Genomic DNA, 186,264 nt, shown 5'->3' on the forward strand with positions numbered 1-186,264 from the left:
GGCTATAAACTGGAAGCTCCATTGGTTTCCGTTCATTTAAGCGGTCTGTACCTTTTCTTTATACTGTGTGTATATATTAGGAAGAAATCAATCATCAAGATGGTGGAGCTGATCAGCGGAAGTCTTATTATCACTCTCGCTTATGCCAGTTTTCAACTTTTTTCTTTGCTTGATCCGATATGGCTCATCATGAAGCCCGCTTATCTTTTGTGTATTTTCCTGAATTATCTTATCCTATTACTTTTTAAAAATTGGAAACATCGACTGTTCGTCCTCTTAATTGGAATGATGATGGGAGATATCATATATTCTGCATTACTTGTTTACCACTCATTACCTTATGTGGCCCTTGCTTACGGATGGCATGATAATGCAGTTCTGGTATTGGGCGCAAACATGGCGTGGAGAATGTTGGAAATGGTTGGCCAATACATTTATTTAATATCCCAAACGAGACTTTTATCAAAACAAGCAAAAGAGAATTTTAATCAATGAAGAGTAAGGTGAAAAATGGTTTGGGGTATTAGCCGCTAAAAGGGAGAAATATAAATGGAACCAATTGGTATTGGAAGGCTTTTATTCATACAATCATTGTTGATTGGCGAGAAATTTGTTACTATAGGATAGTTAGAGGTCTGTAGATAAATCGTAAAATGCTCTAAACAATTAAAAAGGAAGCCGTACGTCGAAGCTTTCTTCATTTTTTTGGGCTGTTTATAATCAAGTTTGAGCATGCAGGTGGTTCTGCTTCACGTCACTATAGGAACCGGGGCGTCAATTGGACAAACTGTACGTGAATACTTGATGAGTTTAACTGAACATCAGTTGGGATTTTCTTGCTGATGGAAGATTCCTTTAAATGATGATGAATACAGCCTTTTCCTTTAAAAGGAAATGATGAAAATCAATAATGCAAAGCAATCGTAATAAATGCATTCATGAATTTCGTGACTTTGACAGAGATATAGTAGCAGAAAGGGTGAATAGCAATGCCAAAACCGGTAATTGCGATAGTCGGTCGTCCGAACGTGGGAAAATCGACAATCTTTAATAGAATAGTTGGAGAACGGGTTTCGATTGTCGAAGACGTTCCTGGAGTAACCCGGGACAGGATTTATAGTTCTGGTGAATGGTTGACACATGAGTTTAACATAATTGATACAGGTGGAATTGATATCGGTGATGAGCCGTTCCTGGAACAAATTCGCCAGCAGGCTGAAATTGCCATCGACGAAGCTGATGTGATAATTTTCATGACGAATGGTCGTGAAGGGGTAACGGCTGCTGATGAAGAAGTAGCTAAGATACTCTATAAATCGAGAAAGCCAGTTGTCCTTGCAGTAAATAAAGTCGATAACCCAGAAATGAAAGATCAAATTTATGATTTCTATGCGTTAGGTTTTGGGGATCCATTCCCGATCTCCGGTTCTCATGGACTTGGTCTTGGTGACCTTCTGGATGAAGCGGCCAAACATTTCCCGAAATTCAGCGGCCAGGATTATGCTGATGATGTCATTAAATTCAGTTTGATTGGAAGACCGAACGTAGGTAAATCATCTTTGGTCAATGCATTGTTAGGTGAAGAACGTGTCATCGTAAGTGATATTGAAGGTACGACTCGCGACGCGATAGACTCTCCTTATAAATATAATGGCAAAGAATATGTCATTATTGATACAGCAGGGATGCGGAAAAAAGGTAAAGTGTATGAAAGTACGGAAAAATATAGCGTACTTCGTGCATTAAGGGCAATTGAACGTTCTGACGTTGTTCTTGTGGTCCTGAACGCTGAAGAAGGTATTCGTGAGCAGGATAAAAAAATTGCCGGATATGCCCATGAAGCGGGTAGGGCGGTCATCATCGTCGTCAATAAGTGGGATGCCATCGAGAAAGACGAAAAAACGATGAAGGATTTTGAAGAAAAGATCCGTGCCCATTTCCTATTCTTGGATTATGCGCCGATCATTTATCTTTCTGCCTTAACGAAAAAACGGACACATACCTTAATACCGGTCATTGATCAGGCTAGTGAGAATCATGCTATCCGGGTTCAGACAAATGTCTTGAATGAAGTGGTCATGGATGCGGTTGCGATGAATCCGACACCGACCCATAATGGTAACCGTTTGAAAATTTATTATACGACTCAGGTAGCGATCAAGCCGCCAACTTTCGTTGTATTCGTTAATGATCCGGAGTTATTGCATTTCTCATATGAGAGATTTTTAGAAAATCGAATTAGGGATGCCTTTGGTTTTGAAGGAACACCAATACGAATTTTTGGACGCCAGAGAAAATAGTAAAGGTGGTTATATCATGGTGAAAGATAAAGAAAGTATCGCAGTGATTGGAGCTGGGAGCTGGGGAACTGCTTTAGCGCTCGTAATCGCCGATAACCAGCATGAAGTGAGATTATGGGGACATAATCAGGAACAGATCAATGAAATAAATCAAAATCATACAAATGAAAAATATTTGCCTGGGATTGAATTGCCTTTGGGAATTAAAGGATATTCTTCCATTAAGGAAGCGTTGGCAGGGATTGAAATAATTATATTGGCTGTGCCGACCAAAGCCTATAGGGAAGTGCTTGGTCAGATTGAAGAGGCTCATGATAAACCATTGACAATCGTTCATGTGAGTAAGGGAATTGAACCTGATTCACTGCTTCGTATATCGGAAATGATTGAAGAAGTCTCTTCGTCTGAGTGGCTTAAGGATATAGTGGTACTTTCAGGCCCGAGCCATGCTGAAGAAGTAAGTCTGCGTCACCCGACAACAGTTGCCGTTTCTTCAAAGAATATGCAAGCTGCCGAAAGGGTTCAGGACATCTTTATCAATAATAATTTCCGTGTATATACAAATCCGGACATGATCGGTGTTGAAATCGGAGGGGCATTGAAGAACATCATTGCTTTGGCTGCCGGCATTACCGATGGATTAGGTTATGGGGATAATGCCAAGGCTGCATTAATGACACGAGGATTGGCTGAAATATCCCGTCTAGGGGTGGCCATGGGGGCTAACCCATTAACGTTTTCAGGTTTAGCTGGGATTGGCGACTTGATCGTTACTTGTACAAGCGTTCATTCCCGTAATTGGAGAGCCGGGAATATGCTTGGTAAAGGACAAAAGCTTGAAGAAGTTTTGGAAAACATGGGTATGGTCGTTGAAGGTGTCAGAACCACTAAAGCAGCCTATCAATTAGCCCAAAAGTATGAAGTGAACATGCCGATCACAGAAGCCTTGTATGATGTTTTATTCAATGGGGAAGAAGTGAAAAAGGCTGTTGACCTTTTGATGAATCGTTCAAAAACGAATGAGATGGAAGAACTTTATAACATATTGGATAGCAGGCAGCAAGATTAACCTCCAGTTTGTTGATTTCTTAAAAGAATTTCATTAAATTAGGCATTTGATGATGCGCCTTGCCGTGTATCAGCATACAATGCAACGAAAGTAAACTAGTAATTTGACCTCGGCACGGGGGATTTAGTCAAATGAGCAGAAGATATCCAGATATCTTCTGCTTTTTTTTGGTCAAAAAATCATCTGTTCTCTTATGATTTATGAATAAATGAATAGTTTATTCAGTTTTGCATAAAACGTTCTACATATTTCCTTGTTTTTTGTTAAAAATCGACTATTTTTTTTGGTATGAAAATTGCTGTGTGTAATATGACCAAAAAATTATGAGGCAGGCAAGAAAAGTTGGTTTACTTTTTTCGCTAAAAAAAGGAAGGGGAATGATACATGCAAACAGGTGAACTGAAAAGGTCTTTAACTTTATGGCATATCGTATTGCTTGGTGTTGGATATATGACGCCGATGGTTGTTTTTGATACATTCGGGATAGTTTCGGAACAAACGGGGGGGCATGTGCCAACCGCATATGTCATTGCTCTTTCAGCGATGTTGTTTACTGCGGCAAGTTATGGGAAAATGGTGAAAATCTATCCACAGGCAGGTTCATCCTATACTTATACACAAAAAACGATTAATCCACATTTAGGCTTCCTTGTCGGGTGGTCTTCGTTACTTGATTATTTATTTTTACCGATGGTGAACGGCATTTTAACAAAAATATACTTAACTGCTCTTTTTCCGGATGTATACCCGTGGATATGGGTAGTGGCATTTGTCCTTTTAATGACAGTCATAAACTTATTCAATGTTAATATTGCAGCCAACTTTAATAGCTTCCTTGTCTTTTTTCAAATGTTGGTCATCGTTATTTTTGTGGCACTTGTCGTTAAAGGAGTCATGAGTGGAGAAGGCACTGGAGAGGTCTTGTCGGTTCAGCCGTTCATCGGGCCGCACCTGGAAATGTCGACTCTCATATCTGGTGCTACGATCCTTTGTTTTTCATTCTTGGGGTTTGACGCAGTCACTACTTTATCGGAAGAAACTTCGCATCCATCCAAAACGGTTCCCCGGGCCATCTTTTTGACTGCCCTTATCGGAGGGGGATTATTCGTGACGGCATCATTCTTTACACAGTTATTTTTTCCGGATGTTTCCCGTTTTAGCGATCCTGAAGCAGCTTCACCGGAAATTGCCCTATTCGTTGGCGGAAAGTTATTTCAGGCTTTCTTTCTTGCAGGAACCTTATGTGGTACCCTTGCCTCCGGTCTTGCATCTCATGCTAGTGTTTCTAGGTTGCTATATGTCATGGGGCGTGACCAAATGATCCCAAAAAAACTATTTGGGTTTATCCACCCCAAATACAACACGCCGTTTTTTAATGTCATATTTGTCGGATCCATATCATTGGTTGCCTTATTCCTTGATTTGGTTACGGCCACTTCCCTCATAAACTTTGGGGCTTTAATGGCTTTTACCTTCGTGAATATTTGCGTAATCGTCCACGCAATAAGAAATAAAAGCTTCAGAACGATTAAAGGATTTCTTTCAACTATTCTTTCACCGGTTTTAGGCGCGGCTTCGGTCTTCATCCTTTGGCTTAATCTCGAGATGAGTTCATTGATTTTAGGAATTGTCTGGGCGTTAATTGGGATTGGCTATCTTCTGTATCGGACAAAATGGTTTACGGAATCCCCTCCGCTATTCCGTTTTGAAAAAGCACAGTGAATCTAATGTATTCATGTAGCAAAGGTGGTTGTTATATGGCTGATGAGAAAATGAAGAGGGCGGCGTTAATTCCCATGCCTGTTGTTTTATTTTTCGTCCATGGCGTCAGCGACTGGTGTCCAGCATTATGAGCAAGAATATGTCACTGATTTCCGGAAGCTATGGTCATACTTTTCACAGCATACAGTTATGGAAAGATCATTCCTGCGGCAGGTTCGGTATATGCGTATACAAAAAAGTCTATTCATACATATGGCGGTTTTCTTGTAGGCTAGTCGGTAATGATGGATTAATCGCTCATTCGAATGGTCAATTATTGCTGTTCGGCTCCTAACAGCTTCCTTCTGAAACGGCTTATACAAGGGTCCTGAATTTACTGATTATTGTGACGTTTATCGCTGTCATGTGGATGAAATTGGCTATGAAAGCAAATCCTTTAAGTTTTTATAGTGTTTTCAAAACTTTGCATACTGGTATTGAACCGTAATGACGGTATGATGGAAGTTGCCCTATTTTTATAAAAAGCATATGGCGAGGGCGACCATACTTGGATGCGAAAGACGATTCGAATAGACGGCATAAGAAAAGGTGAACGGTCATATATAACATAAGTCAAAGGTGCATACCAGGTTTTTAGGTCAAAGGGTCCGTTAAAGGACCCTTTTGTTGTGAAACGAAAAAAGGTAAATGGTGGATATTGAGTAATGATGCAAGTATTTTTTATCTTGCAATTCAGAATTATGATAAAATATAGGTTAGGTTACAAAAGGAGAGTGAAAATGTGTTATCTATTCCGGATGATAAAATAAGACCATTCATAACTATAACAATTGATCAGCCTACATTTTCAGACCAAAAAATTCATGAGATACAGGAACCTTTCTTCTTTCTTGTGAAGGAAAATCAAGTGTTTGCGTATATCCGCATGGATGACCTCCCGTTAAATGAAAAAATAACGACAGTCGATCAACTTTTACAGTATGCTTTTTCGATTGATAATGTCTGTAAATTGCACCCTAACATTTCCTTGCCGCTCCTGTTTCAAATTATCGGTGAACCTATCGTACTGATAAAAACGGATGATGGCCAGCTAACCGGTTATGTAAAAAGGGAAGATGTATTAGCTGAATTATTCAAGCAGGACAGCAAACAAAATTTAGACCTGCTAAATGTTATTTTAACCTCCATTCCCATGGGGATTTTCGTGGCTGATAAAGAAAAGAATATCGTGAACTTTAATGAATCAGGCTTGAAGATGATAAAAAAGCCTTCTGAACAAGTCCTTAATGAACCTGCTGCGAACATTTTCAATAAGCAGCATATACATAGCGTGTTTGCCAGCGGGAGCAGTATTCTGAATCAGCTGGAGATTACTGATGTCATGAGTGTCCTTGTCGACTATAGCCCGATTCTGAACCATGAAAAAGAGGTGGAAGGCCTGATCATCATCGTTCAGGATTTACCGATGGTTGAGGAAATGGCCATGGAAATAGAATTGATAAAAAGCTCGAATAAAGACTTGAATGCCATTTTGGCGAATATCTATGATGAAATACTTGTAGTCAATCAAAAAGGAGAGCTGCTTCGCTATAGTGACAGCATCATCTCAGGGTTCTGGGGGAAGAACTTAAAAGATTATATAGGGAAGAATCTCTTGCAATTAGAAGATGAGGGGATTTTTAATCCTTCGGTCACCCGGTTAGTCCTTGAACAAAAGAAGAAAGTATCGATTGTCCAGGATACGAAAATGAATAAGAAAGTCTTATCCGTGGGCACCCCTGTGTTCAATGAAAAAGGGGATATAGATCGAATAGTCATTGCATCAAGGGATATAACGGAAACGACACAATTGAAATCGGAATTAAATGAAATGAGGAAAGAACTGGACTCTTTCAAAAAACAAGATCAATTTTATAAAGAGTTGGTTTTTGCAAGTCCTAAAATGGAGCAGATAATCAGCCAAGTCAGGAAAATCGCTCATTTTTCATCTACAGTATTAATCAATGGAGAGTCGGGAGTAGGTAAAGAAGTGATAGCCGAAGCCATTCATAAAATGGGCAGACGATCCAAACAACCTTTCCTGAAGATAAATTGCGGGGCGATTCCGGAAAACCTCCTCGAAAGTGAATTATTTGGTTATACGAAGGGTTCCTTTACAGGTGCTGATAAAAATGGCAAGGTAGGATACTTTCAACAGGCAAATAAAGGTGTTTTATTCCTTGATGAAGTGGGTGACATGCCGATACATTTGCAAGTCAAACTTCTGCGGGTCCTCCAGGAACAGGAAGTGATTCCGATTGGCAGCACTACGCCCATTTCCATTGATGTTCAAATTGTTGCAGCCACGAATAAGAGTCTGGAAAAAATGGTCGAAATGGGCACATTCAGAGAAGATTTATTCTATCGATTGAACGTCATACCTATACATGTACCGCCTTTAAGGGAGAGGCCGGAGGATATACCACCGCTCGCCTTTCATTTCCTGCAAAAACTGAATGAAAGGTATCAGCGGAATTACCACTTTTCCCCTGATGCATTAAATATACTGGAAGTCTATACCTGGCCGGGGAATATTCGTGAATTGCAGAACATGATTGAAAGGTTGGTTGTTTCTGCAGACGAAGAGATGATCGATGCTGACTTCATTCAAAGGTTCATACCTGTGGGCAGTGACTTTAAACAATCGAAACCCATCATAACGAGGATACTTCCACTGCAGGAAGCACAGGATCATGTCGAAGAACAATTGATCATGCTTGCCATGAAACAGTATAAAACCACGACCAAAGCGGCTAAAGCGCTCGGGATAAGTCAATCGTCAGTGAGCAGGAAATATCAAAAAGTGTTAGCTGAACAGAGTAAGAAAATCGAAAACAATGCATTTTGAATAAAAGCCGTTGCCGAGTGATGCAAATCACTTGTCAACGGCTTTTATTTTTATTGCAGGTTTTAGGAAAGTTTTAATGATTTTCAACATGATTATGCAAAGTGAAATAAAGGTATGCACATTTGCATAGTATCGAAGCGATTTATCAAAAAAAAATGCGATTTTATTGGTTAATTAACTTGGCATGGTTCTTGCTTGATTAATAAGTATAAGAAAAAAGGGAGGTAAGCATCAAAGTTTCATAAAGAAGCAATCTTAATTAACCAACAACTAGTCATAAAAAAAGGAGATTAAAAAAATGTCAATTAACCTAGAAAGTAAAAACACTCAAGCTAACCAAACAGCAACCCAGGATTATATTAAAAAAGTGCTTCAATTAATCGAACAAAAAGAAATTTCAAAAGAAGATGCACAGTGGGTAACAAAAGAAACGGTCGAGAATTTCCGTAACCATGTTAACCCAGGGTTTTTGGAATACCGCAAGACGGTCACTAAAGACACACAATTCGCTTCGGTGGAGTGGTCTGATCAAGATTCCTGTTTTACGGATGTAAATGGAAAAAAATATATTGATTGTTTAGGTGGATTTGGTATTTATAATGTAGGCCACCGTAACCCTAAAGTAGTGAAGGCTGTAACCGATCAATTGCAAAGACAAGCCCTCCATAGCCAGGACTTACTTGATCCATTACGTGCAATGCTTGCCAAGATCCTTGCAGAAATCACGCCGGGAGATCTACAATACTCGTTCTTCACGAATAGCGGTACCGAGAGCGTGGAGGCTGCACTTAAGCTGGCCAAAATGTACAGTGATCGACACACGATCATTTCCACGACAAAATCATTTCATGGGAAAAGCCTTGGTTCACTATCGGCAACGGCAAAGGGCATGTTCAGAAAACCATTCATTCCATTGATCCCAGGTGTGCGTCATGTACCTTTTGGTGATGTGGATATGATGAGAAAAACGTTTGAAAGTTGTGCGTTGGTCGGTGAAGATGTTGCTGCTGTGCTATTGGAGCCAATCCAGGGTGAAGGTGGGGTCATCCTTCCTCCTCAAGGTTATTTAAAGCAGGTTCGTGCATTATGTGACGAATATGATGCGTTATTAATATTGGATGAAGTGCAAACTGGAATGGGCCGTACAGGTAAAATGTTCGCTTCCGAGCTATACGATGTTGTTCCGGACATTATTTGTTTAGCGAAAGCATTTGGCGGCGGAGTAATGCCAGCAGGGGCTGTTGTAGCCAATGAGAAAGTGTTTAAAAGCTGGTTCGACAATCCATTCATGCACACTACGACATTTGGCGGAAATCCGCTAGCTTGTGCTGCGGCCATTGCTACGATCGACGTACTTTTGGAAGAAAACTTACCGCAGCGTGCTGCAGAAGTTGGTGAATACTTCTTAAATGGGTTAAGGGAAGTGGCTGATGAGCATAAAGATAAGGTTTTGGAGATTCGCGGCCAAGGTTTGATGATTGGTATTGAGTTCCATAAAGATGAAGTGGGTTATGAATTCTCAAAAGCCCTCTTTGATAAAGGCATCTTGGTAGCAGGTACGCTCATAAATTCCAAAACAATAAGGATTGAGCCGTCATTGACTATTAAGTTGGATGAAGTCGATACAGTCATTAAAGCGTTTAAAGAGGTCTTGCCGACGCTTCAATCTTAATTTAAGTAAGCAGAAAAACAGCCTTTGGGCTGTTTTTTTTTGATTGGAGGGATGGGGTGTGGGATTGCTTACATATTTTTCGTTTATTAACTGCTCCCAAGGATTTTTTTTCAAGAAAAATGAGTCATGGGAATGGGAATTACACAGATTGGACAAGGATTTAATTCCTTTAACGTAATTTGGTATGTTATAATAATTTCTGGAAAAAGGAGTGATGAAGATATGACACCTGCTCTGCAAAAAATGTGGATATCCTTTATAGCTATGGGCTTTATGGTTATCTCTATATTTCTAATCTACTTAAGCCGCTATAAATTAAAAGGTTTTTGGAGAGTCTTGACAGCAATTATCGCATACATACTTATGATTCTGGCCGGTTTGATCATCCTTATCGTTGTTCTTAGCGGGCCAACCACTTGATAGGTGAGGAGAAATGATGAGAAATTTTTTCAAAATATTATGTTTATTATGCATCTCTGTATCATTATCTGGCTGCTTATACCCGGAGAAGCAAAAAATCCAAAACCAACTGCCTTATAAAGAGCAAATACAATCAGTCCAAAGTGCAGTGGATCAATTTCAGAAAGATGAAGGCGGCATACTGCCGATCGTTACAAAAGATGCTGAAACACCGATTTATCAAAAATATGTCATAAAATTTTCTAAGATTTCACCAAGGTATATGGCTGAACCGCCAGACAATGCCTTTGAATCGGGAGGCGTCTTTCAATACATCCTCGTAAATGTTGAAAAGGATCCGACTGTAAAGCTGTTGGATGTCAGGATGGCACAGAAGATTCAGGATGTTTCCCTGAGATTGACTGCTTATCAGCAAAACAACGGATACCCGCCATTTAAGGAAAGGTTATCCGATAATGTCTTCACTCTTGATTATGAGAAAATGGGCCTGAAGGAAGCTCCGACGGTCACGAGCCCATTTTCACAAAAAGACTTATATCTTGTAGTCGATGGTCAAGGAAGTATTTTTGTTGATTATACCCCGGATTTACTTGAGGCATTAAAGAAGCATGAGGGGGAAATGAAGCCAGGTGAAGATATCCGGGAACTGCTGGTTCAGAGTTCCGAGTTCGTCCCTGCCTACTCATTGCCATATACAATTGATGGAAAAACAAATAATCCAATATTTCTTACAAAATAGGCATAACCCTTCTTCTGCAAAATATATTGTAGGGGAAGGGTTATTTCTTTTATCTTTATTTCATCTTACTTTTAAAATAACAACCCTTATATAAAATTTCTGGTGGAGGAAGGGATTGAACCAGGGAAATAATTGGAATAAATTTTTAGGACAACATCATAGATATATATTGTCCTAAATAAATGCAAATGGATAAACGAAATCCCAAAACTCTAATTCGGGAGGGGATACCTTGGAAAAGGTAGATATTTTTAAAGATATAGCTGAACGGACCGGTGGCGATATATACTTGGGGGTGGTCGGTGCCGTCAGGACTGGAAAATCCACATTTATTAAAAAATTCATGGAGCTAGTCGTCATTCCGAATATTCCGTCAGAGGCGGACCGTGCCAGGGCACAGGATGAATTGCCTCAAAGTGCAGCCGGAAAGACGATCATGACGACGGAACCAAAATTCGTACCGAACCAGGCAGCATCGATTCAAGTAGCTGAAGGCCTCGACGTGAACATCCGTTTAGTCGATTGTGTCGGTTATACAATTCCCGGGGCTAAAGGGTATGAAGATGAAAATGGTCCCCGCATGATACACACGCCTTGGTATGAAGAACCGATTCCGTTCAATGAGGCGGCTGAGATCGGCACTCGCAAAGTAATTCAGGATCATTCCACACTAGGCGTAGTCGTTACGACGGATGGATCGATAGGGGAAATTCCGCGAAGTGATTATTTAGAGGCAGAGGAAAGGGTTGTCGAAGAATTGAAGGAGGTTGGCAAGCCATTTATCATGATTGTCAATTCCGTTCAGCCCCACCACCCGAATACGGTAGCTCTGAAGGAATCCCTGCAGGAAAAGTATGATATCCCTGTATTGGCCATGAGTGTCGAGGGTATGCGGGAATCGGACGTTTATAGCGTACTGCGCGAGGCCCTGTACGAATTTCCTGTTCTTGAGGTCAATGTTAATCTCCCAAGCTGGGTAATGGTTCTGCGCGAGGATCATTGGTTGAGGGAAAGTTACCAGGACGCGGTTAAAGAGACCGTCAAGGACATTAAACGCCTGAGGGATGTAGATCGTGTAGTCGGTCATTTCAATGAATTCGAGTTCATTGACCGTGCCGCGCTTGCAGGCATTGAGATGGGGCAGGGTGTTGCAGAAATAGACCTATACGCCCCTGATGAACTCTATGATGATATCCTGAAGGAAATTGTCGGTGTAGAGATCCGGGGCAAGGATCATCTGTTATCATTGATGCAGGACTTTGCGTATGCTAAAGCCGAATATGATCAGGTGGCCGATGCATTAAGAATGGTCAAACAGACTGGATATGGTGTTGCGGCCCCATCCCTTAACGATATGAGTCTTGATGAACCGGAAATCATCCGTCAGGGAGCCAGGTTCGGTGTCAGGCTAAAAGCCGTTGCTCCTTCCATCCATATGATCAAGGTCGATGTTGAATCCGAATTCTCGCCGATCATCGGTACGGAAAAGCAAAGTGAGGAATTAGTCCGGTATCTGATGCAGGATTTCGAAGACAATCCACTTTCCATTTGGAACTCCGATATTTTTGGAAGAAGCCTAAGTTCCTACGTAAGGGAAGGCATACAAGTGAAATTAGCGATGATGCCAGACAATGCTCGCTATAAACTGAAAGAAACACTGGAGAGGATTATTAATGAGGGCAGTGGGGGATTGATTGCCATCATCTTATAGAACCCGTTTAAAAGCTGACCAACTCCATTTATGGATTGGTCTTTTTGCATGGGATGAACGGCAGGATCGCAGGAAAAATATCATTTATGAACGTTAATATTTGAAATGATCTGCCTTTCTTTAGTATAATCTTGAAAAAACCCTGTGGTTATGCGATTTTCAGCAATATAATAAGTTTAATTTCTATAAAAAAGGGAAATGATGAATAGCGAAAGACAAAATTTATAATATATACAATTATTAATGAAAAGATTCCCATTATTTTTTGAATTCCCTTGCTAAGCTAATAGGATTTGTGATAATCTACATACAGAAAACGCGTTATAACAGCGATTTCAACCTATTTATAAAATTCCGGATGAATTATTTGGAAATTAACCGGGCTTGGTAATCCATGATTTCCAGGGAATGAAAATTTTTTGACCGAAACCAATATCAAATCACTATTATAGTGTTGTAATAATGATTTTTTATAAAGATCCCTTTTGGGAGGAGGTGAATGGCATGAACAAAACAGAATTAATTAATGAAGTTGTTACAGCAACTGAAATTTCTAAGAAAGACGCTACAAAAGCTGTTGATGCTGTTTTTGATACAATCTTAGAAGCTCTAAAAAACGGTGATAAAGTCCAATTGATTGGTTTTGGTAACTTTGAGGTTCGTGAACGTGCGGCTCGTAAAGGCCGTAACCCACAAACTGGTGACGAAATCGAAATTGCAGCTAGCAAAGTGCCAGCTTTCAAACCCGGTAAAGCGCTGAAAGATGCAGTGAAGTAATTCTACCATTACATACGGGTGCTTAACCGAAAAGGGCCGCGTGAAAACGCGGTCCTTTTTTTGCTTCTTAATTTCCATCTGTGATAATATAAAAGACAGTGAATATTTTAGATACGCTGCAGAATGTAAACCCATCACAAGGAAATGCCCCCCGAATACCGCTTCCGGCGAAACTGCCTTTAAAGGGCATCAATGTATGGGGGAATGGGTCGCTTTAATAATGGCAATTATGGATGTCCGGGTACTGCGCCTTGGATTTTTTATCTGAATACATAATATTATTGATTTTTTAGGAGGTACAAAAAATGGCTAATGTTGATCATGCCAAATTAGAAGAAGCGGTTAAAATGCTTCTTGAGGCTGTAGGGGAAGACCCAACGAGGGAAGGACTGCTGGATACTCCTGGCCGTGTAGCCAGAATGTATGAAGAAATTTTCTCTGGACTTAATCAGGATCCAAAGGAATATTTCGATACTGTTTTTGGCGAGGATCATGAAGAACTCGTACTTGTAAAGGATATTCCGTTTTACTCGGTATGTGAACATCATTTAGTCCCTTTTTATGGGAAAGCCCATGTAGCATATATTCCGAAAAACGGAAAAGTGACTGGCTTAAGTAAATTGGCACGGGCAGTTGAGGCTGTATCGAAGCGTCCTCAACTTCAAGAGCGAATCACTTCAACAGTTGCTGACTCGATAATGGAAAAGCTCGAACCTCATGGTGTAATGGTTGTAGTGGAGGCTGAACATATGTGCATGACGATGCGCGGTGTAAAAAAACCCGGATCTAAAACAGTGACTTCGGCTGTAAGGGGAACGTTTGCGAAGGATCACCGTACTAGAGCTGAAGTGCTGGCATTCATTAAAGACTAAGGACATGGGGGCAGGAAAAAATGAATGAAAAAAAGATTCTGAATGATTTTGTCGTAATCAAAGCCATTGAAGATAGTGTGAATGTCATCGGGTTGACAAGGGGAACGGACACCAAGTTTCATCATTCCGAAAAACTTGACTCTGGAGAGGTGATGATCGCACAATTCACGGAACATACCTCGGCAATTAAAATCAGGGGCCATGCAAAGGTCTATACTCCATTCGGAGAGATAGAAAGTGATTCCAAAAAGAATTCCCCTGATAAATGAAAGCTTCTCAATGCTTGGTTAATCAGTAAATCAATCATCTGATATGGGTTTAACAAGCTGTAAATTTCCCGCATCCATTTTTTTGAAGAGCAAAAGACGGTGGTTTCCTTATTTTTGGAAGTTTCATTTTATAAACGTTGACCATTTCATCTGATTGTTTTTATGGTATAATAATGTGTATTTTACACAGACAGAAACCAATATGTATGAAAAAAATTATCTTTCGGGGATGCAAGGGTGATCTCAATTGTTAAACATAACTGACGACATAAGGCAATTAAAACGATTAATAGAAACGAAAGCTCAACATCCATATTTATTGAAGTATATACAAGAGCCAAGCTTGGACGAAGATAAACTGATATTGCTTTGGGGATTGTTTAACGATTTGGACGTTACAAGCGAAAAACGGAATCAATATATCATTTCAACCATGTTAGTGCAAATAGCTCTGGATACCCATGAAATCGTCTCGAATTCGGGTGAAGGAATCGAGTCGCCCGAGGTATTGAAAAATCGTCAATTGCAAGTGCTTGCCGGTGATTACTATAGTGGATTATATTATCAAGGGCTTGCCAGTGTAGGGAATGTTGATATGATCCGTATACTTTCAAGCGCGATAAAAAAAATAAATGATAATAAAATCATCCTTTACCAACAAGGCTCCATTAATGATGTACCAACGCTTTTAATGACGATTAAAGCAATCGAGGCTTCGCTGATTCATAAGCTGGGTGATTACTATAGTGAGCCTGCATGGATTGAAATATCGGAAGATCTGCTGCTTTTAAAACGGTTGCATGCCGAGAAGAGCAGGTATATGAATTCGGGTCGATCGATAGTTTTTGATGTCCTAAGGGAAATGCCTTTTGATGACTCGATTGGTGGGGAAGTTCCCATTTCGGAAAAAGAAGAACAGGTCCGCACCCAATTCGACAAGTGCCTGTGGGATGCCAGGCAATCAGTAGAGCGCTCGATGCGGAAGCTTGCAAAGTTGGATGATGAGCTACTGGAAAGAGTGAAGGACATCTTGGAACAAACAGAGAGTATAGCAAATTCATATGTGAAAGAAGGGTGAATCATGGAGCAGTCTAAGGAGCAAAAAGTTCATCATGTCTTTGAAAAGATCTACGGAAACTATGACAAGATGAATTCCCTCATCAGCTTTAAACAGCATCTTAAATGGCGGAAGGCTACAATGGCCATCATGAATGTCCCAAAAGGCGCCCATGCATTGGATGTATGCTGTGGAACAGCGGACTGGACCATTGCCCTTGCTAATGAAGTAGGACCAGAAGGAAAGGTTGTTGGTCTGGATTTTAGTAAGAACATGCTGAAAATCGGCGAACAAAAGGTGAATGAACTCAATCTAGATCAAGTGTCCCTAATGCATGGGAATGCAATGGAGCTTCCTTTTGAGGATAATAGCTTTGACTTTGTCACAATCGGTTTCGGGCTGCGGAATGTCCCTGATTACATGCAGGTGCTTAAAGAGTTAAACCGTGTAGCCAAGCCGGGTGGAATGGTCGTTTGCCTGGATACTTCACAGCCAACGATGTTAGGTTTTAAACAGGGCTATTATTTTTATTTCCGTTTCATCATGCCCATGTTCGGCAAATTATTTGCAAAAAGCTATAGTGAATACTCATGGCTGCAGGAATCTGCCCGGGATTTCCCAGGGATGAAAAAGCTTGAAAACATGTTTAAGCAGGCAGGAATGGAAAATGTCAGTTATAAGGCCCATTTCGGTGGGGTAGCAGCAACACACTTCGGGTACAAGCCTTCAAAATAAGCAGAATAGCAATGGACAAAGCTGGGTGGAATGTATGAAATTTAAAATGATGTATTCATTTTTGAATGCAGATTTGCAATTAATAGAAAAAGAACTGGAAGCCGCAATTGAAGCGGATTCCACGGTTTTAAGGGAAGCTTCCCTGCATTTACTGCAATCCGGTGGAAAACGGATCCGTCCGGTATTCGTCCTATTGGGTGCGAAGTTTGGCAACTATGATATTCATGTCGTAAAACATGTCGCAGCGACTTTGGAACTCATCCATACGGCCTCCCTTGTACATGATGATGTTGTCGATGATGCGGATTTACGCAGGGGATCGGCTACCATTAAGTCAAAATGGGATAATCGTGTCGCCATGTACACAGGCGACTTCATTTTTGCTCGTGCACTGGAAATGATGGCGGTTATCGAGTCTCCGCTTGCTCATCAAATTCTCGCTGATACTATGGTTGAACTATGTCTTGGGGAAATTGAACAAATAAAAGATAAGTACAATTTCGAACAGAATTGGCGGATATACTTTAGAAGGATCAAACGGAAAACGGCATTGCTCATTGCATCCAGCTGCCAGTTGGGAGCCATTTCAGCAGGTGTTGAAGAAAGGGTTCATCAAAAGCTATTTAAATTCGGATATTATGTCGGTATGTCCTATCAAATCACCGATGATATATTGGATTTTACAGCTTCGGAAGAAGAGCTTGGGAAACCGGCCGGCAGTGATTTGATTCAAGGGAACATCACTTTGCCCGTTTTGATTGCTATGGAAGATCCAAAGCTAAAAAAGCTTATCGAAACGGTTCGGGAAGATACGCCAAAAGACGAAATGTCCCATATAATCCATGCGATAAAAACTTCCGGTGCCATTGAACAGGCAGCGAGGATCAGTGATATGTATTTAGAAAAGGCTTTTGCTGAATTGAAAGGCCTTCCTGCCATTAAAGCTAGAAAAACTTTATCGGACATCGCGAAAAATATCGGAAAAAGAAAGTTTTGATAATGGGAGTTGCGAAACTCATCAAACAATGGTAATATTCTAAAAGTATTGCCTTATATAGGCAAATAACAATGATACATATTAGGAGTGACATTCATGGAAAGAACATTTTTAATGGTTAAGCCTGACGGCGTACAACGCAATCTAATCGGTGAAATCGTTTCCCGTTTTGAAAAGAAAGGCTTCCTTCTTGCAGGAGCAAAATTAATGGTGATTTCTCAAGAATTGGCCGAGCAACATTATGGCGAGCACAAAGAACGTCCTTTCTTTGGCGAATTAGTGGACTTCATTACTTCAGGTCCTGTCTTTGCAATGGTTTGGGAAGGTGAAAACGTAATCGCTACAGCACGTCAAATGATGGGTGCGACTAACCCTAAAGATGCAGCAGCAGCAACAATTCGTGGCGATTTTGCCGTAACTGTAGGCAAAAACATCATTCACGGATCTGATTCAGCTGAAAGCGCTGTACGTGAAATCGGTTTATTCTTCAAAGAGGAAGAAATTGTTGAATATTCTAAACTTGTAAGCGAGTGGGTTTATTAATTAATACGATCACTCTATAAAAAGCGGGTTCCTTCGTCAATATGCGATGGAACCCGCTTTTTTTGTATGGCTTTTTTAGTTTCCCTGCAAGGTGAGGAATTATTTTAGTTTAAAGAAAATATGGCATTTTCCGATATAAAGGGAAGGACCAGTTAAAATAATTATGTGCAGGGGAGTCGTAGGAATGCCTCAAGAATATGAAGAGTTTATTCGTAATATCAAAATGTTGACAGGCATTGATTTGGCATTATATAAGGAAGGGCAAATGAAAAGGCGACTAACAACTCTATATGAAAAAAGAGGGTATCATACATTTCGTGAATACTATAAAGACATTCAGGCCAATCCCGAAGTTTTAAATGAGTTTTTGGATAGAATGACAATCAATGTTTCCGAATTTTATAGAAATGCGAAAAGATGGGAAGTGTTGGAGCGGAAAATCCTTCCGGGTTTATTAGCAAGTAAAAAAAAGTTGAAAATTTGGAGTGCAGCCTGTTCAACTGGCGAGGAACCATATACGATTGCAATGATATTATCCAATCTGGTCCCGCTTAGCCAGATAGAGATATTGGCGACGGATTTGGATGAAAATGTATTGGCGCGAGCGAAATTGGGGATGTATCCTGAACGTTCCTTAAATGAAGTACCTGAAGAAATCAAAAGGAAATACTTTGAAAAAAAGGCGGAGTTTTATCGTGTCGATGAAGAAATCAAGAGAAGGGTGACATTTAAAAAGCAAAACCTTCTCTCTGACCGGTTTGAACAGGAGTTCGATTTAATCGTTTGCCGTAATGTTTTAATTTATTTCACTGAAGAAGCCAAAAATTTATTATATGAAAAATTCAGTGCATCACTAAAAAGCGGCGGGGTCTTTTTTGTAGGAAGTACAGAGCAAATATTCCCCCCGGGAAAATATCAATTTGAAACGGCCGACACATTTTTTTATAAGAAAAAGTAAATACTTTGGATAAAAAGGGACTGATTCTGTACATGAGCATTCAGTCCCTTTTTCGTTTGTCGTGTAAAGGCATATTCAGTAGAACTCAAATTTGAAAGATTAAACTATATCGAAAATGTTTAAGTACTTGTAAAATAGAGAGAAAAGTGATTAAATTCAAACAATATGGTTTTTACGTTTTACATATACCCACAATTCATAAAATTGTGGTATATTGATACATATACACTTTAAAGTGCTAAAAGGGGGCTGGAAGATGAGATATTTAACAGCGGGAGAATCACATGGTCCGCAACTTACTACTATCATTGAAGGATTACCGGCAGGAATGCCGATTTCGAATGAGGATATTAACCAAGAATTAGGGCGCAGGCAAAAAGGCCATGGACGTGGAAGAAGGATGCAGATAGAGAAAGATCAGGCATTCATTTCTTCGGGAATCAGACATGGCTACACACTAGGTTCACCGGTTGCTTTAGTGGTTGAGAACGATGACTGGAAGCATTGGACAAAGATTATGGGAAGTGAAGGGCTTTCGGAAGAGGAAGCTGAAGAAATTAAACGTAAAATCACCCGGCCTCGTCCAGGTCATGCAGACTTGAACGGCGGGATTAAATATGGGCACCGCGATTTGAGAAATGTTCTGGAACGCTCTTCAGCCCGTGAAACGACAGTAAGGGTGGCGGCAGGCGCTGTCGCTAAAAAGCTATTATCTTTATTGGGGATAGAAGTGGCATCTCATGTTTTGGAAATTGGCGGAGTGAAGGCAGAACCGCCAAAATACGAAACGATTCAGCAATTGCAACAAGTAACGGAAGAATCTTCTGTTAGATGTTTTGACAAAAACGTAGAGCAGCAGATGAAGGATGCAATTGATGAAGCGAAACAAAAAGGAGATTCCATCGGCGGAATCGTTGAAGTCATTGTGGAAGGAATGCCGGTGGGTGTGGGAAGTTATGTGCATTATGACCGTAAGCTTGATGCAAAACTAGCAGCGGCGATAATGAGCATCAATGCATTTAAAGGTGTGGAAATAGGTCTTGGATTTGAAGCGGCCCATCTATTCGGCAGTGATGTCCATGATGAAATCGCATGGGACGAAGAACAGGGGTATTACCGGAGAACCAATCGCCTTGGCGGTTTTGAAGGCGGTATGACGACTGGAATGCCAATCGTTGTGCGCGGTGTGATGAAGCCGATCCCGACTTTATATAAACCTTTGAAAAGTGTTGATATAGATACGAAGGAAGTGTTTGAAGCAAGTGTCGAGCGTTCCGATAGTTGTGCGGTTCCTGCAGCAGCGGTAGTTGCTGAAGCGGTAGTGGCATGGGAGCTGGCGGCTGCCATCGTTGATCAATTCCCTTCAGATCGGTATGAGCAATTAGCAGAATACATGAGATCATACCGGGAAGAAGTAAAGGGGTTTTAATCATGGAATCCATCCAAATAAAAACGGCTTCCAAGCAATATCCGGTTTTAATTGGCAAGAAGGCAATAAATGAATTGCCAGAATTAATAACACATGAATTAAACCATCTAAACAAGATTCTGATCATAACGGATGAGAACGTGGCGGCACTTCATTTGGAGACTGTGAAAAACGCCCTGATCAAGACGGGAAAAACGGTCCTGCATCATGTAGTGCCGGAAGGGGAGCATGCGAAAACCTTCGATGTGTTTTATGAATGCCAAAGCTTCTGCTTATCCCATCAGATTAATCGCAAGTCATTGATAATAGCCCTTGGCGGTGGTGCAGTCGGTGACTTGGCTGGATTCGTTGCGGCCACTTTTATGAGAGGGATTCCATTTATTCAGGTTCCGACGACTTTGCTCGCCCACGATAGTGCAGTGGGCGGCAAGGTTGCCATCAATCACCCGCTGGGGAAAAATATGATTGGGGCCTTTCATCAGCCTGAAGCGGTCATTTATGATCTTGAATTTCTTAAAACGCTCCCTCTTAAAGAATTAAGGTCAGGCTTTGCGGAAGTCATTAAACATTCCTTGATAGCAGATAACGAGTTTTATCTATGGTTAAAGTCAAATATTGTTGATTTGAATGATATTACGGATGAGCAATTCCTGGCAATGATAACAAAAGGAATTGGCATTAAGGCTAAAATTGTCGAAGAGGATGAGAAGGAAAATGGCATTCGTGCCTTTTTGAATTTTGGTCATACGCTTGGACATGCAGTGGAAAGTTCAATGGGGTACGGAAACTTTACGCATGGGGAATCAATTTTAATCGGGATGGTATATGCCCTTAAATTAAGCAGAAAGAAAGTGGATCTCGATTTTAAACTGGATGAGTTTATTGAATGGGTTTCTTCTTTAGGTTATCAAATAACCATTCCGACACGGCTTGAACATGCAATGCTACTTGATTTAATGAAAACAGACAAAAAATCGGTCAATGATGCAGCTACTTTTGTTCTTTTAAACGAAGTGGGGTCACCGCTATTAATGGATATAGCCGACTCTGAGCTGATAGAGGAAATGGCGGATATGATATAAAGTTCTAAAGAAGGGGGACTATGTGTGATTAGAGGAATAAGGGGTGCCACTACAGTAGAGAGAGACACAGAAATGGAAGTGATTTCGGCTGTCGAAAAGTTGATGGCAGAGATCATTCAGATCAACGAGATTGATCCCGATATGGTAGCTTCTGTATTTTTTTCAGCCACGGAAGAGATTCGTTCTGTCTTCCCTGCCAAAGCCTTGAGGAACTTCGAAGGCTGGACTTATGTACCGGTTACATGCATGAAAGAAATACCGGTGAGCAATTCCTTGCCATTTTGCATCCGGGTCATGATCCATGTAAATACGACGAAATCCCAAAAAGAGATACATCATGTATACCAGGCAGGGGCTACGGTATTGCGGCCAGATTTGACAAATCAGATATAAGATGATTTTAAATCTATGAATTTGATATACTATTCTCGCACTTTCTTACTTTAAAGTGATAAAAATATATATAGAGGTGATTGACATGAAATGGAATGAAGCGGTCCTTTCCTTGAAGTCTTATCAACCGGGAAAATCCACCGATGAAGTGAAAAAATTATACGGGTTGGAAAAAATTACGAAATTAGCTTCAAATGAAAATCCTTTTGGCTGTTCGGAAAAAGTCAAGGAATCCGTTAGGAATTCAACCCATTCTTTTGCCATCTATCCGGATGGATATGCAACGATGCTTAGGGAAGCTGTAGCAAAACATACAGGTGTGAAAGAAACTCAGCTTATTTTTGGAAATGGATCTGATGAGAACATTCAAATCATCTCCAGGAGTCTATTGGGAGCTGGAAAGAATACGGTCATGGCAACAGGCACTTTTTCGCAGTATCGCCATAATGCCACGTTAGAAGGTGCGGAAATCAGGGAAGTTCCTCATATTGACGGTGCTCATGATCTAGAAGGAATGCTTAAAGCAATAGATGAAAAAACAGCGGTTGTCTGGCTTTGTACACCAAATAATCCAACTGGTAAATACATTTCGGAGCAGGATTTAATATCGTTCATCGAAAAAGTGCCGGAAGATGTTCTTATCGTTTTGGATGAAGCTTATTGTGAATATGCAACAGCAGAGGATTACCCGCGAACGAATCAATGGATTAATAAATATAAAAATTTGATCATACTCCGGACATTCTCAAAAATTTATGGACTTGCCAGTTTTAGGGTAGGGTATGGTTTGGCGGATGAAGATATTATTCAGAAACTAGATCCATCCCGGGAGCCATTCAATGTGAATACATTTGCACAGAATATCGCTATCGTCGCTTTGGAAGATCAAGCCTTCATTGAAAAATGCAAGGAAGAAAATCAAAAAGGGCTCAAGCGGTATTATGAATTTTGCAATGAGGAAAATTTAGCTTTTTACCCGTCCCAAGGTAATTTCATCTTTATCCATTTTAAACAGGATGCCGATGTGGTGTTCCAATATTTGCTTGAACGCGGGTACATCGCAAGGTCGGGCAAATCTTTCGGTTTTCCTAACAGCCTGAGGGTAACGATCGGATCCACTGAAGAAAATGAAGGAATGATGAATGCTATTAAAACATTTTTGAATGAAGTTGAGGCGCCTTCTGATTCGCTGCTTTAACGTTTCATCAAACCTAGAGGGGCATAACAGATGCGGGGGAGAGAAGAGTGAAGGGTAAGGTTTTTGTAATAGGTCTAGGTCTAATTGGCGGATCACTGGCCATGGCTGTACGCCATGCACATCCTGAAGCCGTGATTGTTGGTACGGACCTAAGTGAAAAGAATATTCAACTATCGATGCTATTGGGGATCATTGATGATTCTGTATCATCTTTGGAAGCGGGAGCACGTGAAGCTGATTTGATTCTCCTTGCTGTGCCTGTCAATGAAACCGTGAAGATTTTAGCTCAATTGGCCGATATGGATTTAAAAAGTGATGTCATCATATCGGATGCAGGAAGTACGAAGGATACAGTCGTTAAGGCAGCAAAACCATTGATAGATAAAGGGGTGGCCTTCATCGGGGGGCACCCTATGGCTGGTTCCCATAAAAGCGGCGCTGCGGCAGCCAAATTGCATTTATTCGAACATGCATTTTATTTGCTCACTCCCGGAGATTCCATCGAAGAAGAAAAAGTTGAGCAGTTGAAAGGGTGGCTGCAAGGGACAAGAGCTAACTTTCTGGTTGTGAGTCCTGCCACGCATGATAAGTTGACTGGGGTCATTAGTCATTTTCCGCATATTGTCGCATCGGGGCTCGTTAAGCAGGCAGAAAATTACAGTAAGGAAAACAAGTTGATTTCAAGGCTTGCAGCAGGTGGATTCCGAGATATTACAAGAATTGCTTCAAGCAGTCCGGAAATGTGGCGTGACATTTTGTTACATAACCGGGATGTGCTGCTTGAATTAATGAATGATTGGCTGAATGAAATGGAGCATATAAAAGGTCTGGTCGCGAATGAAAATAGTGAAGAAATCCTTCGATTCTTTACCGATGCCAAGATTTTCAGGGATGATTTGCCAACATCCGCAAAGGGTGCCATACCAGCGTTTTATGATTTATATATCGATATACCGGATTATGCCGGAATAATTTCTGAGATTACCGGATATTTGGCTCAAGAAGGTATCAGCATTACAAACATAAGGATCATTGAAACCAGGGAAGAGATATACGGTGTGCTGGTCATCAGCTTCCAAACGGATGTTGACCGCATTAAAGCTTCGGAGTGTATTTCAAGATATACAGATTATGAAACGATCCTGGCATAATATTAATAGGGAAGGATGGTTTTATGAATACAAAAAAATTACAAACGAACATCCAAACATTACGTGGTTCGATTGCCATACCTGGAGATAAGTCGGTCTCCCATCGTTCGATAATGTTCGGAGCCCTTGCCGAGGGGGAAACGACAGTCACTAATTTTCTTCCAGGAGCGGATTGTTTAAGTACGATTTCCTGTTTTAAGCAGCTTGGAGTCCATATTGAACAAGATGGCCAGCACGTCAAAATTGAAGGCAAAGGTTTCAATGGATTAAAGGAACCTGAGTCTGTACTGGATGTCGGAAATTCCGGTACCACGATCAGGTTAATGATGGGCATTTTGGCAGGACAGCAATTTTCGGCCGTTTTGGCAGGTGACGAATCGATAGCCAAACGTCCGATGACCCGGGTGGTCAACCCTCTTCGCCAGATGGGAGCGATCATTGATGGCCGAAAAGGTGCCGAATACACCCCGCTCTTCATAAGAGGAGGCAAATTAAAAGGGTTTCGCTATGAATTGCCAGTAGCAAGTGCGCAGGTAAAATCAGCGATAATCTTGGCTGGTTTACAGGCGGAAGGTGAAACGACCATTATCGAACCGGAAGAGACCCGTGATCATACAGAACGAATGATCCAGGAGTTTGGCGGAAAAATCGAAAAGGACGGTCACACGATTAAAGTAAGCGGAAACCAAGTTTTCAAAGGGACCGCCATTCATGTGCCGGGTGATATTTCTTCGGCGGCTTTCTTCATGGTGGCTGCAGCGATTACGGAAAATAGTGAAGTGGTGTTAAAGAATGTGGGCCTTAATCCGACAAGGACTGGAATCATCGAAGTCATGAAAACGATGGGGGCGGATATTACGATAGAGGAGAAGACGAGCGAGGGTGAACCTGCAGGAGACATCACTGTCAGAAGCTCCCGACTAAAAGGGACGACCATCAGCGGTGATCTAATTCCCCGTCTCATCGATGAAATACCTGTAATTGCACTTCTGGCAACGCAGGCTGAAGGGATAACGACAATCAAGGATGCAGCGGAACTTAAAGTGAAAGAGACGAATCGAATTGATACTGTTGCAAATGAGCTCTCCATACTTGGGGCGGATATAACCCCGACAGCAGACGGATTGATCATCAAAGGACGTAATAAAGCCCTTAACGGAGGTAAGGTTACAAGCCATGGAGACCATCGTATCGGGATGATGCTTGCTGTAGCGGCTTTGATAACGGATGGGGAAGTGGAACTTGCGGACCCTGATGCCATAGATGTATCATATCCACAATTTTTTGGGCATTTGAGTCAATTGATAAAATAAATAAAAAAAGTTTACATACCTTATTTGGTCTGTAAACTTTTTTTAAATGCTTAAAAGTATTGAAAGCGCTAACATTCGAGCGTTTTTATACCTGTTTGGTCATGAAAATTATGAAAAAGGGGTTCATGATCAAAAAGGAGATTTAACGTAGTGTGGAGAATTAACTAGTAACCTTTTTTTAATGAGAATGGGAGGGGACTTCATCAATGGAATACAGGGCTACAGTATGGTAAACTTATGAATACTGTTTACTATGCATCTCGCGATTACATGGTATTTTGTTCTTAATGGAAGAATATGTTACATTATGGCGTGAGTGTGTATGACTAGGGGACCAAGTCTATCATGCAAAAGGAAGGATTCAACAATGAACACAGTGGAACAAGTTATACAGCATTTAAAAAAAGGGGAATTAACAGAAGCTCTTAAACATATAAATCGAATTAAATCATCAGAGTCAGCAGAGGACATATTGTTGCTGGCCGAAGAAATGCTCCAGCTTGGTTTTGCGGAGGAGGCAAAGGATCTTTTTGAACATCTGCTGCAGCTCTATCCCGATGAAGGAGAATTGATTGTTTCGTTGGCGGAAATCCTTATTGACATGGACCAGGAAGATGAAGCGATGCTATTGCTCGAAAAGGTAAGTGCAGATGATGAAGTATATCCAAGTGCTTTGCTTTTGGAAGCGGACCTTTATCAATTACAGGGGATGGATGAGGTCAGCGAACGGAAATTACAGCAAGCCAAGGAAATGCTGCCAGATGAGATCATCATTGATTTTGCACTAGCTGAATTGTTCTTCCATCAAGGAAGGGATCAAGAAGCCATTGCAAATTACATAAAGGTTTTGGAACAGGAACATGAAATCGCTGGTGTTAATGTCAATCAGAGGCTTGCTGAAGCATTAAGCAGTTCAGGGAAGTTCGAGGAGGCCCTTCCGCACTTTGAAAAGGCCTTACAGGCTGGACTTGAAATCAATACCCTATTTGAATATGCATTTACAGCTTTTCAGGCAGGTCTTTATGAGACAGCCGTACGAAAGTTTATTGAACTGAAAGAATTAGATCATGAATACCATTCTCTATATTTGTACCTGGCAAAGAGTTATGAACACCTTGAAGATCTGGAAAATGCCTTGAAAACGGTCAAAGAAGGAATCAAGGCTGATGAATTCAATAAGGAACTTTATTTCTTCGGCGGAAAAATAGCTTTGAAAAGCGGGCTTGATGAAGAGGCGGAAAATCTATTTAAAGAAGCACTTGCCATTGATCCGGGCTACCTGGAAGCTGCACTCACCCTATTGAAATTGTATATGCACCACGAAAGGTATGAAGATGTATTGGAGTGTATTGGTGAAGTAAGGCGATATGGGGAGGATGATCCGCAGTTTGAATGGATAGCTGCTGTATCTTATCAGCAAACCGAACAATTTAAAGAGTCATTAACCAGCTATCATAAAGCATATAATTCATTCAAGAACAATCAAGATTTCCTTGAAGATTATGGTTTCTTTTTAATTGAAGAAGGAGACAGAGCCACATCTAGAGAAGTATTTAATAAGCTGCTTGAGATGAACCCGGCGAATGATGAGTATGCAATGATTTTGGAGCGGCTAGGCGAAAGCACGAATGAAATGTAGATAAGTGAAACAAAACTAAATCAAGACAGAGGAGGGAATTCATGGTGGCTGCCCCTGTTTCTGTGAATGAGAAGAAGGATTTTATTCGGTGGTTTTTAAATCATTATCAACTGAAACGAAGAGAATGCGTATGGATATTGAATTACTTAATGAGTCATGATCAACTAATGAAAAAGGTTCATTTTGTAGAAAATGCACAATATTGCCCACGTGGACTGATCATGTCGACACATTGTGTGGATGAGGTCCCTTTCAGGTTCTATAAGTCCAATATCATGACGACCGATGCAGAGAAATCATTTCATGATATCCGTTTAAATCGGGATGAAGACATTTATATTCAGCTGAATTTTAAATCGTCTTACTCTTCCTATCAATATGCAGCGGTACTCGAGCACAATCCCTTCATGCCGAAATCAACTGCATCCAATGAAAAAGACCAGCTTCTCGCTGAACAATTTTTAGAAAGAAGCATGTTGTATTTTCAAAGGGACCGTCTGCTTAAGGAGATCGATGAAGCACTTGATAAGCATGATGAACAAGCATTTAAGAACTTAACAGAACAATTGAATCAATTAAAAGTACTTGGATAAAATAAATTGACCTTTCCGTAATCAGGAAAGGTTTTTATTTTTTATAAAACATTGATAAAATCCACATTTTTGTAAAGACTATGGGTATATGGTAAAGATGTTATAAAAATAATGGTAAAATGAAAAGGAGTTGATTCAAAAAATCGGGAGTGAAGAAAAACATGAAGTGGACAGCAAAAGATCTTGACATGTATATGCAGTCAAAAGAGTACGTGGATACCGTTTTGATTCCTTTGGTTCCCCTATCTTTTAAAGGGCAAATGAAGCAATCGGGCTCAATGAATGAATTTCTTACCATTTTAAGCTTGGAAATTGAAAAGCAGATGAAAGGGAGAATCCTTTTATTGCCAACCTTTCATTATATAAGTGATGAAATGGGCAAGGTCGATCGGTTAAAGCGTTGGGCCAATGAAGTGAGGGAAAATGATTTCGAGCATGTTTTTTTTCTTACATCGGATTTTGAGTGGAAAAAGGAAGAGCGGGAATTAGAAAATAATTTAGTATGGATACCTGCCATCCCCCTCGATGGGCTTGAAATTGAACAAGCAAGGGAAATGATTAACCAGCAAGTTCTCCAAATACTTGATATTTTCTCTTATAATTGGAAAAATGAAAAAAAGTAGGATTTTTCGCATTATTTGACACATTGTTGCCACCTTTTGGGTTTTACAAATATTGACCTTGGTAAATTATTGAGATATCATGGAAATGTCCTAGTTTTATAGTGTCGCTATTTATTGGTCCTTTGGGCTCTCAGTATAGTAATAGAGGGGGGGAAAACGCATGAGCAAGCATAATGTTTCACGACGTCAATTCCTTAATTACACACTTACTGGCGTTGGTGGATTTATGGCGGCCGGTATGTTGATGCCTATGGTTAGGTTTGCAATTGATCCTGTATTATCAGCTGATAAAGGCGGGGATTACGTTGCAACTAAACAGAAGGTGGGTGAACTGACTACCGAACCAACCCGTGTCGACTTTAGTTTTAAACAGGTCGATGGGTGGTATGAGTCTGAAGAAACAAATACAGCATGGGTTTACAAAACGGATGATGGCAAGATCGTGGCTTTATCTCCAATCTGTAAACATTTAGGCTGTACGGTAGGTTGGAATACGGATAAGACTAATCCGAATCAATTTTTCTGTCCTTGCCATTATGGCAGGTATACGAAAGATGGGATGAATGTGAAAGGGACTCCGCCTGTTTCACCATTGGATGTCTTTGACACGAAAGAAAAAGATGGAATACTTTATTTGGGTCAACTAAAACCGCATGGGGAGGCGTAAACATTGCTAACAAAGTTATATGACTGGGTGGACGAGCGTTTAGATATTACGCCATTATGGCGGGATATTGCTGACCATGAGGTTCCTGAACATGTTAACCCCGCACATCATTTTTCTGCATTCGTATATTGTTTTGGCGGGTTAACTTTCTTTATTACGGTCATCCAAATCTTGTCAGGCATGTTCTTGACGATGTACTATGTCCCGGACATTAAAAACGCTTGGGAATCTGTTTATTATTTGCAAAATGAAGTTGCCTTCGGTCAAATTGTCCGTGGTATGCATCACTGGGGAGCAAGTCTAGTTATCGTTATGATGTTTTTACATACTCTTCGTGTCTTCTTCCAGGGAGCTTACAAAAAACCGCGTGAATTGAACTGGATGGTCGGCGTATTGATTTTCTTCATCATGCTGGCATTAGGCTTGACTGGTTATTTATTGCCATGGGATATGAAAGCGCTATTCGCAACGAAAGTTACTTTGACAATTGTCGAATCGGTACCATTGATGGGACCGGCACTCAAGACGTTGATAGCAGGAGATCCAACCATCGTTGGAGCACAGACATTGACACGATTCTTTGCAATCCATGTATTCTTCCTGCCAGCAGCATTATTTGCTTTACTAGCGGCTCATTTCCTGATGATCCGAAAACAAGGTATTTCAGGTCCGCTATAAAAAAATGGTGAACCAAAAACCAAAAAAACCTTTTCATAAAGGAGGGGAATTGTTCAATGCATCGTGGGAAAGGTATGAAATTCGTAGGTGACTCGCGTATCTCCGCAAACCGTAAACCGAATATTCCGAAAGATTATTCAGAATATCCTGGGAAAACTGAAGCATTTTGGCCTAATTTCCTTTTAAAAGAATGGATGGTAGGAGCTGTATTTCTTGTTGGTTATCTTTGCCTGACAATCGCGCATCCGTCACCATTGGAAAGGATAGCAGATCCTACAGATACAGGGTATATTCCGCTGCCTGACTGGTATTTCCTATTCCTTTACCAATTACTTAAGTATACTTATGCTTCAGGTCCATATAATGCAATCGGGTCAATGGTAATACCTGGTTTGGCTTTCGGGGCATTGCTCTTGGCACCTTTTCTAGATCGTGGTCCAGAGCGTAGCCCGGCGAAACGTCCTTTTGCTGTAGGCTTCATGTTATTGGCAATTGCCGGCGTTTTCTATTTAACATGGGAGTCCGCAGCCCATCACGATTGGGAAGCTTCCAAGAAGCAAGGAGCGATCGTGGAAGGTGCAGACATTGATAAAGAGAGCGATGGGTATAAATTGATGGATTCCAATGGCTGTATCAGCTGTCACGGAGCAGAGTTAACTGGTGGAGCAGGAGCCCCAAGCTTAATTGACACTGGTTTAAAGCCAGAAGAAATCTCTAAGATCGCTGTCAAAGGCCAAGGCGCCATGCCAGCTGGCATGTTCAAAGGTACAGATGAAGAGTTGAAGACATTAGCTGAATTTGTATCAGGTTTATCGACAAAATAATATAGCCATCAACAGATTTTCTTTCATATGCTGCAAAAGAAGCTGACGACCACGGTTGTCGGCTTTTTTATTGGTAAATTGAAGCGTTAATGAGAAGAAATTGAAATGAAAACTTGGTTTTCTGGTTGATGGCCTGTAAAATGAGTATACATGAGAATGTAAGTGAGGGTAAAAGAATGAATGTTATTTACAGTTGGCTTGCAAATCGGCAAATGCTCGTTTTGTTATTATTAATAAATATATTCGGAACTGCTTATGGATATTATTGGTACGGCAGTCAATTGGAAAGCACTCCGGCGATTTTTATGGCATTTGTCCCGGACAGCCCGACAGCCAGCCTGTTTTTTGTATTTGTTTTGGTGGGGTTCCTATTAAGAAGGAATTTCGGGCTTATGGAAGCTTTGGCGATCATAACACTATTCAAATATGGCATATGGGCAGTTGTAATGAATTTGATGACCTTAGTGACAACAGGTTCGTTGCCATGGGAAGGTTATATGTTAATGGCTTCTCATTTGGGGATGGCGATTCAAGGTGTATTATATGCCCCATTTTATCGGATAAAACCTTGGCATATGATAGTGGCGGGGATTTGGACCATACATAATGACATCATCGATTATGTTTTTGAAATGATGCCGATATACCGTGATTTATTGGTATATATGAATTCGATAGGTTATTTCACTTTTTGGCTCAGCCTGCTTTCCATTTTTGTCGGCTGGTACTTTGGATATAGAGATAAGCGAATAACCCTATCCTTCATCCATTAAAAAGTTAACTCTAAATACAGCTTTGTAAAAGCATGGTTAACTTTTTTATGTTGAACGAGGTCTACTCATGTTTTTTCTTTCATATCGTTTTAGTAGAGATATGAGGAGGGACGAGTAGCATGTTGAAAAAATTCATATTAACCATTGCTGTTTTATTTGTCGTCTTACATTTCCCTGTCTATGCAGAATCCTCTTCAAGTTTGGAGCAATTAGATGACATTTCCGATAGAGCCTTGGAAATGACCAAGTTGAAGCGATATGGAGATTCAGAAAAGATGTTGACGTTTTTCTCTGACCGGTTTTTAAAAGAGACAGCGAAAGAGCAGATCCTGGACATGGACGAACTTCGAATTATCACTGTAGCTCATAATGAGGCGTTGATGACAATAAAGGATATGAACAAGGGAGATTCTGAAAAGGTTAATTCTGTTACGAAGTTCAGGCTAGTTGTTGATGCGGTCAAGTCTACTCATCAGCCTCTTTGGACAGAGATGGAGGATCAAATGATGAATTCGTTCCAGCAAACAAAGAACGCCGCGATCAATCAAGACACAATTACATTCAATAGCCAATTGAACTTATTCCTATCACAATATGAAATGATTTACCCAAGCTTGAAAGTCGACCTTTCTAAAGAAACGATGCAGCAACTGGACACGAGGATCCAATACATCAACCAATACCGTCCTGAAGTAATCAGCGATGGAGAAAGTCAAAAGGAACTGGATGCGCTGCAAAACGAACTAAGCTCCATTTTTGATGAAATGGGGGAAGATGATACAGATCCTTCCCTTTGGTGGGTCATCATATCGACAGGCTCAATCATTATCATGACGCTTTCATATGTAGGCTGGAGAAAATATAAAGGTGATAGGGAAAAACCAAGGAAAGAACATAATGATTAAAAAGACACGGGAAGAGAACACTATATTTGACACGGTTGCCTTCAATCCATAGAATTAAGGGTAATAATAGTTATAGGAGGATACCATGTATTTCATTTATTTGGCGATTATCATTTTAATCCCGATTTATGCACAAATGAAAGTGAAAAGCACGTATAAAAAATATTCAAAGGTATCGGCCTCTTCTGGTATGAATGGTGCGGAGACGGCGCGGGCAATCTTGGACCAAAATGGACTGTTCAATGTCAGGGTCGAAGAGACACCTGGAATGCTTTCTGATCATTATGACCCAAGGGATAAAACGGTGCGTTTATCATCTGAAAACTATCACGGCCATTCAGTTGCAGGTGTAGCGGTTGCAGCCCATGAAGTTGGACATGCGATTCAAGATAAAGAAGCATATGCATTCCTTCGTTTTCGCCATGCATTAGTACCGGTAGCTAATTTTGGCTCTAATATATCTTGGATTTTGATTTTAATCGGGATGTTAGCTTCAATCCCTGGGCTGCTATTGGCGGGCATCGTATTCATGGCAGCCGCTGTATTGTTCCAAGTGATAACCCTGCCTGTCGAATTCAATGCTTCTTCCCGGGCGATGGATCAACTCGTTTCGGCTGGGGTCATCCGGAATGATGAAGAACGGGAAACGAAAAAAGTATTAAGTGCCGCTGCGATGACTTATGTTGCTGCCGCTCTTGTAGCCGTACTGGAATTAGTTCGTCTTCTGCTTATGTATACAGGAATGAGGGAAGAGGATTAAAATGAAAAAGGACTCCATCTTAGGATGGGGTCCTTTTTTATTTTTTAAAAGTATATGCTGCACATTGCTAATAAAATTCAGTTAGTAGGGCATCATTGATAAGGATTGCATTCCATCGGTTGCCGCAAATAAAAGGATTACCTTTCAATGGGATTCTTGTTTTCATCAAGGGTAAAGCCCTCACCCAATACATCATGCACTTCACTTACAGATACAAATGCATGAGGGTCCACCGATGTTATGGCATTCTTTAAGCGGACTAGTTCATTTTTACCAACAACACAGTAGAGTACTTCCCGGTCATTGCGTGTAAAGGACCCATATCCCCTTAATACGGTTACGCCCCTCTCCATATCATTCATGATTTTTTCAGCAATTTGCTTGTTTTTATCACTAATGATCATGGCACCTCTAGCAGCATAGGCTCCTTCTTGCATAAAGTCGATTACTCTTGCACCTATAAATACGGCAACGAGGGTATACATCGCTTGCCGGTAATCAAGGTAGGTTAAGATGGATAGGCCAATGACGACGGCATCAAAGATGAACATGGTCCGTCCCATGCCCACCCCCAAGTAACGATGGGCAAAACGGGCGATGATATCAACTCCGCCTGTTGTCCCGCCGTAACGAAAGATGATGCCAAGCCCGACACCAACAGAAACCCCGGCAAACAATGCCACCAGCATCAAATCGTTTCCGAGATCGATTTTAAATTCGTATCTCTCGAATATCCAAAGCCAAACGGACAGGCCGACCGTGCCGATAATCGTATAAAAGAAAGATGTGCGCCCTAAATATTTCCACCCTATTAAAAATAAGGGGATATTCAAAATCAAATTAGAATAAGAAGGATTTATTCCGATAAGTTGATATATAATCAAGGTGAGACCGGTGAATCCGCCCTCGGCCAAGTTGTTCTGCATGTTAAAATGCACGAGGCCAAAAGCGAATATTCCAGCCCCAAAAAGGATGAATATAATATTTTTCAATTTTAAGCCCAAAAGCATGTCCCATACCTCCAAAGGTTTGCATATCATCAATTTACTTATTATAACTAATTAACCAACTATGGGCAATTTTGATTCACGAACGTATCTGTTGTCATCTGTTTCACTTTTAGCTAACATGGAGAAGGTATGATGTTTGTAAACGAAAATCAAGAATGGGTGACGATATGGAAAAGCATAAGACGATCCAACAAATGCAAGCGGAAGTCGACCAATACATAGGACAATTTAAAGAAGGGTATTTCAGCCCGCTGGCCATGCTCGCCCGCATGTCTGAAGAACTTGGGGAATTGGCCAGGGAAGTCAATCATTACCATGGTGAAAAACCAAAGAAGGCAACAGAGGAAGAGAATACGATTGAAGCGGAATTAGGGGACATGCTTTTTGTGTTGATTTGTTTTGCGAATTCTTTAGGGATTGACCTTCAAAACTCGCATGATTTGGTCATGGAAAAGTTTACAACCCGCGATAAAGATAGATGGACAAGAAAAGAAGATAAAATGGAGGAGGAAGGTAAAGATGAGTAAAGTGAAAGTGATTGTAGCTGGCCCGCGTGGCAGAATGGGAAATGAAGCGGTGAAGCTTGTACATAGGACAGAAGGGTTTGAATTGGCAGCTGTCATAGACCGCAAGCATAACGGGGAAAGCATCTCCGCGATAGAAGGTTTTCAAGGCATTGAGGCACCGGTATTCTCGGATATAAATGAATGCTTTTCTTCTATAAAAGCGGACGTTTTGATTGATTTGACCACACCGGAAGTGGGAATGTTCCATACCGAAACGGCACTTAATCATGGCATACGCCCTGTTGTGGGAACGACTGGTTTTACTAAGGAAGATTTAGCGAAGCTGGATTCATTAACAAAAGAAAAGGGCATTGGTTGCATCATCGCGCCAAACTTTGCAATTGGAGCCATTTTGATGATGAAGTTTTCCCAAATGGCTGCAAAATATTTCCCTGATGTAGAAATCATTGAAATGCACCATGATCAAAAACTGGATGCACCTTCTGGCACTGCTTCCAAAACGGCAGACATGATTGCAGCAGTACGTGAAACAAAACAACAGGGGCACCCTAATGAAAAAGAAACCATCCAGGGTGCACGAGGTGCAAATGTAGATGGCATGCATATTCACAGTGTACGGCTACCGGGGCTGGTTGCCCATCAACAGGTGCTTTTCGGAAGTGATGGAGAGCTATTGACGGTTCGGCATGATTCCTTTAATCGAGCGTCCTTCATGTCAGGAGTCAAACTTGCTGTAGATACCGTCATGAAATTGGATGTGCTTGTATACGGCCTGGAAAATATTATCGAATAGGGATCAGGAGGATTTACGATGAAAATTGCCTTAATTGCCCATGATAAGAAAAAAGAAGATATCATTCGATTTGTAACTGCCTATAAGTCTGTATTTGAGCAGCATGAATTATTTGCAACAGGTACGACCGGGAAACGAATCATGGAGGAAGTATCACTGCCTGTCCATCGTTTTCATTCTGGACCTCTTGGCGGGGATCAGGAAATAGGTGCAATGATTGCACGCGGAGAAATGGACATGGTCCTATTTTTCCGCGATCCTTTGACATCACAGCCACATGAACCTGATGTATCGGCGCTTATACGGCTATCAGATGTATATGAAATTCCCTTGGCGACAAATATGGGCACGGCAGAAGTGCTGATACAAGGTTTGAAACATGGGTATATGGACTGGCTAAAACTACGGCAAAAACAAGGTGAGATAAATGAAAAACAAAAGTAACATAGACATCCTGGCTTTTGGCGCACATGCGGATGATGTTGAAATCGGTATGGGCGGCACAATCGCTAAATATGTGCAACAAGGCAGGAAAATTGTCATTTGTGATTTGACAAAAGCGGAAATGTCATCCAATGGTACCGTTCCACTTCGGCAAGAGGAAGCCAATAAAGCTGCTGAGATCCTTGGGGTGACGAGGATTTCACTTGATTTACCCGACCGGGGACTATACATGAAAGCGGAATACATAAATCAAATCATTACGGTCATTCGCCAATATAAACCTGCTCTTGTATTTGCACCATTTTTGGAAGATCGCCATCCCGATCATGGTAACTGTGCCAAATTAGTGGAGGAAGCCGTTTTTTCGGCAGGAGTAAGAAAGTATATGGGAGAAGAAGGCCTGGATTCTCATCGTGTCCAAAATATGTACTATTATATGATCAATGGGTTTCACAAACCGGACTTCGTCGTGGACATCACTTCCACAATATCGAAAAAGCTGGATAGCCTTAGGGCATATGGCAGCCAATTCGAAAAAAGTCAAATATCTGTAGAAACACCGCTAGTTAATGGCTATATCGAGACTGTAGAGGCACGGGAGCGGATGTTCGGTAAAGAAGTGGGTGTCGCCTATGCGGAGGGATTCATGACAAAAAAACCGTTACTGATCGATGCCGACTTGTTAGGAGAAAAATAAGCTTATGAAATTAAAAATTGGAATTACCTGTTACCCTACAGTTGGGGGTTCCGGTGTTGTGGCAACTGAATTAGGTAAGATGCTTGCAGAAAAAGGACATGAAATACATTTCATTTCTTCAAGCCTCCCTTTTCGCTTGAATAAGATGTACTGTAATATTTTTTATCACCAGGTTGAAGTGAACTCGTATTCAGTCTTTCAATATCCACCATACGACCTGGCTCTTGCCAGCAAGATAGCGGATGTCGTAAAACGGGAGAAATTAGATATCCTTCACGTTCATTATGCAATTCCACATGCTGTTTGTGCAATCCTTGCAAAGCAGATGTCAGGTAATGAAGTAAAGATTGTTACCACACTTCATGGAACGGACATTACCGTATTAGGCCATGATCCCTCATTGACCAATTTGATAAAATTCGGGATAGAGCAATCAGATGTCGTTACCGGAGTATCTAATTCCCTTGTTCAGCAAACGCACGAACTGATCGCGCCGAATAAGGAAATCAAAACCGTCTATAATTTTATTGATGAAAGAGATTACCATAAATCGAATTCCGATTACCTTAAGGATGAATACGGAATCAGTGAAGATGAAAAAGTGATCATACATGTTTCGAATTTCCGTTCTGTCAAGCGAGTGAAAGATGTCATCCAGGCGTTTTATTTAACTCAAAAGAAAATGCCTGCAAAGCTTCTACTTGTAGGAGACGGTCCTGAAGTGACAACCGTACTGAAATTGGCTAAAGATCTTGGAATCGATGATTCTGTCTTGTTTCTTGGTAAGCAGGATAACCTTGCCGAATTATATTCAATCAGTGATTTGATATTCCTGTTATCTGAAAAAGAGAGTTTCGGACTTGTGCTGCTCGAGGCGATGGCATGTGGAGTTCCTTGCATCGGGACGAATATCGGGGGAATTCCTGAAGTCATCGTTGATGGGAAGACTGGATATATTTGTGAATTGGGCGATGTCCAAATGGTTGCTGAAAAAGCGGTTGGACTTTTAAGCGACCCGATTTTACATAAACGCTTTTCTGAAGCTGCGATGGAAAGGGCCAATACTGATTTTCACTCCGATACAATTATGTCAGAGTATGAAGCTATCTACATTCAAGCACTTGAAGATAAATCCAAGGAATAGGGAGGGGATGCTGATGGACCGGTTATTCTTAAAATCAGTACCCATTCTGGAAGTGATTGAAGAAGCAGGATACGAGGCTTATTTCGTTGGCGGTTCTGTAAGGGATTATATCCTTGGCAGGCCCATAAACGATGTGGACATCGCCACTTCCGCAACACCCCAGGAAATCAAAAGGATTTTTCCTAATACCGCTGATATCGGAATCGACCATGGGACAGTGCTTGTCATTACGGATACGGGTACATACGAAATTACGACATTCAGAACGGAAAGCGGGTATTCGGACTTTCGCAGACCCGATTCTGTGCAATTTGTCCGTTCTTTGACTGAAGATTTGCAAAGAAGAGATTTTACGATGAATGCAATGGCAATGGATAAGACCGGAAAGATCATCGATCCATTTAATGGTAATTGTGATTTGGCAGAAAAAAGGATTATCACGGTTGGCAACCCGCATGAAAGGTTTCATGAGGATGCATTGAGAATGATGCGGGCTTTAAGATTCGTCAGCCAGCTTGATTTTGATCTGGATCAGGAAACCTTTGATTCCCTTAAAGAGAACGCCCAGAACATCAGTGAAATCGCTGTCGAAAGAATCCTGGTTGAATTTGAGAAGCTAGTGGCCGGCTCCAATAGGATAAGGGCTTTCTCACTCTTGCTGGAAAGCGGATTATATCAATACCTGCCTCTATTCTCCAGTAAAAAAGATCATTTAATGGGCTTACTGAACCTGCCGCTTCATCAGCTTAAAGCGGCAGAAATATGGTCTATCATCATGGTTCACACAAAGGATCAGGAATTGGAAAAGGCTTTGAGGTCATGGAAGCTGCCATTGAAAACGATAAGAAACATTCAACGTACGATACAGCTAGTGAAGAAAGAACCATCTGCCATCGATGTATTTCAGGCAGGTCATGGAATAACTGTACAAGCTGCTAAGGTCAAGGCGGCGCTGAATGGCGGTAATGTATCGGATGCGGAAGAGAATGCGCATCAGCGGTATAATGAACTTATTATAAAACAATTGTCGGATCTTGCCGTTACGGGGACGGATTTATTGAATTGGCATCAGGAAAAGCCAGGTCCATGGGTCAAAGAATACTTGGAAAAAATATTGAAAGCTGTCTTGAATGAAGAATTAAGAAATGATAAAGAAGAAATTAAGAGGTGGCTGGTGAAATGCAATCTGAGTTAAGAACAAAGCTAATGGAAGCCCTCTCAAAAGCGGATGGTGCGTTCATATCCGGTCAGGAAATTGCTGAATACATCGGCTGTTCGCGCACAGCTGTCTGGAAGCATATAGAAGACCTGCGCAGTGAAGGATATAATGTAGAAGCCGTTAGGAAAAAAGGCTATAGGATCATATCAGCGCCGGAAAAAGTGTCAGAGAGCGAAATACAACTAGGATTGGAAACAAAAACGATCGGCAAGATGATCCACTATCAGGAGACTGTAGAATCCACTCAAAAAATTGCACATCAACTAGCAAATGAAGGCGTTCAGGAGGGAACCCTCGTCGTTGCCGAGGAGCAGTTATCCGGAAAAGGAAGGCTGATGAGATCTTGGCATTCCCCAAAATTCAGCGGCATATGGATGAGTCTGATTCTGAGACCGAAAATCCCGATTCATGAGGCTCCGCAACTTACTTTATTGGCCGCGGTCGCTGTTGCTCAGGCTATAGAGGATACCACTGATTTGAAGCCGCAAATTAAGTGGCCGAATGATATTTTGGTGAATCGCAAGAAAGTGGTGGGCATCCTGACGGAGATGCAGGCGGAGTCAGATAGAATCCATTCTGTCATTGTCGGAATTGGAATGAATATCAATCAGCAATTGGAGGATTTTCCTGAAGAATTGCAAGAAAAGGCGTCTTCCCTCCTCATAGAAAGTGGAGGGACGGTTTCAAGATCCAGGGTCATTCAACGAGCATTGTTCCGTCTCGAAAACTTGTACGAACTCTATTTAGATCAAGGCTTCATGCCAATAAAGGATTTATGGGAGAGTTATGCGATCAGTCTTGGCCAGGTTATCAAAGCCAGTACCGTTAATGACACGATTGTCGGAAAAGCATTGGGCATAACGGATTCAGGCGTTTTACTTCTTGAAGACGGAAATGGAACCGTACACTCGATATATTCTGCAGATATTGAAATTCAGTAGATTTTTGTCAAATCCGCGAAAATTAAATAGAATTTTTTAATTAGGCTTGATATAATGCAATTGGGCAGTATCTATTGTGAACTGCACCCCCATAAATACCAAATTATTTGAAAATCTGCCTTGATCCAGAGAACTGGACGGGGACGGAGGGATGAAACTTCTGATGAAACAAAGATTGACTAAAAGATAAGTCTGTGTCGATATTTGGCTCTTTAAGCCATTTTTCGTAGCGAAACAGATCCTTTTTTAGTCAGTCTTTTTTTTGCGCATGAATGTATAGACACCAGTTTTCGCTGATGTTTTCATCTCCTCCATAAAAAGGAGGAAACGTAATGAAATTGTCCGGAGATTTTTTGAAAATGAAACAAAATCAAGAGAAAATTGTAATGCTGACGGCTTATGATTACCCGTCTGCAAAGTTAGCCGAACAATCAGGTGTAGACATGATTTTAGTCGGCGACTCTTTAGGAATGGTCGTATTGGGATATGAATCGACGATTCCAGTTACGGTGGATGACATGATCCATCATACAAAGGCAGTAAAACGCGGGGCACCAGATACATTTGTCGTGACGGACATGCCCTTTATGAGCTATCACCTATCTATGGATGAAACGCTCAAGAATGCAGCCCGAATCATGCAGGAAGGTCATGCGGATGCCGTCAAGCTTGAGGGTGCGGATGATGTTGTTGAAAAAATATCAGCATTGACCAAGGCGGGCATCCCGGTCGTAGCCCATCTTGGCCTGACACCTCAATCAGTCGGCGTTCTGGGCGGATATAAAGTGCAAGGTAAAGATGCCGATAGTGCAGCACAGCTCTTGGAAGATGCAAGAAAGTGTGAAGCGGCGGGGGCAATGGCAATAGTATTTGAATGTGTTCCACATCAAGTGGGGGAACTCGTCACACGGAACCTCGAAATCCCAACCATTGGAATTGGGGCGGGCGCTGAAACGGATGGTCAAGTCCTCGTTTACCATGATGTCATCAAATATGGGGTAGACCGGCTAGCGAAATTCGTAAAAGTTTATGGAGATGCAAATGAACTGATTGGCCAATCGATTACAAGCTTTGTGAATGAAGTGAAATCAAAAGATTTTCCATCGGAAGAACATACTTTTACGATGAAGGAAGAGCAGCTTTCTGAACTTTATGGAGGGAAAAGATGAAAACATTTACATCAGCTGCAGATTTACAACTGGCACTTAAAGAGGAAAAAAACAATCACAAAAGCATTGGCTATGTAGCGACAATGGGGTTTTTACATGAGGGGCATGCAACCCTTTTGGAAAAGGCCCGCAAAGAAAATGATATTGTGGTATTGAGTATTTTTGTGAATCCGATGCAATTTGGACCTAATGAGGATTTTGAAACATATCCGCGGGATTTGGAACGGGATGAAAATGTCGCAGCAAATGGCGGTGTGGATTATCTCTTCTATCCAACAGTCCACGAAATGTACGGTGAAGAACCATCTGTGAAGGTTGTTGTCCAAAGCAGGACGGATGTTTTATGCGGGAGACAAAGGCCTGGACACTTTGATGGTGTAGCGACGGTTTTAACGAAATTCTTCAATATCATCCTTCCTGATAGAGCTTACTTTGGCAAGAAGGATGCCCAGCAAGTCGCCGTGATAGATGGACTGATCAAAGACTTTAATTTCCCTATCCAGCTTGTTGCTGTAGATACCGTTCGTGAAGAAGATGGGTTAGCGAAGAGCTCGCGAAATGTTAACCTATCAGATCAAGAGCGCATGGAAGCTAAAGAGTTATACCAAAGTTTATTAAAGGCCAAAGCGGCGGTGGAATCGGGCGAAAGAAATGCAGCAACCGTCACGGCCTTAGTAAGTGAACATATAATTGCCAACACAAGTGGAGTGATCGACTATATTGAAGTCTATCAATATCCGGAACTTAAACCAATTGGTTCGCTGGCAGGAAACGTCATCATTGCACTGGCTGTAAAGTTCAAGCATGCAAGACTAATTGATAATATCACCTTATATGTGGAATAATTCATGAAAATCAGGGGGGAATTGAGATGTTTCGAACGATGATGAATGGGAAAATTCACCGTGCACGGGTAACTGAAGCTAATTTGAATTATGTAGGCAGCATTACGATTGATGAAGACATAATTGATGCGGTTGGTATTTTGCCTAACGAAAAAGTCGCCATCGTGAATAATAATAATGGTGCACGACTTGAAACCTATGTGATTGCGGGTGAACGGGGTAGCGGTGTAGTGTGTTTGAATGGGGCGGCAGCTAGACTGGTGCAGCCGGATGATATCGTGATAATCATTTCCTATGTTATGGTTTCAGAGGATAAACTGGGAGATCACAAACCAAAAGTTGCGATCATGGATGAAAACAACAAAATCATTGATTTGATTTCAAACGAACCTGCAGCTACAATCATGTAAGCGAAGGGCCGGCACATGTGCATGAATCATGCATAAAGGTGCCGGCCCTTTTAGTCTTTTGATGAACGGCTTGTTTCCTTTATTACGATTATTATGGTATAAAAAAGATATGAGAATTCCATCAGGAAGTGGAGAAAGCGAAGTTTGAGGTGTACAATTCATGATGCAACGATATGTAGTGGTTGATTTGGAAACAACAGGGAATTCTCCGAAAAAAGGAGATAGGATTATACAATTTGCTGGCGTGGTCATCGAAAATGATCAAATTGTGGATGAATACTCGACATTCATCCATCCTGGACAGGAAATTTCCTTGTTTATTGAAGAATTGACCGGAATAAGCAACGAGACGGTTAAAAATGCACCTGACTTTGAAGATGTTGCAGAAAATATTGCCCGGCTTATAGAAGGGGCTTGTTTTGTTGCCCATAATGTTTTATTTGATTTATCTTTTTTACAGGAAGAACTAGTACGATGCGGGTTTGAGCCGTTTTATGGTTCCACACTTGATACAGTAGAGTTAGCGAAAATATTAAAACCAACATCCGATGGATATAAGCTGCACCAGCTGGCTAAAGAAGAAAACCTGGATCATTCCAGGCCCCATCAAGCGGATAGTGATGCATATGCCACCGCATTATTATTGTTGGAATTGAAAAAAAAGCTGATGAACCTTCCAGTCATGACACTTAAACAGTTATATCGATTATCTTATTCCTTACAAAGTGAGGTTTCCGAATTAATAGATGCGTGCATTGCAAGCAAACTTGCTAAAGCAGAAGTACATTCACCTGATCTTATTACGTATAGGGGCCTAGCATTTAAAAAGGCCGAAGACGAAGGTGATCATAAAGACACGGAGTCGAAATTCCCGCTCGATGATGAGGAAAAGTTAGCCATGCTTCAAAGAGCATTCCCAGCCTTTGAAGCAAGAAGCGGACAACTTGATATGATGAACATGATTCACCATTCCTTTGAATCCAGCCAGGATGCAATCATTGAAGCTGGTACAGGTATTGGAAAATCCATAGGCTATCTGCTTCCGGCCGTTTATTTTGCAAAAAAACATCATAAACCTGTCGTCGTTTCGACGTATACGCTTCAGCTACAGGATCAACTTCTTCAAAACGAGGTTCCTAAGATTAAGAAAATCCTTCCCTTTACCTTTCATGCTGTTTTACTAAAGGGGAGAAGTAATTATTTGAGCTTGGCAAAGTTCGAAAGGGCCTTGCGTGAAAAGGAAGATAATTATGAAACGGCATTAACGAAAATGCAGATATTGGTTTGGCTCACTGAAACCGTAACAGGCGATAAAGATGAATTGAATCTCACAAGCGGAGGTCAGCTATTTTGGAATAGGCTTCAAAGTGATGGTCTTACATACGCCGGTTTAAAACAGCCCTGGCTTGAATTGGATTTTTTTGAACGGGCAAAAAAAACAGCTGCCAAGGCGGATATCATCATTACTAACCATTCGTTTTTAATGACGGATCTACTTACAGAAGACGCCTTGATTCCAAAAAAAGGGTATCTGATTCTCGATGAAGCACACCATTTGGAACAGGCTGCATCTAAACAGCTTGGGAGCAGGCTTAATTACATTTCGGTTAAGACGGTTTTGAACAGACTAGGGACATCAGATCAAAAGCAATTATTATATAAATTGGACAGGATGCTCTTAAATAATGGACTGACGGATGGGAAGTCCATGCATGAATTAGATCAAAAGCTTAGTGATTTTTCGTATGAATTCGAACAGCTTTTTTATCATATCTCCAATCAGGCGGATAAACTTTCACGTTCCATGAGCCCGAAACGGCTTTCATTCAAAATAGATGATGGAAGGTGGGATAAAGCGATTCTGGTCGCTGAGCGATTGGTGGATTTATTGGGATATATCGTCACGGAGTTAGAGAAAAGATTGGCTCTTTTATTGAATCATGAGTCCCCTTTAGGAAAAAACTCATTATTTCACTTGAATGATATCGAGGTGCTGCTTGGACATTTACAGGATACCAGGGACTCCTTGCATGAATTTTTCATCAAGCCGCATGAAGAAAATATTTATTGGCTCGATTATACGAATGCTGCACCCCAGCATGGGGTGACTTTGACGGTTCAGCCGATTGCAGGAAGTAAACGGATATGGGATTCCTATTTCGGGCGCCAAAAGAGTGTGGTCATGACATCGGCAACCCTCGTGGTGAAGGATTCTTTTAAGTATTTTAAAGAACAACTCGGTTTAGAGAATGAGCCAATGCAGACGGCAAGTCTACCTTCACCTTTTCCATATAAGGAACTCGTAAAGGTACTGGTTCCAAATGATCTACCAGATATCAATGGCTTATCGGTGGAGGAATTCTCCGAAACAGCGGCAAATCATATTATTGCTGCCGCTCAGGCAGCAAAAGGGAGAATGATGGTATTATTCACCTCGCATGAAATGCTGCGGGCAACCTATCATTCCATCAAAGACAGTGGCGTACTGGATGAGTTCACGCTGTTTGCCCAGGGGATTTCTGGCGGAAGCCGGATGAGGCTCCTCAGGAATTTCCAAAACTTCGAGAAGGCCGTCCTGTTTGGGACAACCAGCCTATGGGAAGGCGTCGATATCCCCGGCGAGGATCTATCTTGTTTAGTCATTGTCAGGCTGCCTTTTTCGCCACCTGATGAACCAGTGACAGCTGCAAAATGCCACCTTCTCGAGAAGCAAGGGCGCAATCCTTTCTCTGCGTATTCATTACCTGAAGCCCTATTAAGGTTCCGGCAAGGTTTCGGCAGGCTTATACGCACTCCAGAAGATAAAGGGGTTTTGGTAATTCTTGATCGCCGCATCATCACTGCCAAATATGGACCTGAATTTCAAAAGGCCATTCCGGAAGTGGACTGGCACCAAGCCTCAATAACGGAAATGGCTGAAATGATAGAAGAGTGGATTTAAAGAATCTTTAAATCATTCTTAATCTAAAATGAATTTTTAAGAATTTATAAAGAAAAATAACCTTTGAGCTGGTATAATGTGATAGGTGGTAAAGCCTTCAAATCCTATTCATACCAGTGGTTGTTGACAAATTATTAAAATGGAGGGGCGTTTTCATGGAAAGTAAAATCGAAGTAATTTCGACAGTCAGGTTGCAACATTCTCCTGATCTGTATAAAATTGTGGATTCTTTGAACCGAACATTGAAAAAAGATGACTTAATGTTCGGCCTTGCACTGGATTCCCAAGATCAAGAAAAAGCGATATTTACAATTTATCGTACATAGAAAGAAGGAAATGCAGCTTTGAAAAAATGGTTGATTATTGCTTCTATCCTGGTCCTTTGTTTTATCGGGTTTGTCAGCGGGGCATATATTAAAGCATTGCAGCCTAAAAAAGAGGCTGGTAATGAGGCTTTCAAAAAGGCAAAGGAAGAAGGCGGCCTTGTGACCATGGAAGAATTTTACCTTTATAATGGGCAGGATTCATACTCCGTAATCATTGGTAAGGGGGAAAAAGGAACTAAAAAAATAGTTTGGCTTCCTGAGGACAAGAAGAAAGAAATAGTAGTGGAAAACTATAAAGATGGTAAATCAAAAAAAGAGATTTTGAACATTGTCAAAGAAAAGCTTAATCCCCAAAAAATCATTTCGGTTAAGCTGGGCATGGAAAAGAACGTTCCGCTTTGGGAAGTAACGTATCTTGATGAATCCGAGCGTTTTAACTATGATTATTATGATTTTAAAACTGGGGAATGGCTAAAGTATTATCGAAGCATTTAGAATGGAGGATTAAGTTAAAAATGAAATTAGCGAACCGCGTTCAGTCATTAACACCATCAACAACATTGGCCATCACGGCAAAAGCAAAGGAACTTAAGGCACAAGGTCTAGATATAATTGGTCTGGGTGCTGGTGAACCAGACTATAATACGCCCAAACATATCATAGATGCAGCACTTCTTTCCATGAATGAAGGTCAAACTAAATACACGCCATCCGCTGGTCTGCCGAAGCTTAAAGAAGCAATTGCGGCTAAATTGAAGCGTGACCAAGGCTTGGAATACAAACCTTCTGAAATTGTAGTTGGCTCAGGTGCAAAGCACGCGCTTTACACATTGTTTCAAGCTATCCTGGATGAGGGAGATGAAGTCATTGTTCCGATACCATATTGGGTGAGCTATCCTGAGCAAATCAAGCTTGCTGACGGTAAGCCAGTTTATGTGGTCGGTACGGAAGAAAATCAATATAAAATCACCAAAGAACAATTAGAACAAGCGATTACCGAAAAAACGAAGGCGGTTATCATCAACTCTCCAAGCAATCCAACCGGTATGCTTTATTCCAGGGAAGAATTGGCGGCTATCGGGGAAGTTTGCCTGGCTCATGATATCTTGATCGTTTCCGACGAAATATACGAAAAATTGGTTTATGGAAATGCTAAACATACTTCCATTGCAGAAATTTCACCTGAATTGAAAAAACAAACGATCATCATCAATGGTGTTTCTAAATCGCATTCGATGACTGGCTGGAGAATTGGTTACGCAGTCGGTGATGAGTCCATCATTAAAGCAATGACGAACCTTGCAAGCCATAGCACTTCCAATCCTACCACAACTGCTCAATATGGTGCGATTGCCGCTTATGAAGGTACACAGGAGCCTGTTGAAGAAATGCGTCAGTCATTCGAAGGCCGTTTGAATAAGATATATGATAAATTGGTTGAAATTCCAGGGATCAGCTGCATTAAACCACAAGGGGCATTTTATTTATTCCCGAACGTTAAACGTGCAGTTGAATTGACAGGATACAGCAATGTCGAGGAATTTACGACTGCGTTGCTGGAAGAAGCTCAAGTGGCGGTTATTCCAGGTTCAGGGTTTGGTGCACCTGATAACATCAGACTCTCTTATGCAACTTCATTGGAGCTGCTGGAAGCGGCAGTTGAAAGAATACATTCATTCGTTAAATCAAAAATGGCATAATCTTTTAAAAACCTGCAGACTACCTGGCTTCATCAGGGTCTGCAGGTTTTTTTGTATTCAGATATGGTACTTTCGGAAAGAAGACAAGATAAGTGTTTTAGCTCACTTCACTATGGCAAAGGAAAAGGTTTTTCATTCAGTCTATTCATGGATAAGTCATTATTTCTGGAAAAACAAGCTTGTAAAGAAAAATGTAAAATGAAAATCATATATGATTTTTAATAAAAATCGATTGCAATCATATATGATTTCATATATGATGAAAATATGGAAGATAAAAACAAAACACCCAGCAAAAAGCAAATAGCTTATGAGCACCTTCGTAAATTAATTTTGGATGGAACATATGGTTCTGGACAGCGAATCATTATCGATCAAACGGCAAAAGAACTTAGTTTAAGTCCGATTCCAGTCAGGGAAGCGATCAGACAACTGGAATCTGATGGCCTTATTCAATATAAGCCTTATAGCGGAGCAGTGGTTACAAGCATTAATGAGAGCGAATACATTGAAACTCTTTCTGTTTTATCTTTGCTTGAAGGATATGCTGCTGCCCTCAGTTCTTTAACGATGAATGATCACGATTTTGAAAATCTAATTAATTTAAACAAAGAAATGGAAAAAGCCCTCCATAACTTTGAATTAGAGCTGTTTGGTAAGTTAAACGAATGTTTCCATGCGGAAATTTATGAAAAGTGCGGAAATTCCTTTTTAAAAGAGGAAATTAAACAAGCGCAACAAAGAATGAATAGGGTCAGAAAATCCATGTTCACCATGGTTCCCCAACGCGCAGTCCAATCGATTCGCGAACATGAAAGCATCATAACGCTCCTGAAGGAAAAAGCATCTTTTGAAGAAATTGAATCATTGGTGAGAAAGCATAAACTGAATGCCATCAGCACATTCAAGCAGAGGGCGGAAACTAATCACGATCAGGCACTTTGATGACCCAGGCTTTGTTTTATAATAGTCAATCGATTATTCATAAAAGCAAAGCCGTTTTTTTTCACTCGGATTGTTCCGAATATTCAAATAATGAAAAGGTGGTAGAAAAAAATGTATGAGGAAATCAAAAGTCGTTTAAGAGGATCCATCGCTCCGGTTATCACTCCGTTTGATGAAAAGATGGAAGTTGATGTAAAGGCAATTGAAAATCTAGTAAACTGGCACATTGAAAGCGGTTCCCATGGAATCTCGGTATGCGGCACTACCGGCGAGCCGAGTTCACTAACGGTTGAGGAACGGGAATTAGTGATGGAAACGGCTATTAAAGCAGCAAAATCACGTGTTCCAGTTGCACCAGGTACTGGATCTGCCAATCAGAAAGAAACGTTGCATTTGACGAAAAGGGCACAGGAAATGGGCGCGGATGCTGCTTTAGTCATCGTTCCTTATTACAATAAACCGAATCAACAGGCACTTTACAATCATTTTAAAACGGTAGCCGATTCTGTTGATATCCCGCTTATCGTTTATAACATTCCCGGAAGAACGGCGACTAATTTAGAAGTGAAAACATTGGCACGTCTTGCTGAAGATTGTGAAAATATTATTGGTGTAAAGGAATCTAATAAAGATTTCGAACATGTGAACCGTGTCTTATTGAATTGCGGAAGGGATTTTCTCTTGTATTCGGGCATCGAATTATTATGCTATCCAATGTTGGCTATTGGAGGGGCAGGACATATAAGCGCTACCGCAAATATCACTCCCAAAGAAGTGGCGGAAATTTATAACCTTTGGGTGGAGGGTGATGTGGATAAGGCACTTGACCTCCATTACAAATTGATGCCATTGAATGATGTCTTGTTTAAAGAAACCAATCCAGGACCATTAAAAGCTGCGATGGGGATGATGGGGAAAATCAATCCTGCATTAAGGCCGCCTATGGGACCGCCTTCAAAACCATTGGAAAAAGAACTGCGTGAAACCCTTCAATCATACGGGTTGATTGACCAAATAATCCAGTCGTAATTGCTAGATTGGGAAGATTGCACGAATCTAATCGATTATTGTCATCTTCCCGAATTAATTTTAAAGGAGGATTCATCATGCGTACTTTTCCCGTTCAAGATGTCAAGCATTACATCAATGGTCAATTTGTCGATGGTATATCAGGAAAAACATTTGAAAATCTAAGCCCTTTTAATAATCAAGCAATCAATAATGTGGCAGAAGGGTTTAAAGAGGATGTTGATCAAGCGGTAGCTGCCGCAAGAGCAGCATTCGATAATGGCCCATGGAGAACGATGAAAGTGGAAGAAAGATTGAAGTACATTAATAGGATTGCTGATTTAATTGAAGAAAATGCAGAAGAAATTTCCTTTTTGGAATCCCTTGATACAGGGTTGCCGATTAGCCAGACAAAAAAACAGGCGGCAAGGGGAGCGGAGAATTTCCGTTTTTATTCCGAGATGGTGAAAAGCAGGCTTATAGGAGAGTCGTATCAAGTGGATGACACTTTCATCAATTATACGATCCATAAACCGATAGGAGTGGCAGGATTAATCACTCCTTGGAATGCGCCATTCATGTTGGAAACATGGAAAATCGCCCCGGCACTTGCTACAGGTAATACATGTGTCCTCAAACCGGCGGAGTGGTCCCCGCTGACTGCCAATAAATTGGCGCAAATCATTGACCAATCCGGGCTGCCGAAAGGCGTATTCAATATCGTTCACGGTTTTGGGGAAACGGCAGGGGCGTCCTTGGTTGCCCATCCTGAAGTCCAATTGATTTCCTTTACCGGAGAAACGACGACTGGCGCTGAAATTATTAAAAATGGTGCGGATACAATGAAACGTTTTTCCATGGAACTCGGAGGTAAATCACCAGCGGTCATTTTTGATGATGCCGATCTAGAAAAAGCCTTGGATTCAGTGGTTTGGGGAATATATTCATTCAATGGGGAGCGCTGCACAGCCAATTCCAGATTATTTGTCCATGAATCGATAATTGAGCAGTTCGTTGCACAATTGAAGGAACGTGTTCATAATATCAAAATTGGTAACCCAATGGATCCAGAAACGGAAATCGGTCCGCTGATCCATCGTAACCATTTTAATAATGTCTCCCGTTATCTTGATATAGCAAAAGATGAAGGGGCGGAAATTGTAAGCGGTGCCATACCGAGTGCGTTCAAGGAAGGAAATTATATTGCCCCGACGCTCCTCTTGAACTGTACAAATGAGATGACGGTAGCACAGGAAGAGATTTTTGGACCAGTCATGGCAGTCATTCCTTTCAAGACTGAAGAGGAAGTGCTGAGAATGGCTAACGATGTGAAGTATGGGCTCGCCGCTTATGTATGGACCAATGATATGAAACGTGGACATAGATTTGCACAGGCAGTCGATAGCGGGATGGTATGGGTGAATTCCCAAAACGTTAGGGATTTGCGCATACCATTTGGTGGATCGAAATATAGTGGGGTAGGACGTGAAGGTGGCCATTATAGCTTTGAATTCTATACGGAAACACAAGTTATCCACGTAGCAATTGGTGAACATCACATTCCGAAATTCGGGGACGTAAAACAAAATGCCGTTTCTTCTGCTGAAAAATAATCCGTGTTTCATTAAAAAGGGGAGAATACTATGAATTTTTCTATTATTCGTGTTGCGAGAACGATACTTAATGTAACAGATTTGGATAAATCTAGAGCCTTTTATGTGGATGCTTTAGGTTTCGTTGAAACGGAAAGAACGAATGATCACATATATTTACGTGGTTTAGAGGAAGCGCACCATCACTCGCTTATCTTGCAAAAGGCAGAAAAGCCAAGCGTTGAAGCAATCGGATACAAGGTTGAAAAAGAGGAAGACCTTGAAGAGTTGGAAACTTTTTTCATGTCCAAGGGAATGAAATTGAAGTGGATGCAGGAAGGAACACAGCATGCACTAGGCAAGTCGCTACGAGTTCAGGATATTTCAGGATTGCCTGTGGAGTTTTTCAGTAAAATGGATAAAGCCGAGAGATTGCTTCAACGATACGATATGCATAGGGGTTCAAGGGTCCAAAGAATCGATCATGTGAATTGTTGTGTACCAAATGTGCAAAAAGCCTATGATTTTTATGTGAAAGAATTAGGTTTTGCCTGCTCGGAAGACACAGTGGATGAGTCGGGCAAATTATGGGCAACGTGGCTACATAGAAAGCAAACGGTCCATGACCAGGCATTCATGAACGGAATCGGTCCAAGACTTCATCATGTAGGCTTCTTCCTGCCTGACCCCCTTGCACTTATCCATGCCTGTGATGTACTGGCATCACTGGGATATGCCCAGTCCATCGAACGCGGACCGGGAAGGCACGGTCTATCCAATGCATTCTTCCTATATTTAAGAGATCCGGACGGTCACAGGATCGAATTATACAATGGGGATTACTTAACAGCCGACCCGGATACCGAACCGATTCATTGGGATTTGAATGATCCAAGACGCCAGACATTCTGGGGAGCCAAAGCCCCGGACTCATGGTTTGATGAGGCATCTGCTGTACTTGATATAATATCAGGTGAAGAAGTTCCTCTTAAAGAGCCGATCCTGGCAAAAAGCAAGCCTGAATTCATCATCTAGAAGCAGGATTTACGATGAATGATCGAACGTTCGGCAAAACATCATTGACTCCCATGGTCATTTGGATAGGACGCTAATGCATATAAACTAGAAACTGCTGTTTTATTGAAGTTCCGTTTACTGAGTTTATAATGTAACCTTTCAAGAAGCAAAGGAAGGAAGATGGAATTGGATATCATTCATGTTCAGCACCCAAATTCCAGTATATATACAGCAGAAGCAGAACCGTGAGTGCTGGCTCTTGGATTTTTCGACGGAGTTCATCTTGGACATCAAGAATTGATAAATCTAGCCAAAAGGATTGCCAGACAGCATGGTTTGAAATTGGCAGTCATGACATTTTTTCCGCATCCAAAGCAAATCATAGAAAATTCTCAACCCCTAACATATATTACTCTTTTAGAGCAAAAAGCAAAAATCATGCAAGATTTTGGTGTAGAAACCTTGATAGTCGTGAACTTCGATTCCGCATTTGCCCATCTTTCACCTATTGGATTTATCGAGGATTATCTATGTGGATTTAAATGCAAACATGCCGTGGCTGGATTCGATTTCCGATTTGGACATAAAGGGGAAGGGAATATGGAAACGCTGAAAATCGAAGGTAAACGATTTTTTGAAGTGACGGAAATGAAGAAGTTCGAAATTGATCATGAAAAAGTAAGTTCCACTAAGATTAGAAACTTGATTGCAGAAGGTCGGTTATCAGATATCCCGTCATTCCTTGGAACTTACTTTGAAAGTCAAGGAACAATCATTTCCAAGGAAAATCAACACGTCACCGTTACATTATCGAAAGCATTCCCGACTCCCCCGCCAGGCGTTTATTTTATCGAAGTCCAGAACGAAGGAAATGTTTATGAGGGAATGGCCTATCAAACAATGGACGGATCATTTCATGAGAATTGGAACTTACATTTCAATGATTCTCTTCCCTTGGAAGGAAAGAAGATCCATATTAAATGGAAAAGTGAAAGTATAATGAAGTCGAAACAGATGACGGATATGCGAGCCAAGTCTATTTCGAAAGTGCAAGCCTTCTAAAAAGATATGGTCTGGGTCAGGGCAGCAGTGGGAACTTACTGCTGCCCTATCTGTAAGCGACACGGTTAGACAAAAGGAGAATGGAAAGCTTAGGAATGGCCTTTAGACCATCTTCGTGCAGATGAGTTTGTGTTAGTTTTGGGATGGAGGGGGTATAGGTGCCATCGAAGAAAGCGGCTGACATTGGAGAAGCTCAATACTACTAGTACCGTCCTTGCAAAATAAATATCAGAAGAGGTGTGTAGAGATGGTTCGGTTGGAAAAAAAACTTGGTGAATCGGAACAAACTGATCTAGTGGATTATGAAAAGATTGTTGCCTCCAAAGAGTTTCAGCATATGCTTTCCGATAAAAAGAAATTCGTCATCCCTTTTACGATTTTCTTTATGGGATATTCCCTGCTTTTGCCCTTCTTAGTTTTTTACACAGATATCTTGGATCACCCCTTCATTGGAGATATAACTTGGGCTTGGGTGTACGGTGTCTCCATTACGGTTATGTCTGTATGGGTTTGCAGCATTTATGTAAGGAAATCTGAAAGAATCGATGAACAAATACAAGAAATCATCGAGAAAGAAGGGCTTTGAATCATGAATTGGACCGTTATTATTCTCTTTGCGCTTATGTCGATAGGTACCCTTTTCATCACGTATTTCGCTTCCAAAAAAACTAAAACAGCAGGCTCTTTTTATACGGCTGGGGGAGGGTTGACCGCAAGGCAAAATGGACTTGCATTGGCCGGGGATTTTATGTCGGCTTCCACGTTTTTAGGGCTGATTGGGGCATTTTCCTTAACGGGTTATGATGGATTTTTCCTGATGTATGGAGCACTTGTTTCATTTCTTGTCGTGTTATTCCTGGTGGCTGAACCTTTAAGGAACTTGGGGAAATACACATTGGCTGATATGGTGACTACAAGGTTTAAATATAAACAGGTCCGGGGAGTGACCGCCTTTAATACCCTGGTGATATCAGTCATGTACATGCTGGGGCAACTTGTTGCGGCAGGCGCTTTATTTAAATTGCTTTTGGACATCCCATATAATATTTCAGTCATCATCGTAGGTATTGTCATGTTGGTATTTGTTTTATTTGGGGGGATGACGGCGACGAGCTGGGTGCAGATCATTAAGGCCATCCTGCTGATAGGCGGGGTGTTCATATTATTCATGATCGTCATGTGGAAATTGAATTTTAGTTTCATCGGGATTTTCACAGATATGAAAACGGCGACGCCCATGGGTGCAGATTACCTGAAGGCAGGTATTAAATATAGCAGTGGGTGGGATGCAGCTTCCTTATCACTGGGCCTGATTCTGGGAACGGCAGGTCTGCCTCACATTTTAATACGTTTTTTGACTGTCCCGAATGCACGAGTGGCAAGAAAGTCGGTTGTTTGGGTGATGTGGATTATGGGTGCTTTTCATATCATGGTCATTTTTCTCGGATTCGGTGCTGCGAAGTTGGTTGGAACATCGAATATCATGGCTGCTAATCCAGCGGGTAACATGGCTGCACCATTATTGGCCCAACTTGTGGGCGGGGACATCTTATTCGCATTTATTGCCGCCGTTTCCTTTGCAACGATACTCGCAGTTGTTGCGGGAATCGTTTTAACAGGTGCTACGGCATTTTCACATGATTTTTATAATGAAATATTAAAAGATGGAAAGGCGACGGAAAAACAGCAAATGACGGTGGCTAGATGGGCTTCCGTTGGTGTGACTGCCCTTGCGATTGTTTTATCATTAGGCCTCCAGGAATTCAATGTAGCGTTTCTGGCATCGATTGCCTTTACATTGGCGGCTAGTTCGAATTTGCCTGTAATCCTTCTTACGATTTATTGGAAAAAATTCAATAAAACCGGAGCGATAGTCGGTATGATGACAGGTCTTATCGGTACGCTTTTGCTCGTTGCACTTAGTCCAAATGTCTGGAACCCGGCCCAGGGAGCCACCATTATGACAGGTGACCCGATTTTCCCCTTGAATTCACCAGGAATCGTTTCCATTCCGCTTGGGTTTCTCGCATGCTATTTAGGTGCCCTGGTCGGTAACCGCAGGACAGGGTTGAAAACGGTTACAGAGGATGATTATAATGAAATTCTTGTAAAGTCCAACACCGGTCATGATGTTAAGGGTGTTTTGCGTCATTGAATGAAGTAAAAGCTTGCCTAACGCAGGTCATCGTTTTTATGAATGGATTCGAAAAAGCAGCCATCACATGATAGGTTGCTTTTTTCATTTCATTGAATAAAGAATTTCAAACAACAATAAAGATTATTAGAAAGAGCCACAGATGCACTAATATTCAAGGATAACTGGCCATGCATTGAGAAAATGTTTCTAGAAATTTGACGGCGCCTTTGGAAAGATAGCGTTCTTCGAGCCAAATAAGGGCGGCTTCGGATTGTACTTCACAATCTATCAATTCGACTGTTTTAATACCCTGGGTTGAAAATGATTTGGATGTGGTCCGTGGCATGATGGTAGCGCCTATTCCTTCCTTCACCAAAGATAAAATCATGGCAGCATCCGGACATTCACATACAATCGTAGGTTCAAATCCATGTCTGAAGCACTCATCCACTATTAGTTCATAAGTACCCTGTCCGCTTACCCTATGCAGCAACAAGAGGGGATATTCCTTAATTTGTTTAAATTCGATGGAGTCTGGGATATCCCAATCTTTTGGGGTGACAAGCACAAAATCTTCCGCGGGAAGGTTAATCGATGAGAATTGTTTACCGTTAATGGGAAGCCGTACAATGGCCAACTCGATTTCCCTGTTTATTAAGCCCTCTGTCAAACGGAACGTATCACCTTCCATTAACTTGAATCGTATTTCAGGGTATTTTACTCTAAAAGCCCTCATCCTTTGCGGAATGTAAGAAAAGCAAGTTTTTACTGACCCTATGGAAAGAGTGCCCTTCACCCCTTTACTGACTTCCTTCACTTCCAGTAGTGATTCTTCAAACTGGCTTAATAGAGCCTCGGCTTTTTTATATAGGACCTTGCCAGTTTCAGTGAGTTCTAGTTTCTTTCCATTCCGATCGAAAAGTTTTTCACCGATTTCCATTTCCATTAATTTAAGTTGCTGGCTTAGGGGCGGTTGAGCCATATGTAATTTTTTTGCGGCTTTGGTTATTTGTTCTTCCTGAACGATCGTCACAAAATACTTTAACTGCCGGATGTCCATTATATACACCTCATACATATGATTTACATATACATATTGAATTTTTTAAGTATTATATATATATCTTAACACATGGTATATTTTGTTATAGAAATTAATTCAATTTATGGAATTTATTTAATTGTAAGCGCTTCATTTACATGAATACTTAAGGGGGATGTAAGCATGCCAGCTAAAACAGGTAAAGAATATATCGATAGGGTAGACAAAGCAAAGGCGAATGTATGGATCAATGGAGAGCAAGTAAAAGATAAGATCAGTGAACACCCAGCTTTTAAAGGGGTCATGAAATCACAGGCTGAATTATATGATTTGCAGCACGATCCGGAGAAAACTGACATCATGACTTATATTTCACCAACATCAAACGAAAGAGTAGGGACCTCGTTCATGCAGCCGCGGTCTAAAGAAGACCTTGAAAAAAGGAGGAAAATGATTCAAGAATGGGCAAGGCATAATAATGGAATGATGGGACGTTCCCCTGACTATATCAACAGTGGGATGATGGCTTACGGTACTGCAGCAGATATGTTCGGCACTCAGGATACTGCTTTTTCTAAAAATATGAAAGATTATTATGAGCTTTGCAGGGAAAAGGATTTGTCGTTGACACACACACTGATTCAACCCCAGGTTAATAGGGGAGTTAGTGCCGCAAAGCTTCCGGACCCTTACATTGCTGCACGGATTGCTGGCAAGAATTCAGAAGGGCTTATTATAAAGGGAGCCAGATTATTGGCTACACAAGGAGGAATAACGGATGAAATCATGGTTTTCCCTTCAACATTGCTTAAACAATCGGAAGAAGAAAACCCTTATGCATTCGCATTCTCCATACCAAATAATACACCAGGGTTGAAATTCATCTGTCGTGAATCATTCGACTATGGCAAATCACATTTTGACCATCCTCTTGGTTCAAGATTTGAGGAAATGGATACGATTATCGTTTTTGATGATGTGGTCGTTCCTTGGAACCGGGTATTTGCATATGGGGATGTCGGCATTTGCAACCAGGCTTATAATGAAAGCAATGCAGTTGTTCATATGACACATCAGGTGGTGGCGAAGAATATCGCCAAAACCGAGTTCATTCTGGGAATTTTGCAACTAATGGTGGAAACCATCAATATCGGGCAATACCAGCATGTTCAGGAGAAAATTTCAGAAGTCATCATAGCGCTTGAAACGGTAAAAGCTTTCATTACAGCTTCGGAGGCAAACGCGAAATTGGATAAGTGGGGAATGATGACACCCGATTTCACACCGTTAAACATAGCCCGAAATTATTATCCGAAGATTTACCCTAGATTCAGTGAAATAATGCAGCTTCTTGGAGCCAGCGGCTTAATGGCGATACCAAATGAAGCCGATTTCAATTCGGAACTTCGACCGGATTTGGATAAATATCTTCAAGCCGCAAATGCTGGAGCTCATGACAGGGTTAAATTGTATCGTCTCGCATGGGATGTATGCATGAGTTCATTTGGTTCCAGGCAAACGCTGTACGAAAGATTCTTTTTTGGGGATCCAGTCCGTATGGCGAGCGCTTTATATAACGGCTATGATAAACAGGAATATGTGGACCGTGTCAAGGAGTTCTTGAACCGTACTGAAAACCTTGCAGAAATCAACTGAGCCCGGTAGCATGGCAAAACATTTTAATGTAAAGGCCTTCCCGATGAGGAAGGCCTTTACATCATGAAAACTTGTTCATTAATTATATCGATCATGGATATTATTCTTTTTATATGTGCCAAAATCACTGAACTCGATAAGTTCCATGGAGAGGGCAAGGTATCTTTTTGAAAAGAGGGATGCCAAATGGGATTCCATCGTTTCGAAAAGTTGGTCACATACTTTGGTTTTAACACTGTCTTTACGTCCAGCGCCAATTTTTAGTACGGCATGAACAAAGGCATCATCCTCTGTACCATCGGCAACACGATAATGCTTCAATTCAATGGCCCGGGATCTAATGCCCCCAATTGGAAAGATGGAGGGATAGGATAGCAGTACATCATTCACCTTCTTTAATAAATCTTCAATATGGATTTCATCTTTGATATTATCCGTATATTCAATGATGATATGAGGCATGTGACCAGTCCCTTCCGTTAATTATGGATTTTTAGATGCGGCCGATCCCCGCCTTCAGTAAATATATCGTCACCGACTATTGTGCTGACGAGTTTCCCGATACCTTCAATTTCAGTGATGATTTCATCGCCAACAGCAGTATCCGCCAATCCTTCTGGTGTGCCTGTCAATATGATATCGCCTGGGCTCAATGTCATGAAGCTGCTAAAATATTCAATTAACTCAGCTATGCCGAAAATCATGTCTTTCGTGTTGCCTTGCTGAGTCAATTTTCCGTTGACGTAAGTTTTGATGGCAAGATTCGAAGGATCTGGAATATCCTCGGCATCGACAAGCCATGGCCCAATGGGGGTGCACGTATCGCGATTTTTGACCTTTAGGTTAGGCCGGTAGTAATTCTCCAGATAATCCCGTATTGCATAATCATTTGCAATCGTAAATCCACTTACATACTTAAAGGCTTCTTCCTTTTTTATGTTCTTCGCCTTTTTACCTATGACGACCGCAAGTTCACACTCATAATGCATATAAGCTGCATCAGCAGGCCGTCTTGTCTGTCCCCGGTGGCCTATAAAGGTATTGGGTCCTTTTAAGAACGCAAGGGGTTCTTCCGGTGCCTGAAAAGCAAGCTCCTTCGCATGGTCTGCATAATTCAGGCCAAGCGCAAAGACAGTTCGTGGTTCCACCGGGGGAAGCCAGATAACATCCAGCTCATTGACAATCCTGCCATCCGCCAATTGGAGCTTGCCAAAATATTCAATTGCTGGATGTATGGCACCTGCATAGGCTACACGTGCTCTCTTCATAAAATCCCCTCCAGTGATAGTTTTTCCTCGGAAATGATCGTATTTTCCAAATATCCGATTTCGTCTATTTCTATTCTGACATGATCATTGGCTTTTGCCAGCGGTGCATTCTCTGGAACACCAACCAGGAGGACGTCACCCGTACTTAAAGTCATGAAGTCAGTTACATCCTCAATAAGGCGGGATATGGAGCGAATTAGATTTGAAGTTGAATTTTCCTGTCTTAACTCTCCATTTATATATACACGAATTCCTAAAGAATCGGGGTTGGAGATGGATTCCTTGGAAACGACCCATGGACCGATCGGGCAAAATCCATCACGTGCTTTATGGCGGATAGCAGGACGGAAAACGCTCTCATGCGGAATGCTAATATCATTGGCGATCGTAAAACCTTCTATATAATCCAATGCATGATCATTCTTGACTCTTGTGGCGGTTTTACTGATGACTATTCCAAGTGCAGCCCCGATTTCCAATTCTGTTATGCCGTTTGGAAGGGGAACTGGATTTGAAAAAGAAGAAAACGTGTTTCTAGGTTTAATATAAAGGATAGGCCCTTTAGGAGGTTCATTGTAAGGGGGATGGTGGAACTTTTCCTTCAATGCTTCCAATGATCCTTTGAAGTTTAATAATGTTCCATATACCGTTCCTGAAATAGGGTTATCCACCTTGAGTTGTGGTATTTCATACTTATCACCGTTCATTACTATATAGCGGTTCGACAGTATTTCTATTTCTTCTGAGTAATCTGACTCTTTAAGTTTCACTCTTGCTTTTGCCATGACACTCACCCCTTGTTTTTATTATTAATCATATATGATATCGTATATGATTTTTTGTTTAAGTTCAACATATTTAGATTATTCAGGATAATTAGACAAAAAATGTTAGAAAAAATATAGGTTTCAACAGATAAATGCCTTGAACATTTAGGTAGTATGAAGCTAGGAATTCAAATTGAATGATTGGGGGATGTTCCGATGATGAATGGTAAAGAGTATTTAGAAAGTTTACGAGATGGAAGAACGGTATTCTTGAACGGAGATAAAGTAGATGATGTAACGACACACCCAGCATATCGCAATTCTGCCAGGTCAATTGCCCAACTATATGATGCTCTCCATGATCCCGTTACTTCACGGGTTTTAACGGCAAAGACAGATGAAGGTCATACTACCCATAAGTTCTTCAAAGCCTCAAAGAACACAACAGAGCTGCTTGAAGCAAGGGATGCGATTGCACAATGGTCAAAATTGAGCTATGGTTTCATGGGTCGTACTCCCCGATTACAAAGCTGCGTTTACGGGATCATTGGGACCATATAGCGATTTTTATAAGGGATTTGAAGATAATGCGAAAAGGTGGTATGAAAAAACCACAAGGGACGTTCCCTTCTGTAACCATACAATTATAAATCCGGCAATGGACAGGAATAAACCGCTGCATGAAAATAAAGAGGTATTTGTGCGTACGGTGGAAGAACGTGATGATGGGATAATCGTAAGCGGAGCCAAAATGGTTGGAACTTCTGCGGCACTTACGAACTATAATTTTGTCGCGAATTATTCTCCTGTCGACCTTGGGGAAGGAGATATAAGCCATGCATTGATTTTCTTTGTGCCGATGAATGCGCCGGGATTAAAAATGATCAGCAGACAGTCTTTTGAAGAAACGGCTGCCAAGACAGGCACTCCTTTTGATTACCCGCTTTCCAGTCGGTTCGACGAAAATGACGCAGTCATCGTCCTTGATCATGTATTCGTACCATGGGAGAATGTATTCGCCTATAATAATGTGGAAATTGCAAATGGGTTTAGATCCAAAACTGGGTGGATGAATCGATATACATTTCATGGCTGCACACGCTATGCGGTGAAATTGGACTTTATGGCTGGGCTTCTGATGAAAGCTACGGAAATGGCAGGAACGAATCAATTTAGGGGAGTTCAGGCCAATATAGGCGAAGTGCTTGCTTACAGGAATATGTTTTGGGCCATTTCGACAGCTATGGCTACAGACCCGATGGAAGGGCCGAATGGCACTGTTCTACCCAATAGCACTTATGCAACTGCATATAGGGTGTTCGCACCAGTGGTTTGGCCAAAGGTGAAACAGATATTTGAACAGGTTGTAGCAGGCAATCTCATTCAACTCCCATCAAGCTCAAAGGATTTTTTAAACCCAGAGGTCCGTCCTTATCTCGATAAATATTATAAGGGTTCAGGTGGGGTTTCCGCACTGGAAAGGGTAAAATTGATGAAACTAATATGGGATTCCATCGGCACGGAATTTGGTGGCAGGAATGAACTATATGAAATCAATTATGCAGGTAACCACGAAAATATTAGGCTTGAAACCATGAAAATGGCAGATTTAAATGGACAATCGGATAAATTCAAAGCTTTTGTGGACTTGGCCATGGACGATTATGACCTTCATGGCTGGACGAATGATAAGTGGTTAAATGCATATGAAGGGATTCATGATGATTTGATCAAGCTCCGAATGAATTAATCTGATTAAGAAAACGTAAAAAGGAATGGATTGTATCGAACTCCCACCGGTTTTCCCGCCACTGCATGATATGTATGCGTTTACATTTATCTTGATAGGTAAGGTATGGAAAAAGTATAATATGATGTAAAAGGAAAGCCGGGGGAAATCATGACGAATCTTTTGAATCTTAAGAATGATGATGGTGAAATTCATTTAAATGATGAGAGGATGATCCTGACTTCCTCTTCAATTTTCGGTACCTTAAGAAAGGACTTGATCGAGAATATTGGATTTGAAAGAATGAAGTCTTTTTTAATACGTTATGGCTGGAATATCGGAGTCAATGATGCTAAAAAGGTACTGAAAGGGAACATGTCAACGGTTAAGGAGATACTGAGGCAAGGCCCCATCTTACATATGCTGCAAGGTTATACAAAAGTAAATACGATGAATCTGGAATTATCGATGGGTAGTCAAGCGGAAGTACACTCTGTAAAGGTGGAAGGGGTTTGGGTGAATTCCTATGAAGCAGAGGAACATATCACCCAGACAGGCATCGCGGAAAAGCCAGTCTGTTATACATTGACGGGTTATGCAAGTGGATTTTATTCAACGGTCTGCGGTCATGAAGTGATTTTCAAGGAAAGTGCCTGTAAGGGTTCAGGGCAATCAGAGTGTAGATACGAAGGTAAATCGATACATGTATGGGGCATGGAGATTCAGGATGAGTTGAAATATTATAAAACCGAACCGATTGTTCAAGAGCTTGCCGTAACATATGAAAAGCTGCTGGAGGAACGCAATAGTTTGTCTAAAGTGATGGATATTCATAACTTGCTGACAGAAGAGTTGATTAACGGAAGAAGCCTTCAATCCATAGTTAGGATGGTTTATCAGAAAACAAAAATACCTTTGTTGATGGAGAATTTCAATGGCAATCAGGTTTATCATGCTGGCTTTCGCAAAGGGATGGTGAGTGAAGTCAGGAATCAGCTTGAAGTAATGAGGGAAAATGGACCTGCCACTTTGGAGACCGGAAGAATCGTAAAAGATGGGATGGAGCTGCTTTATACTCCCATAACGTTACAAAATAAAACTTATGGCTATTGTGCCTTTTTGCAATCTGATCGAGTCGAAGAAAAAACGAACCTGGAAATCAATCGAATGATTCTCGAGAGGGTGTCCATGACCGGTTCCTTATTCCTCTTAAATGAGAAAAGCAGTTTTGAAGCCCTTGAAAGGGTAAAAGGTTTATTTCTTGAACAAATATTAAATGGAGAGTTTGTTTCTAGAGAAGAAATAATCAAAAAAAGCATGTATGTAGACGCTCCATTGGATCATCCTTTCACCATTGCAGTGCTGGGCTATCTGTATATCTCGGATCGGGGGACTGAGAATGACTATTTCATTCAGCAGAAAATCATCGAAGAGATATATAGTTTCTTTAAGGATCGTAATCAAGTCGTCTTAACAGCATTAAGGGATGGTAATATTGTATTGCTTATACCACTGAGCCCTGGAAATGAATTTCGATTTCTAACAAAGGAATGCATCAATCACTTATATACTGTTTTCAGTGGATATCATTTTAAAATGGGACTTAGCACAATAAGTGATGAATTGGAACGGGCTCACGACGTTTTTCAAGAAGCTTTAACGGCTTTGAATATGAATGAAGGAACTCGGGATATTACCAAATTTGAAGAAGTCGATCTGCTATCCATTTTAATGCATAGTGGGAGTACTCCAGCGGTCCTGCAAAAAGCTGAGAAAATGTTGGGTCCCTTATTGATGAAAGATGATCCAAAAATGAATGAATTATTGAAAACGCTTTATGTATTTCTGCAATGCGGTGGAAATCTTGAATGCAGCATGAAGGAATTGAACATTTCAATGAGTGGTTTACGCTATCGGATCAAAAGGCTTGAAGAGCTGCTAAAGGCGAAAATGATTACCATTGGTTGAGTGGATTCAATCCTTTAATTAAAAATAGAAATGTCGATCGATACATATAACGAGATGATTTTACTGTAATAAGAATATGGGCATCAGTGAAAAGTAATTCACCATGCAATCTGGCGACTACATAAGAGTGATATAAAAGGCAGGAACTCTCGCTTCAATTGATTTATTTGCTTGTAAGCAGGGCTATAGGTATAATAAATAGAGTAAATTCATTAGTAAGTTAAGCTATTTTTGGAGGTAAATTCCGTGAAAATTACAATAAAAGATGCTAGCAAATTCGTCGATCAAGAAGTTACCATTGGAGGCTGGCTTGCCAGCAAACGTTCCAGTGGGAAAATTGCTTTCCTTCAAATCCGTGATGGCTCAGGTTTCATTCAAGGTGTGGTCGTGAAAGCTGAAGTGGGTGAAGAAATTTTCGCTCGTGCGAAATCGATTTCGCAAGAGTCATCCTTGTATGTAACAGGTGTCATTCAAAAGGATGAACGATCCCCGTTCGGTTTTGAGCTACAGGTGAAAGATATTGAAATCATTCATGAATCATTGGATTATCCCATTACACCTAAAGCGCATGGTCCCGAATTCTTAATGGATAACCGCCATTTGTGGCTGCGTTCAAAACGGCAGCATGCAGTCATGAAAATCCGGAATGAAATAATCCGTGCTACATATGAGTTCTTTAATGAAGAAGGTTTCGTTAAAGTGGATCCACCAATTTTAACCGGAAGCGCACCAGAAGGAACTAGTGAGCTATTTGCGACTAAATACTTTGATGAGGATGCATACCTTTCACAAAGTGGTCAGCTCTATATGGAAGCGGCTGCCATGGCCCTTGGGAAGGTATTTTCCTTTGGTCCTACCTTCAGGGCAGAAAAATCCAAAACAAGACGTCATTTAATCGAGTTCTGGATGATTGAACCGGAAATGGCATTTATCGAATTTAAAGAAAACCTGGAGGTCCAGGAGCAATTCGTTTCTTCCATCATCCAATCCGTATTGAAAAACTGTCAGCTTGAGTTAAATACACTGGGCCGTGATACAGCGAAGCTTGAGCAAATTCAAGCTCCTTTCCCGCGGATTACATATGATGAAGCCATCAAGTTCCTTCATGAACAAGGATTCGATGATATCCAATGGGGTGATGATTTCGGTGCCCCGCATGAAACTGCGATAGCGGAAAGTTATGATAAGCCTGTTTTCATAACTCATTACCCAACCAAAATCAAGCCTTTTTATATGCAGCCAGATCCTGACAGGGAAGAAGTGGTCCTTTGTGCCGATTTGATCGCTCCGGAAGGTTATGGAGAAATAATTGGCGGTTCAGAGCGGATTCATGATCAGGGATTGCTTGAACAGAGAATCAATGAGCATGGCTTGAGCGAAGAGGCTTACAAATGGTATATGGAATTAAGAAAATACGGCTCCGTACCGCATTCAGGCTTCGGTTTGGGATTAGAACGCACCGTTGCATGGATCAGTGGAGTCGAGCATGTCCGTGAAACCATTCCGTTCCCACGTCTATTAAATCGATTATATCCTTGATTCCGTGATGAAGCGGTTATCTTGCCATTTGGCAGATAACCGTTTTTTGTTAAAATTATAAACTTATTCGGAGAGCCTTATTCATGTTATACTTAACCAGAGGTGTCCAAAAACATGAATAAAGAACATTTATATGCGTGGTTTAAGGAAGGAACGATAACGATTCCATCCTTTTTGCTGACTAACTATAGTGCAATGGGACTGAATGAACAAGAAATGGTCCTATTATTACAATTGCAAAGCTTCATCGATAAAGGTAACCATTTCCCTGCACCATCCCAACTTTCTGACCGAATGACATTGCAGGAAACGGAATGTCTATTCTTGATCCAGCGTTTGGTCCAAAGGGGATTTGTTGAAATGGCGGTTGAGGAGAGCCAAGAAATCGGACAGGAAAAATATTCGTTGTCCCCACTTTATGAAAAAATGATGGACTGTTTCTTGAAAACATTGAAACAGTCAGAGTCTGCTGAAATCCAAAAAGCCGGGGAGAGCCTTTATACGATATTTGAACAGGAGTTCGGCCGCCCTTTATCTCCATTTGAATGTGAAACATTGGCAATGTGGATGGAAGACGACCATCAACCTGAGATCATTAAATCAGCTCTGAGGGAGTCTGTCATTTCCGGAAAATTGAATTTCCGATACATTGATCGGATTTTATTCGAGTGGAAAAAGAATGGAATTAAAACCGTGGAACAGGCAAGGGAGCAAGGACAAAAATTTAGAGTTCACCAAAAGAGGGACCGAAAGACGGAGACTGCACAACCGTTGAAAGATGTGCCTTTCTATAACTGGCTCGAGCAGTAATGTAAATTGAAGGAGAACCAATATGTTGAATAAAGCTCAAATTCGATATTGTCTGGATACGATGGGTGAAATGTTTCCGGATGCCCATTGTGAGCTGAATCACTCCAATCCATTTGAATTGGTGGTTGCTGTTGCCCTGTCAGCTCAGTGTACGGATGTATTAGTCAATAAAGTCACGAAGGATTTATTTCAGAAATATAAAACGCCTGAGGATTACATAAGCGTTCCGATAGAAGAGTTGGAAAATGACATTCGCTCAATCGGTTTGTTTCGTAACAAGGCGAAGAACATACAAAAGTTGTCGCACATGCTGATCGAAGAATACGGTAAGGAAGTCCCAAGAGATCGTGATGAGCTGGTTAAATTGCCTGGCGTTGGCAGAAAGACGGCCAATGTAGTCGTTTCCGTTGCTTTTGATGTGCCAGCGATTGCTGTGGATACCCATGTAGAGCGTGTTTCCAAGCGTCTGGGATTATGCCGTTGGAAGGATAGTGTCCTCGATGTTGAGAAAACATTAATGGCTAAGATACCAAAGGATGAATGGTCCGTTACGCATCACCGCCTGATATTCTTTGGACGCTATCATTGCAAGGCCCAGTCGCCAAAATGTGAAACCTGCCCGCTTCTCGAGTTATGCCGTGAAGGTAAAAAAAGAATGAAAAGGAAAGAAGCCAATTGACGCAGTCCATATCATTAAACGTTCCTAAAGAATTGGACCATTCGTTGTTTTTTCCTGAAAAAAACCCCATCTTGGAAAAAGAGCGATATGAGGGTTGGAGTGAAACGATCCCATTCGAGGTTTTCCCGTATGAGTTACTTTATTATAATAATGTAGAGGCGTATGCTCCTTGGAATAAGGGGGCCATGCATGTAAAGGAACTTCTGGAAATATGGAAGGGAATTGATTCAGAATGCAGTTTGCTATTTTCTGAGCGAAAAGCGGGTCAGGCTTTGGGACTCATGAAGAAGGGGATCGGTTTGTTTTTAACCGCAGTCTACTGGATGCATGGTAAGCCAGTGGTATTGAATGATTTCCGGTTCCAAACAGTATTCTTTAACTATATTCCGGTAAATATGGATGAAAGGCTTTCATTCATCCTTGCTAGACCCGCTTTTTTTCATTCTTATAGACAGCTTAGTGAGTTGTTCCGAGAATTTGAAAAACAATATGTGAAGTTCATGATCAAAAATAAGAACAGCCAAAAAAACGTCTAAGCTTTTAGCTTAGACGTTTTTTTAGTCAATCTTAATATATTTATTCTGTATCATTTTCTGGATCTGGGTCCGGGTTAGGGTCAGGTTCAGGGGTTTCAACTGGTTTTTCCTCTTCTACCGTTCCGGGATCAGTGACATCATCCCCGCCTTCGACGTCTTCGTCACCATTATTGCCATTTCCGTCATCAGGGTTGTTGCCATTCCCATTTCCATTTTCATTTCCATTTCCATTATTATCATTGTTGCCATTTCCATTATTGCCGTTTTCGCCATTGTTATTTTTGTCTTTGTCTTTGTCGTCTTGTTTATCCTCTTCTCCTTCAGCAGGAGTTTCTTGTTCAGGATTTTCACCTTCGGCCGGATCTTCAATCTCCTCGTCCTCAGTATCCTCAGGGACTACCGCTTCAGCGGGTATTTTGACAGATGTACTCGCAGGATCACTTTGTTGGTTATCAACTAGAGCTACCACTGAGAAAGTATATTTACTTCCAGGGGTTGGATTAGGGATCGTTAAACTAGTATCCTTCGATTTTTTTAATACGCTCTGTGCTCCGCCGTCCACGGACATCTTAACCTCGAATTGGGTATTCCCATTACCTTTAGGATGTGACCATGAAAGATTGATTTCATTGCTTTCCTGGTTGTAAGAAGCGTTAATGCCAGGTGAGTCGATTTTTTCATATTCTGTCGTCACTTGTGTTGGCTCGTGGCCTTTAACATAATATTCATAAGTGATTTTACTGCTTGGTGTATATTCATTGGCTTTAACAGCTGGATTCGAACCTTTGATGACTCCAACCTTTACAACACTGTCAGGTTGATCAAAGTCTTTCGTTTCTTTTGATTGAGCCATGTGTTCCATTAAATTCTTAAAGATGAATTTAGGGATCCTTTGAGATGATTCACCCAGATATTCCATTTGCTCACCGGATGCATTATCATAACCAGCCCAAACCGCGACTGTATAATTGGTTGTATAACCCGCCATCCAGCTGTCTTTTACACCGGAAGATGGGATGTTGTTCGCTGCACGCTGTTCAGGCGTGAAATTGGTTGAACCTGTTTTACCGGCTACCGGGAGACTAGGTATATTGGCTAACCTTCCTGTTCCATAAGGTTCTTTCATGACGCTTTTCAACATGTCCGTCACGATGAAAGCTGTGGAATCTTTCATGACCGGCTTTGATTCTGTCTTGTTTTTGATGGTTGTTTTATCACGTAAAACAATCTTTTTCACACTATGCGGTTCATTATAGATACCGTTGTTTCCGAACGAACTGTATGCACCGGCAAGTTCAAGTGTAGAAACATCCTTACCGCCGCCCAATGCTGCCGATTCGGTAATTTCCTTGTCAAAAGGAATGCCAAGGTCAGTGGCAAAATCACGTGCCCGGTCCAATCCGACTGCTTGAAGCGTTTTTAAGGCAGGAATATTTAATGACCGTGCCAGTGCTTCACGAGTGGTTACAGTACCATAATGTCGCCCGGAAGCATTTTTAAGCGGCGTTCCATTACTGTAAGTGTATTCCTCATCCTTGATTTGATGGTAAGTGGACCAGTTTAAATATTCAACGGCAGGACCATAATCCAGAATCGGCTTAATGGTCGAACCAGGTGACCGCTTGGCATCCGTTGCATAATTCCAGCCGCGTTTAACCGTCGTGTTCCTGCCGCCGCCCACTGCTTTAATTTCACCAGTTTCTGTATCGAGTAATGTGACTCCTGCTTGGAGATCTTTACTTGGATAATTGATGATTTCATCGCTGTTCAACATGTTATAGACATATTCTTGGGCATCTTTATCAATGGTCGTTTGGATTTCCAAACCATCGGTAAAGACGTTATAGTCACCCATATCCCCGACTTCCTCAATTACCAAATCGATGAATGCATCATATGCGGTCGTATCGATTTGGCTCTTATCGATTTCTTGAAGTCCTTCTGTTATATCGATGCTTTGTGCATTTTTCATTTCCGTTTCGGTGATATATCCATGTTTATTCATTAAGTGAAGAACAATATCACGGCGTTCTTTCGCACGTTCAGGGTATTTATAAGGGTCATACCTGCTTGGGCTTTGCGGTAATCCTACAAGCATGGCCGCTTCGTTCAATTTCAATTCGTTAAGGTCTTTTCCATAATAAGTTTGCGATGCAGTTAAGATCCCGTTCGCGCGGTTTGCAAAGAAAATCTTATTCACATACATTTCGAAAATTTCTTCTTTTGTATATTTTCTTTCAAGCTGAATGGATAGCCACATTTCCTGGACTTTCCTTTTAATGGTCTTATCAGGTGTTAAATAAGAACGCTTGATAACCTGCTGGGTCAATGTACTTGCACCCTCTGAGCCGAAACCGTTTTTGAAGTTTGCTATCACGGCACTGCCCAGACGTAGGAAATCGACCCCATGGTGTTCATAAAAGCGTGAATCTTCCGTTGCCAGGAAAGCTTCTTCGACAAGATCGGGAATATCTTCATAATTGACATAGTCCCGGTTCTCCTTCCCGATTTCAGCTAGCAATTTACCATTTTCATCGAGAATCTTGGACGTGACCGGATCTTTCAATAGCTTTTCGTCAAGCTTTGGAGCGTCGCTTATAAAGTAAGCCATTGCAGCTCCACCGGCAACAAGGCCTATTATTCCGATTGTAACAAGTATAAGGAAAATTCGCTTAAGCATATTGGTTGGCTTTTTAGGACCTTTATTCTGTCCCTTTTTTTGAGTCTGCCCCTGCTTTCGGCGTTCTTCTCTAGTATTATATTTTTCAGCCATTACAGCTAACCTGCCTTTCTAAAAAAACTAAAAATTTTCTGCGATGAGCGAATCTACTACTTTAATATAGTCAATTCTCGGTTGAAAGCCAAGAGTAATCTTTCGTGAACTGCTTTCAACCTCTTGAAGAGTTATAGATTTGCGTCCGCCTTCTTTCATTCTCTTCCAATAAAAACTTAGTTGTTCAGAACTCATTAGATATATATCTTCCATTGCGGAAAACCGGATGATGACAAACGCAATTCCGTCATGCTGAACGATATGTTTCATATGTTCAATTTGATGGTCATGAAAATTCTTCAAAGGGAACGAACTGCTGTTTTTCGTTTCCTTTGCCTCAAAATCAATGTACTTTCCTTTATAAACACCATTGTAATCGGTGGTCGATGCTTGTTTGAAATAAGCCTCTTTAATGACTGCAGCACTTCTTTTCGGATAGTGGACATCGACAATTTGAATGGGTGTCGGTTTTTTATGGATGACGGCAATGCCGTGTGCTAAATAATACTGATTGGTTTCGTTCAAATCGTCTTCCAATGTTTTTCCCCGGTTGCTGTAACTGATTTTTTTTAGTGGGCTTTTCTTTTCTTCCATAGCCTGCGGTACAAACTTTCGTCCGTTGGGATAATGAAATGCCACTTTTACCCCTCCTTTTTTTTCACTTTTCTATATTAGCAAAAAAAGAATCCAAAATGTGAATAAAAAGAATTGTTTCTTAGAACGATAGGATTTATGTACAACTATATGTCACAATTCATCGCTATGGAAAGGCTGGACTCGTAGATGCGAATGTTAAAGACGGAAAAGCAATTGCTCCATTCCATTAAAGCCCAAACCGCCAAAGGAAATAGGGATAATATATCAAGAACAAAAGCATATGAACAATTTTTCAGAATGCATCCAGAAATACAATGGTCTTTTTTAGCTGGGATGGTTTCTAGGAATGCAGGCTGGAATATGTGTGATCTTGAAGGAATTTGGTTTTCCCGTTTGCTTGGCCTTAAATATAGGCATCACTTATTCCTAACGTATGAAGAAGCCAACTGGAGAATATTCCAAGATGCCTATCCGCAATTACTTCTCTATCATTATTCGACGAAGTTTGGGCGTCCTTTGTTTCACTTATGTCATTATTTTTTCATTACCAAATTCATGAAGAACGAATGGTATTCCTTTTGGAAACATGGAAATCGCCAAAAATTAGTCACTGCGCTTATCATAAATGAACAAAACATCATTGAAGAACCAGTTATTAAAAAGCAATCTTTCGTTTTTCATTCTCTATTGTTTTTCCTGGAGGACTGGATGCATTTCAGCACCGTTTTATTTCCTGCTTGCAATGGAGAACTGTATGGCTCGTCGGTTTCCCACTTTAGAAATATAGATAAGAGGATTGAATTGGGGAAAAGGTTGGCTGGTCTTTTATTTTCTGAAGATTTGTTTCCGCTATTTTATGAATTTTCCTGCAGGACTGAACCAACGGGTGCCAGATATGATTATGAGCAATATCGAAAAAAGCCTAGGTACCATGAAACCCCGATGCTGAGGAGGGTATACCCAGTTATTCATCATCGAGCAGGGGAGACAGAGCAATGGGATATGAAAAAAAGGGTTAAAAAAAAATGGTTCATTGAGCCCGAATGGGAAGAAGACCCGCATTTGACCGATTGGTATGACGATAAACAAAAGCAGCTGCACACGGCTGCCATAATCAAAAATTTGATTTTATAAAAGGATACAGGAAGGCTTCGATTAAGCCTTCCCTGTTTATCGTTCAATATTTATGTCTTACGTAGAGGGGCGGTTTTCTCCACTAAGTTTCGGGTTTCCCGTTCCTGCCTTTTTAGTGGGCGGCTTTTGTCGTTTTTCGTTTTTTTGCTCTCTGCTTTCATTCGACTGCATAAAATCACCTCCTGTCTGTATTCTTGTTTAAAACTTCATTCTTCATTCTGCCATTGTTGTCGAAGGGCATAATAAATTAAGTGAATTGCACTTTCTTTGCCGATTCCCTTCTAGTTTTGTCAGTCATGAAGGGCTTTCAGATAAAAAAAAGAATAGTACAGGTAAAGAATGGGAGGGATCAGCATGGTCAATAAAAGCGTCGCAACAGAAGAGATATTAAGGATGATAGCTGAGATCAGTACCAGCCTGGATCGTTTGGAAATTTCATATGGGGAAACTGTAAATACAGTGCGGTGCAAACTATGGGCGGAGCAATATACATTAGTTAATGAAGCCCAGGAAGCCATTGAGAAAGCCGAGGATTATTGGGTAAATGCTGAAGGTCCAAACCACTCCTTTTCCATTGTCCCGGAAAAAAGAATGATAAAGCAAAAGGTTTTCACGGAATTGCCCGTTTAATTCGCTGGAATATCATTTTATTAAGAACTGGATTATACTAAGGGAAACAATTGTACGGAGGAATTTAATGTGCATAAAGAAAAAATGCAGCTATTAACAAAACAATTAATCCAATATACGGACAAAGCGGATGAAATTTATGAGGGTGTACGCAAGGAAGGGAAGGAAAAGGATTTTTTTTCTGAAGTCAAGCCGTTTGCAGACCTGGTCAGGACCGCATGCATCGAATGGGAAACCGGAATGAAGGAGTGGATGAAAGAAACCGAATTCAGGCATCTTTTCCCCGAGCAAATCGAACAAACCGCCCATAACCTTTCTGATGTGGCCGTTCAGGCATTTTTTCCTAAAACAAGTTATAAGCGATTTAAAAGCCACGTCCAATCGGTCGAATTCATTCTTAATAATGTAAAAACGGAAATCGATAGGATTTTATCATAAAAACACCTACACTTTATTACCTCTTTTTTCATATATTATCAGAACCATGTAATGAAAAAAGAGGAGGGCTCATTGACATGATGAGATCCGGTTATAACCAAATCTCCCCAAATCAAGGACAGTTTCCTCAACCAATGCCGGAATATTGGGGGGGGTACCAACAGCCTATGCCGTATCCTCCGCCAAATAATCATGAACAATCATTTATGCCTCCATATCATCTCCAGGATACAGGGGGCTATATGACGCCATATCATGATCCTTATCAGCAGGCTGCCTATCATCCATTCCAACAAGTCCAGCAGCAGGCGATGCCTGTAGGTGCTTATCCGGGCAACAGTGTAATGCAGCCGATGACACAAATGCACCCGATCCAACCCAATCAGCAGCCGCAAGCATTTAGTCCGTTCGCCAATCCGTTACAGCCAGCTAAAAGACCTCCGCAAGGTCAGCAGCAGGCCTTTAATCCATATCCTAAGCAGCAGTTCATGCAAAAACCCCAGCCATCTGGTTTCAAATCGGTCATGAATCAATTCAAAACACAAGATGGCTCCATGGATATAACGAAGATGATGAATACAGCAGGACAAATGATGAATACGGTTTCTCAAGTATCTTCAATGGTCAAAGGAGTAGGGGGCTTCTTCAAAGCTTAGAGGGTGAATAAAGAAAAGCAGACTTATAAGTGACCAGCCACTTTTTTAAGTCTGCTTTTTTCATGTTTAATGAATTTCAATCCGATTCCCTCTGATTTTGGGTAGATTAAGCATTAGGATGCCATCGCGATGTCGCGCGGTCACTTTTGCATCATCAATCGGCTTTGGAAAGGAAATGGTTCTTGATAGAGTACCGGCTGAAACTTCCTTTTGGAACAATCCTTGATTTTTATGCTTTCTATCTACATGATTTACAGATATGGTTACGGCATGGGACAGTACATCAATTGATATTTGGCTGCGTGCAATTCCGGGCAATGTGGCAGTAACGGTATATTCTGAATGCGTTTCGTGAACATCAACCGGAAAGCTGCGTTCTTTCGCCGATCCGAAGAAATCGTCAAGAGATTGCAGCATGCCTTTAGGGGGCCTCTCGGAAAACAGCCGATCCATTTTGTTTATGAAATGGGTAAAGGGTTCTATTCGATTCCGATTATTATTTTTTTCAGAAGAGGTCATCACGGTGCTCCTTTCTAAAAAATTCCTTTGCCTATAGGCTATGTGAGGAATGAAGAAATGTGAATGCACTGTAGGGTTTCAGATACAAGTCAATAGGGAATAACGTTACTGAATGATTAGTTAAGGAAATGAGGGGTTAATATGACAGATAGCAAGCTTTCCTACATAGATACCGGGAAAGGTAATGAAACATTGTTGTTTATCCATGGATTTTGCGGAAGCCATGAATATTGGAGTGACATCATTGCTGAATTAAAGGGTGAATACCGGATTATTGCCGTTGATTTACGGGGGCATGGTGCAAGTGAGGAAATAGGGGGATCTTTCTCGATTGAAGATATGGCTGCTGATATTGCGTCATTTTTGGAAGAACTTGAAATCAAACAGGTCTATATGTTTGGTCATTCGCTTGGGGGATATATCACCTTGGCATTCGCAGAAAGGTTTCCTGGGAAATTGTTGGGTTTTTCATTGGTACATTCCACCGCTTTCCCGGACGATGAGACTGGAAAGGCGGGGCGCTTAAAATCTGTCGAGAAAATCGAAAGTGAGGGAATCCCCGCTTTCATTGACGGACTTATACCAAAGCTTTTCGCTAATTCCGATGATCCCAATATTGATCATATAAAGGAAATCGGATATAAAACAAGTGAAATCGGTGCGATAGGGTCTTTACATGCCATGAGGAACAGAATAGACAGAAACCATGTACTCAAAAATACGAAGTTGCCTGTCCTATTGGTTGCAGGTGAACAGGATAAGGTGATTCCCGTCGATAAAACCTTCTCTGTGAAAGGGGGCCATATCCATGAAGTTATACTTAAGGGCAGCGGCCATATGGGAATGCTGGAAGCCCCAAGCAGACTAATCGAAGAAATCATTCGCTTTGTCGGGAAGAATTAAATGTAAAAAGACCGAGCTGGAAACGTGATGGTGACGTTTCCAGCTTTTTTTTTTGAAAAGGAAATAGTTTCCCTTTTGCATAGAACGTTCATTCGGTAGAATAGGAGTGTGAGGTGGTCATATGAAACTGAGAAAAAATTTACATGAAGTCATCAATGATTTAAAAATAAATGCGGATTTTAAAGATAATATAGTGCATTGGGAAGTAATTGAAGCAAAAGAGGCAAAACATGTTCCTTTTCCCGATACAATGAATGATAAAATCAAGCATGCTCTTGAATTACGGGGGATAAATGGATTGTATACCCATCAGGCAACTGCATTTGATAATGCTGTCAGTGGCAAGAGCCTTGTAGCGGTTACACCCACGGCTTCTGGAAAAACATTATGCTATAATTTGCCGGTCCTTCAAAAAATACTGGAAGATGAAAAAACTAGGGCGCTTTATATCTTTCCGACAAAAGCGCTGAGTTATGATCAAAAAAGCGAATTGAATGAAATGATTCATGAAATGGATGCTGAAATAAATAGTTATACATACGATGGGGACACACCTTCAAACATCAGGCAAAAAATCCGCCAGGCAGGGCATATCGTGATCACCAATCCTGATATGCTCCATTCCGGTATCTTGCCCCATCATACGAAGTGGGTCTCTTTGTTTGAAAACTTGAAGTATGTGGTAATCGATGAACTTCATATTTACCGAGGCGTTTTCGGAAGTCATACAGCCAACGTCATAAGAAGGTTAAAAAGGATTTGCAAGTTTTATGGAAGCGACCCTGTATTCATCTGTACTTCCGCTACGATCAATAACCCAAAAGAGTTGGCAGAAGAGCTCACGGAAAAACAAATGGTCCTAATCGATAATAACGGAGCACCAAGTGGGAAAAAGCATTTTGTGTTTTACAATCCCCCAATAGTAAATAAACCGCTGAACATACGAAGGAGTGCGGTTTTGGAAGTCAGGAAACTGGCCAATGAATTTTTGAAAAATAAAATTCAAACGATCGTTTTTGCGCGAAGCAGGGTTCGTGTGGAGATTCTATTGACATATTTACAGGAACTTGTATCAAAGCAATTGGGGCCAAAATCGATCAGGGGCTATCGCGGTGGATATCTGCCAACACAGCGCAGAGAAATTGAACAAGGCCTCAGGGATGGTTCCATTTATGGAGTGGTTTCCACAAATGCACTTGAGTTGGGCGTCGATATCGGCCAGCTTCAGGTTTGCATAATGACTGGTTACCCTGGGTCCATATCTAGTGCCTGGCAGCAGGCGGGACGAGCAGGAAGAAGGCATGGTGAAGCATTGATCATCATGGTCGGCAGTTCTAGTGCCCTTGATCAATATATCGTACAGCACCCCGAATATTTCTTTACCAGAAATCCAGAAACTGCAAGAATCAATCCGGATAATCTATTGATATTGGTTGATCATGTAAAATGTGCAGCATATGAGCTTCCATTTAAAAAAGGCGATACCTTTGGGAAAACAGAGATTATGGACGTACTTGAATTCCTTACGGAAGAAAGGGTCTTACACTTAAATGGAGACAAATGGCATTGGATGAATGATGCTTTTCCCGCAAGCAATATCAGCCTGCGTTCAGCGGCACAGGAAAATGTCGTGATCATCGACCAAACGAATGCACCGGTTAATCGGGTCATAGGGGAAATGGATACGTTCAGTGCAATGACCCTCCTCCACGATGAAGCCATTTATTTGCACCAGGGAATACAATTTCAGGTGGAAGAACTTGATTGGGATGAAAAGAAAGCGTATGTCCGCGAAGTTAATGTGGACTATTATACGGATGCCAACCTTGCTGTTCAGTTGTCGGTATTGGAAGTCGATAAACAGCGAACTTTCGCTTCCACGGCAGCTGCTTTTGGCGATGTGGCAATCCGGGCGATGCCTACGATCTTCAAGAAAATCAAATTCGAAACACATGAAAATATTGGTTCAGGGCCAATCAGTCTCCCGGAGATGGAACTGCACACGAGTTCAGCCATGCTTTCCATCGATCCCGATATATTTAAGTGGGACGAAAATCGGATTGAACAAGGAATGATAGGTGCCGCCCATGCTCTTAATTACATGATTCCGCTACATGTTATGTGCGATCCGCATGATATTCATGTTTATCCGCAGGTTAAGGCTGCACATAATGAAAAACCGACCATTTTTATCTATGATAGTTATCCTGGAGGCATAGGGTTAAGTGATAAAGTATATGAAAACTCTGAAGTCATTCTACTTGAAACAATATCAATGATCGAAAATTGCGCTTGTGAAAGCGGCTGTCCTTCTTGTATCGGGACGGAAACCGCAACGAAAACAGCCAAGAGTGATGCCAAACAATTATTGGGTCAATTTTGTAGGCAAAAACATTAATAGATTGCAGTGATAAGTGAAAAGAGGTGTAGTTTCGTGTCATTAAAAAATAAATTGAACCGTATGAAAACGCATATGAACCTAGAGTCCGTAAACCATCCTTCTCCCGTTGAAGAAGATCGGGCAGTGAATGAAGAAATTCCTTACCATGAAAAGTGGCTGGAGAACGATACCGTTTCCTTTCATTTTGACGGTGACTATTGTTTCATTAGGGAAGTCCGCTACCCTATAAATCACAAACACGGGTTATATGCATTTTCCGAACTGAAAGAAGTTGTAAAAGAGTGGAATCAAACTTCATTGGAGCATCCACTATCCGCTAGGGGTGTCAAAAGTGAAGATCTGTTTTTCTTCGATACGGAAACAACAGGTCTTGGAGGCGGGGCCGGCAATACCATTTTTTTACTTGGCTATGCTTATATAGAAGGGGAAGAAGTAGTTGTAAAGCAACATATCCTTCCGCAGCCTGGAAGTGAAATCCCGCTTTATCAAAGCTTTCTCGAAAACATCAATTACGAAACGCTTGTCACATATAATGGTAAATCCTTTGATTGGCCCCAGTTAAAAACCAGACATACCTTGATAAAAGAGCATGTGCCAAAATTGCCGGAATTCGGACATTTCGATTTATATCATGCTTCAAGACGCCTATGGAAAAACAAACTGGAACGAGTCAAATTATCAGCAGTCGAAACAGATATCCTAGGTGTACATAGGGAGGATGATATTCCTGGATATTTGGCTCCGATGATTTATTTTGATTTTGTTGAGCGAAAGAATCCGGAAATCCTGTTTGGGATCATGAAGCATAATGAATTGGATATCTTATCACTGATCACATTGTATATTCATTTGTCCCGAAAAATCCTCCAAATCGATGGATATACGGAAGAGTCCATGGAAATTGCACGATGGCTCGCTTATTTGGGAAAAAAAGAGGAGTCAGTTGAGACCTATCAAACTATATTGGAAGCAGGAAGTGAGGAAGAACGGATAATAGCTGGCCATGCCTTAGCCTATCAGAAAAAGAAGCAAAAACTTTTCATTGAAGCTTTGGAAATTTGGAAGGAAGTTGCCTTAAAAGGAAATGTGCAATTAAGGATACAGGCACAGATTGAATGTGCAAAATTATATGAACATCAATTTAAGGACGTCGGTCTTGCTCTAAACTGTTCATTAATCGCACTTCAAGAGATTGTGAGAGAAGGGAACCTGCCAGGGAAAAAACAGATGGAATTGGAAAAGAGGATTCGACGGCTCGAAAATAAAGAGGAATCTAAGGGTATTTCTATATAAAATATGGGAATTGAAATGGTCTTTTAGTGCAAAAGGCTGAAAATAAAAAATATGTATACAATTATTGTAGCCTCCAACTATTATGTGTAAAATGGAAAGAGTTGAGGGTGAAATTCCGAAGCGTTCATTTCATTCCTTTACATCATAAATTCAAGGTGAAAGCGGAGCGAAGAAATGTATAAAACGACTTTATTTCTATTTTTTGTTGTCCTTTGTTTAACAATTGTTTTATTTACTTCATTAAAAGACAGTCTCTATTCCTTTTTATAGAAAATTACCCTCAGTACATTTAGGGATAGCATTAATATAATAGTGTACTTATCGACAGCCATACATCGTTTTATACTTATTCTGTATAATTAGGTCATTTCATCAGTACACGTATCCCCTTTTTTTCATAGTCTGTAATGGTAAGACTAAACTTATCATGATGAAAGGGGACGTATTATAAATGTATTTTCGTAATTGTGGAGGAAATAAACCCAATGTAATGGGCGCATCCAACAATGTAATGGGAGCATCCAACAATGTAATGGGCGCATACGGGAACGCACCTGGAGTAATGGGCGCATCAACCGGTAAAAACTCTAACGTAATGGGTGCATCAACCGGTAAAAACTCTAACGTAATGGGAGCCTATAGTCCATCGGCTGTATCTCCAGCGCAATATGGTCCATCGGCTGTGTCTCCAGCGCAATATGGTCCAACACAAACATCTCCATCTCAAGTTGCCCCAGCGCAAATCTCTCCGACACAGCAATTTGTCAATACGAATGTTTCGAACACAGTGATTCCTGTCGTTCATCCATCACATACTACAAATGTCAATAAACATGTGAACACGTTTAAACATTATTTCCCGCATACTCAATCCGTGGTGAACGAATGCTATAATCAACATCTGATTTGTGGAAGGCCGCCGCAAAACCCATGCTGTCCGCCTGGACAATTCGGATATTAAAAAATAAGGGCTTATTAAGCCCTTGTTTTCTTACATAATCATGTTAAAAGGAGATTAGCCAAGGGATGAAGGTTTTGTATTTGACGGGCTATAAGGCTTTTGAGTTCGGTATATTCAAAAATGACCATGAAGCCGTAAAATATATAAAGAAAGCGATGAAGCAGCGTCTCCTTCCACTGGCGGAAGATGGGCTGGAATGGGTGATCATCTCAGGTCAGTTGGGTACGGAACTATGGGGTGCAGAAGTAGTGTTCGAATTACAGGAGGAATATCCTCAGCTTAAATTAGGGGTCCTTACTCCTTTCCTGAAACAGGAAGAGTCATGGAACGAGACGAATCAAGACTTTTACCGATCCATATTGGCCCGTGCCGATTTTGTTGAGTCCATTTTCAATAAACCATATGAAGGGCCACAACAACTGAAAATAAAAAATAGGTATATGGTCCATAAAAGCGATGCCTTGCTCATCATTTACGAGGCAGAAAAAGAAGGATCATCCCGTTATCCTTATTTCGAGGCGATGGAAAAGGCTGAAACACAGCCATACCCGATATTTCAGATAAACTTTGATGATCTGCAGCTGGCTGCGGAAGAAGCGAGTTGGTCCGAAGAGTGATGGAATGAAAATAATTATGGTTTAAAAGTTGTTTCTAAAGCATAATCATATTATTATGAAATTTAGATACAGAATTAATGGGAATACATATCGTTCACTAAATAGTATGCATACAAAAAGGTGTTTCGTTGACAAACCCAAGCAGATTTGAAAAAATAATAAAAAGTCGATTGTATTGGCGAAAGTATTGAGGTGAAGTCTTATGCTATCCGATAAGATAAAATTAACGGCTAAAGATATTCTTGAAAAAGATTTTAAAACAGCCATGCGCGGTTATAAACCTGAAGATGTGGATCAATTCCTGGATCTGATCATTAAAGATTATGAAGTGTTCCATCAGGAAATCGAAGATCTTAAACAAGAAAATCTTAAATTGAAAAAACAGGCCGAAGAGAGTACAAAACGTCCAAATCAACCTTCTCCAAGTGCCACACCGGGAACCACTAACTTTGATATCCTTAAACGGTTATCCAACTTGGAAAAGCATGTTTTTGGTAACAAGCTTTTTGACTGAGATTTTGCATTGTAAAAGTGAAAGTTATTTTGGTATTGTTTTTTCGTGAATAATGGAGTATAATCAATTATGTTATGTTAACGTTTGGGTAATTGCTGCTGCATTTATGCAGTAGAGGAAAGTCCATGCTCGCACGGACTGCGATGTCCGTAGTGTTCGTGCCTGGCGAAAAAATAAGCTTGGGCAGCAATCTTGGATTGCTGACGGCTGGGAAAATGCCTAAGTCCTTTTGGATATGGCATGAATACCTATAAAAGTGCCACAGTGACGTAGCCTTTACAGAAATGTGAAGGGTGGAACGAGGTAAACCCCACGAGCGAGAAACCCAAATTAATGGTAGGGGCGCTTTCTTCCTTGGAATTGAACGAGGAGAAGGACAGAAGCGTATGCTTCTGTAGATAGATGATTACCGCCGAAGTACGAGACGCGAGTCGCTTGCAGTACTGAGGAACAAAACATGGCTTACAGAACGTTATCATATAACACCAAAAGCACAACTCTCCTTTTAAAAGGGGAGTTTTTGTTTTTGAGATTGCCCGATTATAAAAAAAGATTGGGCATTTCCATTTATTTTTCGTTTTCTGAAACACTGCTGTGTTAAACTTAGAACTTGGCAAGTTTTTCATTCCATTTCGAAAAGTGTCAAGCGGAAAGAAAATGGATTTGTATGAAGTCTGTCGGTAACGTTTAAAAATTGGTGTCTAATGTTAAGCATTTCCCTGATTCTGGGTATCCTATTTTTAAAGGTTACTTAACTCTTCTGTTAGCCCTAACATGAAAGGATCAAGACGGAAAACCTAAATTTCAGGATAATGGATGGGAAGCATACATAATTGGTTTTGAGGGTTTCAATCATATGGTTGCAGTGCGTACCTTAATGTATATGGATAATTGGGTTAAGCTTTATTTAATTGATGAATATGCGCTACATGAACATGAAATAAGCTAAGCAAACAATGAAGAATTCTAACCGAAAGATAAATCGGTGGACCTTTTAAACGAGGTTTACATGTGAAAAATCAATGCCTGATTCTTATATACATAATGAAGAAATCCGGGAAAAGGTGTCATTGATTTGGATTAATGGAAAGAAGGTGCAAGATTAATGAAACAATTCGATATTATTGCAACATCAGCAATGGGCTTGGAATCAATTGTTGCCAAGGAGGTTAGGGATCTTGGTTACGATTGTCAAGTCGATAATGGTAAAATTACGTATAAAGGGGACCAATCCGCCATTGCCCGGTCTAATTTATGGCTGCGCAGTGCCGATAGGGTGAAAATTAAAATCGCTGAATTTAAAGCATATTCTTTTGATGAGTTGTTTGAAAAAACAAAGGCATTGAATTGGGAAGATTACTTATCAGCCGATGTTGAGTTCCCCGTGAGTGGAAAATCCGTTAAGTCAAAGCTTTACAGTGTCCCTGATTGTCAGGCTATTGTCAAAAAGGCGATCGTTGATAGATTGAAAAGTAAATATAAGCAAGTGTCTTGGTTTGCAGAAACTGGTCCTTTGTTTAAAATTGAAGTGTCTATTTTAAAAGATGTAGTGACACTGACCATTGATACTTCAGGTGCTGGTTTGCATAAACGGGGATATAGGACAGGACAGGGGGAGGCACCCCTTAAAGAAACATTGGCGGCTGCCTTAATCATGCTGACCAATTGGAAACCGGATAAACCTTTCATAGATCCATTTTGTGGATCTGGAACGATCCCCATCGAGGCAGCCTTAATTGGGCAGAACATAGCACCTGGGTTTAATAGGGAATTCGTATCTGAAACCTGGGCATGGATGGACAGCAAGGTTTGGGATCAAGCACGGATTGAGGCTGAAGATTTAGCCGATTATGATCAGTCATTGGACATTACCGGTTGTGATATTGACCATCGAATGGTCGATATAGCTAAAGCGAATAGTTTTGAAGCGGGTCTTGGTGATCTGATTGAATTCAAACAAATGCAAGTGAGGGATATCTCGACAAGGAAAGAGTATGGTGTCATTGTCGGGAACCCGCCTTATGGAGAGCGTCTTGGTGAGAAAAAAGCAGTTGAGCAGATGTATAGGGAAATGGGCCAAGCCTTCAAGAAGCTTGATACATGGTCAGTATACATGATTACCTCCAATCCTGACTTTGAACAGCATTACGGGAAGCCTGCAACGAAAAAAAGGAAATTGTTCAATGGTTTCATCCGTGCTGACCTTTATCAATATTGGGGGAAAAGGCCGCCAAGACAGCCTCAAGGTGAATAAGTAGGTAGAATATAACGGAGGTTTTTGTTGGTCAGGACGATTTATTCATAATAGGTTCCAGTCTTGCTTATCATTTCCTTTTCTGTTATTCTAATAATGAATTATTTTTGTTCAGATTTAAGGAATACCTTAATATTCTTTTGAGCAAGGATAGTAATATAATGTGTGGAGAACACACTAGGAGGCAACAAAAATGGAACAAGGTAAAGTAAAATGGTTTAACGCAGAAAAAGGTTTTGGATTCATCGAACGTGAAGGTGGAGACGATGTATTCGTACATTTCTCAGCTATCCAAGGCGAAGGTTTCAAAACACTTGAAGAAGGCCAAGACGTTACATTTGATGTAGAACAAGGTCAACGTGGACCACAAGCATCAAACGTAAACAAAGCTTAATTCAACCCTATATTATTTACAGGCAGGCTCTATTTTGGAGCCTGTCTTTTATTTTACGAATCGGGCAATCTGGCAGTATACATAGAAGAACATACATAAAAAGCTTCATTTCTGATGGCTGGTAAATATCTTGACTATTAATGTGAAATAAAGGATAATATACTTTTGCCTAGATATGTAATGATTTGGATACTATATAATGATGATAGATAAAAGGGGAGACCATGATGCTTAAAACACTGCCTTTTTCGGTAACAAAGGAAGATTCTTTTTACGATAAGCTTTCAGAATGGATCGGTGATGTTTTTTACGATATTCTTCCCGAAAAAGGATTTGAGCTGCGTGACGAACAAATCTTCATGGCTTTTCAGTTAGAAAAAGCCTTTAAAGAAAAGAATGTAAGTTTTGCTGAAGCGGGGGTAGGGACCGGTAAGACTCTGGTCTATTTACTATATGCGATTTGTTATGCTAGATATACGAATAAACCTGCAATTATTTCGTGTGCTGATGAAACGTTGATTGAACAGCTTGTCAAAGAGGAAGGCGACATCCAAAAAATCAAGAATGCTTTAGGTATTGAAGTGGATGTCCGGCTTGCCAAATATCACGATCAATATGTATGTCTTAAGAAATTGGATTACGCAGTGAATCATGAAGATTCCGAGGGAATAGATCAGCTATATGATGAACTTCCCAAGTTTGTCCATGATAACTCATCCATGAACGCCTATACAGCATATGGGGACCGTAAACAGTATCCATATTTAAATGATGAAGACTGGTCTAAAGTTGGCTGGGATCAGCTCCAAAACTGTTTTACATGTGATAAACGCCATCGTTGTGGGCAAACCCTATCACGGGACCACTACCGAAAATCAAGTGATTTGATCATTTGTTCACATGACTTCTTCATGGAGCATGTATGGACTAAGGAAAAGCGTAAGCGTGAAGGACAGTTACCATTGCTGCCTGATCATAGCTGCGTTGTCTTTGATGAAGGTCACCTATTGGAATTTGCCGCTCAAAAGGCTTTAACATATAAAGTTGGGGAACAGACCCTTGCTTCGGTTTTGGAATTGCTTACAGCCAATCAAGTTCGTGAAGAAACCTTATACATCATTGAGGATTTAATTGATATCAATGAAGAATTTTTTGATTTGTTGGATGAAAAAGCGATACATGTCAGCGGATCTAATCGTTATGAAATTCCGATGTCCAAAGAAATAACAAGCTTTGCCCAAAAGCTTCACAAAAAGGTTGAAGAGTTAGAGGAGAATCTTGTTTTTGAAGCGGAAATGTACACGATCAATGATTATGATTTAAAAGTGACGGAAGAATATTTAGAGCAGCTAGGTTATTCGCTTTCTCTATTTGTGAAAGATGAACAGGCCGTTTCCTGGTTTGAAGAAAATGAAATGACCAAAACATTGGTCATCATGCCACGGCTTGTACAGGATATTTTGTCTGAACAGGTATTCTCTAAAAAAATCCCTTACATTTTTTCATCTGCAACATTATCGGATAATAAATCCTTCCAATATATTGCTGATAGTTTAGGGATAGAAAAGTATGACAGTTTCTCCGTTGAATCACCTTTTGATTACGATGAAGTCATGAAAATGAACATGCCGGTCTTCGCAAATGGAGATCAATTGGCAAAACTTCAATATACGATGAAAACAATAGAGGAAAATGAAGGTCGAACACTTGTGTTATTTCATTCAAAAGAAGAATTGCATTGGTTCAAGGAAAACTGCCCAATATCTTCTTACCCATTTTATTTTGAAGGCGAAGCGGAAATCAGCGAGCTTGTTAAGAAGTTCCAAGAAGAGGAGCAATCTGTCCTTTTCTCCTATCATTTATGGGAAGGGCTTGATGTTCCAGGTCCTTCATTACAAAATGTAGTGATACACTCCCTTCCATTCCCGCCGCGAGATCCAGTTTTCGAGGCCAAACGAAACTCGGTTACCGACGCATTCGAAGAAGTGGATCTTCCATACATGCTCCTTCGTTTGCGCCAGGGTATAGGGCGATTGATCAGGACGAGCAATGATTCGGGAACAGTCCAGATTTTGACTGAAAAGGATCTTTCCGAACAGGTGAAAGAGAAGATTGTATCCATTCTTCCTGTAACGCTTTAACTAAATTCCAGTCCAAAATAAGAGCCAAGGTGCCCCTTGGCTCTTATTTTATTTAATTTATTAATCGAAGTGGTTCTGATAGGAAAGACTTTTGTATAATATGGTAAAGTGTAGTTGGAAGGAGCAGTGAATATGAAAAAAAAGGGTATCGATCTGATAGAAAAAGAGTTTAGAGAATATGTGAAAAAAATCTCGGCTTATAATGAAGCTCTCGCGTTAATTTTTTGGGATTTGCGCACAGGTGCACCGAAACAGGGAGTTGAGCAGCGTTCCGAGGTGATCGGCTTGCTTTCCTCCGAGGTGTTTAATATGAGCACAAGTAAAGAAATGGAATCCTTCATTACAGAACTTTCGCTGGAGAAAGCCGTACTTAGTGAAACGACGAATAAAATGGTACAAGAGTGTAAAAAAGAGTTTGAAAGGAATAAAAAAATTCCTGCCAACGAATATAAGGAATTCGTCATTTTACAATCGCGTTCGGAAAGTGCATGGGAAGAGGCAAGGGAAAAAGCTGATTTTTCTTTATTTCAACCTTATCTGGAGCAAATTGTAGCTTATACCCGTAGGTTCGTTGAGTACTGGGGATATGAAGGGACGAAATATAATACCCTTTTAGATATGTATGAACCTGGCATGACAGTTGATATACTTGACAGCGTATTCAGTGAGCTTCGGGCGAGGATCGTTCCATTGGTAAAACAGATAGCCGAAAGCGAACATAGACCTGAAACAGCGTTCCTATATAAAGATTTTCCAAAAGAAAAACAGCATCAACTTAACTTGGAAATTTTAAAACAGCTAGGGTACGATTTCAAGGCTGGCAGGCTGGATGAAACAGTTCACCCCTTTGAAATCAGAATAAACAGGGGCGATGTCCGGGTGACGACCCGATACGATGAAAATGATTTTAGAGGGGCAATCTTTGGTACCATTCATGAATGCGGGCATGCCATTTATGAGCAGAATATCGCCGAAGAATTAACTGGAACACTTCTCGATGGCGGGACATCAATGGGAATCCATGAATCACAATCATTGTTTTTCGAAAACTTCATTGGACGGAATCTTAACTTCTGGAAAAATAAATTCTCCTTATTAAAGGAATATGCTCCCGTACAATTCAATGATGTGACACTGGATGAATTTTATCGGGGCATTAACGAATCAAAACCATCGTTCATCCGTATTGAAGCAGATGAACTGACGTATCCTCTACATATTATGATTCGATATGAACTGGAAAAGGCTCTCTTTAATGGAGAACTTGAAGTGAAGGATTTACCGGAAGTCTGGAATGAAAAATACAAGGATTATTTGGGAATTGTGCCTGAAAATGATGCCATGGGCGTGTTGCAAGATGTTCATTGGGCAGATGGCAGCTTTGGTTATTTCCCTTCTTATGCATTGGGATATATGTATGCAGCCCAAATCAAGCAATCGATGCTTAAAGATTTGCCTGATTTTGATGGTTTGTTGGAAGCGGGTGATATTGCGCCAATCAGGAAATGGCTTAATGAAAAGATACATAAATATGGAAAAACAAAAAAGCCTCTTGAGATTTTGAAAGAAACGACAGGAGAGGGCCTGAATGTTCAATATTTAATAAAGTATCTTGAAAATAAATATAAAGAAGTTTATAAAATCAAATGAATGAAAAGAAGAAGGACTTGGATTACATGTCAAGACCTTCTTCTTTTTTTATAACAGTAAATGGAAAGTGTTCTTTTCTATTAACGGGAAAATCCATTTGTGATTTCGCAATTTTCTAATAATACGAATGATGATTTATTTTTTTAAATGAAAGTTCGGTTTTTTTATCAAAAATTACTTTTCAAATAGAGTCAGCGTTGTTATAATTCATATATTAATAAAATATAAGGTTTCACTCGTATAATAGCAGGGATATGGCCTGCAAGTTTCTACCGGATTACCGTAAATAATTCGACTATGGGTGAGTAATAGATCTTGTTGCATAATGAAGGCTTTAGCGATTCATTTTTCATTCATGCCCAAGAAGTATTGCTTCACTCCAATAAAGTGTCGCAATGTTTCTTGGGTTTTTTTTGTTTGCCGGGAAATATTTGCGTGGTTAATGGGTCAATAATCATCCAAGATTGGGAGGAACCTTCATGCAACTTTTAAAGGAAAAAATCTTGTCCGAGGGTCAAGCTTTATCAGAAGATATTTTAAAAGTAGATTCATTCTTAAATCATCAAATGGATCCTATACTAATGAGAGAAATTGGTAAAGAATTCGTAAAGCGTTTCGAGCAAAAGGAAATAACGAAAGTGCTGACGATTGAATCTTCAGGCATTGGACCTGGTTTGATGGCTGCGTTGGAATTGGAAGTTCCGCTAATTTTTGCCCGTAAACGTAAATCACTTACTTTAACAAATGATTTAGTGACTGCTTCCGTTCATTCCTATACAAAAAAGGAAACCAATACTATTACGGTTTCCAATAAATATATTGAAGCTGGGGATAAGGTTTTGATTATCGATGACTTCCTTGCGGTCGGACAGGCAGCCAGGGGCTTGGTGGAAATCTGTAAGCAGGTTGGAGCCGAAGTGGCCGGAATCGGCATCGTGATTGAAAAAGCATTCCAAAGTGGTGGTAAGGATCTTAGGGAACAAGGTTTTCAAGTCGAATCACTTGCGAGAATTGCTGAGTTGAAATTAGGTGAGATTACGTTCGCCGAGGAAATGGAAGGGGCAGCCGTCAATGTCTAATCAATCACCTTTAAAAGTGGCTTCCTTAGGATTACAACATGTTCTTGCCATGTATGCCGGTGCAGTCGTCATTCCATTGATTGTCGGTGGGGCGCTGGAATTGACTGCAGCGCAGTTGACTTATTTAGTTTCGATAGACATTTTGATGTGCGGGATAGCAACTTTATTGCAAGTGTGGAAAAATAAATTCTTTGGAATTGGGCTTCCTGTCGTCCTAGGATGTACATTCACAGCAGTTAGCCCGATGATTGCAATTGGTACGCAATATGGAATCAACTCCATTTATGGATCTATATTGGTATCGGGATTGATCGTCGTTATCATTAGTAAATTCTTCGGAAAACTGGCAAGGTTTTTCCCACCCATTGTCACTGGATCTGTCGTTTTGATTATTGGTATAACACTCATCCCTGTTGCTATCAACAATCTTGGTGGAGGTCAAGGTGCTGCTGATTTCGGAGACTTGAATAATGTAGCTCTTGGTTTTGGAACTTTGTTATTCATTATATTCATGTATAAATTCTCATCGGGATTCTTACGCTCCATTTCTATTTTATTGGGGCTGTTAGTCGGAACATTTGCAGCTTTCTTCCTTGGAAAAGTGGATTTTAGCTCAGTGGCAAGTGCCACTTGGCTGCATATGCCTCATTTTTTCTACTTTGGGACCCCGACATTTAACATCACGGCGATCATTACCATGACATTGGTGGCAATCGTCAGTTTGGTGGAATCAACTGGTGTTTATTATGCCCTTGGTGAAATCACGGACAAAGAGATATCAGAAGACGATCTGGCTCGCGGATATCGTGCTGAAGGTCTGGCTATCATGATTGGCGGCTTGTTCAATTCGTTTCCGTATACGGCATTTTCACAAAATGTCGGTTTGATTCAATTGTCGGGCATTAAAACTAGGAATGTCATATACACAACAGCGGGCATTCTCATTTTCATTGGGTTTGTTCCTAAAATCGGTGCTTTCACGACAATTATCCCTTCATCCGTGCTTGGCGGTGCAATGGTTGCGATGTTCGGGATGGTAATTGCCGCTGGAATTAAGATGCTGAGCAAAGTGGATTTTGCTTCTCAAGAAAATTTATTGATCATCGCTTGTTCAGTAGGTATGGGCCTTGGGGTGACGGTCGTTCCTGAACTATTTGCACAAATTCCGGAAAACTTTAAAATCTTGACGGAAAACGGTATTGTAGCCGGAAGTTTGACAGCCATTTTCTTGAACATCGTATTTAACATCATCCCTACAAAAGGGAAAGTGAAGGAAGCTCGTATAGAAGGGCAAAAAGTAGCCTGATTAAAAATAGATTCGGTAAACTTGATAGATTCAACCATTTAATGCCTAAAGTCCTCAGTTGATGAGGACATTAGGCATTTTTTCATTTTTGCCGAAGCATATCATTGATAATGAAATTGGAGTTTTGTCAGATAAAAGGAAACTCTCTTCACTTTTTGAATATATTGATAGTATATGTTCAGGAAAGTAGTGATAGGGATGGAGAAAAAATATTGTATTCATTGTCGAACCATTTTAAACCAGGAGTATAGGTGCAGCGTTTGTGGAAAAGAGGAGTTTCAAAATATCATTATTCAAGTGCAAAATCAATCTTCTGTTAAGAAAGAAGAATGAAAGCGCCCCCTTGCCGATTATAGGTAAGGGGGTTTAATATTTCATGATTACATTTCGATCTTTAGATGATATGAAGAGTCGCTATGCCTTTTAATGACATGGGTAAATGGATTGCTTCATGAAACCCATACATTTTGGTATGGCCCACAAAACGGTGGGAGGGGTCATATCAATAAAAGCATCCCCGCCTGCTAAAGAAGTGGCGTCCCGGTAAGGATGTTGCCGGGTTATCCTGCAAAAGTTTCAAGCATCTTACCTTCTAACGGCGTGCAAAACGGGCTTTCACCAAATGGCTCATGCATCCCGGTTTGTTCTCTCAAACATAATTTTCCAAAGGGTATCCCCTATATGGCCAATAGGGACGCTTATGGATTCCCGTTCGAAAGGCTGTTTTATGAGGTGCGGCTATTGAAGGTCCAAAGAGAAAGGAATAACGGAATTAACGGCCACGATGACTCCATGTACAACTTTTGTGAGTTCTCTATGTTATCCATTTCTTGGTTTTTTTTACCTGGGTACTTTTAGAAAAAAGAAAAATTTTTCTGAACCGTGAATGAATATGACCATTTATCGATAAAGCATAATTGATATCCAGGTGGGTATATTAACCATAACATGAATAATAAGGGGTGGTATCATGCCGTATTTATTATCTGCATCACATATAAAGCTGCCACATTTACTTTCTCAGGAGAAAATTATGGAATTTTCGAGAGAAATATTTGGAGCCTCATTTAAGAATATAGAACGTTTACTAAAAGCCTTTAAGAATGGACAAGTGGAAAATCGATATTTTTCTAATGATCTTGATTGGTTTAAAGAGGATCATTCTTTTGCCGAACGGAATGATTTATATATTGAACAGGCAGTCAAGTTTGGGAAAGAAGCAATAGAAAGATGCTTAGCAAACACAGCATTTTTAAAAGAAGAACTTCAGGCAAACGAACTAGATGCTTTCTTCTTCATCTCAAGCACGGGTATTGCTACCCCGACCATTGATGCCAGGATAATGAATGAACTTCCATTTAGCCCTCATGCTAAAAGGATTCCGATTTGGGGACTTGGCTGTGCAGGGGGAGCAAGTGGCTTATCGCGGGCATTTGAATATTGCCAAGCATACCCGACGGCGAAGGTCATTGTTTTATGTGTAGAGTTATGCAGTCTGACATTTCAAAGGAATGATATCTCCAAAAGCAATTTAATCGGAACTTCTTTATTTTCTGATGGAGTAAGCTGTGTTTTGATTTGCGGTGATGAAGTGCCTGATGAACAGTTTTCCAAAAAAGCAAGACATCTGCAATTTTTGAATTCTCAATCCACGCTAATGCCGAATTCATTGGATGTAATGGGGTGGGATGTTAAAGATCAAGGGTTATACGTGATCTTTTCGAAAGATATCCCGACAATCATCAAAGATTGGCTTAAACCGAATGTTCAAGAGTTCTTAATGGAGAATGGATTCGATCTCAGGGATATAAAAGATTTCATTGCTCATCCTGGAGGCAAAAAGGTAATTGATGCTTATCACGAAGCCCTTGGGTTCGATGAAAGCATGACGGCAGAGTCAATGAGCGTATTGAGGGAATTTGGCAATATGTCTTCTGCAACCATTTTGTACGTCCTGGAGAGGTTCATGCAGCGTGGCGGGAATATAGATGAGATTGGCTTGGCTGCTGCATTGGGGCCAGGGTTTTCGTCTGAACTTGTGTTAATGAGGTGGAAGTGATGATCTTTGCCATTTTCATTATCTTGATCGCTATACAGCGCATGTTTGAATTATATATAGCCAAACAAAATGAAAAACAGCTAAAGTCTGCAGGAGCAGTGGAATATGGTGAGTCCCATTACAGTTGGATGGTTCTAATGCACCTCAGTTTTTTTATTGTTCTCATTATCGAAGTGCTCGTGCTTGAAAGGAATGTAGCTGGACTTTGGCCAATTTGGCTGACCCTTTTCCTAATGGCACAGTCAGGCAGGATTTGGGTAATCCGTTCATTGGGAAAACATTGGAATACAAAAATCATAGTGGTTCCTGATGCCGATGTAGTCATTAAAGGTCCTTATAAATATTTCAAACATCCGAACTATATCATAGTGGCAACTGAGATAATAGTTATTTCTTTATTATTCAATGCATATTATACTGCTATCATCTTTAGTTTATTGAATGTTTGGATGATGACGGTAAGAATCCCGTTGGAAGAGAAAGCATTAAAGGAACATACGGAATATTCTACGGTTTTTAAGGGAAAATAATAAAAAATGTTAATTTCTTATTGAAAACGATTATCGTTCGTGATAAGATTCTAAATGAAGATGAAAATTATTCTCATTCGGGTTTCGATAAATTTATTTTAATAACTAATAACTAAAGGCTAAACAATATATAAGAGGATGGTGTTGGTAATGGTTTGGGTATTCATTTTATTGACAATCGCTACATATGGTTTTGTGATGAAACATGTATTGAATAATATTCAAAAACCGGCAAAGGCAGTAAAAACTTATACCGAGTCACCAATGGAAAACCGGACTGCTTTTAACCCCACCCCTACAACCAGGTAAACATCCTGGTTTTTTTTTTGCATTCAAAGTCCATATGAATCAAACTGCATGAATCCACCAATCGGTGGTTTTTTTTTGAACATGGCCAGTAATGATTCATATAGTAAAAATAAAGCTGATGGTATGAATAACAATCGAAATCGTTTACAATAAGAATATCAAAAATGACGATAGATTAAGGGGTATGGATTCATGATTCAAGAAACATTAAAGCAACAGTCCAAATTGGGGATTTTGACTGCCATGTATGAGAAATTTCAATCGGCAGGTGACACAGGAAATGCCGATAAACTAAAACAATTAATCATGAAAGTGAATAATGAAGAGTTCATCATTGCTTTTTGCGGGCATTTTTCAGCGGGTAAATCTAGTATGATCAACTTTTTCCTCGGTGATCAAGTATTGCCTTCAAGCCCGATTCCAACAAGTGCAAATACGGTAAAGGTCCAAAAAGGGGAAGACTATGCCAAAGTCTTTTACCATCATCAGCCACCAGTCTTATTTCCTGCACCTTATGATTTTAAAGAGGTCAAGAAATTTGCCAAGGATGGAGATTCAGTATCGGCAATAACGATAAGTTCCAATGATTTTTCACTGCCGGATTCATGTGCGATCATGGATACGCCAGGAATTGATTCGACAGACGATGCACATAGGGTTTCTACGGAATCTGCCTTGCATCTAGCTGATGTCGTCTTCTATGTCATGGACTACAATCACGTCCAATCAGAAGTGAACTTCCTATTCACGAAAGAATTGTTAGAGGCTGAAAAACCGACATACTTAATTATCAATATGATCGATAAGCATGATGAGAACGAGCTTAGCTTTCAAGACTTCAAACTTTCCGTTTCTGAGGCATTTGCGAACTGGAATGTATATCCTGATGGAATTTTTTATACATCCGTAAGAGACTTGAACAATCCCGAAAATGAAATAGAAATGGTCAAGCAATTCATATCTGAAATTGCGGGCAAAGGTTTAAATAATGGGAAAGATGCCATCATGCAATCGGCTAATGCCCTGGTCGAAAGGCATCTTAATTGGCTGAAAGAGCAGTATGAAGAGGAACATGCCGATGATATTGAAGTATTATCAGAACTTCCATATGAAGAGCGAATACACCTGACGAATCAGGTGGACAGCCTATTGAAAGAAAAAAAATCATTAACTGGACGTATAGAGGAAATCAAGGTCCAATATGCTGATGCATTAGAAACCATTTTGAAAGGTGCATACATCATGCCCGCGGCAACACGGGACCTAGGTAAATCCTTCTTGGAATCGGCTCAACCGGATTTTAAAGTGGGTCTTTTATTTGCCAAGAAAAAAACGGATGCCGAACGTGAGGCACGTATCAAGGCGTTTTTGACCGATTTACAAGAAAAGGTGAAGACCCAGCTTGAATGGCATCTAAAAGAACTAATCGTTAAAACGCTGAATCAAGCTGAGATTCATGATTCATCACTTGAAAGTAAGGCTCAGGCACTTCAGATCGAGGTAACGGAATCTTACATAAAAAACTCTTTGAAGCCTCAAGTCGATATTACGGGTGAATACGTTTTAAATTATACGAATGATTTGGCATCAGCCATCAAAAAGAAAGCACGTGATGTTTCGGAAGGATTTTTGAATAATATGGTTACCGTTATGGAAGGGATTGTGGAACAGCAGTCCATATCCATCGATAAGGAACTTGAAGGTTTTTCCGAATTTGCGGAAGCTCTTAAAGTTACTGCTGCGATGAACGCGGAAATCGAGTACCAAACGGAACGGTTAGAGGCCATTGCTCATCAAACTGTATCATTAGTCGATGAGCGCGATATCGATATGCTTTTAACTCAATGGAATGAAGAGGAAAAAAATATTGCGGTCAAAATCATGAAAACCGATAAAGGAAGTAATTCAAGGTCCGTCAACGAACAACTTGAAACGGATCATGATAAAGAAATCAAGGAAGCTGTACCTTCCGTGACTGTTTCTTCATCAAATGCTGCTGATTTACGCGGAAAAGAAAAACTGATGGAGACTGCAGCGAGTTTACAACAGGCCGCCAAGCTAATTCAACCTTTGAGAGGGTTTCAATCACTTTATAAAGAATTGAAAGAGAAGGCAAATCGCTTGGAACAGCAGACGTTCACGGTTGCGCTTTTCGGTGCATTCAGTGCGGGTAAATCTTCCTTTGCCAATGCTTTGATGGGGGAAAGCGTCCTTCCTGTTTCACCAAATCCAACAACTGCCGCAATCAACAAAATCATGTCTTCAGATGCTGAGCATCCTCATGGAACGGCAACCGTCAAATTAAAGACGGAAGCGATGCTGTTGGAAGATGTAAGCCTAGCCTTGGCAGCTTTTGATAAATCGGCAAAAACTCTAGATGAAGCACTTCACCTGGCAGGACAAATCATTGCGAAGGCGGGGGAAGTTGATAAGGGGAAAACGCATCTATCCTTTCTGCGGGCTTTCCATCAAGGGCTGCCCGAGTACCAAGATGATTTAGGAAATGTGGTTACGGTGGATCTTGAAGGATTTAAACGATTTGCTGCAGAAGAGTCCAAGTCATGTCTGGTTGATCTGATTGAATTGCGTTATGACTGTGAAATGACAAAACAGGGGATGGTCCTTGTTGATACACCTGGGGCTGATTCAATAAATGCACGACATACAGGAGCAGCTTTCGAATATATTAAGAATTCGGATGCCATCCTATTTGTGACCTATTATAATCACCCATTTTCACGGGCAGACAGGGAGTTCTTGATACAACTTGGACGTGTGAAAGATTCTTTCGCCATGGATAAGATGTTTTTCATCGTCAATGCCGTCGATCTGGCACAAACCACTGACGAATTGGGCGAAGTGATGGATTATGTCACAGATCAATTGAATGGATTCGGAATCCGTTTTCCAAAACTGTTCCCGCTTACGAGTAAGGGAGCGTTGATGGAAAAACAAACGCCTGGTTCGTTTAAGCATTCGTTCCTCCCTAATAGCGGAATCTCGGAATTCCAAGGTCAATTCGATTCTTTCATAGAAAACGATTTAACGGGGCTTGCAATTGAATCGGCTCAAGCGGCTGTAAAAAGAACGGAAGAACTGCTACGAGATGTAATTACAGCTTCCAGGCAGGATGAGGAAGCGAAACGAAATGCCCTGGAGACCCTTTCTCATGAGGCACAGTCCATTTCGGAACTGCTCTCAGTCATTAAAGGGGATGCCGAAAAGCAACGTTTGAAAAAAGAAATAGACGAATTGACTTTTTATAGTAAACAACGGGTCTTCTTCCGGTTTAATGATTTCTTCAAAGAATCGTTCAATCCGGCTGTTTTAAAAGATGATGGAGGCGATCTGAAAATTGTCCTCAAGCAATCTATGAAGAACTTATTGGATGCTTTAGGCTTTGACCTTGCCCAAGAAATGCGGGCAACGGCTTTAAGGACGGAAATGTTCGTAAATAAATTACTGAATGAGAAACAAAGCAGTTTGCTTTTGCAAATGCAAAAAATAAGAAGGAACCTTTCATTGCAGCCTTATGAACCTAATGAGAGGGAGTCCCTTGAATTTACTGGTGCTTTTGCCCAATTGGATACAGGGGAATTCAAAAAGGAATTGGCATTATTCAAAAATCCAAAATCTTTCTTTGAAAAAAATGAAAAAGTGAAAATGAGCGAAGGGCTCCAAAAGCGTTTGGATGATCCTGCCCTTGTATATGTAAAAGAACAAGGCGGACGGATTTTCGACATGTATAATGAAGTCCTCGATCAAGAGTTACTTGCGATTCAAAAAGAGTTTAAGACGGAAATATCGGATATCTTTGCAGGTTTACGTGCAGCATTGGAGGAAACGGTCGATTTACCGTATTATGAAAATGCCGTAGCGGAATTGGCTAAAATGCATTCGAAATAGAAACGAGGTTCATTCATGAAAGAAAACCTTATTTCACGTTTGAGATACCTGGAAAAGAAAGAGGATATGACCATTTTGATGGCTGCTGTTACTGGCAGCCATTCTTTTGGTTTATCATCCTGCCAATCAGATTACGATGTTCGGTTTATATATGTTCATAATGATAAGCGATCATACCTTCGCTTGAGTCAGCCAGTTGAAGTCATCCAAATGAAAGAAGACCTGTTTGACATGGAAGGATGGGATATATTTAAATCATCCCGTCTTATCTTAAAGAGTAATCCTGCACTATTTGAATTATTTCAGTCGCGAATCAAGTTGATTACGCATCCGGATTTTTATAGGAAGATGAATCATTTGATGGCTGATTGTTATTCTAAAAAGGTACTGGGGCACCATTATTATCGGATGATGAGCGGCAATCTTCAACAATTGACAAAAGCAAGGGGGTCCGAAAGAAAAGAACTAAAAACATGGGTTCAGGTATACCGTTCCTATTTAATCCTTGAATATATGATCCAACAGGGTTCGCTGCCACCTTTATCGGTATGGGAATTACTTGATTCGGTTTCAATTGATCAAGAATTGAAAGCCAGGATTGCCTGGATATTTAAAGCAAAACAGATGGAGGAATATATAAGCGGCGATGAAAGTGAAAAGAATCTTCTGATTATGGAAGGGAAATCACTTTCCTTAAAGAATGAAATAACTAAGCTACTTCAAGGAAAGAGCATGGAAACGGAACTTAATGAATTAATTTGGACCATTCTGGAATAGGGGGTTTTTTAGATGAGTTTCATAATTGAAAAAGAAGAGCTGTTGCCGATGTTGAATAGCCAGGATATCAGAATTTGCGACTGCCGCTTTAAGCTAGGCTCTCCTGACGCGGGGTATAATGAATACAAAAAAGACCATATTTCAGGCGCGGTTTATTTCGATCTTGAAAAGGACTTGTCGGGGCAGGTTCAAGAACATGGCGGAAGGCATCCTCTTCCTGACCTGGAAACCTTTAAAGGTAAACTGGAATCAAATGGTATCTCCAATGATACGGTACTTATTGCTTATGATGGCGGAGAAGGTTCTTTTGCTTCCAGGTTTGTCTGGCTGCTCAGCTACCTTGGGCATCAGAAAGTTTTTGTTCTTAACGGGGGCATTCGCGCATGGAAGGATGATGGCTATCCAATTGACTCGGATCAAACGAAATATGTGCCAACAGAATATCATATCGCTTTAAACGAATCCGTTTTTGCATCTTTTCAATCAGTGAAGGATTACACAATGAATACGCCTGATGATATCGTATTGATCGATTCAAGAGAATCTAAGCGCTACGAGGGAATCGAGGAGCCGATTGATAAAAAAGCCGGACATATACCTGGGGCAGTAAATAAGGTGTGGACGAACGTTTTGGAAAATGGCTATTTTAAAAAGAAGGAAGATCTTCAGTCGAATTTTACAGGTATCGGTAAAGATAAGGAAATCATTGTGTACTGCGGTTCAGGAGTGACGGCATCCCCCAATTATATCGCCCTGAAGGAAGCTGGCTTTAAAGATGTGAAGATTTATATTGGCAGTTTCAGTGACTGGATCTCGTATGATGATAATCCAATTGAATAATAATTTTTCCAATTAAACGATCCTTAAAAATGGGGACAATTATGTTAAAATGGAAGTACATCATGATAGAGGTGATAATGTGTTAATGAAAGAAAACGAGCAGCATCCTTCCTTTATGCTTGTTGATGGGATGGCGCTTTTATTTAGAGCTTTTTATGCAACGGCAGTTACTGGTCAATTCATGATTAACTCAAAAGGCATCCCGACTAATGCCGTTCAAGGCTTTTTGAAGCATATGCTGACGGCGGTGAATCACTTTTCACCTAGTCATGTAGCGGTGTGTTGGGATATGGGCAGCAAGACTTTCAGAAATGAATTATTTGATGGATACAAGGCTAATCGATCAGAAGCCCCAGTAGAAATGATCCCTCAATTCGATCTGGCGAAACAAGCGGTTGAAGCATTTGATATCCCTAACATAGGACTCTCTGGATATGAGGCGGATGACTGTATCGGGACAATTGCCAAGGCATCTGCCCAACATAGCCGGGTAGGTATATTGACTGGCGATCAAGATATGCTACAGTTAATAGATGAAAACATTTCCGTGCTCTTGTTAAAAAAAGGATATGGTAACTATGAAGTTCATAATCCCGATAGCTTTTTTGAATGGAAAGGGATTACACCAAGACAAATGATCGATTTAAAAGCTTTAATGGGTGATACAGCCGATAACTATCCCGGGGTTAAAGGAATTGGGGAGAAGACAGCGTTAAAATTATTGATCCAGTACCAAAGTATCGAAGGGATTCTTGAAAATGTTGCTTCATTGACGAACGGGCAGCGGGCTAAAATTGAATCCGCCGTCGATATGCTTCATTTATCCAGAAAGCTAGCAGAAATAAAATGTGATGTACCCATTTCATGTTCTTTGGACGATGCGGTTTATCAGTATGATCGCGAGAAGGTCAAAAATCTGGCTAAAGATCATGAATTCAGGGCTTTACTGCGAATGATTTAATATGATAAGCGGAGCTTCCAATGGGAGCTCTTTTATTTTGCACGGTGCTTTTTTTGTCGAAAAATGGATAGTCAAAGTCTTTGATATACGGTAAGATGAAAATAAGGCATGAAGTATGGAGTGGATGCAGAAGTGGCGAAATCAACTGAAGAGTATGTTAGTTTTTTAGAGGGTAAGGGATTCACTTTTGGTAATGACGCTATTGGTTTTATTTATTTTGGTAAGCGCTACACAGATGCGAGTGATATTTTAGTCAATGCAGCAATAGAATTGACATTGAAGGTACAAAAGAACTTTGATGGCAGCTTTTATATCTCCTTTTTGGAAAACTTAAAACAAAATGGCATTGAAACGCGTAGTGCAGCGGTATCTTTTGCAAAAGAACAGGGGCTGCTTAAATAAATCGGACTTCGTAACTGGAAGTCCGATTTATTTTATTGGCTTTTTCAAGAAAACTCCTGTGTCACGGGTTTCTTTTTCTTTACAGGCAGCTCAGCGAAAATCATCCCCAAGAATATGAATGCGCAGCCAATGATGGAAGCGGTAGTCAATTTTTCCCCTATCAATATGTATGAGGATAACGCGGCAAAAACCGGTTCCATTGAAAAGATCAGCGCCACTCTTGTAGGTGTCGTATAGGCTTGGAAGAAGGTTTGTGCAAAAAAGGCGAACGCAGTGGCAAGGGCTGCCGTAACCAATAAAGCAGTCCATACGTCCTTCTGTAACATGACCTCCGAGCTGAAGATGACGGAATGATTCTCTTTGAAAATGAAGGCTGAAACAAATGATAATAAAGAAACGGTGGAAACCTGAATCAGCGTCAAAGGTAAAGCGGGTAAGGTCTTGGCATATTTAGCGGTTGTAATGATCTGCATGGCAAAACTGATTGCGCATAGAAATACCAGTAAATCACCGATATTCAAATTGGAGCGGTCAGCGAAAGTCATTAAATAAAGCCCGATGGTTGCGGCTGCGACACCTATTATTGTATTGCGGGAAAGCCTATGTTTTAAAAGCAACAGGGAAAACACGGGCACCATGACGACACTTAATCCTGTTATAAAGCCTGTCTTCGCAGGAGTTGTATAATTCAGTCCGATCGTTTGAAGCCCATACCCCAGAAAAAGCCAAACCCCAATATGAAACCCAGCTTTTAAAAGACCATTGTTACAAGTTTTCCCCTTTTTGTGTAAAGTCGATAAATAAGGGATGAGCAAGAATACGAACGCCATGAAAAAACGGACCGCATTAAACGTGAAGGGGTCTAGGAAAGATAGGGCATTTTGGACCATTACAAAGGTTACGCCCCAAATGAATACAACGAATAATAATGAAAAATCAGCTGTCTTGTTCATGAATTTCCTCAGACTTATTCATTCGTATGGCCCGTCTTGCAAGCTCATCCGCGGACTTGTTTTCAAGATTTGGTATCCATTTCATGAAAAATAACTCAAGCTCATCGGAAAGCTTTAGCGCCCGTTCCAACAAAATGGAATACTTATTCTTTGCAAATCTTTTTTCAATGGCCTGGTTGATGGCCTGGGAGTCAGTACGAAAAGAAACGATTTGATACTTATTGGCTACACAAATTTCCAATGCTTTGATTAAAGCATGGTACTCCGCTTCATGGTTTTCCATATTTCCAAGCGGAAAGGCATGCCGCTCGACCATACCATTATTATTTATGAAAACACCTGCGCCGCTCGGCCCTGGATTGCCTGCACTGGCACCATCAATATACACTTCGATCAAGATGTGCTCCTCCTCGGGTTTAACTGTCAATATGTTATGATAATAAAACGTTTCATATAAAATAAAGATTGAAACATGAGAATTTCAGGCTGAAATGGGAACTATAATTAAAAAAGCGATACAAATGCTTACAATATATTATAAAGGGTAAGACGAAAAAAAGGTATGAAAATTGTGAGCTGTTCTGCATGAATGGTGAATGGATAAGGAGCTGGAAATCTTTGAAGGTTATTATGCAATGGACATATCATGCTTCAAAAAAACCATCTGCCGATTTCATTTCGGATTGGCTTGATGCCGGGACTGCACTGGTCATTACAGAAGATCTTGAAAAAGCAGGAAGGCTGAAAGAAGTAGAGTTCAAAGATGAATTCGATACAACCTGGACCAAGAAGGAGCTAAGAAAACTCCTTACGGAAGTTGAGGAAGAACCGCAGGAAGTGACTGTTTTTTTTGATGGCGGTTTTCAAAAAGATGAAAAGGTGGCAGGGATCGGTGTTGCCATTTATTTTCGTCAAGGTAAGAAGTTCTGGCGGTTACGATCCAATTTGAAATTAGAGCAATTCGAATCCAATAATGAAGCGGAATATGCAGCATTTCATGAAGCGGTCAGGCAAATGGACGAACTTGGAATTCACCATCAAAGTTGTGTCTTTAAAGGGGATTCCCTCGTTGTCTTAAATCAACTTTCCGGTGAATGGCCCTGTATGGAAGAAAACTTAAATAAATGGCTTGACCGCATTGAAGCGAAACTGGATAAATTAAAGATCATTCCGGTCTGCAAGCCAATTTCCCGAAAGGAAAACCAAGAAGCCGATCGCCTGGCAACACTTGCACTGCAGGGAAAAGCCATTTTCAGCAAAATGGAAATTGCTGAATCAAAGGAGCCATAACAATAATGAACAGGAAAAAAATATTTGAAGAAGTGGAAGATGTTCTCGCTTCATATTGTCAAGATTGTTTTTTACGGAAGCATTTTCGAAAAGAGAAGGGACGTACGTATGCCCATCAGTTCTGTATTTCAGAATGTACGGTTGGTGAAAAATTAAAACAGCTGGGCAATGAACTTAGTGATCGATCCTAAGCCCCGAAAATTGTTTTCATTATGGCAAAAGATCATGAAGGATATGGTACTATAGGTAAAAAATAGAGAATAGTGTGAGAGCAATGAAAAATAGAAGAGGGAAGCTGAATAATAAAGCGAATGCGCCATTTACCATACCTGAAATGTATTTCATAATGGAAGAATTGAAAAAAGGTGAATCTTCTTTAACGATGAATCATGTACAACCTAACGTAAAGATTCATGAAAGGATCAACGAAGCTTCTCTACAAATGAAAAACATCTTTCAAGATATACGTAAAGAAGGAAAAATACAGCTTGAAAAGATTGAATTGATTAAAGCAGAAGTAGCACCTGTCATTGCAGAAGCTGCAAAGAGTCCTGATATTTATTACCTTTTCGATGAGATGCAAGCAAATGACGAGTACACATATAGACACCATATCGGGGTCGGAATCATTGCCACTTATCTGGGGATGAAGCTTGGGTTATCGAAAGAAAACCTTACAGCCTTGACATTGGCAGCCACGCTGCATGACGTGGGTAAAATAAGGATTTCGGATAGTATATTGGAAAAACCGGGTAAACTGACTGCGGCAGAATATGAAGAAATGAAACGCCATACCATTTATGGGTATGAATTACTTAACAATATTCCAGGAATCCTGCCTTCGATAGCATTAACAGCTCTTCAGCACCATGAACGGGAAGATGGGCAAGGCTATCCACTTGGACTGAAGGGGAATGAAATTCATCATCATGCGAAAATCGTCGCAATAGCCGATGTATTCCATGCGATGTCTTCAAATCGTGTATATCATCAGGCCATGCCGTTTTATAAGGTGATTGAACAAATGAACAGCAATATGTTCGGTAAATTCAATCCAGAAATCCTGCTGGAATTTGTAAATCGGTTAATGTCCACATTGGTCGGAAAGAAGTCATGCTTACTAATGAACGAATCGGGAAGATCGTTATGATCAATCCATACGATCCCCTTAAAGTTTTATTGAAAACCGGTACAGGAATCATGGATTTACGAATGGAAAAGGAAATGCAGATCGAACGAATCATCGGCTAATGAAAAAGAGCCCGATTATAAAAAATCGGGCTCTTCGTCATTCTTCTTTACCGAATCGAAATAGGCTTTGAGCATCACTTTATTTTCGCTGAAGTCTGCAATCGTATATTGATCAAGTACCTTTAGAAAAGCTTCCAAGGCATTATTAAGAACAAATTTCAATGAACAAACGGGAGAAATCACACAGTTATCGTGATCTTTAAAACATTCCACTAGATAAAAGTCCTCCTCGGTTCGCCGTACAAGTTCCCCAACATTTATTTCAGCGGGTGATTTTGCAAGCCGAAATCCGCCATTTCTTCCGCGAATCGTCTCGATATAGCCTAATTTTCCAAGATTATGAACAATCTTCATCAAATGATTTTTAGACAGTTGATAAACTTCAGAAATCTCTTTAATATTTGATAATTTGCTTTGGTCGTGGGAAGCCAGGTAAATCAACACTCTAAGTGAGTAATCGGAATAACTCGTCAACCTCATGTTTATCGCCTCACATTCTATCCCCATTTGACTATATCATAAATGTGAACATTTTATAAACATTAAAACTTATTGTTCAAAAAGATGTATAAAATATATTGCTTTTAATGCATATAAGTTCTAATATAAACATGTATTTAAAATACTTGTTTATGAAGAGGGGTTTACCTATGCTATCCCAAAAAACTATTGATGTTATCAAATCAACCGTACCTGTATTAGAAGTGCATGGTACAACAATCACAACTGTATTCTATAAAAATCTTTTCGAAGCACATCCTGAATTATTAAATATTTTTAATCACGCCAATCAAAAAAAGGGGCGCCAGCAAAATGCACTGGCCAACACGGTTTTGGCAGCAGCTAAATATATAGATCAACTCGAAACGATACTACCTGCCGTGAAGCAAATAGCACAAAAACACAGAAGTCTTGCCGTTAAAGCCGAACATTATCCTATTGTTGGAGAATTTCTATTAGGTGCAATCAAGGAAGTGTTACAAGATTCAGCTACAGAAGAGATCCTTCAAGCTTGGGGAGAGGCCTATGGAGTCATTGCCGATGCTTTCATCAGCATCGAAAAAGAAATGTACGACGAAGCTTCCAATCAGGTCGGCGGTTGGTCTGATTTCAAACGATTTACAGTGGTGGAAAAAGTACAGGAAAGCGACGTAATCACATCCTTTTATTTAAAACCGTCGGATGGAGATAAGGTTCCATCATTTCTTCCTGGACAATATATTACCATTCGGATCGAGATACCTGGTGAACGTTATTTATTTAACCGTCAGTATAGTTTGTCTGATGTTCCTGGAAAAGATTATTTCCGGATTTCCGTTAAAAAAGAAAAGCCGGGAACCTCTCCTGATGGAAGGGTCTCCAACTACTTGCATGAATCCATTCAGATGGGTGACAGTATTGACGTAACGGCTCCTGCAGGTGATTTCACGATCGACTTGGAAAAACGAACACCGGCAGTATTCTTGAGCGGCGGCGTTGGCATAACACCTTTCATGAGCATGGTCCATGCGATAGCTGAACAAACCCCTGAGCGTGATGTACAATTTCTTCATGCTTCCGATAATGGTCAGGTGCAGCCGTTCAGAATGGAACTGACAGAACTAGCCCAAAAGCTTGCCAACTATCAATTATCCTTTGTCTTTAAAAATCCGGGTGAAGATGATAAGAACCTGCCGAATTTTGAAAAGGAAGGGTATGTCGATAAGGAATTATTGAGCGGTTTTGTTAAACCTGAAGCTGATTATTATGTGTGTGGCCCTGTTCCTTTCATGAAGGCAATCATTACTTACCTGAAAGAGTTGGGAATAGATGCGGATAAAATTCACTATGAGTTCTTCGGCCCGGCTATTGCGTTATAAGGTCCATTCATCGCCGGAATGTTATTGACATCAAGCAGATAATTTTGCATACTATATTAAAACAATGAACGTTGAGAGAAGATTAGTATGCGAGAATCACTGTGACAGAGAGCGGCGTCAATTGCTGGAAGATCCGCGACAGGAAAACGCAGAACCTGCTTCTTGAGTCCTATGCAAAACATAGGCGCAAATCCTGGCGTTATCAGGCAAAGTGGAATGCATGAACTTGCATTCAATGAAGGTGGTACCACGGAGAGCAGCCCTTTTCGTCCTTATTTCGAGGATGAAAAGGGCTTTTTTTCATGTCTATGATATTTATTGGAGGAAGAAATCGATGGAAAAGAAACGCATCGTTGTAAAGATAGGAAGTAGTTCTTTGACCAACACAAAAGGTGAAATCGACCAAAATAAATTTTCCGATCATATTCAGGCAGTGGCAGCTTTAAGGAAAGCCGGACATGAAGTTGTCCTTGTTTCATCAGGTGCTGTAGCAACAGGTTTTCGCAAGCTCGGCTATCCTACGAGACCTGTCACTCTCAAGGGAAAACAAGCTGCTGCAGCGGTCGGGCAAAGCCTATTGATTCAATCATATATGGAGCAATTGGGACATTTTGGAATCGTCCCTGCACAGATTTTGTTAACTAGGAAAGATTTCTCGAAAAAGGATAGATATGAAAATGCCTATGCAACATTGATGGAATTGCTTGAACGCGGCATCCTTCCGATTATTAATGAAAATGATACGGTATCGGTCGAGGAGTTGACTTTTGGTGATAATGATATGCTATCCGCTTTAGTGAGCGGGTTGGTCCACGCCACCAATTTGATCATATTAACGGACATTAATGGGCTTTATGATTCCAATCCACAGACAAATCCAGGGGCGAAACGGTTTGATAAGCTATCCGAAGTAACGGCGGATTTATTGCAAATGGCAGAAGGTGCAGGATCCAATGTCGGGACCGGGGGTATGAAATCTAAGCTGATTGCAGCGCAAACTGCATTGTCTCTAGGTGTGAAAGTATTCATTGGTTCAGGTTATGGGAGTGATAAACTTCTGACAATCCTTGAAGGCAAAGGTGATGGCACGTATATTGGGAATGATGTCTTGACGACGGTAACGAAAAACAAGCAATGGATATCCCTTCATTCACAAGTATCCGGGAAAATTTTCATTGATGAAGGTGCCGAAAGGGCTTTAGTGTCAAATGGCAGCAGTCTGCTGCCAGCTGGAATTTATGAAATTAAAGGAATCTTCAATAAGGGGGATGTTGTCGAAGTTTATGGCGTAAATGGATTATTGGGTCGGGGCGAGGTCCTTTATTCCGACGAAGAATTAAAACAGGCGATGGGGAAGAGAACATCCGAGCTTGTGATCACTTCCATGGAAGTGATTCATCGTGATAAATGGGTGAAAGCATAAAAAATCAAAATTTAATGGAGGAAAAGGGGGCATTTGGAAATGAGTGAAGTGACGGCGAAAGGAAAGGCAGCCAAAAAAGCCAGTTATCAGTTAATAGGATTAAGTACGGAACAAAAGAACAAGGCACTAAGAAACATTGCCAATCAACTTATTATCGATAAAGATTTTTTGATAAAAGAAAATCAAAAGGATTTGGAAGAAGGCAGGAAAAAAGGCTTCAGTGAGTCTACATTGGATCGAATTATGTTAAATGTTACCCGTATTGACGACATGGCTGAGGCCATTATGCTTTTAATCGATTTAAAGGATCCGGTTGGGGAACAATTGGAGACGATTGAAAAAGAGAATGGTTTATTGATTAAAAAATTACGGGTGCCAATCGGTGTAATCGGGATGATTTATGAAGCCAGGCCTAACGTGACCATCGATGCAGCTACATTGTCCTTGAAAACGGGGAATGCCGTCCTATTAAGAGGAAGCTCATCCGCCAAAAACTCCAATATGGCACTAGTCTCATCCATTCACAAGGCTTTAGAGAATACGGAAATTCCTGTGGAAGCTGTTCAGTTGATCGAAGATACGAGTCGTGAAACCGCTAAGGAACTTTTTCATCTTAATGAGTATTTAGATGTTTTGATTCCACGCGGAGGTAAGAATTTAATTGAAACTGTCATTAAGGAGTCCACTGTACCAGTTCTTGAAACAGGGGCAGGCAACTGCCATATCTTCATCGATCAGACTGCAGATATCACGATGGTCGAGAAAATTGTCTTAAATGGTAAAACTCAGCGACCATCCGTTTGCAATGCCATCGAGGGGCTTCTGATTCATGAAAAATGGTTTGAAGAAAACGGAGTACGCATGTTGGAACTCCTGGACGAAAAAGGTATTGAAGTATATGGGGATGAAACGGTTTGCAGCTCCTTTCCAAAAGCGAAAACGGCTACGGAAGAAGATTGGTCAACGGAGTACCTGGCTTTAAAAATCAGCGTGAAAACCGTAAAAGGTGTATTCGATGCGATTGAACACATTAACCGATACGGTACCAAGCATTCTGAAGCAATCCTGACGAGGGATGAACAAAACGCTTTCGCATTTTTGAATAAAGTAGATGCCGCAGCAGTTTATCACAATGCTTCCACCCGTTTTACCGACGGCTTTGAATTTGGTTATGGTGCAGAAATCGGCATTTCGACACAAAAGCTGCATGCACGTGGACCAATGGGTTTACCTGCCTTGACATCAAGTAAGTACTTCATTTACGGCCAGGGGCAAATCCGGGAATGAATTTCATTTCCTTCATGGAAGGTTATTAAAACTCAATTAAGGGTATTGTATTATACATTACTTTTAAAGGAGCAGATACCATGGACAAGAGGTTTATAGCAATATATGAAAATGCAATTGAAGCGACTTCAGCTGTCGAAAACTTAAAGGAACAAGGATATACATCCGATCAAATATCAGTAGTGGCAAAAAACATTGATAAATTACCCAGTGAAGCCGAGGAAGTCGCCCCGGCAAAGACTGATGGATTAGTGGCTGGGGCAGCCGCCGGCGGAGCTGTCGGATTAACAGGCCTGCTTATTGGAATGAGTGCATTGGCCGTACCGGGAATTGGTCCGATATTGGCAGCAGGACCGATTTTCGCCACTTTTGGCGGAGCCGCAGCCGGGGCAGCATCGGGAGCAGGAGGATTGAGAAAGCCATTATTGGATATTGGACTGGAGGAAGCCGAAGTCGAGCATTATGTGGAGGATATTAAAGCAGGGAAAATCCTTGTCATTGCAGATCCTTTTTAAGTTCGTAAGGAAAGCGACCTTGAATGAAAAGATTTACGAAGTTTGATAACAGTTCAATGGCCGCAAAAACTCAAAAAAATATTTATTGAAAAACCCCGTTCAGGATTTCTTGAACGGGGTTAATATGATTGTAGACTAATTTTATTGTCAGTTACTATAAAATCAAAAGGAATTCCACATTTGTATGAAGAATTAAATATAGTCCTATTACCGAGAAAGGAAGGGGAATCATGGAAAAGAGTATAGGCGATGCCACTTTAAGAAATTAAAAAGGATTTTTTCATGTGATTTTCACCTAAGAATCATTATACTGATGATAATGTTAATAAGCGTATTTTAGTGAAGAAAAGCAAGCTTTAATGTGATGACCTGAATGACCATATTAAAAACCAATCGAAATTCTTATGATGAAAAAACCCACGATAAAGGGTTTTTTATTTTTCAAAGTCATTTTATAAAGTGATATATCTAATAGCCAAATAAAATGCAGAATGACTATTTTCAAAGTCTCAATTGGACTAAAGACATTACTTCTCCTAGCTATGAATGAAAACCTTTACGGCATTCTTAACTTACCAGATAATAAAAGTCCTTGTATGACTAGATGTAGAATAAGTAACAGGTTGCTTGAGCTTATATCCAATAAACTAAAATGATTTACGTTGGAGGTGGGTGTTTTGATAAAAATAAAACTCGTTGTTCCTCGAAAAGGGTATATTACGGATGCTTTTGAAAGATTTGAGGAATTCAATAAGTTGGAAGAATCGGATAACAATGATAACGGTTCAGTGAAGTTTGTTTTAGAGGAGGTAGTTGAGGATGCCGATAAGATTGGGAAGTTGAAGCTGGATGCTGATGTGATCATCTCAAGGGGATTAATCACGAAACTATTAAAAGAAAGCAATGAATTCATTCCTATCGTTGATATACCTGTACAAGGTATTGACCTTATTCGTTCCCTGTATGATTGCAAGGCACGTTTTGGAAGTAAAAAAGTGGCCGTTATAGGAGCGTTAAACATGATTTATGGCGTTGAGAACCTTTCGGATATTGTTGATTTGCCAATTCAGTCCTATATATTAAACGATATCGAGTCTTCAGTCAGTTTAGTGGATTTGGCAGCCAGAGAGGGCTGTGAGGTTGTGTTGAGTGGTTTAAGTACTTGTAAATATGCTGAAGAGATAGGGTTGGGAGCCATTCTGGTTGACACTGGAAAGGAATCATTTCGGCAGGCATTAATTGAGGCGAAAAGAGTAGCACTTGTTAGCAGAAGGGAACAGGAGAAGACCAAGCGTTACCAAACGATTCTTAATTATGCCTATGAAGGGGTCATTGCTATAGATTTAAAAGGACAAATATCTGTATTTAATACGGCTGCTCAGGAGATATTATCCATTTCCAAGGGAAGCTTAATTGGAAATTCTATATATGACATAATAAAGCCCGGGAAATTTCGAAATATGCTTTTAAGCGACGGTGAATATGAAAAAGATACCGTTGATTACCAATCGATTCAATTATCGGTCAAAAAAGTTGCGATATTTTTAAAAGGTAAAAAAGTGGGGGATATGGTCGCCTTTCAAGATGTTACCCGCATTCAAGAGATGGAAGGGAAGTTCTTTAGAAAACTTCATTCACGCGGACATGTGGCTAAGTACACATTTGATGATATATTGTATCGAAGTCCAGAAATTAAGAGGACGATTGAAACAGCTCAACGTTATAGTGAAGTAGATTCAAACACTCTTATAATTGGAGAAACTGGAACGGGCAAGGAAATATTCGCCCAAAGCATACATAATCATAGCAACCGGAAAAATAACCCGTTTGTTGCCATTAATTGCGCGGCGCTTCCCGAAAATTTATTGGAAAGTGAGCTTTTCGGATATGCAGAAGGAGCTTTCACGGGAGCAATGAAAGGCGGAAAGCAAGGATTTTTTGAATTGGCTCATAGAGGTACGATTTTTTTAGATGAAATAGGCGAAATCTCCCCAAAAATGCAAAGCCGGCTGCTACGTGTCCTCCAAGAGCGGGAAATCATGCGCATCGGTGATGATAAAGTAATACCGGTTGATGTGAGAATTGTGTCGGCAACGAACAAAGACCTCATGCAAATGGTGAAAAGTAATGATTTTCGGGAGGATCTATATTATCGCTTGAGTGTACTGGACCTTGTATTGCCTCCACTTCGGGAACGAAGAGAAGATATTCCGTTATTGGTGAATGCTTTTATTCAGAAAAGTCATTCGGATCATAAACAAATTAAGATTACGGATACTGCCATGAAAAAGCTGAGCGAAGAGAATTGGGAAGGGAATATTCGCCAATTGCAAAATTTTTGTGAGCGATTATGCGCTCTTTATAAAGACAAATTAATTGATATATACGATATTGAAATGTATTTTCCAAATAGAAATAAAAAGAAAATGCAGCTGTCGGAACGAGACGAATTGATGGATATGTCATCTGAGATGCATGTATCCGAGCGTGAAAGAATTGTTCAAATGTTAATTAAGGTTAATTTTAATAAAGGAAAAGCTGCCTTTGAGTTAGGGATGAGTCGCACGACTTTATGGAGAAAAATGAAAAACCTGAATATTGAAACAAATTGAAACATAATGAGACTAAATAATTCATTTTGAAACAATTTGTTAACTTTATTTTTGTCTTAATATATGGACTAACTGGCTACTTTCCTGTATAAACTGATGTTTTTTATGTTGGCACAATAATTGTATGTATAACAATGCAGTAGGAAAGATTTTTCCTTCAGGTTCATAAGAAAGGTTGGTGTGAAGGTGAGTCATTTAGTGTATATTCCTCAAGATATTGAGAGAGAGGGGAAAAATTATTTAGTAGAAAAAGGCTATAAGATTAAAGTGGGGGCTGATCTGGCGCAAGAAATACTTATGGAAGAAATCAAGGATTGTGATGCAGTGCTAACGAGATCTACGGCTGTAATAAATAAAGAAGTGATTCAAGCAGCTGAAAACCTCAAAGTGATTGCCAAGTATGGTGTGGGCTTGGACAATATTGATATCGAAGCTGCTACAGAGCGCGGCATTTATGTAACAAATACCCCAGAGGCAAATGCGAATTCTGTAGCTGAACATGTAATGGCATTAATTTTATCATTGTCGAAAAACTTGAGCTTGGCTGATAAAGAACTGCGCAGCGGGAATTTTGCTATTCGTAATCAACTTTTTGGCATGGACTTGGAAGGCAAGACATTGGGGATTATCGGACTGGGGAGGATCGGTAGAATACTGGCAAAAAAGGCTTTCCAAGGCTTCGGTATGAAAGTGATTGGCTACGATCCCTATGTTACAGCCAGAACGAATTCAGAGTTGGAGATAGTAAAAGATTTAGAATGGGTATTCAGAAGCTCTGATGTTATTAGCCTGCATCTGCCGTTAACGAAAACGACAAAAGGGATAATAGGAAGCCGTGAGTTTTCCTGGATGAAACCTTCTGCCTATTTTGTAAACGCTTCCAGGGGCGGTGTGGTGAAGGAAAATGATTTAGTGAATGCTTTGCAAGCGGGACAGATTGCCGGCGCTGGAATAGACGTATTTGAAGTTGAGCCTCCCGATAAATGGAATCCCCTGTTTAAATTGGATAATGTGATAGTCAGTCCTCATAATGCGGCATTGACGAAGGAAGGCTCGATACGCATGGCTGTACATGCAGCGATGCAAGTGGAACAAGTTCTTACAGGCCTGAAACCGAATTGGGCTGTAAATGAGCCCTTAACTAAAGGGCTGTCAATGTAATAATTAAGAATGAATTATCTGTTTTTTCAGAAAAGTGAGGATTGGATGGTTCAAGTTGGCATTTGGGTAAGGACGGTGAACAAATGAAGAAAATAATCTATGTGATAAGTGCGATACCGGCACTTGGCTCGCTTGTGGTTATCAATCGGATTGAACCTTATGTTTTAGGGATGCCATTTGTTCTTTTTTGGGCTATATTATGGGTTTGTCTTACATCAGTGTTTTTAATCATTGCTAATAAACTCGATCCTGCAACCGAGGAGGAAGAAGACTGATGAATGAAGCCCTGCTTGTTATCCTTTTCTTTCTAGTACTGTGTATTTGGTTAGGGCTTCAAGCTCGAAAAGGTAAAAATATGAGTTTGGAACAATGGGCTATAGGCGGAAGGGGTTTCGGCAGCTTTTTGCTCTTCTTCTTGATAGCAGGTGAAATGTTTACGACATATACGTTTTTGGGTGCAAGCGGAGGAGCTTATAGATCAGGTATGCCTCCTGCCTTATACGCTTTCAATTGCTTCTATTTTGTAATCGCCTATTGGCTGTTGCCGCCTATTTGGAGATATGCCAAAAAAAATAATGTCATATCACAATCTGATTTTTATGATAAAAAGTATAAGAGTCCGGCTTTAGGAGTTCTTGTGGCGGTAATTAGCGTCATTTCAATCATTCCATATCTGATCATGCAGTTGAAAGGGTTAGGAATTATCGTATCGGAAGCCTCTTATGGGTCCATTTCGCCCAATGTGGCTATAGTTGTAAGTGTCATTGCAATTACAATTTATGTAACTGCTTCAGGGATGCATGGAGTGGCGTGGACCGCGGTCATTAAAGATATCATGATTCTGACTGTTGTCGTCTTCATGGGGATTTATTTTCCTATTCATTATTACGGTGGTTTACAGCCGATGTTTGAAGCAATCGATACTGCAAAACAAGGATTTTTGATTTTCCCGGAACAAGGTTTGAGTATCTCTTGGTTTATTTCAGCTACGATTATGACAGCACTGGCATTCTATATGTTTCCTCATATGTTGGCTGGAGTATTCTCTGCAAAAAGCCCAAAATCACTTCGTTGGAATGCTGGGGTTATGCCAATTTATCAAGTAATCATCATTTTTTCGTTATTTATTGGTTTTTCTGCGATTCTCCAAGTTCCGAATTTACAGGGGGCAGAAGCAGACTTAGCATTATTTAAAATGGCGAAGATGTCATTTGATCCCTGGTTTGTTGGAGTTATCGGAGCATCAGGGGCGATGGCCGCCCTTATACCTAGTTCACTGGTGTTGACGGCTACTGCCACAATCCTTTCAAAAAATGTATATAAGGTGTGGAAGCCGAAAACCTCAGATGAACAGCTTCAAAGACTGAGCAGGATGTTAGTGCCTGTCATTTCTATAGTGACTCTATATTTTACGTTCAATGGCGGGGAGTCGATCTTTACGTTGTATCTAATGGCATATAGCTTCATGGCACAGTTGTTCCCAGCACTATTTTTCAGTCTATGGAAAAAGAATCCCGTTACCGTTCAAGGAGCTTTTGCAGGAATGGTCATTGGAATTTTAGTTGTCATATACTCGACGACTTCAGGTACGACACTCGCTACTTTATTTCCATCTCTACCACAAGCAATACAAGACCTTGATGTAGGGTTAGCTGTATTATTCATCAACATTGCAGTAACGTTGGGAGTGAGTGCCGTTACAAGAAAGACATCAATTGGGATGGAAGAGGATAATAAACAAGTTTCAGGAATGGACAAAACTAGTTAACTGATAGTGGAAAATGAGTCCAATATTAATAGAATCATAAATGACTAGAACATATAACACGTACTTGATAGCGGGAGGTTTGATTATGAAAGTCAGTGGAGGAAGAGCAGTTGTAGAAGTAATGGCTAAAGAAGGGGTAAAAAAAGCTTTTTGTGTACCTGGTGAAAGTTATCTTAGTGTAATGGACGCACTATATCGACATCCTGAAATAGAACTTATTTCCGCCAGGCATGAAGGGGGTGCTTCTTTTATGGCTGAAGGGTATGCCAAGGCTTCGGGTGAGGTAGGAGTTTGTATGGCAACGCGTGGAGTGGGTGCGACAAACTTAGCTATCGGCATTCATACTGCCGCGCAAGACTCAACCCCTTTGGTTGCGCTTATTGGGCAAGTCGAACGCCCTTTTAAAGAAAAGGAAGCATTTCAGGAAGTGAATTTGACGGGTTTTTTCAGTCATTTATGTAAATGGACGGTAGAGATCGATCGTGTGGAAAGGATTCCGGAATTATTGCAACGTGCTTTCCACATTGCTCGATCGGGGCGTCCGGGCCCTGTATTGGTGGCTTTGCCGCATGATATGTTAGAAGATGAGGCAGAGTTGAACATAAAACCGTCTTATCGCTCGCTTCCTCCTCAACCACATATGGAAGATGTGAAGCAGGCGATGGATATGATACGAAACGCGGAGCGTCCCGTTTTGATTGCAGGCGGTGGTGTGATTCATGCCAAGGCCCACAGGTTGCTTGTACAGTTTGCGGAGGCAATGAAACTTCCAGTCGTTACAGCTTTCCGTCGATTTGACGCATTTCCGAACTTACATCCTTGCTATGCAGGATGGCTTGGGTTTGGGACACCACAATATTTACTTGATGCAATCCGGGATGCAGATGTAGTTTTGGCATTGGGGACACGATTCTCTCAAGTAGGAACACAAGATTACACATTGCTTTCTAAAAATTCAAAGCTGATCCATGTGGATATTTGTCCCGATATTTTTGGTAAAGTGTATGCACCTACTCTTGCCATTGAAGCAGATGCCAGAAGCTTTCTGGAACAAGCTATACAAGTTCCTGAACCTGAATCTATTATTTCAAGCGAAGATCATTTGAAAGAATTGCACGATAAATATTTGGAATTTTCTGAACCGAAGGCCGACTATACGGAAGAATTCGTGGATATGGACGGATTGATGCATGATCTTGCCGTCTGTCTGCCGAAAGACACCATCATTACTAATGACGCTGGTAACTTTTTTGGATGGTTATCAAAATATTACCGTTTCGAACAAGAAAACACATACGTAGGGCCTACGTCGGGTGCGATGGGATATGGACTGCCTGCTGCTATTGGGGCAAAGCTGGCGCAGCCTCACAAACAGGTTGTATCAATTTCAGGAGATGGCGGCTTTATGATGACTCTCCAAGAGATTGAAACGGCTGTAAGGTATAAAATTCCAACCATATCTATTGTTGTCAACAATAATATTTACGGAACAATTCGTGTCCATCAAGAAAGGCATTTTCCAAATCGGGTCGTTGGAACTGACTTGTCTAATCCTGATTTTGCCGAATTGGCCCGCTTATTTGGAGCACATGGTGAAAAGGTTGAAAAAAATAGTGATTTTGCGCCAGCGCTGCAAAGGGCGATTGCTTCTGGGCTGCCGTCTGTAATCGAGGTTGCAGTCAATCCAAAGATTCTATCTGTAGGCCAAGACAAGAAGAAAGTACACGAAAACCTGGTGTCAAACAATTAATTGCCTGCATGGCTGCTTTATATTGTTTGCATTGAAGGTTAGCAGGATCCACTAAAAGGAAGATATTTAAGGGAGGTTTCATAGTTGTTAAAACCATATTTAGTTGTTGAATGGAATGATACGGAAACAGATGCAAAAGGCTGGCTGGTCGTCCATAACTTTGTAAAAGGCTATACTGGCGGCGGTACAAGAATGCACCCAACGGTTACAAGAGGAGAAGTCGAAAGGCTGGCCGAGGCTATGGCTTATAAGTATGTAGCTTGTGAGTCTGAGACGACTGGCGGTTGTAAAGCGGGCATTGCCTATGATTACAAAGCGCCAGATGCATATGCAGTGTTAAGAAGATTTCTGATTGCGATGATGCCTTATATAGATATAGGGGTATCTTTAGGCAGTGATTTAGGTACCAAATATGAAGATGTGCTCAAAATATTTAATGAATTTGGTATCGATATCCCACTAACGGCATCAATGAAGCAAAACCCGAACGTTCTGCAAGGGATAAAAGACTTCGATGAACTGTTGACGACAAAAATCGACGGGTTGTTTTTGAACGATGTGGTAACAGGGTATGGTGTTGCATTTTCCGCAGATGAGGCATGGAAATTTAAAAGCGGAAAAGGTGGAGCGAGGGTTGTCATTCAAGGGTTCGGCTGTGTAGGAGCAAGCTGCGCATTGAAAATGTCCCAATTAGGCTATAAAGTTGTGGGAATTTCCGATGCAGCTCTTTTGGTAACGTGTGAAGAAGGATTGGATGTCCAAAAACTCATTGATCATAAGAATATATACGGAGAAATGGATAAAGCCTTTTTTGAACCGCATTATGATGTAAGGCCAAACACGGAATGGCTCGATATAGAGTGCGACATTTTAATTCCGTCCGCACTGGAGGATGTCATCCATAGATCTAATGCTAAAAGCGTAAAAGCGAGCTTGATTGTGGAGGCGGCAAACATTCCCCTTTCTTCTGAGGGAGACGAAATCATAAAACAAAGAGGAATTGATGTTGTCAATGATTTCGTTGCCAACCTGGGGGCGATAAGATTTTATGAAGTGGTTATTTTCGGTCTAGTTAAACCGAATCCACAAGCTGTCATTGATGATATAGAAAAACTTTGCAGGAAAAATACGTATCACTTGTTTACACAAGCTAAAAACCAAAATAAATATCAAAGAGAAGTAGCTTATGAAATATTTAAACCTAAAATCAGCGACCTGCCGGAATATGCCGGGCCATCCGAAGCGTTATCGGGGATTTCCCGTTAACTTGTGTTAAACATAAATCTGTTTAGGCAGTTTATCGATCAGAAACGGGGGGGAATTCATGCAAACAGAAAATGAAAATCAGCCAAAAGAATTACAGCGTTCAATGAAGAGCAGACATTTATTCATGCTCTCCTTAGGTGGGGTGATTGGAACAGGTCTTTTCCTGGGATCAGGATATGCAATCAGTGAAGCTGGGCCCTCAGGAGCGATTGTTGCCTATTTGGTGGGTGGTTTATTAATGTACTTGGCGATGATTTGTCTTGGTGAATTATCGGTTGTGATGCCTGTGTCCGGTTCCTTTCAGGTCCATGCAACAAAATTTATTGGACCCGCCACTGGTTTTGTAATTGGCTGGATTTACTGGCTGAGCTGGGCTCTTTACGTAGGCTTGGAATTTGTAGCGGCCGGTTTGCTCATGACTAGATGGTTTCCCGATATACCAGTATGGATATGGTGTGTGATATTCACGGTACTTTTATTCACTATAAATGCATTAACAACAAGAAGTTTCGCAGAGACAGAGTATTGGTTCTCCGGGATTAAAGTACTTGCCGTTATTCTATTCATAATAATCGGTGCGGCAGCGATGTTTGGATTGATTCAAATGGGGGATGCGCAACCAGCCCCGTTCTTATCCAATTTTATAGGTGATGGACTGTTCCCTACAGGATTCACTGGTGTATTTATATCGATGATGACAGTCGTATACGCATTTCAGGGATCGGAAATCATGGGTGTTGCAGCAGGAGAGACAGAAAACCCGCAACAAAGCATTCCGAGAGCGATTCGAAACATCGTAATACGTGTTCTGCTTTTCTATGTGTTGGCAATCTTTGTTCTATCGGCTATCGTTCCGTGGCAAGAAGTCGGTGTGCTGGAAAGCCCATTTGTTACCGTGTTCGAAATGGTAGGCATTCCTTATGCAGCTGACATTATGAATTTTGTTATTTTGACAGCTGTTCTCTCTGTTGGAAACACGGGTCTGTTTGCTTGTACCAGGATTCTTTTCTCCCTTTCCCAAAACGGGATGGCGCATTCTGCATTTGGAAAGCTCAATCGGCGCGGTGTACCTTTTAATGCCTTACTCGTCACCATGGTCTTTGCCTTGCTGTCACTACTTACCAGTGTAGTAGCGGAAGAAACGTTATTCGTTGTGCTGCTTTCCATAAGCGGGGTTGGAGGGGTGCTTACTTGGATGGCGATTGCATTCGCACAGTATAGATTCCGTAAACAGTATATTAGAGAAGGAGGAAAGGTTGAAAATTTGAAATTTAGAGTACCATTTTTCCCGTTTGCTCCGATTCTTTGCATCCTTATGTGTCTAGGTATTTTCGTGTTCACCGCATATGATCCGACACAGAGAACCTCGTTGTATTGGGGATTGGGTTTCGTCGTTGCTTGCTATATATTTTACTATTTTAGATATACGAGAAGGAAAATAGAGGTTCCGGCATTATCGAATGAACAGCCCAATGATTTCATTCAATAGAAATTATTGTTCATATGCCGACGAAGTGCAACCTTAAAGAAAATCTACCATCAATAGAATGTGGGGGGAAATCGTATGCGTTACTTAAATTATATTAATGGAAAATGGCAAGAACCAACTACTGGGGAGTATAAGGAAAACCTTAGTCCTCATAATGGAGAAAATTTAGGGGAATTTCCATCCAGTGCAGCCGCAGATTTACATGATGCAGTGGCTGCCGCAAAAAATTCATTTCCTGCTTGGAAAAAACTATCGTTTCAGCAACGGGCTTCATACTTGCAGAAAGCGGCAGAGATATTGAAAAAGAATATGCAGGAAGTAGGTCAAGATTTGATAAAAGAAGAAGGAAAAACATTCTTGGAAGGGATGGGGGAAGCCAATCGGGCTGCCAGCATTCTTGAATATTATGCTGCTGAAGCACGGCAGCCAATCGGAGAAGTAATTCCTTCTGCGAATGCCGATACATTTTTATACACTACCCGTACCCCGCTCGGTCCGGTGGGGTTGATTACACCATGGAACTTTCCAATCGCCATCCCTGTATGGAAATTGGCGCCGGCCTTGATTTACGGAAATACAGTCGTGATTAAACCGGCTGATCTTACACCTAAGTCGGTCTATCATGTGATAAAAGCATTTGATGAAGCTGGTCTTCCGCCTGGTGTCATGAATTGTGTATTCGGAAGGGGGTCCGTCATTGGTGCTGCATTAGTGGAACATCCGGATGTGAAGGCTATATCTTTTACCGGCTCGAATCAAGTAGGTCAGCAAATTCAAAAACAAGCGATTGATCATGGGAAGAAAGTGCAAGCGGAAATGGGAGGGAAAAACCCGCTTGTCGTACTTGCTGATGCTGACCTTGAAAAAGCAGTGGAAATAGCGATAGGAGGAGCTTTTAAATCCACTGGGCAAAAATGTACAGCCACTAGCAGGGTGATTGTCGAAGAAGGAATATATGAAGCATTCCGTGACCGGCTAGTCGCCCGTACGAAAGAATTAAAAGTGGGCGACCCGCTCAACGAAGAAACATATATTGGTCCCGCTGTATCTAAATCACAGCGCGATGGCGTTCTTGAAATGATTGATGCCGGGAAATCGGAAGCAACGCTATTGTGTGGAGGAGAGATTCCGACTGATGAGGAATTGACGAACGGTTATTATGTCCGACCGGCCATCTTCGAAAATGTTGAGCGGCATGCCCGCATTGCACGTGAAGAAATCTTTGGACCGGTCATCGCCCTGTTTAAGGCAGGAAATTATGAGGAAGCAGTTATGATGGCGAATGATACAGAGTATGGATTGAGCGCAGCAATTTGCACGAATAATTTAACGGCGGCTCAAAGGTTTATTGAAGATGTCGAAGTGGGTCTTGTCCATGTCAATTCGGAAACAGCAGGCACTGAACCGCAAATGCCATTTGGCGGTTGTAAAAATTCAAGTACAGGCAGCCGTGAACAAGGGAAGAGTGCCGTTGAATTCTATACAGAAGTCAAGACAGTCTATATGGATCGGGTATAACAACAAATCGTACCAAGCTTTTTTAAACTTTTAATCAGTTCATAATTCAGGAGGGATTTTAATATGTCCACTAAAGAAAATGTACAGTTCAGCCCTACACTCCCTTATTCACGGTATGTCGACCCAGAGGTCTTCAATGAAGAAAGAAAAAAAATTTTTAAAAAGAGCTGGATATTAGCGGGACATGCAAGCCAAGTTGAAAAAGTGGGCGATTTCATGACATTGGATATCGCCGGAGAGCCTATTATCGTTTCTCACGGCACCGATGGTGAACTGCGTGCTTTCTACAATATTTGCCCTCATCGCGGAATGAAAGTAGAAAACTCCGATAAAGGAAATAAAAAAATTTTACAATGCGGATATCATGGATGGACGTTCAAATTAGATGGAAGTGTATATAGAGCTCCTAATTTCAAAACGAGTGATTTGGGCATGCACAGCTGTATGAAATCCATAAGCTTAGAAGTTCAGAATGCTATGATTTTTGTCAATCTAGACAAAAATGCACCTTCCATGGCAGAAGCATATCAGGAATTTTTAAAGGAAATGAAAGAGTATCCCTTCTTTGATTCACTGAAACTAGTTAGGGAAACCCGCCGTGTAGTGAAGGCTAATTGGAAAGCTGTTGTTGACAATTACCTTGAATGTGATCATTGTTCCATTGCTCATCCTGGCTTTGCAAAATCTTTTGATTTATCAAACTTTTGCACAACGACACACGACAAATTCACCTATCAATATATGACCGTAAGCAAGAATGGTGAGGGTGACCAAGCGCGTTTTTATTGGGTTTGGCCAAATATGATGATTAACGTTTATCCAGGAGACGGGAATGTGAATACCATTCAAGTAATTCCTGTTGATGCTGAGACGTCGTTAGGTATTTATCGTGATTACTCCCTTGATGAAAAAACAACCAAAGAAAAAGAAGAATACTTTAAATTTGTTGATCAAGTACGGCAGGAAGATTTTGAACTGGTGGAAAAATTGCAAAAAGGATTAAGTTCCGAGGCATTTACAAATGGCATCTTTTCTCCAACTGAACATGCTGCAGTTTATTTTCATGAGCTCATTGAAAATAACCTTCGGAACTAACTAGCTGTCAATAGGAATGCACTTAAGTAAGAAACGTTCATGGAGAATTGTAAGATTATTAGCACTTAAGCAACCAACCAGTGTGATTCGGGAGTTATACCGGATCATACTGGTTGCGTTGTTTTATTTGTGATGACTTTTTGGACGACCGATAAAGTTATGAGATTTGCGAACTTCCTTTTATTTATTCCGGGTGTGAGGATTTGTTCTTCCATTGTTGTTCTTCAGCGAGAAATTCCAAAAAAACATTCATGGCAGTAATCGGATGCTCGTTTACTCTTTTAAAGTAGTTATTTTTTCTGGCATCTGTTAAATAGCCGCTTTTATTGATTCTCTCCAACATATATTTTTGACTCATTTTCACTATTTCTCTTTGGTTGTGTTTGTTTTCTTTTAATAAGGCAAATCCTACAGCTCCCACCAATGCATAGATTCCAAGTGAGATTTTCGAGATGGGTAGAGATTCGTTCTTAAATAAAAGAAAAAAAAGATTAATGATGGAAAAGCCTATCATCACAGTCGAAAAAAAACCGTATTTCATATTTTTCTTCAACAAGGGGGACAATGTTGATTGAAGTTGTTCGAGTTCGGCTTGCATGAAGCCCGGTATATTATTTATTTTGATATTCATTGTTTCCTCCTTACTATTTTGCAAGAACCCAATAAGTATATGGCACTAAAAAAATGTACCTATTCAATGAAACAGGAAAAGGAACCTGATAATATATATCTTATCGTTTGGAAACGTGTTTGTCATTTAATATAACCCAAGGACTTTTTTAGGGAATAGTTAACGAAATTGACGTATGTGAGTGATGAATGGAATGCCAAATTATGTGTTGGAACTTCTCAGATAGACAGGTTCTTACAGTATGAGGAGGCCAAATGAAGATCATTTGCCTTAATTATACACAATGGTATAAATGATGAATGAGATATGGTAAAATGGTCCTTAAATGGAAGTTGTTTTTTTCGTTTTCTCATCATTAATAGTTATGGATGGCAGCCCTTCGCCTTTTTTTGTCATAAATACGTGACTATTGTGGTATTTTGTTCTTTTAAATCGAGTTTTGGAACAAATCAATATATAATTAGAAAGCGAGATATTAGATTCAAAGATTAAGGAGGGACACAGAATGATGGAATGGGCTCTGATCATTTTGTTTGCTGCAGCAGTATTACTGTTCATTTTATCGTTTATTAAAAAGGATTCTTTAAAAGTGGACAGTCAATTGGAACAGGTTGCCATCACTTTTGGAGATGAAATGAATGTATTACAGGAAAAGATCAGGAACATCGAGATAGATGCTGAAATTACGGTGCAAGAGGCAGGCATTCTAGCAATGTCTTCCGAAAAACGGATTTTATTGCGTGAAGTACTCGACCTACATAAGCGAGGCTATTCATTTGAAAGCATCGCACTGAAGACAAAACAGCCGGAAGATGAAATAGAACGCATGCTTACTCCTTACATACAAACGAAGAATGAAAGGAGAAATGTGGCCAATGACATCTAAATCAATGCGCAGCTTTGCCGGAGGCATCGTTGTTGCAGCAGGCTTATGCGGTTCAGTGTACTTCTTTGGTCCAGGTGAAGCGAACGGCACATCGGAGAAACTATCAGAAGATGAAATGAAAGAGTCTCTGGCTTCAGAAGGGTATGTCATACATTCGGAATCAGAATGGGAAGATCAAATTGCTGAAGCACAGTCGGTTAAAGATAAAGCGGATGCCGAAAAAGAAAAGGTAAAAGAACCAACAGAAAAAATCATATACCGAACAGTTCTTACTGTGTCTAAAGGCTCGACAAGCATCGATGTGGGTAAAACCCTACAAAAGGCAAAAGTCATTAAAAATGCCAATGATTTTTCTGACGCGGTTGAAAAGAAAGGCAAGGCCAACGGATTACGGCCTGGAACGTATGTGGTAGATAGTGCGATGACGACGGAAAAAATAATTTCCATCATATTTAAATGAACATAAAAACGACCATCGATAAGATGGTCGTTTCTGTTTGTCGACAAAAGGTTAGGAATGGTCATATCCCGCACCCTTTTCGTTTTATATGGAATGAAACCTCTTTAGATTGAATAAATTTGCGACATTCCTGCCGAATAACTGTCTTAGCCGATACCCCGGAGACGTTTGCGTCGAGGAGGCTCGGCAGACAGTCGGCGGATAGGGAGCGGATTTCTGAAACTGGAACGATTTTTCATGTTTCCTTTAACTTAATCTTTGTCCTCACTCCGGCCCACACCGCAATGATAAGTCCTCCAATAGTATCCGCGATTAAATCTATCATTGTATCTTTATTCCCTCCGCCCTGCAGTGTCATTCCGAACAATTGATCAGAACTGAATTCGTAGATCTCCCATATGACACCACCAAGTGCTGAGAAAGAGAGGGTAAACAAAAAGACAAACAAAGGGGAGATCTCTTTGCCTGCATTTCTGTATACCAATCGTTCATATAAGGCAATTCCCGTAAAAGCAAGAAGGGAACCGCTTAGTAAATGTAATAATGTGTCCCACCACCCCAGTCCATACCAACCTAAAATAGAACCTAAAAATTGTGAACCGAATAAGAAGATTAAATAGGAAATGATAATCGGCAGGTTGAATTGAAGCCTGGTAGATAGGGCCAGTAAAAGGGGAATTGCCCCACATACCACACCGCCTATCGAAACCAGTGATTTGAAAGTTTCATCGGCTGAATAGAAAAAAATAGATAAAGCTGCCATGAAAAGTACATATACTAAACTTAATGATATAACTAGCTTACGATTCATATGATTACCTCAACAAATCATCATAATTTTAATTTTTGTACACAAGAATAAATGGAAATAAGCAATCCGCCGGTAAGACCGAAAATTAGATCGTACATGGTATCTTTATTACCGCCACGCTGCATGGTATGAGTAAAAGTCTGATCACCTGCGAACTCATATATTTCCCAAAGAACAGAGGCAGTGACTGAAAGTGAGAGAACAAAAAGAAAAATGACCCATCTTGAAACATCTTTTCTCGCTTTTTGAGGGATGTATAGTTTATAAAGAGCAATCCCAACAAAACCTACGAAGATCCCTTTATAAAAGTGAAGGCCAGAGTCCCACCATTTATAATCAACATAAAAATTTGCGATAGATCCTAAAAATGTCGTACAGAAAACAAAAACATAATAACCGATTATGAGTGGAATGTTAAAGGGGTTATTTTTTACAAACAGTAATGAAATCGGCAAGGCACTTACCAATATTCCGCCTAGAGCTACCATCCATCGGGAAGAATCATCTTTAATGAGGTAAAAGATGAGTAAACCAGTCATGAATGCTATAAAAACCAGACTGAAAATAATGATTATTTTATGTTTCAATATACTCACCTCATTCGTAAATATTCATTACAATCATATCCAATTCTGCCAGATACAACTCGGCAAATTGGATTTTGGGTCCTTTTAATGATGTTATTTTTTAAATCCTCCAACTCACATCAGTGTTATCATTGTTGGCCACCATAATGCTTTTTAATGATATTTTTAAATTTAACCGTGATAAACAATAATAAAGGCATGACCAGACCAAAAATCGATGCATGGAATAACCATATATTTTTATTGAATTCCCCAGCTAATGGGACCGTTGGGAAAACAATCAATGAATAGAAAACCATTATCATCCCTAAAGCTGTAGTAAATGGACGATAATCCTTTATCTTGAATATGTTAGAAAAAACAACAACCGATACATAAAAATACATCACCGTCCTGGTATAGATTGTAAAGATCCAAATCATGGCAATAATGGCTTCAACCCTTTTTTCTTTCATTGACCTTTGAAGGGAAGATCATTAAAAACATAACAGGAGACAGCGTAAACACGCTGACGAAAAAAGTGTCCCCCGAATAACAGGTTTGGCTCGTATTCAAATACTGGCTGAATGTTTTGGATGTTTGCTTGAGGAATGATGGAAACCAAAAAAATAATCAGTAATATTGATACGGGTATGAAGAATATTTCCAACGTGCGTGTAAAAGTTTCGATACCAAGGCGAACTGTAAAGATCACTACTGTAACCAACAATATATTTAATGCAACAAGGGGGGATCCGGCATCCAAAAAGTTTCAATGAAATTCCCCACATAATAAGTAGTCTCGGCGGCAGTCGAAAAAGACCATAAGAAAAAGGCGAGATTGATCATCTTACCGACTAACTTACCGAAAACCTTTTCATTTATTTGATCTAAAGGGAGATCTGGGTATAAATTTCCAACCTTGATGTAAAACCAAACAAAAATGAATGCGATTCCTGTCCCAAGTAATGCAGCAATCCACGCATCCTGCTTAGCAAAACTAGTTAAAGGAGAAGGAGTATGCAAAATAACCGTTCCTACCGAATATAAAAGGATTAAAATCATCAATTGATGTGATGAAATTTTGAAACTATCAGGCATGATCATTCACCTTTTTGTTTGTTCCTTCCTACTTAATATTCCATATTTTTGGCTATTGTTTTTAAAGTTATTCACACAGAGATTAATTGCCTTTCTTCAACATTCCATCTCCGCTTCAGTATCCGTGCCCGATTTTCCTGGGATTCTCCTCAAAATTCCGATATTCCATTAGAACATTTCAATGGTAAGGTATAGAAATTTATCGCGAAATCATTTTAAAAGCAATGAATTGCCAATCATTCAGTATGCTAGATTTAAAAAATCGAAAATAAACAAGTATTTTAAAAGGTGCAGCCATGCCTAAATGCATTACGAATGTTGTTTTTTAACCTGCGCAATTCTCAAAACCGAGTCAAAATGTTCATGCATTGTATTGAAAAACACACAGGAAGATTTTTTTACTACACAATAAATGAGTGGTAATCAGTGATGGCCTTAGCGAGACGAGCAAAACGAAAGAAGAGTATTTTACTTGTCATGCTTTTTCTTAAACTTTCCACTGATGCTCTCCTTCGAGCTGGTACGATTCTTGCATATTATTTTTTGTGTATATCTCTTTTGTGTGTATATTTAATATTTACGAAGAAAGAAAAATGGTGGAAATTAGGTTAAACGCACAAAATTATTGAAAAACATTTATTTTGCCGTTAAGGGCAGCCGAAGCAATTAAACTTAAGAAGGTTAGGAGAATATTCGTATGAAAATACCAGTGGAAAATATTGTAGAGTTAACTGTAGAACATCAATTCTTGCAGGCTTATCCTGTATTAAGTCAATTACGAACTGATTTGAGTTTAGAGGAATATCTAGAATTATTAAATGATATGCGTGAGGAGGGTAAACAGTTATTTGCTTTATATCATGATACAAGCATCGTAGCTTTAGCAGGTATTAGTTGGCGTGAAGATTCATATAATGAACGTTATGTGTTTGTACAAGATTTGGTTACTGATGTAAATCATCGTCCTAGTGGCCTTGGATATAGACTGCTCAGTTATATACATAATTGGGCAAAAGATCATGGTGCTGAATATATTACATTGGAATCTTGAATTCGGTGCCTTGACACAATGGATTGTTCATTTCATATACAATTTTTTAGGAGGGGCTAGCACCTACTGGGTGCAGCCTTTTTTTGTGGCTATGCATTAGCGATGAAATTTCAAACGACTTCTAGAGGGAATTTTGGAAAAAAGGAGTGACCAGGTATTAAAAATCTATACACCTATTCAAAGGCAAGTTGCCTTGTCACCTAAAAATAAGATTATAGAAACTCTGTGAATCTCCGCAGAGTTCTTCTTCATGTTTGAATGTCCTTTAACCATCCAACTTTCTGCCACATCGTTCAACAAAAAAATAGAAGTTTTTGCTTATGAAAATGATAATAAAACAAAATTATGCGAATACTGGCGATTTATGCATTTACTCATAGAATTAATCCGACTTCTTCATTTTTAGGATTTCCACATTGTAATCAAAAAGCAGCGCCATTCCTGTCATTATTCCTCTCGACAAAACTAGTCTGAAAGGTTAATCCGAGGCACATTCTGCAACCTTTAATCAAATGATCGAACTTCACGAATCATCGTTTTTTTGTTGAAAAAAAGTGGGATTTTAAAAAAGATTATCATGTCTACAATGAGTTAGCTCTTTATTCATTGCAATTAATTTTACTTAGATGGATATAATTGCAGCCAAGGTGAAAACATAATTTTAACAGGCTATTGGTTATGAGGGGGTAAGCATTGAAATCTCGAGTTCCTATCCCATTGAGGAAGATAATTGAAAATAAACAAACAGTGAAAAATAAAAAACAACAAGAAGACCTAAATCAAAGCAAAAATCCAACTAAAAATCAAAACCAAAATCCAGTTCAAGCCGAATATCGAAGTGAAGACTCAAAAAAGCATGAAACAAAACTTATATCCTCTGATCTTCAATATAATTTAGACCATATCAAGAAAACGTTAGGAAATAGTTCAGACATAGTTATAAGGGATTTTCAAGCAGGTAAAATTGGGGAACTTAAGTTAGGCCTCGTTTACACAGATGGATTAACGGATTCGGTATCCGTCCAAGATTTCATCCTCGACACTTTGATGGTTGAAATTCGGGACTCGGATTTGGATGTAGCGGCCTTTAATCCCTCTGACTGTTTTGAAATGATAAAATCACATACTCTTCCTATAGGTGGAATAGGGGAAGTGACTGATTTCCAAAAACTTTTTAATCATGTTTTATCGGGGGACACGGTGTTATTGATGGACGGCTTCCCAAAAGGAATGGCACTCGGCTCAAGAGAATGGGTCGATCGCGGAGTTCAGGAACCTTCCTCACAAACAGTAGTAAGAGGCCCGAAGGATGGGTTCACTGAAACGCTGCGAACAAATACTGCTTTAATAAGACGGAGAATCAAAGATCCTTCCCTTTGGCTTGAAACAAAACAGATTGGTGAAAAAACGCAAACAGACGTTGCAATTATGTATCTGAAAGGTGTTGCCAATGATAAAACGGTTTCAGAATTGCAAAGCCGGTTAAATCGAATAAAAATAGATGCGATTCTTGAGAGTGGCTACATTGAAGAACTTATACAGGATGAAGTATATACCCCATTTCCAACCGTATATAATACGGAACGTCCTGATGCCGTAGCCGCTGCCCTGTTGGAAGGAAGGATTGCGATATTTGTTGACGGAACGCCGTTTGTCCTTATCGTTCCAGCACTGATGGTGCATTTTTTTCAGTCCAGTGAAGATTATTATCAACGGGCAGACATTGCCACATTAATTCGAATATTACGGTATTTATCCTTTTTCCTTGCGTTGCTTACACCTTCACTTTATGTAGCTGTCTCAACCTTTCATCAAGAAATGCTTCCTACTCCTTTACTCATAAGTCTAGCTTCACAACGTGAGGGTGTTCCTTTTCCAGCTTTTGTAGAGGCGATGATGATGGAGGTAGTGTTTGAAATCTTGCGTGAGGCAGGTGTGAGGATGCCCAGGGCTATCGGTTCATCCATTTCCATCGTAGGTGCATTAGTTATTGGGCAGGCTGCTGTTGAAGCAGGGTTCGTTTCAGCAACAATGGTTATCATCGTGTCCTTGACCGCCATCTGCAGTTTCGTGTTCCCAGCTAATAGCATGGCCATGGCTTTTCGGATGCTTCGGTTCTTGTTTATGATCCTGGCCGCTACATTTGGATTATACGGAATCATTTTGGGGCTGATCGTGATGGTCCTACATTTAAATAGCTTGCGATCTTTTGGTTTGCCATATCTAGCTCCAAATGCACCATTCATTTTACAAGATCAAAAAGACAATATCGTCCGATTGCCGCATTGGTCCTTATTAAAGCGGCCTCATTTGATCAGTAAAAATGATACAGAAAGAGGAGATACCAGTGCTCCGAAACCACCTGAATAACACCAAGATAAAATGATGAGATATGAGGGTCACGATGAAAAAAATGTTAATCGTATTTTTAATGGTACCAATGATTTGTTTATCCGGCTGTTGGAGCAGCATTGAATTGAATGAACTTGCCATCGTTACTGCCATGGGAATTGATAAAACAGAAGCTGGATATATGGTAACCGTCCAAGTTCTGAATCCGAGTGAGCTTGCAGGTGATGCTAGGTCTGGTCGTACGGAAGTTGTAACCTTCAGGAAGAGTGGAAAAACCATTTTTGAAGCCCTTAGAAGCCTATCAACTGATGTACCAAGGAGGTTATATGTAGCACATCTTCGTGAAGTTGTCTTTGGTGAGGAAATGGCCAGGGAAGGAATAGCAAAGCCTTTGGATTACCTTTCCCGGCTAAAGGAGTTGCGTTCAGATTTTTATATGACTGTTGCGAAGGGCTCAACTGCATATGATACGCTTAATGTGCAAACGGCCCTTGAGAAAATACCGGCCAATAAAGTCTTTGACTCCTTGGAAAATTCAGAGAGAAGATGGGCACCGACAAGGACGGTCACTTTGGATGAGTTGGTCAGCAGTATCGTCAGCAAAGGCAGGCAGGCCATGCTAACGGGGATTTACGTTTATGGTGATCCCGAATCAGGAAGCAATGTTACCAATGCACAAAATATCTCCCCAAAATCCGGCTTGCGATTGGATTATCTTGGAGTATTCAAGAAGGATAAACTTGTCGGCTGGTTAAACAGGAACGACAGTAAAGGTGTTAGTTATATTACAGATCATGTTAAGTCCACTGCGGTAAATATTCCATGTGAAGGTGAGCAAATTACGGTCAACACGACTAGTTCAAAAACGAAAATCAAAGGGAAAATGGTAAAAGGAAATCCGAAAATTGATATAAATGTCACGACAGAAGGGAGTATAGGTGAAGTAGAATGCACAATTGATTTAACTAAACCCGAAAAAATCGAAGAATTGAATGAAAGATACGCAAGAGATATTAAAGGGAAGATAGAAGGTTCGATAAAAACGCTTCAAGAGAAGTATCAAAGTGACATTTTCGGTTTTGGTGATGAAATCCATAGAACTGATTCTAAAGCATGGAAACGATTAGAAGGAAATTGGGACCAGGAATTCGCAAATTTGGACGTGAATGTAAACGTTAAAGCAAAGATTCGTAATCTAGGAACGATATCGGAATCCTTTCAAAAAGAAATCGAGGAGTAAAGAACAATGTGGGCAATCATTGGAACAGTGTGTACTGGAGCTATTATTTCATTTTTCGAAATACCACCTCTTATTAAGAAGAAATGCTGGAAGGAAATTGTCATTTTCATTTTCTTGCTTTTAGTTGGCATGACATTGAGTATTTTGATAATCCGGGATATTACCATTCCCACTCCTATTGACTGGATAACGAAAATATATAGTCCACTCTCTCATTTCATGGATCGTATTTTATCCTAGGGAGGTATCGACCATGCTCGAAAAAGGGAAAATCAGCTCTGGTGAATTTCTTATATTGGTCATTATATTCACTATAGGAGGAGCGATACTTACTTTACCTTCCGTTCTTGTCTCATTAGCAAAACAGGATGGCTGGATTACCTATATCATAGCCACTCTCATCGGTTTATGTTTTGTTTACTTATATACCCGGCTCGCCTGGCTTTACCCATCCATGACTTATATAGAAGTTAATGAAAAAATATTTGGCAAATGGATCGGGAAAATCTCGGCACTGCTTTTCCTGTTTTATATTTATTACCTTTCTTCTGCGTTACTAAGTGAAATTGGGAATTTCTTTTCGACACAGGTTCTGGGTGAGACACCTATGGAAATCATAATGATCATGTTTATATTAACAAGCTTATTTGGTGCACGGCTTGGACTGGAAGTCATCTCCCGGACAGCATTAATTTTTTTCCCTTGGCTTGTACTGCTGCTTTGCATATTATTCGTATTTCTTATCCCGGATATCAAATTCGAAAATATGCAACCTATATTTGAAGAAGGCATGAAACCAATCATGAAGGGATCATATCACTCTTTAGCACTGCCTTATGTTCAGCTTGTTTTCTTTTTAATGCTCACTCCATATGTAAAGGAAAAGGCTGAAATGAAGAAAAGCTTTTATTTAGGGACTTTATTAGGTGGCGGAGTTCTTTTCTTAGTGATCATTTTCTGTATCCTCGTATTGGATGCTTCTAATACAGCAAGATTAACCTATCCTTCTTATAAACTGGGGATGAGGATAAGCGTTGGTGATTTTTTTGAAAGGGTCGAGGTCATCGTGGCATTCATTTGGGTTTTTACAGAGTATTTTAAGTTGACCATTTGCTTTTATGGACTCGCCTTGGGACTAGCTCAATGGCTAGGATTAAAAAATTACAAAATCCTTCTTTTCCCATTAGCTTTTCTAATTCTCACTTTAACCATCTTTTCGCATCCCGATATCGTACATTATCAAAACTTTATGGCTACAGCGTGGACACCTTTATCCTTAACGATTTGTTTTATTCTTCCATTGTTATTATTAATCATTGGGAAAATTCGAAAAAGGTAAGGGCAGCTTGCATCCCATTAGATATTTTTAAGTGGATGTTCCATCTGGATGCGACTGACGGAAACAATCAAAACTAGGATGGGATTCGCTGCAGTTTGCGAATTTTACATGTTTTAGGACCGGGGTTATCCGTGATACACATGTCGCGGATCATTTTGCATGGGAAAATCGGGACATTTTTCAAATGGCAAATATTCATGATCTGAATAATGACGCAACGGAAATAGTATAGATAGATACTTTCAATTTTGAAAGTCTGCTGCTTCATGGTTAAAACTTGTACAGATGTAAAGGAGGAGGGAGGTTTGTCTTGGTAGAGAGCAGAACAAATGCCCGGTTTGATTCCATCCGAAAACTCTTGTACGGGAGTGGACATTACTGCAATGTTTAAAACATATGCTAGATCATTAAAAACCATAATACGACATCAAATTCCAACATATTTCTACTTTGCCATTTTGTATAATAAGATAGAAAAATATTTTAAGGGAGTGATTGTTGTATTATGAAAAACAGGAAACTTGTTTCAACTCTAGGAGTTGCCGTTTTATCGGCGGGTATTGCGGCACCAACATTTGCAGCTAATGAAACATCACCAGGAACCCCCATTCAACAAACTTATTCGGTTTCAGGTTTTACAGATCATGCTGAACTAGGGAAGAAGCTAGAACAAATTGCGAGTGATAGCAAAGGTAAAGTGAAAGTGGATGTAGCTGGATATTCCAATAGAAATAGAGAAATCTATAAAGCAACCGTGGGAACAGGTGACAAAGTCGTTTTAATTCAAAGTGAGATACATGGGAATGAGAAAACCGGTACGGATGCCATCTTGAATATTTTGAAGTTTTTGGGGACCAATTCTCCTGAAGCAGAGAAAATTCGTAAAGAAATTACCCTGGTGGCTTTGCCTAAAATGAATCCGGATGCTTCTGAATTGAACCGTCGGGGTAATGATATGACCTGGGCAGAGGTCGGGGAACAGTTTCCACAGTTAGCCGGAGCGAAACCATCCTGGAACTATTATACATACAAAAATGAATCATTCGATTATGAGTCCAAACCTGGCTTCGATGTCAATCGTGACTTTAATCCTGATTTAAATTATATTCCTCAAGCTAAAGACTTCCCTGGGAAATCATCCACCCCTGGTTGGTTCATAACACCTGAATCACAAGCATCACGTGATGTTTACAAGTCTCTGTTGAAGCAATATGGGAAGGTGGAGATTTTTGTCGACTTGCACCACCAAGCTCCCTATTATGAAATCGATGGAACGGATGATTTAGTCACATACTCGCTTTCCGCTCAATTTGTACCTGATCCAAGAACGCCTTCAGGACAAGAGTACGCCAAATATGCAAAAAACTATAACTATGATTTTTCCAGACAATTGAATGTAGCGGTATATAATGCGATGAAGGAACAAGGCAATTCTCCATATGGGAATATATCTTTATATCCGCAAAACCAAAACCTTCCTGGAACGGCTTTAGGAGCCTTTGCTTTAAACGGAAGTGGGACAGTACTCTTTGAAGTTAGAGGACAGACACAGTCTTTTGGCCAGAAGAAAAAAGGCATGCTTATTAAAGCAGTGGAAAGAGGGTTATATGGAATAATTGATGGAGTTACTGATGGCTCAGTATATAAAATCAATCCGGAACAATACGATTCAATTCCACTGACGGAGGGCAGGCAATAATAAAAGTTGATAGTTTTATCAACTTAGTAACCAGACGGGTACCCGCCTGGTTTTTCTTCAAGATCTGTTTCGGCAAATATGAAAAGTTTTTTGAATATCGAACTTTGGAGAAGTAATTCTTTTCTAGTTATATGGTTAGAAGAAAACTATTTTGAAACATAGTTATTTTTCACTATTAACACAAAGTGTTAAAAATGTCAGAATATTAGTAATAATCATTTTTCATGATTATTAAAGTTGATAAGGAGGGTTTTTATTGAATTTTAAAAAGAAAGTCCTATCAGTTTCATTATCCAGTTTAATGACGTTAAGTGCTGTAACAGCTGTTGCGCTGCCAGTCGGAGCGGTTGGAAATGGTCCCAGTGCTGGAAATGGGCAAGTGACAACTTCAAATCTTCATACATATGAAAGCCTGGTAAGCTATCTTAAAACGCAGGATGCTAAACAAGAAAGGCTGTCACTGGAAGTAATCGGCGAAACGGTAAAAGGGAGAGATATTTACCTAGCGAAATACATGTCAAATCCTAAGAATCCTACTATACTATTTTTAACTCAACAACACGGAAATGAACAACTGACTACTGAAGGTGCACTAGAGTTCATTAAACATTTAGGCACGAATAAGACTAAAGGTTTATTGGAAAATGTTAATATACTGGTCATTCCCATGTTAAATGCAGACGGGGCAATGGGAGATGTTAATTTCCCTCTAGATGACTATTTAGCAAAAGGTGATCGGCACCTAACACGGGCAAATGCAAATGGGATCGACTTAAACCGTGAGCATGATAAAAAAACTGATTCCATGCAAGTGGAGGTAAAGGCTTTACACGAAAATGTATTTGCGAAATACGATATAGATTACATGATAGATTTACATCATCAAGGGACGTTAAGCGAAACAGATGGTGAACTTGTTTCAGGTTCAATTCTTTATCCTACAAACGCTAACGTAAAGCCTGAAGTATTAGAAGCGTCAAAAAAACTGGGTGCTGTCGTATATAACTCGATTGAACCAACTGGCTGGGGTCATATTGGTAAGTATGGTGGCGGTTCTGGAGAAAACATAGGCCGTAATGGTGCAGCCGTTCGCTATGATATTGCTACACTGCTTTTTGAGATGCGGGGTATGTCCGACCACAATATCGAGTCAGTGGCACTTGGACAAAAAAGTAATGGCTATCTAATAAAGCAAACAATAACCACTTTGGATGCCGCCGTCAGAGCCGTTGCCGATGATTCAATTGAAACTGTCGATGCTAGCTTTTGGGACACTTTGCCAACACAATCAAATCGTCCTGGGGCAGAATCAGACGAATAAAATGATAACACATCCCATTCTTTCAGATGGGATGTGTTTTTTTATTTTCCCACACCGATAGCTCGAACTTGTTCATCAGTTTATATGAAATGATTAATAGAGGAAATGAAACAAGATTAAAGATGATATAGAAAAAAGGCATCTGCTTTTATTTAAAGCAGGTGCCTTTTGAACGATAACATCTTGACCTGAAAGACCCTTCTTTACTAAATACCGCTTGTTTTATAAACTTTTTTCGGCTGAATTCTCTTTTTTTTGTTCTTCTTTAAGCTGTAAGGCTACTAAACTGGCAAAGTCATGAATGATGGTGGCTGCCAATAGTGATGTAATTTGCGTTGGATCGTACGGCGGGAGGACTTCCACCAGATCGAACCCAATAAAGTTGAATCCTTGCAGAGAGCGTATCATCTCTAGGGTTTCAAAGCTATTTAGACCGCCGACCTCCAAGGTGCCTGTTCCAGGAGCACATGATGGATCTACAAAATCAATATCAAAGGTCAAGAAACATGGTGTATCCCCAATGGTTTTCTTGACTTCCTTCACGACATCTTCGATTCCTCTTTTCTTCAGCTCAGGCGTAGTTATCACGTTGTAACCTAGATCTGTACTTGAATCTATATCGCCTGGATGATTGAGCGTACCTCTGATGCCAATCTGGAAAACTTTATCCGTTTGGAGCAAGCCTTCCTCAAATGCACGGATAAACGGGGAACCATGCCAGTATTTTTCATCATAATAAGTATCCCAGGTATCTGTATGTGAATCAAAATGAAGAAGTGCAACAGGGCCGTGTATTTTTGCGGCAGCTCTTAGATTAGCCAATGTTACTGAATGATCTCCTCCGATGCCTATTGGGATGATACCGTTTTTCATCAAGTCTGCCATGGCCTTTTCAATTAACTCATAGCTTCGATGTATATTATGGGGAATCACCGAAACGTCCCCAATATCAATTGCATTACATTCGTCAAACGGAAATACCTTGTGAATCGGATGGTAAGGAAACAACGTCATGGATGCCTGGCGGACTGCTTGCGGAGCAAACCGGGCCCCTACCCTGAATGAAGCAGCTGTATCAAAAGGCATACCTACCACTGCCAATTTGGCATTCTCTCTTGTAGAAGGTAAGCGCATAAATGATCCGGTGGTACAAAACTCTGGTTTAACATCAGGGGATAAAGGATATTTCATTTTCTATTCCTCCATTTTCTTATAATAATAGTTTTGAAACTCATATAAATGAATTCCTATGGATGATTAATTATGCAATTATCATGCCAAGTTGCAGTAAGCGATTTGATGAGCATTTTTACTGCATATCATTTGCTTGGGTTATGCAAAGGCGAATAATTTATGGGAAATTGAATCGCCGATGCTCCTAGATTTCATTTCAATGAATCAGTCATGTGCCGTTAAGAATACAGGAATTAAGTAGTGTTTTTGGCTTTTTTCGTTTGTCGAGGAAACCGAAATCATGTGGCACAGAATTTGCATTAGTGTATACAGGTATAACTTTTAAAAGAGGGAGGCATGAAGAATTATCTAGTTAGGAAATTGAACCTACTGGTTTGAAAGCGGTTTCAAGGAGGAATGATAGGTGGAAAATGAGGTTACATTGAAAAGATCACTGAAATTATGGCAAATCGTTATGATGGGGTTAGCATATATGACCCCCATGGTCGTATTTGATACATTTGGAATTGTATCTGGGATTACGGGCGGCCATGTGCCAACTGCCTATATCTTTGCACTGGTGGGGATGCTTTTTACAGCAGCAAGCTATGGAAAACTTGTAAAGGTTTTTCCTGCTGCAGGTTCTGCCTACACTTATACGCAAAAGGCCATGAACCCGCATTTAGGATTCCTGGTGGGATGGTCTTCGTTGTTAGACTATTTGTTTTTACCTATGGTGAATGCATTGTTGACCAAAATTTATCTCACAGCATTATTTCCAGAAGTTCCTACATGGATTTGGGTAGTGTTGTTCGTGGCAATCGTCACCATTCTCAATCTCCGGAGCGTCAATGTACTTGCTAACTTCAATGCTTTTTTTGTTTTAATTCAGATTGCCATCATGGCAGTGTTCATCATTCTTGTCGTCAAAGGCTTAAATGATGGAGAAGGTACAGGAGAAGTGTTTACGATAATGCCTTTCGTAAATGAAGGAATGGACGTTTCGGCAATAATAACCGGGGCCACAATCCTTTGTTTTTCCTTTTTGGGCTTCGATGCGGTAACGACACTATCCGAAGAAACGCCGGATCCGAAAAAAACGATTCCAAAAGCGATATTTTTAACTGCACTTTGGGGTGGAATCATCTTCATTACCGCATCTTTCTTTATTCAGCTCTTTTTTCCGGATATATCCCGCTTTAAGGAACCGGATGCTGCATTACCGGAAATCGCCCTTTATGTAGGTGGTAAGTTATTTCAATCCATTTTTCTTTGTACGACTTTCGTCAATACGCTAGCCTCTGGACTAGCATCCCATGCCAGCGTTTCCCGTCTTTTGTATGTTATGGGACGTGATAAAGTGTTTCCGGAAAAATGGATTGGGTTTATTCACCCTAAATGGAAGACGCCAGCCATTAATGTACTCATAGTTGGAGTCATTTCTTTGTCGGCTTTATTCTTTGATTTAGTGACAGCGACGTCACTGATCAACTTTGGTGCATTAATGGCATTTACTTTTGTAAACCTGTCGGTAATCAGCCATTTTATCATTCGGGAAAAGAAACATCGAACGATAAAGGGGTGTATTCAATACTTAATAATGCCTTTAATTGGAGCTATAGCAATTGGAATTCTTTGGATTAACCTTGAGGCAAGTTCCCTAATAATGGGGACAAGTTGGTTCATTATTGGATTTTGTTATCTATTATATATCACAAAGGCATTCCGGAAGGCTCCGCCCCAATACCAAGTTGAAGAAATTCAGCTATGAGACTTTGAAAGTAAAAAACGATCCGATAAGGATGAGTCAGTTTGTAGCCAAAAAGGTTTTGGAATAGTTTCATTCCAAAACCTCTTTGGTTTTTTATTTGAATGAAGAATGAATAGAATAGTTGACAAAGGCCCCCCGGCCAATTCCGGTGGGCCTTCTTCTTTACATTCATTGCAGAGTAAGTAGGCGTCGCAGCAATCTACTATAAGTCCCCTCTCAATTCAGTGTGTAGACAAAAGGAGTTCTTTCTATATTTTAAAACAAAGTTGATTGGAGCGGGGGTACGAGGCACCTGCGGGAAAAGCGCGTGCCTGGAAAGGAAATCAACGTTCAAATTGTACAACCCCTTAAATGACTGTCGACAAACACGAATTTCATCTAGTTTGTCACCGGCTGATACATCGTAATAAGGATGCTTTTTTATGTATTCAATCATCACTGCTTACATATGCAAACCTGAATTGCTTATGAATTAATACATATATCCTGACGATTGTATGGTGATATTGATGATTGCAAATGGCGGTATTTGGCTTTCCACAGGATATCTTCAAAGCTGGCATGAAAGTTGCTTAAGTAAGTTATAAGAATAAAAGTGAGGTGCTAAAATGACAGGGAAAATGAAAGTAATTGAAAAACGTCAATTGGATAATCCACTGCAAGAGTTCCAGGATATCTTAAAAGAAGCGATTCATGTTTTGGGCTATCCAGATCAGGTTTTTGATTTTTTGAAATCGCCAATGCGTTTTCTGGAAGTCAGTATTCCTATTCAAATGGATAATGGGGAGACAAGGATGTTTCAAGGGTATCGGGCTCAACATAATGATGCAGCCGGGCCAACGAAAGGGGGGATTCGGTTTCACCCGGATGTCACTCCTGAAGAAGTTAAGGCATTGGCCGGATGGATGAGCTTGAAATGCGGAATAACCGATCTTCCATATGGAGGGGCAAAAGGTGGCATTGTATGTGATCCCAGACAGATGAGTTCATCTGAGCTAGAACGATTAAGCAGAGGGTATGTCAGGGCAGTAAGTCAAATAGTGGGCCCTACAAAAGATATTCCGGCACCTGATATGTATACGAATTCACAAATCATGGCCTGGATGCTGGATGAATACGATCACATCAGGGAATTCGATTCACCCGGATTCATTACAGGAAAGCCTCTGAGATTAGGAGGATCGAAGGGCAGGGAAAAGGCCACTTCCAAGGGAGTATTATATACACTTCAAATGATATGTGATTTAAAGGGGATTCCTATTGAATGCATGCGGGTAATCATTCAGGGATTCGGGAATGTTGGCAGTCATTTAGCGTTGTATTTACATGAAATGGGAGCTAAGGTTGTCGGAATTGCGGATGAGCTTGGAGGCTTATATGATCCGGATGGCTTGGATATTCCTTACCTTTTGGAGAACAGGGACTCTTTTGGGGTCGTTTCGACTTTATACAAAGATTCATTATCCAATCAAGAATTGTTGGAAAAAGAGTGTGATGTGCTGATTCCCGCAGCTATAAGCGGAGTGGTGAATAAAGATAATGCAAAACGATTAAAATGTGAAATCCTGATCGAAGCAGCAAATGGGCCGACAACAAAGGAAGCGATCAAGATTCTTGATGATAAAGGTATAGTGCTGGTCCCGGATATTTTGGCGAATTCAGGAGGGGTGATAGTCTCATATTTTGAATGGTGCCAGAACAACCAAGGTTATTACTGGACGGAAGAGCTTGTGGATGAACGATTGAAGGAAAAGATAACGGCCAGCTTTTTGAATGTCTACCATACTTCACAAAGATATTCCGTGAACATGAAAGTGGCAGCTTATATTGAAGGGATTCGCAAAATTGCAGAAGCATCCCAGCTTCGAGGTTGGGTCAGGTTCTGAGAGAATTAGGGCTTACAAGAAAGGAGGCAATCCGTTGAATTTTGATATTCTTTCCGAAAATAAAGAAAACCAGGCAATTCATCATTATTGTTTATTGTCACAAGATTATAGATATGATGTGACCATTGTATATTCGGCCCAGTTTTTCGGGAAAGCAATGGTGACTTCCATGCAAAGCGGAAGAATGATCCTGCTATGTGCCAATGATATTAATTTAGATCAGTACTGGGCCCCGACCCTTGGAATTGAACAAGAAGATATACATGAGTTCCAAAACTTTCTCAAGTTAGTCTTACAAACCCCATTTCATTTAGAAGAATATTGAAGGAAGGAATGATGTAAATGTACGTTGATGTGATTCTTAGCCCATGTGAAGGCAGGATTGAAAAAATTTCTATATGCGAAAATTCCAGATTTTACGAATGGGAACAATTATTTCAGATCAAGAAGGCAGATGGACGTGTGGAAATCATTGATATTGGTGTCAGCGGAAAAATAGAATCATTGGAGGTATTGGAGGGTGAACCAGTGGTGGCTGGCGAGGTACTTGCCTATTTCAAAGAAGATTTATTTGTGACTGGCAGCGATTAATATAAAAACGAAAAAGAAGATGAAATGATTCATCTTCTTTTTCGGCTTATCCGATCATCCTCTCCACTGTGGTCATGTTCCCCTATACCCCAATTTTGCAGAAACCCGATTGCCAGTTTCCATAACATTTTTAATGAGGAAATCAAGTCTTTCATCTGTCAGGTTAAAGCTGACAAAACCTATGCTCACAGCACCGTGAACTTCCCCAAAATGGTTCAGTATCGGCACGGCAACAGAACATGTTCCCTCTGTTCTTTCACTGTGGCTGATTCCATGTCCCTTCATTTTAGTCTCTTGCAATATATCCCAAAAAGCTGTTCTTTCTTGAATTGGCACAAGAGCATCCACGATTTTTTTGGCTTGATTATATGGCATATAAGCGAGCATCGCTTTATTGGCAGCCCCGATATGCATGGGTACTCGTGAGCCAAGCTGGTCATAAACCCGAATTTGGCTTTTTTCACTGTCGATTCGTTCGATAACGAGTGATTCCATTCCTATTGGCTGGCTAAGATAGACGCTTTCCTCGACTTTGTTCATCAGCCTTTCCAGTTCAGGCCTTATTTGGCTGATGTAATCCATTTTGTCATACATACGTAAACCATATTCGAGCCAAATATTCCCCAAACCATATTGTTTGGTTTGCCCGTCCTGTTGGATTAATCCATGCAAGGACATCGATTTTAACAAACGATGCATGGAGCTGACAGGAAGTTCACATTCTTGGGAAAGTTCCGTAATTGACAGCCAGTTTTCCGATGAATTGGAAACCAGCACCTTTATAACGTTCATGGCACGGTCGATCGATTGCATAAACAAACCACCTATCTTTCATAACAAGTTGAATGAAACTTTGAGTTATTTGAAAATTTAAAACATATTGACATTATACCAAAGTTGATTTTATAATAAAAGAAAAATTCCTATTAGCGGAAACGTTTTCCACTATGCGGAAAAGGAGGAGAGGCAGTGGTATATTGTTCGTCCATGTACAAACCATTGGAACGTGTCATTGTAAAACATCCGAGAGAAGCGTTTATTAGTCAAGAGCATTTAAGCCAAGCATGGCGGGACTTCAACTTTGCGGAAGAGCCGGATTTCAACGAAGCATTAAAAGAGTATGGTGACTTTATTTCAATTTTGGAGAAATATGTTCCAAACATCGATTATTTGCCAGCATCTTCGGTAGTCGGCATTGACTCCTTATATGCACATGACCCGGTCAAATTCACAAGTCAAGGAGCCATTATTTTAAAGTCCGGGAAAGAATTGAGGCAGCCAGAAGCTAATGTATACAAGGAATTTTGTAAGGAAAAGAACATCCCGGTAATTGGGTATTTAAAAGGTGATGCTGTCGCGGATGGCGGTGATATCGTTTGGCTTGATGATAAGACCCTGGTTGTCGGACATGGTTATCGTACAAATGCTGAAGCGATTCGGCAATTAAAAGAAATGACCGCTCATCTTGTCGATGAATTCATCGTAGTTCAGCTTCCGCATGATCAAGGAGAGGGAGAGTGTCTCCATCTCATGTCTTTCATCAGCATGGTCGACCAGGATTTAGCAGTGGTTCACTCCCGCCTTATGCCTGTCTTTTTTAGAAAACTGCTGGTAGAACGAGGCATACAGCTTATCGAAGTACCGGTTGATGAGTACTTGACCTTGGGATGTAATGTTCTTGCCATTGCTCCGCGGGTTTGCGTGATATCTTCTGGTAACGCTTACACGAAGCAAAAGCTTATAGATGCGGGAGCAACGGTTTATGAATACAAAGGAACCGAGATCAGTTTCAAAGGCACTGGCGGTCCAACTTGTTTAACCTGCCCGGTGGTGCGTACAAATATTAATGAAGGGGGATTGGGATGAGTCAATTACTATGGGGTACTCCAGAAACTCTCCGTGCTTTGTTATGTGAACTTGTTAGCTGGGATAGCCGTACTTTTACACAAGGGGAACGAACGTTTCCGTATAAGGTGCAAGAGAAATTGAGGGAACTTGATTATTTTAAAAGGAATCCGGCGCACTTATCGCTTCACGAGGCTGATTCAGGGAGGAACTTTGTCAATGCTTTTTATAAACATCCAGATGCAATGGAAACTGTTGTATTAATTAGCCATTTTGATACGGTTCATACAGAAGAATACGGTGATCTTGAGACTCTTGCATTTCAACCAGAGGAGCTCACGAAAAAACTTCATGACAGGAAAGTTGAACTGCCGGAAGAAGCGCGCATTGATCTTGAATCAGGAAAGTACTTGTTTGGCAGGGGAACGATGGATATGAAAATGGGGCTTGCCCTTCATATGGCTATCATCGAAAAGGCAAGCATCGAAAAATGGCCGATCAATCTCCTGCTGTTAACGGTTCCTGATGAGGAAGTGAATTCTGCGGGAATGAGGGCTGCAGTTAAAGAACTTGTGACTTTACGTGATAAATATGGCCTTTCCTATAAAATGTTTTTTAATAGTGAACCGTCCTTTTCACAGAAACCGGGCGATAATAGACATTATATTTATTCAGGAACTTTGGGTAAAATCATGCCCGCGGCGCTTTTTTATGGGAAAGAAACTCATGTAGGTGAGCCATTAAAGGGCATGACGGCTAACTATATAGCCTCGTTCCTCACGCAGCTCATGGAGTGGAACACTCTTTTTCTGGAAAGTGATCTTGGTGAGGAAACACCTTTACCGGTATCGCTTCAGCAAAAAGATCTAAAATTACAATATTCAACACAGACACCATATCGGGCAGCCGCGCTTTATAATGTGTTCATTATGAAAAGGACAGCTGCAGAAATAATGGACCTTTTCGAACAGGTTGCTTACGAAGCAGCGATGAAATGCAATGAATCTTATAAAGAGCTTTGCCTGCGTGAACAAATTGAAGGTGTAGGTGAAGTACAAGTATTGCGCTACGAAAAGTTACTTTCATATGCCGAGGGCAAATTTGGCGGTAGTTTTGTTGAGCAAATAAAGAGTGAAGTAAATGGGAACATGGATTTGGATGAACGGGATAAATCAGTGCGGATCGCTGAAAAATTGATGATACAATGTCAGGAGCTTTCACCCGCCATTGTATTGATGTTCGCACCCCCATATTATCCAGCCGTCAATACGTCCGATGATCCGCTTATCATGGAATCTGTAAAATTAATGAAGGAAACTGCCAGAATGCTTGGTGAAGAAGTCAGCCAAATTCATTATTTTAATGGCCTTTGCGATTTAAGCTATGTTCAATATAGTGATGAGTCTGATGGCTGGACAGCATTTGAAAAAAATACACCGGTCTGGGGCGATACTTACAGCATTCCTTTTGCTGATATGCAAAAACTTCAGGCACCCGTCCTTAATGTGGGGCCGTTCGGCAAGGATGCCCACCAGCGTACTGAGCGCCTTCACATCGATAGCGCCTTCGTCCATACACCCGTCATGCTGGAGAAGTTAATAAAGAGTATGTTTAAGTGCTTGGTTGAGAAGTGATGGTCCGACAGGAGAACGGGATTAAAAGTATAGAACTTTAACTGGGGGTATTTATATGAATGACCTGCCTAATGGCCAAATCACTTCCGAGCCGCATACTCAGAATAATAAGCCGCTTAACCAATTGACGGAGTTACGGGAAAAAGGGATTAATCCTTTTGTATTAATGTTTATTGTAATTGTAGTAGTGACGGTATTAACCTATATCTTACCTGCAGGCCAATATGAAAGAATTGAAAAGGATGGCCGCAGTGTAGTCGATCCCACTTCTTTTGAATTCATTGAATCAACACCAGTGGGATTATTGGAAATGTTCAGCAGCATTCACGCCGGGATGATTGAAGGAGCTTCGATTATCTTGTTCGTCTTTTTGTTTGGCGGAGCACTGGGAATCATGCAAGCAACAGGAGCACTGGATTCTTTCATTAAGTTTGTGGCTGTCCGATTCGGAACAAAAGAGAAATTGCTTATTCCGTTGATGGTATTAATCTTCGCATCATTAGGGACACTGATCGGCTCTGCTGAAGATGCATTAGTTTATATAGCAATCATTGTGCCGATGACGATTGCATTAGGCTTTGATGCCCTTACAGGTTTTGCGATCGTCATCCTCGGAACATTGGCGACTGGATTCATTTCGGGCATTACGAACCCTTTTAATGTAGGAGTTGCCCAAAGCATTGCAGAACTGCCCATGTATTCGGGAATGGGATTGCGAATCGGTCTTCTTGCAGTGTTTTATGTCGTTACAGTATTGTACATCTACTTCCATGCAATGAAGGTTAAAAGAAACCCTGAACTGGGGGAGTACGGGAAATTCAGGCGTGAAGAGCATGCACATCTTGATAAAAACTTTAAGATGAGTAAAAGACATAGCGCTGCATTAATTATTTTATTGGTGAATTTCATTCTATTAGTTTATGGAGTTATTAAATTAGGATGGTATATAAGTGAAATTGGCGGCTTGTTTTTATTAAGCGGGATCATAATGGGCCTAATTGGCGGCTTGACTCCATCCAAGATGGAAAATGGTTTTATTTCAGGAGCAGGCGACATGGTTTCGGGGGCATTGATAATCGGCGTTGCACAGACAATCTTGGTCATCATTACAAGTGGCGGATTGCTGGATACGATTCTATATTATGCTGCAGGACTGGTTGAGCAGCTTCCTCCCGCCATAAATGCAATCGGGATGTTCATTGTCCAATTATTCCTTAACTTCATTGTTCCATCCGGAAGTGGACAAGCAGCATTAACGATGCCGATTATGGCTCCATTGGCAGATTTAATGGGTGTGACAAGACAAACGGCAGTGTTAGCTTTCCAATTAGGGGATGGAATCTCGAATATGATATTTCCGACTTCTGGAGTGCTATTGGCTGGACTGGCAGTGGCAGGCATATCATTTACGAAATGGGTAAAATGGGTGTTTCCGTATCTTTTGATTCAGGTTGCGGTAGCGATCATCTTTTTGATCATTGCTCAAAGCATACAGTATGGCCCTTTTTAAAGAGCGGAAAAGTCTGAATATTGGCACTAAGTGATCAAGGAGGCATTTTATGATGAAGACAATACAGGAGACGGTTGTGGATGAAGTGATTTCATGGAGGCGTCATTTCCACGAAAATCCGGAGCTCTCATATCAGGAGTACCAGACTTCTGAATTCATCTATAGGAAATTAAAAACCTTTACAGGATTAGAAGTGACGAGACCAACCGAAACGAGCGTTTTAGCTGTTCTCAAAGGATCTAAAAAATCCGCCCGAAAAGCGAATACCATCACTTTTCGTGCAGATATCGATGCACTCCCGATTCAAGAAGAAGCAGAAATTGATTATAAATCAAAAAATCCTGGGGTCATGCATGCATGCGGTCATGATGCTCATGCTGCGATGTTATTAGGCGCTGCTAAAGTCCTCGCCGGGAAAAAAGATACGATTGATGGAGAAATCAGGTTCATTTTCCAACACGCCGAGGAAGTTCTTCCAGGGGGAGCCCAGGAATTGGTGAAAAAAGGGGTCATGGAAGGGGTGGATTATGCATTTGCACTGCATGTTACGCCATATGAACGTACAGGGACGATTTGTTTAAGGAAAGGGGTATTCTGTGCAGCAGCCGATGATTTTGAAATTAAAATCATTGGTCAGGGCGGACATGCATCGACTCCGGAATTAACGGTAGATCCTCTGATCATTGGTGCAGAAATTACGACGAATATTCAACATATCGTTTCCAGAAAAATTTCTGCGCTTAGGACACCTGTCATTTCAGTCACTCAGTTTCATTCAGGCAGTGCGCTCAATGTCATTCCTGAATATGCGGAAATAGGTGGTACCATTCGTTCCTTAGACCCTGATAGCCGAGTGAAGGCAAGGGAATATCTAGAGCAAATCGTCAAGGGAATTTCAGAAACGCATGGGGCGGTATGTGAAATTACTTGGTATTTAGGGTATCCGGCCGTGGTGAATGATAAAGCAGCTGCCGATATTTCAAGAACGGTCATGGAAGGTATTTTTGAAGGAGATCATATCATCCAGGTTGATGATCCGATGTTCGGAACAGAAGATTTTTCGGCATTTTCAGAAATCGTACCCTCTTCCATGCAATTTCTAGGCGTTCATAATGATGCGTTTGGAAAAGCTTACCCTTTACACCATCCTAAATTTAAAATCGATGAGAACGCTTTAGGGTATGGAGTAAGATATTTTGTAGGAATAGCGGATACATTATGCGGTCATCAAAATAATTGAGAAAACATTGGGCAGGAAAAGACACCCGTTATAGTTTAAAAGAAGCTTACGGTTGTCTTTTCTCCCTATCATGGCTGTTTTTCCATGATTTCCGCTTCTGGATTAGTTAAGTGCAGCAGTGATGAAAAGAAAATTCATTAAAAAAACGACTGGTTTTAAAAGGCTGATATCCTGAATTTTTTAAAAATAATCTACCCATTTAGGAGGAATATATATGTTTAAACATGCGATTGTAAGAAAGATTGGAAAAAGTTTTGTAAATGGCTTAACAACATCGGATTTAGGAAACCCGGATTATGAAAAAGCACTTGTACAGCACGAGGCTTATGTAGAAGCATTAAAACGCTGCGGTGTAAAAGTGACCGTTCTCGAATCGGATGAGAGATACCCTGATTCCACGTTTGTTGAAGATACAGCCGTGTTGACACCAAAATGTGCCCTTGTAACCAATCCTGGTGCAGAAAGCCGGAACGGTGAGATTAATGAAATGAAAGAAGTTTTAAAGGACTTTTATGACACAATCGAATATATTCAATCTCCAGGTATGTTAGACGGCGGAGATGTAATGCAAGTTGAAGATCACTTCTATGTTGGCCTTTCAACTAGAACAAATGAAGCAGGTGCTATTCAGTTCAAAGATATAATGGCTAAGTATGGTTTTGATACGACCATCATTCCCCTAAAGAAGTTCTTTCATTTAAAAACGGGTGTCAATTACCTGGGGGACAATAATTTATTAGTGGCCGGGGAATTCATTGATCACGAAGCTTTTTCTGGCTTCAATCAAATTATCGTAAAACAGGAAGAAGAATATTCGGGTAACTGCGTAAGAATGAACGACTGCGTGATCGTCCCAAAAGGGTTTGAAGGTACAAAGAAAAAAATTGAAGAGTTGGGATACACAGTGATCGAAGTGGAGATGACTGAATTTCAAAAACAAGATGGCGGACTTAGTTGTCTCTCTTTAAGGTTCTAAGATCGTTTAGGGGAAGGCATAGGCTAATAGATAAGATAAGGAAGTGATCATATGGGGTATGGACTGGAGAATAATGATCAGCTGCAACGCTCAATGAAAAGACGCCATTTATTTATGCTTTCACTTGGCGGCGTAATTGGTACAGGCCTTTTTTTAAATGCAGGCTATACAATTAATCAAGCGGGGGCAGGAGGCGCCCTGGTCGGTTACCTAGCCGGCGGTCTAATTTTGTATATGGTAATGGTCTGCCTTGGCGAGCTAGCCGTTCATATGCCTGTTACTGGTTCATTCCAGAAATATGCTGCTGAATTTATTGGGCCTTCCGCTGGTTTCTCTCTAGGATGGATGTATTTCGTAGGTTCAGCAGCAACTGCAGGAGTGGAGTTCACTGCTGCAGGAATTTTGATGAAACAATGGTTCCCCCATAGTCCTACCTGGATTTGGTGTGCTGTGTTCATAGTGCTTTTATTTACTTTGAATGCATTGACGACAAGAGGATTTGCAGAGGCGGAATATTGGTTCGCAGGAATAAAAATCGTTGCAGTGATTTTGTTTATCTTGATTGGAATCGCTGGCATCTTCGGTTTTGTCTCTTTATCTGATCGTCCAACCCCATTCTTCGAGAATTTGGCTCCTTCTGGTCTATTTCCAGCAGGGGGGATTACAATTATCTTTGTGACAATGATGAATGTAATATTTTCTTATCAAGGCTCAGAACTAATAGGAATAGCGGCAGGGGAAAGTGAAAAACCCGAAGAGAATATCCCTAAAGCCATTCGGAACGTGCTATTTAGAATCATTGTTTTCTACATTTCGTCGATTATCATCCTTTCCGCCATATTCCCTTCTTCGGAATTAGGCTTATTGGAAAGTCCTTTTGTAACTTTGATGAAGATAGCCGGGATTCCATATGCAGCAGGTATCATGAATTTCATTATTTTGACAGCCATTCTTTCTGTGGGGAATTCATGTCTTTATGCATCCACAAGGTTGCTTTGGTCTATGGCTCATGACGGAATGGCACCAAAGGTGTTTGGTCTATTATCCAAGAGGAAAGTGCCATTGAATGCCCTTCTTTTTACGATCTGTTTTTCGCTTCTATCGTTATTAACTAGCTTCATTGCGGCGGATACAGTGTTCGTGATGCTTATGTCCATAGCGGGTATTTCCGTCACGATTTCATGGATGGGAATTGCGTTATCGCAATATATGTTTAGAAGGAAGTTTATAAAAGCGGGTGGTAAAACGGAAGATTTACAATACATAGTACCCTTTTACCCATTTGTCCCGTTGTTTTGTTTAGGCTTTTGTTTGCTGATTCTAGTATTCCTTGCCTTTGATCCCACTCAACGAGTCGGACTGTTTTATGGGATAGGATTTTTGATAGCCTGTATATTATTCTATAAATTTAAATTGGCCAAGAAAGTGGAGTCAAAAAACACTGGTTTTGAAAATGAAAAAATATTGTAATAGAGTTGTACCAAAGGCTAACCAGTTTTTACTGGTTGGCCTTTTTAAATCTTATAATTGCGGTAACTTGGATGATTATTTACTGTATAGAAGGATGATACTGTCATTTTCATTAAAAAGAAGGAATACCTTACAAAATAGGAAGGGAAAATTAACAAGTCCGATTACAAAGTGACTAACGACATCACATAGAGCCTGTGGAAAATTAACTTTTTTACCGATAGAAAACAATACTATTATAATCGGGGGGAAGTAATGAAGATCAATCATATAAATTTAACAGTTAATGATGTTGAAGCATCACGGGAGTTTTTAGAAAGATACTTTGGATTGTCATGTGCAGGAAGCCGGGGAGATGGCTTTGCCGCAATGAGAGATGATGATGGATCCATATTGACACTAATGAAAGGAAGCGATGTCCAATACCCCAAGACTTTTCATGTTGGATTCATACAAGAAAATGAAGAGCAAGTTAACAGGATCAATCAACGCTTGAAGGATGATGGATTCATGGTGAAACCGCCAAAACACTTACACAGATATACGTTCTATGTGGAAGCGCCTGGAGGATTTAATGTAGAAGTACTGTGTTAAGAAGTACTTGAAGATAAATCGTAAAACGGTTATATGACAGGATAGTGGAAGAACAAGATATAATATAGCCTAAATAAGTGGGGTCAATATGCTAAAACCATTTGGATGAAAATTGGCTGGCGATCATGCCATTTTAATTCCTCCATAACGTTCATGGATGTATATGGAGGAAAATACCGAAAAAGCTGACTGCAAAAGCCTGTTTTAAGAGGGCTCCTGTCATCAGCTTTTCTTTTTTTGCTTTTGGTCCCCAAACGTTTTGATCCTGCATGACTGCATCCTAAAAATCAAACATGTATATTGAGTTGCTTACGGAGACGTTGCATTTCAGAATTGAAATAGGCTTTGCTGTAATCACATCCTACAATGGCGACAATATTGCCGTCATCATCAATAATAGGCGCAAAGCTTGTTTTCCACTCACCGTACCTGTCTTCATATATGGGAGTCACACCAGCTTTACCATTAAACGCCTGGTATGCGACATTAACCATTTCAGGGGGACCAATATATTCTTCCCCCGGTTCAATTACAAAGCCTTTATCTGCAACGAGGTGAATCAGACGTCCATCCTCCGTCATGATAAAGATGAAGACCCATTCAATTACGCCTTCCTTTTCTTGAATCATGGTAAGTTTTTGTTTTAATTTATGGGAGTAGGAGGTTTTCCGGTTCATATTTTTTTGTAGACTGATAACCTCTTCAGCTGGAATGATAGCTGCGGTTACAACGGCAATGGAACGAAGCCGTTGATTTATTTGTTCCTCTAAAATGGCCCGTTTATCCACTGGTGAAAAGCGTGCCTCTTCAATTTTATTACGTAATTTTTTATATTTCCTGCTCATCGTAGGCTGGCTTACTTCCAATACCTTCGCCGCTAGTTTTAATGATTTGTATTGTTCCATCGCCATATTGATAAGCTGTTCCTCCACAAGGTCGACTGCTTCCTGCATGGGCATCAGAAAATCGATAACAGGTATTGAAGTGGGTTTGGGCCCTTTAAAAGGAAGGACCTCTTTTACCAACGCAACATCCACTTCCGGCATTCCGCTAGTAATCACTAGCCTTTCAACTGTATTTTCAAGTTCGCGCACATTACCGGGCCATTGATAGATACATAGCAAGTCGATTGCATCAGGAGTGAAAGCCACATTTCGATTGTATAGTGTATTGTACTTTTGTAAAAAAAACTGAACCAGATGGGGGATTTCATCTACACGATTCCTAAGCGGCGGAAGGTGGATGGGTACGACATGAAGGCGATAATATAAGTCTTCTCGAAATTCACCTTTTTTCACCATTTTTTCGAGCGATTTATTTGTTGCTGCAATCACTTGAATATCAACAGGGTGTGATGTCGTACTTCCAATTGGTGTGACAACGCGTTCCTGAAGGACTCGAAGCAGTTTTACCTGTACGTTAAGCGGTAACTCGCCAACCTCATCCAAGAATAAGATCCCTTTATGGGCGAGTGTGAATTTCCCTTTGGCCCCGTCTTTCCTTGCGCTGGTAAAAGCTCCTTCCACGTAGCCAAAAAGTTCGCTTTCAATCAAGTTTTCCGGAATTGCACCGCAATTGACAGGTATAAACGGACCGTCGCTTCTGTTACTCATATTATGTATGGCCCTGGCGGCCATTTCCTTTCCTACACCGGATTCCCCCAATAAAAGGACTGTTGCGCTAACATCGGAAACCATTTGCATTTTATGCAGAACATCAAGCATCGGTTTACTGCGGATCACAAATGGAAAAGATGGCTTCTTCGATTCCAACAAAGGCCCCGATTGCCCCCTTGATGTATCTGGATAAGAGTCTTTAATTTCCTTGTAGGCCCAAACCCATGCCCCAGATTCAACCGGATATGCCGTCATCAGCATTACCGGACCCTGCCATGAGGATTGCATGAAAGATTTTTTTTCATTTTTGCCCATAATCTCTTCTGCCAAGCTAGTGGAAAATAAATCTTGTTCAACATCCTTGATGGATCTGCCGACATTAGCGGATTTGACTGTTTGGAATAGGGTATTCCCTGTTCCGGTCGAATTCAGTATGGTGCCATTTTTATCTGTCACGATAAGCTGATCGTAAATAGACAAGAGTGCAGAGGTGAAGTGATCCATTTATGTCTACCTGCCTTTCATAAACTATCTAATTTTATATTACAGAAATTTCACAATTGTTCAATAGTTTCAAAAATGAATATTCTTCCTATTGAAAACTCAGTAACCGTGGTGTTTCCTGATTGGCATGTTTATTGCAATAAAGTAAAGAGAAGGGACGAGAAAGCATGATGCAAAGGAGGGAGAAGCTATTTTGAATAATGAGAATCAGTTCCAACAGAATATCAATTCTGAAGATCCCTTTATTAAAAATCTCTATTCAGATTTGAATGAGCGGATCAATGCGTATGAGCAGGAAGATGCCGTGAAAATTGACAAAATGAAATGGAAGGATGCGACAGGTTCTATTTTTCTCATGATTTTAATCATCTTTTACCTGGTCTATACACTTGTCTAAAGTAGTTTCGTTTAGCTCACCCAAAACTATTACAGCCTTATTTCCAAGCGATACGATCATTATTTTATAGTTGGGAGAGAAGCGTGTGAGTAAAGAGAATTCCTCCATTTCAAAGGATGTGGCCTTCGGCTTTTTACCGGCAAGTAAAAATGACCGGATTTTTAATCTTAGGGATTTAATTTTAGTTCAGGTTGTTATTGGCCTCTCATCTTTTGGGCTGTTAACTGGCGGATACACAGGTACAATGCTTGATGCGAAGCAGTCACTTGCAGCGATTTTATTCGGTAACGCCTTCCCTATGCTGTTGATTGTTCCAATTACCCTTTATTTTGCGCGTTATGGCATAGATACTTTTGTAGGGTTTCGAAGTTCACTTGGGTATCTAGGATCCAATATCTTTTTCTTTGTTTTTCTTATTTTAACTCTCGGCTACATTTCCATTGCGCTTTTCATGTCCGGCCAGGCGTTAGCAGAGGCAGCTAATTGGATGGGGATGCCCGACATTTTCTCAAGCCAAGCAACTGGAGCGCCGTTTTTCTCGATTTTACTCTTCATCTGTGCATTTCTAGTAACGGTGAGGGGACCGATAGCGATTCAAAAATATACCGCAGTAGCCGTTCCGGTCTTTATGGTTCTCATGTTTGGCCTTCTCGCAATCGTCTTGTTTGGCCAGGGATTCACTAAAGTTGCACAAATACTTCCTTCCGAGCCGTTTGAAACGACTTCTCGTTCATTCGCGACAGCCCTGGAATTAAATATCGGTCTCGGCTTCTCATGGCTTCCATACCTTGGCCAATACAGCCGTTTATCTAAAACAGAAGGAGGAGCATTTAAAGCAGGATTCTACAGCTATGGAATCATCGTCTGTATCGCTGCTTTAGTTGGGGCCATTGCTGCATTGGTCGCTGGTTCACTTAACCCTTCTGACTGGATGTTTTCCATCGCAGGAAGTTGGGGCGGCTTCATTGGCTTGATTTTACTTTCGGTTGGGAATGTCGGTGCAGCCATTTTCCTTATGTACTCACAAGCTGTCAGCTTTAAAACTGTATTCCCGAAAAAGTCATGGATGATTGCGATGGGTACAACCGTACCGACTATATTCTTACTTCTAAGCTCGACATTCTACGATGCATTTGGTTCCTTCATCGCTGTCATTTCCTTTATTATGGCTGTTCTTGGCGGCATTGTCGTTGCAGATTACTTTTTTGTAAAGCGGCAGCGCATTTCAATAAGGGATTTGTATGACACACAAGGCTCTTATACCTATTGGAAAGGCCTTAACCCGTCGGCAGTTCTCACGGTGGTCATTGGAACGATTGTTTACTGGGCACTCTATAATCCATTGACTTTTGAAGCAAGTGACTTTTTCCTTCATACGGCTGCCGGAATTCCAACATACTTTGTTGCTTTAGTCACCTACTATGTTTCATCTAAATACATTTTCCGTTTTGAAGTGGACATGGAGCGTCCATCCGTTGAATTAAAGGAAGCTAAGTAGAAAAACGCAATTTAAAGAATCTAGGGAACGAGAGGAGATTGTTAAATGTTTACACAAAGTTTAGATTTCAAAACAACTGATTTAGACACATTCCCATTTCCATTCACTTCAGGTAACTATCGTTATTCGAATGATTTGAAAAGACTCTCAAACATTAACTGTATTGAAGTCACACCAGAATACAGACTCCAAGTGGAAACGAAGCGTCGTCTCCTTCAAGAACAGCCGCATATAAGGTTTCAATCTTTTTCACACACGATGGAAATGCAATGGGAAGTGTTGGAGATGCTCATCGATATGGCAACCGATCGCTATCCGGAGCATTTCGAGGTCATTAAAGATGGAGACAGCTGGACGTTCAAGAACCACATTTTCGGGGAATCAGATTCATTCGTGTATGGCGATGCCAGCACGCTTCCAAATGAGCCGCTTGATTATATAGGCCGCCATTTCCACAATGATTTTGTTTTAATGGTTCATCGTGATAGTAATTTCTATTTGGAAGTGGGACAAGTTTCATACGCCGCACTTTTCTCAGCTAACTGGAATAAAGGCATGTCCTTTGATGAGATCCATGCACCTGTTCCATTTGTATCGCGGAAAGGCGATGAACTGGCAGATCGTGTTCGTAAGTTTTTATTATCCATTGAGCCAGGAAAGCCATGGACACGCATCAACTGGAACCTGATGGCGAACCGTTGGGATGTCAATTATGAAACGATGGATGTCTGGGGACCGCAGCGTTCTGAGATCACACCGGAAAATGCAGGTGAACTGGTTCGTTTGCGTGTTGAAGAGCAAAAATTTTATAACATGCCACGAAGCAACGCCATTCTATTCGTATTGAATACGCAGTTCCTGCCACTGGAGGATTTGACATTGCGCCAGGATTGGTTTGATCTGACATATAGCGTACTGCAGGATATTCCGGAACCTATGGCTGAATACAAAGGAATTGCCCCGTTTCTTCCGCAATCGGTTGAATATTTGAGGCGTATTGATGAAAAACAAAAGTCGAATCTAAACAATGAGTAGGAGGATAGGGCCTTGTACAATAGTCCAGTATTGTTTGATAAATCAATTACGATCGTAAATCAATTTACTCCTCGGAATGAACGAAGAAAGTTTGTCGTCATTTCTGATCAAGCCGGATTTGAGAAGGCGAAAAGTTTCACTTCTGAGCTTTCAGGTACAGTGCCTTATGAATGTCTTTCCATAAACGGAATGGACGATAAAGAGGAGATTAAGAGATTCATCTTGTCACAAAAGATGGGCACACAATTTTATATTTCGGCTGCATGGAACAATGCCGTAATGATCTTCTCGCTCGGGGTGGAAGCCGGTCTTTCTGAAGCTGAGATCCAGACGGTGATTATCGGAGCTAAACGGCGGTACGTATATTGCATGAAATGTTTTGAAGTGTCGGAAGTCGCCGAAGAAGCAGAGAATGCAGAATGTGACCATTGCAAAGCAAGTCTTGAAATCGGACCATTTTATTCCATAGTACGGGAAGGTTATATTGGTTACCCATTCATCCCAATCGGAAAAGAAGAAGTAGGGAGCTGATCATCATGCGGGTAGTAGGAAATATTCAAATGAAAGTAAACAAGATCATTCAAGAAACTCCATTCGTAAAACAGTTCGAGTTGATACCAGTTGATGGAAACCCATTGCCTGCTTTTACAGGCGGTTCGCATTTGACCACATTCATGCCAGCCGGGGATACGATATTCGAGAGAGAATATTCCCTTATCAGCAACCCAAGGGACCGTAAAAAATATGCCATTTCCATTCGGCGTGATGAGGCGTCACGCGGCGGTTCCGCTTTCTGGCACGATCATGTACAGATAGATTCCAAGTTGGAAGTCAGTTTCCCTAAAAACAACTTCCCTCTTAGCTTTCGAGCAAAGCATCATGCTTTTTATGCAGCTGGGATCGGCATCACACCATTTCTGGCAATGATGGAAGACATGGCTGCCGAAGGCCAAACCTTCGAACTCCATTATGCAGCACGCACTCCGGAATTATGTGCTTTTTATGATCTGGTGAAAGCCAAATATCCTGATCAATGTACCTTTTATTTTTCACAGGCGGAAGACAAGCACAGAATGACGCCTGAGACGATGAAGGATCATCGCATTGGCACGCATGTATATTTTTGCGGACCAATCGAGATGGTTCAAGAGTATCGAAAAGCCGCCAGTTCCTATGGTTATCCGGAACATGCAATCCACTTCGAATTATTTGCGACACAAAATGATGGGCCGAAAGATCCTTTCATTGTCGACCTTACAGACAGCGATCGGTCCATCCACGTTCAGGAAGGCGAAACACTGCTTGATGCGCTTTTAAGGGAAGGAATTGATGCACCTTATTCTTGTAAAGTGGGCGGGTGCGGAAGTTGTGAGGTAGATGTGGCAGAAGGTGAAGTGGATCACCGGGATTTCTTCCTTAGCGAACAAAACCGCCAATCACGTAAGTCAATCCTGACATGCTGCTCACGTGCGAAGGACGACAGACTTGTTATAAAACTTTAACGATTCCGTTCAGGCTTATAATAAAAATAAAGAAAACCGGAGGCAAAAAACATGACAATTTTAGAAACGGCAGTTATAGAGCTTAAAAATTACATTGACGGTAATTGGCAATCCTCATCTTCAAATGAAGTAATCCCGGTAATCAATCCTGCAACACAGGAAGTCATTGCAAGGGCCCCGCGTGCCACCAAGGAAGATACAGAAAATGCAATCTCAGTTGCGAAAGCAGCTTTTGAAAGTGGAATCTGGTCAGGACTGACGGCGCAGGAGCGAGCTTCCTATCTATATAAAATCGCTGATAAAATTGATGAACGTGCGGAAGAGTTAACGATTCTCGAAACAATGGACAACGGGAAACTTAAAGCAGAGGCAGGCTTCGATATAGCCGATGCCGCCGCGTGTTTCCGTTACTACGCTGGCTTGATCCTTCATCCAGAAGGGGAAACTTATCAAGTTCCCGCTCCCGTGCAAGCGATGGTCGTTCGTGAGCCAGTAGGTGTAGCCGGCTTGATCGTTCCTTGGAATTTCCCTCTTCTAATGAGTGTCTGGAAAATCGCACCGGCCCTTGCGGCGGGTAACACCATTGTATATAAACCGGCTGAAGTGACACCTGTAACAGCGATGAAATTATTTGAAATCCTAGAGGAAGTCGGCATCCCTAAAGGTGTGGCTAATATGGTGATGGGCCGCGGCACTGTTGTCGGTCAAACCATTGCAGAAAGCAAGGACGTTGACATTGTTTCATTTACGGGAAGTACGGATGTTGGCCGCACCATCATGAAAGCGGCCGCGGGCAACTTAAAGAAAATTTCCCTTGAGCTTGGCGGTAAATCACCTAACATCGTTTTTGCTGATGCAGATTTGGAAACAGCCATCGATTACGGATTATTCGGCATCTTCTTCGGTGCCGGCCAAGTATGTTCATCAGGTAGCCGCATCCTGGTGGAAGAAAGCATTTATGATGAATATGTAAAACGCTATGTGGAACGCGCAAATAAAATCAAAGTTGGACCTGGCCTTGCAGAAGACAGCAACATGGGTGCAATTGTCAGCGAAGCGCAAATGAATAGCATTTTAAATTATATTGAAATCGGCAAACAGGAAGGTGCGACACTTGCAGCAGGCGGTTACCGTCTTGTTGATGATGGACTTGACAAAGGATACTTCATTGCACCGACTGTCTTTACCGATGTAACACCTGACATGCGAATCGTACAAGAGGAAATCTTCGGTCCAGTCGTTGTCATTCAAAAGTTTATAGATGAAGAAGAAGCTATTAAACTTGCAAATGATACAGACTACGGTCTTGCAGGCGGCGTCTTCACTAACGATGGCGCAAAAGGTTTGCGTGTGATCAAGAAAGTGCGGGCAGGGATTACATGGGTGAATGATTATCATCCAACATATGTCGAGGCGCCATGGGGCGGTTACAAACAGAGCGGGATAGGACGCAGTTTAGGAAAATACGGCTTGGATGAATACCAGGAAATTAAGCAAATCAACATTAATCTCGATGTAAAACCGGTAGGCTGGTTCCCAAATTAAGCATATGATTAGAGGTGAAGCAATCAACATTCTTTAATCAAACAAAAAAACCTAATCCAAATTCGGATTAGGTTTTTGGTTTGTAACAAAAGGGGTGCGGAAATAAAAAATTCCGAGCTCTTCTTAAATTTCCTTTGAAATTTTGGCCGAAAGTTAATCAATGGCAGCTTGGATATTACGAACCAAAGAGTTGTCTGGCATAGTTGGTCTATAGGAATATTTCAAGTTGATCTCGCTGAATAGAAATATGTTAAAAAAGCATCCTCATCATCTAAGTTTTTAATCCTTCTATTTTAAAAAGACTGTGGATGAATGAATTGTATCTAAATGGAGAGGAAAGTACGAGACTCCCGCGGAAAGCGTGTGCCTGGAGCGAAATCAACGTTCAAATTGTTCAAGCCTAAAAACTATAGGGAACCTATATTTTCATAGAGTTTGCCTGCAGTCTGAAATGTAATTCTAAATACGGATTAGGTTTTTTTACAGGGAAACTTTTTAATACAATCAAAAAATGGTACTTAAGCTTATCGATAATGTTGAGCATTCCAATAGAATTAGCTATTACTCAGTTTTTCTTCCTTTACAACAAAAGGGGAAGTTTTCCTTTGGTGAGTGAAAATGGATTTGAGCATAAAAAACACCATTGGTATGATTAAGGTGTCATTCCGGTGCATATTTATCGCTTTAATCAGAAACATAGATGGATTGATTTGTTTTACCGGTATAGCGTTTATACATAGTATCATAAAGAGGTCAGGTTAGGAGTGAATATTGATGACTAAGTTTTATTCGGATATGACAGTGGAGGAAGCAATATCATGTTTTCCCGCAGGAAGCACTGAAGTGGAAGTTTTGGATGATTCAGAAGATTTCATCGGATTTTTAACAATAGAGGCGTTATCTGCGGCAGTGCAGCAGAGTGATTTGACGAAACCTATTTCCCATTTCATTACTGTGAATGCACCGCTGCAAAATTTACGCAATTACTCAATACCATATGATCAATTTCAAGCATTCTTTGAGAGTGATTTATGCAGGGTTGTATTTAATGCCTTGTATGATGGCGTATATATCACGGATGGTGCTGGAACGACATTATTTATCAATCAAGCTTATCAGCGTATTACCGGAATAAGGGAAGAGGAAATTATCGGAAAACCGATGAGTTATTTAATTGAGCAGGGGATGATTTCCGTTTCTGCTTCATTGGACTCAATCCTGACGAAGAATCAAGTTACTTTGACACAAAGAATTCGTAATGGAAGAAAGATAATCGTATCGGCCACACCGATTCTATCGCCACAGAATGAAGTCATATTTGTCATAAATAGTGTAAGGGATATAACCGAATTAATTCGGATGAAGTACACGATCGACAGCCAAAAGCTATCTTTCCAACCCGTTTCCCAATTATTGCCTGGATCGGAACAGGTCAATTTACAAGAAATAATCATTGGGCCTTCTACAACTCCTTTATTTAAACTGGCAGATAAAGTAGCTAAAACGGATGCGAAGATCTTATTACAGGGGGAAACGGGAGTAGGGAAGAGTTTAATCGCCAAGTATATACATGCCAAAAGCTCCAGGAAGGAAAAAATCTTCCTTGAATTAAATTGCGGAGCCATCCCGGCGAACTTAGTGGAATCTGAACTTTTTGGATATGAACCAGGGGCATTTACCGGGTCCCTTAAGAATGGGAAAATGGGGATTTTCGAGAAAGTGAATGGCGGCACGTTATTTTTGGACGAAATTGGGGATTTACCTTTAGAGTTACAGGTAAAACTTTTGAAAGTGGTAGAAGAAAACAAGTTTATGAGAGTAGGTTCTACCGAAATGAAAGAAGTGGATGTCAGGTTAATTACAGCCACTCATCGGGATCTTGCCTCCCTTGTTCAAGAAGGGTCTTTCCGAGAAGATCTATATTACCGGCTTAATATAGTATCTTTTGAAGTTCCGCCCTTACGCCAGCGAAAGGAAGAAACGATCCCACTTTTAGAAATGTATTTGAAAAAATTCAATGAAAAATATAATGAAAAGAAAGAGATGACACCGGAATGCTATGAATGGCTGACGAACTATTCGTGGCCTGGTAATATACGTGAGCTTGCGAGTCTTGCAGAGCGACTGGTCGTCACGACTTATGATGATACGATTGACTTGCCTAATTTACCATCTTTCATCCAGCCGGTCTTATCAAAAAAACCTGCAACACATTCATTGAAGGATGCCGTTTCCGAGCTGGAGCGATCCCTGATTCTGAATGCGATGAAAAAATATGGAACTACAAGGGCTGCGGCCATCTCTTTGAATATCAGTCAAAGCGCTTTGGTGCAAAAAATGAAAAAATTTCACATTCGATTAGAAAACGAATCGAATTAGTTTTTTTGATTTGTTTTCTACTCATTGTTTCTATTGTTATCCAAGAAATAAAGGTTATCCCCCTTATAAATTAAGCGTTTTCACTTTGGCATGATTCCTGCATTAGTAAATACATGAAAGGGGAGATAAACATGAATATTTCTATTTTTTCAATGGCTAACAAATTGGTGACAGGATCAGATTCTTTACAGCAGCTGACTGATGAGGTTGTGCGATTAGGGATGAAGAATCCGTTGATAGTTACAGATAAAATTTTACTGAATGCGGGGGTAGTGAAAAAGGTTGAGGATTTACTTTCATCACCATACGGTATTTTCTCGGATGTGAATCCTGAACCGGAAATTGAAATCGTCGAGCTATGTGTACGGTCCATAACGGAGGGAAATCATGATGGACTGATTGCGGTAGGCGGGGGAAGTGCGATGGATATTGCGAAAGCCTCTTCCGTCATGGCTACAAATTCAGGCAGCATCGAGACATACTTCGGTACGAATTTGATTGAAGTTCCTGGTCTGCCTTTAATAGCCATACCGACGACGGCCGGAACCGGGTCTGAAGTGACGAATATTTCGATTTTATCGGATAAAAAAGAACAGGTGAAGAAGGGAATTGTTAGTTCTTATCTTTTACCGGATGTAGCGATTGTATCGCCCGTGATGACGCTGACTTGCCCGCCAAGTGTGACGGCTGCGAGCGGAGTGGATGCACTCGTCCATGCAGTAGAGGCTTACATTTCCAAATTTGCTTCGCCTGTTACAGATGCTTTGGCAATTGGGGCCATGAAGTTGATCGCAAAAAATTTACCAAAGGCTTATGCTGCACCAGATAATCTGGAAGCACGGGAAGCCATGATCACGGGAAGCCTAATGGCAGGGTTAGCTTTTGGAAATGCGGGTGTTGGAGCTGTCCATGCATTAGCTTATCCGCTTGGAGGCCGCTTCCATTTATCACATGGAGTCAGCAATTCATTATTACTGCCATTTGTCATGAAGTGGAATAAAATTGCATGTTTGGAAAGGTTCCGTGACATTGCTGAAGCACTTGGAGAGAAAGTCAATCATTTAAATGATGATGAGGCAGCGGATAAAGCTATAGAAGCGATGACCAGAATCTGCCGTTACGTTGATATACCCGAGTCACTAAGTGAATTTGACATTCCTGAATCGGCATTAAGTGAAATGGCTGCCGAGGCCATCAAACAAGTCCGATTACTTCGCAATAATCCCCGTGCATTAAACGTTCGGGATATCGAAAAAATTTACCGTTCAGCCTATGGCTTTTAAGTGGAGGAAACAATATGAAATGGAAAAACCGTCGCTACGGAGATGAGACATCGTATATACCTGCGGGACCTTTTAAAATTAGACTTCCATTTGTCCATTATCGTTTTGAGTGGCCTGACTATGTTCAAGGGTTATTGATGTGTGCAGTTGACCTTGGAGCGATTACACTGCTTGCCGACCATCTGGGGATGCCTTTTGATGTAGCCCTGGCCGTCGTTGTCTTGAATGGATTATTGTATTTAGCACATCATTTACTCGGGGACCCGGTAATACCAGGTTGGATTACACCTGCGGTTCCGTTGCTTGTATTGTTCGTCGGGCAATTTCCGGAAGGACCTGATCGGGTCTATGCACTCGTTGCATTCCAATTAACATTGGGTATTTTATCGATAGTGCTTGGAATGACCGGACTTGCCAGTAAAGTCGTACGATTAGTGCCGAATGCAATTAAATCAGGCATCATTTTGGGGGCAGGAATTGGTGCCGTCGTATCCATTTTCGAAGTGGGTGGAAAGTTTGATTTATTTCCTTATACAATAAGCATTTGTATCGGATTTGCCTTTTACTTGCTTTTTTCGAAAAATTTCGGAAAGTTAAAAATGCGAAATAAAGTTTGGGTATTCATAGGCAATTTAGGGATATTGCCAGCCATCTTGCTTGCAGTCATTGTAGCCCCTATTTTTGGTGAAGCAAAATGGCCTGATATTCAATGGGGATTCAGCAGTCCGGACTTTACTACGCTTTGGTCGGATTATACTGTGTTCGGTTTAGGTTTCCCTGCCTTGACCTTCTTTTTAAGTGCGATTCCAGCTGTTTTTGCCACTTATTTAGTGGTATTCGGGGATGTTCTGAAAACAAAAGCGTTGCTTTCTGAATCCGATGAGGTCAGGGAGGATGAAAAAGTGGACTATAATCCAAACAGAGCTCATTTAATTTTTGGCGGCCGAAATGTGATCATGAGTTTTATCGGACCTGATATAACGATGTGCGGACCATTGTGGGCAGCCATGCAGGTCGTGGTTGTGGAACGGTTCAAAAATGGCAAGAAAGCGATGAATTCTTTCTTCGGCGGTGCTGGCTCGTTCCGTTGGGGGACGAATACAGGGTTATTCTTATTGCCGGTAGTCAGCTTGGTTGAACCGATTCTCGGTGTGGCCTTGGCCCTAACGCTTTTGGTTCAAGGGTATGTTAGCGTACGCGTCGGTGTGATGCAGGCGAAGAGCCAACGCGACCTCGGAATTGCAGGGGTCGTCGCTGCCATCCTTGTTATAAAAGGTGCTGGAATGGCGTTTGCAGCGGGAATTCTATTATGTGTCCTTCTTTATGGCAAGGACTTTTTCAAAGGTGAGAATGATAAGACTTTTACAGATCATGCAGAAGAAGAGGAGATTAAAGCAGGATGAAAAAAGTAGTGGAAAAATGGCCAATTTATATAAACGGCGAACCTGTTCATACAGAGCGTCATTTTGTAGTGGAAAATCCAGCAACATTGGAGCCTGTGGGGTATGTTCCGGACGCTAACGAAAAAGAGGCAAAGGCTGCTGTGGATGCTGCTCAAGCTGCTTTTCTGACTTGGTCGAAAACAAGTGCCTATCATAGGGCGGAATTACTTGAGAAGTGGTATACGATCATTGAGAACAGGCTGGATGAAATCGCAACGATCATGACACTGGAACAAGGAAAGCCATTGGCCGAAGCAAAAGGTGAAATGAAATATGCATCAAGTTTCGTGAAATGGTTTGCTGAAGAAGCAAAGCGTAACTATGGGGAAATCATTCCAGCCTCTGTTGCTTCAAAGCGTATTTTAGTGCAAAAGCAGGCAGTCGGTGTCGTTGCTGCCATTACCCCATGGAACTTTCCTGCTGCCATGATCACGAGGAAAGTGGCGCCAGCCCTTGCTGCAGGTTGTACCGTGGTCATCAAACCCGCGGAACAAACGCCTTTGACCGCTTTGCTATTAGTTGAAAGTGCCCAGGAAGCAGGCATTCCGGCCGGTGTGATAAATATTGTCACAACACAAAAACCGGGAGATGTGTCAGACGTGTGGATGAATGATTCACGAGTTAAAAAGATCACATTTACCGGCTCCACTCCTGTGGGGAAACATCTAATGAAAAAGGCGGCAGAAACAGTAAAGAAAGTCTCGCTTGAACTCGGTGGATTGGCTCCGTTCATCATTGCCGAGGATGCGAATATCGAAGAAGCAGTAAATGGTTTGATTCAATCTAAATTCAGGAATGCTGGACAAACATGTATATGTGCGAACCGAATATTCGTCCATGAGAACATTGAACAGCCGTTTTTACAAGCTTTTGAAGAGGCCGTTTTAACTTTGAAGGTTGGAAATGGAATGGAAGGAACCGACCTTGGTCCATTGATAGATGGGGCCGCAGTTAAAAAAGTCCAGCTTCAACTAGAGGATGCTGCAAGTAAAGGGGCCATCATCCATAAAACCTCAAAAGTTGATGAGAAACAAGGCTATTTTATCGCGCCAGCCATACTTTCCAATGTAACGGATGATATGCTGTGCATGCAGGAAGAAACGTTTGGGCCAATTGCGCCAGTCAGTACATTCAAAACCGATCAGGAAGCGATCGATCGGGCCAATAACACGAATTTTGGCCTGGCAGCTTATGTGTATACCGAGTCATTAAATAAGGCGGTTGCCTATTCGGATAATCTTGAATATGGGATTGTCGGTATTAATGACAGTGCCCCATCCACTGCACAAGCACCATTTGGAGGCATGAAGGAAAGTGGTTTAGGCAGGGAAGGGGGACACTACGGCATGGATGAATATTTAGAAGTGAAGTATGTCTCAATGCTGCTGGGCAAGTAAATAAATAGAATAGTATAGTTCGCCATTGTTTTCAGGCATTCAAAAAAGAGCAGGAGGCACATCAAATATCGATGTGCCTCCTGCTCTTTTACAATTGGCTTACAAATCCAGGATGGCAGACAGGTAAGTCGCCATTGTTCAAAAAAAAGAGGCGGAAATGCTCGAAGTAGCCGTAGGATTCCCTATATTGCTGATAGAACGAAAAATTATTCTGGATACCAATCGAACCCTTGGGGTTGTCAGATCTGTCTACTGTAAAGATCGATATACATGCAGGATTAATTTGGAGCTAAATCATCAGTAATGAAAAATAGAATCCCACTTTTACAAAAATAACTAATCTGGATAAGTAAACCCCCTGCCAATCTGGACAAGGGGGTTTTTTATTAGATTACCACTTTTCAAGTTTGAGAGTTTTCCAGCCCGAAAAGGGAGTGTACTTTGAAAAAGTATGGAATTACAATCCGGGAGATTAATATTTCGCTAAACTTTCTGTCAATCGGTTTTCTTTCCAAATGACTGTAATGCCCAGTCCAATGACGATAATGACAGCAGCAAAAAGATAAGGGTAATGGATGTTTACGTCAAACAGCAATCCTCCCATGGATGGCCCGGCGATATTTCCTAAGCTCGTATAGGTGGAGTTCATTCCAGCAACGAATCCTTGTTCTTTCCCGGCAGCTTTTGATAAAAATGTCGTCAATGCCGGACGAAGCAGGTCAAATGCAAGGAAGATGAAACAAGTTACCACTAGAACTGCCAAAAAGCTGGAAATCATAGTGGACGCCACCGCAAAAATGGCACCGACGATTAAACATAATTGGATAAGCTTCTTTTCGCCGAGGAAATCCACCAGTTTTCCAAACATAAATACTTGCACAACAACTCCGAAAATAGAGCTGATTGTAATGATGATTGCAATATCCTTCGGTGTGAAGCCGAATTTATGATCAGAAAATAGGCTAAACACAGTTTCATAGGCTGATAACCCAAAAGCGAGTACAAATACGATGATGAACGCGATAAAGTAAAGCGGATTGAGTGATCGTTTTAAATCGCCAATAAAGTTCGTTTGTTTTGTACTAGCAGAGACTTTCGCAAGCTGTTCCTTTGTAAGCGGCTCTTTTAAAATGAATATTGATGAAAAGCATGCTAAAAAAGCAATGGCCGCCGCTAGGAAGAAGGGCAATCGTATACCATATTCTGCAATGAAGCCACCGATACCGGGACCTATTATAAAACCTAAGCTAATGGCAGCTGAAATATAGCCCATTGCTTTTGGTCTTTCCTTGACGGATGTAATATCTGCAACATATGCAGTAACCCCTGGCATGATAAAGGCAGCACTGATTCCCCCTAGGATCCTGGATAAATAAAACACCGATACGTTTGTCCCTACACCGAAGATAAGTTCAGAAACACCAAAAAGGAATAAGCCGATGATGATGATTTTCTTTCTGCCGTAACGGTCAACCCAACGACCTGCGAATGGTGACATTACAAGCTGTGATACCGCAAATACGGCAACCAGATAGCCCATCGTACTTCCTGATAAATGCATGATATTCATAAATGACGGCATAACGGGGATGATGAGCCCTATTCCCAGAAAAGCAATGAATATATTGCTTAGCAGAATAATTAATACCGCCTTTTGTTCTTTAATTGGTTTATTCATGTGTTAACACCACTTTCTTTGTGAATCATTCTAGTGAAATACCTCTCCAAAACACTTTCCAAGAGGCTGCCAATTTATCCTTCAGCCGTTTCTCATCATTGCCGTATACAAGCTCAAGCAAAATGGAATCCACTACTCCCAAGAATGCATAGGTCGGCGTTATGGCTGCATCTTCGATGATTAATTTGGCATTGATCCAATCCTGGAATTTACATTCCAGAATTGCCTGGATTTTTTCCTCGATATCTATGACTTCCTGCCCGATTTCTTTTTCAAGATGCGCTGGCGGAAAAAAGGACATACGCAGCCAAAACTTTATATGTTCATTTTTTTGGAAAAGATCGATGACCAATTGCAGGAATCCATATAAATCTTTTTCAGGATTTTTTGAATCGACTTTACTGAAATATTGGAGTTTCGAAGATAGCTCCGTCTCTTTCGCATCACGTAAAACTTGCAGAAAGAGATCATCCTTGCCTTTAAAATGGGCGTAAATGGATTGCTTTTTCATGCCCACTTCTTCAGCTATTAGAGAAAGGGACGCCCCTTCATATCCATGAATCGTGAAAAATTTTAGAGCGGCTTCCTTAATTTCATTGCTTTTCAATAATATCACCTCATAATTTAACGAACGTTCGTCAGTTATAATAGCAAATTAAATAAATATATGCAAGCGAATATGTTTATACAATGGTATTTTGCATGATGGCATTGTAGAGAAATTCTTCAGGAATAGGTGGTTCTTCCAGTAAGGGATATTGCATTAAAACCAGCTATTCCTAGTTATATTGGCTATGCAATATATTTTTTCAATGGAGTATAAGTTGTATCGATAAGTTGCTAAGACTAATTTTTTTGAATGGATAAATTTTCCATATTAATGGGATTTATTAATTTCATCCAGTAAAACGAACCAAACATTGTTTATTGGGTAGTTTATGTGCTTTGAATAGAAAAAAATAAAATTTGATTATTGTGTATTGTCTGAATAATTTGTATAATCAACCTAACGAAATTAGTTAGGTAGGTGGTAATTTTATGACAAAAAATAAAATAAAAGAAGTTGCTTGCAAGCAATTAGCCGAAAAGGGATATGACCGAGCAACCCTTTCAAGCATTGCAAAGGAGGTAGGGATAAAAACACCGTCTATTTATGCTTTTTATAAAAACAAGGAAGATCTGTTTATGGCTGTCTATAATGATCTGTTACAGGAGCATTACCTTTATATCAAGGATTCCATCGAAAAAGTGGCAAATGAAAACGTTAAAGAAAAGCTCTATCAAATTTTAAAAGAGCTAAGTCATTATCACTTAAGTCAACCGTTAAAAACGCAATCCTATACGAGACTTGCGTTATCTCTACCTCCGACTTTAAACAATGAAGTGAAAGAAACCTTTAGTGAGAAAGAAGAGAAACTAAGTGAGATTCTTCGGGGTATTTTTTCTATAGGAATTGAGCAAGGGGATATAAAAGATCAACCGATTGATGATTTAGTGGCCTCCTTTCTTTGTCTGATGGACGGTGTCTTTTTAGAATTGATCTATTATCAAGAACTTAAATTCAAAAAACGCTTAGGGCAAATTTGGAGCATCTATTGGAATGGAATAAGGAAAGAGCATTAAGATCAAATGTTCACCACATAAGGGGGCTGATTTATGAAAGAGGAAAAGGTTATATCAGATTATGCACTCGAGGCAGTACCGAGAGAGTTAAGAAGATCATGGTTTTCGATGTTTTCTGTATTGGTAGCCGTAGGGGTTGATTTATCATCCGTTTTATTAGGTGCAGAATTAGCCAATGGGATGCCGGTGGATCAAGCAATTTTATCGGTATGTGTAGGTTCGTTCCTCCTGGCGATTTTGTGTACGATTTGTGCCATAGTCGGGTCCTCCACAAATCTTTCCACTTCCATGATTACAAAATATGTATTTGGGAAATACGGGGCCAAGCTATTTTCAATTGTTATAGGTATTTCTTTGCTCGGATGGTTTGGTGTACAGGTTGGCTTCTTTGCTAATAATGCCCATACAGTTTTACAAGATGCTTTTAACTTGACTATCAACGTGAAAATATTATCTCTCATTGGCGGTTTGCTCATGATGACCACCGCGATTTATGGTTACCGTGCCATTGAAAAATTAAGTGTGTGGTCTGTTCCTTTTTTATTAGGATTAATGTTAATCACCTTATTTTTAGCGTTAAAAGAGCATTCAATATCCTTAAGTATACCAAATGCAGGGGCCTTTACATTTGGAAGTGCCATTTCACTTGTTATTAGTATTTTTATTGTGGGGGCAACCATCTCACCAGATATTTCACGCTGGGCAAAAAGTAAGAAGGATGCCGTCATTGCAACGTTCTTCGGTATTTTTATTGGTAATTGCTTCATGATTATCGTTGCCATCTTAATGTCAAAGGCGATGGGAACTGATGATATGATGAAGATTTTCATTACTTTGGGATGGGCAATTCCTGGCGTTTTCGTATTGACACTAGCCCAATGGACAACGAATACAAGTAATTTATACTCCTCTTCGCTAGGACTCTCGTTAATTTTTACAAAAGTATCAAAAGAGTGGCTGACTGCCATTTTAGGGTTGATTGCTACAAGCTTGGCGGTCTTCGGGATTTATGATCATTTTATTTCCTTTTTAAATATTTTAGCCATTGTGATTGCACCAATTGGAGGGATTTATGTTTCTGAATATTTTCTAATCAAAACAGAATTTAAACGCTATAACGATCAATTAGAGGCAAAGTCAGTTGTACCTCGTTCCATCATCGCTTGGGCTTCCGGGATGGTAATTACCTATTTGACAACAGCTGCCCCTACGGGATTAGCTTTATTTTCACTTACAACCGTCTCATCTCTTGATGGCTTTATTTCAGGTTTTGTTGTTCAAACACTCGCGGGTAAATTTTTTAATAAAAAGAATTCTTTCCAGCAAAAAATAAATGAAAAACGAGGAGTTTAAGAAATGAGATATCTTAATGAAGAATCAATTGAAAAAATAGCTTTAGGTGCAGCTGTTTTAGGAACAGGCGGCGGCGGAGATCCTTATATTGGAAAGTTGATGGCGAAAGAAGCAATCCGCAAATATGGACCAGTCAGGTTAATATCACTTGAAGAACTGGAAAACGACCAATTAGTCGTACCTGTGTCAGGGATGGGTGCCCCCACTGTAACGATTGAGAAAATACCTGCTGAAAATGAAGTAACAGCCCCGTTGGAAGCGTTAGAAAAAGTGCTAGGAAGAAAAGTGGATGTGGTGATGCCCATCGAAATTGGCGGAATCAATTCATTATATCCAATCATTGCAGCTGCTAAAAAGGAACTGCCCATTCTCGATGCTGATTCGATGGGGCGCGCCTTTCCAGAAGCACAGATGGTCACTTTCCACCTGGATGGGTTTGAACCATCTCCTGTTACAATGGCTGACGAAAAAGGAAATACGGTGGTGATCTATCCTAAAGATGGGGTTTGGTCGGAAAGATTAGCCCGGGCCTTAACAATCGAAATGGGCGGAAGTGCCTCCGTTTGTGATTATAGTTTATTTGGGAGTGACATAAAAACTACTGTGATTCCTTATACCCTGACATTAGCAGAAAAGATTGGGGAATATTTGCTCGATAACAAAGGGAAAGAGCATCTCGGAATTCAAAAAATGTTAGAGGAATTAAAAGGATACCGATTATTTGAAGGCAAAATAGCCGATATTGAAAGGCATCTTAGTGGTGGCTTTACAAGAGGGAGTGCCAGATTTGAAGGGATACGGAATGATCAAGGAAGAGAATTTACCCTATTTTTCCAAAATGAACATCTAGTTGCGAAGGAAGGTGAGCAATTACTGTGCTCTACTCCGGATTTAATTGCGGTATTGGATGCAGAAACTGGTTTCCCCATTACTACAGAACGGATGAAATATGGAGCGCGTGTATTGGTTGTTGCATTTCCTTGTCATGAAAAATGGAGAACTCTAAAAGGAATAGAAACAGCAGGACCTCGTTATTTTGGCTATGATTTTGACTACAGGTCGGTGGAAGAGTTACAGAAGGAGGGAGAAAGATGTATCGATTAGGAGTAGACGTTGGAGGGACCAATACAGATGCCGCTTTACTGGATGCACACTTACAAGTTGTTTTTACGGTAAAGGTGCCCACTACAAAAGATGTGGAAAGCGGAATATATAAAGCAATCGCAAAATTGGTGCAAGAAAGCAAGATTGATAGAAGCAGCATCGGATATGCTATGCTTGGAACCACCCATTGCACGAACGCAATTGTCGAACGGAAGCGTTTAAATAAAGTGGGAGTCATTCGAATTGGAAAACCTGCGACAACTTCTATTCCCCCTTTTACTGATTGGCCGCAGGATCTAAGGGAAGAAATAGAAGTAGGCTCGAAGATAGTTTCGGGCGGATATGAATTCGATGGACGTATAATCAGTGAGTTAAATAGAGAAGAAGTGTCGCTGTTTTGCAGTCAGATAAAAGGAATTGCTGAAAGCGTCGCCATCTCGGGGGTTTTCGCACCAGTGAATAAGGAACAAGAACAAATTGTTGCCATGTGGGTAAGGGAGGAGCTTGGGAATATTCCGATTTCTCTTTCACATGAGATTGGCAGTATTGGCTTATTGGAACGCGAAAATGCGACGATTTTAAATGCAGCGTTAATGACAACAGGCCAAGCTGTAATTAATGGTTTTTCAAAGGCTTTGAAGGATATCGGCATTGAAGCGGAAATGTTCTATAGTCAAAACGATGGAACGCTCATGAATGAGGATTATGCCCTTCGTTATCCTATTCTTACAATGGGATGCGGCCCTACAAACTCCATTCGGGGGTCTGCTCATTTATCTGGAATTCTAGATGCAATTGTTTTGGATATTGGGGGAACAACGAGTGACATTGGTGTTTTATCGAAAGGATTTCCAAGGCAGTCGTCTTTAGCTGTTACTATCGGTGGTGTCAATACGAACTTTAGGATGCCTGATATCTTATCCATTGGGCTAGGCGGAGGTACTCGTATTCGTGAAACCAACGAAAATATTAAAGTTGGTCCGGATAGTGTTGGTTATGAAATAACAAAGAAGTCAATTATTTTCGGCGGAGAGGTACTTACAGCCTCCGATATTGTGACAAATTTAGGATATGCATTTAAAAATCGGACAGAAAAGGTAAAACATTTACCGAGAGCGTTTTGTAATAGAGTCCACGAAAAAATGATAGAGATGTTAGAAGTCGGAATTGATCAAATGAAAACAAGCTCAAAAAATGTACCGATTATTTTATCAGGTGGGGGGAGCATTATTGTTCCCGATTCTTTAAAGGGGGGCACAGAGGTAATCCGGCCTCAACATTATGATGCTGCGAATGCCATAGGTGCAGCACTTGGCCAAGTAAGTGGAGAAATAGAAAGAATTTATAGTTTAAAACAGATGAATAGGGGACAAGCCATTGAGGACGCAAGGAAACAAGCTACAAAAGAAGCGATTAAGGCCGGTGCAGATGAGGATACCATCTCCATTGTTTCAGTGGAGGATATTCCACTTGCCTACCTTCCGGGGAATGCGCTGTTCATACGGGTTAAGGCAGTGGGGGATTTGGGGAGTGTGCCGCTGCCACTGTCCTGATTAGGCATTTTTTTGGAAGAGTGTTTTTGATAGCCAATAGGTTTGCAAGTTGCCCGCTTTATAGTGAAGCGGGTCATTCTCGTTAAAACGGTTCAACAAAAAAACAGTTACTGGAAACATAACTCTGGGCAGTATAATTTTTAATTGAAAACGCCCGGATCATTATAGTTCAATAAAAAAGCTATCAAGGCTATTCACTAAAATTCCCGCATATAATTCTATATGGTTTATAAAGAGACAGGTGGGATGAAGTTGGATACGCATGACATCAGAAAAATGATTCATTATTATTACACAAAAGTACAAGAAACGAATCATCCTTATTATTGGTACTGTATGGCTGAGACTCAAAGTAGGGCCGGGTTAACAAGTGAAGCAATGCTAACGATTGATAACGCCTTGTCGTTTCCAAATCCTTATCCTTCAAAGCAGGAATTGCTAGACATGCGAATGAACCTCCAAACTGTTCTTTCAAGGGAAATGAACTCCAATAGAACAGTCATAGTGACCTCAAAGCAAGGCGATATTGATGGGGACGGGACAAGTGACAATATTTTTCTTACCGCAAACAAAACCCCTGATAGCCCCTTTTGGAGGAATGTAACTTTGGTTATCCAAAATGGGAGGACTAATCAATATGAACAAGTTCCCATGAAAAATAACGAAGGATATAATCCGACCCTTTTTCTGGGTGATTTTACAGGTAACAAAGTGGATGACATTTTAGTGGTTATTGATACTGGAGGAAGCGGTGGTTCCATTTATGCTTATGTTTTTTCATATCTTAATGGTCAACTCATGACCATTTTTAATTCAGACGCATTTAATGAAACTTATAAATACGATGTTCATTATGAAAACCAATACAAAGCAAAGGTGAACAGTTATTACCTTAAAGAAAGGTACATTCTTGACCTTTCTTATAAGGGAAAGGAATATTTATCTGAAATTTATAACAAGGATGGTGTATTGAAGTTCCCGATAGAAGGATGGGTCAATCCTTTATCTGGTTTATATCCAGTTGATTTCAATAGGGATGGCATATATGAGCTCGAAGCATATCAGAGGATCGCGGGGAGGTACAATGCCGATTCACTGGGATATGTACAGACTGTTTTGAAATGGAACGGGTTAGCGTTTGTTCCTGACAGGCAGAATGTGGCTATTTTTGGAGGGGAAATATAGGAAGGGAATCTTCATGAACAAGGCACGGGCGAAATCTACGTCCAGGAGAAACCGGTAAATATTCTTGGCAATTGTTCAGCTATTGTGTACATTTACGAAGATGGTTGAACCGGCTAAGCGGACGTGATGGTTTCTTCACTCCAAATTTTTCTAAATGGAATTAATGCTAGTAGGAATGTTGGGTTTAGTAAGCAATGCCTACTCGTGATTTTAAATAATCACTGCTTTTTATTTGGCTATATGCAAATTCTGCTGTATCCGGCACCGATATTTCAACCCCATTCTCCGGTAAAAAGTCAACTTCTACACGGTATGTACCAACAATTTCTCCATCCGGCAAATACGTAGGGCAGACAATAGTCCATTGTAGTGTCGATTGTTTAAGCATTTCGTAAACTTTATGATGTTCTATCGCTGCGCGGGTAGACCTACGCTTGGATTCACTTGACTGATAACGCAGAGTATTTGGGGTTGTTCTACTATGCAGGATACCTGCTGTTCCAATGGTTATCATTCGTTGGATACCTTCGATTTCCATTGCTTCGATAATTAGTGGCATACTTGCTGATAAAGTGGTTGTCCCATCAGTATTCAGAGCGCTAATAACCACATCAATCCCATGCATGGCACGTAGGATATCATCTTTATTTAAAACATTACCTTGAATAATGGTTAAATTGGCATCGTTCATTCCAATCTTCTCTGGAGTGCGAACTAAAACTGTAACATGATGCCTGTCTTGCAGACCATAAGCAACTAAATGCCTCCCAACTCGTCCAGTTGCACCCAAAATTAAAATGTTCATAGAAACGAACCTCCTTTTGCGAATACAATCATTCCACTAACATTATAGCGTCTTTTTGAATAAATGGGAGCTTTAGTGCATCATTATTCAGCGCCTGCCGGTGGTACCCCAAGAAAAAAATTGTTCGTTGATAAAAGGTAAATGGGCCTCTCAAATGCTCCTGAGAGGCCCGTTTGATGTATAGGATATATAAAACCGTTTTAAAACAGGACAATGGCGACAACATTTCCCCGTCTAATATTCCTGTCCTTCTTTCGATTTTAAAAAAGAATCCACTGATGCATCCAATAATTTTTCCCGATTAGGATCTTCATTGACATCAGAATCCACTTCCATTCCGTTGTTTAATTTACTAACCTGATTTATATGTTTAGCTGGATTATTGTTTTTATTTTTTTTGTTTAGCATATGAACTCCTTCTTTAACTGTCTTTTCCTTTAGTATGAACATTTGATGCAATATGAAATCCAATAATCAGTAAGATTATTTCAGTGTCAGTCCTGTTGTCTTGATGGAAGGTTGAATGGGTATTATTGACTGAATATTATAAATATTGTAATATTCAGTTTGTGGACGTGTTTTTGAAACTGTGTTTTATATTCAAAACTAAAAATGATTCTTCCATGAGTACAGAAAAATTTAGGAGGTTTTGTTATGAAGAAAAGAATAAGGAATACTTCTATTGGTTTTTTGTTGCTAGTTTCAATAATTCTATCATTATCATTATTTCTTCCTTCTTTTGGCCAAACAGCTGAACAGCAAACGGACTTCAAAGTAACTTTATTAGGAACAGGTTCACCTCTCTTAAGTACAACCCGCTCCGGTCCATCTACACTTGTAGAAGTTGGTGATGAAAAACTCCTCTTTGATGCTGGACGAGGTACTGCTTTACAATTATATAAAGCGAATATGTTACCAGGCAGTGTTGACAAGTTATTTCTTACTCATTTACATTCGGATCATACAATCGGCATACCAGACGTATGGCTTACAGGTTCTTTACCAACAGGAGGAAAAAGAGAGCAAGCATTTAAGATTTGGGGACCTAAGGGAACCGAGAAAATGATGTTACATATGAATAAAGCATATAAAGCCGATTTGGATGCAAGAGAAGATTCTGGAAATGGAAACGTTGATGGTTCAAGTATCGTCGCAAATGATATCAAGGAGGGGATTGTCTATAAAAAAATGGGAATAGAAGTAATCGCCTTCAAGGTTGACCATAAATCAATTGAGCCTGCTTTCGGTTATCGGGTTAATTACAAAGGACATTCAGTAGTCATCTCAGGTGACACCCGCTATAATGGAAATCTAATTAAATTTGCTAAAGGTGCTGACGTAGTCATTCATGAGGTTGCAGCTGCAAGACCTGATAATGAATCAGAATCAATAGCCAATATCCTTGATCTTCACACTACACCAGAAGAAGCAGGTAAAGTATTCAGCCAAATACAACCAAAACTTGCAGTGTATTCACATATTGTATTATTGGGAGGATTAACTGAAGAAAAAGCTGATTTGCTCGAAAGAACAAAAACAGCATATGAAGGAACCGTTATGGTAGGTGAGGATTTGTTGTCCATTGAAATAGGGGACAAGGTACAAGTGGAACAGCCGGGAAACGAGGCGAACTCGGAGAACTAAAACAGATTAACAGAGCTATTTAATGCTAAAAATATAAGGACAGATCGATTGATGAAGCCGACCAATAAAAGGTCGGCTTTTTCATATACTATTTTTAGCAGAAAACTGCATATCCTTGAACGAATGGAACCAGTTCTAATCCTATTGTCTGAAAGGTTAAAGTGGAGTGAGAATCCTTTGCTTGTTAACAAAGTAAGCCCACTCAGAAAAGCCGATCTCCTTTAGTCTTTTTTTAACTTGTTCAAATTCATCGCCAATACGTTCAGGTGTATGCGAATCCGAGCCAAATGTTACCTTCACATTATGGAAAAGGGCTCGTTCTAAAATGTCATCTGCTGGATACCATCCACCACAATCTTTTGTTTTACCAGAGGTATTAATCTCAATGGCGATATCTTCATGACTAATGATTTTTAACGTTTTTTCAATACTGTCCGTTTCAATCGATGAAAAGGCCGGATAAAACCCTTTCATTGCATCAATATGGCCTAAGATTTGAAATACTCCGCTTTTTGCAGATTTCTGTATTAATTGATAGTATTCATCCTTTAAACTTGACTGTTCTTTAGAAGTCAAACCATTCCAACGCCCTTTTTTAAAAATGCTAATGTCTTGAACATAATGAACAGATCCAATTATGTAGTCAAAAGGGTGTAAAAGATATTGAGCACGGTAGACTTCAATGTGATCAGGGAAGAAATCACTTTCCATACCTAATAACACGTGAATTTTACCTTCATATGCCTCTTTTAAGCGTAATACTTCCTCGATATAAGGGACAAGTTCACTTTTTGCCATAGCAATAGTTGGATATAAGTGGTCGTCCTCACTATAAAAATATGGAGAATGATCAGAAATCCCAATATATTGCAAGCCGTATTCAATGGCTTGCTTGACATAATCCTCAATTGTCCCGATAGCATGTCCACATCGTTCATGGTGAGTGTGCAGGTCAAATTTTATTAAATTCGTCATTTCCTTAAGCCTCCTAAAAATAACAAGGATTGTCTTGTTATATCATATCCAAAATTCACACTCTTTCTCAACTTGAAAGAAGATTTATACCCTGAATCTGCCGTTTTATGGGCGAGTAATGGAATATATATCCATTCATGATAATTTAGTTCGAGAAGGGTATAAATGCTGAATTCCCAAGACAAACTAAAATGTTCAAATATGTAAAGAGAAAGGAAAGATACAGAATGACTAAAGTATTGTACATCACAGCTCATCCTCATGATGATAAACAATCTTACAGTATGGCCGTTGGAAAAGCATTTATTGACACGTATAAAGAAGTAAATCCTAGCCATGAAATTGTGAATATTGACCTTTATAAAGAAAATATTCCTGAAATCGATGTGGATGTTTTCAGTGGTTGGGGGAAACTTCAGTCTGGAAAGGGCTTTGAAGAACTTTCGGCGGAAGAGAAAGCAAAAGTTAGTCGACTCTCGGAGTTATGTGAGCAATTTATAACTGCCGATAAATATATATTTGTAACACCTTTATGGAATTTTTCATTCCCGCCAGTAATGAAAGCCTATATAGATTCCGTAGCTGTTGCAGGTAAATCATTTAAATACACCGAACAAGGCCCAGTTGGTCTTTTAACTGATAAGAAAGCCTTGCATATTCAAGCTCGTGGTGGTATTTATTCAGAAGGGCCAGCAGCTGAAATGGAAATGGGACACCGGTATCTAAAAATCATCATGCAATTTTTCGGAGTGCCTTCCTTTGAAGGTATATTCGTTGAAGGACATGCAGCAATGCCCGATAAAGCACAAGAAATCAAAGAAAATGCTATAGCACGATCAAAAGATTTAGCTTCTACTTTTTAAAGCAAAGAGTCAACAATTTGTTGGCTCTTTTTTTTGTGGGAATAAATGGATTTATCCTTACCAATCAAGGGCATTTCAATAAAGGAGTATGTTTTTTTCGCAGCTATTCATCATGTCGCTTTTATGTTCTGTCTAATTGATATTTTCCCTGATAATTTAATGAAGTATATTAACGAAAAGGTCTGCTTTTAATACTTGGTGGTGTATAGATGCAAACGATATACCGATGATTTTCTGTTTATGCCAGTGGGGTAAGGAGGTGCTTTAGAAACTACTCTACCCAGGGGATGAAATCCTAAATTAACTGAGGGGCCTTTATAAAAATTAGATTCGTTAACATAGACGAGATCGGTTTTGGAATTCTCTGTACTTTTTTTGTTTTAACTTCCATACTTTATGTATGTAGTATATTTTCACCAAACGCTGCTATTGGTTAAGCAAGTCAATAATGGTACTTGAATATGGAGTGATACGATGAATAAGATGTTTGACGTCATCATTACCGGTGCTGGATGTGCCGGCTCTACACTGGCAATTTATCTTGCTAAGGCAGGATTCCATGTGTTGTTAGTGGACCGGTCGACTTTTCCAAGGGACACGTTATCAACCCATACCTTTTTCAATAATACTGTCGCCCTTCTTCGAGAAATAGGTGTCATGGACAAGTTGCTGGAAACAAAAGCACCGCCTGTACGGGATATTAAATTTCAATTTGAGGATACCGTGATAGAAGGTCTCATCCCTGTGGTTTACGGAGAGGACAGTTGTTATTGTATTAGGAGGACCTATCTTGATCATATCCTGCTTGAACAAGCCAAATCTCAAATGAATGTGACCGTTTTAGAAGGATTTCGTGTGACGGATGTCATCCGTGATGACGAAACGGTAATAGGCGTGAAAGGTTTGGACGGCAACTGCGAGAACCAAGAATTTTTAGCTCGCCTGGTAGTAGGGGCAGACGGCCGATCCTCTATTATTCGGAAGTTGGTAAAAAGTGAGCTCAAAATTCGTGTTCCGGCAACCGTCGGCATTTATTTTGGGTATTTTTCTGGATTTCCCCGCGAAGATATCCCTAAATTTGAAGTATACAAGATAAAAGATAACACAGCCATTCTCTTTCCGACGAATGATGATTTATATGTTATTGTCGGCATTTTCCCATTGGAAAATAAGGAATTGATAGAACGGTTGAAATTAAATCCGGAAAGCGGTCTACGCAATCTCTTGACAGACAACTTTTCTAATACAACAATTGGTGCGCGCTTGAAAAATGCTGAAATCGCAGGACCGGTCAAAGGCATACTAGGATATGATAATTACTGGTATGATGGAATGGGAAAAGGATGGGCGTTGGTTGGTGATGCGGTTTGTTTTAAAGATCCTGGCATGGCACAGGGGATCCATGATGCTATATGTGGAGCACGTATATTATCCAATATTCTATTAAAATATAAGGGGAAATCCTATCAATCGAATCAAATGTCTGAAGAATATCAAAAGGCAATCGAAGATGAGTTCATGGTTCGTTTTCACATGGGATGCCAAATATCGAAGAATGAACGCATATCTGAACAACAGGATGCTGTCAATAAGCTAATCAGTTGCCATCCAAAGGCCATAGAGAAGTTTTTAGGGATTTACAATTACGCAAATGAGCCCGCTGTTTTAGAAAAAGAACTCGCAAGAATTATGCAGTCTATATAGCAATGATCCAAGTACAAAATTAATTCGCTATAAACATAGAGCAACAATGAGCTGTTAATTTTAAGGTAGGGCAACTAATTCAAAAAAATATAAATCGGTTCAATCTCATTTTGGATAGCATTTCATCTTTGGTGATATTGCCCGGGTTACACAATACAGCTCACTGTTGAGCTAGGAATAATGCAATAAAAAAAGTCATTTCCTAACGTGCAGGGAACGGCTTTTTTTGCTGTGATTTTACTTAGCGTACAAAATACCGAAGTTTTGGTGGCCCCTATCTATGTGAATAGTTATAATTCTTTTTGCATATTGAACGAACAGGGAATTATGTTATCAAAATGATTTTCTTTATAACAGGTATATCGGTTGTATAAAAAGTCAGAAAAATATAAAATATATTTAAATCGAAGGATTTTTCTTTTTTACTGTAACGATTAATCTGGCTGACTATTTAAACCACGATTGTCATGACTAGGGAAAGTTGCAATCACTTCTTAATATTTACCTTTTACTATTCATCAATTTTAATTTCTAAAAAGAAAAGAGTGAGTTTTATGATGAAAGACATTAAAAATATTTATTGTGTAGGTCGAAACTATGCATTGCATGCAAAAGAGCTGAATAATAAAATACCAACTTCCCCTTTTTTATTTTCAAAACCAACCCATTCGCTTGTGGAAGCAAAGGGTCAGTCAATTACTTTGCCGAGTAATCAGGGTTCCGTTCATTTTGAAACTGAACTTGTCATACATATCGCAAAACAGTACGAATCAGGAATGAAAGTAGATGAAATAGTAGATGCGATGGCCATTGGTTTGGATTTAACACTTAGAGATGTTCAATCACAGTTAAAACAGAAACAGCACCCTTGGCTTTTGGCTAAAGGATTCAAGAATTCAGCTGTTGTTAGTGATTTTATTCCGTTTCCAGGTGTCGAAGCATGTGAACAATTAGATTTCTCCCTGTTAAAGAATGGAGAGCGTGTTCAAGTCGGAAATATTAAAGACTTACTATTTGATCTGCAAACCATTATAGAATTTACAGAAGAGCATTTTGGGCTTGGAAAAGGAGATATTATTTTTACCGGTACTCCAAGCGGCGTAGGACCACTTTCAGATCAAGACAAGCTTTCACTAAACTGGGGTGGAAATGAAATAGGATCCTGTTCAGTTACACTGAATTCATGAAAAAAGAGCAGTCATTTTGACTGTTTTTTTTATGGAATCATTCAATCTTAGACAAAAGGAAGAAACTCGTCTAAAATGAAGAGAACAATTTAAAATACATGCAAAGCCGATTTGGCACGTACTTTTTCAAAAAAGTTTGACCAGTAAATTCTGGCTATGTTAGTACTATTTAATGCATGATGATTTTAATTATAAAGGGTAGAACAGGGTGGAATTAGCATGAAAAATAACCAAGAAAATAAGTATTTAGATAATTGGCTATCACTTACCAATATTCAAATGAGCATTACGAATGAGCTTGAAAATGCTTTGCAAAAAAATCATAACCTATCGTTAAAAGAATTTTACGTTCTATACTTTTTATCCAAAACAAGTGATAAACAATTGAGGCTGCAACAATTACAAGAGATGGTAGGATTAAGTCAAAGTGCTATTTCAAGGCTGGTGGGCAGGCTGGAAGCAAAAAGCTGCGGTGCATTACAAAGGCATATATGTGAAGATGATCGAAGAGGTATCTACACACGTTTAACTACATTAGGTGAAGAAAAACTCCAAATTTCCTTAAATACTTTTCATGAAATTCTGCATGCTGCTTTTTCAAAAGGGAATCTACAGGATGAATTACAATCCTTAATCCAGAAATGGTAATATAGTTCTTGCATCTAGTAAGTTGGAATTGAAGTCTGTTATCTCCATAAATATTAGAAAGGAATTTTCTTTTGGCAGTAAGGTTTAAATGGACGGATATATAAAGCTGAGTGTTGCTTTCGGTATTGTTGACAAAAGGAGAAGTATAAATGCGGAATTGAATGTAAGCGCATGCATTTAAAGAAGAAGGTATGGGAATGAGAATTTGACCATTGTTAATAGCTAAGATGATCTTCTTTTTATTAAAGCACCTTCAAAAAAATTCCAGGGACAGAAGTATTAGCCCCTGGCATTTTCTTTTTGTTTAATTGTGTTTTAACTCCCTTTAGAACGTGAGACATAATCCTCAAAAAAATATCTTCGCCAATTGTCCATCAGCCATTATCATATGAAGATCAGCTACTGAGGAAAAATCTTTTGAAACTATTTTCTTTTTTTGACGTATTACTATCAAGGGTAATATAGAAATTTCCGATAATTCGAATGGTTTTCTTGTCATTTCTTATTATGCCCCATTTTACTTACATATTCTTGGCATGGTTTAAGATAATTTCGAAGGGAAGGGAAAGCATGTTCAAAAAAATTTTAGCAAGTTTAGGAAAAGGGGCCGCAACTGTAGATTTACAATGTGGTAATCATAATTATCAAGCGGGAGAAAGCATTCAAGGGGAGGTTGTCATTCAAGGTGGCGAGGTGGAACAGAAAATTAATCAATTGACTGTCCGGTTTATGATGAATGCTGTATTAAAACAAGGAAGCGTTTCTAGGGAAGTTGCCCATATACCATTAATTAATCGAGATTGTATTCACCCCAAAGAACGTAAGGTCATTCCTTTTCATTACGTCCTGCCTACGAATATACCTATTTCTAGTGGAACTGTTTCATACTATTTGGATACGCACCTTGATATTGAAGGTGGGGTTGACCGCAAAGATGTAGACCGGCTAGTCATCCAACCCCAAAAATCCATCCAATCCATTTTTAATGCAATGGCTCAATTAGGTTTTCGCGAGACAGCCGACTCGGGTAAACTCGACCAATATGGACAGGAATTTGCTTTTTTTTCCACTCAACAATTCATAGGGCAAGTAAATGAAGTTGAAATGCGGTTTGCCAATGAAGAATCAGGTATCCGGGTTTTTATGGAAGTTGACTGTAAAAGCGGCTACAAGGAAATTGAAGCAAAACGTGAGTTTCATTTAAATCAAAATGATCTTGAGCATGCAGCCGGACTTGAAAAACTACTAGGAAAATATATATCGGAAGCCATAGATCAGCCTTATGCTTTTACACAGCCTTTCTCTTATTCCGCAAACCAGCATCATGGTCGCGCTTCCCAATTAAACGCTATACCTGGAATGGTTGGTGGATTAGCAGTGGGTGTCTTAGGGACAATGTTATTTACTGAGATGATGGAAGGCTTTGATATGGAGGAAATGTTTGAAGAAGCAACAGAGGATTTTGATGGGGGATTTGATTCATTTTTTGATAGTGGGGATGGGGAATCCTAATAAAGCCTTTAAAGAGTCCTGTTTCAACCAATATTATTAGGTTGTTTTTTGTAATGAAAAGTATCCATTAATCGGTAAACAAGCGTTGCTTACTTTGATCAGTAAGTAACGCTTGTTTAATTGGTGTTTGGTTGATAACAAGGAAGAGGACATTAACAGTGCAACTTGCATCCTTTTGCAAATGCTCCTAATTTCCCCTAAACCGTAGCTTTTTTGCCTATTAAGACTTCTATATTAAGGAAGTTTTATATCAACAGCCTGAAAAGAACCCTTCGCTTTTTAATTTGCCATTAAAAAAATGAATAAACAAACATATAAAGCCAATTCTATATAAAAGAATGATAAAAAGGAGAGTACATCGTGAAGCCATATGAGATAAAAAATATGATTATTGATGACGAGTTTGATGGTGAAGAATCGGTTACAGCTGATTTTACTCACAATGATAAAGATTATAGCATTACTTTTAAAAAAGAAGATCTTGAAATAATTAATACATGGGTTTTTGAGGATGGTTCATCTCTTCCAGCAAATTTATCAGGTACTATCATTGAATCGATAAGGGAAGATATTAAAAAGAGAATCTAGTCATTTGTATTGGAATTTTTATTGATTATTGCTTTCATTAGAGATAAATTGTTAGGGAACAGTGCCTGATAAAACGATCAATGAATCAAAAATGATTAACCAGGTCTCCAAATATCGTATTCACTTATGTTCAGCCTTCAAGCTAAAGGTATTTGATGGTTTCATGAATAAGAGACAAGCCCTTAATTGAAGTAATAAGGGCTTTTCATAATTAATTACCTAAAATCCCACTATGGTAACTAACTAAAGTTTCTCTTGAGGGTTTTTTACTTTAAAAATTCGATGCAAAAGTGATTCACTCGTATTTTTTTAAAACGATTGCTGCATTATGTCCTCCAAAACCAAATGAATTGGATAGACCAGTAGTTATTTCCACCTTACGGGCAATACCCGGTACATAATCTAAATCACATAAAGAATCAGGCTTTTCTAAGTTGATGGTTGGAGGAATAATTCCTTCATTTAAACTCTTTGCCAAAGCAATTGCTTCTACGCCTCCAGCTGCTCCTAACATGTGACCTAGCATAGATTTATTAGCTGTTATTGGGATTTGATAAGCTTTTGATTCAAATAGTTTTTTAATTGCCAGCGTTTCAGAACGGTCTCCAACTTCTGTACTTGTTGCATGAGCGCTAATAACATCAATCTCTTCGGGAGAAATGCTTGCACTTTTCAAAGCCATTTTCATTGCAAGATAGGCTCCTTTACCTTCTGGGTGTGTAGCAACCATATGATAGGCATCGGAACTCGCACCATACCCAATGACTTCTGCATAAATTTTTGCATCTCTACGTAAAGCGTGGGACAAAGATTCCAAGATTAAAATTCCTGCTCCTTCTGACATGACAAATCCATCTCGATTCACATCAAAAGGACGGCTAGCTTTAGTTGGATTATCGTTTCTCGTTGATAATGCTGTAGCATTACCAAAACTAGCTAAAGATAAATCTGTTATAGCTGCCTCTGCGCCTCCTGCAAAAACGGCATCAGCTTCTCCAAAGCGAATAAGTCTGAATGCTTCACCAATGGCTGTATTACCGATCGCACAAGCAGAAACAGGTGACATGGTAGGTCCCATTGCGTTCCACTTGATACTAATTTGGGCTGCAGCAGCATTTGAAATCATGGCTGGTACCAGGGTTGGGCTAACTCTTCTTGGACCTTTCGCCCGAAGAGTATCCACATTATCAATCAATGTTTCAATTCCCCCTATTCCAGAACCAACATATACGCCAAGTCTTTCAAGATTGATATCATCAATATCTAAATTAGAATCGGTCCAAGCTTGTTCAGCAGCAGCCAAAGCAAATTGAGTAAAGCGATCAAGACGTCGTGCTTCATTTTTTCCTAAGATATCATCTGCATTAAAATCACGAATAATTCCTGCAATTTTTGCTTTATGATTGCTTACGTCAAATGTATCAATAGAGGAAATGCCCGACTTCCCTTCAGTCAGATTTCTCCAAAATTTATCTACGCTGTTTCCAATAGGAGAGACTACTCCCATTCCTGTAATAACGACTCTTTCCATTTTCATCACTCCAAATGAATAGTATACTTGTATTATACTTCGGGTTTATCCTATTACAAGTGAGTGTTTATCCTGGTATAATAACTACTAGGTTAAATGGTTATGATGGAGGTTGCAGAAATGAATGATAAAACCAGACTTGAAGCACTGTCTACATTTTTGAAAACGAAGCGATCTCAAATAAAGCCTGAATCTATAGGTATACCTGCTGGTACACGGAGAAGAACACCTGGCTTACGAAGAGAAGAAGTTGCACATTTGGCGGGAGTTAGTACTACTTGGTATACGTGGCTAGAGCAAGGTCGGGATATAAAGGTCTCTACAAGCGTATTGGATTGCATATCTACAGCTCTGCAATTAAATAATGATGAACGGGAGTATCTATATGATTTAGCTTCAGAAGTGAAATCATCCATTATTCATCGAAAGAAGGATCAGCCAAAACTTAGTCCTTCTTTGGAAAGGATTTTAGCTGAGTTAACGTATTGCCCTACTATCATTACAGATCGACATTGTCATATTGTAGGGTGGAATAGCGCGGCTGCCCATGTTTTTTTAGATTTTGAGCAACTCCCGGATGACCAACGCAATTTGATCCATCTAATATTTACAAGAAAAGAATTAAAAGCATTAGCTGTGAATTGGGAGCATTTTGTTAAAGGATTTCTTGCCATTTTTCGTGCCTATTATGGTCACTACTTAGGGGATGAATGGTATAACCTATTTATTGATGAAATGAGCAATTCTCACCCGGAATTTCAATCTTTATGGCAAGAAAGTCAAGTGAGCAAAGCTCCAGAAATGATGATTGAATTTAGACATGCTAAAGCAGGAAAGATGCTGTTTGATTTAACTTCTCTCCAAGTCCAGGGAGACATGGACTTAAGGTGCAGTATCTATACACCTGTAGAGGAAACAGCTACAGAAGATAAATTAAAACGATTAATGAAGAAAATCTCCATTGAAAGTTCATAAACCAGCATATTCACTATCTTTTATAGATAGATTATCATGGTCATATCTTACCCGAACAGATCAACAATTTGTAAAGCGCTTAATCTTGCTGCTTGAAGGTCCGACTTTGTCGTGAAAAAATTCTTTCAAGTTCTTTATTTTGAAACGAAGCGATAGGAGTAGAATCATTCATTATACAAATATACGAAAGAACAAGTACCCTTATACTTGTTCTTTCGTATATTTTGTATGTGTAAATGGGTGCGTTTACATATCCGAATATTCTAAAAAATAAATGTGAGTTTTTGTAGTTTTTTGTAGGATGATGTAAGTTCGATGATAAAGTAAATGGAACGTTAAGTTTTTATTAAAAAATGGTAATCTTTGGTCGATTCAGAGTCATGGAAGCAAAGGACAAAAAGTAAAGAGCTTAAGCATGACGAAAAAGGAAAGGTGAGGAAGTAAATGATGAAATTTAAATTAAGTTTAGCCAGCCAAATTTTCATTGGTTTAATTCTAGGAATTATCGTTGGTGCCATTTTTTATGGTAATGAGACGGCCCAAAACTTTTTACAGCCATTCGGAGACATTTTCCTACGAATGATTAAAATGATCGTTGTGCCAATCATTGTGTCAAGTCTTATCGTTGCAGTTGCTGGTGTAGGTGATTTGAAAGCGGTAGGTAAACTTGGAGCTAAATCATTATCATACTTTGTAGTGGTAACTATGATAGCGATTGCTGTTGGTTTAATTTCTGCGAATATCATCCAGCCTGGTGCTGGTGTGAATGTGAGTAATCTGGAACAAACTGATATCTCCACATATGTGGATACCGCAGAAACCAAGCAGCATGAGTCCTTTGTAGATACACTCGTTCACATTGTACCATCCAATCCAGTTAAAGCCATGGTAGAAGGCGATATGCTAGCGATCATTTTCTTCTCCGTGTTGTTCGGGCTTAGTATTGCGGCCATCGGTGAAAAGGGTAAACCAGTATTCCGTTTCTTCCAAGGTACAGCTGAAGGAATGTTCTACCTGACTAACATGGTCATGAAATTCGCTCCTATCGGGGTATTTGCACTAATCGGTGTGACCATCTCCAAGTTCGGTTTGGAATCTTTAATTCCGTTAGGGAAGTTAGTGCTTTCTGTATACGGATCAATGATTTTCTTTGTAATTGTCATTCTGGGTCTTATAGCGAAATTGGTCGGCTTCAATATCTTTACGTTGATTAAACTTCTAAAAGAAGAATTGATTCTTGCTTTCTCTACAGCAAGTTCAGAATCGGTTCTTCCGAAAATCATGGAAAAAATGGAGAAAGCGGGATGTCCGAAACATATTGCTACATTTGTTATACCGACTGGATACTCCTTTAACCTTGATGGCTCTACATTATATCAAGCGTTAGCAGCTATCTTCATTGCTCAAATGTATGGAATCGATTTAAGCGTGTATGAGCAAATTACGCTAATGCTAGTGTTAATGATCACGTCCAAGGGGATTGCGGGTGTACCGGGTGTGTCTTTCGTAGTTCTTTTAGCGACATTGGGAACAGTAGGTATTCCTATTGAAGGTTTAGCATTTATTGCCGGTATCGACCGTATTCTTGATATGGGACGTACAGTAGTAAACGTTATCGGTAATTCACTTGCGGCAATCGTCATCTCTAAATGGGAAGGTCAATTTAATGAAGTGAGAATAGAGTCGCATAATGTTTCATGACCGAGTTTACTGACTAAGGATAGGAATCGGAAATCTTTTTGAAGAATTAACCTAAATGTTTGGAAGTTCATCGTTTTTATGGTTCTGGTGTAAAACTTCTAGAATATAGTTGGGAAGAGATGGACTACTCTTTATCTGAATAGTTTTACAAATTTTGGTTATCTTATACTATATATCGATCTTCCTCCATCGGGCGCTTTTATGGAGTAAGGATCACAGAAGTGATCAAACCTTTTTAAGAATGATTGAATTGAATAAATTAAGAGCGTGTTTTGATCAAACTTTTTTTTCAAAACACGCTCTTTCTTTTTGTGTTTTATCAAGGTTATTATTAATTTGATCAAACAGTAAACTAAAGCTACAAGTCTTATGCAACTGATATGAACGAAACTGTCAACCCACCACACCCAAATGTTTTAAATGGTGTTACATTCAGCAATGAATAGAGTTATTCCTTGTTCAACTTATAAACCAAATATCCTTTCGGATTTAGCTTGTCAAGGGCGCATTTTCCCTTGATAAGCTAAATCCGAAATGGATACCATCCTAAAAGTTGAATAAGGATAACTTTAAAAACTTGGCACGAAGGCAAAAAATGTCGACGGTGGTATACAAACTGATATGCGTGGGTTGGGTACCACATTTCACTCCATCCGTCACGGAGCTGCCTCGGACTAACGGCGCACGTTCGGTCCTTAGACCTAGTGCATAGTTGCACATGAGGGTTCTCCTTTCCGGGAGTTTGCCTTCGAGCCAAATCTTCAATTTTCATTACTTCTTCCATAAAACCACATTTATTACCTAGCCTTACTTTCAATCTGTTTAAGCAACATTTGATTGACTTACTTGCTTATTCTCAATTTCACAGGCAATAGCCCATATAAATCCAAGTAACTCTCTAGCAACAGCAACCACAGCCACTTTTCCACCTT

General features: G+C 40.3%; 169 protein-coding genes, 1 other RNA gene, 1 pseudogene and 1 riboswitch (1 of these 172 running past the window's edge). Of the genes and pseudogenes, 146 read left to right on the top strand and 25 right to left on the bottom strand.

Annotated features, from left to right (window positions below):
• The 32 genes from ACQKNS_RS14780 to ACQKNS_RS14935 all read left to right on the top strand — a co-directional run.
• A protein-coding gene (locus tag ACQKNS_RS14780; protein ID WP_427643862.1) for a YphA family membrane protein crosses the window boundary here: on the top strand, positions 1 to 495 show its 3' portion. 126 nt of this gene lie to the left of the window's left edge; only the last 495 of its 621 coding nucleotides appear in the window; the start codon falls outside the window, past its left edge; its stop codon occupies positions 493 to 495.
• Positions 496 to 989: 494 nt separating this feature from the next.
• Positions 990 to 2,300 carry a ribosome biogenesis GTPase Der gene (gene der, locus ACQKNS_RS14785; protein ID WP_427643864.1) on the top strand — a complete coding sequence of 437 codons (1,311 nt, stop codon included), beginning with the start codon at positions 990 to 992 and terminating at the stop codon, positions 2,298 to 2,300.
• A 16-nt stretch (positions 2,301 to 2,316) separates the two neighbouring features.
• Positions 2,317 to 3,369, top strand: a complete 1,053-nt coding sequence (locus ACQKNS_RS14790; protein ID WP_427643866.1) for an NAD(P)H-dependent glycerol-3-phosphate dehydrogenase — start codon at positions 2,317 to 2,319, stop codon at positions 3,367 to 3,369.
• Between the two features lie 384 nt (positions 3,370 to 3,753).
• Positions 3,754 to 5,091, top strand: a complete 1,338-nt coding sequence (locus ACQKNS_RS14795) for an APC family permease (RefSeq protein ID WP_427643868.1) — start codon at positions 3,754 to 3,756, stop codon at positions 5,089 to 5,091.
• Between the two features lie 781 nt (positions 5,092 to 5,872).
• Positions 5,873 to 7,978, top strand: coding sequence for a sigma 54-interacting transcriptional regulator (locus ACQKNS_RS14800; RefSeq protein WP_427643870.1), 2,106 nt, complete (start codon positions 5,873 to 5,875; stop codon positions 7,976 to 7,978).
• A gap of 298 nt (positions 7,979 to 8,276) precedes the next feature.
• Positions 8,277 to 9,650: a putrescine aminotransferase gene (locus ACQKNS_RS14805; RefSeq protein WP_427643872.1), complete on the top strand. Its 1,374-nt coding sequence runs from the start codon at positions 8,277 to 8,279 to the stop codon at positions 9,648 to 9,650.
• A 222-nt stretch (positions 9,651 to 9,872) separates the two neighbouring features.
• The gene (locus ACQKNS_RS14810) at positions 9,873 to 10,070 is read left to right on the top strand and encodes a DUF2768 domain-containing protein (RefSeq protein ID WP_048681698.1); all 198 of its coding nucleotides are present in this window, start codon (positions 9,873 to 9,875) and stop codon (positions 10,068 to 10,070) included.
• A 13-nt stretch (positions 10,071 to 10,083) separates the two neighbouring features.
• On the top strand, positions 10,084 to 10,809 hold the full coding sequence (locus ACQKNS_RS14815) for a hypothetical protein (RefSeq protein WP_427643873.1): 726 nt from the start codon (positions 10,084 to 10,086) through the stop codon (positions 10,807 to 10,809).
• A 232-nt stretch (positions 10,810 to 11,041) separates the two neighbouring features.
• The gene (spoIVA, locus tag ACQKNS_RS14820; RefSeq protein WP_098370783.1) at positions 11,042 to 12,520 is read left to right on the top strand and encodes a stage IV sporulation protein A; all 1,479 of its coding nucleotides are present in this window, start codon (positions 11,042 to 11,044) and stop codon (positions 12,518 to 12,520) included.
• Between the two features lie 504 nt (positions 12,521 to 13,024).
• Positions 13,025 to 13,297, top strand: a complete 273-nt coding sequence (locus ACQKNS_RS14825; RefSeq protein WP_034308023.1) for an HU family DNA-binding protein — start codon at positions 13,025 to 13,027, stop codon at positions 13,295 to 13,297.
• 305 nt (positions 13,298 to 13,602) lie between these two features.
• Positions 13,603 to 14,169: a GTP cyclohydrolase I FolE gene (gene folE / locus ACQKNS_RS14830; protein WP_063233209.1), complete on the top strand. Its 567-nt coding sequence runs from the start codon at positions 13,603 to 13,605 to the stop codon at positions 14,167 to 14,169.
• Positions 14,170 to 14,189: 20 nt separating this feature from the next.
• Positions 14,190 to 14,438, top strand: a complete 249-nt coding sequence (gene mtrB, locus ACQKNS_RS14835) for a trp RNA-binding attenuation protein MtrB (protein ID WP_076365643.1) — start codon at positions 14,190 to 14,192, stop codon at positions 14,436 to 14,438.
• 247 nt (positions 14,439 to 14,685) lie between these two features.
• Positions 14,686 to 15,516, top strand: a complete 831-nt coding sequence (locus ACQKNS_RS14840) for a heptaprenyl diphosphate synthase component 1 (protein WP_427643875.1) — start codon at positions 14,686 to 14,688, stop codon at positions 15,514 to 15,516.
• A 3-nt stretch (positions 15,517 to 15,519) separates the two neighbouring features.
• Positions 15,520 to 16,230, top strand: coding sequence for a demethylmenaquinone methyltransferase (locus ACQKNS_RS14845; protein ID WP_427643877.1), 711 nt, complete (start codon positions 15,520 to 15,522; stop codon positions 16,228 to 16,230).
• Between the two features lie 34 nt (positions 16,231 to 16,264).
• A complete protein-coding gene (gene hepT / locus ACQKNS_RS14850; protein ID WP_427643879.1) occupies positions 16,265 to 17,227 on the top strand; it encodes a heptaprenyl diphosphate synthase component II in 963 nt (320 codons plus the stop codon).
• A gap of 96 nt (positions 17,228 to 17,323) precedes the next feature.
• Positions 17,324 to 17,770 carry a nucleoside-diphosphate kinase gene (ndk, locus tag ACQKNS_RS14855; protein WP_076365651.1) on the top strand — a complete coding sequence of 149 codons (447 nt, stop codon included), beginning with the start codon at positions 17,324 to 17,326 and terminating at the stop codon, positions 17,768 to 17,770.
• 184 nt (positions 17,771 to 17,954) lie between these two features.
• A complete protein-coding gene (locus tag ACQKNS_RS14860; RefSeq protein WP_427643881.1) occupies positions 17,955 to 18,728 on the top strand; it encodes a CheR family methyltransferase in 774 nt (257 codons plus the stop codon).
• 256 nt (positions 18,729 to 18,984) lie between these two features.
• A complete protein-coding gene (gene aroC / locus ACQKNS_RS14865; protein ID WP_427643883.1) occupies positions 18,985 to 20,157 on the top strand; it encodes a chorismate synthase in 1,173 nt (390 codons plus the stop codon).
• 2 nt (positions 20,158 to 20,159) lie between these two features.
• The gene (gene aroB, locus ACQKNS_RS14870) at positions 20,160 to 21,239 is read left to right on the top strand and encodes a 3-dehydroquinate synthase (protein ID WP_427643885.1); all 1,080 of its coding nucleotides are present in this window, start codon (positions 20,160 to 20,162) and stop codon (positions 21,237 to 21,239) included.
• Positions 21,240 to 21,263: 24 nt separating this feature from the next.
• On the top strand, positions 21,264 to 21,632 hold the full coding sequence (gene aroH, locus ACQKNS_RS14875; RefSeq protein WP_427643887.1) for a chorismate mutase: 369 nt from the start codon (positions 21,264 to 21,266) through the stop codon (positions 21,630 to 21,632).
• An 85-nt stretch (positions 21,633 to 21,717) separates the two neighbouring features.
• A complete protein-coding gene (gene hisC, locus ACQKNS_RS14880; RefSeq protein ID WP_427643889.1) occupies positions 21,718 to 22,830 on the top strand; it encodes a histidinol-phosphate transaminase in 1,113 nt (370 codons plus the stop codon).
• 47 nt (positions 22,831 to 22,877) lie between these two features.
• Positions 22,878 to 23,981, top strand: a complete 1,104-nt coding sequence (locus ACQKNS_RS14885) for a prephenate dehydrogenase (protein ID WP_427643890.1) — start codon at positions 22,878 to 22,880, stop codon at positions 23,979 to 23,981.
• A 23-nt stretch (positions 23,982 to 24,004) separates the two neighbouring features.
• Positions 24,005 to 25,294: a 3-phosphoshikimate 1-carboxyvinyltransferase gene (aroA, locus tag ACQKNS_RS14890; RefSeq protein WP_427643892.1), complete on the top strand. Its 1,290-nt coding sequence runs from the start codon at positions 24,005 to 24,007 to the stop codon at positions 25,292 to 25,294.
• Between the two features lie 367 nt (positions 25,295 to 25,661).
• Positions 25,662 to 26,933 carry a tetratricopeptide repeat protein gene (locus ACQKNS_RS14895; protein WP_427643894.1) on the top strand — a complete coding sequence of 424 codons (1,272 nt, stop codon included), beginning with the start codon at positions 25,662 to 25,664 and terminating at the stop codon, positions 26,931 to 26,933.
• Positions 26,934 to 26,974: 41 nt separating this feature from the next.
• Complete coding sequence (locus ACQKNS_RS14900) at positions 26,975 to 27,526, top strand: ReoY family proteolytic degradation factor (RefSeq protein ID WP_063233222.1); 552 nt, start codon at positions 26,975 to 26,977, stop codon at positions 27,524 to 27,526.
• A gap of 161 nt (positions 27,527 to 27,687) precedes the next feature.
• The gene (locus ACQKNS_RS14905; RefSeq protein ID WP_427643896.1) at positions 27,688 to 28,149 is read left to right on the top strand and encodes a YpiF family protein; all 462 of its coding nucleotides are present in this window, start codon (positions 27,688 to 27,690) and stop codon (positions 28,147 to 28,149) included.
• Between the two features lie 160 nt (positions 28,150 to 28,309).
• Positions 28,310 to 28,816 carry a ubiquinol-cytochrome c reductase iron-sulfur subunit gene (locus ACQKNS_RS14910; protein WP_034307977.1) on the top strand — a complete coding sequence of 169 codons (507 nt, stop codon included), beginning with the start codon at positions 28,310 to 28,312 and terminating at the stop codon, positions 28,814 to 28,816.
• A gap of 3 nt (positions 28,817 to 28,819) precedes the next feature.
• A complete protein-coding gene (qcrB, locus tag ACQKNS_RS14915; RefSeq protein ID WP_034307974.1) occupies positions 28,820 to 29,494 on the top strand; it encodes a menaquinol-cytochrome c reductase cytochrome b subunit in 675 nt (224 codons plus the stop codon).
• Between the two features lie 56 nt (positions 29,495 to 29,550).
• Positions 29,551 to 30,318, top strand: coding sequence for a c-type cytochrome (locus ACQKNS_RS14920; protein ID WP_427643898.1), 768 nt, complete (start codon positions 29,551 to 29,553; stop codon positions 30,316 to 30,318).
• A 176-nt stretch (positions 30,319 to 30,494) separates the two neighbouring features.
• Complete coding sequence (locus tag ACQKNS_RS14925) at positions 30,495 to 31,091, top strand: DUF1405 domain-containing protein (protein WP_427643900.1); 597 nt, start codon at positions 30,495 to 30,497, stop codon at positions 31,089 to 31,091.
• 119 nt (positions 31,092 to 31,210) lie between these two features.
• The gene (gene ypjB / locus ACQKNS_RS14930; protein ID WP_427643902.1) at positions 31,211 to 31,996 is read left to right on the top strand and encodes a sporulation protein YpjB; all 786 of its coding nucleotides are present in this window, start codon (positions 31,211 to 31,213) and stop codon (positions 31,994 to 31,996) included.
• A gap of 85 nt (positions 31,997 to 32,081) precedes the next feature.
• Complete coding sequence (locus tag ACQKNS_RS14935) at positions 32,082 to 32,756, top strand: zinc metallopeptidase (RefSeq protein ID WP_427643904.1); 675 nt, start codon at positions 32,082 to 32,084, stop codon at positions 32,754 to 32,756.
• Positions 32,757 to 32,893: 137 nt separating this feature from the next.
• Here the strand turns inward: ACQKNS_RS14935 and ACQKNS_RS14940 are convergent, their stop codons facing one another.
• On the bottom strand, positions 32,894 to 33,766 hold the full coding sequence (locus ACQKNS_RS14940; RefSeq protein WP_427643905.1) for a YitT family protein: 873 nt from the start codon (positions 33,764 to 33,766) through the stop codon (positions 32,894 to 32,896).
• 167 nt (positions 33,767 to 33,933) lie between these two features.
• Here ACQKNS_RS14940 and ACQKNS_RS14945 point away from each other — a divergent pair, with 167 nt between their 5' ends.
• The 21 genes from ACQKNS_RS14945 (at position 33,934) to ACQKNS_RS15045 (ending at position 54,701) form a co-directional block, all read left to right on the top strand.
• The gene (locus ACQKNS_RS14945) at positions 33,934 to 34,293 is read left to right on the top strand and encodes a nucleotide pyrophosphohydrolase (RefSeq protein ID WP_427643907.1); all 360 of its coding nucleotides are present in this window, start codon (positions 33,934 to 33,936) and stop codon (positions 34,291 to 34,293) included.
• The gene (gene dapB, locus ACQKNS_RS14950; RefSeq protein ID WP_427643909.1) at positions 34,286 to 35,086 is read left to right on the top strand and encodes a 4-hydroxy-tetrahydrodipicolinate reductase; all 801 of its coding nucleotides are present in this window, start codon (positions 34,286 to 34,288) and stop codon (positions 35,084 to 35,086) included. Before ACQKNS_RS14945 ends, dapB begins: the two co-directional genes overlap by 8 nt.
• Positions 35,087 to 35,104: 18 nt before the next feature.
• Positions 35,105 to 35,530, top strand: a complete 426-nt coding sequence (locus tag ACQKNS_RS14955) for a methylglyoxal synthase (protein ID WP_427643911.1) — start codon at positions 35,105 to 35,107, stop codon at positions 35,528 to 35,530.
• The gene (gene bshB1, locus ACQKNS_RS14960) at positions 35,514 to 36,227 is read left to right on the top strand and encodes a bacillithiol biosynthesis deacetylase BshB1 (RefSeq protein ID WP_427643913.1); all 714 of its coding nucleotides are present in this window, start codon (positions 35,514 to 35,516) and stop codon (positions 36,225 to 36,227) included. The genes ACQKNS_RS14955 and bshB1 overlap by 17 nt, the downstream gene beginning before the upstream one ends.
• Before the next feature lie 4 nt (positions 36,228 to 36,231).
• Positions 36,232 to 37,371: an N-acetyl-alpha-D-glucosaminyl L-malate synthase BshA gene (gene bshA, locus ACQKNS_RS14965; protein WP_427643915.1), complete on the top strand. Its 1,140-nt coding sequence runs from the start codon at positions 36,232 to 36,234 to the stop codon at positions 37,369 to 37,371.
• A gap of 13 nt (positions 37,372 to 37,384) precedes the next feature.
• Positions 37,385 to 38,566: a CCA tRNA nucleotidyltransferase gene (locus ACQKNS_RS14970; RefSeq protein WP_427643917.1), complete on the top strand. Its 1,182-nt coding sequence runs from the start codon at positions 37,385 to 37,387 to the stop codon at positions 38,564 to 38,566.
• Positions 38,551 to 39,531, top strand: coding sequence for a biotin--[acetyl-CoA-carboxylase] ligase (locus ACQKNS_RS14975; RefSeq protein ID WP_427643919.1), 981 nt, complete (start codon positions 38,551 to 38,553; stop codon positions 39,529 to 39,531). Before ACQKNS_RS14970 ends, ACQKNS_RS14975 begins: the two co-directional genes overlap by 16 nt.
• 332 nt (positions 39,532 to 39,863) lie before the next feature.
• Entirely contained in the window at positions 39,864 to 40,700 is an 837-nt protein-coding gene (gene panB, locus ACQKNS_RS14980; RefSeq protein ID WP_427643921.1) for a 3-methyl-2-oxobutanoate hydroxymethyltransferase, read from the top strand.
• Positions 40,697 to 41,545 carry a pantoate--beta-alanine ligase gene (gene panC, locus ACQKNS_RS14985; RefSeq protein WP_427643923.1) on the top strand — a complete coding sequence of 283 codons (849 nt, stop codon included), beginning with the start codon at positions 40,697 to 40,699 and terminating at the stop codon, positions 41,543 to 41,545. Before panB ends, panC begins: the two co-directional genes overlap by 4 nt.
• Before the next feature lie 26 nt (positions 41,546 to 41,571).
• A complete protein-coding gene (panD, locus tag ACQKNS_RS14990; RefSeq protein ID WP_054400285.1) occupies positions 41,572 to 41,955 on the top strand; it encodes an aspartate 1-decarboxylase in 384 nt (127 codons plus the stop codon).
• A 160-nt stretch (positions 41,956 to 42,115) separates the two neighbouring features.
• Entirely contained in the window at positions 42,116 to 44,896 is a 2,781-nt protein-coding gene (gene dinG / locus ACQKNS_RS14995; RefSeq protein ID WP_427643925.1) for an ATP-dependent DNA helicase DinG, read from the top strand.
• A 155-nt stretch (positions 44,897 to 45,051) separates the two neighbouring features.
• On the top strand, positions 45,052 to 45,222 hold the full coding sequence (locus ACQKNS_RS15000) for a YpmA family protein (RefSeq protein WP_065310840.1): 171 nt from the start codon (positions 45,052 to 45,054) through the stop codon (positions 45,220 to 45,222).
• Between the two features lie 18 nt (positions 45,223 to 45,240).
• Positions 45,241 to 45,717 (top strand): DUF5590 domain-containing protein, encoded by a 477-nt coding sequence (locus tag ACQKNS_RS15005; RefSeq protein WP_063233239.1) that lies wholly within the window; start codon positions 45,241 to 45,243, stop codon positions 45,715 to 45,717.
• A 20-nt stretch (positions 45,718 to 45,737) separates the two neighbouring features.
• The gene (locus ACQKNS_RS15010) at positions 45,738 to 46,922 is read left to right on the top strand and encodes a pyridoxal phosphate-dependent aminotransferase (protein WP_427643927.1); all 1,185 of its coding nucleotides are present in this window, start codon (positions 45,738 to 45,740) and stop codon (positions 46,920 to 46,922) included.
• 267 nt (positions 46,923 to 47,189) lie between these two features.
• The gene (locus ACQKNS_RS15015) at positions 47,190 to 47,867 is read left to right on the top strand and encodes a GntR family transcriptional regulator (protein WP_427643929.1); all 678 of its coding nucleotides are present in this window, start codon (positions 47,190 to 47,192) and stop codon (positions 47,865 to 47,867) included.
• A 111-nt stretch (positions 47,868 to 47,978) separates the two neighbouring features.
• Positions 47,979 to 48,896 carry a 2,4-dihydroxyhept-2-ene-1,7-dioic acid aldolase gene (gene hpaI / locus ACQKNS_RS15020; protein ID WP_427643930.1) on the top strand — a complete coding sequence of 306 codons (918 nt, stop codon included), beginning with the start codon at positions 47,979 to 47,981 and terminating at the stop codon, positions 48,894 to 48,896.
• Positions 48,897 to 48,973: 77 nt separating this feature from the next.
• Positions 48,974 to 50,488 (top strand): 5-carboxymethyl-2-hydroxymuconate semialdehyde dehydrogenase, encoded by a 1,515-nt coding sequence (hpaE, locus tag ACQKNS_RS15025; RefSeq protein WP_427643932.1) that lies wholly within the window; start codon positions 48,974 to 48,976, stop codon positions 50,486 to 50,488.
• Between the two features lie 30 nt (positions 50,489 to 50,518).
• On the top strand, positions 50,519 to 51,502 hold the full coding sequence (gene hpaD, locus ACQKNS_RS15030; RefSeq protein ID WP_427643934.1) for a 3,4-dihydroxyphenylacetate 2,3-dioxygenase: 984 nt from the start codon (positions 50,519 to 50,521) through the stop codon (positions 51,500 to 51,502).
• Between the two features lie 231 nt (positions 51,503 to 51,733).
• Complete coding sequence (locus tag ACQKNS_RS15035; protein ID WP_427643936.1) at positions 51,734 to 52,546, top strand: cytidyltransferase; 813 nt, start codon at positions 51,734 to 51,736, stop codon at positions 52,544 to 52,546.
• A 247-nt stretch (positions 52,547 to 52,793) separates the two neighbouring features.
• Positions 52,794 to 53,132: a DUF485 domain-containing protein gene (locus ACQKNS_RS15040; protein ID WP_427643938.1), complete on the top strand. Its 339-nt coding sequence runs from the start codon at positions 52,794 to 52,796 to the stop codon at positions 53,130 to 53,132.
• Positions 53,133 to 53,135: 3 nt separating this feature from the next.
• A complete protein-coding gene (locus ACQKNS_RS15045; RefSeq protein ID WP_427643940.1) occupies positions 53,136 to 54,701 on the top strand; it encodes a solute symporter family protein in 1,566 nt (521 codons plus the stop codon).
• Between the two features lie 154 nt (positions 54,702 to 54,855).
• Here the strand turns inward: ACQKNS_RS15045 and ACQKNS_RS15050 are convergent, their stop codons facing one another.
• A complete protein-coding gene (locus tag ACQKNS_RS15050) occupies positions 54,856 to 55,743 on the bottom strand; it encodes a LysR family transcriptional regulator (protein ID WP_427643941.1) in 888 nt (295 codons plus the stop codon).
• 165 nt (positions 55,744 to 55,908) lie between these two features.
• Here ACQKNS_RS15050 and hpaB point away from each other — a divergent pair, with 165 nt between their 5' ends.
• On the top strand, positions 55,909 to 57,381 hold the full coding sequence (gene hpaB, locus ACQKNS_RS15055; protein ID WP_427643943.1) for a 4-hydroxyphenylacetate 3-monooxygenase, oxygenase component: 1,473 nt from the start codon (positions 55,909 to 55,911) through the stop codon (positions 57,379 to 57,381).
• A gap of 78 nt (positions 57,382 to 57,459) precedes the next feature.
• Here the strand turns inward: hpaB and ACQKNS_RS15060 are convergent, their stop codons facing one another.
• Genes ACQKNS_RS15060 through ACQKNS_RS15070 form a run of 3 tightly spaced genes read right to left on the bottom strand, consistent with a single transcriptional unit; the run spans position 57,460 to position 59,434 of the window.
• Positions 57,460 to 57,843 (bottom strand): 5-carboxymethyl-2-hydroxymuconate Delta-isomerase, encoded by a 384-nt coding sequence (locus tag ACQKNS_RS15060; RefSeq protein WP_427643945.1) that lies wholly within the window; start codon positions 57,841 to 57,843, stop codon positions 57,460 to 57,462.
• Positions 57,844 to 57,860: 17 nt separating this feature from the next.
• Positions 57,861 to 58,649, bottom strand: a complete 789-nt coding sequence (locus ACQKNS_RS15065) for a fumarylacetoacetate hydrolase family protein (protein WP_427643947.1) — start codon at positions 58,647 to 58,649, stop codon at positions 57,861 to 57,863.
• On the bottom strand, positions 58,646 to 59,434 hold the full coding sequence (locus tag ACQKNS_RS15070) for a fumarylacetoacetate hydrolase family protein (protein WP_427643949.1): 789 nt from the start codon (positions 59,432 to 59,434) through the stop codon (positions 58,646 to 58,648). Before ACQKNS_RS15070 ends, ACQKNS_RS15065 begins: the two co-directional genes overlap by 4 nt.
• A gap of 198 nt (positions 59,435 to 59,632) precedes the next feature.
• Between ACQKNS_RS15070 and ACQKNS_RS15075 the strand changes: the two genes are divergently transcribed.
• From ACQKNS_RS15075 to ACQKNS_RS15105, 7 genes are all read left to right on the top strand, one after another.
• Entirely contained in the window at positions 59,633 to 59,977 is a 345-nt protein-coding gene (locus ACQKNS_RS15075) for a 4-hydroxyphenylacetate 3-hydroxylase N-terminal domain-containing protein (RefSeq protein ID WP_427643951.1), read from the top strand.
• Positions 59,913 to 61,166, top strand: a complete 1,254-nt coding sequence (locus tag ACQKNS_RS15080) for a 4-hydroxyphenylacetate 3-hydroxylase family protein (protein WP_427643953.1) — start codon at positions 59,913 to 59,915, stop codon at positions 61,164 to 61,166. Before ACQKNS_RS15075 ends, ACQKNS_RS15080 begins: the two co-directional genes overlap by 65 nt.
• A gap of 150 nt (positions 61,167 to 61,316) precedes the next feature.
• Entirely contained in the window at positions 61,317 to 63,113 is a 1,797-nt protein-coding gene (locus ACQKNS_RS15085) for a XylR N-terminal domain-containing protein (RefSeq protein WP_427643955.1), read from the top strand.
• A 246-nt stretch (positions 63,114 to 63,359) separates the two neighbouring features.
• Positions 63,360 to 64,652, top strand: a complete 1,293-nt coding sequence (asnS, locus tag ACQKNS_RS15090) for an asparagine--tRNA ligase (protein ID WP_427643957.1) — start codon at positions 63,360 to 63,362, stop codon at positions 64,650 to 64,652.
• A 114-nt stretch (positions 64,653 to 64,766) separates the two neighbouring features.
• On the top strand, positions 64,767 to 65,462 hold the full coding sequence (locus ACQKNS_RS15095) for a DnaD domain-containing protein (RefSeq protein WP_427643959.1): 696 nt from the start codon (positions 64,767 to 64,769) through the stop codon (positions 65,460 to 65,462).
• A 22-nt stretch (positions 65,463 to 65,484) separates the two neighbouring features.
• The gene (gene nth, locus ACQKNS_RS15100; protein ID WP_427643960.1) at positions 65,485 to 66,141 is read left to right on the top strand and encodes an endonuclease III; all 657 of its coding nucleotides are present in this window, start codon (positions 65,485 to 65,487) and stop codon (positions 66,139 to 66,141) included.
• Positions 66,138 to 66,677, top strand: a complete 540-nt coding sequence (locus tag ACQKNS_RS15105; protein WP_427643962.1) for a YpoC family protein — start codon at positions 66,138 to 66,140, stop codon at positions 66,675 to 66,677. The genes nth and ACQKNS_RS15105 overlap by 4 nt, the downstream gene beginning before the upstream one ends.
• Before the next feature lie 40 nt (positions 66,678 to 66,717).
• Here the strand turns inward: ACQKNS_RS15105 and ACQKNS_RS15110 are convergent, their stop codons facing one another.
• Both ACQKNS_RS15110 and recU read right to left on the bottom strand, forming a co-directional pair.
• Positions 66,718 to 69,450, bottom strand: coding sequence for a PBP1A family penicillin-binding protein (locus ACQKNS_RS15110; protein WP_427643964.1), 2,733 nt, complete (start codon positions 69,448 to 69,450; stop codon positions 66,718 to 66,720).
• Between the two features lie 27 nt (positions 69,451 to 69,477).
• Positions 69,478 to 70,089, bottom strand: a complete 612-nt coding sequence (recU, locus tag ACQKNS_RS15115) for a Holliday junction resolvase RecU (RefSeq protein ID WP_076365738.1) — start codon at positions 70,087 to 70,089, stop codon at positions 69,478 to 69,480.
• Positions 70,090 to 70,233: 144 nt separating this feature from the next.
• Between recU and ACQKNS_RS15120 the strand changes: the two genes are divergently transcribed.
• From ACQKNS_RS15120 to ACQKNS_RS15135, 4 genes are all read left to right on the top strand, one after another.
• A complete protein-coding gene (locus ACQKNS_RS15120; RefSeq protein WP_427643966.1) occupies positions 70,234 to 71,181 on the top strand; it encodes a DUF2515 family protein in 948 nt (315 codons plus the stop codon).
• 354 nt (positions 71,182 to 71,535) lie between these two features.
• Complete coding sequence (locus ACQKNS_RS15125) at positions 71,536 to 71,811, top strand: hypothetical protein (protein ID WP_427643967.1); 276 nt, start codon at positions 71,536 to 71,538, stop codon at positions 71,809 to 71,811.
• A 69-nt stretch (positions 71,812 to 71,880) separates the two neighbouring features.
• Positions 71,881 to 72,249, top strand: a complete 369-nt coding sequence (locus ACQKNS_RS15130) for a YppE family protein (RefSeq protein ID WP_427643969.1) — start codon at positions 71,881 to 71,883, stop codon at positions 72,247 to 72,249.
• Positions 72,250 to 72,326: 77 nt separating this feature from the next.
• Positions 72,327 to 72,905: a YppG family protein gene (locus ACQKNS_RS15135; RefSeq protein WP_427643971.1), complete on the top strand. Its 579-nt coding sequence runs from the start codon at positions 72,327 to 72,329 to the stop codon at positions 72,903 to 72,905.
• 66 nt (positions 72,906 to 72,971) lie between these two features.
• Here ACQKNS_RS15135 and ACQKNS_RS15140 read toward each other — a convergent pair whose 3' ends face one another.
• Positions 72,972 to 73,424 carry an Hsp20/alpha crystallin family protein gene (locus ACQKNS_RS15140; protein ID WP_427643972.1) on the bottom strand — a complete coding sequence of 151 codons (453 nt, stop codon included), beginning with the start codon at positions 73,422 to 73,424 and terminating at the stop codon, positions 72,972 to 72,974.
• Positions 73,425 to 73,565: 141 nt separating this feature from the next.
• On the opposite strand from ACQKNS_RS15140, the gene ACQKNS_RS15145 reads away from it, so the two are divergent.
• From ACQKNS_RS15145 to ACQKNS_RS15245, 21 genes are all read left to right on the top strand, one after another.
• Positions 73,566 to 74,327, top strand: coding sequence for an alpha/beta fold hydrolase (locus tag ACQKNS_RS15145; RefSeq protein ID WP_427643974.1), 762 nt, complete (start codon positions 73,566 to 73,568; stop codon positions 74,325 to 74,327).
• Between the two features lie 121 nt (positions 74,328 to 74,448).
• The gene (locus ACQKNS_RS15150; RefSeq protein ID WP_427643975.1) at positions 74,449 to 76,725 is read left to right on the top strand and encodes a DEAD/DEAH box helicase; all 2,277 of its coding nucleotides are present in this window, start codon (positions 74,449 to 74,451) and stop codon (positions 76,723 to 76,725) included.
• A 36-nt stretch (positions 76,726 to 76,761) separates the two neighbouring features.
• Positions 76,762 to 78,021, top strand: coding sequence for a ribonuclease H-like domain-containing protein (locus ACQKNS_RS15155; protein WP_427643977.1), 1,260 nt, complete (start codon positions 76,762 to 76,764; stop codon positions 78,019 to 78,021).
• A gap of 451 nt (positions 78,022 to 78,472) precedes the next feature.
• On the top strand, positions 78,473 to 78,982 hold the full coding sequence (locus ACQKNS_RS15160; RefSeq protein WP_427643979.1) for a CotD family spore coat protein: 510 nt from the start codon (positions 78,473 to 78,475) through the stop codon (positions 78,980 to 78,982).
• 65 nt (positions 78,983 to 79,047) lie between these two features.
• Positions 79,048 to 79,599, top strand: coding sequence for a DUF1273 domain-containing protein (locus tag ACQKNS_RS15165; RefSeq protein ID WP_427643981.1), 552 nt, complete (start codon positions 79,048 to 79,050; stop codon positions 79,597 to 79,599).
• A gap of 202 nt (positions 79,600 to 79,801) precedes the next feature.
• Positions 79,802 to 80,113, top strand: coding sequence for a cell division regulator GpsB (gene gpsB, locus ACQKNS_RS15170; protein ID WP_427643983.1), 312 nt, complete (start codon positions 79,802 to 79,804; stop codon positions 80,111 to 80,113).
• 80 nt (positions 80,114 to 80,193) lie between these two features.
• Positions 80,194 to 80,583: RNase P RNA component class B (gene rnpB / locus ACQKNS_RS15175), an RNA gene on the top strand.
• 635 nt (positions 80,584 to 81,218) lie between these two features.
• Positions 81,219 to 82,367, top strand: coding sequence for a THUMP domain-containing class I SAM-dependent RNA methyltransferase (locus ACQKNS_RS15180; protein WP_427643984.1), 1,149 nt, complete (start codon positions 81,219 to 81,221; stop codon positions 82,365 to 82,367).
• Between the two features lie 193 nt (positions 82,368 to 82,560).
• Positions 82,561 to 82,761 carry a cold-shock protein gene (locus ACQKNS_RS15185; protein ID WP_034307871.1) on the top strand — a complete coding sequence of 67 codons (201 nt, stop codon included), beginning with the start codon at positions 82,561 to 82,563 and terminating at the stop codon, positions 82,759 to 82,761.
• 224 nt (positions 82,762 to 82,985) lie between these two features.
• On the top strand, positions 82,986 to 84,902 hold the full coding sequence (locus tag ACQKNS_RS15190) for an ATP-dependent DNA helicase (RefSeq protein ID WP_427643986.1): 1,917 nt from the start codon (positions 82,986 to 82,988) through the stop codon (positions 84,900 to 84,902).
• 132 nt (positions 84,903 to 85,034) lie between these two features.
• Positions 85,035 to 86,552 (top strand): carboxypeptidase M32, encoded by a 1,518-nt coding sequence (locus tag ACQKNS_RS15195; RefSeq protein ID WP_427643988.1) that lies wholly within the window; start codon positions 85,035 to 85,037, stop codon positions 86,550 to 86,552.
• A gap of 216 nt (positions 86,553 to 86,768) precedes the next feature.
• Positions 86,769 to 86,870, top strand: a riboswitch (purine riboswitch).
• Positions 86,871 to 87,031: 161 nt separating this feature from the next.
• Positions 87,032 to 87,631, top strand: a complete 600-nt coding sequence (locus ACQKNS_RS15200) for a xanthine phosphoribosyltransferase (protein ID WP_427643990.1) — start codon at positions 87,032 to 87,034, stop codon at positions 87,629 to 87,631.
• Positions 87,624 to 88,937 (top strand): nucleobase:cation symporter-2 family protein, encoded by a 1,314-nt coding sequence (locus tag ACQKNS_RS15205; protein WP_427643992.1) that lies wholly within the window; start codon positions 87,624 to 87,626, stop codon positions 88,935 to 88,937. Before ACQKNS_RS15200 ends, ACQKNS_RS15205 begins: the two co-directional genes overlap by 8 nt.
• A 970-nt stretch (positions 88,938 to 89,907) precedes the next feature.
• Positions 89,908 to 90,996, top strand: coding sequence for a type III polyketide synthase (locus ACQKNS_RS15210; protein ID WP_427643994.1), 1,089 nt, complete (start codon positions 89,908 to 89,910; stop codon positions 90,994 to 90,996).
• Positions 90,996 to 91,526: an isoprenylcysteine carboxyl methyltransferase family protein gene (locus ACQKNS_RS15215; protein WP_427643996.1), complete on the top strand. Its 531-nt coding sequence runs from the start codon at positions 90,996 to 90,998 to the stop codon at positions 91,524 to 91,526. The genes ACQKNS_RS15210 and ACQKNS_RS15215 overlap by 1 nt, the downstream gene beginning before the upstream one ends.
• A gap of 144 nt (positions 91,527 to 91,670) precedes the next feature.
• A complete protein-coding gene (locus ACQKNS_RS15220) occupies positions 91,671 to 91,835 on the top strand; it encodes a hypothetical protein (RefSeq protein WP_427643998.1) in 165 nt (54 codons plus the stop codon).
• Between the two features lie 192 nt (positions 91,836 to 92,027).
• Positions 92,028 to 95,741, top strand: a complete 3,714-nt coding sequence (locus ACQKNS_RS15225) for a dynamin family protein (protein WP_427643999.1) — start codon at positions 92,028 to 92,030, stop codon at positions 95,739 to 95,741.
• Positions 95,742 to 95,756: 15 nt separating this feature from the next.
• Positions 95,757 to 96,518, top strand: coding sequence for a nucleotidyltransferase domain-containing protein (locus tag ACQKNS_RS15230; protein WP_427644000.1), 762 nt, complete (start codon positions 95,757 to 95,759; stop codon positions 96,516 to 96,518).
• A gap of 12 nt (positions 96,519 to 96,530) precedes the next feature.
• The gene (locus tag ACQKNS_RS15235; RefSeq protein WP_427644002.1) at positions 96,531 to 97,358 is read left to right on the top strand and encodes a sulfurtransferase; all 828 of its coding nucleotides are present in this window, start codon (positions 96,531 to 96,533) and stop codon (positions 97,356 to 97,358) included.
• Between the two features lie 85 nt (positions 97,359 to 97,443).
• On the top strand, positions 97,444 to 98,319 hold the full coding sequence (locus tag ACQKNS_RS15240; protein ID WP_427644004.1) for a 5'-3' exonuclease: 876 nt from the start codon (positions 97,444 to 97,446) through the stop codon (positions 98,317 to 98,319).
• Between the two features lie 108 nt (positions 98,320 to 98,427).
• Complete coding sequence (locus ACQKNS_RS15245; RefSeq protein WP_048688421.1) at positions 98,428 to 98,721, top strand: DUF6123 family protein; 294 nt, start codon at positions 98,428 to 98,430, stop codon at positions 98,719 to 98,721.
• Positions 98,722 to 98,765: 44 nt separating this feature from the next.
• On the opposite strand, the gene ACQKNS_RS15250 is transcribed toward ACQKNS_RS15245, so the two are convergent.
• Together ACQKNS_RS15250 and ACQKNS_RS15255 are read right to left on the bottom strand one after the other, a co-directional pair.
• Complete coding sequence (locus ACQKNS_RS15250; protein WP_427644006.1) at positions 98,766 to 99,674, bottom strand: DMT family transporter; 909 nt, start codon at positions 99,672 to 99,674, stop codon at positions 98,766 to 98,768.
• A complete protein-coding gene (locus tag ACQKNS_RS15255; protein ID WP_427644008.1) occupies positions 99,658 to 100,071 on the bottom strand; it encodes a reverse transcriptase-like protein in 414 nt (137 codons plus the stop codon). The genes ACQKNS_RS15250 and ACQKNS_RS15255 overlap by 17 nt, the downstream gene beginning before the upstream one ends.
• 221 nt (positions 100,072 to 100,292) lie before the next feature.
• Between ACQKNS_RS15255 and ACQKNS_RS15260 the strand changes: the two genes are divergently transcribed.
• From ACQKNS_RS15260 to ACQKNS_RS15270, 3 genes are all read left to right on the top strand, one after another.
• Positions 100,293 to 100,964: a reverse transcriptase-like protein gene (locus tag ACQKNS_RS15260; RefSeq protein ID WP_427644010.1), complete on the top strand. Its 672-nt coding sequence runs from the start codon at positions 100,293 to 100,295 to the stop codon at positions 100,962 to 100,964.
• A 5-nt stretch (positions 100,965 to 100,969) separates the two neighbouring features.
• Positions 100,970 to 101,155, top strand: a complete 186-nt coding sequence (locus tag ACQKNS_RS15265; protein ID WP_427644012.1) for a zinc-finger domain-containing protein — start codon at positions 100,970 to 100,972, stop codon at positions 101,153 to 101,155.
• A gap of 83 nt (positions 101,156 to 101,238) precedes the next feature.
• A complete protein-coding gene (locus ACQKNS_RS15270; protein WP_427644014.1) occupies positions 101,239 to 102,114 on the top strand; it encodes an HD-GYP domain-containing protein in 876 nt (291 codons plus the stop codon).
• Between the two features lie 116 nt (positions 102,115 to 102,230).
• Here the strand turns inward: ACQKNS_RS15270 and ACQKNS_RS15275 are convergent, their stop codons facing one another.
• Positions 102,231 to 102,695, bottom strand: a complete 465-nt coding sequence (locus tag ACQKNS_RS15275) for an RrF2 family transcriptional regulator (protein ID WP_427644016.1) — start codon at positions 102,693 to 102,695, stop codon at positions 102,231 to 102,233.
• Between the two features lie 170 nt (positions 102,696 to 102,865).
• On the opposite strand from ACQKNS_RS15275, the gene hmpA reads away from it, so the two are divergent.
• The 13 genes from hmpA (at position 102,866) to ACQKNS_RS15340 (ending at position 119,958) form a co-directional block, all read left to right on the top strand.
• Complete coding sequence (gene hmpA / locus ACQKNS_RS15280; protein ID WP_427644018.1) at positions 102,866 to 104,074, top strand: NO-inducible flavohemoprotein; 1,209 nt, start codon at positions 102,866 to 102,868, stop codon at positions 104,072 to 104,074.
• A gap of 334 nt (positions 104,075 to 104,408) precedes the next feature.
• Positions 104,409 to 105,497, top strand: a complete 1,089-nt coding sequence (gene proB, locus ACQKNS_RS15285; RefSeq protein ID WP_427644019.1) for a glutamate 5-kinase — start codon at positions 104,409 to 104,411, stop codon at positions 105,495 to 105,497.
• A gap of 39 nt (positions 105,498 to 105,536) precedes the next feature.
• Positions 105,537 to 106,784 (top strand): glutamate-5-semialdehyde dehydrogenase, encoded by a 1,248-nt coding sequence (locus ACQKNS_RS15290; protein WP_427644021.1) that lies wholly within the window; start codon positions 105,537 to 105,539, stop codon positions 106,782 to 106,784.
• An 80-nt stretch (positions 106,785 to 106,864) separates the two neighbouring features.
• Positions 106,865 to 107,299: a general stress protein gene (locus ACQKNS_RS15295; RefSeq protein WP_427644023.1), complete on the top strand. Its 435-nt coding sequence runs from the start codon at positions 106,865 to 106,867 to the stop codon at positions 107,297 to 107,299.
• Positions 107,300 to 107,976: 677 nt separating this feature from the next.
• Positions 107,977 to 109,911, top strand: a complete 1,935-nt coding sequence (locus ACQKNS_RS15300) for a sigma 54-interacting transcriptional regulator (protein ID WP_427644025.1) — start codon at positions 107,977 to 107,979, stop codon at positions 109,909 to 109,911.
• A gap of 186 nt (positions 109,912 to 110,097) precedes the next feature.
• Positions 110,098 to 111,072, top strand: coding sequence for a hydroxyacid dehydrogenase (locus ACQKNS_RS15305; protein WP_427644027.1), 975 nt, complete (start codon positions 110,098 to 110,100; stop codon positions 111,070 to 111,072).
• An 83-nt stretch (positions 111,073 to 111,155) separates the two neighbouring features.
• Positions 111,156 to 111,347 (top strand): DUF3311 domain-containing protein, encoded by a 192-nt coding sequence (locus ACQKNS_RS15310; protein WP_034307824.1) that lies wholly within the window; start codon positions 111,156 to 111,158, stop codon positions 111,345 to 111,347.
• A complete protein-coding gene (locus ACQKNS_RS15315; protein ID WP_427644029.1) occupies positions 111,347 to 112,840 on the top strand; it encodes a sodium:solute symporter family protein in 1,494 nt (497 codons plus the stop codon). The genes ACQKNS_RS15310 and ACQKNS_RS15315 overlap by 1 nt, the downstream gene beginning before the upstream one ends.
• 85 nt (positions 112,841 to 112,925) lie before the next feature.
• Positions 112,926 to 114,590, top strand: a complete 1,665-nt coding sequence (locus tag ACQKNS_RS15320; protein ID WP_427644031.1) for a thiamine pyrophosphate-dependent enzyme — start codon at positions 112,926 to 112,928, stop codon at positions 114,588 to 114,590.
• An 84-nt stretch (positions 114,591 to 114,674) separates the two neighbouring features.
• Positions 114,675 to 115,856, top strand: coding sequence for a Glu/Leu/Phe/Val family dehydrogenase (locus ACQKNS_RS15325; RefSeq protein WP_427644033.1), 1,182 nt, complete (start codon positions 114,675 to 114,677; stop codon positions 115,854 to 115,856).
• A gap of 58 nt (positions 115,857 to 115,914) precedes the next feature.
• Positions 115,915 to 117,345 carry an amino acid permease gene (locus ACQKNS_RS15330; protein ID WP_427644035.1) on the top strand — a complete coding sequence of 477 codons (1,431 nt, stop codon included), beginning with the start codon at positions 115,915 to 115,917 and terminating at the stop codon, positions 117,343 to 117,345.
• Between the two features lie 75 nt (positions 117,346 to 117,420).
• Entirely contained in the window at positions 117,421 to 118,863 is a 1,443-nt protein-coding gene (locus tag ACQKNS_RS15335; protein WP_427644037.1) for an aldehyde dehydrogenase family protein, read from the top strand.
• 63 nt (positions 118,864 to 118,926) lie between these two features.
• Positions 118,927 to 119,958 carry an aromatic ring-hydroxylating oxygenase subunit alpha gene (locus tag ACQKNS_RS15340; RefSeq protein ID WP_427644039.1) on the top strand — a complete coding sequence of 344 codons (1,032 nt, stop codon included), beginning with the start codon at positions 118,927 to 118,929 and terminating at the stop codon, positions 119,956 to 119,958.
• Between the two features lie 184 nt (positions 119,959 to 120,142).
• Here ACQKNS_RS15340 and ACQKNS_RS15345 read toward each other — a convergent pair whose 3' ends face one another.
• Positions 120,143 to 120,589, bottom strand: coding sequence for a DUF5392 family protein (locus ACQKNS_RS15345; RefSeq protein WP_427644041.1), 447 nt, complete (start codon positions 120,587 to 120,589; stop codon positions 120,143 to 120,145).
• 505 nt (positions 120,590 to 121,094) lie between these two features.
• Between ACQKNS_RS15345 and ACQKNS_RS15350 the strand changes: the two genes are divergently transcribed.
• A complete protein-coding gene (locus tag ACQKNS_RS15350; protein ID WP_427644043.1) occupies positions 121,095 to 121,475 on the top strand; it encodes a hypothetical protein in 381 nt (126 codons plus the stop codon).
• On the top strand, positions 121,465 to 121,935 hold the full coding sequence (locus tag ACQKNS_RS15355) for a hypothetical protein (RefSeq protein WP_427644045.1): 471 nt from the start codon (positions 121,465 to 121,467) through the stop codon (positions 121,933 to 121,935). Before ACQKNS_RS15350 ends, ACQKNS_RS15355 begins: the two co-directional genes overlap by 11 nt.
• Positions 121,936 to 122,170: 235 nt before the next feature.
• On the opposite strand, the gene ACQKNS_RS15360 is transcribed toward ACQKNS_RS15355, so the two are convergent.
• The 4 genes and pseudogenes from ACQKNS_RS15360 to ACQKNS_RS15375 form a co-directional block, all read right to left on the bottom strand.
• A complete protein-coding gene (locus ACQKNS_RS15360; protein WP_427644047.1) occupies positions 122,171 to 122,746 on the bottom strand; it encodes a hypothetical protein in 576 nt (191 codons plus the stop codon).
• 20 nt (positions 122,747 to 122,766) lie between these two features.
• Positions 122,767 to 123,333, bottom strand: a complete 567-nt coding sequence (locus ACQKNS_RS15365; protein WP_427644049.1) for a membrane-spanning protein — start codon at positions 123,331 to 123,333, stop codon at positions 122,767 to 122,769.
• Positions 123,334 to 123,461: 128 nt separating this feature from the next.
• Complete coding sequence (locus ACQKNS_RS15370; RefSeq protein ID WP_427644051.1) at positions 123,462 to 123,788, bottom strand: hypothetical protein; 327 nt, start codon at positions 123,786 to 123,788, stop codon at positions 123,462 to 123,464.
• Positions 123,785 to 124,419: pseudogene (locus ACQKNS_RS15375) on the bottom strand (GerAB/ArcD/ProY family transporter). The gene ACQKNS_RS15370 and the pseudogene ACQKNS_RS15375 overlap by 4 nt, the downstream one beginning before the upstream one ends.
• A gap of 691 nt (positions 124,420 to 125,110) precedes the next feature.
• On the opposite strand from ACQKNS_RS15375, the gene ACQKNS_RS15380 reads away from it, so the two are divergent.
• From ACQKNS_RS15380 to ACQKNS_RS15405, 6 genes are all read left to right on the top strand, one after another.
• Positions 125,111 to 125,464, top strand: coding sequence for a GNAT family N-acetyltransferase (locus tag ACQKNS_RS15380; RefSeq protein WP_427644053.1), 354 nt, complete (start codon positions 125,111 to 125,113; stop codon positions 125,462 to 125,464).
• 747 nt (positions 125,465 to 126,211) lie between these two features.
• Positions 126,212 to 127,834, top strand: a complete 1,623-nt coding sequence (locus ACQKNS_RS15385; protein WP_427644236.1) for a spore germination protein — start codon at positions 126,212 to 126,214, stop codon at positions 127,832 to 127,834.
• Positions 127,835 to 127,868: 34 nt separating this feature from the next.
• Positions 127,869 to 129,056 (top strand): Ger(x)C family spore germination protein, encoded by a 1,188-nt coding sequence (locus ACQKNS_RS15390; RefSeq protein ID WP_427644055.1) that lies wholly within the window; start codon positions 127,869 to 127,871, stop codon positions 129,054 to 129,056.
• Between the two features lie 253 nt (positions 129,057 to 129,309).
• Positions 129,310 to 130,395 (top strand): GerAB/ArcD/ProY family transporter, encoded by a 1,086-nt coding sequence (locus tag ACQKNS_RS15395; RefSeq protein ID WP_427644056.1) that lies wholly within the window; start codon positions 129,310 to 129,312, stop codon positions 130,393 to 130,395.
• 505 nt (positions 130,396 to 130,900) lie between these two features.
• A complete protein-coding gene (locus ACQKNS_RS15400) occupies positions 130,901 to 132,094 on the top strand; it encodes a M14 family zinc carboxypeptidase (protein WP_427644058.1) in 1,194 nt (397 codons plus the stop codon).
• A 256-nt stretch (positions 132,095 to 132,350) separates the two neighbouring features.
• On the top strand, positions 132,351 to 133,415 hold the full coding sequence (locus ACQKNS_RS15405; protein ID WP_427644060.1) for a M14 family zinc carboxypeptidase: 1,065 nt from the start codon (positions 132,351 to 132,353) through the stop codon (positions 133,413 to 133,415).
• Positions 133,416 to 133,637: 222 nt separating this feature from the next.
• Here the strand turns inward: ACQKNS_RS15405 and speB are convergent, their stop codons facing one another.
• Positions 133,638 to 134,606 (bottom strand): agmatinase, encoded by a 969-nt coding sequence (gene speB, locus ACQKNS_RS15410; protein ID WP_427644062.1) that lies wholly within the window; start codon positions 134,604 to 134,606, stop codon positions 133,638 to 133,640.
• 406 nt (positions 134,607 to 135,012) lie between these two features.
• Between speB and ACQKNS_RS15415 the strand changes: the two genes are divergently transcribed.
• The 4 genes from ACQKNS_RS15415 (at position 135,013) to ACQKNS_RS15430 (ending at position 138,836) form a co-directional block, all read left to right on the top strand.
• A complete protein-coding gene (locus ACQKNS_RS15415) occupies positions 135,013 to 136,359 on the top strand; it encodes an APC family permease (RefSeq protein ID WP_427644064.1) in 1,347 nt (448 codons plus the stop codon).
• Between the two features lie 608 nt (positions 136,360 to 136,967).
• On the top strand, positions 136,968 to 138,245 hold the full coding sequence (locus ACQKNS_RS15420) for a Glu/Leu/Phe/Val family dehydrogenase (RefSeq protein ID WP_427644066.1): 1,278 nt from the start codon (positions 136,968 to 136,970) through the stop codon (positions 138,243 to 138,245).
• A gap of 34 nt (positions 138,246 to 138,279) precedes the next feature.
• Positions 138,280 to 138,570 carry an SAV0927 family protein gene (locus tag ACQKNS_RS15425; RefSeq protein WP_076365856.1) on the top strand — a complete coding sequence of 97 codons (291 nt, stop codon included), beginning with the start codon at positions 138,280 to 138,282 and terminating at the stop codon, positions 138,568 to 138,570.
• A gap of 17 nt (positions 138,571 to 138,587) precedes the next feature.
• On the top strand, positions 138,588 to 138,836 hold the full coding sequence (locus tag ACQKNS_RS15430; RefSeq protein WP_427644068.1) for a hypothetical protein: 249 nt from the start codon (positions 138,588 to 138,590) through the stop codon (positions 138,834 to 138,836).
• A gap of 72 nt (positions 138,837 to 138,908) precedes the next feature.
• Here ACQKNS_RS15430 and ACQKNS_RS15435 read toward each other — a convergent pair whose 3' ends face one another.
• Positions 138,909 to 139,649 (bottom strand): IclR family transcriptional regulator, encoded by a 741-nt coding sequence (locus tag ACQKNS_RS15435; RefSeq protein ID WP_427644070.1) that lies wholly within the window; start codon positions 139,647 to 139,649, stop codon positions 138,909 to 138,911.
• A gap of 174 nt (positions 139,650 to 139,823) precedes the next feature.
• On the opposite strand from ACQKNS_RS15435, the gene ACQKNS_RS15440 reads away from it, so the two are divergent.
• From ACQKNS_RS15440 to ACQKNS_RS15470, 7 genes are all read left to right on the top strand, one after another.
• Positions 139,824 to 140,702: a dimethylarginine dimethylaminohydrolase family protein gene (locus ACQKNS_RS15440; protein WP_427644238.1), complete on the top strand. Its 879-nt coding sequence runs from the start codon at positions 139,824 to 139,826 to the stop codon at positions 140,700 to 140,702.
• The gene (locus tag ACQKNS_RS15445) at positions 140,699 to 142,315 is read left to right on the top strand and encodes a M20/M25/M40 family metallo-hydrolase (RefSeq protein ID WP_427644072.1); all 1,617 of its coding nucleotides are present in this window, start codon (positions 140,699 to 140,701) and stop codon (positions 142,313 to 142,315) included. Before ACQKNS_RS15440 ends, ACQKNS_RS15445 begins: the two co-directional genes overlap by 4 nt.
• A 55-nt stretch (positions 142,316 to 142,370) precedes the next feature.
• On the top strand, positions 142,371 to 143,825 hold the full coding sequence (locus ACQKNS_RS15450) for a YfcC family protein (RefSeq protein WP_427644074.1): 1,455 nt from the start codon (positions 142,371 to 142,373) through the stop codon (positions 143,823 to 143,825).
• Positions 143,826 to 143,874: 49 nt separating this feature from the next.
• Entirely contained in the window at positions 143,875 to 145,065 is a 1,191-nt protein-coding gene (locus ACQKNS_RS15455; RefSeq protein ID WP_427644076.1) for an amidohydrolase, read from the top strand.
• Positions 145,066 to 145,279: 214 nt separating this feature from the next.
• On the top strand, positions 145,280 to 146,041 hold the full coding sequence (locus ACQKNS_RS15460; RefSeq protein ID WP_427644078.1) for a dimethylarginine dimethylaminohydrolase family protein: 762 nt from the start codon (positions 145,280 to 145,282) through the stop codon (positions 146,039 to 146,041).
• A gap of 51 nt (positions 146,042 to 146,092) precedes the next feature.
• The gene (locus tag ACQKNS_RS15465) at positions 146,093 to 147,511 is read left to right on the top strand and encodes an amino acid permease (RefSeq protein WP_427644080.1); all 1,419 of its coding nucleotides are present in this window, start codon (positions 146,093 to 146,095) and stop codon (positions 147,509 to 147,511) included.
• A gap of 255 nt (positions 147,512 to 147,766) precedes the next feature.
• Positions 147,767 to 148,105: a VOC family protein gene (locus tag ACQKNS_RS15470; protein WP_427644082.1), complete on the top strand. Its 339-nt coding sequence runs from the start codon at positions 147,767 to 147,769 to the stop codon at positions 148,103 to 148,105.
• Between the two features lie 287 nt (positions 148,106 to 148,392).
• Here the strand turns inward: ACQKNS_RS15470 and ACQKNS_RS15475 are convergent, their stop codons facing one another.
• Positions 148,393 to 150,225 (bottom strand): sigma 54-interacting transcriptional regulator, encoded by a 1,833-nt coding sequence (locus ACQKNS_RS15475; protein WP_427644084.1) that lies wholly within the window; start codon positions 150,223 to 150,225, stop codon positions 148,393 to 148,395.
• Between the two features lie 193 nt (positions 150,226 to 150,418).
• Here ACQKNS_RS15475 and ACQKNS_RS15480 point away from each other — a divergent pair, with 193 nt between their 5' ends.
• The 11 genes from ACQKNS_RS15480 (at position 150,419) to ACQKNS_RS15530 (ending at position 163,007) form a co-directional block, all read left to right on the top strand.
• A complete protein-coding gene (locus ACQKNS_RS15480) occupies positions 150,419 to 150,622 on the top strand; it encodes a hypothetical protein (protein ID WP_427644086.1) in 204 nt (67 codons plus the stop codon).
• An 85-nt stretch (positions 150,623 to 150,707) separates the two neighbouring features.
• Positions 150,708 to 152,120 carry a purine-cytosine permease family protein gene (locus ACQKNS_RS15485; RefSeq protein ID WP_427644087.1) on the top strand — a complete coding sequence of 471 codons (1,413 nt, stop codon included), beginning with the start codon at positions 150,708 to 150,710 and terminating at the stop codon, positions 152,118 to 152,120.
• Positions 152,121 to 152,165: 45 nt separating this feature from the next.
• On the top strand, positions 152,166 to 153,155 hold the full coding sequence (locus ACQKNS_RS15490; RefSeq protein ID WP_427644088.1) for a heme-dependent oxidative N-demethylase family protein: 990 nt from the start codon (positions 152,166 to 152,168) through the stop codon (positions 153,153 to 153,155).
• 12 nt (positions 153,156 to 153,167) lie between these two features.
• Positions 153,168 to 153,686, top strand: a complete 519-nt coding sequence (locus tag ACQKNS_RS15495) for a hypothetical protein (protein WP_427644090.1) — start codon at positions 153,168 to 153,170, stop codon at positions 153,684 to 153,686.
• 5 nt (positions 153,687 to 153,691) lie between these two features.
• Positions 153,692 to 154,657 (top strand): PDR/VanB family oxidoreductase, encoded by a 966-nt coding sequence (locus ACQKNS_RS15500; protein WP_427644092.1) that lies wholly within the window; start codon positions 153,692 to 153,694, stop codon positions 154,655 to 154,657.
• Between the two features lie 51 nt (positions 154,658 to 154,708).
• Positions 154,709 to 156,202, top strand: coding sequence for an aldehyde dehydrogenase family protein (locus ACQKNS_RS15505; protein WP_427644094.1), 1,494 nt, complete (start codon positions 154,709 to 154,711; stop codon positions 156,200 to 156,202).
• 774 nt (positions 156,203 to 156,976) lie between these two features.
• The gene (locus ACQKNS_RS15510; RefSeq protein ID WP_427644096.1) at positions 156,977 to 158,581 is read left to right on the top strand and encodes a sigma-54 interaction domain-containing protein; all 1,605 of its coding nucleotides are present in this window, start codon (positions 156,977 to 156,979) and stop codon (positions 158,579 to 158,581) included.
• 131 nt (positions 158,582 to 158,712) lie between these two features.
• The gene (locus ACQKNS_RS15515; RefSeq protein WP_427644098.1) at positions 158,713 to 159,864 is read left to right on the top strand and encodes an iron-containing alcohol dehydrogenase; all 1,152 of its coding nucleotides are present in this window, start codon (positions 158,713 to 158,715) and stop codon (positions 159,862 to 159,864) included.
• Between the two features lie 14 nt (positions 159,865 to 159,878).
• The gene (locus ACQKNS_RS15520) at positions 159,879 to 161,267 is read left to right on the top strand and encodes a hypothetical protein (protein ID WP_427644100.1); all 1,389 of its coding nucleotides are present in this window, start codon (positions 159,879 to 159,881) and stop codon (positions 161,265 to 161,267) included.
• Positions 161,264 to 162,703, top strand: a complete 1,440-nt coding sequence (locus tag ACQKNS_RS15525; RefSeq protein WP_427644102.1) for an NAD-dependent succinate-semialdehyde dehydrogenase — start codon at positions 161,264 to 161,266, stop codon at positions 162,701 to 162,703. The genes ACQKNS_RS15520 and ACQKNS_RS15525 overlap by 4 nt, the downstream gene beginning before the upstream one ends.
• 133 nt (positions 162,704 to 162,836) lie before the next feature.
• A complete protein-coding gene (locus ACQKNS_RS15530; protein ID WP_427644240.1) occupies positions 162,837 to 163,007 on the top strand; it encodes a UTRA domain-containing protein in 171 nt (56 codons plus the stop codon).
• Positions 163,008 to 163,175: 168 nt separating this feature from the next.
• Here ACQKNS_RS15530 and ACQKNS_RS15535 read toward each other — a convergent pair whose 3' ends face one another.
• Together ACQKNS_RS15535 and ACQKNS_RS15540 are read right to left on the bottom strand one after the other, a co-directional pair.
• Entirely contained in the window at positions 163,176 to 164,381 is a 1,206-nt protein-coding gene (locus tag ACQKNS_RS15535; protein ID WP_427644103.1) for an MFS transporter, read from the bottom strand.
• Positions 164,382 to 164,406: 25 nt separating this feature from the next.
• Positions 164,407 to 164,988: a TetR/AcrR family transcriptional regulator gene (locus ACQKNS_RS15540; protein ID WP_427644105.1), complete on the bottom strand. Its 582-nt coding sequence runs from the start codon at positions 164,986 to 164,988 to the stop codon at positions 164,407 to 164,409.
• A gap of 431 nt (positions 164,989 to 165,419) precedes the next feature.
• On the opposite strand from ACQKNS_RS15540, the gene ACQKNS_RS15545 reads away from it, so the two are divergent.
• The 5 genes from ACQKNS_RS15545 (at position 165,420) to ACQKNS_RS15565 (ending at position 171,199) form a co-directional block, all read left to right on the top strand.
• Positions 165,420 to 166,004 carry a TetR/AcrR family transcriptional regulator gene (locus tag ACQKNS_RS15545; RefSeq protein ID WP_427644107.1) on the top strand — a complete coding sequence of 195 codons (585 nt, stop codon included), beginning with the start codon at positions 165,420 to 165,422 and terminating at the stop codon, positions 166,002 to 166,004.
• Positions 166,005 to 166,037: 33 nt separating this feature from the next.
• A complete protein-coding gene (locus ACQKNS_RS15550; RefSeq protein ID WP_427644109.1) occupies positions 166,038 to 167,357 on the top strand; it encodes a cytosine permease in 1,320 nt (439 codons plus the stop codon).
• Positions 167,358 to 167,360: 3 nt separating this feature from the next.
• Complete coding sequence (locus tag ACQKNS_RS15555; protein ID WP_427644111.1) at positions 167,361 to 168,461, top strand: DUF917 domain-containing protein; 1,101 nt, start codon at positions 167,361 to 167,363, stop codon at positions 168,459 to 168,461.
• On the top strand, positions 168,449 to 170,014 hold the full coding sequence (locus tag ACQKNS_RS15560) for an ROK family protein (RefSeq protein WP_427644113.1): 1,566 nt from the start codon (positions 168,449 to 168,451) through the stop codon (positions 170,012 to 170,014). The genes ACQKNS_RS15555 and ACQKNS_RS15560 overlap by 13 nt, the downstream gene beginning before the upstream one ends.
• 444 nt (positions 170,015 to 170,458) lie before the next feature.
• Complete coding sequence (locus ACQKNS_RS15565) at positions 170,459 to 171,199, top strand: VCBS repeat-containing protein (RefSeq protein WP_427644242.1); 741 nt, start codon at positions 170,459 to 170,461, stop codon at positions 171,197 to 171,199.
• Positions 171,200 to 171,383: 184 nt separating this feature from the next.
• Here the strand turns inward: ACQKNS_RS15565 and ACQKNS_RS15570 are convergent, their stop codons facing one another.
• Both ACQKNS_RS15570 and ACQKNS_RS15575 read right to left on the bottom strand, forming a co-directional pair.
• Entirely contained in the window at positions 171,384 to 172,004 is a 621-nt protein-coding gene (locus ACQKNS_RS15570) for an NAD(P)-dependent oxidoreductase (RefSeq protein WP_427644115.1), read from the bottom strand.
• Between the two features lie 234 nt (positions 172,005 to 172,238).
• Positions 172,239 to 172,412, bottom strand: a complete 174-nt coding sequence (locus ACQKNS_RS15575; RefSeq protein WP_427644117.1) for a hypothetical protein — start codon at positions 172,410 to 172,412, stop codon at positions 172,239 to 172,241.
• 246 nt (positions 172,413 to 172,658) lie between these two features.
• Between ACQKNS_RS15575 and ACQKNS_RS15580 the strand changes: the two genes are divergently transcribed.
• Positions 172,659 to 173,648 carry an MBL fold metallo-hydrolase gene (locus tag ACQKNS_RS15580; RefSeq protein ID WP_427644118.1) on the top strand — a complete coding sequence of 330 codons (990 nt, stop codon included), beginning with the start codon at positions 172,659 to 172,661 and terminating at the stop codon, positions 173,646 to 173,648.
• Between the two features lie 156 nt (positions 173,649 to 173,804).
• Here ACQKNS_RS15580 and ACQKNS_RS15585 read toward each other — a convergent pair whose 3' ends face one another.
• Positions 173,805 to 174,623: a histidinol-phosphatase gene (locus ACQKNS_RS15585; RefSeq protein ID WP_427644119.1), complete on the bottom strand. Its 819-nt coding sequence runs from the start codon at positions 174,621 to 174,623 to the stop codon at positions 173,805 to 173,807.
• A gap of 227 nt (positions 174,624 to 174,850) precedes the next feature.
• Here ACQKNS_RS15585 and ACQKNS_RS15590 point away from each other — a divergent pair, with 227 nt between their 5' ends.
• The 6 genes from ACQKNS_RS15590 (at position 174,851) to ACQKNS_RS15615 (ending at position 181,125) form a co-directional block, all read left to right on the top strand.
• The gene (locus ACQKNS_RS15590) at positions 174,851 to 175,486 is read left to right on the top strand and encodes an FMN-dependent NADH-azoreductase (protein WP_427644121.1); all 636 of its coding nucleotides are present in this window, start codon (positions 174,851 to 174,853) and stop codon (positions 175,484 to 175,486) included.
• A 474-nt stretch (positions 175,487 to 175,960) separates the two neighbouring features.
• Entirely contained in the window at positions 175,961 to 177,190 is a 1,230-nt protein-coding gene (locus tag ACQKNS_RS15595; RefSeq protein ID WP_427644122.1) for an NAD(P)/FAD-dependent oxidoreductase, read from the top strand.
• A 557-nt stretch (positions 177,191 to 177,747) separates the two neighbouring features.
• Entirely contained in the window at positions 177,748 to 178,377 is a 630-nt protein-coding gene (locus ACQKNS_RS15600; RefSeq protein WP_427644244.1) for a fumarylacetoacetate hydrolase family protein, read from the top strand.
• 219 nt (positions 178,378 to 178,596) lie between these two features.
• Positions 178,597 to 179,025, top strand: coding sequence for a MarR family winged helix-turn-helix transcriptional regulator (locus tag ACQKNS_RS15605; RefSeq protein WP_427644124.1), 429 nt, complete (start codon positions 178,597 to 178,599; stop codon positions 179,023 to 179,025).
• 570 nt (positions 179,026 to 179,595) lie between these two features.
• Complete coding sequence (locus ACQKNS_RS15610; protein ID WP_427644126.1) at positions 179,596 to 180,537, top strand: sporulation protein; 942 nt, start codon at positions 179,596 to 179,598, stop codon at positions 180,535 to 180,537.
• Positions 180,538 to 180,897: 360 nt separating this feature from the next.
• The gene (locus ACQKNS_RS15615) at positions 180,898 to 181,125 is read left to right on the top strand and encodes a hypothetical protein (protein WP_427644127.1); all 228 of its coding nucleotides are present in this window, start codon (positions 180,898 to 180,900) and stop codon (positions 181,123 to 181,125) included.
• A 295-nt stretch (positions 181,126 to 181,420) separates the two neighbouring features.
• On the opposite strand, the gene fabF is transcribed toward ACQKNS_RS15615, so the two are convergent.
• The gene (fabF, locus tag ACQKNS_RS15620; protein ID WP_427644129.1) at positions 181,421 to 182,656 is read right to left on the bottom strand and encodes a beta-ketoacyl-ACP synthase II; all 1,236 of its coding nucleotides are present in this window, start codon (positions 182,654 to 182,656) and stop codon (positions 181,421 to 181,423) included.
• A gap of 120 nt (positions 182,657 to 182,776) precedes the next feature.
• Here fabF and ACQKNS_RS15625 point away from each other — a divergent pair, with 120 nt between their 5' ends.
• Both ACQKNS_RS15625 and ACQKNS_RS15630 read left to right on the top strand, forming a co-directional pair.
• Positions 182,777 to 183,631, top strand: a complete 855-nt coding sequence (locus ACQKNS_RS15625) for a helix-turn-helix transcriptional regulator (RefSeq protein WP_427644131.1) — start codon at positions 182,777 to 182,779, stop codon at positions 183,629 to 183,631.
• Positions 183,632 to 184,075: 444 nt separating this feature from the next.
• Positions 184,076 to 185,332, top strand: coding sequence for a cation:dicarboxylate symporter family transporter (locus ACQKNS_RS15630; RefSeq protein ID WP_427644133.1), 1,257 nt, complete (start codon positions 184,076 to 184,078; stop codon positions 185,330 to 185,332).
• Positions 185,333 to 186,264: the final 932 nt, after the last annotated feature.

Source organism: Peribacillus sp. NPDC094092 (assembly GCF_050279365.1).
Lineage (GTDB): Bacteria > Bacillota > Bacilli > Bacillales > DSM-1321 > Peribacillus.

What these genes read in the sequence shown, in the direction of transcription:
- der (WP_427643864.1), top strand. Translation starts at nt 990, where the DNA reads ATGCCAAAACCGGTAATTGCGATAGTCGGTCGTCCGAACGTGGGAAAA.
- ACQKNS_RS14790 (WP_427643866.1), top strand. Translation starts at nt 2,317, where the DNA reads ATGGTGAAAGATAAAGAAAGTATCGCAGTGATTGGAGCTGGGAGCTGG.
- ACQKNS_RS14795 (WP_427643868.1), top strand. Translation starts at nt 3,754, where the DNA reads ATGCAAACAGGTGAACTGAAAAGGTCTTTAACTTTATGGCATATCGTA.
- ACQKNS_RS14805 (WP_427643872.1), top strand. Translation starts at nt 8,277, where the DNA reads ATGTCAATTAACCTAGAAAGTAAAAACACTCAAGCTAACCAAACAGCA.
- ACQKNS_RS14810 (WP_048681698.1), top strand. Translation starts at nt 9,873, where the DNA reads ATGACACCTGCTCTGCAAAAAATGTGGATATCCTTTATAGCTATGGGC.
- ACQKNS_RS14815 (WP_427643873.1), top strand. Translation starts at nt 10,084, where the DNA reads ATGATGAGAAATTTTTTCAAAATATTATGTTTATTATGCATCTCTGTA.
- ACQKNS_RS14825 (WP_034308023.1), top strand. Translation starts at nt 13,025, where the DNA reads ATGAACAAAACAGAATTAATTAATGAAGTTGTTACAGCAACTGAAATT.
- folE (WP_063233209.1), top strand. Translation starts at nt 13,603, where the DNA reads ATGGCTAATGTTGATCATGCCAAATTAGAAGAAGCGGTTAAAATGCTT.
- mtrB (WP_076365643.1), top strand. Translation starts at nt 14,190, where the DNA reads ATGAATGAAAAAAAGATTCTGAATGATTTTGTCGTAATCAAAGCCATT.
- ACQKNS_RS14845 (WP_427643877.1), top strand. Translation starts at nt 15,520, where the DNA reads ATGGAGCAGTCTAAGGAGCAAAAAGTTCATCATGTCTTTGAAAAGATC.
- hepT (WP_427643879.1), top strand. Translation starts at nt 16,265, where the DNA reads ATGAAATTTAAAATGATGTATTCATTTTTGAATGCAGATTTGCAATTA.
- ndk (WP_076365651.1), top strand. Translation starts at nt 17,324, where the DNA reads ATGGAAAGAACATTTTTAATGGTTAAGCCTGACGGCGTACAACGCAAT.
- ACQKNS_RS14860 (WP_427643881.1), top strand. Translation starts at nt 17,955, where the DNA reads ATGCCTCAAGAATATGAAGAGTTTATTCGTAATATCAAAATGTTGACA.
- aroC (WP_427643883.1), top strand. Translation starts at nt 18,985, where the DNA reads ATGAGATATTTAACAGCGGGAGAATCACATGGTCCGCAACTTACTACT.
- aroB (WP_427643885.1), top strand. Translation starts at nt 20,160, where the DNA reads ATGGAATCCATCCAAATAAAAACGGCTTCCAAGCAATATCCGGTTTTA.
- hisC (WP_427643889.1), top strand. Translation starts at nt 21,718, where the DNA reads ATGAAATGGAATGAAGCGGTCCTTTCCTTGAAGTCTTATCAACCGGGA.
- aroA (WP_427643892.1), top strand. Translation starts at nt 24,005, where the DNA reads ATGAATACAAAAAAATTACAAACGAACATCCAAACATTACGTGGTTCG.
- ACQKNS_RS14895 (WP_427643894.1), top strand. Translation starts at nt 25,662, where the DNA reads ATGAACACAGTGGAACAAGTTATACAGCATTTAAAAAAAGGGGAATTA.
- ACQKNS_RS14900 (WP_063233222.1), top strand. Translation starts at nt 26,975, where the DNA reads ATGGTGGCTGCCCCTGTTTCTGTGAATGAGAAGAAGGATTTTATTCGG.
- ACQKNS_RS14905 (WP_427643896.1), top strand. Translation starts at nt 27,688, where the DNA reads ATGAAGTGGACAGCAAAAGATCTTGACATGTATATGCAGTCAAAAGAG.
- ACQKNS_RS14910 (WP_034307977.1), top strand. Translation starts at nt 28,310, where the DNA reads ATGAGCAAGCATAATGTTTCACGACGTCAATTCCTTAATTACACACTT.
- ACQKNS_RS14920 (WP_427643898.1), top strand. Translation starts at nt 29,551, where the DNA reads ATGCATCGTGGGAAAGGTATGAAATTCGTAGGTGACTCGCGTATCTCC.
- ACQKNS_RS14925 (WP_427643900.1), top strand. Translation starts at nt 30,495, where the DNA reads ATGAATGTTATTTACAGTTGGCTTGCAAATCGGCAAATGCTCGTTTTG.
- ypjB (WP_427643902.1), top strand. Translation starts at nt 31,211, where the DNA reads ATGTTGAAAAAATTCATATTAACCATTGCTGTTTTATTTGTCGTCTTA.
- ACQKNS_RS14935 (WP_427643904.1), top strand. Translation starts at nt 32,082, where the DNA reads ATGTATTTCATTTATTTGGCGATTATCATTTTAATCCCGATTTATGCA.
- ACQKNS_RS14940 (WP_427643905.1), bottom strand. Translation starts at nt 33,766, where the DNA reads ATGCTTTTGGGCTTAAAATTGAAAAATATTATATTCATCCTTTTTGGG.
- ACQKNS_RS14945 (WP_427643907.1), top strand. Translation starts at nt 33,934, where the DNA reads ATGGAAAAGCATAAGACGATCCAACAAATGCAAGCGGAAGTCGACCAA.
- dapB (WP_427643909.1), top strand. Translation starts at nt 34,286, where the DNA reads ATGAGTAAAGTGAAAGTGATTGTAGCTGGCCCGCGTGGCAGAATGGGA.
- ACQKNS_RS14955 (WP_427643911.1), top strand. Translation starts at nt 35,105, where the DNA reads ATGAAAATTGCCTTAATTGCCCATGATAAGAAAAAAGAAGATATCATT.
- bshB1 (WP_427643913.1), top strand. Translation starts at nt 35,514, where the DNA reads ATGAAAAACAAAAGTAACATAGACATCCTGGCTTTTGGCGCACATGCG.
- bshA (WP_427643915.1), top strand. Translation starts at nt 36,232, where the DNA reads ATGAAATTAAAAATTGGAATTACCTGTTACCCTACAGTTGGGGGTTCC.
- ACQKNS_RS14970 (WP_427643917.1), top strand. Translation starts at nt 37,385, where the DNA reads ATGGACCGGTTATTCTTAAAATCAGTACCCATTCTGGAAGTGATTGAA.
- ACQKNS_RS14975 (WP_427643919.1), top strand. Translation starts at nt 38,551, where the DNA reads ATGCAATCTGAGTTAAGAACAAAGCTAATGGAAGCCCTCTCAAAAGCG.
- panB (WP_427643921.1), top strand. Translation starts at nt 39,864, where the DNA reads ATGAAATTGTCCGGAGATTTTTTGAAAATGAAACAAAATCAAGAGAAA.
- panC (WP_427643923.1), top strand. Translation starts at nt 40,697, where the DNA reads ATGAAAACATTTACATCAGCTGCAGATTTACAACTGGCACTTAAAGAG.
- panD (WP_054400285.1), top strand. Translation starts at nt 41,572, where the DNA reads ATGTTTCGAACGATGATGAATGGGAAAATTCACCGTGCACGGGTAACT.
- dinG (WP_427643925.1), top strand. Translation starts at nt 42,116, where the DNA reads ATGATGCAACGATATGTAGTGGTTGATTTGGAAACAACAGGGAATTCT.
- ACQKNS_RS15000 (WP_065310840.1), top strand. Translation starts at nt 45,052, where the DNA reads ATGGAAAGTAAAATCGAAGTAATTTCGACAGTCAGGTTGCAACATTCT.
- ACQKNS_RS15010 (WP_427643927.1), top strand. Translation starts at nt 45,738, where the DNA reads ATGAAATTAGCGAACCGCGTTCAGTCATTAACACCATCAACAACATTG.
- ACQKNS_RS15015 (WP_427643929.1), top strand. Translation starts at nt 47,190, where the DNA reads ATGGAAGATAAAAACAAAACACCCAGCAAAAAGCAAATAGCTTATGAG.
- hpaI (WP_427643930.1), top strand. Translation starts at nt 47,979, where the DNA reads ATGTATGAGGAAATCAAAAGTCGTTTAAGAGGATCCATCGCTCCGGTT.
- hpaE (WP_427643932.1), top strand. Translation starts at nt 48,974, where the DNA reads ATGCGTACTTTTCCCGTTCAAGATGTCAAGCATTACATCAATGGTCAA.
- hpaD (WP_427643934.1), top strand. Translation starts at nt 50,519, where the DNA reads ATGAATTTTTCTATTATTCGTGTTGCGAGAACGATACTTAATGTAACA.
- ACQKNS_RS15040 (WP_427643938.1), top strand. Translation starts at nt 52,794, where the DNA reads ATGGTTCGGTTGGAAAAAAAACTTGGTGAATCGGAACAAACTGATCTA.
- ACQKNS_RS15045 (WP_427643940.1), top strand. Translation starts at nt 53,136, where the DNA reads ATGAATTGGACCGTTATTATTCTCTTTGCGCTTATGTCGATAGGTACC.
- ACQKNS_RS15050 (WP_427643941.1), bottom strand. Translation starts at nt 55,743, where the DNA reads ATGGACATCCGGCAGTTAAAGTATTTTGTGACGATCGTTCAGGAAGAA.
- hpaB (WP_427643943.1), top strand. Translation starts at nt 55,909, where the DNA reads ATGCCAGCTAAAACAGGTAAAGAATATATCGATAGGGTAGACAAAGCA.
- ACQKNS_RS15060 (WP_427643945.1), bottom strand. Translation starts at nt 57,843, where the DNA reads ATGCCTCATATCATCATTGAATATACGGATAATATCAAAGATGAAATC.
- ACQKNS_RS15065 (WP_427643947.1), bottom strand. Translation starts at nt 58,649, where the DNA reads ATGAAGAGAGCACGTGTAGCCTATGCAGGTGCCATACATCCAGCAATT.
- ACQKNS_RS15070 (WP_427643949.1), bottom strand. Translation starts at nt 59,434, where the DNA reads ATGGCAAAAGCAAGAGTGAAACTTAAAGAGTCAGATTACTCAGAAGAA.
- ACQKNS_RS15075 (WP_427643951.1), top strand. Translation starts at nt 59,633, where the DNA reads ATGATGAATGGTAAAGAGTATTTAGAAAGTTTACGAGATGGAAGAACG.
- ACQKNS_RS15080 (WP_427643953.1), top strand. Translation starts at nt 59,913, where the DNA reads ATGGTTTCATGGGTCGTACTCCCCGATTACAAAGCTGCGTTTACGGGA.
- ACQKNS_RS15085 (WP_427643955.1), top strand. Translation starts at nt 61,317, where the DNA reads ATGACGAATCTTTTGAATCTTAAGAATGATGATGGTGAAATTCATTTA.
- ACQKNS_RS15095 (WP_427643959.1), top strand. Translation starts at nt 64,767, where the DNA reads ATGAATAAAGAACATTTATATGCGTGGTTTAAGGAAGGAACGATAACG.
- nth (WP_427643960.1), top strand. Translation starts at nt 65,485, where the DNA reads ATGTTGAATAAAGCTCAAATTCGATATTGTCTGGATACGATGGGTGAA.
- ACQKNS_RS15110 (WP_427643964.1), bottom strand. Translation starts at nt 69,450, where the DNA reads ATGGCTGAAAAATATAATACTAGAGAAGAACGCCGAAAGCAGGGGCAG.
- ACQKNS_RS15120 (WP_427643966.1), top strand. Translation starts at nt 70,234, where the DNA reads ATGCGAATGTTAAAGACGGAAAAGCAATTGCTCCATTCCATTAAAGCC.
- ACQKNS_RS15125 (WP_427643967.1), top strand. Translation starts at nt 71,536, where the DNA reads ATGGTCAATAAAAGCGTCGCAACAGAAGAGATATTAAGGATGATAGCT.
- ACQKNS_RS15135 (WP_427643971.1), top strand. Translation starts at nt 72,327, where the DNA reads ATGATGAGATCCGGTTATAACCAAATCTCCCCAAATCAAGGACAGTTT.
- ACQKNS_RS15140 (WP_427643972.1), bottom strand. Translation starts at nt 73,424, where the DNA reads ATGACCTCTTCTGAAAAAAATAATAATCGGAATCGAATAGAACCCTTT.
- ACQKNS_RS15145 (WP_427643974.1), top strand. Translation starts at nt 73,566, where the DNA reads ATGACAGATAGCAAGCTTTCCTACATAGATACCGGGAAAGGTAATGAA.
- ACQKNS_RS15150 (WP_427643975.1), top strand. Translation starts at nt 74,449, where the DNA reads ATGAAACTGAGAAAAAATTTACATGAAGTCATCAATGATTTAAAAATA.
- ACQKNS_RS15160 (WP_427643979.1), top strand. Translation starts at nt 78,473, where the DNA reads ATGTATTTTCGTAATTGTGGAGGAAATAAACCCAATGTAATGGGCGCA.
- ACQKNS_RS15165 (WP_427643981.1), top strand. Translation starts at nt 79,048, where the DNA reads ATGAAGGTTTTGTATTTGACGGGCTATAAGGCTTTTGAGTTCGGTATA.
- gpsB (WP_427643983.1), top strand. Translation starts at nt 79,802, where the DNA reads ATGCTATCCGATAAGATAAAATTAACGGCTAAAGATATTCTTGAAAAA.
- ACQKNS_RS15180 (WP_427643984.1), top strand. Translation starts at nt 81,219, where the DNA reads ATGAAACAATTCGATATTATTGCAACATCAGCAATGGGCTTGGAATCA.
- ACQKNS_RS15185 (WP_034307871.1), top strand. Translation starts at nt 82,561, where the DNA reads ATGGAACAAGGTAAAGTAAAATGGTTTAACGCAGAAAAAGGTTTTGGA.
- ACQKNS_RS15190 (WP_427643986.1), top strand. Translation starts at nt 82,986, where the DNA reads ATGATGCTTAAAACACTGCCTTTTTCGGTAACAAAGGAAGATTCTTTT.
- ACQKNS_RS15195 (WP_427643988.1), top strand. Translation starts at nt 85,035, where the DNA reads ATGAAAAAAAAGGGTATCGATCTGATAGAAAAAGAGTTTAGAGAATAT.
- ACQKNS_RS15200 (WP_427643990.1), top strand. Translation starts at nt 87,032, where the DNA reads ATGCAACTTTTAAAGGAAAAAATCTTGTCCGAGGGTCAAGCTTTATCA.
- ACQKNS_RS15205 (WP_427643992.1), top strand. Translation starts at nt 87,624, where the DNA reads ATGTCTAATCAATCACCTTTAAAAGTGGCTTCCTTAGGATTACAACAT.
- ACQKNS_RS15210 (WP_427643994.1), top strand. Translation starts at nt 89,908, where the DNA reads ATGCCGTATTTATTATCTGCATCACATATAAAGCTGCCACATTTACTT.
- ACQKNS_RS15215 (WP_427643996.1), top strand. Translation starts at nt 90,996, where the DNA reads ATGATCTTTGCCATTTTCATTATCTTGATCGCTATACAGCGCATGTTT.
- ACQKNS_RS15225 (WP_427643999.1), top strand. Translation starts at nt 92,028, where the DNA reads ATGATTCAAGAAACATTAAAGCAACAGTCCAAATTGGGGATTTTGACT.
- ACQKNS_RS15230 (WP_427644000.1), top strand. Translation starts at nt 95,757, where the DNA reads ATGAAAGAAAACCTTATTTCACGTTTGAGATACCTGGAAAAGAAAGAG.
- ACQKNS_RS15235 (WP_427644002.1), top strand. Translation starts at nt 96,531, where the DNA reads ATGAGTTTCATAATTGAAAAAGAAGAGCTGTTGCCGATGTTGAATAGC.
- ACQKNS_RS15240 (WP_427644004.1), top strand. Translation starts at nt 97,444, where the DNA reads ATGAAAGAAAACGAGCAGCATCCTTCCTTTATGCTTGTTGATGGGATG.
- ACQKNS_RS15245 (WP_048688421.1), top strand. Translation starts at nt 98,428, where the DNA reads ATGAAGTATGGAGTGGATGCAGAAGTGGCGAAATCAACTGAAGAGTAT.
- ACQKNS_RS15250 (WP_427644006.1), bottom strand. Translation starts at nt 99,674, where the DNA reads ATGAACAAGACAGCTGATTTTTCATTATTATTCGTTGTATTCATTTGG.
- ACQKNS_RS15265 (WP_427644012.1), top strand. Translation starts at nt 100,970, where the DNA reads ATGAACAGGAAAAAAATATTTGAAGAAGTGGAAGATGTTCTCGCTTCA.
- ACQKNS_RS15270 (WP_427644014.1), top strand. Translation starts at nt 101,239, where the DNA reads ATGAAAAATAGAAGAGGGAAGCTGAATAATAAAGCGAATGCGCCATTT.
- ACQKNS_RS15275 (WP_427644016.1), bottom strand. Translation starts at nt 102,695, where the DNA reads ATGAGGTTGACGAGTTATTCCGATTACTCACTTAGAGTGTTGATTTAC.
- hmpA (WP_427644018.1), top strand. Translation starts at nt 102,866, where the DNA reads ATGCTATCCCAAAAAACTATTGATGTTATCAAATCAACCGTACCTGTA.
- proB (WP_427644019.1), top strand. Translation starts at nt 104,409, where the DNA reads ATGGAAAAGAAACGCATCGTTGTAAAGATAGGAAGTAGTTCTTTGACC.
- ACQKNS_RS15290 (WP_427644021.1), top strand. Translation starts at nt 105,537, where the DNA reads ATGAGTGAAGTGACGGCGAAAGGAAAGGCAGCCAAAAAAGCCAGTTAT.
- ACQKNS_RS15295 (WP_427644023.1), top strand. Translation starts at nt 106,865, where the DNA reads ATGGACAAGAGGTTTATAGCAATATATGAAAATGCAATTGAAGCGACT.
- ACQKNS_RS15310 (WP_034307824.1), top strand. Translation starts at nt 111,156, where the DNA reads ATGAAGAAAATAATCTATGTGATAAGTGCGATACCGGCACTTGGCTCG.
- ACQKNS_RS15315 (WP_427644029.1), top strand. Translation starts at nt 111,347, where the DNA reads ATGAATGAAGCCCTGCTTGTTATCCTTTTCTTTCTAGTACTGTGTATT.
- ACQKNS_RS15320 (WP_427644031.1), top strand. Translation starts at nt 112,926, where the DNA reads ATGAAAGTCAGTGGAGGAAGAGCAGTTGTAGAAGTAATGGCTAAAGAA.
- ACQKNS_RS15330 (WP_427644035.1), top strand. Translation starts at nt 115,915, where the DNA reads ATGCAAACAGAAAATGAAAATCAGCCAAAAGAATTACAGCGTTCAATG.
- ACQKNS_RS15335 (WP_427644037.1), top strand. Translation starts at nt 117,421, where the DNA reads ATGCGTTACTTAAATTATATTAATGGAAAATGGCAAGAACCAACTACT.
- ACQKNS_RS15340 (WP_427644039.1), top strand. Translation starts at nt 118,927, where the DNA reads ATGTCCACTAAAGAAAATGTACAGTTCAGCCCTACACTCCCTTATTCA.
- ACQKNS_RS15345 (WP_427644041.1), bottom strand. Translation starts at nt 120,589, where the DNA reads ATGAATATCAAAATAAATAATATACCGGGCTTCATGCAAGCCGAACTC.
- ACQKNS_RS15350 (WP_427644043.1), top strand. Translation starts at nt 121,095, where the DNA reads ATGATGGAATGGGCTCTGATCATTTTGTTTGCTGCAGCAGTATTACTG.
- ACQKNS_RS15355 (WP_427644045.1), top strand. Translation starts at nt 121,465, where the DNA reads ATGACATCTAAATCAATGCGCAGCTTTGCCGGAGGCATCGTTGTTGCA.
- ACQKNS_RS15360 (WP_427644047.1), bottom strand. Translation starts at nt 122,746, where the DNA reads ATGAATCGTAAGCTAGTTATATCATTAAGTTTAGTATATGTACTTTTC.
- ACQKNS_RS15370 (WP_427644051.1), bottom strand. Translation starts at nt 123,788, where the DNA reads ATGAAAGAAAAAAGGGTTGAAGCCATTATTGCCATGATTTGGATCTTT.
- ACQKNS_RS15380 (WP_427644053.1), top strand. Translation starts at nt 125,111, where the DNA reads ATGAAAATACCAGTGGAAAATATTGTAGAGTTAACTGTAGAACATCAA.
- ACQKNS_RS15390 (WP_427644055.1), top strand. Translation starts at nt 127,869, where the DNA reads ATGAAAAAAATGTTAATCGTATTTTTAATGGTACCAATGATTTGTTTA.
- ACQKNS_RS15395 (WP_427644056.1), top strand. Translation starts at nt 129,310, where the DNA reads ATGCTCGAAAAAGGGAAAATCAGCTCTGGTGAATTTCTTATATTGGTC.
- ACQKNS_RS15400 (WP_427644058.1), top strand. Translation starts at nt 130,901, where the DNA reads ATGAAAAACAGGAAACTTGTTTCAACTCTAGGAGTTGCCGTTTTATCG.
- speB (WP_427644062.1), bottom strand. Translation starts at nt 134,606, where the DNA reads ATGAAATATCCTTTATCCCCTGATGTTAAACCAGAGTTTTGTACCACC.
- ACQKNS_RS15420 (WP_427644066.1), top strand. Translation starts at nt 136,968, where the DNA reads ATGACAGGGAAAATGAAAGTAATTGAAAAACGTCAATTGGATAATCCA.
- ACQKNS_RS15430 (WP_427644068.1), top strand. Translation starts at nt 138,588, where the DNA reads ATGTACGTTGATGTGATTCTTAGCCCATGTGAAGGCAGGATTGAAAAA.
- ACQKNS_RS15435 (WP_427644070.1), bottom strand. Translation starts at nt 139,649, where the DNA reads ATGCAATCGATCGACCGTGCCATGAACGTTATAAAGGTGCTGGTTTCC.
- ACQKNS_RS15440 (WP_427644238.1), top strand. Translation starts at nt 139,824, where the DNA reads ATGTACAAACCATTGGAACGTGTCATTGTAAAACATCCGAGAGAAGCG.
- ACQKNS_RS15445 (WP_427644072.1), top strand. Translation starts at nt 140,699, where the DNA reads ATGAGTCAATTACTATGGGGTACTCCAGAAACTCTCCGTGCTTTGTTA.
- ACQKNS_RS15450 (WP_427644074.1), top strand. Translation starts at nt 142,371, where the DNA reads ATGAATGACCTGCCTAATGGCCAAATCACTTCCGAGCCGCATACTCAG.
- ACQKNS_RS15455 (WP_427644076.1), top strand. Translation starts at nt 143,875, where the DNA reads ATGATGAAGACAATACAGGAGACGGTTGTGGATGAAGTGATTTCATGG.
- ACQKNS_RS15460 (WP_427644078.1), top strand. Translation starts at nt 145,280, where the DNA reads ATGTTTAAACATGCGATTGTAAGAAAGATTGGAAAAAGTTTTGTAAAT.
- ACQKNS_RS15465 (WP_427644080.1), top strand. Translation starts at nt 146,093, where the DNA reads ATGGGGTATGGACTGGAGAATAATGATCAGCTGCAACGCTCAATGAAA.
- ACQKNS_RS15470 (WP_427644082.1), top strand. Translation starts at nt 147,767, where the DNA reads ATGAAGATCAATCATATAAATTTAACAGTTAATGATGTTGAAGCATCA.
- ACQKNS_RS15475 (WP_427644084.1), bottom strand. Translation starts at nt 150,225, where the DNA reads ATGGATCACTTCACCTCTGCACTCTTGTCTATTTACGATCAGCTTATC.
- ACQKNS_RS15490 (WP_427644088.1), top strand. Translation starts at nt 152,166, where the DNA reads ATGTTTACACAAAGTTTAGATTTCAAAACAACTGATTTAGACACATTC.
- ACQKNS_RS15500 (WP_427644092.1), top strand. Translation starts at nt 153,692, where the DNA reads ATGCGGGTAGTAGGAAATATTCAAATGAAAGTAAACAAGATCATTCAA.
- ACQKNS_RS15505 (WP_427644094.1), top strand. Translation starts at nt 154,709, where the DNA reads ATGACAATTTTAGAAACGGCAGTTATAGAGCTTAAAAATTACATTGAC.
- ACQKNS_RS15510 (WP_427644096.1), top strand. Translation starts at nt 156,977, where the DNA reads ATGACTAAGTTTTATTCGGATATGACAGTGGAGGAAGCAATATCATGT.
- ACQKNS_RS15515 (WP_427644098.1), top strand. Translation starts at nt 158,713, where the DNA reads ATGAATATTTCTATTTTTTCAATGGCTAACAAATTGGTGACAGGATCA.
- ACQKNS_RS15520 (WP_427644100.1), top strand. Translation starts at nt 159,879, where the DNA reads ATGAAATGGAAAAACCGTCGCTACGGAGATGAGACATCGTATATACCT.
- ACQKNS_RS15525 (WP_427644102.1), top strand. Translation starts at nt 161,264, where the DNA reads ATGAAAAAAGTAGTGGAAAAATGGCCAATTTATATAAACGGCGAACCT.
- ACQKNS_RS15535 (WP_427644103.1), bottom strand. Translation starts at nt 164,381, where the DNA reads ATGAATAAACCAATTAAAGAACAAAAGGCGGTATTAATTATTCTGCTA.
- ACQKNS_RS15545 (WP_427644107.1), top strand. Translation starts at nt 165,420, where the DNA reads ATGACAAAAAATAAAATAAAAGAAGTTGCTTGCAAGCAATTAGCCGAA.
- ACQKNS_RS15550 (WP_427644109.1), top strand. Translation starts at nt 166,038, where the DNA reads ATGAAAGAGGAAAAGGTTATATCAGATTATGCACTCGAGGCAGTACCG.
- ACQKNS_RS15555 (WP_427644111.1), top strand. Translation starts at nt 167,361, where the DNA reads ATGAGATATCTTAATGAAGAATCAATTGAAAAAATAGCTTTAGGTGCA.
- ACQKNS_RS15560 (WP_427644113.1), top strand. Translation starts at nt 168,449, where the DNA reads ATGTATCGATTAGGAGTAGACGTTGGAGGGACCAATACAGATGCCGCT.
- ACQKNS_RS15565 (WP_427644242.1), top strand. Translation starts at nt 170,459, where the DNA reads ATGCGAATGAACCTCCAAACTGTTCTTTCAAGGGAAATGAACTCCAAT.
- ACQKNS_RS15570 (WP_427644115.1), bottom strand. Translation starts at nt 172,004, where the DNA reads ATGAACATTTTAATTTTGGGTGCAACTGGACGAGTTGGGAGGCATTTA.
- ACQKNS_RS15575 (WP_427644117.1), bottom strand. Translation starts at nt 172,412, where the DNA reads ATGCTAAACAAAAAAAATAAAAACAATAATCCAGCTAAACATATAAAT.
- ACQKNS_RS15580 (WP_427644118.1), top strand. Translation starts at nt 172,659, where the DNA reads ATGAAGAAAAGAATAAGGAATACTTCTATTGGTTTTTTGTTGCTAGTT.
- ACQKNS_RS15585 (WP_427644119.1), bottom strand. Translation starts at nt 174,623, where the DNA reads ATGACGAATTTAATAAAATTTGACCTGCACACTCACCATGAACGATGT.
- ACQKNS_RS15590 (WP_427644121.1), top strand. Translation starts at nt 174,851, where the DNA reads ATGACTAAAGTATTGTACATCACAGCTCATCCTCATGATGATAAACAA.
- ACQKNS_RS15595 (WP_427644122.1), top strand. Translation starts at nt 175,961, where the DNA reads ATGAATAAGATGTTTGACGTCATCATTACCGGTGCTGGATGTGCCGGC.
- ACQKNS_RS15600 (WP_427644244.1), top strand. Translation starts at nt 177,748, where the DNA reads ATGAAAGACATTAAAAATATTTATTGTGTAGGTCGAAACTATGCATTG.
- ACQKNS_RS15605 (WP_427644124.1), top strand. Translation starts at nt 178,597, where the DNA reads ATGAAAAATAACCAAGAAAATAAGTATTTAGATAATTGGCTATCACTT.
- ACQKNS_RS15610 (WP_427644126.1), top strand. Translation starts at nt 179,596, where the DNA reads ATGTTCAAAAAAATTTTAGCAAGTTTAGGAAAAGGGGCCGCAACTGTA.
- fabF (WP_427644129.1), bottom strand. Translation starts at nt 182,656, where the DNA reads ATGGAAAGAGTCGTTATTACAGGAATGGGAGTAGTCTCTCCTATTGGA.
- ACQKNS_RS15625 (WP_427644131.1), top strand. Translation starts at nt 182,777, where the DNA reads ATGAATGATAAAACCAGACTTGAAGCACTGTCTACATTTTTGAAAACG.
- ACQKNS_RS15630 (WP_427644133.1), top strand. Translation starts at nt 184,076, where the DNA reads ATGATGAAATTTAAATTAAGTTTAGCCAGCCAAATTTTCATTGGTTTA.